Origin of the sequence: Nocardia sp. NBC_01388, from assembly GCF_045040085.1 — a bacterium.
Lineage (GTDB): Bacteria > Actinomycetota > Actinomycetes > Mycobacteriales > Mycobacteriaceae > Nocardia.
Genome location: NZ_CP109553.1, coordinates 3,075,072 through 3,297,572, shown reverse-complemented (window position 1 = coordinate 3,297,572; position 222,501 = coordinate 3,075,072). Strand labels below are relative to the sequence as shown.

Annotated in this window: 242 protein-coding genes and 4 pseudogenes (2 of these 246 running past the window's edge); 128 read left to right on the top strand and 118 right to left on the bottom strand. The window is 66.4% G+C overall.

The window, feature by feature from the left end:
- On the bottom strand, positions 1-501 hold the 5' portion of the coding sequence (locus OG716_RS16255) for a M24 family metallopeptidase (protein ID WP_405138432.1). It extends 393 nt beyond the left edge of the window; only the first 501 of its 894 coding nucleotides appear in the window; its start codon is at positions 499-501; its stop codon lies off the left edge, out of view.
- 122 nt (positions 502-623) lie between these two features.
- Here OG716_RS16255 and OG716_RS16250 point away from each other — a divergent pair, with 122 nt between their 5' ends.
- The gene (locus OG716_RS16250) at positions 624-1,217 is read left to right on the top strand and encodes a TetR/AcrR family transcriptional regulator (RefSeq protein WP_405138431.1); all 594 of its coding nucleotides are present in this window, start codon (positions 624-626) and stop codon (positions 1,215-1,217) included.
- A 54-nt stretch (positions 1,218-1,271) separates the two neighbouring features.
- Here the strand turns inward: OG716_RS16250 and OG716_RS16245 are convergent, their stop codons facing one another.
- Positions 1,272-2,435 (bottom strand): alpha-hydroxy-acid oxidizing protein, encoded by a 1,164-nt coding sequence (locus tag OG716_RS16245; protein WP_405138430.1) that lies wholly within the window; start codon positions 2,433-2,435, stop codon positions 1,272-1,274.
- 105 nt (positions 2,436-2,540) lie between these two features.
- Here OG716_RS16245 and OG716_RS16240 point away from each other — a divergent pair, with 105 nt between their 5' ends.
- Positions 2,541-3,584: an Lrp/AsnC family transcriptional regulator gene (locus OG716_RS16240; protein WP_405138429.1), complete on the top strand. Its 1,044-nt coding sequence runs from the start codon at positions 2,541-2,543 to the stop codon at positions 3,582-3,584.
- On the opposite strand, the gene OG716_RS16235 is transcribed toward OG716_RS16240, so the two are convergent.
- On the bottom strand, positions 3,578-3,892 hold the full coding sequence (locus OG716_RS16235) for a hypothetical protein (protein WP_405138428.1): 315 nt from the start codon (positions 3,890-3,892) through the stop codon (positions 3,578-3,580). The genes OG716_RS16240 and OG716_RS16235 overlap by 7 nt on opposite strands.
- Positions 3,893-3,949: 57 nt before the next feature.
- On the opposite strand from OG716_RS16235, the gene OG716_RS16230 reads away from it, so the two are divergent.
- The 6 genes from OG716_RS16230 to OG716_RS16205 all read left to right on the top strand — a co-directional run bounded on the left by OG716_RS16230 (position 3,950) and on the right by OG716_RS16205 (position 9,696).
- Positions 3,950-4,705, top strand: coding sequence for an alpha/beta fold hydrolase (locus OG716_RS16230; protein ID WP_405138427.1), 756 nt, complete (start codon positions 3,950-3,952; stop codon positions 4,703-4,705).
- An 88-nt stretch (positions 4,706-4,793) separates the two neighbouring features.
- Positions 4,794-5,102 carry a hypothetical protein gene (locus tag OG716_RS16225; protein WP_405138426.1) on the top strand — a complete coding sequence of 103 codons (309 nt, stop codon included), beginning with the start codon at positions 4,794-4,796 and terminating at the stop codon, positions 5,100-5,102.
- Between the two features lie 122 nt (positions 5,103-5,224).
- Positions 5,225-6,781: a DUF4185 domain-containing protein gene (locus tag OG716_RS16220; RefSeq protein WP_405138425.1), complete on the top strand. Its 1,557-nt coding sequence runs from the start codon at positions 5,225-5,227 to the stop codon at positions 6,779-6,781.
- Positions 6,782-6,831: 50 nt separating this feature from the next.
- Positions 6,832-8,211 (top strand): acyl-CoA dehydrogenase family protein, encoded by a 1,380-nt coding sequence (locus tag OG716_RS16215; protein WP_405138424.1) that lies wholly within the window; start codon positions 6,832-6,834, stop codon positions 8,209-8,211.
- A gap of 218 nt (positions 8,212-8,429) precedes the next feature.
- The gene (locus tag OG716_RS16210; protein WP_405138423.1) at positions 8,430-9,083 is read left to right on the top strand and encodes an RraA family protein; all 654 of its coding nucleotides are present in this window, start codon (positions 8,430-8,432) and stop codon (positions 9,081-9,083) included.
- 199 nt (positions 9,084-9,282) lie between these two features.
- Positions 9,283-9,696 carry a hypothetical protein gene (locus OG716_RS16205; protein ID WP_405138422.1) on the top strand — a complete coding sequence of 138 codons (414 nt, stop codon included), beginning with the start codon at positions 9,283-9,285 and terminating at the stop codon, positions 9,694-9,696.
- Positions 9,697-9,723: 27 nt separating this feature from the next.
- On the opposite strand, the gene OG716_RS16200 is transcribed toward OG716_RS16205, so the two are convergent.
- The 6 genes from OG716_RS16200 to tkt all read right to left on the bottom strand — a co-directional run bounded on the left by OG716_RS16200 (position 9,724) and on the right by tkt (position 17,492).
- The gene (locus OG716_RS16200) at positions 9,724-10,419 is read right to left on the bottom strand and encodes a L,D-transpeptidase family protein (RefSeq protein WP_405138421.1); all 696 of its coding nucleotides are present in this window, start codon (positions 10,417-10,419) and stop codon (positions 9,724-9,726) included.
- Between the two features lie 593 nt (positions 10,420-11,012).
- Positions 11,013-11,747, bottom strand: coding sequence for a 6-phosphogluconolactonase (gene pgl, locus OG716_RS16195; RefSeq protein ID WP_405138420.1), 735 nt, complete (start codon positions 11,745-11,747; stop codon positions 11,013-11,015).
- Positions 11,740-12,648, bottom strand: a complete 909-nt coding sequence (opcA, locus tag OG716_RS16190) for a glucose-6-phosphate dehydrogenase assembly protein OpcA (RefSeq protein ID WP_355120086.1) — start codon at positions 12,646-12,648, stop codon at positions 11,740-11,742. The genes pgl and opcA overlap by 8 nt, the downstream gene beginning before the upstream one ends.
- Positions 12,645-14,192, bottom strand: coding sequence for a glucose-6-phosphate dehydrogenase (zwf, locus tag OG716_RS16185; RefSeq protein ID WP_355120084.1), 1,548 nt, complete (start codon positions 14,190-14,192; stop codon positions 12,645-12,647). Before zwf ends, opcA begins: the two co-directional genes overlap by 4 nt.
- A 14-nt stretch (positions 14,193-14,206) precedes the next feature.
- The gene (gene tal, locus OG716_RS16180) at positions 14,207-15,340 is read right to left on the bottom strand and encodes a transaldolase (RefSeq protein ID WP_405138419.1); all 1,134 of its coding nucleotides are present in this window, start codon (positions 15,338-15,340) and stop codon (positions 14,207-14,209) included.
- Positions 15,341-15,347: 7 nt separating this feature from the next.
- A complete protein-coding gene (gene tkt / locus OG716_RS16175; protein WP_405138418.1) occupies positions 15,348-17,492 on the bottom strand; it encodes a transketolase in 2,145 nt (714 codons plus the stop codon).
- Between the two features lie 393 nt (positions 17,493-17,885).
- Here tkt and OG716_RS16170 point away from each other — a divergent pair, with 393 nt between their 5' ends.
- The gene (locus OG716_RS16170; RefSeq protein ID WP_327145773.1) at positions 17,886-18,872 is read left to right on the top strand and encodes a heme o synthase; all 987 of its coding nucleotides are present in this window, start codon (positions 17,886-17,888) and stop codon (positions 18,870-18,872) included.
- 51 nt (positions 18,873-18,923) lie between these two features.
- Here the strand turns inward: OG716_RS16170 and OG716_RS16165 are convergent, their stop codons facing one another.
- Positions 18,924-19,709 carry a hypothetical protein gene (locus OG716_RS16165; protein WP_405138417.1) on the bottom strand — a complete coding sequence of 262 codons (786 nt, stop codon included), beginning with the start codon at positions 19,707-19,709 and terminating at the stop codon, positions 18,924-18,926.
- Positions 19,710-19,856: 147 nt separating this feature from the next.
- Entirely contained in the window at positions 19,857-20,021 is a 165-nt protein-coding gene (locus OG716_RS16160) for a hypothetical protein (protein WP_405138416.1), read from the bottom strand.
- Between the two features lie 127 nt (positions 20,022-20,148).
- Here OG716_RS16160 and OG716_RS16155 point away from each other — a divergent pair, with 127 nt between their 5' ends.
- Complete coding sequence (locus OG716_RS16155; RefSeq protein WP_405138415.1) at positions 20,149-21,003, top strand: G1 family glutamic endopeptidase; 855 nt, start codon at positions 20,149-20,151, stop codon at positions 21,001-21,003.
- Positions 21,004-21,182: 179 nt separating this feature from the next.
- Positions 21,183-21,464, top strand: coding sequence for a hypothetical protein (locus OG716_RS16150; RefSeq protein WP_405138414.1), 282 nt, complete (start codon positions 21,183-21,185; stop codon positions 21,462-21,464).
- Positions 21,465-21,582: 118 nt separating this feature from the next.
- Here OG716_RS16150 and OG716_RS16145 read toward each other — a convergent pair whose 3' ends face one another.
- The 3 genes from OG716_RS16145 to OG716_RS16135 all read right to left on the bottom strand — a co-directional run bounded on the left by OG716_RS16145 (position 21,583) and on the right by OG716_RS16135 (position 24,520).
- Positions 21,583-22,260, bottom strand: a complete 678-nt coding sequence (locus OG716_RS16145; protein WP_405138413.1) for an alpha/beta fold hydrolase — start codon at positions 22,258-22,260, stop codon at positions 21,583-21,585.
- A 117-nt stretch (positions 22,261-22,377) separates the two neighbouring features.
- Entirely contained in the window at positions 22,378-23,583 is a 1,206-nt protein-coding gene (locus OG716_RS16140) for an alpha/beta hydrolase family protein (RefSeq protein ID WP_405138412.1), read from the bottom strand.
- Positions 23,584-23,695: 112 nt separating this feature from the next.
- A complete protein-coding gene (locus OG716_RS16135) occupies positions 23,696-24,520 on the bottom strand; it encodes a cytochrome P450 (protein ID WP_405138411.1) in 825 nt (274 codons plus the stop codon).
- Between the two features lie 186 nt (positions 24,521-24,706).
- Between OG716_RS16135 and OG716_RS16130 the strand changes: the two genes are divergently transcribed.
- Both OG716_RS16130 and OG716_RS16125 read left to right on the top strand, forming a co-directional pair.
- A complete protein-coding gene (locus OG716_RS16130; protein ID WP_405138410.1) occupies positions 24,707-24,958 on the top strand; it encodes a FitA-like ribbon-helix-helix domain-containing protein in 252 nt (83 codons plus the stop codon).
- The gene (locus tag OG716_RS16125; RefSeq protein ID WP_405138409.1) at positions 24,958-25,374 is read left to right on the top strand and encodes a type II toxin-antitoxin system VapC family toxin; all 417 of its coding nucleotides are present in this window, start codon (positions 24,958-24,960) and stop codon (positions 25,372-25,374) included. The genes OG716_RS16130 and OG716_RS16125 overlap by 1 nt, the downstream gene beginning before the upstream one ends.
- Positions 25,375-25,571: 197 nt before the next feature.
- On the opposite strand, the gene OG716_RS16120 is transcribed toward OG716_RS16125, so the two are convergent.
- A complete protein-coding gene (locus tag OG716_RS16120; protein WP_405138408.1) occupies positions 25,572-27,047 on the bottom strand; it encodes a hypothetical protein in 1,476 nt (491 codons plus the stop codon).
- 208 nt (positions 27,048-27,255) lie between these two features.
- Entirely contained in the window at positions 27,256-28,728 is a 1,473-nt protein-coding gene (locus OG716_RS16115) for an FAD-dependent monooxygenase (protein WP_405138407.1), read from the bottom strand.
- Between the two features lie 86 nt (positions 28,729-28,814).
- Between OG716_RS16115 and OG716_RS16110 the strand changes: the two genes are divergently transcribed.
- Complete coding sequence (locus tag OG716_RS16110) at positions 28,815-29,420, top strand: TetR/AcrR family transcriptional regulator (protein ID WP_405138406.1); 606 nt, start codon at positions 28,815-28,817, stop codon at positions 29,418-29,420.
- On the opposite strand, the gene OG716_RS16105 is transcribed toward OG716_RS16110, so the two are convergent.
- Entirely contained in the window at positions 29,421-30,386 is a 966-nt protein-coding gene (locus tag OG716_RS16105) for a quinone oxidoreductase family protein (RefSeq protein ID WP_405138405.1), read from the bottom strand.
- Positions 30,387-30,484: 98 nt separating this feature from the next.
- Between OG716_RS16105 and OG716_RS16100 the strand changes: the two genes are divergently transcribed.
- Both OG716_RS16100 and OG716_RS16095 read left to right on the top strand, forming a co-directional pair.
- Positions 30,485-30,835 carry a hypothetical protein gene (locus OG716_RS16100; protein ID WP_355120047.1) on the top strand — a complete coding sequence of 117 codons (351 nt, stop codon included), beginning with the start codon at positions 30,485-30,487 and terminating at the stop codon, positions 30,833-30,835.
- A 61-nt stretch (positions 30,836-30,896) separates the two neighbouring features.
- Positions 30,897-31,607, top strand: a complete 711-nt coding sequence (locus tag OG716_RS16095; protein ID WP_355120045.1) for a GntR family transcriptional regulator — start codon at positions 30,897-30,899, stop codon at positions 31,605-31,607.
- A gap of 80 nt (positions 31,608-31,687) precedes the next feature.
- On the opposite strand, the gene OG716_RS16090 is transcribed toward OG716_RS16095, so the two are convergent.
- Both OG716_RS16090 and OG716_RS16085 read right to left on the bottom strand, forming a co-directional pair.
- Positions 31,688-32,137, bottom strand: a complete 450-nt coding sequence (locus OG716_RS16090) for a PTS glucose transporter subunit IIA (RefSeq protein ID WP_405138404.1) — start codon at positions 32,135-32,137, stop codon at positions 31,688-31,690.
- 5 nt (positions 32,138-32,142) lie between these two features.
- Positions 32,143-32,373 carry a PTS glucose/sucrose transporter subunit IIB gene (locus OG716_RS16085; protein ID WP_297626136.1) on the bottom strand — a complete coding sequence of 77 codons (231 nt, stop codon included), beginning with the start codon at positions 32,371-32,373 and terminating at the stop codon, positions 32,143-32,145.
- Positions 32,374-32,483: 110 nt separating this feature from the next.
- Here OG716_RS16085 and OG716_RS16080 point away from each other — a divergent pair, with 110 nt between their 5' ends.
- From OG716_RS16080 to OG716_RS16045, 8 genes are all read left to right on the top strand, one after another.
- Complete coding sequence (locus OG716_RS16080) at positions 32,484-33,704, top strand: PTS transporter subunit EIIC (RefSeq protein ID WP_355120041.1); 1,221 nt, start codon at positions 32,484-32,486, stop codon at positions 33,702-33,704.
- Positions 33,704-33,967, top strand: coding sequence for an HPr family phosphocarrier protein (locus OG716_RS16075; protein WP_405138403.1), 264 nt, complete (start codon positions 33,704-33,706; stop codon positions 33,965-33,967). Before OG716_RS16080 ends, OG716_RS16075 begins: the two co-directional genes overlap by 1 nt.
- Positions 33,957-35,612 carry a phosphoenolpyruvate--protein phosphotransferase gene (ptsP, locus tag OG716_RS16070; RefSeq protein WP_405138402.1) on the top strand — a complete coding sequence of 552 codons (1,656 nt, stop codon included), beginning with the start codon at positions 33,957-33,959 and terminating at the stop codon, positions 35,610-35,612. The genes OG716_RS16075 and ptsP overlap by 11 nt, the downstream gene beginning before the upstream one ends.
- A complete protein-coding gene (locus tag OG716_RS16065) occupies positions 35,609-36,775 on the top strand; it encodes an N-acetylglucosamine-6-phosphate deacetylase (RefSeq protein WP_405138401.1) in 1,167 nt (388 codons plus the stop codon). The genes ptsP and OG716_RS16065 overlap by 4 nt, the downstream gene beginning before the upstream one ends.
- Positions 36,763-37,545 (top strand): glucosamine-6-phosphate deaminase, encoded by a 783-nt coding sequence (gene nagB / locus OG716_RS16060; protein WP_405138400.1) that lies wholly within the window; start codon positions 36,763-36,765, stop codon positions 37,543-37,545. Before OG716_RS16065 ends, nagB begins: the two co-directional genes overlap by 13 nt.
- Positions 37,546-37,641: 96 nt before the next feature.
- Complete coding sequence (locus OG716_RS16055; protein ID WP_405138399.1) at positions 37,642-38,088, top strand: hypothetical protein; 447 nt, start codon at positions 37,642-37,644, stop codon at positions 38,086-38,088.
- 186 nt (positions 38,089-38,274) lie between these two features.
- Complete coding sequence (locus tag OG716_RS16050) at positions 38,275-38,532, top strand: hypothetical protein (protein ID WP_405138398.1); 258 nt, start codon at positions 38,275-38,277, stop codon at positions 38,530-38,532.
- 81 nt (positions 38,533-38,613) lie between these two features.
- Positions 38,614-39,138, top strand: coding sequence for a pyridoxamine 5'-phosphate oxidase family protein (locus tag OG716_RS16045; protein ID WP_405138397.1), 525 nt, complete (start codon positions 38,614-38,616; stop codon positions 39,136-39,138).
- Positions 39,139-39,182: 44 nt separating this feature from the next.
- Here OG716_RS16045 and OG716_RS16040 read toward each other — a convergent pair whose 3' ends face one another.
- From OG716_RS16040 to mptB, 4 genes are all read right to left on the bottom strand, one after another.
- On the bottom strand, positions 39,183-40,115 hold the full coding sequence (locus OG716_RS16040; protein ID WP_405139711.1) for a COX15/CtaA family protein: 933 nt from the start codon (positions 40,113-40,115) through the stop codon (positions 39,183-39,185).
- 115 nt (positions 40,116-40,230) lie between these two features.
- Complete coding sequence (locus OG716_RS16035; protein ID WP_405138396.1) at positions 40,231-41,013, bottom strand: ABC transporter permease; 783 nt, start codon at positions 41,011-41,013, stop codon at positions 40,231-40,233.
- Positions 41,010-41,942 (bottom strand): ABC transporter ATP-binding protein, encoded by a 933-nt coding sequence (locus OG716_RS16030; RefSeq protein WP_405138395.1) that lies wholly within the window; start codon positions 41,940-41,942, stop codon positions 41,010-41,012. Before OG716_RS16030 ends, OG716_RS16035 begins: the two co-directional genes overlap by 4 nt.
- Positions 41,939-43,621 (bottom strand): polyprenol phosphomannose-dependent alpha 1,6 mannosyltransferase MptB, encoded by a 1,683-nt coding sequence (gene mptB, locus OG716_RS16025; RefSeq protein ID WP_355120026.1) that lies wholly within the window; start codon positions 43,619-43,621, stop codon positions 41,939-41,941. Before mptB ends, OG716_RS16030 begins: the two co-directional genes overlap by 4 nt.
- Before the next feature lie 145 nt (positions 43,622-43,766).
- On the opposite strand from mptB, the gene OG716_RS16020 reads away from it, so the two are divergent.
- From OG716_RS16020 to OG716_RS15980, 9 genes are all read left to right on the top strand, one after another.
- Positions 43,767-44,360 (top strand): TetR/AcrR family transcriptional regulator, encoded by a 594-nt coding sequence (locus tag OG716_RS16020; protein WP_405138394.1) that lies wholly within the window; start codon positions 43,767-43,769, stop codon positions 44,358-44,360.
- A 54-nt stretch (positions 44,361-44,414) separates the two neighbouring features.
- Complete coding sequence (locus OG716_RS16015) at positions 44,415-44,933, top strand: alcohol dehydrogenase catalytic domain-containing protein (protein WP_405138393.1); 519 nt, start codon at positions 44,415-44,417, stop codon at positions 44,931-44,933.
- A gap of 134 nt (positions 44,934-45,067) precedes the next feature.
- The gene (locus OG716_RS16010) at positions 45,068-45,910 is read left to right on the top strand and encodes a helix-turn-helix transcriptional regulator (RefSeq protein ID WP_405139709.1); all 843 of its coding nucleotides are present in this window, start codon (positions 45,068-45,070) and stop codon (positions 45,908-45,910) included.
- Complete coding sequence (gene sufB / locus OG716_RS16005; protein WP_355120020.1) at positions 45,907-47,343, top strand: Fe-S cluster assembly protein SufB; 1,437 nt, start codon at positions 45,907-45,909, stop codon at positions 47,341-47,343. Before OG716_RS16010 ends, sufB begins: the two co-directional genes overlap by 4 nt.
- The gene (sufD, locus tag OG716_RS16000; protein ID WP_405138392.1) at positions 47,343-48,545 is read left to right on the top strand and encodes a Fe-S cluster assembly protein SufD; all 1,203 of its coding nucleotides are present in this window, start codon (positions 47,343-47,345) and stop codon (positions 48,543-48,545) included. The genes sufB and sufD overlap by 1 nt, the downstream gene beginning before the upstream one ends.
- 60 nt (positions 48,546-48,605) lie before the next feature.
- Positions 48,606-49,379, top strand: coding sequence for a Fe-S cluster assembly ATPase SufC (sufC, locus tag OG716_RS15995; RefSeq protein ID WP_405138391.1), 774 nt, complete (start codon positions 48,606-48,608; stop codon positions 49,377-49,379).
- Positions 49,380-49,384: 5 nt separating this feature from the next.
- Entirely contained in the window at positions 49,385-50,662 is a 1,278-nt protein-coding gene (locus OG716_RS15990) for a cysteine desulfurase (RefSeq protein WP_405138390.1), read from the top strand.
- A gap of 3 nt (positions 50,663-50,665) precedes the next feature.
- Positions 50,666-51,154, top strand: coding sequence for a Fe-S cluster assembly sulfur transfer protein SufU (gene sufU / locus OG716_RS15985; protein ID WP_405138389.1), 489 nt, complete (start codon positions 50,666-50,668; stop codon positions 51,152-51,154).
- The gene (locus OG716_RS15980) at positions 51,147-51,572 is read left to right on the top strand and encodes a metal-sulfur cluster assembly factor (protein ID WP_405138388.1); all 426 of its coding nucleotides are present in this window, start codon (positions 51,147-51,149) and stop codon (positions 51,570-51,572) included. Before sufU ends, OG716_RS15980 begins: the two co-directional genes overlap by 8 nt.
- A 79-nt stretch (positions 51,573-51,651) precedes the next feature.
- Here the strand turns inward: OG716_RS15980 and OG716_RS15975 are convergent, their stop codons facing one another.
- Complete coding sequence (locus OG716_RS15975) at positions 51,652-52,431, bottom strand: SDR family NAD(P)-dependent oxidoreductase (RefSeq protein WP_405138387.1); 780 nt, start codon at positions 52,429-52,431, stop codon at positions 51,652-51,654.
- 24 nt (positions 52,432-52,455) lie between these two features.
- Between OG716_RS15975 and OG716_RS15970 the strand changes: the two genes are divergently transcribed.
- The 3 genes from OG716_RS15970 to OG716_RS15960 all read left to right on the top strand — a co-directional run bounded on the left by OG716_RS15970 (position 52,456) and on the right by OG716_RS15960 (position 53,989).
- Positions 52,456-52,902: a MerR family transcriptional regulator gene (locus OG716_RS15970; protein WP_405138386.1), complete on the top strand. Its 447-nt coding sequence runs from the start codon at positions 52,456-52,458 to the stop codon at positions 52,900-52,902.
- Between the two features lie 101 nt (positions 52,903-53,003).
- A complete protein-coding gene (locus tag OG716_RS15965; RefSeq protein ID WP_405139707.1) occupies positions 53,004-53,345 on the top strand; it encodes a YrdB family protein in 342 nt (113 codons plus the stop codon).
- Positions 53,346-53,461: 116 nt separating this feature from the next.
- Positions 53,462-53,989: a hypothetical protein gene (locus OG716_RS15960; RefSeq protein ID WP_405138385.1), complete on the top strand. Its 528-nt coding sequence runs from the start codon at positions 53,462-53,464 to the stop codon at positions 53,987-53,989.
- A 32-nt stretch (positions 53,990-54,021) separates the two neighbouring features.
- On the opposite strand, the gene OG716_RS15955 is transcribed toward OG716_RS15960, so the two are convergent.
- Complete coding sequence (locus OG716_RS15955) at positions 54,022-54,648, bottom strand: hypothetical protein (RefSeq protein ID WP_355120003.1); 627 nt, start codon at positions 54,646-54,648, stop codon at positions 54,022-54,024.
- A gap of 31 nt (positions 54,649-54,679) precedes the next feature.
- Here OG716_RS15955 and lexA point away from each other — a divergent pair, with 31 nt between their 5' ends.
- The 3 genes from lexA to OG716_RS15940 all read left to right on the top strand — a co-directional run bounded on the left by lexA (position 54,680) and on the right by OG716_RS15940 (position 56,719).
- On the top strand, positions 54,680-55,399 hold the full coding sequence (gene lexA, locus OG716_RS15950; RefSeq protein ID WP_405138384.1) for a transcriptional repressor LexA: 720 nt from the start codon (positions 54,680-54,682) through the stop codon (positions 55,397-55,399).
- Positions 55,400-55,467: 68 nt separating this feature from the next.
- Positions 55,468-55,923 carry a DUF4189 domain-containing protein gene (locus OG716_RS15945; RefSeq protein WP_327145822.1) on the top strand — a complete coding sequence of 152 codons (456 nt, stop codon included), beginning with the start codon at positions 55,468-55,470 and terminating at the stop codon, positions 55,921-55,923.
- A gap of 85 nt (positions 55,924-56,008) precedes the next feature.
- Positions 56,009-56,719, top strand: a complete 711-nt coding sequence (locus tag OG716_RS15940) for a hypothetical protein (RefSeq protein WP_405138383.1) — start codon at positions 56,009-56,011, stop codon at positions 56,717-56,719.
- A 43-nt stretch (positions 56,720-56,762) separates the two neighbouring features.
- Here OG716_RS15940 and OG716_RS15935 read toward each other — a convergent pair whose 3' ends face one another.
- The 9 genes and pseudogenes from OG716_RS15935 to OG716_RS15895 form a co-directional block, all read right to left on the bottom strand.
- Positions 56,763-57,266, bottom strand: coding sequence for a nucleoside deaminase (locus OG716_RS15935; RefSeq protein WP_355119996.1), 504 nt, complete (start codon positions 57,264-57,266; stop codon positions 56,763-56,765).
- Between the two features lie 64 nt (positions 57,267-57,330).
- A complete protein-coding gene (gene xdhC, locus OG716_RS15930) occupies positions 57,331-58,227 on the bottom strand; it encodes a xanthine dehydrogenase accessory protein XdhC (RefSeq protein ID WP_405139705.1) in 897 nt (298 codons plus the stop codon).
- Between the two features lies 1 nt (position 58,228).
- Positions 58,229-60,652: a xanthine dehydrogenase molybdopterin binding subunit gene (gene xdhB, locus OG716_RS15925; RefSeq protein ID WP_405138382.1), complete on the bottom strand. Its 2,424-nt coding sequence runs from the start codon at positions 60,650-60,652 to the stop codon at positions 58,229-58,231.
- On the bottom strand, positions 60,649-62,124 hold the full coding sequence (locus tag OG716_RS15920) for a xanthine dehydrogenase small subunit (RefSeq protein WP_405138381.1): 1,476 nt from the start codon (positions 62,122-62,124) through the stop codon (positions 60,649-60,651). The genes xdhB and OG716_RS15920 overlap by 4 nt, the downstream gene beginning before the upstream one ends.
- 481 nt (positions 62,125-62,605) lie before the next feature.
- Positions 62,606-62,842: a histidine phosphatase family protein gene (locus OG716_RS15915; RefSeq protein WP_405138380.1), complete on the bottom strand. Its 237-nt coding sequence runs from the start codon at positions 62,840-62,842 to the stop codon at positions 62,606-62,608.
- 121 nt (positions 62,843-62,963) lie between these two features.
- A pseudogene (locus OG716_RS15910) lies at positions 62,964-63,260 on the bottom strand (histidine phosphatase family protein); the annotation flags it as partial.
- Positions 63,257-65,050, bottom strand: coding sequence for a carbamoyltransferase (locus OG716_RS15905; protein ID WP_405138379.1), 1,794 nt, complete (start codon positions 65,048-65,050; stop codon positions 63,257-63,259). The pseudogene OG716_RS15910 and the gene OG716_RS15905, both read right to left, overlap by 4 nt.
- A 17-nt stretch (positions 65,051-65,067) precedes the next feature.
- On the bottom strand, positions 65,068-65,343 hold the full coding sequence (locus OG716_RS15900) for an NAD(P)/FAD-dependent oxidoreductase (RefSeq protein ID WP_405138378.1): 276 nt from the start codon (positions 65,341-65,343) through the stop codon (positions 65,068-65,070).
- Between the two features lie 90 nt (positions 65,344-65,433).
- Positions 65,434-65,910 carry a hypothetical protein gene (locus OG716_RS15895; protein WP_405138377.1) on the bottom strand — a complete coding sequence of 159 codons (477 nt, stop codon included), beginning with the start codon at positions 65,908-65,910 and terminating at the stop codon, positions 65,434-65,436.
- A gap of 221 nt (positions 65,911-66,131) precedes the next feature.
- Here OG716_RS15895 and OG716_RS15890 point away from each other — a divergent pair, with 221 nt between their 5' ends.
- Positions 66,132-67,556, top strand: a complete 1,425-nt coding sequence (locus OG716_RS15890) for an amino acid permease (RefSeq protein ID WP_355119979.1) — start codon at positions 66,132-66,134, stop codon at positions 67,554-67,556.
- On the opposite strand, the gene OG716_RS15885 is transcribed toward OG716_RS15890, so the two are convergent.
- Together OG716_RS15885 and OG716_RS15880 are read right to left on the bottom strand one after the other, a co-directional pair.
- Positions 67,557-68,132 carry a GNAT family N-acetyltransferase gene (locus OG716_RS15885; protein WP_327145834.1) on the bottom strand — a complete coding sequence of 192 codons (576 nt, stop codon included), beginning with the start codon at positions 68,130-68,132 and terminating at the stop codon, positions 67,557-67,559.
- Positions 68,133-68,188: 56 nt separating this feature from the next.
- The gene (locus OG716_RS15880) at positions 68,189-69,088 is read right to left on the bottom strand and encodes a Ku protein (protein ID WP_355119977.1); all 900 of its coding nucleotides are present in this window, start codon (positions 69,086-69,088) and stop codon (positions 68,189-68,191) included.
- Between the two features lie 166 nt (positions 69,089-69,254).
- Here OG716_RS15880 and OG716_RS15875 point away from each other — a divergent pair, with 166 nt between their 5' ends.
- Together OG716_RS15875 and OG716_RS15870 are read left to right on the top strand one after the other, a co-directional pair.
- Positions 69,255-69,851, top strand: coding sequence for a dihydrofolate reductase family protein (locus tag OG716_RS15875; protein WP_405138376.1), 597 nt, complete (start codon positions 69,255-69,257; stop codon positions 69,849-69,851).
- Positions 69,852-70,016: 165 nt separating this feature from the next.
- Positions 70,017-70,148 (top strand): annotated as a pseudogene (locus tag OG716_RS15870) (FAD-binding protein); the annotation flags it as partial.
- Between the two features lie 45 nt (positions 70,149-70,193).
- Here the strand turns inward: OG716_RS15870 and OG716_RS15865 are convergent.
- Positions 70,194-70,577, bottom strand: coding sequence for a hypothetical protein (locus OG716_RS15865; protein WP_355119971.1), 384 nt, complete (start codon positions 70,575-70,577; stop codon positions 70,194-70,196).
- A gap of 145 nt (positions 70,578-70,722) precedes the next feature.
- Between OG716_RS15865 and OG716_RS15860 the strand changes: the two genes are divergently transcribed.
- Entirely contained in the window at positions 70,723-71,631 is a 909-nt protein-coding gene (locus OG716_RS15860; protein WP_405138375.1) for a hypothetical protein, read from the top strand.
- 157 nt (positions 71,632-71,788) lie between these two features.
- Here OG716_RS15860 and OG716_RS15855 read toward each other — a convergent pair whose 3' ends face one another.
- A complete protein-coding gene (locus OG716_RS15855; RefSeq protein ID WP_405138374.1) occupies positions 71,789-72,412 on the bottom strand; it encodes a hypothetical protein in 624 nt (207 codons plus the stop codon).
- A gap of 175 nt (positions 72,413-72,587) precedes the next feature.
- Here OG716_RS15855 and OG716_RS15850 point away from each other — a divergent pair, with 175 nt between their 5' ends.
- The 4 genes from OG716_RS15850 to OG716_RS15835 all read left to right on the top strand — a co-directional run bounded on the left by OG716_RS15850 (position 72,588) and on the right by OG716_RS15835 (position 78,435).
- Positions 72,588-73,292 carry a response regulator transcription factor gene (locus tag OG716_RS15850; protein ID WP_405139703.1) on the top strand — a complete coding sequence of 235 codons (705 nt, stop codon included), beginning with the start codon at positions 72,588-72,590 and terminating at the stop codon, positions 73,290-73,292.
- Complete coding sequence (locus tag OG716_RS15845) at positions 73,270-74,805, top strand: sensor histidine kinase (RefSeq protein ID WP_405138373.1); 1,536 nt, start codon at positions 73,270-73,272, stop codon at positions 74,803-74,805. Before OG716_RS15850 ends, OG716_RS15845 begins: the two co-directional genes overlap by 23 nt.
- Before the next feature lie 99 nt (positions 74,806-74,904).
- Positions 74,905-76,908 (top strand): ArnT family glycosyltransferase, encoded by a 2,004-nt coding sequence (locus OG716_RS15840; protein WP_405138372.1) that lies wholly within the window; start codon positions 74,905-74,907, stop codon positions 76,906-76,908.
- A 120-nt stretch (positions 76,909-77,028) separates the two neighbouring features.
- Positions 77,029-78,435 (top strand): DoxX family protein, encoded by a 1,407-nt coding sequence (locus OG716_RS15835; protein WP_405139701.1) that lies wholly within the window; start codon positions 77,029-77,031, stop codon positions 78,433-78,435.
- A 6-nt stretch (positions 78,436-78,441) separates the two neighbouring features.
- Here OG716_RS15835 and OG716_RS15830 read toward each other — a convergent pair whose 3' ends face one another.
- The 10 genes from OG716_RS15830 to OG716_RS15785 form a co-directional block, all read right to left on the bottom strand.
- Positions 78,442-79,989 (bottom strand): MFS transporter, encoded by a 1,548-nt coding sequence (locus OG716_RS15830; RefSeq protein ID WP_405138371.1) that lies wholly within the window; start codon positions 79,987-79,989, stop codon positions 78,442-78,444.
- Positions 79,990-80,008: 19 nt separating this feature from the next.
- Positions 80,009-80,515: a hypothetical protein gene (locus tag OG716_RS15825; RefSeq protein WP_405138370.1), complete on the bottom strand. Its 507-nt coding sequence runs from the start codon at positions 80,513-80,515 to the stop codon at positions 80,009-80,011.
- 230 nt (positions 80,516-80,745) lie between these two features.
- The gene (locus OG716_RS15820) at positions 80,746-81,768 is read right to left on the bottom strand and encodes an LGFP repeat-containing protein (RefSeq protein ID WP_405138369.1); all 1,023 of its coding nucleotides are present in this window, start codon (positions 81,766-81,768) and stop codon (positions 80,746-80,748) included.
- Between the two features lie 31 nt (positions 81,769-81,799).
- Positions 81,800-82,060: a hypothetical protein gene (locus OG716_RS15815; protein WP_405138368.1), complete on the bottom strand. Its 261-nt coding sequence runs from the start codon at positions 82,058-82,060 to the stop codon at positions 81,800-81,802.
- A 38-nt stretch (positions 82,061-82,098) separates the two neighbouring features.
- Positions 82,099-82,611, bottom strand: coding sequence for a PRC-barrel domain-containing protein (locus tag OG716_RS15810; RefSeq protein WP_405138367.1), 513 nt, complete (start codon positions 82,609-82,611; stop codon positions 82,099-82,101).
- Positions 82,612-82,714: 103 nt separating this feature from the next.
- Positions 82,715-83,233 carry a hypothetical protein gene (locus OG716_RS15805; protein ID WP_405138366.1) on the bottom strand — a complete coding sequence of 173 codons (519 nt, stop codon included), beginning with the start codon at positions 83,231-83,233 and terminating at the stop codon, positions 82,715-82,717.
- A 41-nt stretch (positions 83,234-83,274) separates the two neighbouring features.
- Positions 83,275-83,697, bottom strand: coding sequence for an LLM class flavin-dependent oxidoreductase (locus OG716_RS15800; protein ID WP_405138365.1), 423 nt, complete (start codon positions 83,695-83,697; stop codon positions 83,275-83,277).
- A 133-nt stretch (positions 83,698-83,830) separates the two neighbouring features.
- On the bottom strand, positions 83,831-84,457 hold the full coding sequence (locus OG716_RS15795; RefSeq protein ID WP_405138364.1) for a TetR/AcrR family transcriptional regulator: 627 nt from the start codon (positions 84,455-84,457) through the stop codon (positions 83,831-83,833).
- A gap of 22 nt (positions 84,458-84,479) precedes the next feature.
- Positions 84,480-85,994, bottom strand: a complete 1,515-nt coding sequence (locus OG716_RS15790; protein WP_405138363.1) for a flavin-containing monooxygenase — start codon at positions 85,992-85,994, stop codon at positions 84,480-84,482.
- Positions 85,995-86,026: 32 nt separating this feature from the next.
- Entirely contained in the window at positions 86,027-87,373 is a 1,347-nt protein-coding gene (locus OG716_RS15785; protein ID WP_405138362.1) for a cytochrome P450, read from the bottom strand.
- Positions 87,374-87,526: 153 nt separating this feature from the next.
- On the opposite strand from OG716_RS15785, the gene OG716_RS15780 reads away from it, so the two are divergent.
- On the top strand, positions 87,527-88,051 hold the full coding sequence (locus OG716_RS15780) for an SDR family oxidoreductase (RefSeq protein WP_405138361.1): 525 nt from the start codon (positions 87,527-87,529) through the stop codon (positions 88,049-88,051).
- Position 88,052: 1 nt separating this feature from the next.
- Here the strand turns inward: OG716_RS15780 and OG716_RS15775 are convergent, their stop codons facing one another.
- The 3 genes from OG716_RS15775 to OG716_RS15765 all read right to left on the bottom strand — a co-directional run bounded on the left by OG716_RS15775 (position 88,053) and on the right by OG716_RS15765 (position 90,486).
- Entirely contained in the window at positions 88,053-88,223 is a 171-nt protein-coding gene (locus OG716_RS15775; protein WP_405138360.1) for a DUF6374 family protein, read from the bottom strand.
- 451 nt (positions 88,224-88,674) lie between these two features.
- Complete coding sequence (locus OG716_RS15770) at positions 88,675-90,195, bottom strand: FAD-dependent oxidoreductase (protein WP_405138359.1); 1,521 nt, start codon at positions 90,193-90,195, stop codon at positions 88,675-88,677.
- 135 nt (positions 90,196-90,330) lie between these two features.
- The gene (locus OG716_RS15765) at positions 90,331-90,486 is read right to left on the bottom strand and encodes a hypothetical protein (protein ID WP_355119935.1); all 156 of its coding nucleotides are present in this window, start codon (positions 90,484-90,486) and stop codon (positions 90,331-90,333) included.
- 145 nt (positions 90,487-90,631) lie between these two features.
- Between OG716_RS15765 and OG716_RS15760 the strand changes: the two genes are divergently transcribed.
- Positions 90,632-91,135 carry a hypothetical protein gene (locus OG716_RS15760; protein ID WP_355119934.1) on the top strand — a complete coding sequence of 168 codons (504 nt, stop codon included), beginning with the start codon at positions 90,632-90,634 and terminating at the stop codon, positions 91,133-91,135.
- Positions 91,136-91,211: 76 nt separating this feature from the next.
- On the top strand, positions 91,212-91,778 hold the full coding sequence (locus OG716_RS15755; protein WP_405138358.1) for a DJ-1/PfpI/YhbO family deglycase/protease: 567 nt from the start codon (positions 91,212-91,214) through the stop codon (positions 91,776-91,778).
- 98 nt (positions 91,779-91,876) lie between these two features.
- Here OG716_RS15755 and OG716_RS15750 read toward each other — a convergent pair whose 3' ends face one another.
- Positions 91,877-92,359 carry a Dps family protein gene (locus OG716_RS15750; protein WP_405138357.1) on the bottom strand — a complete coding sequence of 161 codons (483 nt, stop codon included), beginning with the start codon at positions 92,357-92,359 and terminating at the stop codon, positions 91,877-91,879.
- 272 nt (positions 92,360-92,631) lie between these two features.
- Between OG716_RS15750 and OG716_RS15745 the strand changes: the two are divergent.
- The 4 genes and pseudogenes from OG716_RS15745 to OG716_RS15730 form a co-directional block, all read left to right on the top strand.
- Positions 92,632-92,865: pseudogene (locus OG716_RS15745) on the top strand (ANTAR domain-containing protein); the annotation flags it as partial.
- A 122-nt stretch (positions 92,866-92,987) separates the two neighbouring features.
- Positions 92,988-93,230, top strand: coding sequence for a hypothetical protein (locus OG716_RS15740; RefSeq protein ID WP_355119928.1), 243 nt, complete (start codon positions 92,988-92,990; stop codon positions 93,228-93,230).
- 38 nt (positions 93,231-93,268) lie between these two features.
- Positions 93,269-93,463 (top strand): hypothetical protein, encoded by a 195-nt coding sequence (locus tag OG716_RS15735; RefSeq protein WP_405138356.1) that lies wholly within the window; start codon positions 93,269-93,271, stop codon positions 93,461-93,463.
- A gap of 201 nt (positions 93,464-93,664) precedes the next feature.
- Positions 93,665-95,149, top strand: a complete 1,485-nt coding sequence (locus OG716_RS15730) for an MFS transporter (protein ID WP_405138355.1) — start codon at positions 93,665-93,667, stop codon at positions 95,147-95,149.
- A gap of 30 nt (positions 95,150-95,179) precedes the next feature.
- On the opposite strand, the gene OG716_RS15725 is transcribed toward OG716_RS15730, so the two are convergent.
- Positions 95,180-95,452 (bottom strand): GlsB/YeaQ/YmgE family stress response membrane protein, encoded by a 273-nt coding sequence (locus OG716_RS15725; RefSeq protein WP_405138354.1) that lies wholly within the window; start codon positions 95,450-95,452, stop codon positions 95,180-95,182.
- A gap of 341 nt (positions 95,453-95,793) precedes the next feature.
- Here OG716_RS15725 and OG716_RS15720 point away from each other — a divergent pair, with 341 nt between their 5' ends.
- The gene (locus OG716_RS15720) at positions 95,794-96,039 is read left to right on the top strand and encodes a CsbD family protein (RefSeq protein ID WP_405138353.1); all 246 of its coding nucleotides are present in this window, start codon (positions 95,794-95,796) and stop codon (positions 96,037-96,039) included.
- A gap of 37 nt (positions 96,040-96,076) precedes the next feature.
- Here OG716_RS15720 and OG716_RS15715 read toward each other — a convergent pair whose 3' ends face one another.
- Positions 96,077-96,907: an AraC family transcriptional regulator gene (locus OG716_RS15715; RefSeq protein WP_405138352.1), complete on the bottom strand. Its 831-nt coding sequence runs from the start codon at positions 96,905-96,907 to the stop codon at positions 96,077-96,079.
- Between the two features lie 101 nt (positions 96,908-97,008).
- Here OG716_RS15715 and OG716_RS15710 point away from each other — a divergent pair, with 101 nt between their 5' ends.
- Positions 97,009-97,677, top strand: coding sequence for an alpha/beta fold hydrolase (locus OG716_RS15710; protein WP_405138351.1), 669 nt, complete (start codon positions 97,009-97,011; stop codon positions 97,675-97,677).
- 27 nt (positions 97,678-97,704) lie between these two features.
- Here the strand turns inward: OG716_RS15710 and OG716_RS15705 are convergent, their stop codons facing one another.
- Positions 97,705-99,429 carry a thiamine pyrophosphate-dependent enzyme gene (locus tag OG716_RS15705; protein ID WP_405138350.1) on the bottom strand — a complete coding sequence of 575 codons (1,725 nt, stop codon included), beginning with the start codon at positions 99,427-99,429 and terminating at the stop codon, positions 97,705-97,707.
- 18 nt (positions 99,430-99,447) lie between these two features.
- Positions 99,448-100,278, bottom strand: coding sequence for an RNA polymerase sigma factor SigF (locus OG716_RS15700; protein ID WP_405138349.1), 831 nt, complete (start codon positions 100,276-100,278; stop codon positions 99,448-99,450).
- Positions 100,279-100,609: 331 nt separating this feature from the next.
- Here OG716_RS15700 and OG716_RS15695 point away from each other — a divergent pair, with 331 nt between their 5' ends.
- The gene (locus tag OG716_RS15695; protein WP_355119912.1) at positions 100,610-101,017 is read left to right on the top strand and encodes an anti-sigma factor; all 408 of its coding nucleotides are present in this window, start codon (positions 100,610-100,612) and stop codon (positions 101,015-101,017) included.
- Positions 101,018-101,027: 10 nt separating this feature from the next.
- Here the strand turns inward: OG716_RS15695 and OG716_RS15690 are convergent, their stop codons facing one another.
- The 3 genes from OG716_RS15690 to OG716_RS15680 all read right to left on the bottom strand — a co-directional run bounded on the left by OG716_RS15690 (position 101,028) and on the right by OG716_RS15680 (position 102,786).
- Positions 101,028-101,375, bottom strand: a complete 348-nt coding sequence (locus OG716_RS15690; RefSeq protein WP_355119911.1) for an STAS domain-containing protein — start codon at positions 101,373-101,375, stop codon at positions 101,028-101,030.
- A gap of 188 nt (positions 101,376-101,563) precedes the next feature.
- A complete protein-coding gene (locus OG716_RS15685) occupies positions 101,564-102,499 on the bottom strand; it encodes an anti-sigma factor RsbA family regulatory protein (RefSeq protein ID WP_405138348.1) in 936 nt (311 codons plus the stop codon).
- Positions 102,496-102,786 (bottom strand): STAS domain-containing protein, encoded by a 291-nt coding sequence (locus OG716_RS15680; protein WP_405138347.1) that lies wholly within the window; start codon positions 102,784-102,786, stop codon positions 102,496-102,498. Before OG716_RS15680 ends, OG716_RS15685 begins: the two co-directional genes overlap by 4 nt.
- 302 nt (positions 102,787-103,088) lie before the next feature.
- Here OG716_RS15680 and OG716_RS15675 point away from each other — a divergent pair, with 302 nt between their 5' ends.
- From OG716_RS15675 to OG716_RS15660, 4 genes are all read left to right on the top strand, one after another.
- Positions 103,089-104,300 carry an AI-2E family transporter gene (locus OG716_RS15675; protein WP_405139699.1) on the top strand — a complete coding sequence of 404 codons (1,212 nt, stop codon included), beginning with the start codon at positions 103,089-103,091 and terminating at the stop codon, positions 104,298-104,300.
- A gap of 79 nt (positions 104,301-104,379) precedes the next feature.
- Entirely contained in the window at positions 104,380-105,324 is a 945-nt protein-coding gene (locus tag OG716_RS15670) for a YihY/virulence factor BrkB family protein (protein ID WP_405138346.1), read from the top strand.
- Between the two features lie 104 nt (positions 105,325-105,428).
- On the top strand, positions 105,429-105,854 hold the full coding sequence (locus tag OG716_RS15665; RefSeq protein ID WP_405138345.1) for an ATP-binding protein: 426 nt from the start codon (positions 105,429-105,431) through the stop codon (positions 105,852-105,854).
- Positions 105,855-105,912: 58 nt separating this feature from the next.
- Complete coding sequence (locus tag OG716_RS15660; RefSeq protein WP_405138344.1) at positions 105,913-107,448, top strand: bifunctional phosphatase PAP2/diacylglycerol kinase family protein; 1,536 nt, start codon at positions 105,913-105,915, stop codon at positions 107,446-107,448.
- Here the strand turns inward: OG716_RS15660 and OG716_RS15655 are convergent.
- The 3 genes from OG716_RS15655 to OG716_RS15645 are packed head-to-tail and all read right to left on the bottom strand — an operon-like array spanning position 107,437 to position 109,081.
- The gene (locus OG716_RS15655; RefSeq protein WP_405138343.1) at positions 107,437-108,207 is read right to left on the bottom strand and encodes an RNA polymerase sigma factor SigF; all 771 of its coding nucleotides are present in this window, start codon (positions 108,205-108,207) and stop codon (positions 107,437-107,439) included. The two genes, OG716_RS15660 and OG716_RS15655, sit on opposite strands and share 12 nt — an antisense overlap.
- Positions 108,200-108,727, bottom strand: a complete 528-nt coding sequence (locus OG716_RS15650; protein WP_355119898.1) for an anti-sigma factor — start codon at positions 108,725-108,727, stop codon at positions 108,200-108,202. Before OG716_RS15650 ends, OG716_RS15655 begins: the two co-directional genes overlap by 8 nt.
- 48 nt (positions 108,728-108,775) lie before the next feature.
- Positions 108,776-109,081 (bottom strand): STAS domain-containing protein, encoded by a 306-nt coding sequence (locus OG716_RS15645; protein ID WP_405138342.1) that lies wholly within the window; start codon positions 109,079-109,081, stop codon positions 108,776-108,778.
- 220 nt (positions 109,082-109,301) lie between these two features.
- Between OG716_RS15645 and OG716_RS15640 the strand changes: the two genes are divergently transcribed.
- Together OG716_RS15640 and OG716_RS15635 are read left to right on the top strand one after the other, a co-directional pair.
- Entirely contained in the window at positions 109,302-110,099 is a 798-nt protein-coding gene (locus OG716_RS15640) for a DoxX family membrane protein (RefSeq protein ID WP_405138341.1), read from the top strand.
- Positions 110,100-110,103: 4 nt separating this feature from the next.
- The gene (locus OG716_RS15635) at positions 110,104-110,352 is read left to right on the top strand and encodes a hypothetical protein (protein ID WP_405138340.1); all 249 of its coding nucleotides are present in this window, start codon (positions 110,104-110,106) and stop codon (positions 110,350-110,352) included.
- On the opposite strand, the gene OG716_RS15630 is transcribed toward OG716_RS15635, so the two are convergent.
- Positions 110,349-110,846 (bottom strand): flavin reductase family protein, encoded by a 498-nt coding sequence (locus OG716_RS15630; RefSeq protein WP_405138339.1) that lies wholly within the window; start codon positions 110,844-110,846, stop codon positions 110,349-110,351. The two genes, OG716_RS15635 and OG716_RS15630, sit on opposite strands and share 4 nt — an antisense overlap.
- 122 nt (positions 110,847-110,968) lie before the next feature.
- On the opposite strand from OG716_RS15630, the gene OG716_RS15625 reads away from it, so the two are divergent.
- The 4 genes from OG716_RS15625 (at position 110,969) to OG716_RS15610 (ending at position 114,693) form a co-directional block, all read left to right on the top strand.
- Positions 110,969-111,214 (top strand): CsbD family protein, encoded by a 246-nt coding sequence (locus tag OG716_RS15625; RefSeq protein ID WP_355119888.1) that lies wholly within the window; start codon positions 110,969-110,971, stop codon positions 111,212-111,214.
- A 253-nt stretch (positions 111,215-111,467) separates the two neighbouring features.
- Positions 111,468-112,652 carry a PP2C family protein-serine/threonine phosphatase gene (locus OG716_RS15620; RefSeq protein ID WP_405138338.1) on the top strand — a complete coding sequence of 395 codons (1,185 nt, stop codon included), beginning with the start codon at positions 111,468-111,470 and terminating at the stop codon, positions 112,650-112,652.
- Positions 112,649-114,259, top strand: coding sequence for a CHASE3 domain-containing protein (locus OG716_RS15615; protein ID WP_405138337.1), 1,611 nt, complete (start codon positions 112,649-112,651; stop codon positions 114,257-114,259). The genes OG716_RS15620 and OG716_RS15615 overlap by 4 nt, the downstream gene beginning before the upstream one ends.
- Positions 114,256-114,693 carry a response regulator gene (locus OG716_RS15610; RefSeq protein WP_405138336.1) on the top strand — a complete coding sequence of 146 codons (438 nt, stop codon included), beginning with the start codon at positions 114,256-114,258 and terminating at the stop codon, positions 114,691-114,693. Before OG716_RS15615 ends, OG716_RS15610 begins: the two co-directional genes overlap by 4 nt.
- A gap of 48 nt (positions 114,694-114,741) precedes the next feature.
- Here the strand turns inward: OG716_RS15610 and OG716_RS15605 are convergent, their stop codons facing one another.
- Positions 114,742-115,587 (bottom strand): RNA polymerase sigma factor SigF, encoded by an 846-nt coding sequence (locus tag OG716_RS15605; RefSeq protein ID WP_405138335.1) that lies wholly within the window; start codon positions 115,585-115,587, stop codon positions 114,742-114,744.
- Between the two features lie 171 nt (positions 115,588-115,758).
- Here OG716_RS15605 and OG716_RS15600 point away from each other — a divergent pair, with 171 nt between their 5' ends.
- Together OG716_RS15600 and OG716_RS15595 are read left to right on the top strand one after the other, a co-directional pair.
- Positions 115,759-116,196, top strand: coding sequence for an anti-sigma factor (locus OG716_RS15600; RefSeq protein WP_405138334.1), 438 nt, complete (start codon positions 115,759-115,761; stop codon positions 116,194-116,196).
- Between the two features lie 36 nt (positions 116,197-116,232).
- Entirely contained in the window at positions 116,233-117,174 is a 942-nt protein-coding gene (locus OG716_RS15595) for an anti-sigma factor RsbA family regulatory protein (protein ID WP_405138333.1), read from the top strand.
- 28 nt (positions 117,175-117,202) lie between these two features.
- Here the strand turns inward: OG716_RS15595 and OG716_RS15590 are convergent, their stop codons facing one another.
- Complete coding sequence (locus OG716_RS15590; RefSeq protein WP_405138332.1) at positions 117,203-117,550, bottom strand: STAS domain-containing protein; 348 nt, start codon at positions 117,548-117,550, stop codon at positions 117,203-117,205.
- A gap of 342 nt (positions 117,551-117,892) precedes the next feature.
- On the opposite strand from OG716_RS15590, the gene OG716_RS15585 reads away from it, so the two are divergent.
- On the top strand, positions 117,893-118,204 hold the full coding sequence (locus tag OG716_RS15585; protein WP_405138331.1) for a hypothetical protein: 312 nt from the start codon (positions 117,893-117,895) through the stop codon (positions 118,202-118,204).
- A gap of 581 nt (positions 118,205-118,785) precedes the next feature.
- On the opposite strand, the gene OG716_RS15580 is transcribed toward OG716_RS15585, so the two are convergent.
- Complete coding sequence (locus OG716_RS15580; protein ID WP_405138330.1) at positions 118,786-119,349, bottom strand: hypothetical protein; 564 nt, start codon at positions 119,347-119,349, stop codon at positions 118,786-118,788.
- A gap of 331 nt (positions 119,350-119,680) precedes the next feature.
- Positions 119,681-121,189: a DUF222 domain-containing protein gene (locus tag OG716_RS15575; RefSeq protein WP_405138329.1), complete on the bottom strand. Its 1,509-nt coding sequence runs from the start codon at positions 121,187-121,189 to the stop codon at positions 119,681-119,683.
- A gap of 1,200 nt (positions 121,190-122,389) precedes the next feature.
- On the opposite strand from OG716_RS15575, the gene OG716_RS15570 reads away from it, so the two are divergent.
- Together OG716_RS15570 and OG716_RS15565 are read left to right on the top strand one after the other, a co-directional pair.
- A complete protein-coding gene (locus OG716_RS15570) occupies positions 122,390-122,791 on the top strand; it encodes a nitroreductase/quinone reductase family protein (protein ID WP_355127709.1) in 402 nt (133 codons plus the stop codon).
- A 159-nt stretch (positions 122,792-122,950) separates the two neighbouring features.
- On the top strand, positions 122,951-125,014 hold the full coding sequence (locus tag OG716_RS15565) for a neutral/alkaline ceramidase (protein WP_405138328.1): 2,064 nt from the start codon (positions 122,951-122,953) through the stop codon (positions 125,012-125,014).
- Positions 125,015-125,018: 4 nt separating this feature from the next.
- Here OG716_RS15565 and OG716_RS15560 read toward each other — a convergent pair whose 3' ends face one another.
- Positions 125,019-126,527, bottom strand: a complete 1,509-nt coding sequence (locus OG716_RS15560; protein WP_405138327.1) for a PucR family transcriptional regulator ligand-binding domain-containing protein — start codon at positions 126,525-126,527, stop codon at positions 125,019-125,021.
- A gap of 162 nt (positions 126,528-126,689) precedes the next feature.
- On the opposite strand from OG716_RS15560, the gene uraD (OG716_RS15555) reads away from it, so the two are divergent.
- From uraD (OG716_RS15555) to alc, 17 genes are all read left to right on the top strand, one after another.
- Positions 126,690-127,226 (top strand): 2-oxo-4-hydroxy-4-carboxy-5-ureidoimidazoline decarboxylase, encoded by a 537-nt coding sequence (gene uraD / locus OG716_RS15555; RefSeq protein ID WP_355127680.1) that lies wholly within the window; start codon positions 126,690-126,692, stop codon positions 127,224-127,226.
- Complete coding sequence (gene uraH, locus OG716_RS15550; RefSeq protein ID WP_355127679.1) at positions 127,223-127,522, top strand: hydroxyisourate hydrolase; 300 nt, start codon at positions 127,223-127,225, stop codon at positions 127,520-127,522. The genes uraD (OG716_RS15555) and uraH overlap by 4 nt, the downstream gene beginning before the upstream one ends.
- 1 nt (position 127,523) lies before the next feature.
- The gene (gene pucL / locus OG716_RS15545) at positions 127,524-128,396 is read left to right on the top strand and encodes a factor-independent urate hydroxylase (RefSeq protein ID WP_355127678.1); all 873 of its coding nucleotides are present in this window, start codon (positions 127,524-127,526) and stop codon (positions 128,394-128,396) included.
- Positions 128,397-128,412: 16 nt separating this feature from the next.
- A complete protein-coding gene (locus OG716_RS15540) occupies positions 128,413-129,810 on the top strand; it encodes an 8-oxoguanine deaminase (RefSeq protein WP_405138326.1) in 1,398 nt (465 codons plus the stop codon).
- 219 nt (positions 129,811-130,029) lie between these two features.
- On the top strand, positions 130,030-131,469 hold the full coding sequence (locus OG716_RS15535; RefSeq protein WP_405138325.1) for an NCS2 family permease: 1,440 nt from the start codon (positions 130,030-130,032) through the stop codon (positions 131,467-131,469).
- A gap of 99 nt (positions 131,470-131,568) precedes the next feature.
- Entirely contained in the window at positions 131,569-131,811 is a 243-nt protein-coding gene (locus tag OG716_RS15530; RefSeq protein WP_405138324.1) for a thiamine-binding protein, read from the top strand.
- A complete protein-coding gene (locus OG716_RS15525) occupies positions 131,804-132,193 on the top strand; it encodes a helix-turn-helix domain-containing protein (RefSeq protein ID WP_405138323.1) in 390 nt (129 codons plus the stop codon). The genes OG716_RS15530 and OG716_RS15525 overlap by 8 nt, the downstream gene beginning before the upstream one ends.
- Before the next feature lie 200 nt (positions 132,194-132,393).
- Complete coding sequence (uraD, locus tag OG716_RS15520; RefSeq protein ID WP_405138322.1) at positions 132,394-132,888, top strand: 2-oxo-4-hydroxy-4-carboxy-5-ureidoimidazoline decarboxylase; 495 nt, start codon at positions 132,394-132,396, stop codon at positions 132,886-132,888.
- 54 nt (positions 132,889-132,942) lie between these two features.
- Positions 132,943-133,848: a factor-independent urate hydroxylase gene (pucL, locus tag OG716_RS15515; RefSeq protein ID WP_355127673.1), complete on the top strand. Its 906-nt coding sequence runs from the start codon at positions 132,943-132,945 to the stop codon at positions 133,846-133,848.
- Positions 133,849-133,858: 10 nt separating this feature from the next.
- Complete coding sequence (locus OG716_RS15510; protein ID WP_405138321.1) at positions 133,859-135,265, top strand: nucleobase:cation symporter-2 family protein; 1,407 nt, start codon at positions 133,859-133,861, stop codon at positions 135,263-135,265.
- 150 nt (positions 135,266-135,415) lie between these two features.
- The gene (locus tag OG716_RS15505; protein ID WP_355127671.1) at positions 135,416-135,796 is read left to right on the top strand and encodes a gamma-glutamylcyclotransferase; all 381 of its coding nucleotides are present in this window, start codon (positions 135,416-135,418) and stop codon (positions 135,794-135,796) included.
- A complete protein-coding gene (locus OG716_RS15500) occupies positions 135,793-136,590 on the top strand; it encodes a hydroxypyruvate isomerase family protein (RefSeq protein ID WP_405138320.1) in 798 nt (265 codons plus the stop codon). Before OG716_RS15505 ends, OG716_RS15500 begins: the two co-directional genes overlap by 4 nt.
- On the top strand, positions 136,587-137,462 hold the full coding sequence (locus OG716_RS15495) for an NAD(P)-dependent oxidoreductase (protein ID WP_405138319.1): 876 nt from the start codon (positions 136,587-136,589) through the stop codon (positions 137,460-137,462). Before OG716_RS15500 ends, OG716_RS15495 begins: the two co-directional genes overlap by 4 nt.
- Positions 137,459-137,632: a hypothetical protein gene (locus tag OG716_RS15490; protein ID WP_405138318.1), complete on the top strand. Its 174-nt coding sequence runs from the start codon at positions 137,459-137,461 to the stop codon at positions 137,630-137,632. Before OG716_RS15495 ends, OG716_RS15490 begins: the two co-directional genes overlap by 4 nt.
- A gap of 1 nt (position 137,633) precedes the next feature.
- Positions 137,634-139,436 carry a glyoxylate carboligase gene (gene gcl, locus OG716_RS15485; protein ID WP_405138317.1) on the top strand — a complete coding sequence of 601 codons (1,803 nt, stop codon included), beginning with the start codon at positions 137,634-137,636 and terminating at the stop codon, positions 139,434-139,436.
- Positions 139,433-140,611: a glycerate kinase gene (locus OG716_RS15480; RefSeq protein ID WP_405138316.1), complete on the top strand. Its 1,179-nt coding sequence runs from the start codon at positions 139,433-139,435 to the stop codon at positions 140,609-140,611. The genes gcl and OG716_RS15480 overlap by 4 nt, the downstream gene beginning before the upstream one ends.
- Positions 140,612-140,625: 14 nt before the next feature.
- Positions 140,626-141,648 (top strand): allantoicase, encoded by a 1,023-nt coding sequence (gene alc, locus OG716_RS15475; RefSeq protein WP_405138315.1) that lies wholly within the window; start codon positions 140,626-140,628, stop codon positions 141,646-141,648.
- Between the two features lie 67 nt (positions 141,649-141,715).
- Here alc and OG716_RS15470 read toward each other — a convergent pair whose 3' ends face one another.
- A complete protein-coding gene (locus OG716_RS15470; protein WP_405138314.1) occupies positions 141,716-142,825 on the bottom strand; it encodes a lycopene cyclase family protein in 1,110 nt (369 codons plus the stop codon).
- Positions 142,826-142,917: 92 nt separating this feature from the next.
- Here OG716_RS15470 and OG716_RS15465 point away from each other — a divergent pair, with 92 nt between their 5' ends.
- Positions 142,918-143,847 carry a hypothetical protein gene (locus OG716_RS15465; protein WP_405138313.1) on the top strand — a complete coding sequence of 310 codons (930 nt, stop codon included), beginning with the start codon at positions 142,918-142,920 and terminating at the stop codon, positions 143,845-143,847.
- Positions 143,848-143,903: 56 nt separating this feature from the next.
- On the opposite strand, the gene OG716_RS15460 is transcribed toward OG716_RS15465, so the two are convergent.
- The gene (locus OG716_RS15460; RefSeq protein WP_355127662.1) at positions 143,904-144,668 is read right to left on the bottom strand and encodes an SDR family oxidoreductase; all 765 of its coding nucleotides are present in this window, start codon (positions 144,666-144,668) and stop codon (positions 143,904-143,906) included.
- Between the two features lie 374 nt (positions 144,669-145,042).
- On the opposite strand from OG716_RS15460, the gene OG716_RS15455 reads away from it, so the two are divergent.
- Positions 145,043-145,426: a hypothetical protein gene (locus OG716_RS15455; RefSeq protein ID WP_405138312.1), complete on the top strand. Its 384-nt coding sequence runs from the start codon at positions 145,043-145,045 to the stop codon at positions 145,424-145,426.
- A gap of 447 nt (positions 145,427-145,873) precedes the next feature.
- Positions 145,874-146,209, top strand: a complete 336-nt coding sequence (locus OG716_RS15450) for an Lsr2 family protein (protein ID WP_405138311.1) — start codon at positions 145,874-145,876, stop codon at positions 146,207-146,209.
- 173 nt (positions 146,210-146,382) lie between these two features.
- On the opposite strand, the gene OG716_RS15445 is transcribed toward OG716_RS15450, so the two are convergent.
- The gene (locus tag OG716_RS15445) at positions 146,383-146,634 is read right to left on the bottom strand and encodes a hypothetical protein (protein ID WP_405138310.1); all 252 of its coding nucleotides are present in this window, start codon (positions 146,632-146,634) and stop codon (positions 146,383-146,385) included.
- 85 nt (positions 146,635-146,719) lie between these two features.
- On the opposite strand from OG716_RS15445, the gene OG716_RS15440 reads away from it, so the two are divergent.
- Positions 146,720-146,857 (top strand): hypothetical protein, encoded by a 138-nt coding sequence (locus tag OG716_RS15440; protein ID WP_405138309.1) that lies wholly within the window; start codon positions 146,720-146,722, stop codon positions 146,855-146,857.
- Positions 146,858-146,887: 30 nt separating this feature from the next.
- Here the strand turns inward: OG716_RS15440 and OG716_RS15435 are convergent, their stop codons facing one another.
- Both OG716_RS15435 and OG716_RS15430 read right to left on the bottom strand, forming a co-directional pair.
- The gene (locus tag OG716_RS15435) at positions 146,888-147,730 is read right to left on the bottom strand and encodes an SDR family NAD(P)-dependent oxidoreductase (RefSeq protein ID WP_405138308.1); all 843 of its coding nucleotides are present in this window, start codon (positions 147,728-147,730) and stop codon (positions 146,888-146,890) included.
- Positions 147,731-147,788: 58 nt separating this feature from the next.
- Positions 147,789-148,322: a YbhB/YbcL family Raf kinase inhibitor-like protein gene (locus OG716_RS15430; protein ID WP_405138307.1), complete on the bottom strand. Its 534-nt coding sequence runs from the start codon at positions 148,320-148,322 to the stop codon at positions 147,789-147,791.
- Between the two features lie 89 nt (positions 148,323-148,411).
- Between OG716_RS15430 and OG716_RS15425 the strand changes: the two genes are divergently transcribed.
- Positions 148,412-149,101 carry a GntR family transcriptional regulator gene (locus tag OG716_RS15425; protein ID WP_405138306.1) on the top strand — a complete coding sequence of 230 codons (690 nt, stop codon included), beginning with the start codon at positions 148,412-148,414 and terminating at the stop codon, positions 149,099-149,101.
- Positions 149,102-149,241: 140 nt separating this feature from the next.
- Here OG716_RS15425 and OG716_RS15420 read toward each other — a convergent pair whose 3' ends face one another.
- The gene (locus OG716_RS15420) at positions 149,242-149,598 is read right to left on the bottom strand and encodes a GPP34 family phosphoprotein (RefSeq protein ID WP_405139696.1); all 357 of its coding nucleotides are present in this window, start codon (positions 149,596-149,598) and stop codon (positions 149,242-149,244) included.
- 15 nt (positions 149,599-149,613) lie between these two features.
- On the opposite strand from OG716_RS15420, the gene OG716_RS15415 reads away from it, so the two are divergent.
- Positions 149,614-149,874, top strand: coding sequence for a hypothetical protein (locus OG716_RS15415; RefSeq protein WP_405140320.1), 261 nt, complete (start codon positions 149,614-149,616; stop codon positions 149,872-149,874).
- Positions 149,875-150,007: 133 nt separating this feature from the next.
- On the opposite strand, the gene OG716_RS15410 is transcribed toward OG716_RS15415, so the two are convergent.
- Both OG716_RS15410 and OG716_RS15405 read right to left on the bottom strand, forming a co-directional pair.
- A complete protein-coding gene (locus tag OG716_RS15410; protein WP_405138305.1) occupies positions 150,008-150,511 on the bottom strand; it encodes a hypothetical protein in 504 nt (167 codons plus the stop codon).
- Between the two features lie 163 nt (positions 150,512-150,674).
- The gene (locus OG716_RS15405) at positions 150,675-150,962 is read right to left on the bottom strand and encodes a hypothetical protein (RefSeq protein WP_405138304.1); all 288 of its coding nucleotides are present in this window, start codon (positions 150,960-150,962) and stop codon (positions 150,675-150,677) included.
- A 700-nt stretch (positions 150,963-151,662) separates the two neighbouring features.
- Here OG716_RS15405 and OG716_RS15400 point away from each other — a divergent pair.
- Both OG716_RS15400 and OG716_RS15395 read left to right on the top strand, forming a co-directional pair.
- Positions 151,663-151,989, top strand: a pseudogene (locus tag OG716_RS15400) (LysR family transcriptional regulator); the annotation flags it as partial.
- A 467-nt stretch (positions 151,990-152,456) separates the two neighbouring features.
- Positions 152,457-153,305, top strand: a complete 849-nt coding sequence (locus OG716_RS15395; RefSeq protein ID WP_405139694.1) for a YbfB/YjiJ family MFS transporter — start codon at positions 152,457-152,459, stop codon at positions 153,303-153,305.
- On the opposite strand, the gene OG716_RS15390 is transcribed toward OG716_RS15395, so the two are convergent.
- Positions 153,287-153,517: a hypothetical protein gene (locus OG716_RS15390; RefSeq protein WP_405138303.1), complete on the bottom strand. Its 231-nt coding sequence runs from the start codon at positions 153,515-153,517 to the stop codon at positions 153,287-153,289. The genes OG716_RS15395 and OG716_RS15390 overlap by 19 nt on opposite strands.
- Before the next feature lie 105 nt (positions 153,518-153,622).
- Between OG716_RS15390 and OG716_RS15385 the strand changes: the two genes are divergently transcribed.
- On the top strand, positions 153,623-153,904 hold the full coding sequence (locus tag OG716_RS15385) for a CDGSH iron-sulfur domain-containing protein (RefSeq protein WP_405139692.1): 282 nt from the start codon (positions 153,623-153,625) through the stop codon (positions 153,902-153,904).
- 14 nt (positions 153,905-153,918) lie between these two features.
- Here the strand turns inward: OG716_RS15385 and OG716_RS15380 are convergent, their stop codons facing one another.
- The 3 genes from OG716_RS15380 to OG716_RS15370 all read right to left on the bottom strand — a co-directional run bounded on the left by OG716_RS15380 (position 153,919) and on the right by OG716_RS15370 (position 157,645).
- The gene (locus OG716_RS15380; RefSeq protein ID WP_405138302.1) at positions 153,919-154,890 is read right to left on the bottom strand and encodes an iron-containing redox enzyme family protein; all 972 of its coding nucleotides are present in this window, start codon (positions 154,888-154,890) and stop codon (positions 153,919-153,921) included.
- A 72-nt stretch (positions 154,891-154,962) separates the two neighbouring features.
- Positions 154,963-156,093 carry a glutamate--cysteine ligase gene (locus OG716_RS15375; protein WP_405138301.1) on the bottom strand — a complete coding sequence of 377 codons (1,131 nt, stop codon included), beginning with the start codon at positions 156,091-156,093 and terminating at the stop codon, positions 154,963-154,965.
- A 31-nt stretch (positions 156,094-156,124) separates the two neighbouring features.
- Entirely contained in the window at positions 156,125-157,645 is a 1,521-nt protein-coding gene (locus OG716_RS15370; RefSeq protein ID WP_405138300.1) for a catalase, read from the bottom strand.
- Between the two features lie 224 nt (positions 157,646-157,869).
- On the opposite strand from OG716_RS15370, the gene OG716_RS15365 reads away from it, so the two are divergent.
- On the top strand, positions 157,870-158,253 hold the full coding sequence (locus tag OG716_RS15365; protein ID WP_405138299.1) for a DUF5313 family protein: 384 nt from the start codon (positions 157,870-157,872) through the stop codon (positions 158,251-158,253).
- 277 nt (positions 158,254-158,530) lie between these two features.
- Positions 158,531-159,073 (top strand): hypothetical protein, encoded by a 543-nt coding sequence (locus OG716_RS15360; RefSeq protein ID WP_405138298.1) that lies wholly within the window; start codon positions 158,531-158,533, stop codon positions 159,071-159,073.
- A gap of 241 nt (positions 159,074-159,314) precedes the next feature.
- Here OG716_RS15360 and OG716_RS15355 read toward each other — a convergent pair whose 3' ends face one another.
- Together OG716_RS15355 and OG716_RS15350 are read right to left on the bottom strand one after the other, a co-directional pair.
- On the bottom strand, positions 159,315-159,767 hold the full coding sequence (locus OG716_RS15355; protein WP_405138297.1) for an SRPBCC family protein: 453 nt from the start codon (positions 159,765-159,767) through the stop codon (positions 159,315-159,317).
- A gap of 40 nt (positions 159,768-159,807) precedes the next feature.
- Positions 159,808-160,401, bottom strand: coding sequence for a lipocalin family protein (locus OG716_RS15350; protein ID WP_405138296.1), 594 nt, complete (start codon positions 160,399-160,401; stop codon positions 159,808-159,810).
- Positions 160,402-160,566: 165 nt separating this feature from the next.
- Here OG716_RS15350 and OG716_RS15345 point away from each other — a divergent pair, with 165 nt between their 5' ends.
- Positions 160,567-161,415 (top strand): MerR family transcriptional regulator, encoded by an 849-nt coding sequence (locus OG716_RS15345; RefSeq protein WP_405138295.1) that lies wholly within the window; start codon positions 160,567-160,569, stop codon positions 161,413-161,415.
- 12 nt (positions 161,416-161,427) lie between these two features.
- Here OG716_RS15345 and OG716_RS15340 read toward each other — a convergent pair whose 3' ends face one another.
- The gene (locus tag OG716_RS15340; RefSeq protein WP_405138294.1) at positions 161,428-162,798 is read right to left on the bottom strand and encodes a TIGR01777 family oxidoreductase; all 1,371 of its coding nucleotides are present in this window, start codon (positions 162,796-162,798) and stop codon (positions 161,428-161,430) included.
- A gap of 345 nt (positions 162,799-163,143) precedes the next feature.
- On the opposite strand from OG716_RS15340, the gene OG716_RS15335 reads away from it, so the two are divergent.
- Positions 163,144-165,189 (top strand): MMPL family transporter, encoded by a 2,046-nt coding sequence (locus OG716_RS15335; protein WP_405138293.1) that lies wholly within the window; start codon positions 163,144-163,146, stop codon positions 165,187-165,189.
- An 11-nt stretch (positions 165,190-165,200) separates the two neighbouring features.
- Here OG716_RS15335 and OG716_RS15330 read toward each other — a convergent pair whose 3' ends face one another.
- The 5 genes from OG716_RS15330 to OG716_RS15310 all read right to left on the bottom strand — a co-directional run bounded on the left by OG716_RS15330 (position 165,201) and on the right by OG716_RS15310 (position 169,837).
- A complete protein-coding gene (locus tag OG716_RS15330; RefSeq protein WP_405138292.1) occupies positions 165,201-166,181 on the bottom strand; it encodes a glycine betaine ABC transporter substrate-binding protein in 981 nt (326 codons plus the stop codon).
- Positions 166,178-166,966 (bottom strand): ABC transporter permease, encoded by a 789-nt coding sequence (locus OG716_RS15325; protein ID WP_405138291.1) that lies wholly within the window; start codon positions 166,964-166,966, stop codon positions 166,178-166,180. The genes OG716_RS15330 and OG716_RS15325 overlap by 4 nt, the downstream gene beginning before the upstream one ends.
- Positions 166,963-168,144, bottom strand: coding sequence for an ABC transporter ATP-binding protein (locus OG716_RS15320; RefSeq protein WP_405138290.1), 1,182 nt, complete (start codon positions 168,142-168,144; stop codon positions 166,963-166,965). Before OG716_RS15320 ends, OG716_RS15325 begins: the two co-directional genes overlap by 4 nt.
- Positions 168,137-168,787, bottom strand: coding sequence for an ABC transporter permease (locus OG716_RS15315; protein ID WP_405139690.1), 651 nt, complete (start codon positions 168,785-168,787; stop codon positions 168,137-168,139). Before OG716_RS15315 ends, OG716_RS15320 begins: the two co-directional genes overlap by 8 nt.
- An 87-nt stretch (positions 168,788-168,874) precedes the next feature.
- Positions 168,875-169,837: an alpha/beta hydrolase gene (locus tag OG716_RS15310; protein ID WP_405138289.1), complete on the bottom strand. Its 963-nt coding sequence runs from the start codon at positions 169,835-169,837 to the stop codon at positions 168,875-168,877.
- Positions 169,838-170,057: 220 nt separating this feature from the next.
- Between OG716_RS15310 and OG716_RS15305 the strand changes: the two genes are divergently transcribed.
- The gene (locus OG716_RS15305) at positions 170,058-170,885 is read left to right on the top strand and encodes an HpcH/HpaI aldolase/citrate lyase family protein (RefSeq protein WP_405138288.1); all 828 of its coding nucleotides are present in this window, start codon (positions 170,058-170,060) and stop codon (positions 170,883-170,885) included.
- Positions 170,886-170,936: 51 nt separating this feature from the next.
- Here OG716_RS15305 and OG716_RS15300 read toward each other — a convergent pair whose 3' ends face one another.
- Together OG716_RS15300 and OG716_RS15295 are read right to left on the bottom strand one after the other, a co-directional pair.
- Complete coding sequence (locus OG716_RS15300; RefSeq protein WP_405138287.1) at positions 170,937-171,680, bottom strand: arylmalonate decarboxylase; 744 nt, start codon at positions 171,678-171,680, stop codon at positions 170,937-170,939.
- A 36-nt stretch (positions 171,681-171,716) separates the two neighbouring features.
- A complete protein-coding gene (locus OG716_RS15295) occupies positions 171,717-172,286 on the bottom strand; it encodes a TetR-like C-terminal domain-containing protein (protein ID WP_405138286.1) in 570 nt (189 codons plus the stop codon).
- A gap of 82 nt (positions 172,287-172,368) precedes the next feature.
- On the opposite strand from OG716_RS15295, the gene OG716_RS15290 reads away from it, so the two are divergent.
- Positions 172,369-173,262: a DUF4437 domain-containing protein gene (locus tag OG716_RS15290; protein ID WP_355127605.1), complete on the top strand. Its 894-nt coding sequence runs from the start codon at positions 172,369-172,371 to the stop codon at positions 173,260-173,262.
- Positions 173,263-173,353: 91 nt separating this feature from the next.
- Here OG716_RS15290 and OG716_RS15285 read toward each other — a convergent pair whose 3' ends face one another.
- Genes OG716_RS15285 through OG716_RS15250 form a run of 8 tightly spaced genes read right to left on the bottom strand, consistent with a single transcriptional unit; the run spans position 173,354 to position 181,004 of the window.
- A complete protein-coding gene (locus tag OG716_RS15285; RefSeq protein WP_405138285.1) occupies positions 173,354-174,097 on the bottom strand; it encodes an arylmalonate decarboxylase in 744 nt (247 codons plus the stop codon).
- 30 nt (positions 174,098-174,127) lie between these two features.
- Positions 174,128-174,898: an SDR family oxidoreductase gene (locus OG716_RS15280; RefSeq protein WP_405138284.1), complete on the bottom strand. Its 771-nt coding sequence runs from the start codon at positions 174,896-174,898 to the stop codon at positions 174,128-174,130.
- Positions 174,895-175,806, bottom strand: a complete 912-nt coding sequence (locus OG716_RS15275) for a hypothetical protein (RefSeq protein ID WP_405138283.1) — start codon at positions 175,804-175,806, stop codon at positions 174,895-174,897. The genes OG716_RS15280 and OG716_RS15275 overlap by 4 nt, the downstream gene beginning before the upstream one ends.
- Positions 175,803-176,492: a hypothetical protein gene (locus tag OG716_RS15270; RefSeq protein ID WP_405138282.1), complete on the bottom strand. Its 690-nt coding sequence runs from the start codon at positions 176,490-176,492 to the stop codon at positions 175,803-175,805. The genes OG716_RS15275 and OG716_RS15270 overlap by 4 nt, the downstream gene beginning before the upstream one ends.
- The gene (locus tag OG716_RS15265; protein WP_405138281.1) at positions 176,489-177,610 is read right to left on the bottom strand and encodes a Rieske 2Fe-2S domain-containing protein; all 1,122 of its coding nucleotides are present in this window, start codon (positions 177,608-177,610) and stop codon (positions 176,489-176,491) included. The genes OG716_RS15270 and OG716_RS15265 overlap by 4 nt, the downstream gene beginning before the upstream one ends.
- Positions 177,611-177,619: 9 nt before the next feature.
- Complete coding sequence (locus OG716_RS15260; protein WP_405138280.1) at positions 177,620-178,555, bottom strand: alpha/beta hydrolase family protein; 936 nt, start codon at positions 178,553-178,555, stop codon at positions 177,620-177,622.
- A 2-nt stretch (positions 178,556-178,557) separates the two neighbouring features.
- Positions 178,558-179,367: an oxidoreductase gene (locus tag OG716_RS15255; protein WP_405138279.1), complete on the bottom strand. Its 810-nt coding sequence runs from the start codon at positions 179,365-179,367 to the stop codon at positions 178,558-178,560.
- On the bottom strand, positions 179,364-181,004 hold the full coding sequence (locus OG716_RS15250; protein WP_405138278.1) for a nitrilase-related carbon-nitrogen hydrolase: 1,641 nt from the start codon (positions 181,002-181,004) through the stop codon (positions 179,364-179,366). The genes OG716_RS15255 and OG716_RS15250 overlap by 4 nt, the downstream gene beginning before the upstream one ends.
- Positions 181,005-181,262: 258 nt before the next feature.
- On the opposite strand from OG716_RS15250, the gene OG716_RS15245 reads away from it, so the two are divergent.
- The 4 genes from OG716_RS15245 to OG716_RS15230 are packed head-to-tail and all read left to right on the top strand — an operon-like array spanning position 181,263 to position 184,019.
- Positions 181,263-182,420, top strand: coding sequence for a hypothetical protein (locus tag OG716_RS15245; RefSeq protein WP_405138277.1), 1,158 nt, complete (start codon positions 181,263-181,265; stop codon positions 182,418-182,420).
- Complete coding sequence (locus OG716_RS15240; RefSeq protein WP_405138276.1) at positions 182,417-182,998, top strand: GPS-CTERM domain-containing protein; 582 nt, start codon at positions 182,417-182,419, stop codon at positions 182,996-182,998. Before OG716_RS15245 ends, OG716_RS15240 begins: the two co-directional genes overlap by 4 nt.
- A gap of 20 nt (positions 182,999-183,018) precedes the next feature.
- A complete protein-coding gene (locus OG716_RS15235) occupies positions 183,019-183,432 on the top strand; it encodes a neocarzinostatin apoprotein domain-containing protein (RefSeq protein ID WP_405138275.1) in 414 nt (137 codons plus the stop codon).
- Positions 183,433-183,440: 8 nt separating this feature from the next.
- Positions 183,441-184,019, top strand: a complete 579-nt coding sequence (locus OG716_RS15230) for a neocarzinostatin apoprotein domain-containing protein (RefSeq protein WP_405138274.1) — start codon at positions 183,441-183,443, stop codon at positions 184,017-184,019.
- 72 nt (positions 184,020-184,091) lie between these two features.
- Here the strand turns inward: OG716_RS15230 and OG716_RS15225 are convergent, their stop codons facing one another.
- From OG716_RS15225 to OG716_RS15205, 5 genes are read right to left on the bottom strand one after another with little or no spacing between them, the layout of a single operon-like run.
- On the bottom strand, positions 184,092-185,525 hold the full coding sequence (locus OG716_RS15225) for an aldehyde dehydrogenase family protein (protein ID WP_405138273.1): 1,434 nt from the start codon (positions 185,523-185,525) through the stop codon (positions 184,092-184,094).
- A complete protein-coding gene (locus OG716_RS15220) occupies positions 185,522-186,664 on the bottom strand; it encodes an FAD-dependent oxidoreductase (RefSeq protein ID WP_405138272.1) in 1,143 nt (380 codons plus the stop codon). The genes OG716_RS15225 and OG716_RS15220 overlap by 4 nt, the downstream gene beginning before the upstream one ends.
- Positions 186,661-188,049, bottom strand: a complete 1,389-nt coding sequence (locus tag OG716_RS15215; RefSeq protein WP_405138271.1) for an aldehyde dehydrogenase family protein — start codon at positions 188,047-188,049, stop codon at positions 186,661-186,663. Before OG716_RS15215 ends, OG716_RS15220 begins: the two co-directional genes overlap by 4 nt.
- Complete coding sequence (locus OG716_RS15210; protein WP_405138270.1) at positions 188,046-189,515, bottom strand: acyl-CoA dehydrogenase family protein; 1,470 nt, start codon at positions 189,513-189,515, stop codon at positions 188,046-188,048. The genes OG716_RS15215 and OG716_RS15210 overlap by 4 nt, the downstream gene beginning before the upstream one ends.
- A complete protein-coding gene (locus tag OG716_RS15205) occupies positions 189,512-189,991 on the bottom strand; it encodes a flavin reductase family protein (RefSeq protein ID WP_405138269.1) in 480 nt (159 codons plus the stop codon). Before OG716_RS15205 ends, OG716_RS15210 begins: the two co-directional genes overlap by 4 nt.
- A gap of 128 nt (positions 189,992-190,119) precedes the next feature.
- Between OG716_RS15205 and OG716_RS15200 the strand changes: the two genes are divergently transcribed.
- Positions 190,120-190,905: an IclR family transcriptional regulator gene (locus OG716_RS15200; RefSeq protein ID WP_405138268.1), complete on the top strand. Its 786-nt coding sequence runs from the start codon at positions 190,120-190,122 to the stop codon at positions 190,903-190,905.
- On the opposite strand, the gene OG716_RS15195 is transcribed toward OG716_RS15200, so the two are convergent.
- Genes OG716_RS15195 through OG716_RS15185 form a run of 3 tightly spaced genes read right to left on the bottom strand, consistent with a single transcriptional unit; the run spans position 190,902 to position 193,479 of the window.
- Entirely contained in the window at positions 190,902-191,609 is a 708-nt protein-coding gene (locus OG716_RS15195) for a hypothetical protein (RefSeq protein WP_405138267.1), read from the bottom strand. The two genes, OG716_RS15200 and OG716_RS15195, sit on opposite strands and share 4 nt — an antisense overlap.
- A gap of 26 nt (positions 191,610-191,635) precedes the next feature.
- Positions 191,636-192,253, bottom strand: coding sequence for an isochorismatase family protein (locus OG716_RS15190; RefSeq protein ID WP_405138266.1), 618 nt, complete (start codon positions 192,251-192,253; stop codon positions 191,636-191,638).
- Between the two features lie 11 nt (positions 192,254-192,264).
- On the bottom strand, positions 192,265-193,479 hold the full coding sequence (locus OG716_RS15185) for a CaiB/BaiF CoA transferase family protein (protein WP_405138265.1): 1,215 nt from the start codon (positions 193,477-193,479) through the stop codon (positions 192,265-192,267).
- A gap of 151 nt (positions 193,480-193,630) precedes the next feature.
- Between OG716_RS15185 and OG716_RS15180 the strand changes: the two genes are divergently transcribed.
- Positions 193,631-194,533, top strand: a complete 903-nt coding sequence (locus OG716_RS15180; RefSeq protein WP_405138264.1) for a hydroxymethylglutaryl-CoA lyase — start codon at positions 193,631-193,633, stop codon at positions 194,531-194,533.
- A 56-nt stretch (positions 194,534-194,589) separates the two neighbouring features.
- Here the strand turns inward: OG716_RS15180 and OG716_RS15175 are convergent, their stop codons facing one another.
- The 3 genes from OG716_RS15175 to OG716_RS15165 are packed head-to-tail and all read right to left on the bottom strand — an operon-like array spanning position 194,590 to position 198,028.
- Positions 194,590-196,029: an MmgE/PrpD family protein gene (locus OG716_RS15175; protein ID WP_405138263.1), complete on the bottom strand. Its 1,440-nt coding sequence runs from the start codon at positions 196,027-196,029 to the stop codon at positions 194,590-194,592.
- Positions 196,026-196,844, bottom strand: a complete 819-nt coding sequence (locus tag OG716_RS15170) for a cyclase family protein (RefSeq protein ID WP_405138262.1) — start codon at positions 196,842-196,844, stop codon at positions 196,026-196,028. Before OG716_RS15170 ends, OG716_RS15175 begins: the two co-directional genes overlap by 4 nt.
- A complete protein-coding gene (locus OG716_RS15165) occupies positions 196,841-198,028 on the bottom strand; it encodes a CaiB/BaiF CoA transferase family protein (protein ID WP_405138261.1) in 1,188 nt (395 codons plus the stop codon). Before OG716_RS15165 ends, OG716_RS15170 begins: the two co-directional genes overlap by 4 nt.
- A 136-nt stretch (positions 198,029-198,164) precedes the next feature.
- Here OG716_RS15165 and OG716_RS15160 point away from each other — a divergent pair, with 136 nt between their 5' ends.
- Both OG716_RS15160 and OG716_RS15155 read left to right on the top strand, forming a co-directional pair.
- Positions 198,165-199,628, top strand: coding sequence for a dihydroorotase (locus tag OG716_RS15160; protein WP_405138260.1), 1,464 nt, complete (start codon positions 198,165-198,167; stop codon positions 199,626-199,628).
- A 215-nt stretch (positions 199,629-199,843) separates the two neighbouring features.
- Positions 199,844-200,458, top strand: coding sequence for a cutinase family protein (locus OG716_RS15155; RefSeq protein ID WP_405138259.1), 615 nt, complete (start codon positions 199,844-199,846; stop codon positions 200,456-200,458).
- Positions 200,459-200,476: 18 nt separating this feature from the next.
- On the opposite strand, the gene OG716_RS15150 is transcribed toward OG716_RS15155, so the two are convergent.
- Entirely contained in the window at positions 200,477-200,977 is a 501-nt protein-coding gene (locus tag OG716_RS15150) for a hypothetical protein (protein ID WP_405138258.1), read from the bottom strand.
- Positions 200,978-201,260: 283 nt separating this feature from the next.
- Between OG716_RS15150 and OG716_RS15145 the strand changes: the two genes are divergently transcribed.
- Complete coding sequence (locus OG716_RS15145; protein WP_405138257.1) at positions 201,261-202,496, top strand: cytochrome P450; 1,236 nt, start codon at positions 201,261-201,263, stop codon at positions 202,494-202,496.
- A 22-nt stretch (positions 202,497-202,518) separates the two neighbouring features.
- Here OG716_RS15145 and OG716_RS15140 read toward each other — a convergent pair whose 3' ends face one another.
- Positions 202,519-203,400, bottom strand: coding sequence for an SDR family oxidoreductase (locus OG716_RS15140; RefSeq protein ID WP_405138256.1), 882 nt, complete (start codon positions 203,398-203,400; stop codon positions 202,519-202,521).
- Positions 203,401-203,485: 85 nt separating this feature from the next.
- Here OG716_RS15140 and OG716_RS15135 point away from each other — a divergent pair, with 85 nt between their 5' ends.
- Positions 203,486-204,058 (top strand): TetR/AcrR family transcriptional regulator, encoded by a 573-nt coding sequence (locus OG716_RS15135; protein ID WP_405138255.1) that lies wholly within the window; start codon positions 203,486-203,488, stop codon positions 204,056-204,058.
- A gap of 124 nt (positions 204,059-204,182) precedes the next feature.
- On the opposite strand, the gene OG716_RS15130 is transcribed toward OG716_RS15135, so the two are convergent.
- From OG716_RS15130 to OG716_RS15115, 4 genes are read right to left on the bottom strand one after another with little or no spacing between them, the layout of a single operon-like run.
- Positions 204,183-204,782: a DUF5753 domain-containing protein gene (locus OG716_RS15130; protein ID WP_405138254.1), complete on the bottom strand. Its 600-nt coding sequence runs from the start codon at positions 204,780-204,782 to the stop codon at positions 204,183-204,185.
- A 43-nt stretch (positions 204,783-204,825) separates the two neighbouring features.
- On the bottom strand, positions 204,826-205,659 hold the full coding sequence (locus tag OG716_RS15125; RefSeq protein WP_405138253.1) for a helix-turn-helix domain-containing protein: 834 nt from the start codon (positions 205,657-205,659) through the stop codon (positions 204,826-204,828).
- A gap of 3 nt (positions 205,660-205,662) precedes the next feature.
- On the bottom strand, positions 205,663-206,181 hold the full coding sequence (locus OG716_RS15120; RefSeq protein WP_405138252.1) for a DUF6879 family protein: 519 nt from the start codon (positions 206,179-206,181) through the stop codon (positions 205,663-205,665).
- The gene (locus OG716_RS15115) at positions 206,150-206,374 is read right to left on the bottom strand and encodes a hypothetical protein (RefSeq protein WP_405138251.1); all 225 of its coding nucleotides are present in this window, start codon (positions 206,372-206,374) and stop codon (positions 206,150-206,152) included. The genes OG716_RS15120 and OG716_RS15115 overlap by 32 nt, the downstream gene beginning before the upstream one ends.
- Positions 206,375-206,609: 235 nt before the next feature.
- On the opposite strand from OG716_RS15115, the gene ligD reads away from it, so the two are divergent.
- Entirely contained in the window at positions 206,610-207,590 is a 981-nt protein-coding gene (gene ligD, locus OG716_RS15110; RefSeq protein WP_405138250.1) for a non-homologous end-joining DNA ligase, read from the top strand.
- A 1-nt stretch (position 207,591) separates the two neighbouring features.
- Here the strand turns inward: ligD and OG716_RS15105 are convergent, their stop codons facing one another.
- Positions 207,592-208,779, bottom strand: a complete 1,188-nt coding sequence (locus OG716_RS15105; protein ID WP_405138249.1) for an Ig-like domain-containing protein — start codon at positions 208,777-208,779, stop codon at positions 207,592-207,594.
- A gap of 247 nt (positions 208,780-209,026) precedes the next feature.
- On the opposite strand from OG716_RS15105, the gene OG716_RS15100 reads away from it, so the two are divergent.
- The 8 genes from OG716_RS15100 to OG716_RS15065 all read left to right on the top strand — a co-directional run bounded on the left by OG716_RS15100 (position 209,027) and on the right by OG716_RS15065 (position 217,636).
- A complete protein-coding gene (locus tag OG716_RS15100; RefSeq protein WP_405138248.1) occupies positions 209,027-211,258 on the top strand; it encodes an MMPL family transporter in 2,232 nt (743 codons plus the stop codon).
- Positions 211,259-211,520: 262 nt separating this feature from the next.
- A complete protein-coding gene (locus OG716_RS15095) occupies positions 211,521-212,186 on the top strand; it encodes an XRE family transcriptional regulator (protein ID WP_405138247.1) in 666 nt (221 codons plus the stop codon).
- 35 nt (positions 212,187-212,221) lie between these two features.
- Positions 212,222-212,614, top strand: a complete 393-nt coding sequence (locus OG716_RS15090) for a hypothetical protein (protein ID WP_405138246.1) — start codon at positions 212,222-212,224, stop codon at positions 212,612-212,614.
- The gene (locus OG716_RS15085) at positions 212,601-213,077 is read left to right on the top strand and encodes a hypothetical protein (RefSeq protein ID WP_355127565.1); all 477 of its coding nucleotides are present in this window, start codon (positions 212,601-212,603) and stop codon (positions 213,075-213,077) included. The genes OG716_RS15090 and OG716_RS15085 overlap by 14 nt, the downstream gene beginning before the upstream one ends.
- A gap of 11 nt (positions 213,078-213,088) precedes the next feature.
- Positions 213,089-214,225, top strand: coding sequence for an MAB_1171c family putative transporter (locus tag OG716_RS15080; protein ID WP_405138245.1), 1,137 nt, complete (start codon positions 213,089-213,091; stop codon positions 214,223-214,225).
- Positions 214,183-215,499: a cytochrome P450 gene (locus tag OG716_RS15075; RefSeq protein ID WP_405138244.1), complete on the top strand. Its 1,317-nt coding sequence runs from the start codon at positions 214,183-214,185 to the stop codon at positions 215,497-215,499. The genes OG716_RS15080 and OG716_RS15075 overlap by 43 nt, the downstream gene beginning before the upstream one ends.
- 224 nt (positions 215,500-215,723) lie before the next feature.
- Positions 215,724-216,962 (top strand): sensor histidine kinase, encoded by a 1,239-nt coding sequence (locus OG716_RS15070; RefSeq protein ID WP_405138243.1) that lies wholly within the window; start codon positions 215,724-215,726, stop codon positions 216,960-216,962.
- The gene (locus tag OG716_RS15065; protein ID WP_327145983.1) at positions 216,959-217,636 is read left to right on the top strand and encodes a response regulator transcription factor; all 678 of its coding nucleotides are present in this window, start codon (positions 216,959-216,961) and stop codon (positions 217,634-217,636) included. The genes OG716_RS15070 and OG716_RS15065 overlap by 4 nt, the downstream gene beginning before the upstream one ends.
- A gap of 81 nt (positions 217,637-217,717) precedes the next feature.
- Here the strand turns inward: OG716_RS15065 and OG716_RS15060 are convergent, their stop codons facing one another.
- Positions 217,718-217,969 carry a hypothetical protein gene (locus tag OG716_RS15060; protein ID WP_405138242.1) on the bottom strand — a complete coding sequence of 84 codons (252 nt, stop codon included), beginning with the start codon at positions 217,967-217,969 and terminating at the stop codon, positions 217,718-217,720.
- 18 nt (positions 217,970-217,987) lie between these two features.
- Between OG716_RS15060 and OG716_RS15055 the strand changes: the two genes are divergently transcribed.
- The 3 genes from OG716_RS15055 to OG716_RS15045 all read left to right on the top strand — a co-directional run bounded on the left by OG716_RS15055 (position 217,988) and on the right by OG716_RS15045 (position 220,534).
- Positions 217,988-218,653 carry a hypothetical protein gene (locus OG716_RS15055; protein ID WP_405138241.1) on the top strand — a complete coding sequence of 222 codons (666 nt, stop codon included), beginning with the start codon at positions 217,988-217,990 and terminating at the stop codon, positions 218,651-218,653.
- Between the two features lie 83 nt (positions 218,654-218,736).
- A complete protein-coding gene (locus OG716_RS15050) occupies positions 218,737-219,495 on the top strand; it encodes a nuclear transport factor 2 family protein (protein WP_405138240.1) in 759 nt (252 codons plus the stop codon).
- Positions 219,496-219,613: 118 nt separating this feature from the next.
- Positions 219,614-220,534, top strand: a complete 921-nt coding sequence (locus OG716_RS15045) for a LysR family transcriptional regulator (RefSeq protein ID WP_405138239.1) — start codon at positions 219,614-219,616, stop codon at positions 220,532-220,534.
- 5 nt (positions 220,535-220,539) lie between these two features.
- Here OG716_RS15045 and OG716_RS15040 read toward each other — a convergent pair whose 3' ends face one another.
- Positions 220,540-221,298 carry an oxidoreductase gene (locus OG716_RS15040; protein ID WP_405138238.1) on the bottom strand — a complete coding sequence of 253 codons (759 nt, stop codon included), beginning with the start codon at positions 221,296-221,298 and terminating at the stop codon, positions 220,540-220,542.
- Between the two features lie 299 nt (positions 221,299-221,597).
- On the opposite strand from OG716_RS15040, the gene OG716_RS15035 reads away from it, so the two are divergent.
- Positions 221,598-222,350: a trypsin-like serine peptidase gene (locus OG716_RS15035; RefSeq protein WP_405138237.1), complete on the top strand. Its 753-nt coding sequence runs from the start codon at positions 221,598-221,600 to the stop codon at positions 222,348-222,350.
- Positions 222,351-222,419: 69 nt separating this feature from the next.
- Positions 222,420-222,501, top strand: the beginning of a protein-coding gene (locus tag OG716_RS15030; RefSeq protein ID WP_405138236.1) for a hypothetical protein. Its footprint extends 185 nt past the window's final position; 82 of the gene's 267 nt are visible here — the first part of the coding sequence; it begins with the start codon at positions 222,420-222,422; its stop codon lies off the right edge, out of view.

Sequence of the window (222,501 nt, the reverse complement as noted above, 5' to 3'; positions counted from 1 at the left end):
CAGCTCGGCGTCGGCGAAGCGTGCGGGAATCTCGGCGCGAAGCGCGGTCAGAAAGTCCTGTGCCCGTTGCAGTTCCGGGTTCTCGCCGACCGGAACGGTGTAGGCGATATCGCCGGTGTAGCCGTCAACGACCGGTGCGCAGTCGAGAATCACCACATCGTCCTCGCGCAAGGTGGCGCCGGTGCCCCGGGTGACCGGACCCCATTCGCCGTCGGGCGCGAGTGTCTTCTCGTGGAATACCGCAATCGGCTTGTGCAGCATGGTTTTCACGCCGTGGTCGTAGAGCCAGTTGATCATCCAGAGGCCGGTCTGGGCTTCGGTCCAGCCGGGCCGCATCTCGGCTGCGGCGGCCTGGGCGCAGGCGAAGCCGAGGCTTTGGGCCCTGCGGAAACCCTCGACTTCTTCGGGGCGCAATTGCTTCGAGGAGGCGGTACGGCGGCCGGAGAGCCAGTCGGTGACGGGATCGACTCGGCGGGGGAGTTTGGGGGTGGTCTGCGCCATCGTGGGAATCCTTTTGCGCCGGAGAGGGAGCGGCTCGGGCTACAGCGGCCGATAACCTCGGACATTTGTCCAGAGTATGCCGCGAGTTCGGACGCTTGTCCAGAGATGTCTAGAATCGTGGTATGCCGATCCGCCCACCGACTCATCGCGCCGCGGGCCAGGCCCGCCGTACCGCACTACTCGAAGCGGCGGTCGAGGTGATTGCCGAGGGCGGGGTCGTCGCGGCCACGCACCGCGCCATTGCGAGCCGCGCGGGTGTGCCGCTGTCGACGACGAGCTACTTCTTCGCCTCCATCGACGAACTGCTCGCCGAGGCGATGGAGCTGATGGTGACCAGGCTGATCGACTCGATCGAAGCGATCTCCGCCGAAATCGCCGAGCAGCAGCTGAATCTCGACGAGCTGGTCGAACGCTATGTCGACTACTTCCTGGCCGTGCCGACCACCTTCCTGGCGGCCGAGTTCACCATCTACGTCCAATGCCCGTATCGGCCCGAGCTGCAGGTGCTGGCGCATCGAATGATGGCCGCTTTCGAAGAGGCGGCGAAAGCCGTTCTGGCGCAGGCGGGTGCCGCGGACCCGGCAACCGGTGCGCGCGCGATCATCGCGCTCATCGACGGTTTCGCACTGCAGCGCTTCGCCTGGCCGCGCGGGGATGCCGACCGCGACCCCCTGGTTTCGGGCCTGCGCGCGCTGTTCCGCGCCTACACCGCCTGAAACGCGAAAGGTCCCGGTGGTTGTCACCACCGGGACCGCCGTACAACGTTCGAACTAGGCGGAAACTGGGCGCAGAGAGTGCGCGGTGAGGTCTTTCAGCGTCGGATAGCCGTCGACCGCCATGATCAAATCGGCTTCGGCCAGCAGCGACCGCAGGACGTGGACGATGCCGTCGGTGCCGCCGAGAGTGAGGCCGTAGGCGTAGGGGCGGCCGATGCCCACCGCGGTGGCGCCGTGTGCCAGGGCCTTGATGATGTCGGCGCCGCTGCGAATGCCGGAGTCGAACAGGACCGGGAGCCCCTCGGCCGCGGCGACCACGTCCGGGAGCATATCGAGCGCGGGGATGCCGCCATTGGCTTGGCGGCCACCGTGATTGGAGCAGTAGATGCCGTCCACGCCGCCGTCGCGGGCGCGGCGGACGTCATCGGGGTGGCAGATGCCCTTGACGATCAGCGGCAGCTTGGTCAGCGAGCGCAACCACGGAAGGTCTTCCCAGGTGAGGAGATTGCCGAAGACCTGGATCCATTTCAGGATCGCCGATTGCGGGTCCTGTTCCGGCGACTGCGCCAGGCTCGCGCGGAAGACCGGGTCGCTGAAGTAGTTGGCCAGGCAGTGTCCGCGCAGCTGCGGGAAATTGCCGGTGGACAGATCGCGCGGGCGCCATCCGGTCACCCAGGTGTCGAGAGTGACGACAATGCCCTGGTATCCGGCGCGCTCGGCGCGTTCCACCAGGCTGGCGGCGAGATCGCGGTCGGTGGGGGTGTAGAGCTGGAAAAAGCCTGGCGTATCACCGAATTCGGCTGCCACGTCCTCCAGCGGATCGACCATGAGCGTGGATGCCACCATGGGAATTCCGGTGCGTGCCGCGGCCCGAGCGGTCGCGAGATCGCCGTGCCCATCCTGGGCGCACAGGCCGATCACGCCGATCGGAGCCATGAAAACCGGTGCGGGCAGGGTCATTCCGAACAGATCGATGGACAGCTCGCGCTGTGCCGCGCCGACGAACATGCGGGGGATCAGCCCCCAGTGATCGAAGGCCGTCACATTGGCGCGCTGGGTGCGCTCATCGCCGGCGCCGCCGGCCACATACGACCACACCGACGGCGGCATGGCCGCGCGTGCCCGCTCCTCCAGTTCGGCGAAGCTCACCGGGAGTGCGGGCACCACGCCACGCAGCCCGTTGAAGTAGATCTCGTTCTGAAAGTCACCGAATGCCATGACGTCATCTCCAGTTTCCGAACCTGCCGGGGTACCTGATTATTGTGCGAGACTGAGCGTTGGAACCGTTCGAAACGCAGTATTCAGTCACGGAGACCAGTACAGGTGCAGGATGATGTCAGAGCGCTGAGCGAAGACGATCTCGCGCTGATCCATGCCCTGCAATTGCGGCCCCGGGCCTCCTGGACCGAGCTGGGGCAGGTGCTCGGCATCGATCCGGTGACCGTCGCCCGTCGCTGGCAGCGCCTGGACGAGCGCGGCGAAGCGTGGGTGTGTGTCTCGCCGGGGCCCGCGCTGTTCGATCTGGTCTGTGCCGCGTATGTCGATATCGACTGCGCTGCGGGTTCGACCGCGGAGGTGGTGGCAGCGCTCGCCGGTCATCCCCACATGCTCACCCTCGAACGCTCCGGCGGCAGCAATCGGATCTTCGCCACCGTGGCGACCCGCGACTTCGATCAGATGGGCCGGTACACCCTGGATGCGCTCCCGGCCGTCCCGAATGTCGTCGCGGTGCGGACTCGGATTGTCACGCACTGGTTCGCCGAGGGCGGCAGCTGGCGCATCGACGCGCTGGCTCCGCAGCAGCGCGATCAGCTGCGAACACCCGCTGCTCCCGCCGCCGACCCGCGGGGACGGCGGCAGGTGACCGAGCTGGACCGGGCGATGATCGATCAGCTGTACGGCGACGGCCGGGCCTCTCACCGGGCGATCGCCACCGCGCTGGGGATCAGCAGCTCCACCGTCAAACGCCGGATCGACGAGCTGACCCGGCTCGGCCTGCTGAGTTTTCGCTGCGATTTCGCGCGCCCGCTCGGCGGCTGGCCGGTCGCCGTGACCTTCTGGGCGACAGCGCCCACCGCTGTGCTGCCCGAGATCGGGTACGCGCTCATCCGGCTGCCGCAGACCCGCAATTGCGCCGCCGTGAGCGGCACGCACAATCTGGTGGTGCAGGCCGGGCTGCATTCGGTCGCGGAAGTCACGCGGTTCGAAAACCAGCTCGCCACCATGCATCCCGAGCTCGCCATCACCGAGCGCAGCATCACGCTGCGCCACGAGAAGCTGCTCGGCCGTATCCTCGATCAGCACGGCCGATCGAAAGCCGTTGTCCCGCCCGATATCTGGCGGGATATCTCCTCCGCCGATCAGTAGTTGGCGTTCAGGTACTCGGCGGCGTGTGTTGTCCACAGCACGTTGGTGCCGGGCATGGTGTGGCCGGAGTATCGGACGTGCTCGCCATCGGGCCACGGCGTGAGATATCCGAGCAGACCGCGCACGGCGGCCGCGTACCGGTCCAGATTCGACACCGGGTCCAGCAGGAGGAAATCCAGCAGCTCATGGAACAGCAGTGGCGTCAGATTGCCGATCCGGGCGCCTTCCACCAGTGAGAACGGCGAGATCCCGGCATCGATGAGCCGCAGCGGCGAATCGGCGGGGGAGGGATTCGAGGTGGAAATCACTCGAGGTAAATCCCACTGTTGCGGGTCGGAGGGCTGAAATCGGCTGACAATACCGGCGTGGATGCTCTCACGGTGCGTAGGTCCGGAGATGGGCCCGAAGTAGTGCTGGTGCACGGTGGGGCCGGGCCGAGGTCCACGTGGGCGGGGCTGGAAACGCTGGCGGCGCGGTGGACGCTGCTGATGGTCTATCGGCGTGGGTTCGAGCCGAGTCCGCCGGGAGTGGATGGGCGGCAGGACTTTGTGGTCGATGCGGAGGATCTCGGTGCGGTGTTCCGGGAGAGTCGTCCCCACGTGGTCGCTCATTCCTACGGGGTGGTCGGAACACTGCTGGCCGCCGCTGAACAGCCGCAGAGTGTGCGTTCGCTGACGCTGATCGAACCGCCGCTGTATTTCCTTGTTCCGGGGGACCCCGACGTGGCTCGATTGCAAGAACTGGGGGACGAGGTCCTCCTCGACGGTCTCGAGGCCGATCCCGATGTGCTGCGTGAGTTCCTCGCTCTCACCGGGTCACCCGGTATCGATGCCGGGCGGCTCCCGGACGCGGTCGTGGCCGCCGTGCTCCGTGCACACGGCGGGCGTCTGCCTGGGCAGGCCCGGCCGAATCTCGCGGCGTTGCGGGCGGCCGGAGTTCCGGCGCTAGTCGCCTCCGGGGCGCATTCCGCTGCCCTGGAACGGATCTGCGACGCACTCGCCGAGGAACTCGGAGCACAGCGGCTCATCGCACCCGGAGCCGGCCACTTCGTCCCGGCTGCACCGGGTTTCACCGATGAGCTGGAGAAATTCCTCTCGCACTGCGAGGGCGAGTCCCGGTGACCCGGGTGGTCGCGCGGTCCGCGCGGCACCGGCAGACCTCGATCGCGGATGCTTTATTGTCTGTGGCGCAACGGAATACGGAGGGCAAATGGGATCGACCGCGCCGATGACCTATGTGGTCGATGTCAGCGGGGAGATGGGCGTCGCGGGTGATCGCGACACCATCGGAGGATGGCCCGTGTTGGACGCGGATCAGCCCTGGCCGGTATGCGACTGCGGTGCGCGCATGGCGCTGTACTTCCAGGTCGAGGTGCCCGCCGGGGTGCCGCACTATCGACCTTCCAGCCTTCGACGACGGACTGCTGCTGGGCAGTATCGTCTACATCCTGGCGTGCCCGGCGCACTGCCATCCCGCCGCCGCGTACCCGGTCTGTCAGAACTGAGTTCGGAGCAGTGAATCGGCCGGCGGTGGCCTCGAATTCGGTGTGACCGATACGGTGACCGATTCGGCGACAAGCGAATTCGGCACCGGGTCGCTACAGTTGTGCGGTTCGATCACAGACGAGGAAGCGCACACTCATGGGGTTTCGGCATCGCCGCCCGTTGTTACAGTCCGAAATCCCCGCGACACTGGCTCTTTTCGGTGTCGTTACCCTAGGTGCGGTGCTCTTGCCCGCGGCTCCCGCGATGGCCGGTCCTTTGCATCCGTGGGCGGCTGCGCCGGTGAACTCCTGCGGGGAAACAGGTTTCGATCCCCTTGCCCGGCAACCCAATCCCGATCCGTCGCAGCAGCAACCGCAGGCGCCGATCAAGATTCCGGTGCCGATCCCGCAGATCGTGACCGTCCAGGTACCGGGCCCCAGACCTGACAACACGCGTATCGATCCGGCCGCGTTGCCCTCGGATCCGTGTGTCAACCCGTGCCCCGATATTCGGGACGACCCGGCCCCGGCCACCGCGCCGGGCGGGACCGGTAGCGGTAGCGGTAGCGGGTTGTCGCTGCCCCGTGTGGAGATCACCCCGGAAGCCGAACCGATTCCGATCCCGGTGCCCGGCGGGCAGGCTCCGGAACCGCAGGCCCCGCCGACCTCGGACGTGCAACCGCCGGAGCCCGCCCCGGCGGTCGCGCCGGTGCCGGCCCCGCAGGTGGATTCGGTGCAGCTGGTCAATCAGGTGACCGGGCACGGGTCGCTCAACCGCACCGATATGCGCTGGTCGGTCGATGGCACCGATCTGGGATTGATGTGGGAGAACAAGCCCGGTCAGGTCGCGGTCGTGTTCGGTGACACCTTCGGCAAGGGCTGGCAGGCCGGGGGTGCGGGTACCGAGCAGCAGGACTGGCGCAGCAATGCCATCGCCTACAGCAGCAATCGTGATCTGTCCCAGGGGCTGGTGCTGGATGATTTCGTGCAGAACTCCCGCTGTCATGCCGCGGAGATCCTCGACAGTCGCAAGATCAAGAACTTCGAGCACACCACCATCCCGACCTCCGGTTTCGCGATCGGGGACCGGCAGTATCTGACGTATATGTCGATCAACCACTGGTCGCGTATTCCGGGCATGTGGTGGACCAACGACGGCGGTATCGCCTATTCCGACGACAACGGGCGTACCTGGACCAAATCGCAATGGGCGCGCTGGGACAACCTGTTCGGGCTGGGCCGTTTCCAGGTCGCGACGATGGTGCCGCACGGGGATTACGTGTACATGTTCGGCACCCCGAACGGGCGGCTGGGCGTGATCGGTTTGGCGCGGGTTCCCTCCGGTCAGGTGCTCAACAAATCGGCGTACCAGTACTGGATCGACGGCACCTGGATCGCCGCGGACGGGGCCAACGAATTATTGGCGACCCCGGTGGTTTCCGGTACCGCGAGTGAGTTGTCGGTGCGTTTCGATCAGGACACCCAGCAGTGGCAGTTGGTGTATCTGGACGTGACACGCGGGCAGATCGTGATGCGCACCGCCGCGCAACCGCAAGGGGCGTGGAGTGATCCGGTGCCGTTGCTCAGCACCGAGGACTACCCGACCGCGTACGGCGGATTCATGCACCCGTGGTCCACGGGCAAGGACCTGTACTTCACGGTATCGGCGTGGAACAGCTACAACGTCTACCTCATGCACGCCACCCTGAAATGAGAATTCGCGTCTGAACGTGTCGAGGGTCGCCGACGGGGTATCGACCAGTCGTGACCTTCGACCTGACACCCACGGCAGCGCAGCACGACCTGGCCGAGCGTGCGCACGAATTCGCCCGAGACTGCCTCAGGCCGGTGGCGTCCCACTACGACCAGGCCCAGGAATTCCCCTGGCCGGTCCTGGAGGAGGCGGCGAAACGCGGTTTCTACAGCCCGCTGTTCTACCGCGACCTCATCGGCGACCCGACCGGATTGTCGCTGCCCATGTTCATGGAGGAGCTGTTCTGGGGCTGTGCCGGCATCGGATTGGCGATTGTGATGCCCGCACTGGCCCTGTCGGCGATCGGCCAGGCCGCCACGCCCGAGCAGATGCTGCAGTGGGCGCCCGAATGTTTCGGCACCCCGGGGGATCTGAAGCTCGCCGCGCTCGCGATCTCCGAACCCGAGGGCGGCAGCGATGTGCGCAATCTGCGCACGCGGGCCGTACGCGACGGTGACGACTGGGTCATCGACGGCCACAAGATGTGGATCGGCAATGGCGGCATCGCCGATGTGCATGTCGTGAACGCGGTGGTCGATGAGCAACTGGGCCACCGCGGCCAGGCGCTGTTCGTAGTACCCGGCGGCACGCCGGGATTGGAACTGGTGCGCAAGCTCGACAAGCTCGGATGCCGCGCATCGCATACCGCGGAATTGAAGTTCAACAACGTGCGCGTGCCGATGGCCAATCTGCTCGGCGGACCGGAGAAGCTCGAGCACGCACTGGCCAAGCGGCGCGAGGCAGCGCGCAGCGGCGGCCGATCCGGTTCGGTGACGCTGGGGACCTTCGAACAGACTCGCCCGATGGTCGCGGCCCAGGCGCTCGGAATCGCAAGAGCCGCTATGGAATACATGACCTCCTACGCGACACGCCGCGAGGCCTTCGGCGCGCCGATCATTGACAATCAGGGCATTGCCTTCCCGATCGCGGACCTGGCCACCCGCATCGACGCCGCACGACTGCTGACCTGGCGGGCATCCTGGATGGCCGCCCAGGGTGTCCCGTTCGAACGCGGCGAAGGTTCGATGGCGAAGCTGGCCGCCAGCGAGGTCGCGGTGAAAGCCACCGAACGCGCCATCCAGACGATGGGCGGGTGGGGTTACATCACCGATCACCCGGTGGAGAAGTGGTACCGAGATGCCAAGCTGTACACCATCTTCGAAGGCACCAGCGAAATTCAGCGCATAGTCATCTCACACGCCCTGGGCGCCGCCGAAGGCCGGCCTCCACTGCACGTCGACCTCGAACCCTCGGGCGGCCCGCTGAACAAGGCGTTCGGCCGCGGCACCGAGGTGCGCACCAGGGCCGCGGCCGCAGCGCTGAATATGCGCGATCGCGTACCGGGCCCGGTCATGAAGGCCGCCTTGAAGTTCCTGCGCCCGCCGCGCTGACGACGGTCGACCCCCTGCGGGCGGCCCGGAAGCTGTGTGAGAAGACATTTGGGCCGCTCGGGGAGCAGTCCTCGGCCGGGTTTGCTGCGCGGTTGATGGTTCCGAAGACGCCGGTCGGGCGTTCGCCGGTCGGCTGAAACGGCGGGTTCGACAAGTGCGGGCGACGTAGGGTCGGAGGGTCATGTGGGTTCGAACTTCGAAAGGCTTTGCCTGTGCTCGTGGAACGACTTGCTGCTGGGTTTCGCTCGATCGATACGACCGCGCTGTGTGATGCCGATAAGTCGTTGCGGGTGATGGACAGTGCGATTCGGCCGCGATCGGCGGGGATCAGAATTCTGGGACCGGCATTCACTGTCCGGTGCTACGGGGATTTCTTCGCGGTATTGCGGGCCATCGAGACCGCCGCGCCGGGGGATATTGTCATCGTCGACGGCGGCAGTAGCGAAATCGCCTTGGCCGGAGAACTTTTCGCGCGCGGGGCGCTGGTACGCGGACTGGGCGGGATCATTGTCGACGGCGGATACCGGGATATCGGCTATGTCCGTGATTGCGAGCTGCCGATCTACAGCCGTTTCATCACACCCATGGCCGGAACCACCACCGAACTCGGGGAACTACAGGTCCGCGTGACCTGCGGCGGTGTGCCGGTGCATCCGGGCGATCTGATTCTCGCCGACGATGAGGGCATTGTGGTGGTCGATCCGGCGCGAGTGGAAACGCTGCTGACCGCCGCCACCGCCATCAAGCTGGCCGAAGCCCGTGTTATCGCGAAGCTGGACGCGGGCGCCACGCTCAGCGACTGCCTCGGCATCTCCGCGCATACCGAAGCCCTGCGCAAGGGCGAGCACTCCGCCCTGGAATTCCTCGCCTGACCCGAGTACTCGCCGTGCCGCCTCCGTGGCTGCCGGGCCGACGTCGGATAGCCTGCGACCGGTTCGAAGATCTGTCCACGATTGGTCCGGATACACCGAAAGACGGGGCACGATGAGCGGATTCGATTTGTCACGAGGAACTACAGCACGAGGAACTACAGCACGAGGAACTACAGCACGAGGTAGGGCAGCACGGGGCATGGCCGGAATGGCCGTCGCGGCGGCCTGTATCGCGGTACCGCTGGCGGCAGCGCCGCAGGCGGCCGCGGCGGGAACGCCGACGCTGACGATCAGCATGACCGGCTCCCCGGTCGGCCCGGCCAAGCTCGCCTCCGTCGGCTGCGGGCAGACCGCGGTGGCGACGGTGAAGATGGCCGACGGTACCCCGGTATCGCACGGATCGGTGGAGTTCACCAGCCACCTGCCCGGCATCTCCGGCAATGTGGTGGGAACGGTGCCGGTCACCAATGGCACCGCCAGCATTCCCTGGGTTCCCGGCGTCGCGGGTCAGCACATCATCAGCGCGATCTACTTCGACGATGCCTCCGACCTGCGTCCCGTCTCCGGGCAGACGATGATCACCGCCATGAACCTGAACGGCGTGTGCGTCTGATCCGGAGCCGCTGGGCCGGAGCGTGATTCAGCTGCTGTGAATCGCGATGACCGGTCGCTTCGACGGCTGGAGTGTGGCGAGCAGGGTGCGAACGACGTCCTCGGAGACGGCGACGCACCCTGCCGTCGCCGCCCCGATATCCCCGTGCACGAAGAACGCCGAACCTCGCGCCGGAATCGCGGGAAAGCGGTTGTAGTCGATCACGAGCGCATGGTTGTACTGCGGAACGGTCCGGCCGAGGTTCTCACTGACAGCGGTATCGAACGGGCAATCGGGCTCGGCGCACCGGTATCTCCGGTTGTAGAGCGGGCTTTCGGAGTCGGAAACCCACCACCAGGTATTCGACGGGTCGACCGTGAGATAGGGGAGTCGCGCGGCCGGGTCGGGCACCCGGCCGAATCCCTCGGTCAAAGCGAAGGTGCCCTCCGGTGTGTCGTCCCGGCCTTCGCCGACCTCGGTCGAAATCCCTTCCGCGCCAACCCAGGCCGGTACGGCGAAGGTGCGCTTCCACTCCCGCGGCCGGTTCCGCTGCCACAGCGCCAGCGTCCCGTGATCGGCGCCGGACGGTGCGCTCACCCAGACCACCTGTGTCCCGGGAACGGTATTCGGGTCGAACGGTGGCTGATCGTTGCCGAGCCTGGGCAGCACCACGAGCGCGAGTATCGCGACGGCCCCGGTGGCCGTCCAGCGCAGCGTTCGGACGCCCTTGTCCGCCAATCCCATTCAAGCTCTCCACCTGTTGTCGGCGATGACCTCGTAGCGAGCCGGAGCGATCATCAGCCTGTCGGCTATGTCCGTGTTTGTCCTGGTCACATGGTGTGCGGACTGGTCGAATGACTAACTTTGTACCAGCTCGGCATGGTGCCGACGACTCGCCGGAATGGGTGTTCAGACAGCGCGGAGTGTCGTAATCTGTCGCCCGACACACCTGTTCGGAGCGGCTCGATCACTCCGGAACACGCTCCCTGTATCCCACCCCGGACCCCGGTGGATCCAGCTCGAATCCGACCGCAGATTTCCGGCAAGGAACCAGGTCTATATGAGCACTCTCGAGGTATTTCCACGACGCCAGCAGGAGCTGGTGCGGCACTGGACAATCCGATGACACCCCACCGAATCTCCCTACTGCGCCTGCGGATGGAATTTCCGGCAGTCGCGCCCGCAGCCGTCGACGCTGCCCTGGAGGCGGCACGTGCGCAGCTGCGGCCCAGCCTGGCCGACTCGCTCATGGAAATGGCCGAACTGCTTGCGCGGCAGCGCATTGTGGCGAGCTACCGCAGGCCGGGGGCGTTGATGCTCCCGACCTGGGCGAACAATCAGCTCGGAAGATCGGCGGCTGCTGCCTCGTCGAGCAGCCAGGTGGTGGATTCACTGCCGATCGCGCCCGCGGCGGGCACATCCAGGGGCGAGGCGCCATTGAGGGCGGCCACCACGGCAGCGGCCTTGGCCTCGCCGCCGACAATGAGAACCACGTGACGGGACCTGCGGATGGCGGGCAGTGTCAGTGTGATGCGGACGGCCGGGGGTTTGGGCGAATGTGTCTCGGCGACAACGAGTTCGCGGTCCTCGCGGGTGGCGTCCGTATGCGGGAACAGCGAGTTGATGTGGCCTTCGCCGCCCATGCCGAGCAGGTGCAGATCGAAGGCGCCGTGCTCGGCCAGGTACGCATGGACCGTGGCGGAGTACTCGCCCGCGGCCTCGAGCGGATCGGGGTAGTCGCCGCTGGAGGTTTCGGTGGGGTGCACCCGGGCCGGGTCGAGCGGAACATGGTCGAGCAGCGCCTGCCGCGCCTGCAGGTCATTGCGCTCCGGATCCCCGGTGGGCACGAAACGCTCATCGCCCCAGAAGATGTCGACCCTGGACCAGTCGATGTCGCCCGGCGCCTTGCGCACCCATTCGAGCAGGCCGATACCGGTGCCGCCGCCGGTCAGGACCACCGACGCGCTACCGCGCAGCCGCTGCGCCTCCACGACCTCGGTGACGAAGCGGGCGGCTGCGGCCTGTACGAGTTCCTCAGTGGTGGCGAAGGTTTCGACGACGGGCTTACTCATAGATCACCCTTTCGATTCCGGTCAGCGCCTCGGCGTAGACCTCGTCGGCGTCGAGATGGCGTAGCTCCTCGGCCAGGCAGTCCCGGGTCTCCCGGCGGGCCAGGGCGAAACGCTGATCGGGCTCGCCCGTGCGGGTCAGGGTCGCGGTGCGGCCGTGCTGCGGACGGGCGATGGAGATGGTCACCGACGAGCGGTGCATCTCCACCTTCAACTCGCCGGTCTCGCGAATCACCGGGCAGGACAGGCGAGCGGCGAGCCAGCCGGCCAGCATGTCCAGTGCGGGTTCGTCCTGCAGACCCGAAACCGTCACGGACTCAACGGGTTCGAACGGCGCCTCGTCCAGGGCCGCGGCCAGCAGGGCCCGCCAGTAGGTGACCCGGCTCCACGCCAGATCGGTATCGCCCGCCGCATACGAATCGCGGCGCTTCTTGATGGTGTCCTGCGGATCCGGCGCGAAGGTCGCGTCGGTGATCCGGCGGGTCGCCAGGCGGCCGACCGAATCCTTGGACGGGAAATCCGGGGCGCCGCGCGGCCACCACGCCACCACGGGGGTGTCGGGCAGCAGGAACGGCACCACCACACTGCTCTCGTGACTGACCAGATCGCCCTGCAAACGAAGCACTATCACCTCGGCCGCGCCGGCGTCGCCGCCCACGCGGATCTGGGCGTCCAGCCGCGTCGCCGCATTCCGGTCACCACGCGCGAGAACTATGACGCGGCAAGGATGTTCACGACTGGCGTCATTGGCGGCGTCGATGGCGTCCTCGGCCTCCGAGCTGTCCAGGGTGCAGACGACCAGGGTCAGCACCCGGCCCATGGTGACCACGCCATTGGCCTCACGCAGCTGGATCAGCCGCTTGGATACCTCACGGGTATCGGTGTCCGGCATATCGATGATCACGGTCGCCGCCATTCCCGCCCGCTGCGCGCGAGCATTTCGTCGGCGGATTCCGGACCCCACATACCGGCCTCGTACGGATCGGGCTTACCGGTCTGCGCCCAATGCTCGAGTACGGGATCGAGTATGCGCCAAGCCAATTCGACCTCCTCGTTGACCGGGAAGAGCGACGGGACGCCGAGCAGCACATCCAGGATGAGCCGTTCGTAGGCCTCGGGGGAGTCCTCGGTGAACGCCTCGCCGTAGCTGAAGTCCATATTCACATCGCGGACCTCCATGCTGGAGCCGGGCACCTTCGACCCGAATCGCATGGTGATGCCCTCGTCCGGCTGCACCCGGATCACCAGGGCGTTCTGCCCCAGCTCCTCGGTCATGGTCTGGTCGAAGGGCAGATGCGGGGCCCGCTTGAACACCACCGCGATCTCGGTGACGCGGCGGCCCAGGCGCTTTCCGGTGCGCAGGTAGAACGGCACACCCGCCCAGCGTCGCGTCTCCACGGCCAGGGTGATGGCGGCGTAGGTCTCGGTGCGCGAATTCGGGTCGAAACCCTCCTCCTGCATCAGGCCCACCACCGACTCGCTGCCCTGCCACCCGGCGGTGTATTGCCCCCGGGCGGTGGTCTCGTCCAGCGGTTCGGCGAGCTTGGTCGCCGAGAGCACCTTGATCTTTTCGATTTGTAGCTGCCGCGGCTGGAAGCTCACCGGTTCCTCCATCGCCGTCAGCGCCAGCAGCTGCAGCAGATGGTTCTGGATCACATCGCGCGCGGCGCCGATACCGTCGTAATAGCCTGCGCGACCGCCCAAACCGATGTCCTCGGCCATGGTGATCTGCACATGATCGACGTAATTGGCATTCCAGATCGGGTCGAACAGCTGGTTCGCGAAGCGCAGCGCCAGGATGTTCTGCACCGTCTCCTTGCCGAGGTAGTGGTCGATGCGGAACACCGACTGCTCGGGGAAGACCGAATTCACCAGAGCATTGAGCTCACGGGCGCTGTCGAGATCGTGCCCGAACGGCTTCTCGATGACCACGCGCCGCCAAGTCGGCGCATCGCCGTGCTCCGGCTTCGCCTGTGCGAGACCGTTCTTCGAGAGCTGATCGAGCACCACCGGGAACTCGGTGGGCGGAATCGCGAGGTAGAAGGCGTGATTGCCGCCCGTCCCGCGATCGCGGTCCAGATCCTTGAGGGTGGTCGCCAGCCGGTGGAAGGCGGCATCGTCCTCGAAAGTGCCTTGGACAAAACGCAATCCGGCCGACAGCTGATCCCACACCTCGTCGCGGAACGGTGTGCGCGCCGAGGAGCTCACCGATTCCTTGACCACGGCGGCGAAGTCCGCATCGGACATATCGCGCCGGGCGAATCCGACCAGGGAGAAACCCGGGGGCAGCAGCCCCCGGTTCGCCAGGTCGTAGATGGCCGGCAGCAGTTTGCGCCGCGACAGGTCACCGGTCACACCGAAAATCACCATGCTGCACGGCCCGGCAATGCGGGGAACCCGGCTGTCGCGTCCATCGCGGAGCGGGTTCACCGTCGCGGTCGTCGTCACTGTGCCGGCCACTCTCAGTTACTCCCGGCTGCCTGGAGCTGTTCGGTGGTGGCGCCGAGCAATTCCTCCCAGGACGTCACGAACTTGTCGACGCCCTCGACCTCGAGCACACCGAACACCTCGTCCAGATTCACGCCGGCGGCGGCGATCTTGTCGAAGATCTCCTGTGCCGCCGGACCGGTGCCGGACATGGTGTCGCCGGAGACGACGCCGTGATCGGCGAAGGCCGCGAGGGTCTTCTCCGGGACGGTGTTCACCGTATTCGGCGCGACCAGTTCGGAGATGTACATGGTGTCCGGGTAGTCCGGGTTCTTCACACCGGTGGACGCCCACAGCGCGCGCTGGCGGTTGGCCCCGCCCGCCGCCGACAGCCGCGCGAACACCGAAGTGTGCTTGCCGCCGTCGAATACGTCCTGGTACGCGGCATAGGCCAAGCGCGCGTTGGCGATTCCGGCCTTACCGCGCAGCTCCAGAGCCTCGGGGGTGCCGATGGCGTCGAGCCGCTTGTCGATCTCCGAGTCCACCCGGGAGACGAAGAATGAAGCGACGGAATGGATCTTGGCCAGATCGTGGCCCGCGGTGTGCGCATTGGTCAGGCCGTCGAGGTACGCGCCCATGACCGAGCGGTAGCGCTCGACCGAGAAGATCAGCGTCACATTCACGCTGATGCCCTCCGCGATCACCCGCGTGATGGCCGGAATACCGGCCTCGGTGGCGGGGATCTTGATGAACAGGTTGGGCCGGTCCACGATCTTCCACAGCTCGATGGCCTGGGCCACCGTGCCGTCCTCGTCGAAGGCCAGGCGCGGATCGACCTCGATGGAGACCCGGCCGTCGGTGCCGCCGGACGCCTTGAAGACGTCGGCGAACACATCACAGGCCGAGCGCACGTCATCGGTGGTGATGGTGCGGATGGCGGAATCGACATCGGCGCCGCGGGCGGCGAGCTCGCCGACCTGGGCGTCGTAATCGTGGCCCTTGGACAGGGCGCCCTGGAAAATCGTCGGGTTGGTGGTGACGCCGACAATGCTCCAGGTATCGATCAGTTCCCGCAGATTGCCGGACTTGATGCGACCACGCGAAAGATCATCGAGCCATACGGAGACCCCGGCGGCCGACAGGGCCGCGAGGTTGGGGTTCTGGGTCATTGCAGGACTATCCCTTCACCTTGGCGAGCGAGCGCTGCGCGGCAGCGACGGTGGCTTCGGTCGTGATACCGAACTCGCGGAACAACGTCTTGTAATCGGCCGAGGCGCCGAAGTGCTCGATCGACACGATCTCACCGGCATCGCCGACAAAGCGGTACCAGGGCATTCCGATCCCGGCTTCCACCGAGACACGCGCCTTGACCGACGGCGGCAGCACCTGATCGCGGTAGGACTGATCCTGCGCGTCGAACCACTCGACACACGGCATCGACACTACGCGCGTGCCGATGCCCTCGGCCTCGAGCGCGGTGCGCGCGTCGACCGCCAGCTGCAGTTCCGAACCGGTGGCGATCAGGATCACCTGCGGTGTGGCAGTGGAGGATTCGGCCAGCACGTAACCGCCCTTGCGGACGCCCTCGTAGCTGGTGCCCTCCTGGATCGGCAGATCCTGACGGGTCAGCGCCAGCGCGGACGGGCCGTCCTGGTGCGGGGCGTCCGACGGCACGAAGTGCGAATGCCGTTCCGCGGAGTCACGTTCCAGAATGGTGCGCCAGGCGTAGCTGGTCTCATTGGCATCACCCGGGCGGACGACGTTCAGGCCCGGGATGGCGCGCAGTGCGGCCAGGTGCTCGATCGGCTGGTGCGTGGGGCCGTCCTCGCCGAGACCGATGGAGTCGTGCGTCCAGACGTAGGTGACCGGGGTGCGCATGAGCGCGCCCAGGCGCACCGAGGGCCGCATGTAATCGGAGAACACCAGGAAGGTACCGCCGTAGGGACGCGTAGGACCGTGCAGCGCAATGCCGTTCAGGATCGCGCCCATGGCGTGCTCACGCACACCGAAGTGCAGGGTGCGGCCGTACGGGTTCGCCTTCCACATGCCGGTCGAGATCGACTCCGGGCCGAAGCTCGGGCTGTTCGGCATGGTGGTGTTGTTGGACTCCGCGAGGTCGGCCGAGCCGCCCCACAGTTCCGGCAGCACCGGGGCGAGCGCCGCGAGGACCGCGCCGGACGCCTTACGGGTGGCCATGCCCTTCTGATCGGCGGGCCAGGTCGGCAGCTGGGCGGACCAGCCGTCGGGCAGGCTGCGGGTCTGCAGGCGATCGAAGAGCGCCTTGTTGGCCGGGTTCGCGGCGGCCCACGCGTCGAACTGGTCCTGCCATGCGGCCTTGGCGGCCTTGGCGCGATCGGCGACCTGGTTGCGGGTGTGCGCGATGACCGCGTCGTCGACCTCGAAGCTCTGCTCGGGATCGAAGCCCAGCACCTTCTTGGTCGCGGCGACCTCGTCCTTGCCCAGTGCCGCGCCGTGCGCGCCGCCGGTGTTCATCTTGTTCGGGGCCGGGTAGCCGATAATGGTGCGCAGCACGATGATCGACGGCTTATCGGTCACGGCCTGCGCCGCGGCGATGGCCTCCTCGATGCCGACGACATTCTCGCCACCCTCGACGACCTGCACATGCCAGTCGTAGGCGCGGTAGCGCGCGGCGACATCCTCGGTGAAGGCGATGGTGGTGTCGTCCTCGATGGAGATGCGGTTGTCGTCGTAGAACAGGATCAGGTTGCCCAGCTGCTGCGTACCGGCCAGCGAGGACGCCTCGGAGGTGACGCCCTCCTCCATATCGCCGTCGGAGGCGATGACGTAGATGAAGTGGTCGAAGGCGCTCTGGCCCTGTGCCGCTTCGGGATCGAACAGACCGCGCTCACGCCGCGACGCCATCGACATGCCGATTGCCGAGGCCAGACCCTGACCCAGCGGGCCGGTGGTGATCTCCACGCCGTTGGTGTGGCGGTACTCCGGGTGGCCCGGGGTCAGGGCGCCCCAGGTGCGCAGCGCCTCGAGGTCGGACAGCTCCAGGCCGAAGCCCGCCAGGTAGAGCTGCACGTACTGGGTGAGGCTGGAGTGGCCGCAGGACAGTACGAAACGGTCGCGTCCCACCCACTCCGGATCGCTCGGATCGATCCGCATGATGCGCTGAAAGAGGGTGTACGCCAACGGCGCCAGGCTCATTGCGGTGCCCGGATGGCCGTTGCCGACCTTCTGCACCGCGTCCGCGGCGAGCACCCGGGCCGTATCAACGGCTCTGGTGTCCACGTCGGACCAGTCGGCAGGGTGATGGGGCTGAGTGAGTGCGCGGATGTCGTCTGTGACTGACACGACCGAGGTTCTCCTGACCTTCTCGTGAACACTGAAGTTGTCGGCGGGCTCGCTTGGCGGGGTGATGCGCGATGCGCCGACTCAATCATCCGACAGCGCACCGGACTACCCACCACCCTAAAGGTGGCCCATTCCGCGCCACGCGGGAACCCGCGTTCACCGGCCGTCGTGTCGTTGTTCGTGGCCTCGTGCGGACCGGTTTGTGACCGGTCTGTGGTCCGGTCGCGGACATATCTCGGTGCGCCCGCGCCGGACCTGGACGAGAGCACGGTCGGCGTGGGTCTACCATGCTCTGTAGTAGTAGCCGCGCCGCCACTGACTCCTTTCTAGGGAACGGCCGAGCGCGCTGCTGTTCCAGACCGGATCAAGATGCACGGCGTGCGAGGAGAAACAGTGCGGATTGGGCAACAGCCGGGTGGCGCTCACGGCTCCTCCGGAACGGTGCTGGCCGACCGCGTCACGGGCAGTGGGCCGCTGGCATCGACCACCAGGCGAGTACTCGCCTATATCGCGCTCACCAAGCCTCGGGTGATCGAGCTGCTGCTGGTGGCAACGATTCCCACCATGCTGCTCGCCGATCGCGGGCATGCGGACCTGCGGCTGATCCTGGCCACGCTGTTCGGTGGCTGGATGGGCGCGGCCAGTGCGAACACGCTGAACTGTGTCGCGGACGCCGATATCGACAAGGTGATGAAGCGGACATCCAAGCGTCCGCTCGCCCGCGAGGCGGTGCCCACCCGCAATGCCGCGGTCTTCGGCATCGTGCTCGGCCTGGGCTCCTTCGCCTGGCTGTGGTGGCAGGCCAATCTGCTCAGCGGTGTGCTGGTCGTCGCGACGATTCTGTTCTACGTCTTCGTCTACACCCTCGGCCTCAAGCGCCGGACCTCGCAGAATGTGGTCTGGGGCGGTGCGGCCGGCTGCATGCCCGCCCTGGTCGGCTGGTCCGCGGTGACCGGGTCGATCGGCTGGCCCGCGATCGTGCTTTTCCTGGTGATCTTCTTCTGGACGCCGCCGCACACCTGGGCGCTGGCCATGCGCTACAAGGAGGACTACAAGGCCGCGGGCGTTCCGATGCTCCCGGTGGTGGCCACCGAGCAGGTGGTGACCAAGCAGATCGTCATCTACACGTGGCTGACGGTATTGGCCACGCTGGCTTTGGCTCCGGCCGCCGGCGCGATCTATGCCGCCGTGGCGATTGTCGCGGGCGCGTGGTTCCTGCTGATGGCGCACCAGCTGTACTCGGGTGTGCGCCGTGGTGAGCCGGTGAAGCCGCTGCGGTTGTTCCTGCAGTCGAACAACTATCTTGCGGTCGTGTTCTGCGGTCTGGCCGTGGACTCGGTCATGGGGTGGCACACGCTGGGGCACATCGCCTTCGGGTGATCATCGACAGAACGAAACTGCCGCCGAGTCCAAAGACTCGGCGGCAGTGTGCTATCGATCCGAGGTGCTGTAGACCTGAGGCGCAATGATCTGCGGTTCTTCGGTCGGAGCTGAATCGATCTGCTGGGCCTCGGTCGGAGCTGAATCGATCTGCGGTGTATCGGCCGCAGGTGCGTCGATCGGGGGTGTATCGGTCTGAGGTGTGTCGGCCGCAGGTGCGTCGATCGGGGGTGTATCGACCGGACGTGCCTCGGTCTGAGGTGCATGGATCTGCGGTGAGTTGTTCTGTTCTGCGGTGAGGGTTTCCAGCTCGGCCTGTAGCCCGGCGACCTCGGCGGCGCGCTCATCGCGCAATTGCTCCTGCTCGGCCAGGCTGGCCCGCAGATTCTCGATGACGTCTTCGACAGCGGCCAGATTTCGATCGGCGCCCGCGAGCATCCACGCCAGCACCGCCGGTCGATCCACTTCACTGCTGACGGCCTTGACCCACGTCACCACGTAGTGCAGCCACTGCGGCTGCTTCGGCATCGTCTCTTTCTCGTCCCAGCCGCGCCGCAATGCCATCTTGTTCGAGAAGATCCGCTCCCCGGCGGCGCCCTGCGCGAGCGTATTGACGTGCACCAGGCTCAGCTTGCCCGCGCTGGTGACCACCACGTGCAGCCGGTAGTGCCCGGCCAGATGCATGCGCAATTCCGCCGCGCCGCGCCCGTCAGCGTCCATTGCGCCGAGCCAAGGGCCTTCCGCCGCATCGATAATCGACTCCAGCACCCCCAGTTGACCGACCCCGCGCCGCAGCCGGGTGGCGCGCCGACGTAGGTCTTCCGGCGTATCGGACATCTGATCCCAGTGCATAGCACCCGCTCTCTCATTGCCAAAGTCCCGGCAACCAACATATATGCGGACAGTTGCCCAGGCCGCCAAGGACGGTCGTCCGCGTAATTTCGATCGCATGCCGGGCACGGTTGCTATGCATGGGCGTTTCGGTTACGCCGCGCCCTGGGCGAATTCCATGGGCGGGAGGACAGCCTGCGAATCTTCACCGGCGAACCACATACCGATGACGAATGCGGCGGTCGCCTCGAGCAGGCCCGCGCGCTCCAAGCCGCCCGTATGGATGGGATGGCAGCCGAGCGCCTCGACCAGGAGCACGCCGAAACCCTTGCCACACCGATGGGCGGCGTGTGATGGAAACCATTCCGGTAGTGGGTGATTCGGCGAGGTAGATTCGACCTGTTCGCCGTACTGCTGCCGCGCTGTTCTCACGGGGGAGGATTCGATGACGAGTCGGAGTAATTCGGTAATTCGACGGCGAGGATGGTTACTCGCCGCGGGCATTGTGCCGATTATGGCCCTGGCCCCCGCGGCATCCGCCGAGCCGCCACTGATCAGTCCCATCAGCCCCGGCGGTGACAATTACAGCGGATATGCCGCTGTCGCTCCATCTTTCAAGGTTCTCGCCGCGCAATGGAAAGTCCCGGCGGTCACCTGCCCGCCCTTCGGCAACCTCGGCGGCGCGGTGAACGGCGCGATCAATACGATCCTGACCGGTGGCTCCGTCCTCCGAGTCCCCGGCCTGCTCAACCACCCGGGCGCCGCACTCGGCACCCTGATGATTCCGCACGTCGGCCCCTGGATCGGTGTGGTCGGCATGGGTCCGGGCGGGGACCGAACCCTCATCCAAACCGGAACCGTGGTCGCGTGCGACAACGGAGTACCGCACTATTCCGGCTTCTTCGAGACTCCCTCCTTCGGTAACCAGGCCGGAATGCCGGTCCCGGACGCCGACGCCCCCGGCAACGGCTGGGAATCGCCGCCGACCGTCCCCGGAGACGACATCGCGGCAACGGTCACCTGGGACGGCCACACCACCTACCGCATGACGGTCGCCGACACCACCCAGGGCTGGCACTACGGCGCCACCTTCGAGAACTCCGTAATCCCGACTGCAGCCCTGGCCGTCTCCGAATCCATCCCCTACAACGTCCCCACCTACACCCCCATCACCTTCACGAACGTCACCGCAGACGGCCGCCCCCTAGCCGCCTACAACCCCCAATCCCTCTCGATCGCCGCCCCCCGCATCACCCCCACTCCGATAACAGGCGATTCCTTCACGATCCCGTCCCCTTGAGGTGTTGCACCCGATCGTCACGAATTCGTCGAGCCGCGCATAATTATCCGAATTGACTGGGCAGCAAGGGATTCAGGAAGAATTCTGAATCGTGAGGCCAGTTCCTCGGTCCACTCGTGGGTGCCGCCGGTCGGTGCTCGAGGGTGGGTGGGGGTGTAGGGCGGCAGTACAGTGCCCAGGTGGCTGTCACCGTGGAAGCACTGACTGTGGTCCATGATGAAATCGTCGAGGCGTTCGACCGATTACTTCCGAAGCTGTCGAGCACGGCGCGGCGGCTGGATCGAGACGCGTTGGCGCAGTTGATTTCTGCGGAGTCGACTACGGTGCTGGTCGCGCGCGTTAGCGGAAAGATCGTCGGGACAAAGATCGTCGGGACATTGAGATCGCGTGGAAGAAATCGGCCTGAGCGGTCAAAGATCGCGCCAGGACTGCATTTTTTGCCGGTCTGGCGGGGTTTTTGACCGCTCAGGCCGGATACGCCTCCGAAAGCCGTTCTCACTCAGATGAAATGCCTGCGCGAACGCTCTACGGGCTGAATCCATCTGCGCCTGTCATCGGTGGCGCTGTCGCCGGCGGGATTCAATGCTCGGCGAGGAATGTGAGGATCGCGGTCGCGAGCTCGGGTGCGGCGAACGCGCTCCCATGATCGCCCGGCACGCGGACGAACTCGGCATTGGGTAGGAGCGTCGCCAGCAGATCGGCGTCGGCGCGCTCGTCTTGATCGCCGATCGCGACAAGCGTCGGGACGGTTATCAGGCGCAGGGCGGCTTCGGGTGTGGGCACCAGCGAGTCCAGCACGTGCAGCATTACCCGAGGGTCGGCACCGCTCTGCGATATCGCCTGCGCCGTGCGCGCATCGGGTGAGTCCGGCTCGATCGCGATCCCGTTGACAAGCGCGGTGAGCACACGATGATTCGCCCCGCCGCCCTGTGGACCACTCACCTTCGCCAGCCCCTGACCGGCCACGACCGCCCGCCCAGGCATAGCACCCCGCGCGAGCATGCGCACCACGACCCGCGCCCCGAGCGAGTACCCCGCAAGGTCGTATTCTCCGTCACCGAGCCCGAGCTGCTCGACCAGCGCAATCCCGTCATCCGCCAGCACATCCGGCGGATACCCGGCGACGAAATCGCGCGGCTTCGCGCTATCCCCGTAGCCGCGGAAGTCAGGAAGAACAACACGATGCCCTTGCGCGGCAAGCAGCCCGGCCGGACCGTACTCGAGCATGAGCGAACCCACACCACCGAACCCGGGCAACAGGATCAACGGTCGCCCGGACCCGATCTCATGCCATGCTAGTTCTACGCCGTCGCGGCCAATGAATCGATACGCCCCCATAGGTTTTGGATCTTAACCTGAATTCACCGCGGCGGTTCACAGGTGGGGGAGCATTTCGGGCTGTGCGAGTCGCGTGATGGTTTCCGCCGGGCTCCTATCGCTGCGGCCGAAAACCGCATCGAAGTAGGCCAGTAGGTACGAGCGTTGCAGGTCGAGCGAGCGGGTTGCGTCGATCGGGCCTATCGCGCTGTTCCTCGAGTCTGGGCTGACAACACCTGCTGTGGCCAGTTGTGCCACGATCACTTGTTCGTCGGTGAAGGACATGTGCCGGGCGCCTGTGATGCGCAGGGGCAGCTTCAATCCGGTGTTGCTCGCCCACAACGGTTCCCAGCCCGGGTGTGCGAACCACGGCGAGTTGTCGGCGGCGAGCATCAGCATCGGCCGATCCAGTCCATCGGTGGCTACGGGGCCGAGGATCGGCCCATCCAGATTGACACCGGCAGCGACCCTCGAATCGTCGTGCATGGTTTGAGCCGTTGTCGACCCGCCGAGCGAATGGCCGAACATACCGACCTTCGTCAGGTCCAGATCATCGGCGAGGTGTTGCGGTAGCGCAGCATCCGCCTCGGTCGAGTGTGCAGCCGCGGCAGTGAGTTGATCGAGAACGAAGCGCGTATCGGCCACCCGGGTCGGGAGTAACCCTTCCAGGACGTTCGGCGACGAATCCACCTGCACCACACTGTGTTCGGTGTGCCCATCGGGGAATTGCACGGCGAATGCTTCGTGGGTGTGGTTGATGGCGACCACGACGTAGCCGTGGCTGGCGAGGTCCTCGGCTTGGGCGGTGTTCAACCCGGTGGTGTCGTCCAGTCCTGGGGAATTCAGCAGGATCGGAAACCGCCCGTTGCCGGTGCGGGCGGGCTCGTCGCTGCGGCTGTGGCTGGGCCCGAGCGCCCAACTGTCGGGGGCGACTCCGCTCTGGGCGAGGCCGTAGCTCTGTTCTTGTTGGCCGCCCGGGGGCATCCACGGTGCTATGGGTGCGATGTCGGCGTCGTCGGCGGGGTACCAGATCTGCACCATCAGTTCGCGTCGTTGGTCCGGATCCCAGGGGTCGGCGCGGTTGGTGTCGGTGAGATGCCATTGGGTGAGGCCGACCGGATCGGGCCCGGTCGGAGCGGGCAGGGTGATCGTGACGGCTGTGGGTGTGACGGGGCCGGCCTCCGCGACGCCGGTAGCGGTTGTGGCTGCCATCGACGCTGCGGCGAGGGCCAGGATATGCCGTCGTAAACCCTTGTGTTCCAAGATAGTTTCCCCGAATTCGGTGTAGGCCTCGGTTGGCCACCATGCAAGATCAGAATTGGGCAGGGGCTGCTGATCGTTGAGAACTGCTCGCCCGTCGGGACATCCGCTGGAATCAGGCGGTGACCATGCGTAGCTCGGCCAGGGCGTAGGTCTGCCAGCTCAGCCGGAGCTGGTAGTCCTCACGCGCGCCGGTCACGCTCAGATGCGGATAGTGTTGCAGCACAGCGCGTACCGCGTGCTGGACCTGCATTTCGGCGAGCCTGGCGCCGATGCAGTAGTGCGGACCGTACCCGAACCCGAGATCGGCCTTCCCGGCATTGTCGGGATCCGAATGCGCTGAACGCACCGAGAGGAATACGGTGTCACCGCGCGGGATTGTCACACCGTTGACCTCGAGGTCGGTGGTGGGGAAACGACGCAGCGCGTAGTTCACCGGTGAGTTCTCGTTGATGAGCTGCCTGATGAATTTCGCGAATTCGACCGGCTCGCCGAGGATTTCGCGGGCGTGGTGCTGCCGGTTCCGCACGATGTCGTCCAGGACGAGCGCGGTCAAGCTGATGACGTTCTCGATTCCGGCGACGATGGTCAAGAACGCGAGGCTCATGAGTTCGTCCTCGGTGAGTTTGTCCTGCCCGTCGCGGGTGGCGATCCAGGCCGAGAGCAGATCGTCACCGGGTGCACGCCGCTTGTCCGCGATGACACCGGCCACCAGCCCCAGGAGGGTGACCATGGCCTTGCGGGTGTCCTGCTCATCGGGGGAGGAATCCACGCGCAGCACCAGCGCGGATGCGTCTCGGAACGCGCCAAGCTGTTCGCGGGGCAACCCGAGCAAAGCCCCGATCACGCGCGCAGGCAACGGCTCACAGAACCCGTCCATGAGGTCGATCTCCCCGGCGGCGGGCAGGTCGGCCACCAGCTTTGCAACCGTCTCGGCCACGATCGCTTCCTGCGCGCGGTGATGGCGAGGGGCGAAGGTTGCTCCTCGAATCGACACAGGTGATGAGAGCTTCACGATGTGCGTACGTGCCGGGTTCAGTCTCGAGTGGCGCGGTCACTGCGTACGGCTGATCTCAATCGGTAACATTTGATATCGTTGATATCAAATGTAAGGAGGTGATATCGCATGAAGAACGTGACGATCCGAAATCTCAGCGACGAAGTACACCGAGCGATCCGCCAGCGCGCGGCTGCCCACGGCCGCAGCACCGAGGCGGAGATCCGTGCCATCCTCACCGATGCTGTCCAACCGGCCGAGCGGATCAAATTCGGTTCGATGCTCGCAGCGGCCGGGCGCGAGATCCAACTGACCGACGAAGAGCACGCTGCACTCAGCAACCGTGACCGCACTCCGGCCGAACCCTTGGAGTTCGAATAGTGATCATTCTGGACACCAACGTCATCAGCGAACCCCTGCGCAAGGCCCCGGACCCGCGCGTCGCCGAATGGCTAGACGCCCAGAACATCGAAACCCTCTACTTGACCGCCGTCACCGTAGGCGAGCTCCGGTACGGCGCGGCCGCCATGCCCGAGGGCCGCCGCCGCGATCTACTCGTCGAGCAGCTCGAAAAACACACGCTGCCATTGTTTTCCGGCCGTGTGCTGGCCTACGACCTCGAGGCAGCCGCGGAATACGCGCGCCTGATGTCCACCGCCCGCGCCGGCGGGCATGCCATCGCCACCGCCGACGGCATGATTGCCGCCACTGCGGCCGCCGCGGGCTTCACCGTAGCCACCCGCGACACCGCACCCTTCGAGGCCGCTGGAGTGCCCATCGTCGACCCGTGGCAATAGTCCACGGCCGCTGTGGGCGGCGGGACCTTCCCAGTTCCCGAAGTCTTTCCTGTGCACCGATTCTGGACGCGATACTGATCGGTCCCGAGGTAGGCCCTTGGGAAGCAACGATCGTCGCCTGCTGATCGACGGAATTGCACTCACCTGAAGCCTCGGCCGCGAGGGGCGGCTGAGCGCTGAGCTGGCCTGCTGCGGCCTCAGCAGCCTGGTTGGAGAGGGAAGCAGGCTGGGGCGATGGTGGTTTGGGGGATGGTGGGGTCGGTGGTGGTGGGGGTGGTGGATTGGTGGGTGAGGGTGGTTTCTTCGGCGGGGCGGGGTTTGTTGTTGGTGGTTGTGGTGCGGCCGGTGCACATGGCTGCCACGGCGAGGATGAGGACCAGCAGGACCAGGGCGCCGACTATGGGGAGGTCGCGGCGCCGGCGGGGGCGGGCTGCCTTGGGTGGGCGCTGGGGGTCGGACCAGAGGGGGAAGCCGGGGGCCGGGTTTTGGGACTGGCCGGCGGAATAGTTTGCCTGGGGGCCGTTTTGGGGGGCGGGGCCGCCCTGCAGGGGGCGAGACTGCTGGCCGCCTTGCCATCCTGCGGGTGGGGACTGGGGTGGGAATTGGCGGGGGCGGCCCGCAGGGGGGCCAGCGGGGCCCTGGGGGGAACCGCCCTGGGGGTATTGCTGTTGGGGGGCGGGGGCGCCGCCGGTGACTGCGCGATAGGCGGCGGCTGCTGCTGCGGCGCTGGCGATTTCGGCGCCTGCTGCCGGGCGGCGGCCTGCGGGCTGTGAGAACTGTTGTGCGGGTGGGGCATCGCGGCCGGGGCCGGTGGGGACGGCGCGGCCGGCACCGGGGCCGGGGCCGGATGGAGCGCCTGAAGGTCCCGCCGGAACGCCTGGGAGAGGCGCAGCCTGGGAGCCCGGAAGCGGACCCGCTGGGGCGCCTGAGGACGGTCCGGCCGGCGCGCTGGAGGGCGGGCGCGAAGCAGCCGCCGGGGGAGTCGGCGGCTCTGGCGACGGGACGGGGACCGAAGGAACCACGACCGTCGGGGCGGCGGACATCGGCGGGGGAGAGGTCCGGGCCGAATCGGGCGGGGGGAAACCCTCCGAAACCAAATCGGAATAGGTTGCGGCGGCGGCGAATCCGAGCGCCCCGAGCGCCTGGCCGACCTGCGCGGCGTCCCAGGACGGTTCAGCGCCCTCGGCGAGGCTGGTGAAGTAATTGCGCAGCGACGAAGGGCCGTCGCCGATGAGGACGTCGATACCGGGTGGGAGGGCGCCCTTTTCGAGCTTCACGCGACTGCCGAGCTGGGGGCACAGCAGGACCAGACCGCTGACGGGAACATTCTCCCGGCCGGGCGCGGAGCGCAATTGGCCGGCGAGATGCACGGTCTGCTGCAGCACTCGCTCGAGCGGATTGGCGTCACCGTCGATCGGCGCGGGTTTACCGTCGACCGTCCACGGCTCGTCCTCGGCGCACGAGAGGGTGCCGGTGACGCGCTCGGTGAAACCGTGCACCCCTACCACCACACTGGTCTGCGGCGTCCACACCACGATGTCGGCGTCCTGGCACTGCACTATGGCGATACCCGGCACGGCGTGCGGCCCGCTCCACGATTTGAGCCAGTTCACCACGGTGCGCTCGGTAGCCGACAACCGCGACGGGTCGTCGTTCCGGACCTTCACCAACATCCCAGACCACCTCTGACCGATGCATCTACCCTTCGGCCGCCCGAACGGTCGCCGCGACCACCTTAACGTCTCACGCTGCGCGGTCGCGGCGAATTGTTTTGCGCGGCAGCAAGATCATTCTGCATGGTTCGGCCCGTTGCCGCGCAGGGGGAGTCCTACCGGCCGGTTGGGGGAGCGACCCGGGGCAACCGGCCGGTTTGTCTGATTGCTACCGCAGCAACGCCCCGACATAGCCGTCGGGACGGATCAGCACCCGGGTTCCATCGCCGGCTCCGTAGGCGCGGTAGGCGTGCCCGTCGGCATCGATGAGGTCGTGCGCACCGGCCGCAACCCCTGGTCGGACCACCCGCACGACCTCGGCGGGCCGCCCGAACGAGACGCTCTCGATTTCACCCGGCTCCTCGGCCCGCAGGGGCCCGAAAACGAGCAGCGTCGCATGCGGGCCACGGAACATGTCGAACAGGCTGACCGCCTGCCCCGCCGCATCGGCAAGCGGTGCGTCGGGTGCGCGATCACCGCTGTGCAATCCCTCGCCCTCACCGGCGGCATACAGCTGCCGGTAGCTCAGATCCAGCTGCTGGGTGCCCTCGCGATCCATGGCATTGGGATCCCCCTTGACCGTTTTGTCCAGCAGTGCTGAGCTCAGCCCGAGCACCTGCGCCGCGATCGCACGCCGCTCGGCCTGATAGGAATCGAGCAGCGGCTCACTCTCCGCCCCCGGATTGCGCAGCGCCGCTTCGAGTTTCCACCCCAGGTTGTAGCCGTCCTGCACGCCGGTATTGAGCCCCTGCCCACCCGTCGGCGGATGCACATGCGCGGCGTCACCGGCGAGGAACACCCGCCCGGCCCGGAAGCGTTCGGCCAGCCGGATATTCGGCCGCCATACCGTCGACCAGCTCAAGTCGCTCAGGGTGACATCGGTCCGGCCCGACCGCCGCTCCAGATACTCCTGCAGCACCGCCAGATCGGCATCGGAGTCGGCGCTGATCGGCGCCGCGAACTGGAACTTGCGCCCACCCGGTAAGGGGGACATGGCGATTCCCTCCATCGGATCCTGCGGATCGGCGAACCAGTAGCCGTGCTCGTGATCGAGCGCATCGGCGCGTATATCGCCGAGCAGCATGCGAATCGATTCGTCGGTGGTGCCCTCGAAGGCGATGCCGAGCGCCTTGCGCACCGTGCTGCGCCCGCCGTCCGCGCCCACGAGGTAGTTCGCCCGCACGGTCTCGCTCATGTCGCCGTGCCGCAGCGTGGCCGTCACACCGTCCTCGTCGGCGGTGAAATCCGCCAGCGCGGTGGCCGATTCGACCTTCACGCCGAATTCCGCCAGCCGCTCCCGCAGGATCGCCTCGGTATCGGACTGACCCAGCACCCATGGATTCGGGTGCGGCACATCGGGAGTGGGCTCCTTCGGTGCGGTCATCCGCCGCTCCATGACGAACTCCCCACTCAGGAAAACCTTCATGAGCGGCTGCGGGATGCCCGCGGCCAGCACCGCGTCGAGGACCCCGAGATCGTCGAACACCTCGAGCGTGCGTGGCTGGATGCCGTCCCCGCGCGAGCCGTCGAAGAATTTCTCGGCCCGATCCACAATGCGCACCGCAATACCGCGACGAGCCAGATCGATGGCGAGGGTGAGGCCGGTGGGACCGGCGCCGGCAATGAGTACCTGCGGCGACATGGCGACTCCAATAGATGAATATAGATTCACTGAATATAGATTCAGTATTGTGGATGGTAGTTTCCGCTGTCAAGGAGGTGGTTCGAATGGCTGGGCGTCGCCAGGAGCGATCGACGGAGACCGAGCAGGCGCTCAAGAGCGCCGCCCGGCGGCTCTTCGCCGAACGCGGCTACCTGAACACCAAGATCACCGATATCACCGCGGCGGCCGGCCGGGCGGCGGGCTCGTTCTACAACCACTTCGCCGGCAAGGAAGAAATTCTCCAGGCGCTGCTGAACGACCTCGAGGCAGAAGGGGATGTCTCCGCCGAATCACCGGACCACAAACCGGATTTCACCGATCCGGAGGCGGTGCGCTACCACGTCGACAGCTACTGGAGCTTCGCGCGCCACAACTGGGCGGTGCTGCGCGCCACCTCGCAGGCCGCCCTGGTCAGCGAGGACTTCGCGCGCATAGTCAGCGATTTCGGCGCACAGCAGCGCACGGGCATCCGCGACCACCTCGACGGCTTTCCGGCCGCCGGCCTGGAACTTCCCGGCAGCCCGGACGTCAGCCTCGCCATCATGTTCCTGGCGACGAGCGCACTCCTGCAGGCCGTCGAGGACGGCGCGCTCGACGTGACCGACGAGCAGGCCGTCGACGCCCTGACCCGTTTCATCTACCGCGGCCTGACCGGCCGCGACATCACCTGATCAGGGCAGCAGCACAACCGATCCGGTGGTCTTGCGTCCCTCCAGATCCCGATGCGCCTGCTCGGCGTCGGCGAGGGCATAGCTCGCGCCGATCCGGATCTTCAGAGTTCCGTCGGCAATGGCATTCATGATGTCGCCTGCGCGCCACAGCAATTCGGCACGATCGCGCACATAGTGCGCCAGCGTCGGCCGCGTCACGAAGAGCGACCCGGCGGCATTGAGCCGCTGCAGATCGAAGGGCGGCACCGGCCCGCTGGCCCCGCCGTACAGCGCCAGCATGCCGCGCACCCGCACCGAGGCCAGACTGGCCTCGAAGGTGTTCGCGCCCACCCCGTCGTAGGCGGCCGCCACACCCACCCCATCGGTGAGTTCCCTTACGCGCGCGGCGATGTCGTCCTCGTAGCGCAGCACCTCGGCGGCGCCCGCGTCCCGGGAGAGCTTCTCTTTGTCATCGGTGGACACGGTGGTGATCACCTGCACCCCGCGCGCCGCCAGCAGCTGCGTCAGGATCAGCCCGACCCCACCCGCCCCGGCGTGCACGAGCACGGTCTCACCCATCTCGGGCTTGTAGATCGACTCGATCAGATAGTGCGCCGTCATGCCCTGCAGCAGTGCCGAAGCGGCGACCGGGGCGGGCACCCCGGCGGGTACCGGAATCGCGAATTCGGCGGGAACGAGCACCTTCTCGGCATAACTGGCGGACGCGGTCGCCCACGCCACCCGATCGCCGACCCGGAACTCCGTGACCTCCGGCCCGACCGCCGCCACCACGCCGGTGCCCTCGGCACCCGGAATGTAGGGCACGGGTGTCGGATAGCGCCCGGTGCGGATATAGGTGTCGATGAAATTGACGCCGATCGCCTCGGTGTCCACCAGCAGCTGTCCGGGCCCGACCTGCGGGTCCGCTACCTCGGCCGGCCGGAGAACCTCGGGACCGCCGTGCTCGGAAACCTCGATGGCGCGCATGACTCTGTTCTACACCCGCCGGGCGGTCGGGTCGTGAGCGACGCAGGGAACACCGGCGCTTCGCGAAGTCGGGTTTACCCGTGGGTAAACTGGCCCGCATGAGCGCTACCGCCGCATCGGCACCTGCCAAGCTGTCGCCGTCCGTCATCGATTCGGTGAAGGGATTCCTCGCCGAGCACGGCGGCAGTGCCACCGCGGTGCTGCAGCCCGTCGGCCGCATCGGCGTCCGGGTCACCCTCGTCGGCTCCGACGGCATTCTCGGCGACCGGGTCGTCGGTGATCTGGAGACCGCCAAGGCGCTGGTCGCCGCCGTCGACGGACTCACCGAGGCCGACGAGTGGAACCGCGAACTCATCTCCACCGTCACCCCCGCCAAGGGCCACTGGGCGAAGATGGCAGGCTGGGTAGCCAAGCAGAAGCGATTCCCCAAGGCACGCAACGAGAAGTAGGTCGAATGAACCCGCAACCCGCGGGGGGCGTGCACTCACCGAGGACACCGTGTCCGGTCGAGTGACAAAACAGGCGCAGCTGCGTTCCGCGCTGACGACCCTGTGCGCAACGCTGCGCCCCGGCGAAATGCTGCCCAGTGAACGGCAACTCTGCGACGACTACCGCGTCAGTCGCATGACGGTGCGAGAGGTGCTGGGCCAGCTCGAATCCGAGGGTGTCATTACCCGCATCCCCGGTAAAGGCACCTTCGTCGCGGAACGCGTCGCGCGCTCGCGACTGCATATGGCCTCCTTCAGCGAGGACATGCGACGGCTGGGCCGCACACCGAGCACCGTGGTGCTGCACACCGATATCGGCGTACCGCCGCCGGCCTCGATCGCCGCGCTCGGAATCGGCACCGAGGACAAGGCCTTCCACCTGGTGCGGCTGCGGCTCGCCGACGGGTTGCCCATCTCCATCGACGACGGCTGGTACCGGGCCGATCTGCTGCCGGGCCTGCTCGATCATGATCTGACGCAATCGCTGTACTCACTGCTCAATCGTGAGTACGACTGCCCCGTCGACCGTGCCGATCAAACGGTGCGCGCGGTGGCCTCGGACGAGCGGAATGCGGGCTGGCTCGGCACCGATGTCGGGTCTCCGCTACTGGCCTTCGATCGCATGTCGTACTCGCGGGACCGGTGCGTCGAACATGCCCAATCCTGGTACCGCGCAGACCGATACCAGGTCTACATGACTGTTTCGGCGGGCGACGGCGGTCAGAACGACTGAGTCGCAACCGAACTCGGCGCGGCCCCGAACATGATTGAGCCCCAGCCTGATTCAGGCCGGGGCTCAGTTCGTTTGCCCACTCAGATGGAGAAGAGGACCTGGCCCGCGGTCACCGCGCCGGATGCCGCGTGCTGCGCAGAACCCGGCGCGCTGTCCATCACCACCACCGGCACCGCGGCGCTGAGTCCCAGGCGGCGAATGGCATTCGGCGAGAAGGTAACCAGTGGTTGGCCCACCTCGATGCGATCGCCCTCGGCGGCCTGCATCTGGAACAGATCCGTCTTGCCGACGGTATCGATGCCGACATGCAGCAGCACCCCGATACCCGCATCGCTGAGGATGACGGCGGCATGCGGATGCAACTTCACGATGGCGCCGGAGATCGGTGCGACCACCGTGATCGGCTCATCGGTATCGGGCGGTTCGATGGCCACGCCCGCACCGACCATCTCCGCCGCGAACACCGGATCGGGTACCTCGGACAGCGGGATGGCGCGGCCCTGCAGCGGCGCCAGAATCTCTGTGCTCATGGCGCTCAGAGGAGATCGTTGATGTCTTCGGCCAGGGCATCGGCGGTCGGCCCGACCACAACCTGAACCGCGTCACCCATCTTGACCACGCCGTGTGCGCCGGCGGCCTTGAGATCCTTCTCGTTGACCTTCGTGGCGTCCTTGACCTCGACGCGCAGGCGCGTGATGCAGCCCTCTACTTCGACGATGTTGTCGGTGCCGCCGAGCCCGGCGACGATCTGATCGACTTTCGACATGATTCCTCCTGCGTGTCGAGTGGACAAAGCTGGTTATAACCAGTTATATGTGGTTATAACCAGTCACCCTACCGCCGGGTGACCCTATTCACAGACCGAGGAACACCGCTATGGCCGATACCGCCCAGGGCGCGCGCAAGAAAATCGACCTGTCCGGATTGCAGAAGCTCGGCCGTAGCTTGATGCTGCCGATCGCCACGCTACCTGCTGCCGGGTTGCTACTACGGCTGGGACAGGCGGACATGCTCGGCCGCTGGTCGGCCACCAAGGGTGTCGCGGACGTCCTCGCGGGCGCGGGCGGTGCACTCATCGACGCACTGCCGCTGCTGTTCGCGGTGGGTATCGCCATCGGCTGGGCGAAGAAGGCGGACGGGTCCACCGCCTTGGCCGCGGTCGTCGGCTACCTGGCTTTCCAGGGCGTCGAGAAGGCCATGTCGCCGATTGTGCTGTCGGGCAAGGTCGATGACAAGCATGTGCAGTCGCTGGTGAATTTCGGTGTCCTCGGCGGCATCGTGATCGGCCTGACGGCCGCCATCCTGTGGCAGCGCTACCACCGCGTGCAGCTTCCCGACTATCTCGGCTTCTTCTCGGGCCGCCGTCTGGTTCCCATCCTGACCGCCTGCGCGGCCGTGGTGATCGGCGTGGTCATGTCATTCATCTACCCGGCCTTCAACTCCGGCCTCACCTGGCTCGGCAATACCGTGGCCGATAACTCGGTCGCCGGTGGCGGCGTCTTCGGCTTCGCCAACCGCCTGCTGCTGCCCCTGGGCCTGCACCACATTCTGAACTCGGTGGTGTGGTTCGTAATCGGCGACTACAACGGCGCACACGGCGATATCCCGCGCTTCCTGGCCGGTGATCCGTCCGCGGGCACTTTCATGACTGGCTTCTTCCCGATCATGATGTTCGGCCTGCCCGCCGCCGCGCTCGCCATCTGGCGCAATGCCAAGCCGGAGAACCGCAAGATGATCGGCGGCATCATGCTCTCGACCGGTCTGACCGCCTTTGTCACCGGTATCACCGAGCCGCTGGAATTCGCCTTCATCTTCGTGGCCTGGCCGCTGCTGCTCATCCACGCCATCTTCACCGGAACCTCACTGGCACTGACCAATGCGCTGGGCATCCACGACGGTTTCACCTTCTCCGCGGGCGCCATCGACTATCTGCTGAATTTCGGCAAGGCGACGCACCCGCTGCTGTTGATCCCGATCGGACTCGGGTACGCGGTCCTGTACTACTTCACCTTCAGCTTCATCATCCGACGCTGGAATCTGCCGACACCGGGTCGTGAACCCGAAGAAGAAGAGATCGAGAAGGAGAACGTCGCCTAATGATCAATCGCACCGCTGTTGTTGCGTCGAAGACCGGCCTGCACGCCCGCCCGGCCGCCCTCTTCGCCCAGGCTGCGGCCAAATCGGCCACGCCCGTGACGATTTCGATCGACGGCAAGCCGCCCGTCGCCGCCGGTAGTCTGCTGCAGGTGATGACCCTCGGCGTGAAGCAGGGCGACACGGTCACCCTCTACACCGAGGACGGTGGTGACGCGGTCCTCGATCAGCTCGTCACGCTGCTGGAGACCGATCTTGACGCGTGAGATCCACGGTGTCGCCGCCGCTCCCGGAGTGGCGCTCGGACCGGTGAAGTGGCTGGCGTCCGCGCCGGTCACCAGCTCGTCCGATGTCGCCGGGAGCGATGTCGAGACCGAAATCTCCCGGGCCGAAACCGCTTTCGAGACCGTCGCGGGCCGCTATGCCGCACAGGCCGCAGCGGCGCAGGGTCCGGCTGCCGACATCCTGTTCATGACCTCGGCGCTGGCGGCCGATCCGGCTCTGCTCGACCAGGTGCGCACGGGCATCCGTGCCGGCGGCCCCACCGCGCACTCGGTCACCGACGCCGTTGCCCACTTCGCCGGGCAATTGGCGGCGCTGGGCGGCATGATGGCCGAGCGCGCCTCCGATCTGCGGGATGTGGGTCAGCGGGTGGTCGCCGAACTGCTGGGGGTGGATCCGCCCGGAATCCCGGACAGCGCTGAACCTTTCGTGCTGGCCGCCCACGATCTCGCACCCGCCGATACAGCGACGCTGGATCCGCGGCTCGTGGTCGGATTGCTCACCGTCGCAGGCGGACCCACCTCGCATACCGCGATTCTGGCCAAGGCGCTGGGTATTCCGGCCGTGGTGGCCTGCCCGGGCGCGGTCGAGATCGCGGAGGACACCGTGGTGGTGCTCGACGGCACCGGCGGCACGGTCGAAATCGAGCCGGGGGAGGAGCGTCGTGAGGAAGTGCTTGCCGTGCGCGCGCGGCAGGCAGACACTCCCACCGGTCCGGGTCGTACCGCAGACGGGCATGCGGTGCCGCTGCTCGCCAATGTGGGCAGCGTCGCCGACGCACGGCTCGCGGTCGAACTAGGCGCCGAGGGTGTCGGACTGTTCCGGACCGAATTCCTGTTCCTGGGCAGGCAATCCGCGCCGACGGTCGCCGAGCAGACGGAGCAGTACGCGGAGATCTTCCGCGTCCTGGGGGAGCGCCCCATCACGGTGCGAACCCTGGATGCCGGATCCGATAAGCCGCTGCCGTTCCTGAATCTGCCGGAAGAGGAGAACCCTGCGCTCGGTGTGCGCGGGCTGCGGTTGAGCAGCGTCGATGAGGGGGCGCTGCTCGACCAGCTCACGGCTGTCGAGGCCGCACGACGGGCCACCGGCGCTGTCGTGCAGGTCATGGCGCCCATGGTCGGCACCGTCGAGGAGGCGAACTATTTCGCCACCCGTGCGCGCGAGGCCGGGGTGCACTCGCCCGGCGTCATGGTCGAGATCCCGGCGGCGGCACTGCGCGCCGAGCAGCTCGGCGCGGAGGTGGATTTCTTCTCCATCGGCACGAATGACCTGTCGCAGTATCTCTTCGGTGCGGATCGCATGTCCTCGTCGCTGGCGGCGCTGCACAATCCGTGGCAGCCCGCACTGTCTGCGACCATTGCCGTGGTGGTCGCCGGAGCAGGCAAGCATACTGTGAAGGTCGGCGTCTGCGGCGAATCGGCGTCCAACCCCGAATTCGCCTGTGTCCTGGTGGGTCTCGGTGTCGAGACACTGTCCATGGCGCCGCGATCATTGGCGGGGGTGCGGGCAATGCTCGCGGAGGTCACCCTGGAGCAATGCCGAAACGCCGCTGCCGCAGTTCTAGTCGCGCGAACCGCCGACGAGGCATTACAGGCGGCCCGCACCGCGCTGGGGCGAGGTAGGTGAGGACGACACTGCGCGGCCGGGTCGTCACCCTCACCGAGGCGGGCGATATCGCCGACGGTGTGGTGTCGTTCGACGGACCGCTGCTCGACTTCGTCGGTCCGGCACAGGGATTCGATGGTGAGCTGCCCGCCGTGGCGGACTGCTTGCCGGTCATCCTGCCCGGGCTCATCGACGTGCACTGCCACGGCGGCGGTGGCTTCGGGTTCCCCGAGGCCGATGCCGAGGGTGTCGCCGTGGCGGCGGCCTTCCATCGCCGTCGCGGCACCACCACGCTGGTGGCCTCGCTGGTCTCCGCCACCGAAACCGAACTGCGCGAACGCATCGACGTGCTGGGCAAGGCCGTCGACTCCGGAGTGCTCGCGGGCATTCACCTCGAAGGCCCTTTCATCAGCGAACATCGGCGGGGTGCGCACAATCCCGACCGGATCATCGCCGGTGATCCGGCCATGCTGCAGCGCCTCGTCGACTACGCCGGCGGGCGCATCGTGTCGGTCACCATCGCCCCGGAGGCCGAGAATTTCGACGCGCTCGCCGATGTGCTCGCCGATGCCGATGTGGTGCTGTCGCTGGGGCATACGGTCGCCGGCTACGAGCGCTCGGTACATGCGATGCGGCGCGGCCGGCGGGTGTCCATCACCCATTTGTTCAATGCCATGCAGGAGCTCGCGCATCGCGACGCCAATTTCCTCACCGCCGCCATGGCCGCCGCCGGGCGCGGTGATGTGGTGGCCGAGGTCATCGGTGACGGCGTCCACCTGGCGGACGGCACCGTCCGCATGGTCTTCGACACCATCGGCCCGGACAACCTGGCTCTCATCACCGATGCCATGGCGGCCGCCGGTCAGCCCGACGGGCGCTATCACCTGGGCAGTCTGGATGTTGTGGTGCAGGAAGGGGTTTCGCGTCTCTACGACCCGAACGGCGAGGGCGCCATCGCGGGAGGGACGGCCACCGCCTCGGATGTGCTGCGCCGTACCGTCTTCCATGCGGGCGTGGAACTCACCGCCGCTGCCACGGCCGCCTGTGCCACCCCTGCTCGACTGCTCGGCCGCGCAGATCAGGTCGGTGCGCTGCGCTCGGGTATGCATGCCGATGTGCTCGTCACCGACCACCGCCTGACCCCACTGACCGTGTACAAGGACGGAGTCCCATGGAACTCGTGATCACCGATAACGCGGCCGAAGCCGGTGTGCTGGCGGGCCGCATCATGGCCGACCATGTACGCCGCGGGTCCCGCGCCATCGGCTTGGCCACCGGCTCCTCACCACTCGGCGCGTACCGGGAACTCATTCGCCAGTACCGCGAGGCCGACCTGAGTTTCCGTGGCGTGCAGGCCTTTCTGCTCGACGAGTACATCGGCCTCCCGCCCGGGCATCCGCAGTCCTATGCGCAGTTCATCCGCGACGAATTCACCTCGCACGTGGACTTCGCCGATTCCGATGTGCACAGCCCCGACGGCAATGCCGCCGACATCCCCGCCGCCGCAGCCGATTACGAGCGCTCGATCGCCCAGACCGGCCGCATCTCGGTGCAGATCCTCGGCATCGGCGCCAACGGTCACCTCGGCTTCAACGAACCCGGTTCCTCCCTGCGCTCCCGCACCCGAGTGAAAACCCTGACCCCGAAGACCCGCGAAGACAATGCCCGCTTCTTCGACGACGACCTGACCCAGGTCCCCACCCACGTCCTGACCCAGGGCCTCGGAACCATCAGCGACGCAGATCATCTCGTCATGATCGCCACCGGCTCCGGCAAGGCCGGCGCCGTCGCAGCCGCCGTCGAAGGCCCGGTCTCGGCATTCTGCCCTGCCTCGATCCTCCAAATGCACCCCCATGTAACCGTCATCGTCGACCCAGAGGCGGCCGGCGACCTGAAGGCGGTCGAGTACTACCGCTTCGCCGTCGAGAACAAGCCCGCCTGGCAAACTTTCTGACTTCCCGAAGGGAAGATCGACGAGCACTGTCATGTGACCCGATGAAGTACTACACTAAGTAGTAGTAGCTCGAAGAACTTCGCTCTCGGGGGCGCCATGACTCGTTCGACAGATACCTTGCCCGCATCCGTTGCGGATAAGCAATTGCGTTTGGTGACAGCTGTTTTCGCGGTGGCCCTGCTCGTGCACGGCTCCGATCACCTGCGCCGGGGAATGAGCGCCACCTCATCGACGGTCATGACGCTGGGGACCGCGCAACTCATCTTCGCCCTCGCCACCATCGTGCTCGTCTACCGCGGGCATCGATGGGCCGCGCCGGCGGCCGTAACCGTTGGCTTCGCCAGTGCGGTGGGCTTCATCCTCGTCCATCTCTTCCCGGACTGGTTCGGCCCGTTCAGCGACAGCTTCATCAATCCGCCCGCCTCCGCCCATGTCATTGGATTCTCGTGGTTCGCAGCGATTTTCGAGATTCTCGCTGATATCGCGCTCGGCATCGCGGGCCTGCGGGCGCGCCGGAGCGAGCGCTCTGCGGGCCATCGCTGAATAATGGTCGGCATGGCCGAGCGCAAGGCGAGCCGGACGGCGGTTCTGGTGTGGCAGGGCAGGGCCGTGGCGGATGGGCGGTTGGCGGTCGGGCGGGTTCGCCGGCCCGATCGCGATAGAGCTACTCACGCCCGCTGAGTCGGCAAGCACAGTGCGCCCGGCAGCCGGTTGATTCTCACCTATCCCGTGCCGTCGCGGGTGTATTCGATCGGCCGCACAGCGGTGCAGGTGCTGCTGAATCTGGCGGGGCGGAACAATCCCATGGCGGGGGAGCCGAATCGGTCGTCCTGGCAGCCGGAGCGCATGCGAAAACTGCTGGGCGCGCGTGGATTCGACATCACCACGGATGTGGATCAGCTCAGTATCGCCTGCGGACTGGATCTGGCGATCGAGCGCGATTCCTTTCTGGCCGGCAGCAGAGTCGCCGTCGCCGACCGGCGGTGATCTCGGCCGGGACACCGATGAGTTTTGTCCTCGCACGCGGTCTGCACTGATAACGGCCCACCTGCGAACAGGAGATCAGCCATGTCCGAGATCGAGCCCGTTGTCGAACTGGATCAGCGTTTCAGCAGCCCGGGGGCGGTCGCGCCGTCCTGGGCCGACGTGACCGACGCGCTGAACCAGGCGGAAATCTTCTGGCTGTCCACGGTCCGGCGCGACGGCCGCCCGCATGTGACACCGCTGCCCGCGATCTGGCACGACGGCCGCCTGCACATCTGCACCGGTGATAACGAGCAGAAGGCGGTGAATCTTGTCCGCGAACCGCGGTGCGTGCTGACCACCGGCAGCGATCGGCTGAACTCCGGGGTCGATGTGGTGGTCGAGGGGACCGCCGAGCGCATTACCGATGTGCCGACCCTGAGCGAGCTGGCCCGGCTGTGGAAGGTGCAGCTGGACTGGGACTTCAGCGTGGCCGGCGACGGATTCTCGGACGGCCGGGGTGGTACGGCCTCGGTCTACGGGATCGAGCCGGAGAATGTGCTGGCCTTCGGTAAGGGTGAGCCCTTCAGCCAGACTCGCTACCGCTTCCCGGACCGAAACACCGCCTGAGCGAAATTCTGCGTACCACACCGGGTTTCCCGCCCGGTGCACCGTCAGGCGTTCTGAGCGACCGGTTCGGCGATCACCGCGGTCACCGATTCCCGGGTGCGCATTGCCGCCCACAGGGCCGCGGTTGCCGCGGTGCAGGCCGCTGCGCCACCGACGTGCACGGCCACCAGCGCAGCCGGAACGTTCGTGAAGTACTGCACGATACCGACCAGCGCCTGGCTGCACACCAGCACGACAAGCACGATCAGACGATTGCGAATAGCCCTGTTCATGCCGATGGCTGCCAGGCCGCACGCCAGACCGATCAGCAGCGCCAGATACGCGACCAACATCTCGGCGTGCACATGCACCAGCGTGACGATCTCCACCTGCAATCGCGCGACCGGCTTCTCGATGCTCTTGTCACCGGCATGCGGACCCGCGCCGGTGACCAGGGTGCCCGCGACCAGCACCGCCGACAGCGCAATCGAACTGAATACGGTCAGCAACTGCAGCGGTTTGGGCACCCGCACGGTTTCGATGCCGTCATCGGGCTCGCAGATCTTGGCGTAGAGCAGTACCGACAGCCACACCATCAGCATGGACACCAGCAGATGCACCGACACCGTCCACCACAGCAGTCCGGTGCGCACGGTGATGCCGCCGAGGATCGCCTGCAGCACGGTGCCGCCGGGCATCAGCCACGCGTACACCTTCACCTCGTACCGCCGCCGCGCGCGCACCACCGCGATGACCACCAGGGCCGCGCACAGCGTCACCGCGAAAGTCAGCATGCGATTGCCGAATTCGACCGCCTGATGGATCACCGGCACTTCCGAGACCGTCGACGGCGTGAAGCTGCCCGGGAAGCACTGCGGCCAAGTGGGGCAACCGAGCCCGGAGGAGGTGACCCGAACAATGGCCCCGGTCACCGAGATTCCGGCCTGGGACAGGATCACCGCGAAAGCGATGATGCGCTGCACCCGGAGCGAGGGCATCGGGAGCAGGTCGACGAGTCGCTGGAATGCGCGAGATAGCACGCGTCGATGGTAGCGGGAGCGTATTCGGGCCGATCACCGGCCCTACTACGACGCGTCGTTAGTCAGGGGGCGGTCAGTCGAAGCGGAAGAAACGCGTCGCCAGCCAGCCGCTCACGCTGCCCCAGACGGCAAGAACCGCAATGCCGTACCAGTCGACACTCTTGCGCAGCGCCTGATTGAGGCACTCCGACAGCGCACCCGACGGAATGATCCGGGCGATCAGGTTCACCGCGTGCGGAATGTCATCGGACATGACGACCAGGCTCGCGGTGCCCAGCATGATGAACCAGAGGATATTCGCCAGCGCCAGCACGATCTCCGCCTTGAGCGTGCCGCCCAGCAGCAGACCGAGTGCACCGAAAGCGACTGTGCCCAGCGCGATCACGACCGCACCGAGCGCGAGCCCGATGATCGACGGCCGCCAGCCGAGCGCAACACCGATGGCGCCCAGCAGAATCGACTGCAACACCACCACGATGAGCACGGCCGCGCACTTGCCCGCGACAATGCCCCAGCGTGGCAAGGGCGTCGCCCCAAGGCGTTTGAGCGCGCCGTAGCGCCGATCGAAGCCCACGGCGATGGCCTGCCCGGTGAACGCGGTGGACATGACCGCCACCATCATCACCGCGGGCACCACCCGATCCACTCGATGCGCGCCGAGGCCGCTCATCGGCAGCAGTGTCAGGCCGATCAGCAGCGTGATCGGAATGAACATCGTCAGCAGCAGCTGTTCCCCATTGCGCAGCAACAGGATCAGCTCCATGCGCGTCTGTGAGATCAGCATCTTGGCCCGCGTGGTGGGCTGCGGCGCCGGGGTGAACGTGCCCGGTGCGAAACGATTGGCAGTCTCGGTCATCCTCGGATCTCCCGGCCGGTCAGTTCGAGGAAGACGTCTTCCAGGCGGCGCTGGTCGATGCGAATGTCGGTGGGCAGCACATTGATCTGTGCGCACCAGGCCGTGACGGTCGCGAGAACCTGCGGGGTGATATCGCCGTGCAGCTGATAGGAGCCGGGCGAGGCCTCCTTGGGGGTGAACCCCTCCGGTAGCGCTGCGGTCAGCAGTACGAGGTCGAGATTCGGGGGTGCGGTGAAGGTCAGCCGGCCCTCGGCGCCGTTCGAGGTGACCTCGCTGGGCGTGCCCTGGGCGACAATGCGGCCGTGGTCGATGATGACCAGCTGATCGGCCAGCTGTTCGGCCTCGTCCATGAGATGCGTGGTCAGCAGCACGCTGACGCCGTCGCGGCGCAGGGCGTCGATGAGCTCCCACACGAGATGCCTTGCCTGCGCATCCAATCCGGCGGTCGGCTCGTCCAGGAAGACGATCTCGGGGCGGCCGACCAGCGCACAGGCCAGTGCCAGGCGCTGCTGCTGTCCGCCGGAGAGCCGCCGATACGGCGTGCGGCGGGCATCCTGCAGCCCGAGCGTCTTCAACAGCCAGTCCGGATCGAGCGGATGTGCCGAGTAGGAGGCGACCAGATCCAGCATCTCCCCGGCCCGCGACCCCGGATACGCCCCGCCGCCCTGCAGCATCACGCCGATGCGCGGGCGCAATGTGTCGGAATCGGCGATCGGGTCCAGGCCCAGCACCCGCACGGTCCCGGCATCGGGGGAGACGAAACCCTCGCACATCTCGGTGGTGGTGGTCTTGCCGGCGCCGTTGGGGCCGAGCAGCGCCAGCACCTGCGCGCGTTCGAGGACGAAGCTGAGACCATCGACTGCGGTGGTATCGCCGTAGCGTTTGACGACGCCGTCGACTCTGACGGCGGGTTCCGAAGCTGCGGTCACGAGGACACACCGTAGGCCGTGGGCTGCTGTGACGGAGCCGACACCCCCGGCTGATTGCGCCACGGCAGCACATTTCTGGTGAGGAAGATCAGCAGTACGCCCACGAGCACGGTGGCGATCGCCGACTCCACGATCTGGAAGACATAGAAGTCCGCGCCGCGCGGCATCAGGATCACGCTCACCACCGCCGAGAACGCGACGGCCGGCACCCGGAAGGCGGGCCGGTTCGCCCAGGCGGCCAGCGGCACGATCGCCCACAGCAGATACCAGGGCTGCACCACCGGGAACAGCAGCACGATCGCGCCGAGCGAGACGCCCATGGCGCCGACCGGATGCAAGCGCCCGGTCCAGGCGGCGACCAGCATGCGGATGGTCACGAAGACCGCGATCGCTCCGGCAATGGGCCGGGTGATGCCGAGCAGCGCGGTGGTGTGGTCGCCGAGGCCGAGCAGGACCCCGCCGAATCCGGTCACGATGCCGAGCGCGGTCGGCACCGACATCCAGCTGCGCACGGTGGTGGCGGCATTGAGCGTGTGAATCCAGCCGAAGCCGAGGCCGCTGGCGAAACTCACGAACAGTGTTGTGGCGATGGCCATCGCGCCGAGCAGTGCTCCGGCTATCAGGACCGTGCGTAAACCGCCACGCCAGCGTTTGGCCAGGGCCATGGTCACGAAGCCGAGCGCGATAATCGACGTGATCTTGATCGACGACGACAGCGTGATGACCACGACGCCGAACACCAGCAGCGTCCACGCGCGTTTGTCGAACGGATGCGTGTCCTCGACGGCGCGCAGGCAGAACTCCGTACCGGCCAGCATCAGCCCGAGCATGAGCGCGTCATTGTGCACACCGCCGACCAGGTGGAACAGCACCAGCGGATTGGCAGCGCCCAGCCACAGCGCGCTCACCGGCGCGACACCGCAGCGGCGCGACAGGCGCGGCAGCGCCCAGACGATCAGCGCCACACCCGCGAGCGCCAGCAGCCGGTGCAGCCACACCCCGGCAATGATGTTGTCCCCGGCCAACTCCGAGATGCCGCGCCCCATCCACAGGAACAGCGGGCCGTACGGCGCGGGCGTCTCACGCCAGATATTCGGCACATTGTTGGTCAGGACATTATTGAGTCCCAGGCCGTCCGCCGGGCCGACCGCGTAGGGGTCCAGTCCGCGCGCGGCGATCTCGCTCTGCGCCAGATACGAGTACACGTCATTGCTGAACATGGGCGGCGCGATGCTGAGCGGAATGATCCACAGCAGCAGCGTCCGATCCAGCTGCGACCGGGTGAGCCGGTGCCGCGGATGCCCGCCCCAGCCGCCGACGGCGAAGCGGCCCAGCAGCAGCCAGGCCATCACCACCAGGACCGTGCCGATCATGCACATGGCCAGCGTGGAGGTGTGCGCCCGCGCGAAGAATCCCAGCACCCGCATACCGGAGGTCGGATTCTGATGCACCGGCTGCGCGCCTACACCGAGTGCCGAAATCGCCATGATCACGGCGCCCGTCGCGCCCAGCATGCGGATCCGGCTCAGCTGCAGTGTTTCCCGCCGGTCCAGCCCCGGCACATCGGTTTCGGTGCTGTGCAGCACGGCAATGGTGTGGTCGGCGGCCGGAACGTCCAGGCCGAGGGCCCGGCGTCCCAGTTCTCTCACTCTGCGCCCCGCGCCGTCCACTACTGCCACAGCCGCAAAGACTAGTAGGGAGTATCCGCGCGGACTCCGATCGCCCGGTTGTACCCGGGTGGCGATGCGACCGACCGTGGCGGATCGGCTTGTTCCTTGCGCTGTTCGGGCTGCCGGTGTCGGACCGCACTCATACGCTTGATGCATGGTTTCCGAGTCGAAGCGTCGAATCGAGGTGGCGGCGGCGGGACTTCTGGCCCGGCACGGCTATCACGGATTCGGCCTGAAGAAGCTGAGCGAAGCGGCGGGGCTGCCGTACGGATCTATCTACCACCACTTTCCGGGTGGTAAGGAGGAGATTGCAGTCTCTGCCATCACCGGTACCGGAGTGCTGGTGGGGCGCATGATCAGTGAGGCTCCGGCCGATGTGTTCGGTACGGCGGCAACCCTGTTCGACTTCATGGCCGCGAAACTCGCTGCGTCCGAATGGACCGACGGCTGTCCCGTCGGCACGCCCGCGCTCGACGGCGGCAGTGATGTGGACTCGGTGCGCACCGCGTGCGTTGCGGCATTCGATGCAATGACAGCGGGTTTCACGCAGCTGCTCACCGATGTGGGGTTGCCGCCGGGGGAGTCGTACGAGCTGTCCACCACGATTGTCGCCGCGTACGAGGGGGCGACCCTGCTGGCCAGAGTTCGCCGATCGGACGAGCCGCTGCTGACCGTCTCCGCCGCCCTGGCCCGGCTGATCCGCCTGAGTCTCGCCGAAGTCGCTGTCGTCGAGCAGAACTCGCCCTAGGGAGGGTTGTCCAGAACGATCGTTCTAGCGATGATCGATGAATGAAAGCGACTCATGCTGGACGGTCCCGGCGCGCTGCGCTGGGAAGACTGCCCCGAACCCACCCTCGATACCCCCGATCAGGCCCTGGTCCGGCCGATCGCGGTAGCCACCTGCGATCTGGATCCCGCCGTCCTGCAAGGGTTCTTCCCCCTCGCGGGCCCCTATCCCTTCGGTCATGAAGGGGTTGCGGAAGTCATCGCTGTAGGCGAGAACGTCCGCACCGTAAGTCCCGGCGACACCGTGGTCGTCCCCTTCCAAATCTCCTGCGGCGCCTGCCCGCCGTGCCTGCGCGGCCGTACCGGCAGCTGCACCGCCCAGGCCTTCATGTCCACCTACGGCCTCGGTCCGATGGGCGGCCTCGAATGGGGCGGTCTCTGGGCCGATCTCGCGCGAATTCCACACGCGGACGCCATGCTCGTCCCGCTCCCCGCCGGCCTCGACCCGTCCGTGGTCACCACCCGCACGGTGCCGTTCGAGGATTCCGTCGCGGCGCTCCTGGAAGCTCCCATGAAGCTGGTCGCTGTGCGCTGACGGTTGTCATCTGCCCAGGCAGCCGAGGCCTTCCCCGGGTGATCCGCGCTCGGTGGCGCGAACGGGCCTCCCGGTCGATTCGGAGGTGTGCAGAGCCTCACATCCCCAGGTCGCGCAAAGTCAGGTGACCCTTACTGGAACGTGGGATGGAATTCGGTCACACTGGTGTTGTGAAAACCGTGGGTTTGCGGAATGCGAAAGCAGAAACCGGGCGCCAGCTGGGCGCCCGGGCTGCTGTTGTGTCTGCACCGGCGGGCGAAGGCCACACCCGTGAGGCCGTCATCAAACTACTGCTCGAGGACGGTCCGATCACCGCGACCGCCATCGGCAAGCGTTTGGGCCTCAGCCCGGCGGGCGTGCGCCGGCATCTGGAGGCTCTCATCGAATCCGGCGAAGCGCGGGCTGCCCGGTCGGCGGCCTGGCAGCAGCAGGGTCGCGGGCGTCCGGCCAAGCAGTATCAGTTGACGGCCACCGGTCGTGGCCGACTGGGTCATGCCTACGATGACCTGGCCGGCGCCGCCATGCGTCAGCTGCGCGAGGTCGGCGGCGACACAGCCATCGTCGACTTCGCACGTAAGCGGGTCGCCACGATTGTCGCCGGAGTTCAGCAGCTCTCCCGGCACACACCCGAGGCGACGATCGACAAGGCGGAAGAGATCGCGGATGCGTTCTCCGAGGCCGGGTTCGCCGCTTCCACCCGGAAAGTCGGTGCGGGAGTACAGATCTGCCAGCACCACTGCCCGGTATCGCACGTCGCCGAGGAATTCCCGGAGTTGTGCGCCGCCGAGCTGGAGGCTTTCAAACACATACTCGGCACGCATGTGCAGCGGCTGGCGACCATCGCCAACGGCGATTGCGCGTGCACCACACACGTCCCGCTGACGTTGCTGCCGACACAGAACTCGAATACCGCTGAAACCCCCGTTGCCCAGCCCGCAACGACTTCTACACACGACTCCGGAAGGAGTGCCGAATGACGACAACGACCGATCAGGTGCAGCCGCTGTCCCAAGAGGAGACCATTGCCTCCATTGGGACGTACGGGTACGGCTGGGCCGACAAGGATGTCGCCGGTGCCAGTGCCAAGCGCGGCCTGTCCGAGGAGGTCGTTCGCGACATCTCGGCCAAGAAGAGCGAGCCGGAGTGGATGCTCGACTTCCGGCTGAAGGCGCTGCGCATCTTCGACAAGAAGCCGATGCCGAGCTGGGGTTCCGACCTGGACGGCATCCACTTCGACAACATCAAGTACTTCGTGCGCTCCAGCGAGAAGCAGGCCGCCACCTGGGACGACCTGCCCGAGGAGATCAAGAACACCTACGACCGGCTCGGTATCCCCGAGGCGGAGAAGCAGCGTCTGGTGTCCGGTGTCGCGGCGCAGTACGAGTCCGAGGTCGTCTACCACTCGATCCGTGAGGATCTCGAGAAGCTGGGCGTCATCTTCCTGGACACCGATACCGCGCTCAAGGAGCACCCGGAGCTGTTCCGCGAGTACTTCGGCTCGGTCATTCCGTCCGGCGACAATAAGTTCTCCGCGCTGAATTCGGCCACGTGGTCCGGTGGTTCGTTCATCTACGTGCCGAAGGGCGTGCACGTGGACATTCCGCTGCAGGCGTACTTCCGCATCAATACCGAGAACATGGGTCAGTTCGAGCGCACCCTGATCATCGTCGACGAGGATGCCTACGTGCATTACGTCGAGGGTTGCACCGCGCCGATCTACTCCTCGGATTCGCTGCACTCCGCCGTCGTGGAGATCATCGTGAAGAAGGGTGGCCGCTGCCGGTACACCACGATTCAGAACTGGTCGAACAACGTCTACAACCTGGTCACCAAGCGGGCCAAGGCCGAGGCCGGCGCGACCATGGAATGGGTCGACGGCAATATCGGTTCCAAGGTCACCATGAAGTACCCGGCCGTGTGGATGACCGGTGAGTACGCCAAGGGTGAGGTGCTCTCCATCGCGTTCGCCGGTGCCGGCCAGCACCAGGACACCGGTGCGAAGATGCTGCACCTGGCGCCGCACACCTCCTCGAACATCATCTCGAAGTCGGTGGCGCGCGGCGGCGGTCGTGCCTCCTACCGTGGCCTGGTTCAGGTCAACAAGGGTGCGTACGGCTCGAAGTCGACCGTCAAGTGCGATGCGCTCTTGGTGGACAACATCTCTCGCTCGGATACCTACCCGTACGTCGATATCCGCGAGGACGACGTGACCATGGGTCATGAGGCGACGGTGTCGAAGGTGTCCGCCGACCAGCTGTTCTACCTGATGAGCCGCGGCCTCACCGAGGACGAGGCCATGGCGATGGTGGTGCGCGGCTTCGTGGAGCCGATCGCCAAGGAACTGCCCATGGAATACGCCCTCGAGCTCAACCGCCTGATCGAGCTGCAAATGGAAGGAGCCGTCGGCTGATGACGGTCGAGAATGTTGCCGTTTCGGCGGTGCCGAACATCGTCGCAGCCGCCGAGGCCCGTCCTCCGGCCATCAACAAGGGTGAGGTCTTCGCGTCGTTCGACGTGAACGCTTTCGAAGTGCCTTCCGGGCACGACGAGGCGTGGCGCTTCACCCCGCTGCGGCGGATGCGCGGCCTGCACGACGGCACCGCCGTTCGTGACGGGTCCGCCACCGTCGAAGCGACCTCCGTCGAGGGCATCACGGTCGAGATCGTGGACCGTACCGACGCGCGCCTCGGCGCCGCCGGTACGCCCACCGATCGTGTTGCCGCGCAGGCGTACTCGGGCTTCGAGCAGGCGACCATCGTGTCTGTCGGCGCGGAGGTCGAGGTGGCCGACGCCGTCACCCTGACCGTCACCGGTCCGGGCGAGGGCAAGACCGCCTACGGCCACACCCAGATTCGTCTCGCGAATTTCGCGGTCGCCAACGTGGTCATCGACCAGCGCGGCAGCGGAACCTACGCGGAGAACGTGGAATTCGTGCTCGGCGACAGTGCCAAGCTGAATGTCATCGTCATCCAGGACTGGGCCGACGATGCCGTGCACGCCACCGCGCACCACGCCCTGCTGGGTCGCGACGCCACCTTCCGCCACACCAATGTCACCCTCGGTGGCGATCTGGTGCGCCTGACCGCGACCGTGCGCTACGCCGGTCCGGGCGGCGACGCGGAAATGCTCGGCGTGTACTTCGCCGACGACGGCCAGCACTTCGAGCAGCGTCTGCTCATGGATCACTCGGTCCCGAACTGCAAGTCCAATGTGCTGTACAAGGGTGCGCTGCAAGGCGATCCGAACTCCGGCAAGCCGGACGCGCGCACCGTGTGGGTGGGCGATGTGCTCATTCGCGCCGCCGCCGAGGGCACCGAGACCTACGAGGCCAATCGCAATCTGGTGCTCACCGACGGCGCCCGCGCCGATTCGGTGCCGAACCTGGAGATCGAGACCGGCGAGATCGTGGGCGCCGGACATGCCTCCGCCACCGGACGTTTCGACGATGAGCAGCTGTTCTACCTGCGCTCGCGTGGCATCTCCGAGGAGGCGGCGCGACGTCTGGTCGTGCGCGGCTTCTTCTTCGAGATCATTCAGAAGATCGCCGTCCCCGAGGTTCGGGAGCGGCTCGAGGCGGCCATCGAGGCCGAGCTCGCCGCTGTAGGCGTGTAACGGCTCGCCGTTGCCGGCGTCTGACCAACTTTCCCTCCCCGCCAAAGGAATTCGAATTCGATGACCACCCTGGAAATCAAGGACCTGCACGTTCAGGTCGCCAACCCGGATGAATCCGGCGAGCCCATCAAGATCCTCAAGGGCGTGAACCTGACCGTGAAGTCGGGCGAGACCCACGCGATCATGGGCCCCAACGGCTCCGGCAAGTCGACCCTGTCCTACGCGATCGCCGGTCACCCCAAGTACACCGTGACCGCCGGCACCATCACCCTCGACGGTGAAGACGTGCTGGCGATGACGGTGGACGAGCGGGCGCGTGCGGGCCTGTTCCTGGCCATGCAGTACCCGGTCGAGGTTCCGGGCGTCTCGGTCTCGAACTTCCTGCGCACCGCCGCCACCGCCGTCCGCGGCGAGGCGCCCAAGCTGCGCACCTGGGTCAAGGAGCTCAAGACCTCCATGGCCGAGCTCGAGATCGAGCCGACCTTCGTCGAGCGCTCGGTCAACGAGGGCTTCTCCGGTGGTGAGAAGAAGCGCCAGGAGATCCTGCAGCTGGGTCTGCTCAAGCCGAAGATCGCCATCCTCGACGAGACCGACTCCGGTCTGGACGTCGATGCGCTGCGCATCGTGTCGGAGGGCGTGAACAAGTACCGGGAGCGAGAGAACGGCGGCATTCTGCTGATCACCCACTACACCCGCATCCTGCGCTACATCGAGCCCGACTTCGTGCACGTGTTCGTGAACGGCCGCATCGTCGCCCAGGGTGGCAAGGAACTGGCCGACGAACTCGACGCGAACGGCTACGAGCGTTTCACCTCTGCCGCTGTAGGAGCCTAGAAACTATGACCACCACGGTGCGCGATTCCCGGCTCGCCGGGCTGCCCGCTCTGGACGTCGCCCGCATTCGCGCCGACTTCCCGATCCTCAGCCGCACGGTGCGAGACGGTAAACCCCTGGTCTATCTCGACTCGGGCGCCACCTCGCAGCGGCCTACGGCGGTGCTGGATGCGGAACGCGATTTCCTCACCCAGCACAATGCGGCGGTGCACCGTGGTGCTCATCAACTGGCCGAAGAGGCCACGGACGCTTATGAAGACGCGCGTGCGGATATCGCCCGCTTCGTCGGCGTGGACGCTCGCGAAATCGTCTTCACCAAGAACGCGACCGAATCGCTGAACCTGGTGACCTACTCGTTCGCGGACAGCCGGTTCCCGTACCACGTCGGACCCGGTGACGAGATCGTCATCACCGAGCTCGAGCATCACGCGAATCTCGTTCCGTGGCAGGAGCTTGCGCGCCGCACCGGGGCGACGCTGAAGTGGTACGGCATCACCGATGACGGGCGCATCGACCTCGATTCGCTCGAATTGTCCGCTGCCACCAAGGTCGTCGCGTTCACGCATCAGTCGAATGTGACCGGCGCGATCGCCGATGTCACCGAAATGGTGCGCCGGGCAAAGGAAGTCGGCGCGCTGGTCGTGCTCGACGCCTGCCAGTCGGTGCCGCATATGCCGGTGAACTTCCGTGAGCTGGGCGTCGACTTCGCAGCCTTCTCCGGGCACAAGATGCTCGGTCCCTCCGGCGTCGGCGTGCTCTACGGCCGTTACGCGCTGCTCGAGGAGACGCCGCCGTTCATCACCGGTGGCTCGATGATCGAGACGGTGACGATGGAGGCCACCACCTTCGCCGCCCCGCCGCAGCGCTTCGAGGCCGGCGTGCCGATGACCTCGCAGGTGGTCGGACTGGGTGCGGCCGTGCGGTATCTGGAAGCCATCGGCATGGATGCTGTTGCGGCGCACGAGCATTCGCTCGTCAGCGCGACGCTCGAGGGGCTCGCCAAGATCGACGGCGTGCGCATTGTCGGCCCGACGGACAATGTGAACCGCGGCGGCGCAGTATCTTTCGTGGTGGACGGCATTCACGCCCACGATGTGGGCCAGATCCTCGACGACGAGGGCGTCGCCATTCGCGTCGGCCACCACTGCGCCTGGCCGCTCATGCGCCGCCTCGGCGTTCCGGCCACCGCGCGTGCCTCGTTCGCCGTCTACAACACCCTCGACGAGGTCGACGCACTGCTGGCCGCGGTGCGGAAGGCCCAGAGCTTCTTCGGAGTTGCATAGATCATGCGCATGGAGCAGATGTACCAGGAAGTGATCCTGGACCACTACAAGCACCCGCACCACCGGGGGCTCCGCGAGCCGTTCGGTGCGCAGGTGCATCACGTCAACCCGACCTGCGGCGACGAGATCACCCTGCGGGTCCAGGTGGACGACAAGGGTGATGTCGCCGACGTGTCCTACGACGGCCAGGGCTGCTCGATCAGCCAGGCCTCCACGTCGGTGCTCGCCGACCAGGTCATCGGCCTGCCGGTGCAGCAGGCGCTGAAGGTGGTCGACTCGTTCAACGAGATGATCTCCAGCCGCGGCACCCTCGAAGGTGATGAGGACATGATCGGCGACGGCATTGCCTTCGCGGGCGTGTCCAAGTACCCGGCGCGCGTCAAATGCGCGCTGCTGGGCTGGATGGCGTTCAAGGACGCGGTGGTGCAGATTGCCTCCGCCGAGGAGACCAAGCCGGCGATGTCGAACGGGGAGAAGAAGAACGATGAGTGAGACCACTGAATCGCAGACTGCCGTATCTCCGGCGGCCGAGGCCGCCGCGTCGGAGACCGCTGTGGCCGAGAGCGCCGCACCGCAGGTCGAGCTGACCGAGGAAGAGGTCAAATTCCTCGAGGACCTGGAAGAGGCCATGCGTGATGTGGTCGACCCCGAGCTCGGCATCAACGTCGTCGATCTGGGCCTGGTCTACGGCATGACGGTCACCGACGGCATCTGCAAGATGGATATGACGCTGACCTCGCCGGCCTGCCCGCTCACCGACGTGATCGAGGACCAGTCGCGCAATGCCCTGGTCCGCAGCGGCCTGGTCGACGACCTGCAGATCAACTGGGTCTGGATGCCGCCGTGGGGCCCGGACAAGATCACCGACGACGGCCGCGAGCAGCTGCGCGCCCTCGGCTTCACCGTATAGCTCGCCCGCGGAGCCGATGCCCCGCGCCGCATCATTGTCGCCCCTGCCGGAAACAGCAGGGGCGACAGTCGTTTTCGGCCTACAGCGTGCTGCTCGAGCGCGCCGTCAGCCACTCCGGAAACTCGGACGCGATAATGCGCTCATCGTGCACGTCCTCGGCCGCCTCCGAGGCGAGCCAGGCGATCGGCGGCCCCATGATCGACGGATCCAGCAGTCGCGCACGCACTTCGGTAGGGGCGTCCGCAGGCACCATGCCGGTCGCCGTCGCCCCGCCGGGCAGCAGCATATTCACCCGCACCGGAGTCTCGGCCAACTCGGCCGCCATGATCCGCGACAGCGCTTCGATCCCCGCACCGGCCGGCCCGTAGGGCACGAATCCGACCCGGGTCATAGTGGAGGTGCTCATCGAGATATTCACGATCCGCCCCGACCCGGCCGCCAGCATGACCGGCACAAAGGCGCGCGCCACCAGAAACACCCCCGTGAGCTTCGTTTCGATCACGTCGCGGAACCCGTCCGGCGGCACCTCCCAGAACGGCAGCGACTGTTCCAGAAATCTGGGATTCACTGTGCGCATACCGATTCCGGCATTGTTCACAAGCAGATCGATCCCCCCGAACCGCTCGTGCACCGCCCCGACAAGCCGCGCCACCGACTCCTGATCCCGGACATCCGACGCGATCCCGACCGCCCCCGCCCCCAACTCCCGAGCCGCCTCCTCCGCCCGCTCCCGACTCCGGCTGGTCACCACCACCTGCGCCCCACCCCGAACCAGCGCGGCCGCCATAGCCCGCCCGAGCCCGCCGGTAGCGCCCGTGACCACCGCCCGAGTGCCTTCCAGTGACTGCGAATTGCTCATATCTACGACGCTAATCTCTAGAGCATGCTCGAAGTCAAGCCGCAGTCCGCGTCGCCGGCTGCCATCCCCGACGAAGGCCTGAGCATTGCCGAGGCCGCACGCCGCACCGGCATCAGCGCCCACGCCCTGCGCTACTACGAACGTGCGGGCCTGGTCGTCACCGCGGTCGACCGCAGCTCCGGCGGCCAGCGCCGCTACCACCAACTCGATCTGAGTTGGATCACCGTCTGCACTCGATTGCGCGCCACGGGTATGCCCATCAAGACCATCCGCCGCTACGCCGAGCTCGTCGCCGCGGGCCGCGGCAATGAGCTGGAGCGCCTGGCCCTCATGGAGGCCCACCGCGCCCAGGTGGCCGCCAAAATCGCTGAGCTGCAAGACAATCTCGGACTCATCGACCGCAAGATCGATGTCTACCGTGGCCGCGTAGCCGCCGGTGACGCCGACCAGCTGTGGGTGCCGAGGGCCTAGCCGGTCTGTGGCCTCGGGCAGCTGACGAGCGGCCGGTGCCGGGCGGTGGTAGAACTGCTTGGTTCGTGCGCGGCCCGCGCCGAGGAAGGGGTCGCCAGGTGATGCTGTCGATTATCAAGGCGCTCAATGCGACTGTCGCGTTCGCGCTGGAACTGGCGACCCTGGTGGCCGTCGGGTACTGGCCGTTCACCTGGCAGCAGTCCACTGCGGTCCGGGCGTTCGCCGGGTTGGGGCTGGCGGCTGTGATGGCCAGTGTGTGGGGGACATTCGGGTCGCCTGGGAGTTCGCTCAGTGGGGTGGGGCGGATCGTGTTCGAGGTGTGCTGGTTCGGTGTCGGGATTGCCGCGGTCTATGTGATGCGGCGGCGCAGGCTGGCTGCGGCGTTCGCGGTGGTGTTTGTCGTGAATGCCGTATTGGCGAGGGTTTTGCATCAGATCGATTGAGCGGTGGATCGATCCGTCGTGGCCGGTCCGGCTGCTAGGGTTTGCCCGTTCATGCCGGAAGGGGAGCTGTGTCCTACATCGTGAGCCCGTATGCCGTTGACCTGGAAGGGATCCGGTTGGTCGGTTCTTATAGCCAGGAGTTCTCCGATCATGTGGTGCGGTCCTCGCCGCGGCATGTGCTGGATCGGCTGGACGAGGCCGAGGAGCTCGGGCTGACGCCGCGGGATGTGATGCGGCAGCTGTTGCTGGGGGAGGCCATGCACGAGGACTTCGGGCCTACCTACGGGCATGCGCTGGAGGTGCTGTGCCACCACGCCGGCACGCTGCTCAACAATGCGCACTGGGCGGGGATGCGGTTCCGGTACTTCTCGATGGTGGAGGAGGCGCTGGCGGAGCTCGGGGTGGACTTCGATCCGGCGGGGCTGGTGCTCGGCGGAGCGCCGATCGAGCTGCCGCCGATCGATGATTTTCCGAGCATCGGGTTTGTCGAGGGTCACCGGATCGGCGCCATGGCAGACACTTTGGCCGAGGTCGAACTGGAGCGGCTCACCGATGACGCCATTCGCGGATCGGTGGCGGAACTGCGGGATTGGGCGCGCACCTGCCAGGCCGAGGGTCTCGGCCTGGTGTGCTTCTACTACTGAACCGGTCGGGTACTACTGAATCCGGGCGGGCCTCAGGGTCTCTTGGTCCAGAACAGCCGGTCGAGATTCTTGCGGCGATCATCGGCCCAGTCCCAGATGTAATCGGCGATGCGCAGCGGATTGTCGAGCGTGGTGGTGAGCATATGACCCCCCTCGCGATACTCCAGCAGGTAGTCGTCGGTGCCCTGGCGGAAGGTCTGGATGAAGGTGTCCGGATCATCCGGTTCCTGGACGATCAGGAACGGGGTCGGGGCCAAATCCTGCAATTGCGGTATCCACGTGTGCAATTGGCGCTTGGTCAGCACATCGAAGTACCGGGTACCGCCGACATTCACCCGGAACTCGCGCATCTCGGGGCTCTCCAGCGACCGATCCCGCGGATCGTAAAGCGCGAATTCGGTTCCGGCGATGAGCTCTTCGATCCACAGCAGCACCCGCCAGGCCGCATGCTCGGGCACCGACACCCGCACGCACTCGCCCACGGCGGCTAGCGTGATCCGGCCGTTCCACACCGGAATCTCGGTGTTCCAGCGCCATAGCCCGGCCAGAATCGGCCCCAGGCTCACGGCCGGTATGCCATCGCTGGACGCCACATAAGCCTCGACCGCATCGGCCGAAGCGACGGAATCAGCCGGTAGTACGACGAATTCGCAACTCACCCGGACCAACCTAATCTACGAGGCCGACACGATGGGCCGGAGCCGGTCACGCCGGGGTAAGCGCGGGCCGGCACCGTACGATGCCCGGGTGACCGGATACGACGACTACGACGGGTTCGCCCACCTCGACACCTCGACCCTGGCTCCGCGCCAGCAGCAGATTCTGTGCGCCATCCGCGATTGGGTGCAGCAGCACGGGTATTCGCCCAGCACTCGCGAGATCGGTGACGCGGTCGGCTTGAAGTCCGGTTCGTCGGTATCCAAACATTTGAAGGCGCTCGAGGACCGCGGTTTCCTCGCACGCGGTGAATCGGTCACCCGCCCGATGGACGTGCGCCTGTTCCTGCGCGCCGGCGCCCAGCAGCAGCAGAACGGCGATTCGGTCTCGGTGCCGGTGGTCGGCGATATTGCCGCGGGTACGCCGATCCTGGCCGAACAGCACACCGATGATGTGCTCTCGCTGCCCCGGGAATTGGTGGGCCGCGGCACCGTATTCGGACTCCGGGTCCGCGGTGACTCCATGATCGACGCCGCCATCTGCGACGGCGATATCGTGGTGATCCGCCAGGAGGCCGAAGCGCACTCCGGTGAGATCGTCGCCGCCATGATCGACGGCGAGGCCACCGTCAAGGTCTATCGCCGCCGTAACGGTCACGTGTATCTCGAACCGCGCAACCCCGCGTACGACGTCATCGACGGTGACAAGGCCGTGGTCCTGGGCAAAGTTGTTTCGGTAATGCGCCGCGTCTGAATTGGACTTTGGGGTTTGGCTCGACGATGATTCGACCCGTTATATCAATTCATCCCGGGGAGTATCGAATGTCGTTGCTGCGCAAGGCTGGAATCGGCCTCGCCATCACCTCGATGGCCGCGATGGGCGCCGTTGCCGCCGGTCCCGCCAATGCGGTGGGAACCGATGGCGGGTTCACGGCCGCCTCCGGTGATCTCTACGGCGCCCTGGCGCTGTCGCGAAGCACCGGAAATGTCGCTTATGCGGTCAACTATGGCAACTGGGACGGCGCCGACGGCGCCGCCGTCAACAAATGCGGTGGTGGTGACTGCCAGGTCGTGGTCCACTTCGCCAATGCCTGCGGCGCTGTCTCGCAGGGCGCGGACTCCCGCTTCGGCTGGGCGTGGGCCGCCACCAAGGGTGATGCCGAGACCGCCGCGGTGAACGCACTGGGCACCAGCGCCCCCGCGTTCCCGGATACGGGCTCGGGTTCGCCGCGTGCGGCGAAGGTGGTCCTGTCGGCGTGCACCGACAACGCTCACTGAGCACTCGCTACAAACGCTGATCGCACCAGTGCCCACGAGCGCTGATCGCACCAGTGCCCACGAGCGCTGATCGCACCAGTGCGCCGTGCCGGATTCGTCCGGTGCGGCGCACTTTTGTTTGCTCGGCCTCATTCCCCAGCAAACCACCCATCGCGCCGGAGATGATTTCGAGGTGGACGACATCACCTACGAGGACACCCGGTTCGCACTGCACGCGGCGGCGGAACTGCTCATCGCGGGCCCGCAGTACCGGCGGTTCGGCAGTATCAGAATGCGAATCGTGCTGGGTGGTTTCACCGGTATGAAATGGCCGGTATCGGTGACCGGCACCGATCTGGTGTGGCCGCAGGGCCGGATCCGTTTGCACGGCAGCTACAGTGACCTCGCGCTCGCCGCCGGGTTCGAGGCCGCCGGGCCGCCCGAGGGCCTCTACAGCGAGGGCACCGGCATGGATCCGGAAGAGCCCTTCACCGTCGACAATGCGGCCGCGGTTTCCGTACATGATTGGTTCGCGGTGGGGGACACCGCATTACGGCGTCTCGCCACCGAACAGCCGGTCCTGTGGCCCGAGCACTTCGACCTGTCGGTGGCGATCGACGAGGTGAATTACGGTGTCTCGCCGGGAGATTGGCAGAACCCCCAGCCGTATGCCTACGTGGGACCGTGGACGCGCCGCCGTGGTGATTTCTGGAATGCCCCGTTCGGGGCCAAACGCTCCCGGTCCGAGGTCTCCACCGTCGAGAGCCTGCTGGAGTTCTTCCGGGAGGGCCGGGTCCGCGCCGCCGCGGACGCCTAGGGCCGGCCCGAGGATCACCACAGGCCCGCCACAGTGGCCGCGATCAGTAGTCGATGCGGTCGGCCTTGGCCAGCCACGCGTCGAACGGCGCGGTGCGGTTCGGCAGATCCAGCTGCTCGACCCGGGTGGGCCACATCGACTTCGGCTTGGTTTCGAACAGGTCGTAGAAGACGCGGTCGTCGAATCCGGCCACCGCGGCATCGTGCCGATCGGCGGCGTAGACGATCCGGTCGATGCGCGCCCACAGTGCGGAGGACAGGCACATCGGGCAGGGCTCACACGAGGTGATCAGTACGCAGCCCTTGAGCGTGAAGGTGTCCAGCTGTTTGCAGGCGGCCCGCATGGCGCTCACCTCGGCATGCGCCATGGGGTCCAGGGTCGCGGTGACCTGGTTGTGCCCGATCGCGACGACCTCGCCATCCTTGGCGACCAGTGCGCCGAACGGACCGCCGCCCTCCGTCACGCTGGTGGTGGCCAACCTGATCGCCTCGTTCATCCAGGCGCGCTCTAGTTCCTGGACGTTCGTTTCTTGGATGTGCGCGGTCACGGTCACTCCTTTTTCGAAATACGGTGGGGATTACCCGGATGAAGTACATCGCACCCGGGCGGAGTCAGCTAGGGGTGGAAGACATGAAGACCTCCGCAGGCTGAGACCCGCTTTTCGTAGACTTTGCCAAGGGGGCGGCCGGAGTTTTTTCCGCCGCCCGATCCTGTTCGAAGGTGCGCAACAGGTCCGCCGCGACGCTCACCGCGATCGTGGCCGGTTCTTTTCCGGTGATTCCGGTAATGCCGATCGGGGTCTTGATCCGATCGATGGCGGCGGCGCCGAGCCCGCCCTCGCCGGCCAGGCGCTGCCGGAACCGCGCCCATTTGGCGGACGAGCCGATCAATCCGATCGAGCCGAGATCGGTATCGCGCACGGCCGCATCACACAGCGCGGCGTCCTCGGCGTGATCGTGGGTCATGATCAGGACGTGGGTGCCGGGCGGTAGCTCGGCGAGCACCTCCTCCGGGAGCAGCGGCGTGTGGTGGATGTGGATCTGCGCCAGGCCATCCGAGAGCACGCCGAGGCGTTCGTCGGTGAGGACGTCGGGACGGGTATCGATCAGGTGCAGATCGAGATTGTGGCGGGACAGGATTCGGGCCAGCTCCAGCCCGACGTGCCCGACACCGAAGATCGCCACCACGGGGCCCACCGGCAGCGGTTCCAGCAGTACGGTGACCGCTCCGCCGCAGCACTGCACGCCGTGCCGGTTGGTGACCTTGTCATTGAGGGCGAATTCCATCAGTTCCGGCTCTGGATCTCGAGTGCCCATCAGCTCGCGGGCCCGATCGATCGCGACGGCCTCGATATTGCCGCCGCCGATCGAACCCCACGTCTGCGTCTGTCCCACAACGAGTTTGGCGCCGGCCCGGCGCGGCGCGTGGCCGCGCACTGTCGCGACGGTCACCAGCGCGCCGGGCTCCCGGCGGGCCCGCAACTGCCCGACCGCGGCCACCCAGCCCATGTCAGACACGGCTCAAAACGCTTGCGTCGGTGGGAATCCCAGTGCCGTTCCCAGTGTGGCCCTTGCCGTTGCCGTTGGTGTGGCCATTGCTGTGCACGTCGCTGGTCCGGGCTGCTTCGATCGCCCAGTAGACCGCCTCAGGAGTCGCCGGGCAGCCCAGATCCACACTGGTTCCGGCGGGCCCGAAGGCCGCGGCGGCCTGTCGCAATGCTTCACGTACTGAGAACGCCAGCATGAGCGGCGGTTCGCCCACCGCCTTGGAGCCGTAGACCGCGCCCTCCTCGGTGGCGTTCTGCATCAGCGTGACATTGAATTCCTCGGGCATTTCCGAGAAGCTCGGCAGCTTGTAGGTGCTGGCCGCCTGGGTGAGGAACCGGCCGCGATTGGGTCCGTCGCTGGTGTCCCACCGCAGGTCTTCCAGTGTCAGCCAGCCCGCGCCCTGCACGAATCCGCCTTCGACCTGACCGATGTCGATCAGCGGCGAGAGGCTGTCGCCGACGTCGTGCACGATATCGACACGACGGATGCGGTAGGCCCCGGTGAAGCCGTCCACCTCGACCTCGGTGGCGGCGGCGCCGTAGGAGAAGTACTTGAACGGCGAGCCCTGGAAGACCTTCGCGTCCCAGTGCAGACCCTCGGTGCGGTAGTAACCGGAGGCCGAGAGCTGCACCCGCTGCATATACGCGGTGCGGACCAGGGTGTCCCAGTCCAGTTCCTTGTCACTGCCGAGGACACGAGCGACACCTTCGACAATGCGGACATCGGAGGCGTTTGTGCCCAGCTGGGTCGCGGCGACCTGAACGAGCCGATCGCGCAACTGCTCGCAAGCATTCTTGATCGCGCCGCCATTGAGGTCAGCTCCAGAACTGGCCGCGGTGGCAGAGGTGTTGGGCACCTTGTCCGTTCGCGTCGGAGCCAGGCGCACCTTGTGCAGCGGAATGCCGAGCGTGGTCGCGGCGACCTGCATCATCTTGGTGTGCAGGCCCTGTCCCATCTCGGTGCCGCCGTGATTGATCAGGACCGAGCCGTCCTTGTAGATCAGCACCAGTGAGCCGCCCTGGTTGAAGGCGGTCAGGTTGAACGAGATGCCGAACTTGATATTGGTGATCGCCAAGGCACGCTTGGTATTCGGATGCGCGGCATTGAAGGCAGCGATCTCGCGCTGCCGCTCGGTCCAGTCGGCGCCGTCCTGCACCTCGTGCCAGATCTTGCCGATCCGATCGGTCTGGCCGACCGGCTGACCGTACGGCGTGGACTGACCGGGCTGGTAGAAGTTCCGCTCCCGCAGATCAGCCGGATCCAGACCCAGCAGCGGTGCGCACCGGCCCAGGATGTCCTCCATGACCAGCATGCCCTGCGGACCGCCGAAGCCGCGGAAAGCGGTGTTGGACACCGTATTCGACTGTGCGATACGACCGGCGACGCGTGCGTGGGGAATCCAGTACGTGTTGTCGATATGGCACAGCGCGCGGGCCAGCACCGGTTCGGACAGGTCCAGGCTCCAGCCGCCGTCGGCGGTCAGCGTGGCGTCCAGGGCCTGGATGCGGCCGTCGGCATCGAACCCGATCTTCCAGGTGGAGTGGAAGCCGTGCCGCTTACCGGACATGGTCAGATCCTGAGTCCGGTTGAGCCGCAATCGAACCGGCCGGCCGGTGAGCTTGGCCCCGAGCGCCGCGATGGCCGCGAACCCGTGCGGCTGCATCTCCTTACCGCCGAAGCCGCCGCCCATGCGCAGGCACTGCACGGTCACCTCGTGGCTGTGCAGACCGAGCACGTGCGCGACGATTTCCTGGGTTTCGGACGGGTGCTGGGTGCTGCTCTGGATGAACATCTGGCCGCCCTCGTCGACCTGGGCCAGCGCGCAGTGCGTCTCCAGATAGAAGTGCTCCTGGCCCTTGAACTCGAATTCGCCGCTGAAGACGTGCGCCGAATCGGCGAAGCCCTCGTCGATATCGCCGCGAATCATCAGGGGCCGCGCGCCGTGAAAACTGTCGGCCTCGATCGCTTCCCGCACCGAGACGATCGCGGGCAGTTCCTCGAGTTCCACCACGACCGCCGCCGCGCCCAGCCGGGCCGCTTCCAGCGTGTCGCCCAGCACCCAGGCCACCGCGTGGCCGTGGAACATGACCTCGGTCGGGAACAGCGGCTCATCGTGCTTCATACCGGCGTCGTTCACGCCGGGCACATCATCGATGGTCAGCACCCGCACCACACCGGGCACGGCGAGCGCGGCCTCGGTGCGCAGGGCGGTGATCCGCCCGTGCGCCTTCATGACCTGCACCGGGAAGGCGTGCAGCACATCCTTGGTGCGGAACACCAGATCGTCGGTGTAAAGCGCGCTGCCCGTGACGTGCAGTGATGCGCTTTCATGCGGCATCGGCACGCCGACTACGGGCTTCTCGGGGCGTTCGGACAGGTTACTCATGACAGCACCGCCTCGGTGGTTTGCGCGTACAGCTTTTCCAGACTCCGGCCGAGCATTGCGGAGCGGTACGCGGCGCTGGCGCGGTGATCGCTCATCGGCGTGCCTTCGGACTTCAGGATCAGAGCGGCCGCCGCGACGGTCTCCGCCGACCACGGCCGGCCGATGAGCGCGGCCTCGGTGTCACGGGCGCGGATCGGGGTGGCGGCCACACCGCCCAGGCCGATGCGCACCGAGCGGACGATGCCGTCCTCGATATCCAGTGCGAAAGCGACTGCCACACTGGAGATATCGTCGAAGCGGCGCTTGGCGATCTTGTGGAAGACCGTCACCGGAGCCAGCGGCAGCGGGATGCGCACCGCGCGGATCAGTTCATCGGCCCGGCGCACGCTCTGCCGGTAGCCGGTGAAGTAGTCGGCCAACTCGATCTCCCGCTCTCCGTCCGCGGAGGCGAGCACCACCGACGCACCGAGGGCGAGCAGCGCGGGCGGGCTGTCACCGATGGGGGAGCCGGTACCCAGATTGCCGCCGAAGGTGGCGTTATTGCGAATGAGCCGGGAGGCGAACTGCGGGAACAACTGTGCCAGCAGCGGCACGGTGCCGTCGAGGCGTCGTTCGATCTCGGTGAGCGGTACGGCGGCGCCGATGTCGATGTGATCGGATTCGACGCGCAGCTCCCGCAATTCCGGGAGTCGATCGATCGCGATCACGTAATCCGCGCGCCGGGCACGGATATTCACTTCCACGCCCCAGTCGGTGGAGCCGGCGACGAGCACCGCATCGGGGCGCTCACGCAGAAGCTGTACCGCTTCGGCCAGGGTCTCCGGACGGCGGAAGGTGCGATCGTCCAGGGTGTACTCGGTGGCCACCGGTGCGGGTGCGGGCTGCGCCCGGCGCTGCGCGAGCGGATCGTCGGCGCTCGGTTCGGCGAGGGCGAACGCCGCATCGCGGATCGGCCGGTAACCGGTGCAGCGGCACAGGTTTCCGCTCAGCGAGTGCAGGTCGAAGCCATTGGGGCCGTGTTCGTGGTCGGCCTCATGGCCGTGGGTATCAGCCTCGGCCGCCGAGGCGCAGCGGCCGGGGCGGTAGTACTCGGAGGCCATACTGCAGACGAATCCCGGTGTGCAGTAACCGCATTGCGAGCCACCGCGAATAGCCATCTCCCGCTGCACCGGGTGCAGTTCGGTCGGTACCCCCGTGGCATCGAGCGTGCCGAGTCCTTCGGCGGTGACGATCTCCTGGCCGTCGAGGGAGGCGACGGGGACCAGACAGGCATTGACCGCCACCCAGTCGGTGGGCTGATTGACGCCCGGGCGAGCCACCATGATCGAACAGGCGCCGCATTCACCCTCGGCGCAGCCCTCTTTGCTCCCGGTGAAACCACGGTCGCGAAGAAAATCCAGGACCGTTGTGTGGGGAGCCGCCGGGGAAATCGGGGTGACCTCCCCATTGACCGTGATTCGCGCCGCTACCATGGCACATCCTCATTTCGGTGCGCGGTCGATCTGATAATCCTAGTCGCCATTTCAGTAGCTTTCTATTTCGTCGGCGCGGCCCGGAGAACCCGAGCGCAAATCAGCACGTAAAGAGGTGCGCAGGCGGTGACAGAGATCGGAATGTGCCGGGGCCGCAATCGGGCACACCGGGAAGGGGCTGCTCAGCAGCCGTGCGCTACCCGGCCCGGAATCCAGGCGGTGCGGTGAGCGAGGCGACGCAGGTCGGAGAGGCTCGGCATACGACTTCGTCTCCTTCCGGCAGCTCACGAGTCGTTTCACTCGAAACTACGTCGGTGCGGGACCATCGGTCAAGCTGACGTGCGGGTACCGCCGACGCTTTGTAGGAATGTGCGACAAACCGAGCTCCGACGTCCAAATGCATTGGTTTATCGCACAAATGGATATGGCGGCAGTGTTTCTCACGGTAAACGCGCCGTTGCGATACTGCGATACAACGGGCTCAGCGCAGATGTGATGTGTCGTTCAGCAATCGCAGTGCAGGGTTCCCCGCACTGTAATACGCGACCTCCGAGACCGAGGCTGCCGCCAGCTCCATCCGGAACAGTGAATCGTGCGGTGCGCCCAGCGCCAGCCGGATCCGCGTCCGCAGGGGTGCGATGTGCGAGACGATCAGCACCGTGCGCCCGGCGTGCTGCGTCAGCGGCTTGTCCCGCGAGAGTATGACACGGCGTGTCACGACCTCGAACGATTCGCCCGTGCCGCCCGGCACTGCCGTCGGGGACTGCCGTCGGGGACTTTCGCCATGCCGCGAGCTCGTCCGGGCAGCGCTCGCGGACCTCGGCGAAGGTGAGGCCTTCCCAATTGCCGAAATCCGCCTCGCGCAGCCCCTCCTCGACCTGGACTTCCAGGCCGAGTCGCCGCGCTGCCGCCTCGGCGGTCTGGCGGCACCGGCGCAGCGGCGAGGACACCACTGCCTGCACGGTGCCGTGGGTCGCGAGCCTCTGTGCGACGTCCGCGGCTTGCCGTCGCCCGGTCTCGGACAGAGCAGGGTCGGAGCCGCCGCCCGAGAGCCGTTTGCCGGGCGTCAGGGCGGTCTCGCCGTGCCGCAGCAGCACAAGTGTCGTGGGCGAGCCCGGATCGAGTCCGAGCGTCATACGGCGGGGGCGGCCTTCGTGACGAGGTGATTGCCGAGCACGAGGTAATCGATCTCCGTGCCGAGGAAGCAGTTCAGCGCATCGGCCGGGGTGCAGACGATCGGCTCGCCCGCCACATTGAACGAGGTATTGATCAGGCACGGGACGTCGGTCAGTGCGGTGAACCGGCGCAAGAGTTCCGCCAGTCGCGGGGTGTCGCGATCGGTGATCGTCTGCACCCGGGAGGTGCCGTCCACATGGATCGCACCCGGGATCACGTCGTGGAATTCCGGTCGCACCGGGAAGTCGAAAGTCATGTACGGCGAACGGGTTTTGCGGCCCATCTCGAAGACCTTCGACGCGTCCGCCTCCAGCACCAGGGGCGCGAACGGGCGGAACGGTTCCCGGTGTTTGACCCTGGTATTGATGACGTCCTTGATATCGGGGAACGTCGGATTCACCAGGATGCTGCGGTGTCCCAATGCCCTGGGGCCGTGTTCGGTCCGGCCCTCGAACCAGCCGATGACCACCATTTCGGTCAGCAGTTTCGACACCTGATCGACGATCTCGGCATCGGTGAGCCTGGTCCAGCCCACGCGATCGCCGAACTCCCGCAGGATCTGCTCGATCGTCGCTTCGTCGAATTCCGGTCCGAGATAAGGAGTTACGTGTGGTGCGAGCTTCGCCTCGGCGGCGTCGTGATCGAGCCAGGCGCGGACCGCTGCGCCGATGACGATGCCGGTATCGCCGGCGCCGAAACTCACATCAATATCGTCGAATCTCGAACCCTCGAACAGCGGAGTGTTATTGAGGCAGTTCAGCGCAACGCCGCCCTCGAACAACAGGTGGTTCAGATCCGACTTGGCTTCCAGCGCTCGGAGCTGGTGGTTCGTGACGACGGCCAGCATCTCCTGCGCCGCCGCGGCCACCCGGGACTTGTACTCGACGGTGTCCTGCGCGGGACCGAAGTACTCCTCGAAGAGCGGCTCGAGGCTGCGCGGATTGTCCGTCTGAAGGGGTCTGTCGAAGGTGTAGCGCCCGTCCTCGCGCAAGTGGACGAAGTGCTCGACGAACGGGTTCGGCGACGGGGGCTCGGCGTATCCGGACAGGCCCATCACCTTGTACTCGTCGTTATCGGGCACGAAGCCCAGGAATCGTGTGATCGCTCCGAACAGCAGGCCGATCGAGAATTCCGCGCCGATGGTGGACTCGTCGAAGACGCGGATGCGGCCATCGCGAATCTCGCCCATCAGCGCTGAAAATACCTCTGCGCGACCATCACTGATGAGGAACGCGCTGTCCTTCATACCCGACAGGTAGTAGCCGGTCATCGCGTGCGCGAGGTGGTGTGGAACGAACTTCACCTTGTCCGGATCGGGGGTGAAGCCGGTGCGGGCGGCGAAGTCGGCCAGGATCGCCTCGTGGCTGACGACCTCGGTGAACAGCGTGCCGATACTGGCCAGCAGAGCCATTTTCGCCGAGGCCGGCATCGGCGCGGCGGTGATGTCCTGCACCATCCGGTCCAGAACTTCGGCCGAGAAATTCCAGGGGATGGCAATCAGGTCGATATCGGAGAATCGCAGTCCTGCCTGGTCGAGACACCATGTCACCGAGTTGATCGGAAAGGCGGTGGTCTTCTTCTCGCGGTTGAGCCGTTCCTCCTCCACGGCGGCGACCAACTGGCCGTCCACCAGCAGTGCGGCACCGGCGTCATGGCCGAGGAGGTAGTGCCGATCGGTGCCGACCGCACCGAAATGCTCGGCGAAGACCTCCGAGACACGGGTGAAACCGTTGCAGCCCAAAACAATCATGGCAATTTCCTTTCCTGCTACACGGCTTCGACAGGGCAGCGATCGGTGGCCAGTTCTGCGGTGTCGATCCAGGTTCGCTTGTCGGCCAGGAGATCTCGGACGATCTCACCGGCCGCGGGTGCTTGGCACAGGCCCTGGCCGGAGAATCCTGCCGCGTAGAGGAAGGGGCGGGCGGGATCTCGGCCGATGAATGCTGACCCGTCCGGGCTGCCGTCGAAATCTCCACTCCAGCCGCGCTCGATCCGGGCGCCGGCGAGAGCGGGGTAGGTGGTGCCGACAGGCATGGAAGACATGAAAACGCCGGTGGGCCGGGACCGGCATTTCGTAGACTCCTACGAGAGCTCGTTATGGCAGCGAAGGCCGATTTCGCCTGTGCCGCAAGATCAGTGCGTCGGTAGCCGATCGGTGGAGCCCTCGGCAAGTGCTGTTTCCACATGCGATATGCCCGCCCGGACCACATCGCCGTAGGCGTCCTCGCTCAGTGCGTCGAGTCGTGCGCGCGCCGCGTCCAAATGCCGGTGCGCAGTATCGAATGCGCCCAGACGGCGATAATTGTCGGCGAGGTTGAGGTGTAGTGACGGGTAGAAGCCGCGGACGGTGAGCGAGGCGTCCAGCCTTTGTGTGCGCTCGTCGGTGAGCGCCTCGGCGGCATCCAATGCGCGAACATCCCACGTGAGCGCGTCGGCCGCATGATCGTGCAGGTCGGCCATGTAGTGCCCCAGGATGCAGCGATGCAACGGATCGCCATCGGCGCCGATCGAATTCCACAGCGCGGCAAGGGTTTCCCGGGCATGCTCGGTATTCCCTTGCCTCCCAAGGGTTACGGCGTCATTGATGGCGGTCATAGTGGCATCGGTCATGCGGCCACCCTAGGCAGAGGGTGCGACAGATCCGCCGCCACAGGTTTTCCCCAATCTCCTGCCCATGGACCCCGGCCGTGAGTGACCGGGGTCGTTTCACTTTTCCGTGCGATAACAGGGGCCGGATTAACGGACGAATCGTGCGCGATCGTGATCGTATGGAGTGATCTCGAGTCAGAACTGCGTCGCGATGGCGCCGCAGTGGGACGAAAGGACGCCGTATGTCGATCGCGGAGTTGCGCAGCCAGATCCTGCGTCGCAAACCCCTGGGCGAGATCGAGGACGATACGCCCGCCGATCAGCGGCTGGCCAAACACCTGGGTCTGTGGCAGCTGACCGCGATCGGTGTCGGCGGGATCATCGGGGCGGGGATCTTCTCGCTGGCCGGATCGGTGGCGAACAAGACAGCCGGTCCCGCGGTGCTGATCTCGTTCCTCATCGCCGGACTGGCCAGTGCGTGCGCGGCGCTGTGCTATGCGGAGTTCGCGGGCATGGTGCCCAAGGCGGGGTCGGCCTACACGTATGGCTATGTGGCACTGGGGGAGTTGGGCGGCTGGTTCATCGGGTGGGATCTGCTGCTGGAGTACACGGCGGTGTCGGCGGTGGTCGCCATCGGCGTCTCCGGGTACTTCAATTTCCTGCTCGATCAGATGGGACTTACGTTGCCGCACTGGATGCTCGGTGCGTCGGGGACCGGTGACGGGCATGTGGTGGATGTCTTCGCGGTGGTGTTCTGTCTGGGCACGGCGTGGGTGCTCACGCGCGGCATCAAGAGCGTCGGGCGATTCGAAACCTTCTTCGTGGGAGTCAAAGTCGCGGTTGTGCTGCTGATCATCGGACTCGGTGTATTCCATATCAACAGCGCCAATTACACGCCCTACTTCCCCTACGGTCATGCCGCGGTGTGGACGGGCGCGGCGACGGTATTCTTCGCCGTCTTCGGCTACGACGCCATGAGCACCGCCGCCGAGGAATCCACCGAGGCGAAAAAGCAACTGCCCAAGGCGATTCTGTATTCACTGGCCATCGCCATGGTGCTCTACGTGCTGGCGACGCTGGTTCTGACCGGCATGCAGAAGTACACCGAGATCAATCCGACCAGCGGCTTCTCCAGCGCCTTCAAATCCGTTGGCCTGCCGGGTATTGCGAATGTGATCGCCGTCGGCGCCATTATCGGTATCGCCACCGTGGTGCTTGCCTTCATGCTGGCGACCACCCGCGTCTGGTACGCCATGAGCCGCGACGGCCTGCTGCCCGCCTGGTTCGCCAAGACGCACCCCACCCGGCGCGTGCCTACTCGCGTGACCTGGATCGTGGGCGTCGGGTCGGCGATCCTGGCGGGTCTGCTGCCGATCAATACCGTTGCGGAGCTGACCAATATCGGCATTCTGATGGCCTTCATCGTGGTCAGCATCGCGGTGATGGTGCTGCGCTACACCCGTCCCGAGGAGCCGCGCGAATTCCGGCTGCCGCTCATGCCGGTGGTGCCGGTCGTCGGGATCGGGTTCTCGATCTATCTGATCTGGTCGCTGCCGTGGGAGACCTGGGTGCGGTTCGTGGTGTGGCTGCTGGTCGGCCTGATCGTGTACTTCGGCTATTCGCGCAAGCACTCCAAGCTCGAGCAGTCCGCCGTGCAGGCCGAATGATCAGCGGTTGATCCGCGCCCGGCCGCCCTCACCGGCGATGCGGCCCTTGCGGATCAGCTCGCGCTTGGTGCCGGGCATGAGCGTGACCTGGTCGCTCTCGGTCTCGGCCGGATCGTCCTCGGCGTTCGGGGTCGGATTCGGTCGCACGAACAGCGTGACGGTGGTGCCCTCGGCGAAACCGTTGCGCTTCATCAGCGAGGCCGAGGCGGTGTTGTGGATCTCCACATCGGTGACGATCCGGCGCGCACCGCGTTCGAACAGGGTGTCGCAGCAGGCGGACATGAGTCGCCCGGCGATACCGCGGCCCTGCATATCGGGCGCGACCGCGATCCACTCCAGATAGGCCCAGTCGTCGCGCAGCTCGAACTCCATCGAACCGAGTACGAATCCCACCACCCGATCGGAGTCCACCGCGACCCAGCAGGAGCGGCCGGCGCTGTCGAGATGCTCGGCCACCGAGGTGAGCGACCAGGACGTATAGGGTTTGGTGGAGGTGTCGAACACCTCGTAGCCGAGATCTAGTACCTGTCGTAGATGTCCGAGTCCCATGGGGACAATGGCTATGGCCGGTTCCATACCCGACAGTTTGCCAGGTAGACGCTGTCGCGACGCGTTGCGGCCCGGACCGGGTCCTAGGCGCCTTTGCGAGCCTGCTTGGCCGGAGCCTTCTTCGCCGCCTTCTTGGCAGTCTTCTTCGCCGGTGCGGCCGCCTTCGCCGCTTTGGGTGCATCCCCGCTCTTGGCGGTGCCCCGTCCGGACGCTTCCAGACTCCGCTGCAGCGCCGCGACCAGGTCCACGACCTCGGCGTCCATCTCGGGCGCAGCCGCTTCCGGCGCGCGCGTGACCTTACTGCTACCGCTGGCAATGGCCTCGTCGAGCAGCTTCTTCAGCTCGATCTGGTATTCGTCCACGTAGAGGCCCGGATCGAAATCATCCGACAGCGTGTCGACCAGCGTCTCGGCCATCTGCAGCTCCTGCGGCCGCGGATCCGCCACCCCGTCGAGCTTGTCGAAGGCCACCGACCGCACCTCATCGGGCCACAGCATGGCCTGCAGGACGAGCACGCCGTCGCGGACTCGCAGCGCCCCCAGCCGGGTCTTCTGGCGCAGCGTGAAGTGCACCAGCGCGATCCGATCGGTCTGTTCGAGCGTTTTCGCCAGCAGCACATAGGCTTTCGGCGTACTCGAATCGGGTTCCAGGAAATAACTCTTATCGAAGAAGATCGGATCGATCTGCTCGGCGGGCACGAATTGCAACACCGGTATTTCATGCTTTTCCGCCGCGGGCAGCTTCGCGAAATCCTCATCGGTGAGAATCACCCGATCACCGTCCGGTGATTCGTACGCCTTATCGATATCCGCGAACTGCACCGGCTGCCCGTCCACCGTGCACACCCGCTCGTACCGAATCCGCCCGCCATCAGCGGCATGCACCTGATGGAACTTGATGTCATGGTCCTCCGTGGCCGTATAGACCTTCACGGGGACATTGACCAACCCGAACGCGATGGAGCCCTTCCAAATGGACCGCATGGTCCGATCGTACTTCGGACCGGAATTCCGGGCGGTTAACGCATGGCCGATCTGGGGTTTCGGGTGGCCGCTGCACCGGGTCGGCGCCCTCGCACGCGACCGGTCGCGATGAGTTCGGGGGTCGCCGTCGGTAGGTACCTGTAACCGAATCAGAAGGGTGCGCGCCATGCGAACAGTGATCGAATATGTCCTGGCCTCGGCGGATGGGGTCATCGAAGACCCCGTCGGAATGGGAGTGGCCGAGTATCAGGACGACGCGTATCTACGGGACGGTCTGGGCCTGCTGGCGGCCTGCGATGCGATCCTGTTCGGGCGCGCCACCTACGAGGCGTTCGCGCAGTTGTACGACGGACGCGCGGACCACAAGCCGATGTGGGCCGGCCGGCTCACGACGATCCCGAAATACGTGTTCAGTTCGACGCTGGCGAGGGCCGACTGGAACAACACGGTCATCGTTCGAGGCGAAGCCGTGGCCGAGGTGGCCCGTCTCAAACAACAAGACGGCGGCAGCCTCCTGGTTCTCGGCCACGGCCGGTTCGGGGAGAGCCTGCTGCGGGAGGGGCTGATCGACGTCATCGACCTCACCGTCTTCCCCTTCATCGCCGGTGCGGGCAAGCAGTTCTTCCGGCAAGGGCAGGGCGCCAAGATGACCCTCGCAAGCGTCAAGACCTTCTCGCAGATCGTCAAGTTGACCTACGAGCTTCCGCCTCTCGAAGAGAATCACCTTGCGGCGCAACGGATAGGGGGATTGAGTCAGCGCTGAGCGATCGGTGCAGGCAACGAAGACTCGCGTGCGTTGTAGCCGTCGTGGCTGCGAAACTGATGCCACTGGAGTCGAATTCGATACAGTCTGGCTTTGACAGACGTCGATCGGCACGGTGCTATCCGAGATTTCGGCGGTCTGGCCGGTCGCGCTCCGCGGTTGATCGTGCGCCCCGGTTCTGTTGCCGAGGTCGCTGCGGTTGTTCGGGATGCCGCGACCAAGTCCACCGAGGTGGTCGCGCGCGGTTGTGGGCATTCCTCGCGGGGTGAGTCGTTGACCGATGGTGTCGCAGTGGACATGCGCGGCATGGCGACAGTGCATGAGCGATCCAGCCGTCGCCGATCAGCTTGCGTCCAGCACGCTCGCCGGGACGCCGTAGGGCAGAAATCGGACGCGGCGGCGATCGTCGGTATTGTCGCGGTGCGCGCGCAAGGCCTCGAGTTCGTTCGGGAAAACCTGGTCGACGCGGGCCTCGCCGTCGTCGCCGATGGTGAAGATCGCCCACACTCCGCTGCCGGTCTCGCCGGTGGTCGCGCCCTCCGGTTTCGGCGGGCGGGTGCGTTCGGGCTGTACGAACTGACCGAGCAGCGACGCCAGGGGATTGCTGCCCGCCCGATCGATGTACTCCCCGGCCTTTCCGATCAGGTCTCGAATATCGATCCCCGCCTCTCGCAGCGCACGTTCGAAATCTTCCGGATCGATCCCGAAAGGCCCATTGGTTGCCATCGCATCTGCTCCTGAAGAAGATTTCGAGCGCTACGCACCCAGTCTCCTCGCGCAATCCCGACTCCGCCACGTCGGCCGAGGACACGGCAGCCGGGTTACGGCCGAGCAAACCGCCATCCGAGCTGAGGTCGTAGGGTGGGGTGGTATGACGCTCGAGGAGGTTGCGGCAGAGCTCTATGGGGTGCCACCCGCGGAGTTCGTGGCGGTGCGCACCGAGCGGGCGCGGCAGGCGCGCGACGACGGGGACCGGGTGCTGGCGGCCGCGATCGGTAAGTTGCGGCGGCCGACCGTGCCGGCCTGGACGGTGAATCTGCTGGTCCGGGCCGCACCCGAAGATATTCGTGCCCTGCTCGACCTCGGCGATGCACTGCGCGAGGCCCAGCGCCGGTTGTCGGGCGAGCAGCTGCGCACGCTCACCACCCAGCGGCAGCAGCTGCTCAGCACTCTCACGCGGAAGGCCGCGGATCTGGCCGCCGTGCACGGCCCGCGCCCCGGCGAAGCGGTGCTCCGGGACGTCGGCAGCACCCTGCAGGCAGCCCTCGCCGATCCGGAGGTCGCCGACCACGTTCGAACCGGGACCCTCACTGCCGCAGCCAGTTACGACGGCTTCGGCCCCGCCGGCCTGGTCGCTGTCCCCGCTGCCCAGCCCAGCGCGCCAGGCGGCACCGATTCGGAAAAGCCTGAAACACACCGCAATCGGCAGTCCACAGCCGATTCTCGCCGAACCGGCAACTACCCGCGCGCCGCCAAGCCCGCCCGCGACCCGCACGCCGAGGCGCGCCGCGAACTCGAGCAAACCCTCGCCGATCTCGAATCCGCCAGCACCGCTCTGACTTCCGCCCAATCGGACCACGATACCGCCACCGCCGACCTGACCGACCGCGAATCCCGCATCACCGCCCTGCGCGCCGAACTGGCCCACGCCGAGGACCAACGCCGCTTCACGGCCGCGACCGAACGCGCCACCCGCGAAGCCCTACGCCGCGCCCGCCAACACCTGGAGGGTCTGGAGCGTCGCGCGGAGCGAATCAGAAACCAGTTGCCCTCCAACTGACGGCGAATCGGAGTGACCCGCCGAAGGCCCGATACCCTTCGGGCACAGGGCTTTCGACGTCGGCTCGGGTCAGGGCAGCGAAATTCACTCGCTGAAGAGCCAGAATCCGTGCTCCTGCGGCGTATTGGGTCGCGGCGGAGTACGGGCTCTGAATTGATCAGTTGCCCGTTCGGTCCTTCGGGCCGGGGCCCTCGCCTCCAGGGCCTGCATTGCCACCACCGGCGCCCCCTGGACCGTCGCCGTCGCCGCCCGGACCCCCGCCTGTTCCGTCGGGCCCGCTCGCCGTGCCCTCGGTTATCGCGGTGACGGTGGCGGTGCCGTCGGTCTTGGTGGCGTGGATGCTCACCGTGTCACCCGTGTGCAGTGCGGACGCGCCTTTGGTAGCGGCCGTGATGGTGTAGCTCTGGGCGTACTTGTCGCTGCTCTCGGCGGTGATGGAGGTCGTGGACACCGCGGTCACGGTGCCGGTTTGAGTGAGCTCGGTGGTGTAGCCGCCGTTGCCGTCGGAGACGACGAACTCTCCGTGCAGCGGAGGACCGGTCATGGTGTCGCCACCGGGGCCACCGGTCGTCTCGGTTCCGCCCGGCCCGCCCGGTCTGTGGGCGCCGGCGGTGTTCGCGGCGGAAGCCGCGTAGACGATGCCGCCGCCGGCGGCGGCGAGTACTGCGGCGATACCTACCGCGGTGACCGTCTTCTTGACAGTCCAGGTGGACGCCGGTGCGGATTGAGTGGCGCCCCAAGGAGTTTCGGGAGTGGGAGGGGCCGGTGTGGGGTTGGTCATGGTTCGACCCTGGTCGCCGGACATGGGTGTGCGCTGTGCGCGAGGTCTGCATCCGTTAAGTCCGTGTGTTCACAGCTGGCACATAGACACGGCACAGCAACCACCAATCGTCCGCGTTCATGGTGAGACAATGTCCGTGATGACCACTGGAAACAGCCCGGCCGAACGAGTTGTCATGCACCGAGCCGACGGCAGCGCTATCACCGTGCTCGTGGTGGATGACGAGCCGGTACTGGCCGAGATGGTGTCGATGGCGCTGCGGTACGAGGGCTGGGAGGTGACGACCGCGGGCGATGGGCGTACGGCCGTCGCGAAGGCGCGGCAGACCCGCCCGGATGTGGTCGTGCTCGATGTGATGCTGCCGGATATGACCGGACTCGAGGTGCTCGGCAAATTGCGCGCGCAGTTCCCGCATCTGCCGGTACTGCTACTGACCGCGAAGGACTCGGTCGAGGATCGCATCGCCGGGCTGACCGCGGGCGGCGACGACTACGTCACCAAACCCTTCAGCATCGAGGAGGTGGTGTTGCGGCTGCGCGCGCTGCTGCGCCGCACCGGCGTCACCACCGCGGACAGTGGCGCCCAGATCGTGGTCGGTGACCTGGTTCTGGACGAGGACAGCCACGAGGTCACCCGGGCGGGTACGCCGATCACGTTGACCTCCACCGAATTCGAGCTGCTGCGCTTCTTCATGCGCAACCCCAGGCGGGTGCTGAGCAAGGCGCAGATCCTGGATCGGGTGTGGAGCTACGACTTCGGCGGTCGATCCAACATTGTCGAGCTGTACATCTCCTACCTGCGCAAGAAGATCGACAGCGGGCACGAGCCGATGATCCACACCCTGCGCGGTTCCGGATATGTCCTCAAACCCGCAGGCTGAGGCGCCGGGCCGCGGGCGGTCACCGCGCCGCTGGTCACTGCGCGCCCGGCTCCTGGTCGGACAGGTGCTGCTGCTGGTGATCGTGGTCGTCGGGACCGGCGCCGCGACCGAGTTTGCGCTGCAACAGTTTCTGGTGCATCAACTCGATACCGAGCTGATCGGCGTGCAGAAGCGCTCACTCGGTGACGCCGGCGGCGGCCCCAGCCTCGGACCCCGGCCGAGTGCGCCGTCGGGTCCGCCGCCTCCGCCGTCCGGGCCGGGACCGAGCTTCCTGGATCGCGGCGGCATTCAACCCGGTGCCGTGGGAGCCATCCTCGATGGCGGGAAGATCACCACAGCGGGCAAGATCGGCGCCGACGGCACGCAGACGGCACTGTCGGACACAGCGCAGCAGCAGCTTGCGTCGGTGCCGGCCTCGGGTGGACCGGTCACCGTCGATCTCGCCGGTCAGGGCCGGTATCGGCTGGTCGCGGATCAGACCTGGGACGGTGGCACGGTCGTCACCGGCTTACCTTCGGCGTCCGTGGACGCGATCCTCATGCGGGTATTGCTGATCCTGCTGATTGTCACGGTGGTCGTGCTGATCGTCGCGATCACGGTGGGCATCTGGCTCATCCGCCACGCGCTCGCCCCGTTGGATCGGGTTGCGGCGACCGCGTCCCGGGTCGCCGATCTGCAACTCGATCGCGGCGAAGTCGCTCTGCCCGTTCGGGTTCCGGCCGAGGATGCCGATCCCCGCACCGAGGTCGGCCAGCTCGGTTCGGCCCTCAACCGAATGCTCGATCACATCACCGACGCGCTCTCGGCACGCCATGACAGCGAAACCCGCGTCCGGCAATTCCTCGCCGACGCCAGCCATGAACTGCGCACCCCGCTGGCCGCTATTCGCGGCTATGCCGAACTGGCGCAACGCAAACGGGCGGAGGTGCCCGATGACGTGGCGAATGCGATGAGCCGGGTGGAATCGGAATCCCGGCGGATGACCGCGCTCGTGGAGGACATGCTTTTGCTGGCGCGGCTGGATTCGGGCCGTGGGCTCGAGCACGAGCCGGTGGATCTGACCCAGCTCACCGTCGACGCGGTCAGCGATGCGCATATCGCCGGCCGCGATCACCGGTGGGACCTAAAGCTGCCCGATGAGCCGGTGGTGATCACCGGTGACGCGGCCCGTCTGCATCAGGTGCTGGCCAACCTGCTCACCAATGCCCGCACCCACACCGGCCCGGGCACCACGGTGACCACCGCACTGGACTTCGGCGGCGAAGGGGGAGCGGTGTGGCGGGTCACCGACGACGGCCCCGGCATCCCGGAAGCTTTGCAGCCGGAGGTATTCGAGCGTTTCGCGCGCGGCGATTCCTCGCGTTCGCGGCGTGCGGGCAGCACCGGCCTGGGGCTGGCGATCGTTGCGGCTGTGGTCAAAGCGCACGGCGGCGTCATCTCGGTGGACAGTGTCCCGGGGCGGACCGAATTCACTGTCCGGCTCCCTGGCGACCGGGCTGCCACATCGATGTGACCGTGTGGGGCCGCCACATTGATGACGTGCGGCCCGCCGCATAGCCGGCTCACAGTTACGGCATAGGTGGCAACCACATCGGGCCATGAGTATCTAGGAATGACTACACCTTTGCTGGGCGCTTCCGCCCGCACAACTACCGGCGGGGGACCTGCCGGCATCGAAGACCGGGCGCACCGGCCGGACACCGCATCCGGTAACGGTCCGACGAGTCGATTCACCCGCTTGCTGTGTGGCCCACCCGGCCAGGATCGGTGGGTGCGTCCGAGCCTGTGGGCGCTGCTGGTGGCCACCGCGGTCCTATACCTGTGGGGACTGAGCAGATCCGGTTGGGCCAACGACTTCTACGCGGCCGCGGTCCAGGCGGGCACGCAGAGTTGGAAGGCGCTGCTGTTCGGTTCGCTGGATGCGGGCAATGCCATCACCGTGGACAAACCACCGGCCTCGCTGTGGGTAATGGGCTTGTCGGGCAGGGTGTTCGGGTTCAGCTCGTTCTCGATGCTGCTGCCTCAGGCGCTGATGGGTGTGGCGTCGGTCGGCCTGGTATACGGCGCGGTGCGGCGCTGGAGCGGTCCGGCGGCCGGGCTGCTGGCAGGGGTGGCGCTGGCAGTGACTCCTGTTGCCGCACTGATGTTCCGGTTCGACAACCCCGACGCCTTACTGGTGTTACTGCTCGTTGCGGCGGCCTACTGCACGGTGCGCGCCACCGCTAACGGTAGCGGCCGGTGGCTCGCATTGGCCGGTGTGGCAGTAGGTTTCGGCTTCCTGACCAAAATGATGCAGGCTTTCCTGGTACTGCCCGCGCTTGGACTGGTGTTCCTGGTGGCCGCGCCGATCGGCTTGCGGCATCGAATCGTGAGACTGCTGGGTGCGTTCGCGGCCCTGGTGGTCTCCGGCGGCTGGTTCGTCGCGCTGGTGAGCCTGTGGCCCAGCGCTTCCCGCCCGTACATCGGTGGATCGACCGATAACAGCATGCTCGAACTCGCTCTCGGCTACAACGGTCTCGGCCGTGTCCTGGGCGGGGAAGGCAACGGCGGCGGTGGAGGCGGTGGCAATACTGGCTTCGGCGGCAGCACCGGAATCACCCGACTGTTCGGCGATTCCATGGGCACCGAAATCTCCTGGCTGCTCCCTGCCGCCCTGATCGGCCTCATCGCGGGCCTGTGGTTCACCCGCCGCACGCCGCGTACCGGACGCTCCCGTGCCGCTCTGTTGCTCTGGGGCGGTTGGCTTCTCGTCACCGGCGTCGTCTTCAGCTACATGCAGGGCACCATCCATCCCTACTACACAGTCGCTCTCGCGCCCGCGATCGCCGCTCTGATCGGAGTATCGGTGGTGGAGCTGTGGCGCGCCCGCCAATTCCGCACCGCGCGTATCGCACTCGCCGCCATGGCCGCCACCACCGGCGTCTGGAATTTCATTCTGCTCGACCGCACACCCGACTGGTACCCGCCATTGCGCTGGATCGTATTGATCGGTTCGAGCGTGATCGCGGCGATCGTCGCCGTCGGTGCACATCAGCTCGGTAAATTCACCGCGGTTGTCGCCATCGCCGGACTCCTGTTCGGACTGGCCGGGACGACCGCATACGCCCTCGAAACCGCAGCAACCGCGCACACCGGATCCATACCGACCTCAGGCCCGGTTGTTCCCGGCCAGGGGATGGGCGGCGGACCCGGTGGCGGGGCACCCGCCGAGAGTTCCCCCGGCGATGCGGTAACCGGCCGTGAAGGCGGGGGACCCGGCGGTTCCAGCGCGACGAACACCGAACTGCAGCAGTTGGTGAAGCACACCGGCACGCGCTGGGCCGCCGCGACCGTGGGCTCGCAATCGGCCGGCAGCCTCGAATTGGCTACCGGCGCCTCGGTCATGGCGATCGGCGGCTTCACCGGCAGCGACAACTCACCGACCCTGACTCAGTTCCAGCAGTACGTCACCGACGGTGAGGTCACGTACTTCATCTCCGGCGGCGGCATGGGTGGCGGCCCCGGCGGTGGATCGGGCAGTGCCGGCGAGATCACGGCGTGGGTCGAAACCCATTACGTCGCCGAAACCATCGGCGGCACAACGGTCTACGACCTCACGCATCCCCTCACTTCCTGAACGGGGCCCGCGATGAACGCTGTTTCGGCTGCACCTTCTTAAGCGAACTACGCGGTCCTTCTTAAGCCTCCGCCTCTACTGTCGTGGCGCAGTGTTGCTGGAGAGGGGAGGGGGCCGGTGGTGAATACCGCTGTGGTCGGGGCCGAGGTCGAACCGACTCCTGTGGAACCGGAGGCCCCGGGAGCCGATCCGATACCGCAGCAGGACGGGAAGTCCGACTCGGGAGACTGGCATCTGCCGACCCGCATCGGATTCCGCTTCGGCGTCGTCTACTTCGGCCTGTTCGGCCTGGCGGGTGTGCTCGGCCTGCTGCCGATCCTCTTGTCGGGCTTGGGTATCCGGTCGGGCTGGACTTCGGTGCTGAATATCCTGCACCTCGCGCGCCCGCCGATCGAGTGGACTGCCACCCATATGCTGGGTCTGCACGTGGTCAGTGTGCAGGTGGGCAGTGACAGCGCATTCCAGTGGACCGCACTGTTTCTCCTGGTGGTGATCGCCGCGCTGGCGACGGTGGTGTGGTCGGTGCTGGATCGGCGGCGGCCGCGGTACACCCGCCTGTTCGCGTGGGCTCAGCTGTATCTGCGGTTCGTCCTGGCCATCGCGATGTTCTATTTCGGGACGGCCAAGGCGATTCCGACGCAGATGCCGTTCGTGCTGAACCGGCTGGTGGAGCCCTTCGGCAATTTCAGCCCGGAGGGTGTGCTGTGGTCGCAGGTCAGTGTGTCGCAGCCGTACGAAATCCTGCTCGGCGCAGCGGAATTGCTGGCCGGTGTGCTGCTGCTGGTACCGCGCGCGACGGCGGCGGGTGCGCTGCTCTGCGCGGTGGATATGACCCAGGTGTTCCTGCTGAACATGACCTATGACGTCCGACTGAAGACGGTGTCGTCACAGTTCCTGCTGCTGAGCCTGTTCCTGCTCGCACCCCGCGCCCGCCGGGTGCTGGCGGTGCTGTTCTCCGATCGGGCCGCGCCCGCGCTCCGGCCGGTGCCGCTGTTCGACTCCGCGCGGGCGAATCGGATCGCGCTGGTGGCGCAGCTGGTGGTGGGTCTGAGCGTGCTCGGCGTGACCGGTGCGCAGAACCTGCGGCAGTGGGCGCACCCCACCCCCGAGCTGTACGGCATCTATCAGGTTGTCGGCTTCTCCTCGGAGGGCTATGCCCGCGATCCGCTGCTCACCGACGAATTGCGCTGGCGCCGAATCGTTGTCGACCGTCCCTTCCACGTCTCCGACCCGGTGGTGCTCACCATTCAGCACATGGACGACTCCTTCGAGGAGTACGGCGGCGCCATCGATCCCAAGCGCCACTTCATCGACCTGCACAATCGCATCGCCCTGGGCACCTACGCGGAAACTCCGGTCCGAGTCCGCCTCACCTACTGGTGGCCCGGCCCCGGCCAGCTGATCATCGACGCCGACGACTATGCGGGCCACCGCATCCACGCCCGCTTCACCCAGCTGGACCCGAAATCCTTCCCCCTGGTGGACCGCGGTTTCAGCTGGGTCCAGGAGCAGCCCTACAACCGTTGAGCAGCACTAGGTTTCGTACTCGTACCCCGAGCGATCGCCGCGGGCGGACACGGCCGTGACAACTGCCGCGAGCAGAATCATGATCGCCGAAACCAGCAGGGCCACTTCGAGACCCCGATGGAATGCGGCGTAGGTGGCGGTGATGACCTGGTCGACTATCGGCCCGTACGCCGCCGAGGCCGAGGAATCCCCACCCGCGGGCACCTGGCCGGTCTTGATGGCATCGATCACGATCGATTGGAAGTTCGCGGGAATGCCCAGTTGGTTGAGCCGGGACACCAGATCGGCATTGAGGAACGAATTCACCAGGGAGCCCAGGGCGGCCACACCCACCACCGCGCCGACCTGGCGCATGGTGTTGGTGGCGGCCGCCGCCATCCCCGAATGCTCGGGTGGCACCCCGGACAGCACCGCCGACGTCAAAGGCACCACCGCAACGCCGAAACCGAGCCCGGCGAGCGTCAGCGACAGCGTCAGCGGAACGAATTCCGGTGTCACACCTAGCACTTGGCGGGTGAGCAGGATGCCGGCCGCGCCGAGTACGCAGCCGGTGATCATCGGTGTACGCGAACCGCGCAGTGCCACCCAGAATCCCGCGAACAACGCACCCACGATAATGGCGACTGCCATGGGCGCGAAGACCGCTGCCGTGCGCCAGCCCGAATACCCGGACACCTCTTGGAGATACAGCGCCGTGAAGAAGAAAATCGAGAAGATCCCGAAGTAGACGGCGAACGCCACGATCAGTGCGCTGCGCACCATCGGGCGCTTCAGGTAGTGGAAATCGAACATGGGATTGCGCGCTCTCGTCTCGGCGACGATGAACACCGCCAATGCGATACCGCCGATCACGAACAGCGTCACCACCGATACCGCGCCGTACCCGACCTCCTCGCCGGAGATGCCCGCGTAGATCACGGACGCGAGAAAGACTGTGCCCGAGATGAATCCGGCGATATCGACCGGACCGGGTTGCGGGTCGGCCGATTCCGGCACGTACCGTAGCGCGGCGACCAGCACCACCACGCCGACGGCGAGATTGAACCAGAACACCGATCGCCAGCCGTAGGCCCCGACCAGCACGCCGCCGATCACCGGTCCCAGCGCCAGTGCGAGTCCGGAGACCGCCGCCCACGCACCCAGCGCCCGGGCGCGTTCACGCCGCTCGGGAAAGATGTGCCGGATGACCGACAGTGTGCCGGGTTCCGACGCCGCCGCACCCACTCCCATGACCGCGCGGCCCACAATGAGCATCGTGACTCCGGTGGCGAGCGCCGAAACCACCGATCCCGCAGCGAAAACCGCCAACCCCGCGATCATCACCCGCTTGCGTCCCCAGCGGTCGCCGAGCGATCCGGCGGTCAGCATCAGGCTCGCGAACACCAGCGTGTACGCATTGACCACCCACTGCAGCGAGACCACACCCGCGTGCAGATCCGATTGGATATCGCCGAGCGTGACGCTGACGACGGTGGTGTCGAGAAAGGTCACGAACAGCACCGCGGTGACGGTGGCCAGTGCGATGCCCGGCCGCTGCGCCATACCGGCCGTCATTGCTCCGGTCGCGCGCATATCAGCTGGTCGGCGTGGTCGACGCGCTGCAGGGCGCGGGCGGTTTGCCCTGTGTCTCGAGCGTGAGCAGCGCGCAGAACGTCGTGGCCGACACCTTCCACGTGCCATCGGCCCGCACCGCATTGCCCGGCTGATCCTGCAGGGCGGGCGTGCCGTTCAGCGAGACGGTGTACACCACATTCGCCTTGTCGGCCCCGGCGGCGGTCACGCTGGACACGGTCGCCTTGGTGCCCTTGGCAATCGGTGAATCCACTTGCGCCCGAATGGTATCGGCGAAACTCTGGCCGTTCTCGAGCACCGCGATCTTCTGGTCGGCGGGTGTGGAGCCGTCGAAGAAGCGCTGATAGGCGTCCGTGACGGCCTGCGTCAGCGCGGCGTCGATACCGGGGACGGCCGAGGTCGGGTGCGAGGTCTCCGGTTCTTTGGCCGATACGCCGCATCCGGTGAGTACCGCCGCGATAAGCGCGCATCCCACAAGGGATTTCGATACGAGCATACGATTCGACATGCCTTGTCCTCCTAAGCGACAGACCGGCATGGATAGCAGAAATCAAGATTACGCGCCCGGACCGACCGGCGGGCACGTATTCGCGGCCACTCCCGCGCGGTGCGATTCCGTCAGCAGGGAGGGCAATATCCGGGCGCACCGCGGCGACCGCCCGACGACGCTGCTACGCGGCCCCCGGACATGCCGAGGGCGGAGCGCCCGTTACCGAGCACTCCGCCCTCGGCGGAATATCAGGCCCAGCTGAAACCGCGCTCACGTTCGCGCGGTGTCGCGAGATGCGAGCCGTGCGCGGTGCCGGTCATGGCGCCCGCGCTCATAGCGCTTGCGCCCCCGCCCATTGCGCCCGCGCCCGCCATTGCCGGAGCCTTCGCCGCAGGCATGCCGGTCGAGGCGGGCTTCGGCGTCCCGCTGCCGCCGCCGCGTCCACCGCGGGTCACCATGGCGGCGAGACCGCCTGCCGCAGCGGCGATTACGAGGCCGATGGGCAGTGCCCACCATTTCTTGTTGTCGCTGCCGCCCGAGCTGGTATCCGCGGCGGTCCCAGAGGATTGCTCCGGGGTAGCCACCGATGCTCCGGGAGGAGCTCCCGGTGCCGAGACATCGAGTCCGCTCAGCTGCGCGGCGATCTCGGGCGGGACGGTGACGAAGCCGTCCGCCTGACTCCAGCGAATATCGACCGGAGTGCCGTTCTGCCCGCGGAAGGTCTGGCTGTAGACGCCGTTCGCGAGCGTGGTGTCACTGGCCGGAGCGCCGAGCACCCCGTCGGTCGCGTGCAGATGCGACCACGCCGTCCGGATCGGTCCTCGCACCAGCCAGGCGCCGTTCTGCGGATTCCACTCGATGGTGGCTCCATCGGCCGCCGAGAACTCGCTGAATCGGGCGGTGCCCGCCACCGGTGCGTCCGATTCGTCATTGGTCGGATAACCGATGCCCGCATCCGCGCCGCCCAGGGCGAGATACTTGTCGAGAATCGCGCCGTACATCACCTTCGCGCCGGTCTCCGGCGAGTAGACGATCTTTCCGCCGCTGTAATCCTGCGCCGCGCCGTCCGACCCGAATGCGTATACGCCGCCGACCTTTTGGCCGAGCGGCGAGGACGCGCCGCCTTTCTCGTCGTAATGCGCATTGATCGCCGCGTCCGCACCGGCAGGCTGTGCCGAGGCCGTCGGGGCGAGCAGCACACCGGCGCACGAGGCGGCGAACAAGCCGAGCGCCGCCGCGGTCCTGGTGATCGATCCTTTCCAGCGTTTCATCGAAGAGCTCCTCACGAGAGTCGTCCGAGAATCAGCGGATATTGCTCGTCTTGGGTTTTGTCACGAATCCGATCACCGCGGCGACCACGGCGCCGACCACGCCGCCACCGCCGACCTGCGCGAGGATCTGACCGAAGTCCAATCCACTACCGGTGGCAGCCTGGATGATCGCGCCCGTGATGCCGCCGCCGATCGCTCCGGCGCCACCGCTGACAGCGGGACCGAACGGGCTCTTGGCGCCGCCGATCCCACCTCCGATCACGCCGCCGAGCAGACCCAGTAGCCATTCCATGATTCCTCCTGGTGCATGAAGGGGATGTGCCTACCGTGCTATGAATTCGCGCCTGTCCCAGGCATTCCGGTGCCGAAGCGGTCGGTGCGAACGGTGTCGGAGACCGCCTGCTCATGGCCTCTCATCAGCCGCTCCTGCTCGCGCAGTACAGCATTCGGATCCGCGCGTCCGGTGGTCATGGGCGCATCGGGTCCGGGCTGGATCCGGCCGCGCCCGGCAGGGTCGGCACCTGCTCGCCGGCGGTCGGCGCCGTAGTGCGCGAGCAATTCCTGTTCGGCGCGCGGCTCGATGCGGCCGTCGTGGTCCAGGTGGGGTGCGGAATCGACCTGCGACTTCATGGCCGGTACCCGCAGCGTGGTGTCGGCGGCTCGATATTCGGCACCCATGAGCGGCACCAGCGAATGTTCACCGAACATCCCGGTGGATACCACCGCCCAGGTCGGCTCACCCGAATCATCGTCCACGTAGAAATTCTCGACCCGGCCGATCTGCTCGCCGGCGGTGTCGTACATCGTGCAACCGATCAATGAATCCAGCGTTGTTTTCGCCACGATCTCTCCTCGGTGTCGGGAAATGATCTGCACAAAACTTGCTGCGACTTAGCTGATACCCAACCCGATGTTGTCCAAACTGGCAAGCCCAAGCCCGGAGCGATCAGCTCGCGGGCATCGTGCAGGATCTGTTCGTAATCCTCGCGATGGAACTCGTAGGGCAGCTCCAGGCGCAGCTCAGCGGTATGGGCCAGCACCGGATCGGCCCGCAGCCGATCGATGATCTCCTCGGAAGTGCCGACCAGATCCGGGGCGAACAGAATGCGCCGTTCCCCTGCGGCGCGAGAGTTCGCTCGTGCCGGGAGGCCGCGTATCGGCGGTAGCGCTCGCGGGTGGCGCGGTCCGCACTGTCGAACGGAACGATCACCCGTCCTACCGCGACCCGCGCCGGGCGGGCCGGATCGACGAGCCGGCGGTACTCCTCGATCAAGGTCAGCTGCGCGGTGCCGAAGTCGTCGGTGTGCTCACCGGTCACAATATTGCCGCAGAGCAGGTTGAGCCCGTTCTTCCCGGCCCAGCGCACCGAGCGGCCACTGCCGCCGCCGTACCAGAGCCGGTCGACCAGCCCGGGATTGTGCGGCCGCAGCCGGGGCCGCTGGGTATTGCCGGGGGAGTGGATCACCGCATCCGCAGCGCCGAGATAGTCGCCGCGCAGATTGTCGATCAGTCGTTCGATCCGCCCGTGCGACAGATCGTAGGTGCGCCAGTCACCCCGTCGAAGACCAGACTCCCGATCAGCTCCGCATGCGGCGGCGTGCCCGCGCTGAAGCCCGGTTGCAACCGGCCCCGGGACAGCACATCGGCCATCGACAGATCCTCGGCCAGCCGGAACGGGCTCTCGTAGCCGATCGGAATCACGGCCGTGCCCAATTCGATTCGGCTGGTGCGCTGCGCGGCCGCGGCCAGGAAGACCGCCGCCGATCCGACACCGTGTTCGAGATGCCGCTGCCGGATCCAGGCCCCGCCGAAGCCGAGCCGCTCGCCGTATTCGAACAGCTGCAGCGTGTCCTCGAGCCCGCTGTACGGATTGTCGTCGGGATAGTTTCCCGGGGTCAGGAACGACAGATTGCTGATCTGCACCGTCACGAGATCTGCTCGCCCGCTTGGATTTCGGCCCGCCGCCGCGTCGTCATACCAGGCATCCAACCGGATCGAGCTGCGGCCGAACAGGATTGGGATCATCGCGAACCCAATCGGCCGGCCGTCGGCCGGAATGGTCTCAACTACCGGGCGTGTAGCGGGGTCCGACGAGGGCCAGCGCGGTGTCCACCGCTATATCGATGATCTCGGTGATATCGCGGCCTTCCTCGACGGTGGAGGCGATGAGTTCCCGGAAGCCGCCGTAGAGGATGGTCGCCATCTGCCGGGACGGCGGGTGCAGGTTCGGCTGCTCGAATTCTGTTGTGGTGGTGAGATTTTGGATGAGATCGATGAATGCTTCGGCGGCGGCGCGGTGCAGTTCGCGCGCGCTCTCGCCGAGGGACGGGGTATCGCGAATCCAGGCGAGGGCGATGGTGGTATCGGCCTGCGAGGCGTGGATCCAGGCCTCGATGGCTTGGCGCACCTGGGTACGCCACGCCGCATTCGGGTCGACCGCCTCGTAGATCTGCTGGATCGTCTCGTTGTTCCGCTCGGTGAGCAGGGCGATGAAACAGTCCTGCTTACTGGTGAAGTGCTCGTAGAAGGTGCGGCGGGAGGTGCGGGCATTGCGGACCACGTCGGCCACCGTCGCATCCTGGTAACCGCGCGCGCGGACGGCATCTGCCATCGCATCGAGCAGGCGCCGCCGGAATCCGGATTCCGGCGTGCCCTCGGCGGCGGTGGGTGCGAGCTCGGCGCGTGTCACGAGAGTCAGATTAGCGACCTCCTCAGGCCGTCACCTGTTCCGGATCGCGATCATCGGGCGCGAAGGCGGTAATCGGTGGCGCGGCTGCGGTGGACCGGGCGGTGAAACGGAGAACGCCGTCCTCGATCCGCCCGTGCCGGAGGGTGAGGACGTCCTGGGCGTAATTCATGCCCAGCCGCCACGGCGCCCGGGACCCGGCCTTGGGGAATTGGTCTAGGGCCCGCAGGACGTATCCGGCCTGGAAGTCCAGCAGTGGTGTTTCGGTGACCGCCGGGTCCGGCCACGGTGTGCAGTGGTCGTAGCCGTGGGCGTCCATATGCCGCAGCAGGCGGCACACGAATTCCCCGACCAGGTCTGCCTTCAATGTCCACGACGCATTGGTATAGCCGATGGTGAAGGCGAAATTGGGTACGCCGCCGAGCATCATTCCCTTGTAGGCCATGGTGTCCGGCGGTGTGATCGTGCGTCCGTCGACCGTGAGCTCGATCGCGCCGAGGGCCAGCAGCCGCAGACCGGTCGCGGTGACCACGATGTCCGCCGGTAGTTCGGCGCCGGATGTCAGGCGAATGCCGCCGGGGGTGAAGCGGTCGATATGGTCGGTCACCACCGAGGCGTCACCGGCGCGCAGCGATCGGAACAGGTCCGCATCGGGAACCAGGCACAGCCGCTGATCCCACGGACCGTAGGCCGGATTGAAATGGGTGTCGACGTCATAGCCCTCGGGCAGCTGTTTGACCGTCTGGGTGCGGATGAACCTCCGCATCATCTCCGGCCGGCGCTGACTGAGCTGATAGATCAGCGTGCTGATCGCGACGTTCTTCCACCGGGTGATCGCATAGGCCCGTCGCGGCCCCAGCAATGCCCGAAGCTTGGTCGCCACAACGTCTTCGGTGGGCGCGGACAGGATGTAGGTCGGCGACCGCTGCAGCATCGTCACGTGTGCCGCCGTCTCGGCCATGGCCGGAACCATGGTGACCGCGGTCGCGCCGCTGCCGATCACAACGACGCGCTTACCTGCGTAGTCGAGGTCCGCGGGCCACTGCTGCGGATGCACGATCTGTCCCCGGAATTCTTCCGCGCCTGCGAAATCGGGGGTGTAACCCTGGTCGTACCGGTAGTAGCCGCTGCACAGGTACAGGAAGTGGCAGGTCAGTTCCGAGGTGGTGCCGTCATGCTCGACCTGCACCGTCCAGCGTGCCTCGGTGGAGGACCAGGTGGCGCGAATCACCTTATGCCCGAACCGTATTCGTCGATCGATACCGGCATCGGCGGCGGTATCACGAATATAGCGCAGGATCGACGGCCCGTCGGCGATCGCCTCGGCCGCGGTCCACGGCCGGAAACGGTAACCGAGCGTGGCCATATCGGAGTCCGACCGCACACCCGGATAGCGGAACAGATCCCAGGTACCGCCGATCCGCTCGCGGGCCTCGAGGATCGCATAGGTCCGGTCGGGAAATGCCGACTGCAGATGGTGGGCCGCGCCGATGCCGGACAGCCCGGCCCCGACGATCAGCACATCGACATGGTCGGTCATGCGTTCGCCTCCGTCTTGTCGCGGGTGAGCGGTCATACCGTCACCTGGCCGGACTGTGTCGCCGCGGATGTGCTGGGCGTGGGAGTGCGGCGGCGCACCACCGCGCGCCCCTTCTTCGCCGGTACCAGTGCGACACCGCGGAAGTGGGTGCGTTCATCGGGCGCATCGGTCGGCTCGAGGGTGAAATCCCGGAGCAGCGTGCGCAGGACGATATTCATCTCCATGGTGGCGAACGCCGCGCCGATGCACCTGCGGGCGCCGCCGCCGAAGGGAATCCAGCTGAAGGTCCCCGGCCGCACCCCGACAAAACGGTCCGGATCGAAGGCCCGGGCATTCGGGAAGAGCTCCTCGTTATCGTGCATCAGCCGGATGCTGACCACGATGTTCTGCCCCTTCGGCAGGGTCCACCGGCCCAGCTGCAGCGTGTCCGCGCGCACCTTGCGCCCGGTCGAGTCGATGACCGGACGTACCCGCTGCACCTCCAGCAGGGTGGCTTCACGCAGTTCGGAGCCACCGGCGTCGATCTCGGATACCAAGCGGCGCAATAGCTCCGGGTGCCTGCGCAGTCGCTCAACCGTCCAGGCCAGGGTGGTCGCCGTGGTCTCGTGACCGGCGGTGAGCAGCGTCAGCAGTTCGTCGGCGATATCGCTGTGACGCATGGCGGAGCCGTCGTCGTAGCGGGCCTGCAGCATCATGGCGAGCACGTCATCGCGCTCGGCGAGGTCTTCGGCGGCAGCCGCGCGGTCGATGAGACGGCCGACGATTTCGTCGTAACTGCGGCGGTGCGCCGCGAATCGAGCCCAGGGGCCGTACTGCCCGAGGAACTTCCGCGGTACCGGCAGCGCCGCCAGCGCCGAGCCGATGAGCACCAATTTCGGTAGCAGCTCACGCAATTGGTCGAATTCCGCGCCCTCGGCGCCGAATACCGCGCGCAGGATCACGTTCAGCGTGATCCGCATCATCGGGTCCATGGTCGCGAATTCGCGCCCCGACGGCCACGAGGCCATCTCGCGGACCGTCTCCTCCTCGATGAGCGTCTCGTACACCGCGAGCCGGCGGCCGTGGAACGGCGGCGCGAGCAGCTTGCGCTGTTTGCGATGCTCCTCGCCGACGAGCGAGAACAGCGATCCGGGGCCGAGGAACTGCCCGAGGTTGACGTCGATATTGTCGACCAGCTCCGTGCTCGCGGTGAACAGCGTCTTCACCTCGGCCGGTTCCGAAAGCACCACTGTGCGACCGAATCTTGGCAGCTGCACGGTGAACGCGGAGCCGTAGCGCTCGTGCATGCCCCGCCATGCGCGGGTGCGCCCGGTCAAGATTCTCAAGCCCTGTACGAAGCCCGGCGTGGTCGGTCCCTCGGGCATTCTGACGGCGGTCATACGCCAACTCCCTGCGTTGGTACTCCGATGTACCAACATGACGGTACATTCACGTACCAGCAGTGGCAAGGGTCACGTTCGCGGCGTCCACAGGCATCGCCTGTGGACGCCATCGATACTTTCTGTTTCCGCTCGATCAGCACGGCGGCCACGATGGTGAGGGGCCCGATTCCGGCCCGAAACCCGTGGAAGGACAAGACGATTACGACGCTGACCTCGGTGATGACCGGCGCGTACGGCCTCTACTCCGGCTCCAAGGCCGCCGTCGAGCGCATGGTGCTCGCGCTCGCCAAGGAGATCGGCGGCCGCGGCGTCACCGTCAATGCCGTCGCTCCCGGACCGGTCGACGACTCCTTCTATCGCGGCGCCGAAACGCCCGAGGCGCTGAGCCACCGGATTGTCGATCCGCGCCCCGACGGCCGCTCGGCCGTCCGTGGTCCGGTGGTGCCCACTCTGGAGGACTGCCAAGCCCAATTGCGCCGCGGCCATGGCGTCTGGTTCGCACCCCGGCAGATGGCCCAATGGGCACTGTGCCCGGGTGTGGCCCTGGTCCCCATCGCCGATATAGCGCCGACCCCCCTCGCGGTCGTGTGGCCGCAGTCCACTCCTCGAGATCTCGTCGACGCCCTGATCGCCGCCGCACGGGCATCCGCGAACACACAATTCGAACGATCTTGATTCAACGCGTGTCCGGCGGCGGGTAGCGCCGCAGTCCGTCCGCGAGCTGTTCGGCCATGTGTTCCAGCTGGTCGGGGGTGAGATGCTTGCCGAACATCGCAGCCTTGAGCAGCCGCCGGCGCACCTCGCTGATCTGCAGGTGAGCGACGACGGTCGGGTCGAGTTCTGGCACGGTCGGGCAGACTACCTCGAGTCGAACAAAGTTTCGATACAAGCGCCGGGCGGGGGCGCGTCACGAATGAGCGGCCCGGTGCTGTTCCTGGACCGGCTGCTGGGCGCCCGCGACTACTGGCTATCCGATTTCCGGCAATGGTTTGGGCTCGCCCGGGTCCGGGATGGGGTGCGGCGGGTTCAAGGGGTCCGGGGCAGGCGGGGTCGGTGGGATGGGCGCTGGATCCGGCTGGGGCACAACAGGGTCCGGGGTCGAGGGGACCGGGTCCGGCGGCGGGATCGGCGGAACCGAACCGGCGATCCCGGCCGGCTGCGGCGGTGCCGAATGCTGCGGGCTTCGGGGGAGCTCTGTATCGGTCATGAGAGTCGAGTACCCGCGGATCCCGGGCCGAACCGGTCTAGATCATCTTTCCCGCGGAATCATCTTTCCCTCGGACGCCGGCCGCCCGCGCTCACAGCTGGGTGAACTGTGAGCTGGGGTACGGCTGCAGGAACTGCTGGAGCGGGCGGGTTGCGGGTCCTTCGATCTGGGTGCCGTCCGGCGCGAATCGGGAACCGTGCAGCGGGCAGTCCCAGGAGCGCTCGGCATCGTTCCAGGCCAGGATGCCGCCCAGATGGGGGCAGATCGCCGATACCTCGGTGGTCTGCCCGTCCACCGTGCAGACCGCGGTGGGAATGAGGCCGTGGCGTTCGACTCGGCCGCAGCCTTCCGCGGGCAACGCGGTCGGAGGGGAACCGGCCGCGCGACGCCAGCCGGACAGCAACCGGTGTGCGACAGACACATTGGAGGTGACAGCGGCGGGAAGTGACCGCAGCTCCGAGGGGCGCCAGCTGGCGAAGGTCCGGGCCCAGGCGGGTGGTTTGCCGGTGACGCGGCCCGCGATGGCCAGTGCCGCGGCCACCCCGTTGGTCAGTCCCCATTTGGCGTAGCCGGTGGCGACCAGAATATTGTCGCGGCCCGGCAGCAGCGGTCCCACATAGGGCAGTTCGTCGACGGGCAGATAGTCCTGGGCGGACCAGGAGTGCAGCGGTTCGGCTGTGGGGCACCAGGTTCGGGTCCATTCGATCATTTCCTCGGTGCGCAGCCGCGGCGCTGGTTCCCGGCCCACCGTATGGTCGTTGCCGCCGACGAGCAGCACGTCCCCGTCCGGTGACGGCGTGTACCGCAGCGACCGGGTGGGGGAGCCCGCGCTGAGGAACATCTCGTGCGGAACCGGTTCGGTCACCGCGAAGGCGGTCAGATAGGAACGCTGCGCCGTGAGCCTGGTGAAGAACCCGCCGCGATCGAGTATCGGTGTGCCCGTGGCGATGACGACCGTGCGAGCGATCAGATCGCCGTGCTCGGTCTCGATGATCAGATCGTTGTTCTTGCCCGAGCGTACATTTCGGGCGAGCGTGGATTCGAAGATGGAGGCGGCATGCCCCTCGATATCGACCGCCAGGGCCGCCAGCAGCGCCATCGGATCCAGCTGCGCCTGATCCTCGAGCCGCACCGCGCCGTAGGACGGAAACGGGGTGGCTATCTCGCCGAGCAGGTCGACCGGCATTCCCACGGCCTGCGCCGCCTCGAATTCCCTGCGCACAGCGGATATTTCGGCCTTGCTCTGCGCATAGGTGAGAGCAGCTTCGTGCTGGACCGGCACCGTCCGCTCCTCGCAGTACCTCATCAGCCATTGCTGCCCAGCACGATTGGCGTCGATATAGGCGCGTAGTGTCTCGTCACCGTGCCGCCGGCGGATCCGCTGGGCGCGAGTTCCCTGCAGCAGACTGACTTTTCCGGTCGATGCGCCGGTGGTGCCCGCCCCGACCCGCCGGCCCTCCAGCACCGCGACCTGCACACCGCTCTCGGCCAGCAGCAGGGCCGTCGCCAATCCGGTGATACCGCCGCCGATTACGACGGTATCGAACCGGGAGCCGGGGGTGAGCCGCAGCCGGGCCGGGACTTGGGCGTCGTCCAGCCATAGCGAAGTCATGGTTCGGGTATAGCCCGTCACGGTGTTGTGAAACAGTGCGGCACCGTGAAACAGTGCGGCACCGCGAAACAGTCGCGGGGCCGGGCAGCGTCGCTGCCCGGCCCCGATGCGAACCGTGGTGGTGGAAATTCAGGCTCAGTAGTAGTGGCTCCGACCACCCACCGCGCGTCCCGTCGAACCCAGCACCATGAGCACGGCGCCTGCGACGAGCAGTACAACTCCGATGGTCGTCAAAAGCGGTATGCCGAGCAGAATGCCGGCAAGGAGCAGGACCAAACCGAGAATGATCATGACACTTCCTTGAGATGGACGGCGCGCCGGGCGACCCGGCGCTTGTGTTGCTATAGCCGCAGCGATCGGCTCTAAACGGGGTGAAGCGATGAAAGTTGTTGCGGTATCACGGTTTCATAACGACCCGCATGGGTAGTCAAGGGTTGTGCCACTCGGACCCGACCGATGGGAGCAGCAGATGCAGTGCGATGAGATAGTGCTACCGGTATCCGGCCTGCGAGTGGAATGGCGGCCCACCGATCAGCACTTCCGCATTCGCCCCGCGGGGGCCGCGGACTCCGGCGCGGCGGCGCCACCGTGGCGAACATGGCAGGGCCACAACGATATGGCGGTAGGCGCATCAGGGCCGATTCCGCAGGAACCGCAGGCGATGTGGTGGGCGGTATGGGGCGAGTACAGCGGTAACGATGTGCAGGTCACCCTGGACGATCAGAGTCGTCCGGGCGTGGTGGTCTTCAATCGGCTGTGGATCTGCGAATGGCGCGGACCCGAGCGCGAGGCCACCGTGGTGACCGCGGGCCGGCAGGCCGAAATCCAGTTCGCCTCACCCGTTTACGCGGCGCCGCATGCGGGGCGGACCCGCCACAGCGGCGGCGCGAGCCATATCGAGACACCCGCCGGGTTCCACGAGATCCCCCGGCGGCGGTGAGCGGGCTGAGGTTTACGACGCGACTGTCGGGGTAGGCCCGCAGATATCGCGTTCGAACAGCAGAAGGAGCTCGTGGATGACCGATCAGCTCAGTGATATGCGTGTTCTTTTCATCACCTCGAATACCGGTGTGGAGCGAGACGAGTTATTGACACCGCTTGCCTGGCTGCGGGATTCCGGTGCGAGGGTGACACATGCGGCGGCGAAACTCGAGGATGTGCAGACCTTCGTGCACGATGTCGAAAAGGATGTCATCGTGCAGCCGGACAAGTCGCTCGATGATATCGAGGTCGACGATTACGACCTCCTCGTGATTCCCGGCGGAACGGTGAATGCGGACAAACTCCGAATGTCGGATCGGGCTGTGGAATTGGCACAGCAGTTCGCCGGCGCGGGTAAGACCATTGCGGCCATCTGCCACGGCCCCTGGCTTCTCGTCGAAGCCAATCTGCTTCCGGGTAAGACGCTGACCTCGTATCCGTCGCTGCGCACCGACATTGTCAATGTCGAGGGCGCCTGGGTCGATCGACCCATTGTGCTCTCACCCGAAGACGGCTGGATCCTCATCACCTCGCGTAACCCGGGAGATCTGCCGGACTTCACCGACGCCATCAACCGGACCATCAATCCGAACGTCGATTGATGGCGGTCCGTGGTCCGTATTCGCCTGTGGCACAGCACAACAGCAACAGCAACAGTGGTCCCGCCCGTCGAACGGGCGGGACCATCGCCCGTCCTGTCTCAGGCCGCCATGGCCAGCTGCGCCTGCCACATCCACCGCAGCTGCTCCAACCGTGCGGCAATGCCCACGAGTAGATCCCGCGTTCCCGGATCGTTCGTCCTCGTCGCCTGGGTTCGTCCGCGCAGTCGCGCGATCACGATGGCGAGATTGTCGACGATCGCCTCCACGACGGCATTGCCGAGTTGCCAGCCGTCGGGCAGTGCCAGCGCCCCCGAATCCTCCACGACCGTCACCACCTGCCCGTCATTGCTGAATCCCAGCGCGGCGGCGCGTCCGGTCGCGGCGTCGGTGAATCGGCGCACCACGGAGACCAATTCGTCGAGCGCGGCCTGAATGGGGCCCAGGTCGCGGTCGATGACGTTCCAGCGTGCCTGCTTTGCGATGAGTGACAGGTCGATCAGGTCGATCACGGTGGCGCGCAACGCATCTTCGGAAATCTGCTGCTGCTTCGCATCGAAGGTACTCGTTCTGGGTTCCGGCACTGCCGAATCCTTTCGTAGTGGGACGTGCAATCGAGTACCCGCGAACCGCCGGCTCAATCAGACCAAGATCGGAATACCGCCGGGCGCTGCGTCCGAATACCGGTGCGACCAGGCGGTTGGACACCTCATATTTTGCTGATGACAGATGGGGACGACCGCTCGGACGGCGTCGATATGGCGGTGATCGCGGCTGGCGACGCGCAGGGGATCGGCCGGTTCCGGTTCCGGTTCGCGGATCAGAGCTGGGAATGGTCCGACGAAGTGGCGCGCCCCTTCCCGAGCTGCTCGAGCACCGGGCGGTGATCGAGCAGGCCAAGGGCGCGCTCACGGTGGTCTACGGCCTGACCGCGGACCAGGCGTTCCGGGTGCTGAAATGGCGTTCCCAGGAGACCGATACCAAGCTGCGGGCCCTGGCGGCTCAGCTCATGGATGAGTCGCCGATGCTGCCGCCGGTCGGTGCGCGTACGCGCACCGCGGCCGACCACATTATTTTGACGGTTCACTAGCGGATACCCGCGATGTAGCACTGTGCGCCGTCGGGCTCGCAGATACCGATGGTGCAGAAGCGGTTTCGATGCTGTCCGTATTGGCAACCCTCCAGGAAGACACGCAATCCGAGGAGGGTGAGATGCAACAGCTGACAGTGCGGCTGAAGTCCGCAGTTGCCACCGCGAAGCGACCGCTCGATTTCGAGAGCGCCACTCGCCTGCGCCGGCGCGTACGGGCCCTGGCGGTCGAATGTGACACGACCCGCTACCCCGACACCGAACGAGTGCAGCTGAACAAGCTTCGTAACCAGGCGGTTCGGACCGTCGAACTGGCAGTTCAGCGCGCCGATGAATCCTCCAGGCTGGCCGGTATTCCCCGATAGTAACGTTTCGATAACGACCCGATGGGTAACTCATGGTTATGGCAACGACACGAGGAAGTTCCACCCGTATCGCCGGAATCGACTGGGGAACCGCCCTTTTGGCGCTCGCGGCCTGTCTGTTCTTCATCGGCGGCATTGCCGTTCTGACACAGTCCTGGACCACCTCCGCAGTGGCGGGCGGCAGTCTGCTGATCGGGCTGACAGCAATTCTCAATGTCCTTCGCGAGCACTGAGTGTCCTTCGCGAGCACTGAGTGTCCTTCGAGAACACTGAGTGTCCTTCGAGAACACTGAGTGTCCTTCGAGAACACTGAGTCCGTGGATATCCTTCGCGCGGTGGTGTCGCTGCGCGCCGCTGAGCGAACTTCTGTGCAGACTGTTTGACGGTGGTGTGTCCGGGTAGACGAAGCCTACGGTTCGGACTCGGGAGTCGTCATGGCGGAAGTGTCCGGCGCGGCCGGAAACAGTGTGGTTCGGACATTGATTCCGGCGCGGATCGATCGGCTGCCGTGGTCGAGGTTCCACACGCGGATGGTGCTCGCGCTCGGGGTAGCGTGGATTCTCGACGGACTCGAGATTACGGTCGCCAGTTCGGTCGCCGATACGCTGACCAAACCCGAGACGCTGCATATGTCCTCGACCGCGGTCGGCCTGGTGGCGACGGTCTACCTGGCAGGCGAGGTGGTCGGCGCGCTGCTGTTCGGCAACCTCTCCGATCGGCTCGGGCGCCGGAAACTGTTCCTGGTCACCCTGGCCATCTATCTCATCGGTAGTGGACTCACCGCGCTCACGCTGGGCAGCGGCGCCGGCTGGGTGCTCTTCCTGTATCTCACACGCTTCATTGCCGGCATGGGCATCGGCGGTGAGTACGCGGCGGTCAATTCCGCTATCGACGAACTGATTCCGGCGCGCTACCGCGGGCGCGTGGACATCGCTGTGAACGGAACCTATTGGGCCGGTGCGGTTATCGGCACGATCGGCACCTACATCCTGCTCAATCATATGAGCCTGTCGGTGGGCTGGCGGCTCGGCTTCCTGATCGGGCCGGTGCTGGGCGTGGTGATCCTGTTCGTGCGCCGTCATCTTCCGGAGAGCCCGCGCTGGCAGATCATGCACGGGCATGCGGAAGACGCCGAGCAATCGATCGCCGAGATCGAGCGTGACGTAGCGGCGGCCGGGGTTACCGTGCCGCCGGTCGACGAGTCCCGGGCCATGGAGATCAAACCCGCCGAGCAGATCGGCTATGTGGCGCTGACGCGCGTACTGTTCCGCGAGTACCCCTCGCGGGCGATTCTCGGCGCGAGCCTCATGATCAGCCAATCCTTCCTGTACAACGCGATCTTCTTCACCTACACGCTGGTGCTCGGGAAGTTCTACGATGTGCCCTCCTCGTCCACGCCCATTTATCTGATCGCCTTCGCGGTCGGAAATCTGATCGGGCCGCTCGCGATCGGGCACCTCTTCGACACCCTCGGCCGGCGCACGATGATCTCCGGCACCTACATAATTTCCGGTGCGCTGCTGGCGATATCGGCGGGGCTGTTCTATGCGGGCGTCCTCAACGCGATCACCCAGACCCTCTGCTGGTGTGTCATCTTCTTCTTCGCCTCGGCGGGCGCCAGTTCCGCCTATCTCACGGTGAGCGAGATCTTCCCGCTGGAGGTGCGGGCGAAGGCGATCGCCGTATTCTTCGCTATCGCACAGTGTTTCGGTGCTCTCGGGCCCGTCATCTACGGTGCGCTGATCGGTGACGGTTCGGCCCCGGTCCGGCTGTTCATCGGATACCTGTTCGCCGCGTTGATCATGATCGCCGGCGGTGTGATCGCCCGCGTACTCGCGGTCGATGCCGAGGGGAAGTCGCTCGAGGATGTCGCGCTGCCCCTGGCGGCAACGCGGCGGGGTGCGGCCATCGAAGGATGACCGCACCCCGCCGGTGCAGTGGCCGAGCGTTTAGCGCACGGCGCGGCGACCGGTCACGAGATTGACCAGGAACAGCAGGATCACCGCGCCACCGAGGCAGGTGAAGAAGCTGAACCACAGACCGCCGCCTTCGACGTCGACTCCGAAGAGCTTCAGCAGGAAACCGCCGATCAGGCCGCCGATCACGCCCACGACGATATTGAGCAGAATGCCCTGCTGAGCGTCGGTCTTCATGATCTTGCTGGCGATCCATCCGGCCAGCCCGCCGATAATGATCCATCCGAGAATGCCGAGGCCGAGCATGTCCTTCTCCTTCTGTAGACGTCGCCGAAACAACCGGCGTCCTGTGCAGCACATACCCGGCCCCGGCAAAAGGATGCGGCCCTCGGCCGAGAATTTTCGGCGCCCGCGAATCGTCCGGCTGTGACCGATTTGTCTCGTGCGGGCGGGGTATGTCGGGCATATCAGCTGGATATTCGTAGGAGGCACGGGCACAGGAACTGCCGGCACCGTCAATGGCGATGGGAATCTCGATGGCGAGGGGCATGTCCGGCAGATCTGTTCACGGCGGTGCGATTCAACTGGTTTCTGCCGGGTATTCGTTCAATGTCCAAGTGACACAACAATATTCGGAGGTACATACCGTGTCCGAACACAACAGTGGTCCCCGCGAAGGTCTCGAAGGCGTTGTCGAAGGCGTCAAGGGTAAGGCCAAGGAGGCTGCCAGTGCGGTCCTCGGGAACGATGACCTGCGCGAAGAGGGGCGCGCCCAGCAGGACAAGGCCGACTCGCAGCGCGAGGCCGCGCAGAAGGAAGCCGCTGCCGAGAAGGAACGGGCGGTAGCCGCGCTCGACGAACAGCGCCAGCGTGCGCATCAGCGGGGGCAGTGACGCTCTGAGCAAGTCGCCCCGGTCATCTCCTGTCCGATCACGGACGGGGGGTGGCCGGGGTATTTGCTGTGGTCCGGTGACTGGTTCGGTAGCGGCCCGGGGTGGTGCCGATGATATTGGTGAACGCCGCGATGAAGCTGCTGGGGTTGGCCCAGCCGCAAGCGTAGGCGGTTCGGGTGGTGTCATGACCGTCGGCGAGCAGGACGAGCGCGTGGTAGACGCGTAGCTGCGTGCGCCACTCGTAGAAGGTCATGCCGAGCTCGGAGCGGAACAGCCGGCTGAGGGTGCGGGTGCTGGCTCCGATCGTCTTTCCGAATTCGGCCAATGTGGCGTTGTCCGAGGGGTTTTCGTGCAGCATCCGGGCGATGGCCTGCAGTCGGTCGTCCTGTGGCTCCGGCAGGTGCAGGGGCTGTTCGTGTGCTTCGCGGAGTTCGTCGACGAGGACTCGGAGCAGGCGAGCGTGCGCGGCCCGGCTGTAACCGGGCGTGGCGGGGTCGTAATTGCGGGGGCCGGTCAGGGCGAGCAGCACCTCGCGAGCGAGGTCCGAGGTCAGGAACACGGCGGGATGGTCCGGGATGAGCCGGGCGAGGGAGGGCGCGAGGAAGACAATCCGCATATCGGTATCGCCGTGGGCGCGGTGGTAGTGCGTGAATCCGGCAGGGGTCCAGGCGACCCGGTTGGCGGGAACAACCGATGTACCGCGCTCGGTGTGCACCGCCAGGACACCGCTGGCCGCGTACACCAGGTGTCCCCGTGAATGCGACTGCAGCTCACTTGTTTCCTCGGACGGGTACAGGTGGCGGCCACCGGAGGGCCAGATATGTGAGGTCACACCGGCGCCGGGGCGAGGTTGGCGGGGAACAGGCATCAATTGGCATTCTATCGGTAGTACGCCACCTCTCTGATCTGGTGATATTGCCTGTGTGCGGCGGTGCGCCCGCCACCGCGGCTCTAGAGAGGGAGAGACTCATGACGACGTTCGTGCTTGTGCCCGGCGCGTGGAAGGGTTCCTGGGCGTATGAGGCGGTAATTCCGTTGCTGGAGCGTGCCGGTCACACTGTGCATGCCCTGACCCTGACCGGTCTGCGGTCGGACGACGATGACGCGACGATCGCAACCGCCAACCTCGACACGCACGCCGACGATGTAGTGCGGCTCCTCGACCGCCACCACATCACCGATGCCACGCTGGTCGGCCACAGCTATGCGGGGATGGTGGTCGCCGCGGCCGCCGATCGCGCGGACGGCCGGATCTCACGACTGGTGCATCTCGACGCCTACGTACCGAGCGACGGCGACTCGTGCTGGTCCTCGACCAACGACCACTTCCGCGATGTCTTCGCCACCGGTGCTGTGGACACCGGCTACACCGTCCGGCCACCGGCCGGTGGCGATCCCCGCCGCCGTCCCCATCCGCTCGCCGCGTTCCTGCAAAAGATCAGGCTCACAGGCGGTTTCGCCGAGGTTCCCCGTCGGGAATTCGTCTACTGCTCGGGGTGGGAAGACCGGACCCCGTTCGCCGAACTGCGGACCCGGCTGCAAGCCGATCCCGAATGGCAGGTCCACGACCTGCCCACCGCACACGACGCAATGCATGAGGCCCCGGAGGCGGTCGCGGCCATACTGCTCGCCGATTGACCTGTGCCGACCTGCCGGGGCCCGAGATCACCCGCGGCTGTCGAGCGTTTCCTTGACCTTCGCGATCGCGAAGCCCCAGGCCTGATCCACCGTGGGCTTCGGGGGTATGGAGATTTCGTCGGGGTTGGTCAGCACATCGAGCAGAATCGGCCGCCGCAACGAAAGTGCTTCGGCGAGAACGCCGTTCAGCGCTTCGGGATCGGTCACCCGGCGCGATTCGAGCCCCATCGCCGCCGCTACGGCCGCCAGATCCGGATTGTCCAGCACCGTACCGAATTCCGGCAGCCCGCCCTGTTCCTGCTCGAGCTTCACCATCCCGAGCCGGCCATTGTCGAACACCACGAACGTGACCGGCAGGTCATAGCTGACCGCGGTGCGCAGATCGCCCAGCAGCAGCATCAGACCGCCGTCACCGCAGCAGGCGATCACCTGCCGATTGCGGTCCAGGGCCTGTGCGCCGAGCGCCTGCGGCAGGGCATTGGCCATGGACCCGAAGTTGTAGGAACCCAGCAGTCGCCGGTCCCCGCGCAGCGTGAGGAATCTGGAGATCCAGACGGTGGACATGCCCGTATCCGTGGTGAAGATGGCATCGTCGGCGGCGTGCGTGTCCAGCGCCGCGGCCACGGCCTCCGGCCGGATCAACTCGTCCGGGTTGTCGAGGTGACGGCGCAGGCGGCCCAGCAGTTTTCGATCATGACCGGCGTCCGCCAAGCGGTGCTGGCGTTCCACCCAGGTCTGATAGTGATGCTGCGCGGTCTCGAGATGTCCGTCGGAGGGGGTGTTCTCGAGCAGGGGCAGCAGTACACCCAGCGCTGGTTGGCAGTGCCCGACCAGCGACACATCGACGGCCGTGCGGCGGCCGATGTGCTCGAGGCGCCTATCGAGCTGAATGACCGTCTTCCCGGTCGGGTACCAGTCGGTATAGGGAAAGTCGGTGCCCACCATGAACAGCACATCGCACTCGGCCAGCGCGGCATGGGCAGCCGGGTTGCCGATCAGCCCGGTCTGGCCGACGGCGAACGGATTGTCTTGTTCGAGAGCCTCTTTGGCCTTGAGCGTGAGCACCATCGGCGCACTCAGGCGTTCGGCGATCTGCAGGATCTCCGCTCGCGCCTCCCGGGCGCCCACCCCGACCAGCAGTGTCACCTTCTCGGCGCCGTTCAATACGTCGGCGGCCTCGGCGAGCTCGGCGCCACCGGGCACGACGGTGCGACTACGCGAGACGAATCGAGGTGTGGGCGAACCACTCTCGACCTTCGCACCCGCGATATCGCCGGGAACGGTCAGGACTGCCACGCCCGGGCGCGACATCGCGGCGTTCACGGCCTGTTCGAACATGCGCGGCAGCTGGGCCACACTGGTCACCGTGGCGGTGAACTCGGCGACGTCGCGGAAGACCGCGTCATTGTCGACTTCCTGGAAGTACTCGCTGCCGATATCGGCGGTCGGCACCTGACCGCAGATCGCCAGCACCGGAGCATGCGACTTCTTGGCGTCGTAGAGACCGCCGAGCAGATGGATCGAACCGGGGCCGACGGTGCCCATGCAGACACCGAGGGTCCCGCTCAATTGTGCTTGTGCCCCAGCGGCATACGCGGCCACCTCTTCGTGCCGGACGCCGATCCACTCGATCCGATCTTCCCGGCGGATGGCGTCGGTAATGGGATTGAGGGCATCGCCCACGACTCCCCAGATCTGGGTCACGCCTTCGTCGGCGAGGGCGGTGACGATCATTTCGGCAACCGTGGTCATCTGCTCACTCCTGAATGCTCATGCGATCCGGGCGATTTCGACAGGGCCGAGGGCTTGTTCGCGCAACGTGGACAGGGTCTTGGTCAATATGCGTGATACCTGCATCTGCGAGACGCCCAGTCGCTCGGCGATCTGCGCCTGGGTGCGATTGTCGAAGAAGCGCCAGAGGAGAATCTGGCGTTCGCGTGTGGGCAGCGCCGCCAGCAGCGGGCGCACCGTCATCGCATCCTCGAGCAGTCGATAGCTGGGTTCCTCGGCGCCGAGCGTGTCCGCGATCGCGGCCGGGCCCGAATCGTCGTCACCGCGGGGCGTATCCAGCGAGGTGGCCTGATAGGCATTGCGGGCGACCATGGCCTGGGTGACCTCGCCCAGCTCGACGTCGAGTTCGGCGGCGATCTCGCGGGCGGTGGGCATCCGGCCCAGACGATGCGACAGAGTCTCGGTCACCGGGCCCAGCTGCTGCTGCAGCTCCTTGGCTCGGCGCGGCACCCGCACGGCCCAGGTGTGATCGCGGAAATGCCGGCGCACCTCACCCATGATCGTGGGGATGGCGAAGGACAGGAAGGTACTGCCGTACGAAACATCGAAGCGATCCACGGCCTGCACCAACCCCAGCCGGGCGATCTGGTGCAGATCGTCGAACTGTTCGCCGCGTCCGGTGAAGCGCCGGGCGATGTGCTCGGCCAGCGGCAGACACGCCTCGATGATCTGCTCCCGCATGGGCGCATGCTGGGGATCATCGGCTGTCAGCGCGGCCAGTTTCTCGAACCAGGGCTCGATATTGTCGTAGCTGTCGCCGGTGCCACGCGACTGCCGGGGTGCTTCGGCTGGAAGTATCGCCTCGGACATGACGGTTCCTCACTGCAGATCGAATCCGACTCTTCGTGAGCTACCCGGGCATCAGTTATTCAAACAGCTCCATTATGACGCTGTCGTCGCAGTGCCTCCGTGCGACTCCGTCGCAGTGCCTCCGTGCGACTCCGTCGCAGTGCCTCCGTGCGACTCCGTCGCAGTGCCTCCGTGCGACTCCGTCGCAGTGCCGCCGTGCGACTCCGTCGCAGTGCCGCCGTGCGACTCCGTCACAGTCACCCGACTGTGACGCGCGCGCCGGACGGTTCACACCGACCGGGTAGTCTGCCCGCACCGGGCGATCGGGCAGCAGGCGGGAACGGAGAGTGCCATGGGTACGACGGTAGGACTACGGGTACCCGCGGTGCCGGAGCAGCTGACCCTATTGCGTGCCCTCAGCGAAACCGTCACCATGCTGGCCGATTTCGACCTCGGGGAGGTCAATGACATCCGGCTCGCCCTCGATGAGGTCGCCACGGTGCTGATCCGCGACGCTGCGCCGGGTTCGACGCTCGAATGCGATCTGACCTACGACGAGGACGAGCTGACCGTCCGGGTCTCGACGATCACCTCCTCGGAGGCCGCCCTGGAGGATCACGGTCTGAGCTGGCATATCGTGCGCGCTCTGACCGATTCACTCGATGCCACCCAGGGCGCCTACGCCCGCCCGGCGGCCGGGTATCCGACCGTCGTCCAGTTCCGCCGGCATCGTGATGCGCAACAGCGCAGCCGGGGCTGACGAGCGACGATCACTCGGCGCCGGCCAGCGCTTCCTCCACCGTGCCGTAGATATCGAGCAATTCATCGAGCCCGGTCAATTCGACCGGACGACGCACCGGCGCTGTGGCGACCACCCGCAGTTCGCGCCCGGCGCTCGCCTCCAGCGCCTCCACCAGCACACTCAACCCGGCCGAGCCGAAGAATCCCACCTCGGACAGGTCGATGACGAGCACCGGCGCACCGGTGCTCAACGCTTCGGCCACCGCCGAGGACAGCTTCGGCGCCGAGACCATATCGACCTCGCCGACCGCGGACAGCACCACCGCGGCGTCGGCCGATCGCGTCCGAAGGACCAGCTCTCTCACTTCATTGCTCACTTCTTCGCTACCTCCGGACAGGGCACCCGCACGAGCCGACCGCTCTTGCTTGGCAAGTCACCCTACTGGTGAGACTTCGGTGCTGCTGTCCCAACCCTTTTCGTTGACCGGAACAGTGTCGGACCGGAACAGTGTCGGACCGGAACAGTGTGAGGTTAGAGCAGCACGAGGGCCGGACGAGTACGTGACTAGACGAGCGGCAGGCGGATGTACAGGCAGGTCCCTTGCGGGCCGGTGTGCATGCGCACCAGGTCGGCGAGCTGGTTGACGATCAGCAGACCGCGGCCGCCGGGAACCCGCGCCGGTGCGGGCAGCCGCCCGGCGAGCGGGTTGGTGATATGCCCCGAGTCGGAAATCTGGCAGCACAGCTGCCCCTCCGACACCCACATCGCGAGGGTGCCGCTCCCGCCGCCGTGCACCACCGAGTTAGTGGTGGTTTCGGCAACGACCAGTTCCAGATCCACGATTCGTTCCGCGGCCATCCCCGCGTTCCGGGCGTAGTCCACCGCCAGATGCCGAATGCCCGACAGCGCCGCACCGTCGAACGCGAGCAGCATGGCCGCGGCGGGCGGCTCGGCCAGCGGCCGGTTGTACATCGCCAGAATCTGATCCGGATCGTATGCGCTACTGGCGCTTTCGCCGCTGCTGTCGATCAGCGTCGGGTGCGTTGCGCGGGCGTCGGCCAGGACTTCGGGCGGGAGCGCCGTGGTGTTGTACGGGCACAGAATGGTGACCTCGCGTCCGGCGAACGCCGCATTGATGAGCGCTTCGTGCTGAACGCAGGCGGGGTACTCCGTCGCTGAGCGATCAGCCCAGATCGGTTCGCCGATGATGCGAACCCGTCCCGCCGGGTGCGGGTCCGCGAACGCCCGCAGCACACCGGGAATGATCCGGCCGGGATTGCGCCCCTCGATGGTCATATCCAGCAACCGCACCGAATCGGCATCCGAACCCAGTTCGGCCCGCAGCAGCGCCAGATTGCCGGTCGGAACGGACACCGCGACGGGTTCGCCGTGGGCCAGCCCTTCCCGAATGAAACCGAGTGTGCCGGAAAGATACTCGTCGCTGTCGCGGTAGAAGAGCGCGGGATGGACGAAGGGATCGGTGGTGTGGGCCGCGCTCATGAGCGAGCCAGTTCGATAGCCGCCTCGGCAGGCCAGAACTGCCCCAGCAGGCGCAGCATGGACATCGGCGGGCGGTGCAGGACCAGTCGCCGGTCCGAGGTGGCGCCCTGCGATGCCTCAACCAGGATCAGCGTGCCGTGGGTATCGATGAACCGCAGCTCCGACAGATCCAGGTGGACGTCGTCGGCGGTGGGCAGTGTGCCCAGCGCTGCCTGCCAGTCGCCATGGTTGGTGAAATCGACTTCGCCGACACAGCGCAGGCCGGGCGGGCGGCCGGTCGAATACACGTGCAAAAAGCCTGGGCCAGGGGATAGTCGAGCGGAATTCCCGGGAACCTGCCCGGGTTGTGTGATCACCGTCTGTCACTCTTTCTGCCGGACTCCGGCATAGGAAGCTGGTGCACATGCTACGCGCGACCGCAGTGGTGGACCCGTACGCGCTGTACGGATGGCCGAATACCCAGCGCGTGGCGATTTACCCACCGCTGTTTGCGGCGCGAATGCCGGGGTATCCGCGCTGAGCCGGAACTCGGCAGGTCAGCAGACCGGCCGGCGAACCGGAGAGAGTGGGGAGAGTCATTTCCGAGCACATTCGAGGCGACCATCCCGAGGCCGCGGAACCACCACCGGACGCGGAGGTCCGATCCGCCGAGCACGGTCACAGTGATGTTGTCGCGCAACCGCATACCGGAGCCGAAGGCGGCGCCATCATCGATGCCGAAGCCCGGGCCGCCGAGGCGAGCAGTTCCGAGTATCCGTTCGGCAGGCCCGGGCGGCGCTTCGACCGGCGTTCGCCCTTCATGGTCGGCTTGGCGGGCGCCGCCGGTGTCGCGGTCACCTATGCGGGGATCCAGATATTGCTGGCCGTGGGGCAGGTCCTGATATTGATCGTGGTCGCGCTCTTCCTGGCGATCGGTATGGAGCCGGCGGTGTCCTGGCTGGTGCGGCCGTGGTTTCCGCGCTGGGCCGCCGTCACCACCGTCTTCCTGATCGGCATCGGCTTGTTCGCGGGCTTTCTCGCCGCAGCGATTCCGCCGCTGGTGACGCAGGGCGGGGCGTTCATTCATAACGCGCCCGATTACGTCAGCCACCTCTCGCAGCGCTATCCGTTCATCCATGACCTCAATGACCGCTACCACCTACAGGATCGCCTGCAGCAGACGCTCGGCACGGATCCCTCGCATGTACTCGGCGGGGTGCTGGACGCCGGGCGGGAGGCGTTCAGCATTCTCAGTTCCACACTGATCGTGGCGGTTCTCACCGCGTATTTCATGGCCAATTTCACCCAGATCCGGTCGTCGATCTACCGGTTGTTCCCGAACGACCGCAGACCCCGCGCGATTCTCATCGGCGATGAGATCTTCACCAAGGTCGGCGGTTACATCCTCGGCAATCTGCTGATCTCCGTCATCACCGCGGTGCTGACCTTCATCTGGCTGCTCACCTTCGACGTTCCGTATCCGCTGCTGCTGGCGGTGCTGGTCGCCCTGCTCGATCTGATTCCCATTGTGGGGTCCACCATTGCCGGCGTTGTCGCAGCCCTTGTCGCACTGACGGTTTCGGTGCCCATCACCATCGCCACGATCGTCTTCTTCATAGTGCTGCGGCTGCTCGAGGACTATCTGCTCGTGCCGCGGATCATCGGTCGCACGGTGCAGGTTCCGGCGCTGGTCACCGTCGTCTCGGTACTGCTCGGCGGTGCGCTGCTCGGCATTATCGGTGCGCTGCTGGCGATTCCGGTCGCGGCGGCGGGCCTGTTGATTGTGCGCGAAACGCTGCTGCCGTCCTTGGACAAGCGCTGACCGGTGCTGAACTACCCAGGGTGCGCAGCGTTTGCGGTCACTCGGGCGGGGTAGTCGGACCTCGTCTGGAGGTCGTGAAATGTCCGAAGTTTTATCGGCCACCGAGACTCCGCCGGTAACGCCGACGGATCTGGGTGGGCAGTCGTGGCGGTGGGTGCTGATGCGCCTCGGGCGACGGCTCTGGGACGACGAACTCACGGATTGGGCTGCCGCGCTTACCTATTACAGTGTGTTGTCGATATTTCCGGGTCTGCTCGTCATCACCTCGGTGCTCGGATTGCTCGGCCCCGGGGCTACCGCATCGTTGATCGACACCCTCCGCGATATCGGCCCGGGCAGCGGAACAGCGATGCTGGTGGATGGGATCAAGGAACTCGACGGTGCGCGATCGGCGGCGGGTCCGCTGGCCATCGTGGGTCTGGTCACGGCCTTCTGGACGGCTTCCACCTATATCGGCGCCTTCATCCGTGCGGTCAATTCGATCTACGGGACCGCGGAGGGCCGCCCGATCTGGAAGACTCTGCCGCTCCGGCTGGGACTGACCACGGCGATGATGGTGCTGGTGTCGTTGTGCGGCATCGGCGTAGTTGCCAGTGGCACCATTGCCGACCGGATCGGGCATTGGCTCGGGGTCGGTTCGGCGGGGGTGACGGTCTGGAATATCGCCAAATGGCCGGTGCTGGCGGTGCTGGTCAGCGTGGTGCTGGCGATGCTGTACTGGCTGGCGCCCAATGCCCGCCAGCTGGGCTGGCGGTGGCTGACGCCGGGCAGTGTGCTCGCGGTGCTGCTCTGGATCGCCGCGTCGGCCGGATTCGCCTGCTACGTCACGAATTTCGGCAACTACAACAAGATCTACGGGTCGCTCGCCGGTGCGATGGTGTTCTTGATCTGGTTGTGGCTCACCAATGTTGCGGTTTTGCTCGGTGCACAGTTCGATGCGGAACTGGCCCGTGGCCGGCATATGGAACAGGGCGGTTCGCCCGATGCGGAACCGATTCTGCCACCACGCGATCCACCGGAATGAGGCGCCGGTTTCGCCGCCGTCCCGTTGAGGTAATCCGCGTGTTGACAGTCTAGAGGCGCAGGTGCCCGCCCGAGAACGCTGAGCATGCGAGAACGGAGGACGGCATGAATGATGGCGTCGCACAGGACCATTCGATTCCGACGACGGTGGGGCTACAGGTGCCGGCGGCGCCGCAGCAGCTGACCCTGCTGCGCGCACTCGCCGAAACGGTGACCCTGCTGGCCGACTTCGATATCGGTGAGGTGAACGATATTCGGCTCGTCCTGGACGAGGTGGCAATGCTCCTGGTCCGTGATGCCGTGCCCGGCACGGCACTGGACTGCGATCTGACCTGCGACTCAGACGGTGTCACCGTCCGGGTCTCCGCGGTCGCATCCTCGGCGACAGCCTTGGACGACCACAGCCTGAGCTGGCATATCGTGCGCTCACTGACCGACTCGGTCCGCACCGTAAAGGGCCTGGCCGCGCTCCCGGCCGCCGGTTATCCGACGGTCGTCGAATTCCGCTGGGTACGCAAATCTCGCGGTTGACTGAGTTTCGTTCCGGGCGAAGCGTTTGTCTCGGCGCAGGGGCGGTAGTTTCAATCGGGTGACTGGATGGTTGAGCCGCAAGTTCTATCGGGTCGGCACCTTCGACAGGGCCATCAGTGGTGCGGTGGCGCGGATTCCGGCATCACCCGTCGACTCCGGGATGCTCCGGCTGACCCGCAGTGCGGATCACGGGCTGCTTTGGGCGGGTGTCGCGGTGGTGCTGGCCGCCCAGCCGGGTGCCACGCGGCGGGCCGCCCTTCGTGGTGTGGTTTCGGTCGGCGGCGCGAGTCTGACCGCCAATCTGGTGCTGAAGACCCTGTTCGCGCGCCGGCGTCCGGCCGCGGATCTGCTGCCGCCGTTCCGGCGCCTGATCAATGCTCCGACGTCCTCATCCTTTCCCTCCGGCCACAGCGCCACGGCGGTGGCTTTCGCGACGGCTGTGGCGATGGAGAGCCCGCGCGCCGCGCTGGTCGTCGCCCCACTGGCCGCGACCGTCGCCTATTCGCGCGTGCACACCGGGGTGCACTGGGCATCGGATGTGGTGGCAGGCGCTGCGGTGGGTTCCGCGGTGGCCTGGGCGACTCGCCGGTGGTGGCCGGTGCGCGGCATCGAGGAAGCCGCCGCACGTGAGGTACGCGATGCTCCCGCACTGAACGACGGTGCGGGACTGGTGATTCTGGTGAATCCGGGTTCCGGTGATGCCAACTACGACCCCACCGGCGAGGTCGTATCCGCGTTACCCGCCGCCATGGTGCTGCGCGCCGACCCGGGGCGTGATGCGGCCGAGCAATTGGAGACTGCGCTCGAGGTGGGCGCCGAACACCAGCGCGCGGCGGGCGCGGAAGGGTCGTTCGGCTCCGGCGCCGAGCCGGTGCTGGCGGTGGGCGCCGTGGGTGGGGACGGAACGATCACCGCGGCCGCCGATATCGCGCTGCGGCACGGACTTCCGCTGGTTGTCGTCCCTGCCGGCACCCTGAACCACTTCGCTCGTGATCTCGGGGTGAGTGACCTGGGTGCGGCGGTCGAGGCGGTGAATTCGGGTGCGGCGGTCGAGGTTTCCATCGGCAGCCTCGAGATGCGGTCCGAGAGCGGTTCGCACACCACCTCGTTCATCAATACCGCCAGCATCGGCGGCTATCCGGATCTGGTCCGGCTGCGGGAGAAGTGGCAGGGGCGGTGGGGCAAATGGCCGGCCTTCGCGGCCGCGCTCACCGTCATGCTGCGCCGCGCCCAGCCGATCCGGGTGCGACTGGACGATCGCTGGCACGAGGTGTGGTTCCTGTTCGTCGGCAACGGCCCGTATCTCCCGCACGGTGCGGTCCCCGCATTCCGATCCCATATGGACACGGGCCTTTTGGATGTGCGCTGGCTTCGCGCCGATCTCCGTTTCTCCCGCACCCGTGCGGTCGTGGCGCTTTCGCTCGCAGCCATCGCGCATAGCCGGGTCTACGGCGAACGACAGGTTCCCGAGCTGACCGTCCATCTGAGTGATCCGGTGGCCGTGGCGGCCGACGGTGAAGTCCTCGGTGAGGCAACAGAATTGCGCTTCTCGGTGGCGGGCCGGGTGGTGGCGTACCGCGGGTCAGTCCTCTAGCGCGCCTTCGCGTAGCTGCGCCAGCGTCTTGGACAGGATGCGGGAGATCTGCATCTGGGAGACGCCGAGTTGATCCGCGATCTGCTTCTGGGTCTGGCATTCGAAGAACCGCATGATGAGCACCTGCCGTTCGCGTTCGGGCAGTTGGTCGAGCTGCGGGCGGAGCGTCATCGATTGCTCGATCAGTTCGTAATCGGGGTCGGACGCGCCCAGTGTCTCGCGCAGTGGCAGCGGTGAACTCTCGCCGTCGTCCCCGGCGACCGCGTCCAGTGAGGACGCCTGATACGCATTGGCCGCGATCAGGGCCTGGGTGATCTCCAGCAGGTCGACGCCGAGCTCGTCCGCGATTTCCCGGGCCTTGGGCAGCCGGCCCAGGCGCTGGGCGAGGATTTCGATGGTGCCGCCGATGCGCAGCTGGATTTCCTTGGTGCGCCGTGGAACTCGCACCGCCCAGGTGTAGTCGCGGAAGTGCCGGCGCACCTCGCCCATAATGGTCGGGATGGCGAAGGACAGGAACGGCGCACCGTAGGAGACGTCGAACCGGTCGATGGCGTGCAGCAGTCCGATACGTGCGGTCTGCTGTAGGTCCTCGAAAGATTCGCCGCGCCCGGAGAATCGGCGGGCGATATGATCGGCGAGCGGTAGACAGCGCTCGATCACCTTGTTGCGCAATATATCTCGCTGCGGGTCCAGAGTTTCGATCGCGCGCGCCAGTTCTTGCAGAGCCGGCTCGATATTGTCATAACCATTGTCATCCATGAAGGCCGTCCTGGCTGCGGTGAAAGGTCACCTCGATCGGGAAGCCGGGTGCGCCGGTATCGAAGGGCTGGGTGATGGTCCGGATCGAATCGGTCAGCGCGTGCAGCATGTTCCAGCCGAATTCGCGCTCGTCGAAGGGGGTCGCGGTGTGCGAGACCGAGGCCACGCGCACGGTCATGGCGCGTTCGTCATAGGTGAACTCGCACTCGATCTCGGCCCGCGGCACCGCCGACAGCATCAGCGTTGTGGCGACCTCGTCGAGCGCGACCCGGATATCGGTGGCCGCGTCGATGGTGAAATCCGCGATGAGGCAGACGGTTTCGGCGAGCGCCCGCAGCATGGTCAGCTGTGTCAGTCCGGCCGGCACCCGAATTCCGATCGAGGTGGCCGGGGACGTGAACTCCGGCAGCACGGGAGTGCTGTGCTGGGTATCGGAATGGACAAGCCGCAGCGCGGCCTTGGCCGAACGGGCCGACGTCTTCCCATTTCCTGTGTGCTGTGCTGGTGGTAGCTCGGTCACAATGAATCGCCCCTGGATGCTGGTAGGCAGTCGATCTCTTTCGATCTCTTATTCCTCCTGCTGGTGGACGTACCCGATGCGGTCGAGGGGAAACGCGGCCCGGCTCAGCGACAGCACCCGATCGACCTCGTGCCGTCCTCCCACCACCTGGAAGTCGATGCCGGCGTGTGCGGCGTCCTCCTGCGCGCACAGCAGTGCAAATGCGTTCCGGACGCTGAGGAATCGGGTGTCGCGAAGATCCACGACGACCGCCGGTGGTCGCCTGCTCAGCGCGTCGTCGAGCAATTGCTGGAATTCGGGGAGGACGAGTGCGTCCTGGTCGCGATGACCGGACAGCACAACAATTGACGACATGACAAAACCTCCCGAAGGGCATGTTTCGGCTGTCGTCTCAACCAGCTCGCAGATTACCCCTCTGCGGGCCGTTGCGGGACGAGGTACCCGGGCGGCGGCGATATATGCGTGTTTGAACCCTGTGATTGCGGCTATTGCGGTGACTGCAGCGCCTCGTTCGGAAGCTCTGATCCCCGGTCGTCGCGATACACCAGAGCGGAAGGAAGTATCCGTAATGTTGATGAGAAGACTTGCCCGGCCCTTGCTGGCGACCGCATTCATAGTCGAGGGGGTGGATGCCCTCACACATCCGCAGGCCCGCGGGAAGGCCGCCGCCGCCCGCGTCCAGCAGGTACAGCGTGTGCTGCCCGACCAGTACGCCTCGAAGCTGTCGAATCCCGAGCGTCTGGTGCAGGTCAATGCCGCGATTCAGGTCGGCAGCGCGCTGATGCTCGCCACCGGGCGGTTACCCCGGCTCGCCGCGGCTCTGCTCGCGGCTACGGTCATTCCGGCCACCGTCACCGAACAGGACTTTTGGGTCGAGGACGATCCGGATCGGCGTGCGGCCAAACGCACGGCGTTCCTCAAGGATGTGAGCCTGCTCGGTGGTCTGATGATCGCCGCGGGCGATACCGGGGGGCGTTCCCGGCGTCCGCTGCACAACCTGGCGGAAGGCATCGCGGCGCAGGGCACCGGGTTGGTGGCAGCCGCCCAGCTGCATGGCGCGCAGCTGACGGAATTCGCCAAGGATCACGGCGCGGACGTCGCCGACGTGGTCAAGGAGCGCGGCGCCGAACTGGGTGACGTGGTCAAGGTGCGCGGCGCCGAGCTCGGCGAGGTTGTCCGGGACCGCGGCGCGGACCTGGGTGAGGTGCTCAAGGAGCGCGGGGGAGAGCTGAGCGAGGTCGCCAAGAAGCGGGGCGCCGAACTGGCCGAGGTCGTCCGTGACCATGGCTCGCAACTGGTTTCGACCACACAGGACCGAGGTGCGCAGCTCGCCACCGCGATTCGCGATCGAGCCGCAGAGCATCGGGACTGAGCCGATGAGTGTTCCCGCCGAGGTGCAGGACACCCGAACACAGACCGCGGAATCCCTGCTGGACCGGCTCAACTGGCAGGGTTTGGCACTGCTGCTGCTGGGCATCATCGCGCTCGGCCCCACCCTCACCGCCTTCGGCAACGGCCTGGGCGGCTGGGAGACCGTCGGAATCGTCGCCAGCGCAACAGGTCTCGTCGGCGGAGTGGTCGGCGTTGTGGTCGAGATCCGCCGGGAGCGTATTCGGCGGCGCTAGGCGGGGTGCCCCGGCGGTAGATCCGCGACGGCCCGGTACCGCAGTGGCCGGACCGGCTTCGCCGGGGCCGCAGCACCTTCCGGCGCCAGGAGCATGGCGATGTGGTCACCCACATCGTGTCGCTCCACGATGCGGCCGCAGAACCAGCCGGCGGCCGCATCGAGAATGGGCAGATTCGCCGGGCCCGGATGCCATTCGCAATGCGTGAATTTGTCGATCTCGTCGCCGGTCTCCGAGCCGAACAGGGTCGCGAGCGGCAGTTGCCGCTCATCGAGCAGATGAACCGCGAGATGTCCGGCGCGCATGGCGATTCGGTAGGTGTGATTCTGCTTGGAGATGCCGACCATGAACCGGCGCGGCTCGATGCTGACCTGTGCGGCGAAGCCCACCAGGCATCCTGTTCGCTGCGCACCTACCCGTGTTGTCACCACGACGAGCGAATTATCCAATGCCGTCACGAATGCGTCGAACGCGGCGGACTGCTGGGCGGTCATCGATTCCTCCTCGCTGAAGAGAATATGGCCGCTGAAGAGAATATGGCCATTGCGATTGAGATCGTGTCGCCCGGGTATCACGTCCTTTGTCCATAGCGACAAACCAAGTTGGAGGAGAACTCGTGTCCGAGCACAAGAGCGGTCCCAGCGAAGGCATCGAAGGCGTCGTCGAAGGCGTCAAGGGCAAACTGAAGGAAGCCGCCGGCGCTATTTTCGGAAACGACGATCTGCGGGGTGAGGGCAGGGCCCAGCAGGACAAGGCCGAAGCGCAGCGTGGGGTAGCCCAGAACGAAGCCGCCGCCGAGAAGGATCGTGCCGCGGCGGCTCTCGAGGAGCAGCGTCAGCGCGCGTTCCAGCAGGGGCAGTAACTCCCCGCTGCCACAGCGGAATCAGAGGATCGGCGCGCCGGGCGTAGTGCCCGGCGCGCCGGTCTGTTTCTGTTCGGGGCAGGGCCGTTCCCGCCCGGCCGCATATATGAGAAGGTGGGCGTCCGGAAGGAGGCCGAGATCGATGTCCAGCTGGCAATACGGCCGACCCGGCCAGATCGGCGAACACCCAACCCCGGCTGCCACAGTGGGTAATTCGACCGCCCCCGTGGGCCGTCCGCCGGAGGGGAGACGAGTGGATCGCCGTCCGACGGTGCTTCTGGTCGAGGACGACCGTGCCGACGCGCTGCTGGTGGAGGAGCTGGTCGCCGACGCCGCGCCCGGCCTGCATTTGCGATGGGCGCGGACGCTCGCCGAGGCCTGTGCGAGTCTCGCCGCGGATCCACCCGACTGCATACTGCTGGACCTGCATCTTCCCGATGCGCGCGGCCTCGAGGCGCTGGAGCGGATTCGCGCGGTGACCGATGAGGTGGCCGTTGTCGTCCTGACCGGACTCGACCAGGAGCGAACGGGATTGGCCGCGATGTCCGCGGGCGCCCAGGACTATCTCGTCAAGGGTCGTGTCGAGCCCGAATTATTCGGTCGCGCAGTGCGATACGCGATCCAGCGCAAGGAGGCCGAGCGGGCCGCGGTCGCGCTGCGCGCCGAGCAGATGCGCCACCAGGAGAACGCCCGGCTCGAACGCGGTCTGCTGCCGACCCCGCTGCTGCAGAGCGACCAGGTCGTCGATGTGGTCTCGCGGTATCGACCGGGCCGGGCGCATTCGCTGCTGGGCGGCGATTTCTACGATGTGGTGCAGGACGCCGACGGTACGGTGCACGCATTGATCGGCGATGTGTCCGGCCACGGACCCGACGAGGCGGCAACCGGTGTAGCGCTGCGATTGGCCTGGCGCACTTTGGTTCTCAGTGAAATCACTGGGACGCGGCAGCTGCAACTGCTGGAGCAGATGCTGCTCGCCGAACGTACCGGACGACATACCTTCGCCACGGTGACCACACTGGTCCTGCGACCGCGCCGGCATGTGGTGCAGGTGATGCGCGCGGGGCATCCGGGCATGCTGACGCACACCGATCGCGGCGTCGAATGGCTCGAAGTTCCGGGCGGACCGGCCCTGGGATTCATTCCGGGACAGGCGGATTGGCCGATCTACGAACTGTCCCTGCCGCTGGGCACCGGCCTGGTGCTGTTCACCGACGGCCTGTTCGAGGGGCATACCGGCCCAGGGGACGAGCGATTGGGTGAAGAGGGACTGCTCGCCTTGGCGCGCGAGGTCACCGCCCAGCAGCCCGGCGAATTCCTGGACCAGCTCATCGGGCGGGCGGAGGAATTGGCCGAGCAGCAGGGCGGTTTGGCCGACGATATCGCGGCGCTCTATCTGAAGTGGACCGATGAACCGCGGGATCAGGACCGACCATGAGCCTTCCCGACCGCAAGATCAGCCGGGCCGGGCGCATGACGGTGCAGGCGTGGTTTCATCTTGTTCTCGCGCTGATGGTGCTGGTCGAAATCATCGGCGCCGGTTTCCTGACCGTCGCCACCGCACACGCCGCGACCGTTTCGGACCGGCTCTCCAAGCAAATCCAGCCCGCGGCCACCGAGGCCTACCGTCTGCAGGGTGCGCTCGCCAACGAGGAGACCGGCGTTCGCGGGTACACGCTCACCGCCGATGCGCAGTTTCTCGACCCGTATACGCAGGGAAATCAAGACGAGGCGCGCGCCGCGGCCCGGATGCGCGAGCTACTGCACGATCGTCCGGAGCTACTGGCGGATGTCGATGCGGTGGAACAGTCCGCGCAGACCTGGCGGCACCAGTTCGCCGCCCCCTTGCTCGCCACCGTCAGTCCGGGGGTGATTCATCCCGTCGACCCCGTCGCCACGGCCCGCGGCAAAGTGCTGTTCGATGATCTCCGTGCGCATTTCGCCACCCAGAACACGAATCTCGCCACCGCCGTGGTCGGGGACAAGGCGGACCTCGATCGAAAGCGCACCGTGCGCGATGTCGTGCTGGCGGGCATGGTCGCGGCCTTCCTGCTGACCGCCATCGCACTCACAATTCTGGTGCGGCGCTTGATCGTTCGCCCGCTGAGTGCGCTGGAGAGCGCATCCCGGGATGTCGCGGGCGGTGATTTCGGCCGGCGCATCACCGCCGGCGGACCCGCCGACCTGATGACGGTGGGGGAGGCGGTGGAGGGCATGCGCCGCCGGATTGTCGCGGAACTGGATGCCTCGCGAATCAAGGAGGCCCTGCTGGCCGCGCAGGCCGCGGATCTGGATACCCAGGCCATGGAATTGCGCCGATCCAATGCCGAGCTGGAGCAGTTCGCCTACGTCGCCTCGCACGATCTGCAGGAGCCGCTGCGCAAGGTGGCCTCGTTCTGCCAGCTGCTCGAGAAGCGCTACGGCGATCAACTCGACGAGCGCGCAACGCAATACATCGAGTTCGCGGTGGACGGCGCGAAGCGGATGCAGGTGCTGATCAACGATCTGCTCACCTTCTCGCGGGTGGGCCGGGTGAGCGACCACATCGCCCCGGTCGAGGTCGATCAGACGCTGGACAAGGCGCTCGCCAACCTGGCCGCCGTGGTGGAGGACACCGGCGTGCAGATCCAGCGCCCCGAGCGGCTTCCAGAAATCATCGGCGATCCCACGCTTCTGATCATGCTGTGGCAGAACCTGATCGCGAATGCGGTGAAGTTCCGCGAACCCGTGCGGACGCCGATCGTGCGGATCGACTGTGAGCCGGAGCCCGGTGACGCGTCCGGGTGGCGGTTTTCGTTGGCCGACAACGGTATCGGTATCGCCCCGGAGTTCGCGGAGAAGGTATTCGTGATCTTCCAGCGGTTGCACAGTCGCGACGAATACAGCGGGACCGGCATAGGATTGGCCCTCTGTAAGAAAATCGTGGAGTTCCACGGTGGCCATATCTGGATCGATCCGGAGTACACCGGCGGCACCCGATTCGTCTTCACCCTCTTCGATGCCGAGCCGCGGTCCGAAGCCCTCGACAAGGAGATTCCGGCGTGACACAACTCGGCAGGCCCATCGATATCCTGCTCGTCGAGGATGATCCGGGCGATGAGCTCATGACCCTGGAAGCGTTCGAGCACAATAAGATCGGAAATACGGTGCATGTCGCCCGTGACGGCGAGGAAGCGCTGGACTTCCTGTACCGCCGTGGCGCCCACGCGCAGGCCCCTCGCCCGGATCTGATCCTGCTCGACCTCAATCTGCCGAAGTACGACGGCCACGAGGTACTGAGCCGAATCAAGACCGACCCGGATCTCTCGCTCATCCCGGTGGTGGTGCTCACCACGTCGGCGGCCGAGGAGGACATCCTGCGGAGCTACAAACTGCATGCCAACGCCTATGTCACCAAGCCGGTCGATCTGGACCAATTCGTCTCTGCGATAAAGCATATCGACGACTTCTTCGTACAGATCGTCCAATTGCCGAGCTAGCACCGACTTGCCGAGCTGGCACCGCGCGGTGCAGGCCGGTCGATCGGCTCAGGCGACCCGGATCCGGTCCAGCGCAGTGCTTCCCTGATCGAGCGCCTGCTCACGCAATACCGACAGCACCCGAGCGAGCTTGCGCGACACCTGCATTTGCGAAACCCCCAGTCGCCCGGCGATCTGCGACTGGGTCAGATTCTCGAAGAATCGCCACACCAGCAGCTGGCGATCGGCTGGGGGCAGCGCGGCGAGCAGCGGCCGCACCGACATCGAGTCCTCGAGCAGGCGGTAGCACGGCTCTACGGTCCCGAGGGTTTCGGCAATGGGCCGCAGTGCGGAATCGTCGCTACCGGTGCGCGGGGTGTCGAGGGAGCCGGCCTGGTAGGCATTGCGTGCCACCATGGCCTGGGTGACCTCCGTCACGTCGACGTCCAGTTCGGCCGCGATCTCGCGGGCGGTGGGGAACCGGCCGAGGCGGTGTGCCAGCACCTCTGTCGCCGGCCCGAGCTGCTGCTGCAGCTCCTTGGCGCGCCGCGGTACCCGCAGCGCCCAGGTGCGGTCGCGGAAGTGCCGGCGCACCTCACCCATGATCGTGGGGATGGCGAACGACAGGAAGGTGCTGCCACGAGCGGCGTCGAAGCGGTCCACGGCCTGCACCAACCCCACACAGGCGATTTGGTGAAGATCGTCGTACGCTTCGCCGCGCCCGTCGTAGCGGCGTGCGATATGTGCGGCCAGCGGCAGACACAGCTCGATGATGTGCTCGCGCACGGAGTCCCGATTCGGGTCGGCCGCGGGAAGTGCGGCCAGCTTCTCGAACCAGGGCTCGATATTGTCGTAGCTGTCTCCATTGCTGCGGGTCTGGCGGGGTTCTCCGGGCTGAAACGTCGCCGTGCTCATGAAGTTTCCTCACTCCCAATCGAATCCGTACTCGTACTTCATACCCCATCATCCGTTATTCAAACGTGACCTGATCTCGCTGGCTGGATTCGCGGGCCTCCGCGCACGATCGAGGGCGGGGCAATCTGCCCGCGCCGGATGATCGCGTAATATGCAACAGCGGAGGGTGACATGGATCGTGGCGCCGCACAGCCATATTCGGGCCCGGCAACGATCGGGCTGCAGGTGCCCGCGTTGCCGGAACAGCTGATGATGCTGCGTGCGCTCGCTGAAACCGTCCTGCATATGGCCGACTTCGGAATCGGCGAGGTCAATGACATTCGTCTCGCTCTCGACGAAGTGGCCACAATTCTGATACAGGATGCGATTCCGGGCTCCATACTCGACTGTGATCTGACCTACGATCAAAGCGGATTGGGCGTCCGTCTCGCCGCTGTCGCCTCTTCGGAGGCGGTTCTGGAGGACGGCAGCCTGAGCTGGCATATCGTGCGCACGCTCACCGATGGACTCAGCGCCACCCAGGGCTCGTATTCCGCACTGGTCGCCGGTTATCCCACCGTGGTCGAGTTCCGGTGGCGCAGCCGCACGAGCGAGGGCGGCCAGGCCTGAGCCGGTGCGGCAGTGCAATATCGAGGTAAGGATTTGATGACAACTGACATCGGCGAACTACCTTCGGGCCCGTTCCTGCATCGCGCCTTCTTCTATCGCGGCAGTGATGAATATCTCGCAGGCACAATGGATTTCATTCGCACCGGACTCGCGAACGGCGAGCCGGTAGCGGTAGCGGTACCCGGCGCGAACCTGACGCTGGTGCGCGATGCGCTCGGCACCGATGCCGGTGCGGTACTGCTGGTGGATATGGCTGTGGCAGGCCGTAATCCGGGCCGGATCATTCCCTCGGTGAAGCGGGCTTTCGCCGATGCGCATCCGCAGCGCAGTGTGCGGATCATCGGTGAGCCGATCTGGGCGGGACGGTCGGAATTGGAGTACCCGGCGTGCGCGCAGCACGAGGCGCTCATCAATGTCGCGTTCACGGGGCGGGAGGCGACGATTCTGTGCCCGTACGACACGGCGGGGCTGGACCAGGTGGTGCTCGACGACGCGCTTCGTACGCACCCGGTTGTCATCGACAGTCATGGCGAGGGCGCCAGCACGGTGTACGACCCCGGCCGAATCCTGGATTCCTACAATGAGATCCTGCCCGCCGCACCGCCGGACAGCACCGTGATCGCCTTCGACGAAGCCTCGCTCGCGAACACCCGGCATACGGCCACCGGCTTCGCCCGGAGCGCCGGTATGACCGCGGACCGCGCCATCGATCTCGAACTTGTTGTGGCAGAGGCGACGACGAACTCGGTGGTGCACGGTGGCGGTTCCGGCGCTCTCACCCTGTGGGTGGAGGAGACCCAGATCGTGTGCCGGGTGCAGGACAACGGTTGCATTGCCGACCCGCTGGCGGGCCGTATCCCCGTGCCGCCGAACCGAATCGGCGGGCGCGGACTACTGCTGATCAACCAGCTGAGCGATCTGGTGCGCCTGCACACGACACCGCTGGGCAATACGCTGCAGATGCATTTCGCGCTGTGAGTGCCTGCGGTGCGGGTGTTTGCCCGAGCTAGGATTTGCCGGCCAGGGCCTCGTCGAGGGTGTCGTACACCTCGAGCAGTTCATCGAGCCCCGTGAGTTCGATGGGACGCCGCACCGGTACGGATCCGACCACGCGCAGCTCCCGGCCCGCCACCGACTCCAGGGCTTCGACCAGCACACTCAGTCCTGCCGAGCCGAAGAATCCCACCTCGGTCAGGTCCAGGATCAGCAATTGTGAAACGGTGGCCAGCGATTCGGCCACCGCGGCGGAGAGTTTGGGCGCCGACACCATATCGACCTCGCCCGACACCGATAGCACCACTGCCGAATCGATCGAGGTGGTCCGCACGCTCAATTCGCGGTTATCGCTGCTCACCGACTGTTCTCCCGATGCCCGATCGATCCGTCTTCGCGAATCGTCACTTCGCCACCTCCGACACCTTGGCGCTGCGCGAGCCGACTGTTCTGCCGACCGGTAAGCCTACCCGCGAGAACCTACCGCCAGTAAAGTTATACAACCCATGTCGCTACCGACACGGTTATCGGCGAATCGCCGCCCCCACCGCCCCGCGTGTTGCCCACTCGCGCCGGCGCTGCCCAATTGTGGTGCCTCGCTCTGCTTTCCTCACCGCGGCCATTCGTGCTGCTTCGATGCCCGCATCCCGGGTAGTACCTCCCAAGGTATGCCCCAGTAATCGTCACGAACGGAGGCCTCGAAATGAGCATCGAACAGCACAAAGCCCGAGATCAACGCCGCCCCCTCTCCCGTCGATTCCGCACACCACGCACCCACGCCGGAGAAGGCGTCGAAGACAACTACAACCTCCCCGGCCTGGCCCTACTCGCCCTAGCCCTCGTAGCGACCGCCCTGGCCCTGATCGCCGCCGCCTACGGCTTCCACATCCGAGCAATCACCGCCGCAGTAACAGCCGCCGTCCTCTACCTGTCCGGCGGCCTCTGGCTGGCCATCGAGTGGCGCCGCCGAAACGCCCAAGGCCGAAGCAACGACATTGAACGCCAAGGCCATTGACGCCTAGGGCCGATGCACACCCCAACCCCTGTTGACTCCCTCTTACCCCACTCGTCCACTCCACCGCATCCGGCCCTACAACCCCGACCACACGTCCGTCCCGCTCTTCGTCTTTGTGTTTTGGTCTCGAGAACGGGACCACAGCCGGTCGACCCGGCTGGTACCGCAGGTATTCGCCCCAACTGCGGGAGGTCAACCGGGTACCCCTCCCTACGTGCCCAGCACGGCTATCTCGGGCTTTGCCCGCACCCCGTGCTGATCAACCCTGTCCGGGAGGCAGGCAACCCAGGTGCACCGGCGGTTTCGGTATAGAAGCCGTCGGTGCACCTGGGTTGCTTGCGTCGAGGGGCGGTGGTGGGTTTCTGGGTGCGGGCAGGGCCCGAGATGGCCGTGCTGGTGGCGTCGGGTGGGGTACCCGGTTGACCTTCCGGGCCGAGGAGATACCTGCGGTACCAGCGGGGTCGACCGGCTGTGGTCCGGTTTCACAGACACAACACGAAAAGACAAGAGCCGAAAGACAAGGACGCCTGGAAACAAGGGATCGAAGAACAAGAACCCGGAAGGCCACGCCGGGCAACGGCCTACAGCAGGAGCGGGATCAGGCCGACAGGGGGCAGCGGCACCGACAACGGCAACGACAGCGGCAACGGCAACGACAGCGGCAACGGCAACGGCAACGACAGCGGCAACGGCAACGACAGCGGCAACGGCAACGACAGCGGCAACGGCAACGACAGCGGCAACGACAGCGGCAGCGGCAACGACAGCGGCAACGGCAACGACAGCGGCAGCGGCAACGACAGCGGCAACGACAGCGGCAACGGCAACGACAGCGGCAGCGGCAACGACAGCGGCAACGACAGCGGCAACGACAGCGGCAACGACAGCGGCAACGACAGCGGCAACGACAGCGGCAACGGCAACGACAGCGGCAACGACAGCGGCAACGACAGCGGCAGCGGCAACGGCAGCGGCAACGGCAACGACAGCGGCAACGGCAACGACAGCGGCAACGACAGCGGCAACGACAGCGGCAGCGGCAACGACAGCGGCAACGACAGCGGCAACGACAGCGGCAACGACAGCGGCAACGGCAACGACAGCGGCACCGGCAGGGGCAGGGGCACCGGCAGGGGCAGGGGCACCGGCAGGGGCAGGGGCACCGGCAGGGGCAGGGGCACCGGCAGGGGCAGGGGCAGGGGCACCGGCAGGGGCAGGGGCAGGGGCACCGGCAGGGGCAGGGGCAGGGATGACTCGCGGTCTGGCGTGGTGGTGTGGTGGTGTGGTGGGCGGGCAGATTCGGTGGTGGCCCTCGGTGGTGTTGCCGCCCTGCGGGTACACATCCGGGGCGAGGAAACCTGTTGTCGCGGTGGGGTTGTCATTTGTTCGGCGAGCGAACCGGCCTGAAAGCCGATGCGGCAACGACCTCCAGCACCGACAGGAACAACCTGTCGGAGACACCAGAGGCCGGGGGACCTATTGTCGTGCCGGAGGTGTGGAGGTCCGGCGGACCGAGCGGTCCCGAACCGGTTGCGGGCGCACCGGATTGCAGTAGTTGCGAGGGCCCATCGAGGGCGGAGCCTCGGTCAACAACTCCTCGGGATGGTGCAGGTGGTTGACCTGCGGAGTTCGGGTCGGGTCCACATGCGCCGGGGCGATCCACGCGGTCCGGCCCGGGAAGTCCGAATCCGCACCGAGCTTGATGGTCTTCCAGCCGCGTGGCCCGTCTTTGACCAGGGCATGGCAGTGATCGCACGCCAAGGTCAGGTTTTCGATATCGGTGGGGCCGCCCTTGCTGAACTCGGTCACATGATGGGCCGCGGCCATACTCGCCGGAGCCGAGCACCCCGGGCGAGTGCACCCGCGTTCGGTGGCGATCAACGCCAACCGTTGTGCCGGGTTCGCCAACCGGATTTCCCCGATATGCAACGGCATCCCGTTCTTGTTCTTCACGAGCACGAACGTCTTGCAGTGGCGGGCCATCAACCGGAGGGCGTTCTCGACCGGGACCTGCCCACCGGTGGCGGTGGTGGCCACCCCCGCAGCGCGTTCGACATCCTCGATGCTCATCGTCATGATCGTGGAGACCGGCAACCCACGGTGCGATCCCAGCTTGGCGGGGTTGAAGTCCGGGTGCAACACCGCCAGCAACGCATCATGCTGGCGTTGGGCCTTGCTGCGCTCATCCCGGGCCGCGCACGCCTCCAGCACATCCCGGGGCACCGGGTTGTCCTCGTCCTCGGCCCACGGGCTTTCCTTGTCCGCCGGGTTGCACATCCCCGGACGGGCCAGCTTGGCCATGACAGCATCGAAAGCCGAGCGGGCGTCGGGGGTGAGTTCGACGGTGAGGGTGGACATGAGGTCGTAGCGTTGCGGGCTCAGAACCGCGCTGCGCTGGTTCTGCCGGTCCGCGTCCTCGGTGAGCTTGCCGTCGGGGTCCAGGAAACCCAGGATCATCTCCCCGATCCTCGGCAGATGTGTCGGATCCAGGGCGCGCGCCTGGAAGGCGAGTTGCTTCTCGGCGTAGGCGCGAGCTTCAGCAGGAACCTTGCCGGGCAACCGGTTCATGACTTGCCGGATGACTCGCACGTGATCGAGGGAGATCGCCCCCTCGTCGAGGGCTTGGGCCGAACACGGCAGGACCGGGGCTGGGTCGGGCTCGTCACCGACGCGATGCCACACCGCGAGATCCTCCGCGGCACGCCACCGGTTGATCGCATCCCCGTGCGAGATATGCAGCACCGATTGCAAATACAGGGCCGGGCTCCCGGACCCGTTGAGAGCGGGCAATGACCGGGCGCAGGCTTGCACGATCAGATCCCGTTGCACCGACGCCAACCGGCGGGTGCAGGTTTCGATCTGCTGCATCAATGCCACGATGTCGGTGTCCGGCACCGGGATCAACGGCAGAGTGGTGAGGGATTCGACCGCAGCGGCCAGTGCGGCTGCACCGGTCGCGATTGCGGTTTCTCCCCGTGATTCCATGCCTTTATTCTACTCCCGGAAATCAGACCCGGAAAGACGAATTCCGTTGTGATATAAGCCTATTCAGAATATTCGGGTTTTAGCTTTCGTCTTGTGTTCTTATGTCTTGCTCTTCTTGTCCGGGCATCTTTCGTCTTGTTCTTATCCCTTCTCTCTCAAGATGTTTGGCCATGGACCCATGGCCCGCTTCCCTCTCCTACCGGGGGTGGAGGCCCGACTCGTCTCGGGGCACGATGCGGGTGGAAGATGTCGCGCATAGTGTTGGCCACCGTGACAATTGAGATTGATGGGCTCGAGGGAATTCTCGACGGGGACTTCGTCGTCGGGCTGGCTCAGGTGACGCCGCTGCGGGGAGTGGTGGTGTCGCCGGTGAACAGTGCTGGGTGGGATGCGGAGACTTCGACGTTTTCGTTTACCAGTGATCTTGCGGCGTTCAAGAAGCTGCGGCGGCTGGAGCGGAATCCGCGGGTGGCTGTGGTTTTTCATACGCGCGAGCACGGCACCGCCGAAGGTAGTGCGTACGTGCTGGTGCAGGGGGATGCGAGTTTCTCCTGGTATCCCGATCGGGAAGCGCTGACCCCGTTCTATGGGAGGCCCGGTACCGCGCTCGGGCCGGAGAATCTCGGCGGTGCCTTCTGGGACTGGTGGCTCGGTCCGTTCTGGTGGGATCGCATTGTCGTGCGCGTCCACGCCCAGCGCGTGATCGCGTTCCCGGACGCCGAGTGTGCGGGTCCGGCATCGGTGTTCGGTGCTGCCGAGCCCTCCGCGGAACCGGAACCTCAGCAGCCCCCGGCGAAGGGCACCGAACCGCGGGTCGATGTCGACAGTGCTGCTCGGGCATTGCGGAAGCTGGACCACCGACTGCTCGGGTGGGTCGGAGCGGATGGCTATCCGGTGGTCGTTCCGGTGCAGATCGGTGCGACGGAATCACGCGGGATGACGCTGACGGCACCTGCGGGCTCGGTGCCCGATCATGGCCGCCGCGCGGGACTCACCGGTCATACCTTCACCGCTGGCACACTCGGCCAGCACCAGACAGCCTTGACCGGCTGGCTCGAAAAAGACAGCGAGACACTGTATTACGCACCGCACACCCGGCTGACCTACATGATCCCCCCGAGCCGCGCGGTCTGGCGCGTGGTCATGGGCGCGGTGACCCGGATCGGTCACGAACGAGCCCGCCGCGACGGTGTCCCGTCACTGCCGACCCGCAACATCCGGCTCCGCCTGATCACGCCGGTGCAGCGTCATATCGCGAATCCCGTCGGCCGGCGGGTGGCCCGGTATCTGAACAGCCAAGCCGTGCTGGAGACGACAGGACGCAAGAGCGGTCAGCCGCGCACGACGCCGATCGGTGGCAGACAGGTCGGATTGTCGTACTGGATCGTCTCGGAGTTCGGCCGCAAATCGCAGTACGTGCGCAATATCGAGGCAGATCCACACGTGCGCTTGCAGATTCGGGGCGTCTGGCATACCGGCGTCGCGGTGCTCCTCGACGAGGACGACTCGCGCCGGCGCTTGCGGGAGCTGCCGTGGTTGAATAGCGCGCTGGTCCGGCTGGCCGGATCCGACCTGTTAACTATTCGTGTCGATCTGGATTGATTTCCGTTCGCCATTCTAAATGGTCACTTGTCCAGGTAACGTATCGCCGAAGCGGCTCGCCGCCGCAGGTTGAACGCGACAGGCCGGACCATCCATCGATACTGTGCTGACACGGAACTGGGACCGGTCCCGCCAACCCCGTAACTCAGAGGAGTCTCGATGATTGTGTCCCGGCGATCCGCGCTGGTGGGCGCGGCGGCATCGGCCGTCGCGGTCGGTGCCAGCGGGCTGCTGCACTCCAAGCCCGCTGCCGCCCAGCCGGTCAACGGCCAGGGCTATCTCGTCGGATGCGGTATCGCCGATATGACCGGCGCGCCCGCGGGTCAGGGCATGATGGGCTATTCGGAGCTGGATCAGATCACCACCGGGTTGCTGACCCGCTGTTATGCCCGCGCCTACATCATCGTCGACCAGACCACCGGCGGCCGTGTCGCATTCGTGAACACCGACAATGCCTGCCTGTTCCAGTCGGTCCACCTCGCGGTGATGACGGAGCTGGCCAAGCGATTCGGCGATACGTACACCGAGCGCAACGTCAACCTCAATGCCACCCACAATCACAACTCCTGCGGCGGCACCGCCCGCGAATACGCATACTCGCTGGCCGCGAAGGGTTTTCAGCAGAACTCCACCGACGCCGAGGTGAACGGCATCGTCGCGGCGATCGCCAATGCGCACGACCGTCTGGCCCCGGGCACCATCATGCTCGGTCACGGTGAGCTGCACGATGCCAGCGCCAACCGCTCCCGCGTCGCCTTCGACCTGAATCCGCCCGAGGACAAGGCCGAATTCCCCGAGGGCATCGACCCCAAGGTGACCGTGCTGCGATTGCGCCAGGGCGGCAAGGATGTCGGCGCCATCACCTGGTTCGCCACGCACGGCACCTCGCTGACCGATCGCAATACCCTCATCTCCGCCGACAACAAGGGCTACGCCAGTTACCGCTGGGAGCACGATGAGATGGGCGGTCGCTACCTCGACGGTCAGCCCGGCTTCATCGCGGCCTTCCCGCAGACCAATCCGGGCGATATGACCCCGAACCTTGCGGTGCGCCCCTGGCATCCGTCCGGTCCCACCGAGGACAACCGCCTCAACTGCACGATGATCGGCGAACGCCAATACCAAGCCGGGCGAACCGCTTTCGCCTCCGCGCAAGCAATGTCCAACGGCGGTGTCGACTCGGTCATCCGGTATGTCAATATGGCCGACACCGCCATCGACGGCTCCTACACTCCCGACGGCAAGGCTGCCCGGACCTCTCCCGCGATGATGGGCGCGTCAGCGGTCGCCACCAGCTCGGAAGACAACTGGAACACCCAGATCCCGTTCCTGCACGAGGGCGATACCAACCCCATGGTGGCCGCGCTCGGCGGCATCGACGCGCCGATCGAGCAGTGGATGCGCGATGTGCAGGCCCCCAAGCTCGCGATCGTGCCCCTCGGCATCCTCCCGCCGCGCCCCTGGGTGCCGCAGGTGCTGCCGATCCAGATCATGCGCATCGGCGATCTCGTACTCGCCTCGGGCCCAGCGGAATTCACCATCGTCTCGGGCCTGCGGGTGCGGCGCGTGGTCGCCAGCGCGCTCGGCGTTCCGATCGAGAACGTCCTCATGCAGGGTTACGCCAACGGCTACAGCGGCTACGTCACCACGCCCGAAGAGTATGTCTCACAACAGTATGAAGGCGGCGAGACGCTCTACGGCCGCTGGACCCTCTCGGCGTACATGCAGGAATTCGACCGCCTCGCCCGCGCGGTAGCCGCCCGCACCGACCTCGGCCGCGGCCCCGCCCCTCTGGACTGGACCTCCGGGCTGCAGCCCAACCTCTTGGCCCCGGTCCCCGCCGACGTCCCGGTCGCCGGCCATGTCTTCGGCGACGTACTTGCCCAGCCTGCCCCGAGTAACGGTGCGGGAGATGCGGTTTCGGTGCAATTCGTCGGCGCGCACCCGAACAACAACTTCCACCTCGGCAGCACCTACTTCGAGGTACAGCGCTCCTCCGGCGGCGGCTGGTCCCGCGTCTACGACGACAACGACTGGTGCACCGAATTGCATTGGGAGCGACCGGCGGACAATGACGCCGCCTCACTGATCCGCATCGTATGGACGGTCCCGCAGGACGCCCCGTCCGGCCGGTACCGCATCCAATACTTCGGCGACAGCCGCGACGGTTCCGGCGCGACGGCTCAATTCACCGGAACCTCAAACGAATTCGCAGTGGCATAGGCAATCAGCGCAGAGCGAGGGCCAGGAAGAAGTCGACGCGATCTTCGAGACGTGACAGATCGCGATCGGTGAGTTCCTCGATGCGCTGAACTCGGTACCGCAGCGTATTCACGTGCAGGTGCAGGAGTTCGGCGCATTTGGTCCAGGAGCCCGAGACCTGAAGGAACGTCTCGAGGGTGTGGATCAGGTCGGCCCGATTGTCCCGGTCGTAATTGCTGAGCGGGTCGAGCAGCCGGACGCGGAACATGCGTCGGACCTCGTCGGGGACGCTGGCCAGCAGCAGCATATGGGTGGCCAGTTCATCGTGACGCACCACGCTGGTCGGCTGATCGCGTTCGGCGGCCATGCGGCGCGCGTAACGCGCCTCTTCGACTGCGCCACGCAGACTTTCGCCGTCCACACCGCCGCTGATGCCGACGGCGAGGCGGCTGCCCTGCAATCCCGGTTCGAGGGCCTCCACGGCACGGTGGATGCGATCCTCGAGTGTGCCGTCCTCGCCGATGGGTACCAGCAGGATGGCTTCACCGTCGATCACACCGGCGGCAGGGCTTCTGTCGTAAAGGATTTCGCGCAATAGCGAGCGCAATTCGCGCGGCCGGACGCCACCCGAATCGGCGGTCGCGGCAACCGCCAGATAGCGCTCGGACAGCCCCAGTCCGGTGAGCTCGAGCCGCGAGACGATATCGGCGGGTTTGGCATCGGAGACGATGAGCTCGACCAGCTCCTGCGCCAATCGGCCCTCTGCGCTCTGCCGGTCATCGAGCCGAACACGTTCCAGCGCAACAATTCCGGCGAGTTCGGCGACAATCGCGCGCCGCTCCTCCGGCCAATCCTTGTAATCGCTCTCGAACACCATGAACCAGTCCGCGACCCGCGACGTGCCGTCCGGATCGACGGCGAACAGTGTGAACCGACTGCCCTCGGAAGTGATCACGTCGGGTAGTCGCGGCGCGGCCAGACAGGCGATCCGAGTCTGCTCGGGCGGGGCCTTGACCGGCCCCGCGACGACACGCCCGGTCGAGGACACCACCCAGCACGCCGTGCCGAGATTGCGGTGAATTAGCTCCAGCACCGAATCGAGCCCGCCGCCCGAGACGAGCTTGCGATGCCGATCCAGTACGGCCGCCAGATCCGCGGCCCGCCCGGTCGACAGATTGCGATTGATCTGTTCGGCGACGGTCGCGAACGCGAATTCCTCGCGCACCCGGAACAGCGGGATGCGATGACGGCGGCAGGCCTCGACCAGATCGGCCGGCGGCTCGCCGTAGAGCGCGTCACCTGCGGCGACAGCTGCTACTTTGGCGCGAGCCAGGGCTGCGATGAACGCGTCGCTGTCCGCCGATGCGGTCCACCACTGCAGTCCGGTGAGCACAAGTTCGCCCCCGGAGAGGTAGCGGGAGGGGTCGAGCATGTCCGTCGTCACGACCCAGCGAACGAACCGGTCGAGCTCGTCTTCTCCTGTGACGAGTTCCAGACCGGTGTCCGAAAGGGCGAGCAAAGATCGCAACCGCATGATTGCTAACGCTAACAGCCGATGACGCGAGGGTTACCGGCTTGGATGTATCTACAAGTGCGCCCGTGTGAACTGGGCCACAGATTCGGAGGTCTCGTCCTGGCCGCCGGGAACCCCCGGCGGATGTACTTACGTGGCAAGTCGCCAATGGATGGAGGTCGGATGTCGGGTCGCCTGGAATGGCTCGGGTCGCTGCCCCTGGAAGAGGCCGAGGCTCAGCTGTTGACCTGCTGCGCATCGCAACGGTGGGCACGGAAAATGGTGGCCGGTCGGCCGTATGTGAACGAGTCGAGTCTCATGCAGGCCGCGATCTCAGGGCTGGCCGAACTCGCGTGGACCGATGTGGAGGAAGCTCTCGAGGCCCACCCCCGCATCGGTGAACGCGCCGAAGCCGCACGCGCCGAACGGGTTTCAGCGGAGGCCGCACAGCGCGAGGCGCAGTGGTCGCAGGATGAGCAGTCCGGCGCCGCCACGGCCGCCGATGCGGTGCGCGAGGCACTCGCCGCCGGCAATGTGGCCTATGAGCAGCGCTTCGGACATGTCTTCCTGATTCGCGCCACCGGCCGCAGCGCCGAGGAAATGCTGTCGGAGCTCACGCGCCGGCTGAGCAATTCGCCCGCGGAGGAACGCCCCGTCGTACGGGCCGAACTCGTCGCCATCACCCGCCTGCGTATTCGCAAGCTGCTGGGGTTGATATGAGCCTCTCGACCCATGTGCTGAACGCGGCCACCGGTCGCCCCGCGGACGGCGTGTCCGTCCGGCTCGAAAGAGCCGACGGCACCGTCCTGGCCGCGCACCGCACCGATGCCGACGGGCGCATCAAGGATCTACCCGCCCCGGAACCCGGAGTGCACCGGCTGATCTTCGATACCGGCGATATCAGCCCCTTCTATCCCGAGGTGACCATCGCCTTCACGGTCACCGACCCGGCGGAGCACTACCACGTGCCGCTGCTGCTCAGTCCCTATTCCTTCTCCACATATCGAGGTAGCTGACATGTCGATCAAGCTCGGTCCCAACCGCTACGGCAAGGCGGAGACCCGGGTCGTCCGGGTCAACAAGAGCGGGACCAAACACCAGCTCCGCGATCTCAATGTCAGCGTGGCGCTCGGCGGCGATATGGAGGAGGTGCACCGCACCGGTGACAATGCGGCGGTGCTGCCCACCGATACGCAGAAGAACACGGTTTTCGCCTTCGCCAAGCAGCACGGCATCGCCTCCCCGGAGGAGTTCGGCCTGAAGCTGGCCCGGCACTTCGTGGACTCGCAGCCCACCATCGATCACGCGCGCATCGAACTCGAGGAATACGAGTGGGAGCGCAATGTGGTCGGTCTCAACAGCCATCCGCATTCGTTCGTGCGCTCGGGCCGCGAGACCCGCACCGCCCTCGTGCACTACGACCGCGGTCAGGCCTGGGTGGTCTCGGGCCTGAAGGATCTCACGGTCCTCAACACCACCAAGTCGGAATTCCACGGCTACATCAAGGATCGCTACACCACGCTGCGCGAGACCCGCGACCGCGTGCTGGCCACCGAGGTGAACGCGCAGTGGCGGCATTCGGGTGAGAACACCGAGTGGGACAAGTCCTACGAGATCGTGAAACGCTGTCTGCTGCAGGCCTTCGCGGACACGCACAGCCTCTCACTGCAGCAGACGCTGTTCGAGATGGGGGAGCGGGTGCTCGAAACCTGTTCCGACATCGTGGAAGTCAAGCTGGTGCTGCCCAACAAGCATCATTTCGAGGTGGACCTGTCGCCGTTCGGCATGGTCAATGACAACGAAGTATTCTGGGCCGCCGACCGTCCGTACGGACTCATCGAGGGCACGGTGGTGCGCGAGGTTCCGCCCGCCGGACCGGCCTGGTCCTGAATACGGAAGCGATGCAGTGAACTTCTCAGCACCTGGCACCGGCGGCGACGCGCTTATCCGCAATCTGGGTAGGACCGTCATCGAGAACGCCTATATCGCACCGGTTGTCGGTGACGAAATCGAATCCGGCCACCTCGTCATCGAAGGCGGCCGGATCACAGCCCTCGGCGCCGGACCGGCGCCCACGGTGCTGGGCGCCGACCGCATCGACGGCACCGGCTGCCTGGTGACCCCGGGCCTGGTGAACACCCACCACCACCTCTACCAGTGGGCCACCCAGGGCCTGTTCCAGGATTCGACGCTGTTCGAATGGCTGACCGGCCTCTACCGGACCTGGGCCGGCATGGACGCCGATGTCGTATACGGCGCTGCCACAGCGGGTTTGGGCTGGCTCGCGCTGACGGGCTGCACCACCTCCAGCGATCACCACTACATCTTCCCCAAGGGTCGCGGTGATCTGTTCGAGGCCGAGGTGAGCGCCGCCCGGGAGATCGGCCTGCGCTTCCACCCGTGCCGCGGCTCTATGGATCGCGGACAGTCCCAGGGCGGTCTGCCGCCGGACGAGGTGGTCGAGGATCGCGAAGCGATCCTGATCAATACCGAAGAGATCATCGACAAGTACCACGATGATTGCTTCGACTCCATGCTGCGCGTCGCCGTCGCCCCCTGCTCACCGTTCTCGGTGAGTGAGGGTCTCATGGTCGATGCCGCCGTACTGGCCCGCACCCGGGGCGTTCGCCTGCACACCCACCTCGCCGAGACGATCGACGAGGAGGAGCACTGCATCGCCCAGATGGGTTGCACCCCGGTCGAATACATGGAGAAGCTGGGCTGGCTCGGTGACGACGTGTGGTTCGCGCACGCCGTCCATCTGCACGACGCCGATATTCGCCGCTTCGCCGATACGGGCACCGGCACGGCGCACTGCCCGACCTCCAATGGCCGCCTCGGCGCCGGTATCGCACGCATCTCCGATCTGCTGGCCGCCGGTGCTCCGGTCGGCCTGGGTGTCGACGGCGCGGCGTCCAGCGAATTGACCTCCATGGCGGGGGAAATGCGGCAGGCGATGCTCTTTCAGCGCGCCGTGCACGGTCCCACCGCGCTCACCGCCCGCCAGGCCCTGGAAATGGGCACGCTCGGCGGCGCGCGAAACCTGGGCCGCCAGCGGGAGATCGGCTCACTGGAGGCCGGCAAGCTCGCCGATATCGCCGTATGGCGAGTCGACGGCTTCCGTGCCGCGGTCGCTGATCCGGTGTGCGCCTTGGTCTTCGGACCCACCCCGCCGCTCGCCCGATTGTTCGTGGGCGGGCGCACCGTGGTGGCGAACGACGAACTGCGCACCCTCCCGCACGATCAGGTCGGCCGCGCGGGCTTACTGGCCCGGAAGCGGTTGCTGCGTCAGGAATCCCAATGACTACTTCTCGAGCAGTGATGGAGGAAACGTAAGTTCTCGGCGGCGCCGAACATATCAGCCGGGCGCCGGTACGACCGGAAGACATCATCCGGAGCAGTTGATCAACAGGGGCAGACCGGCTTTCGACGGTAAGGACCCCACAACAGCAGTCACCGAATCCGCGGCCCGGAACGATGAAACCCGGACCGTAGGTCGGCTACGCCCTTAGGAGGGCATGCCATGACCCAGATCGAATCCCCGACCCCCACCGCCACACTCGCCGGTGGGTCGGCACTCGACCGGTTCTTCAAGTTGAGTGAACGTCGCACTACTGTCTCACGCGAAATCCGTGGCGGAATCACCACATTCGTCGCCATGGCCTACGTTATCCTGCTCGTCCCGCTCATTCTCGGCGGGGTCACCGATATCGATGGCAACCATCTGAGCATCGCTCAGCTCACCACCGCCACCGCGTTCTCCGCCGGATTGTCCACGGTCCTCATGGGTCTGGTGGGCAATGTCCCGCTGGCGCTCGCCGCGGGCCTGGGCGTGGTGCCGGTGGTCGCCTTCCAGGCGGCGCCGCATATGACCTGGCCGCAGACCATGGGCCTGGTGGTGCTGATGGGCCTGATCATTGTGATCATGGCCGCCACCGGCCTGCGAACCCTGATCATCAATGCCATTCCGGTAGCGCTCAAGCACGCCATTGGCGTCGGAATCGGCATGTTCATCGCCATGATCGGGCTGGTCTCCGCCGGAGTGGTCGGTCACGGTTCGGCGGGCGGACCTCCGGTCACCCTCGGTGTCGACGGTCATCTGCAGGGCTGGCCCGTGCTGGTCTTCGCGGTCGGCCTGCTGCTCATGCTCGCGCTGTATATCCGCAAGGTGCCGGGTGCGATTCTGATCAGCATCGCCATCTCGACGGTGCTCGCGATCGTGATCAACTGGGCGGCCAAGATCGACCCGAAGACCTGGGGAACGGTCGTTCCCGAGGCGCCCAAATCCCTCTTCGCCACACCGGATTTCGGGCTCATGTTCAATATCGATCTGTTCGGCGGCTTCGCCCGCGCCGGCGGGCTGATAGCGAGCGTGGTGCTGTTCACCCTGGTGCTGACCGGTTTCTTCGATGCCATGGGAACGGTTTTCGGCGTGAGTGACGAGGCAGGTCTGCTGGATGAGAAGGGCACCCTGCCGGGCATCGGCAAGATTCTGACCGTCGACGGTATCGCCCAGGTCATCGGCGGACTCAGCGGTGGTGCGGGCAGCACGGTCTACGTGGAATCCGCGACGGGCGTCGGTGAGGGGGCTCGTACCGGACTCACCAGTGTGGTCACCGGTGGATTGTTCTGCGCGGCAGTGTTTTTCACCCCGCTCGCGGCGGTGGTGCCCATTCAGGCCGCGGCTCCGGCCCTGGTGCTGGTCGGGGCGCTCATGATGACCCAGGCCCGCAAGATCGACTGGAACGACCTCGAGATCGCGGTGCCCGCGTTCATCACCATCGCGCTCATGCCGTTCACCTACTCGATCACCAATGGTGTCGGCGCGGGCCTCATCGCCTACACGGTGATCAAGCTGGCGCGGGGCAAGTTCAGCGAAATCCACTGGCTGGTAGGCGCGGTCAGCCTGGTCTTCGCCGCTTACTTCGGCATCAACGGTATCCAACAGGTCCTGGGCGGCTGATATGGGCGACAGCGCGGCGCGGCCTGCCGGGGCTGCGTCGCGCTGTCGTCTCGGCCGGGCCGCGCTTCGGCCGGCCGTCCGGCGAGTAATCTGCTGATCATGCGGCTGCGCGCGGAATTCACCACCGAACCTTTCGACGGCGAGGGTAATCCGCCGCCGCACGCCACCGAAACCTTCGCCGCGCTCGAGAAGCACGGTCTCACCTGTGAATTCGGCCCGCTGGGCACCTCGGCGGCCGGTCCGGACGAGGTGCTGCTGCCCGCGCTGCAGGAGATGCTCGCGGTGGCCTTCTCCCATGGCGCATCCCGGGTGACGCTTCAGGTCGAGCAGGCCGATGAGTGAGCGCGCCGGGACGGACGCCACCCATCCGGTGCTGGCGACGCTGGCGCCGCTGCTGGAACGCGTGGGCGGCACGCTGATTGCGCCCACCGACGGTTTGCCCGATGACGTACCGCTGGTCTGGGAGGGCGTCACACTGGCGTGGGTCCGACTCGCCGGCTCCGAAACCGAACCGGCAGAAGGCATTCGGCGGCTGCTGAGCGAGGTCGCCACCCAGTTCGGTGCACCGCTGTCCGAGCTGCCCCGGGCCGATAAGCAGCGCGCCGTGCGATTGCTCGAAGAGCGTGGTGCGTTCAGCTACCGGAAGTCGGCCGAGACGGTGGCCGAGGCGCTGGGCGTCACCCGTTTCACGGTCTACAACTACCTCAACAGAACTCGACCCTGACTACCTGTAGTCAAGTTCGCCAGTTCTCGAAACCCGCTGCCATGCAGCGGGTTTTGTCGTTCTGCCGCAAGGTTTCGGGCCGCCGGCGCTGTCCGCCGAAGATATATACTTCAACAAACTGTTGACGCAATGGAGTGACCCATGACACTGTTTTGCGTGTCGGAATATAACTTCCGCTATGCGAGAAAGTGCTGCTGCTTATGGTCACAGTCGATGAGTTCAACGGGTGGAACAGCGCCCGGCTGCGGCCCGCTCTGCTCGAGTGCTGCCGGGTACCGGCCTGGGCCGACGCCCTGCTGACCGCCCGGCCCTATGCGGATCTCGACACCCTGCTCGATGCCGCCGACCGCTTGGCTGCGGAGTTCGGTCCGGAGGATCTGGAGCGCGCCGTGGCGGCGCACCCGCGCATCGGCCAGCGCTCCGAACGCAAAGAAATCAGCAGCTCCTGGTCACGCGAGGAACAGTCCGGCGTCGCGGCCGATGTGGAGACCGTTGCCGCACTGCACTCCGTGAATCGCCTCTACGAGAAGCGATTCGGCCGTGTCTTCCTCATCTGCGCGACGGGGTTGTCGACCTCGGAGATTCTCGCGGCGGTCACTTTCCGGCTCGCCAACGACGCCACCACCGAGGCGAAGGTGGTCGACGTCGAGCTGCGCAAGATCATCCGGCTGCGGCTGCAGCGCGTGATCGTCTGAAGCGCTATCACCCATTCGCCGGTACGGCCCACCGCGGGAGTTGAGAGGTTTTCCATGGCAATTCAGCTTGGACAGAATCAGTACGGGAAGGCGGAGAGCCGGGTCGTGCGCGTCTATCGCGACAGCGCCCGGCACACCATCCGGGATCTCAATGTCTCCTCGGCGCTGCGCGGCCGGTTCGAGGACGCGCACATCACCGGTGATCAGCGGGATATTCTGCCCACCGACACCCAGAAGAACACCGCCTTCTCCTTCGCCAAGGAGAAGGGCATCGGCGCGATCGAGGATTTCGCGCTGACGCTGGCCGACCATTTCGTCTCGCGGTGCCCCGGTGCCGACGGCGCGCGCGTCGAGATCGAGGAGTACGCCTGGGACCGGATTCCGGTCGACGGTGTGGGACACGACTTCTCGTTCACGCAGGCCGGCGGGGGAGTGCGCACCACGGTGGTCAATCTGGACGGTTACGGCGCCGATCGCCGCACGCACGTGGTCACCGGCATCAAGGATCTGGTGCTGCTCAAGTCCACCGGTTCGGAGTTCACCGGATTCTTCGAGGACAAGTACACGACGCTGCCGCCCACCAAGGATCGCATCATGGCCACCTCGCTGGTGGCGCGCTGGCGTTACGACCGCACGGATGTGGACTGGGACAGGTCCTACGCCTCGATTCGGTCCACGCTGCTGCGGCAGTTCGCCGTGGTGCATTCGCTGGCCCTGCAGCAGACCCTCTACAGCATGGGCCGCGCGGTGCTCGAGCAGCACCGCGAGGTCGCCGAGATCAAGTTCTCCGCCCCCAACAAGCATCACTTCCTCGTGGATCTGAGCCCCTTCCACGTGGAGAACCCGGGCGAGGTGTTCATCGCCGCGGACCGGCCCTACGGCCTCATCGAGGCCGCCCTGCACCGTGACGACGCGAACCCCGCGGGCAATGCCTGGTTCGGCGTTCCCGGGTTTTGCTGAGGAGGACGCCATGTTCAGTGGCAAACTGCAAGCGCGACAACGACATCCGGGCCCGGAGGATGAACGCTATTCCTTCGGCCGGACGCTCGCCTACGGCATTCAGCACATTCTGACCATGTACGGCGGGGTCATCGCACCCCCGCTCATCATCGGCGGCGCGGCCGGACTCTCGGCCGCGGATATGGGCCTGCTGGTCACCGCCGGACTGTTCGTCTCCGGCGCCGCGACCCTGTTGCAGACTCTCGGCCTCGGCCGGGTCGGCAGCAGATTGCCTATCGTACAAGGCATTTCGTTCGTGACCGTCTCGACGATGGTGACGATCGCCCAGTCCGACGGACTGCGCTCGGTATACGGTGCGATCATCGTGTCCGGGCTCATCGGGCTGGTGCTGTCGTCGTTCTTCGCGCGCCTGGTGCGACTGTTCCCGGCCGTGGTCACCGGCACCATCATCACGGTGATCGGCCTGTCGCTGATGCCGGTCGCGTTCACCTGGGCGCTGGGCAACGACCCGCACAAATCCGGGTACGGGTCGATGGGCAATATCGGTCTGGCCGGGCTCACGCTGCTCGCGATTCTGGTGATCAGCCGGGTCTTTCAGGGTGCGATCTCGCGATTGTCCATCCTGATCGGGCTGATACTGGGCACCGTCGTCGCCGCTCTCGCGGGCCGCACCGACTTCTCGGCGGTGGGGCAGACCAAGCTGATCGCGCTGCCGTCGATCCTGCCGTTCGGTTCGCCGGTGTTCAATGTTGGCGCGATCGTGTCGATGACCATCGTGATGCTGGTGATCATGACCGAGACCGTCGCCGACGTCATCACCATCGGTGAGATCGTCGGCGCCGAAATCGACACCGGCCGGGTGGCGGACGGGCTGCGGGCGGATATGGCCTCCTCGGCCGTGGCGCCGCTGTTCGGGTCCTTCCCGTGCAGTGCGTTCGCGCAGAATATCGGCCTGGTCGCCTTGACCGGCATCAAGAGCCGGTTTGTTGTCGCCACCGGCGGTCTGGTGCTGCTACTGCTGGGATTCGTCCCGGTATTCGGAGCGGTGGTGGCCGGAATCCCCTATCCGGTGCTGGGCGGCGCGGGCGTCGTGCTGTTCGGAACCGTTGCCGCGAGCGGCATTCGGACCCTGGCACGGGTGGAGTTCCACGACAACCTGAACATGGTCATTGTCGCGGTGGGTCTGGCGGGAGGGCTCATTCCGATTGCCGCTCCGACATTTTGGGACGCGTTCCCGCAATGGTTCGCGGTCATCATGCAGTCCGGGATCAGTGCCACCGCAATCTCCGCGATCGTGCTCAATCTCCTGTTCAATGTGCTGACCATCGGCAATCGTTCCGGCGCATCGGTCTTCGCGGCCGCGGACGATGAGCGCGACGGATTCGGCGAGCGGATCGACGACGATATCCGCCACTGATCGACCCTCGGCCGGGCGAATCTGCGCTCTGGCTGGACGAACCTACGAAATCGACCCCGAATCGATTCCCGCGATTGTGGTGATCGCGTCTTTCGAAGGCGATGTGATCGCCGACATAATTTGGAGCAACGGGGGAGGAAGGAATTCAGAATGCCCCTCATTTTCCTGAACGGCGGCGCCATGCGCGGCGGTCCACTGAATCACCTGCTCGCGGGCGCGCCGTTCGCCGGCGAGGTGAAGACCGCAGCGCAATACCGGTTCTATTCGGTGGGTGATCGCTTCCCGGGACTGCATCCGGTATCGGACGGCGGCACGACCATTACGGGCGAGTTATTCGATGTACCTATGGAGGTACTGCGCACCAGTCTGCTTCCGGCCGAGCCGCCGGAATTGGAATTGGGCGTCATCGAACTCGATGACAAGCGCTCCGTGCTGTCCATGGTGCTGCGCCGCCCGCCCGTCTCGTACCCGCAGCTGATCGACATTACCGAATTCGGCAGCTGGACGACCTATCGCGAAGGAAACCGATGAAGTTCACCACCGGGGGCGCGCCCCGGAAGTACGACGTCAATTGCTCGATTCTCTTCACGGATCTGCCGCTGCTCGAGCGTCCCGCCGCGGCCAAGGCGGCCGGATTCGACGCCGTGGAATTCTGGTGGCCCTTCGGTGAGAACGCCACCCCGTCCGACAGTGAGATCGACGCGTTCGTCGCCGCGATCGACCTGGCCGGGGTGCGGTTGGTCGGACTGAACTTCATCGACCTCATTCCCGCTGGGCGCGGACTGGTTTCGGTGCCGGGGCAGGAGAGCCGGTTCCGGGACAGTATCGAGGTCGCCGTCGGCATTGCCGAGCGTACCGGCTGCAAAGCGCTGAATGCGCTGTACGGCAACAGGATTGCCGGGGAAGACCCCGCGAAGCAGGACGAACTCGCCCTGGAGAACCTGCGGCTGGCTGCTGTGGCGGCGCAGCGCGTCGACGCGGTGGTGCTGCTCGAGGCGCTGAATGTCTATGAGTCGCCGGACTATCCGATTGTCTCGGCCGGACATGCGATCAAGATCATCGAGCAGGTCGGCGAGCCGAATGTGCGCTTCCTCTGCGACCTCTACCACCTGGCGCGCATGGGCGAGAACCTGCCCGCCGTCATCGACACCTGGGCCGGATACCTCGGCCACGTGCAGATCGCCGATTCGCCGGGGCGCGGCCGTCCGGGTAGCGGCGAGCTCGACTTCGAGGCCCTGCTGGGTGACCTCGACAAGGCGGGCTACGACGGCTGGATCGGCCTGGAATACAAGGACCCCGAACTGAACTGGGAGTGGAACAAATGAGCAAGATCGGTTTCGTCGGCCTCGGAATCATGGGCGGCCCCATGGCGGGTCACCTGGTCAAAGCCGGTCATGACGTCACGGGTTTCGACCTCTCGCCTACCGGCCTGGAGAAGCTGAAGGCCGCCGGCGGCGCCACCGCGGGCAGTGCGGCGGAGGCGGTGCGCGACAAGGACATCGTCATCACCATGCTGCCGCAGGACGAGCACGTCGAAGCGGTCTTCGCCGACATTCTCGCGCACGCCGCTCCCGGCACGCTGTACATCGACTTCTCCTCCATCACGCCCAAGACCTCCATCTGGACGGCCACCGAGGGCGCGAAGAAGCAGCTGCGCGTGCTCGACGCACCGGTCAGCGGCGGTGAGCCCGGTGCGATCAATGCCGCGCTGTCCATCATGGTCGGCGGTGCGGAGGCCGATTTCGACACGGCCCTGCCGATTTTCGAGACGGTCGGCAAGACCATCGCCCTGGTGGGCCCGAACGGCGCCGGACAGGTGGTGAAGGCCGCCAACCAGCTGGTGGTGGGCGGCACCTACGCCCTGGTGGCCGAGGCGATCCTGCTCATGGAGGGCCTGGGCGCGGACGCGGCCGCCGGCCTCGATGTGCTCGCCGGTGGTCTGGCCGGCAGCAAGATTCTGGAGCTCAAACGAAAGTCCATGCTGGAGCGCAGCTTCCAGCCCGGATTCCGAATCGATCTGCACCACAAGGATATGGGCATCATCCTGCAGGCCGCCCGGCAGGCCGAGATCTCGATTCCCATGGGCGCGTTGACCGCTCAGCTCATCGCCGCCGCCCGCGCCATGGGTCACGGCTCGCTCGATCATTCCGCACTGCTGCTGGTCGCCGAGGCGCTGGCCGGGAAGGGTCAGGCGTGACGGCGCCCGTACTGAGCATCGGGCACGGCCCGAATATGGCGCACGGGCACGGCATCTGCGCGCTGTCCGTACCGCAGGGCTGGGTGGTGGAGCGGGTCACCGTGCACCACCGGACATCACTTGCCGAATCGAAGAGTCGGCCGCTGACGCTGATCCGAAAGGGGATCTGACATGACACGCATGCGGGCTGTGGACGCGGCCGTACTCATTCTCGAAAAGGAGGGTGCGACACAGGCATTCGGCCTGCCCGGCGCCGCCATCAACCCCTTCTACAGCGCCATGCGAGCGCACGGCGGCATCCGGCACATTCTGGCCCGGCACGTCGAGGCGGCCTCGCATATGGCCGAGGGCTTCACCCGGGCCGCGCCCGGCAATATCGGCATCTGCATCGGCACCTCCGGACCGGCGGGCACCGATATGATCACCGGGTTGTACGCGGCGAGTGCGGATTCCATTCCGATCCTGTGCATCACCGGGCAGGCGCCGGTGGCCAAGCTGCACAAGGAAGACTTCCAGGCCGTCGATATCGCCTCCATTGCCGCACCGGTGAGCAAGTGGGCGGTCACCGTCCTGGAACCGGCTCAGGTGCCGGGCACCTTCCAGAAGGCGTTCCAGCTCATGCGTTCCGGGCGTCCCGGGCCGGTCCTGATCGACCTGCCGATCGACGTGCAGCTGGCCGAGATCGAATTCGATATCGAGACCTACTCGCCCCTGGATGTGCACCGGCCGGCCGCGACGCGGGCACAGGCGGAGAAGGCCATCACCATGCTCTGTGCGGCCGAGCGGCCGCTGATCGTGGCCGGCGGCGGTGTGGTGAATGCCGATGCGGCAGATCTGCTCGTCGAATTCGCGGAACTGACCGGGGTTCCCGTGGTGCCGACGCTGATGGGGTGGGGCACCATCCCGGACGATCACCGCCTGCACGCGGGCATGGTCGGGCTGCAGACCTCGCACCGCTACGGCAATGCCACGCTGCTGGAGTCGGACTTCGTGCTCGGCATCGGCAACAGGTGGGCCAACCGGCACACCGGTGGTGTCGAAACCTACACGCGGGACCGCACTTTCGTGCACGTCGATATCGAGCCGACCCAGATCGGCCGGGTGTTCGCAGCCGATTTCGGCATCGTGTCCGACGCCGGTGCGGCGCTGGCGGTCTTCCTCGAGGTCGCGCATGAAATGGCGCTCGACGGGCGGCTGCCGGACCGTAGCGAGTGGGCCGCGCAGATCCAGGCGCGCAAGCGAACCCTGCTGCGCAAGACGCACTTCGACTCGGTGCCGATCAAGCCGCAGCGGGTATACGAGGAGATGAACCGGGCCTTCGGCCCGGACGTCCGCTACGTCACCACCATCGGGCTCTCGCAGATCCAGGCGGCGCAGATGCTGCACGTGTACAAGCCGCGGCACTGGATCAATGCCGGACAGGCCGGGCCGCTGGGCTGGACGCTGCCCGCCGCGCTCGGTGTGGCGACGGCACTGCCGGATGCGACGGTGGTCGCGCTCTCGGGTGACTACGACTTCCAGTTCCTCATCGAGGAATTGGCGGTCGGCGCACAGTTCAAGATCCCGTATGTCCATGTGGTGGTGAACAATTCGTACCTCGGGCTGATCCGTCAGGCGCAGCGCGCGTTCGATATGGACTACTACGTGCAGCTGTCCTTCGAGAACATCAACAGCCCGGAGGTCAACGGCTACGGCGTCGACCACCTGAAGGTGGCGGAGGGACTGGGCTGCAAGGCGATTCGCGTGACCGAACCCGATCGCATCGGCTCGGCGCTGGAGGAAGCCAAGCGTCTCATGGCCGAACATCAGGTACCGGTTCTCGTCGAGGTCATTCTCGAGCGTGTCACCAATGTGTCCATGGGCCTCGAGATCGACAGCGTCACCGAATTCGAGGAGCTCGCCGGATCCGCCGCCGACGCGCCCACCTCGATCGCCGCACTCGCGGAACTCGAAACTGCCGGGAGTGCAGGGTGATTCACGCGCCTGGGGGTGCGGGGCGCGGCTGGCAGGAGGGGCATGTGATCGTGGCCCCGGACAAATTCAAAGGGTCGCTGACCGCCGGGCAGGTCGCCGCGCACATCGCGGCCGGCCTGCGGCGGGAACGGCCCGATCTGCCCGTGGTGACCATTCCGGTCGCCGACGGCGGTGACGGCACGGTCGAGGCGATGGTGGCGTCCGGATTCTCCGGACTCCAGACGGCCGTCACGGGGCCGGTCGGGAATCGAGTGGTCGCAGCGTTCGCCATGAGGGGCGATACGGCCGTCATCGAACTCGCGGAGGCCTCCGGGCTGCGGCGACTACCCGACCGGCCCACCCCCCTCACGGCCCGCACCGCCAGCAGCTTCGGCACCGGCGAACTCATTCGGACCGCGGTATCGCGCGGTGCGCGCCGAATTGTGCTCGGGCTCGGCGGCAGTGCCTGCACCGATGGCGGTGCGGGCATGCTCACCGCGCTCGGCGCCCGGCTGCTCGACGATGACGGGGAGCAGTTGCCGCCCGGCGGCGTGGCGCTGCAGCGACTGGCGCGCATCGATACCAGCGGTTTGATGCGGGTACAGATCACCGTGGCCTCCGATGTCGACAATCCGCTGCTGGGACCGCGCGGCGCGGCACACGTCTACGGCGGGCAGAAGGGTGCGGGCTCGGACGATATCGAGGCATTGGAGCGCGGGCTCACCCGGTTCGCGGAGATCGCGGCGCGGGATCATTTCGTCGACAAGGCGGAACGGCCCGGCGCCGGGGCCGCGGGCGGTGTCGGTTTCGCCGCGCTCGCCTTTCTCGGCGCGCGCACCGAGCCGGGGATCGAAATCATCCTTCGGCATCTCGAGTTCGGTGATCGGCTGGCCGGGGCCCGACTGGTGATCACCGGGGAAGGCTGTCTGGACCGGCAGACCCTGCACGGTAAGGCGCCGATCGGGGTGGCACGCGCCGCCGTCGCGGCCGGGGTGCCGGTGCTGGCGGTCTCCGGTCAGCGGCTGCTCACCCGGGACGTGCTGCGCCGCATCGGCTTCCAGGACGCCTTCGCGCTCACCGATATCGAACCCGATCCCCAGCTGTGCATTGCGAACGCCGATGCGCTGCTGGAGCAGCTGGCCGCGCAGATCGCCGGTACCCGCCTGGGTGAACTGCCGGCCCGCACCACCAACTAGTCGAAAAGGAAGCGATGTCGGACTTTACGAGCCTGCCGGATCTGGCGCTGCGCACCTACCGCGCCAGCGTGATCGCCGCGAGCGACGAATCCTTCGAAGAGCGCGAGAATCTCATCCATCCGTGGGAGCCGCGCTTCTCCGCCGAAACCTTCGGCACCAAGGGGCAGGAATACGACGGCTGGGAGACCCGCCGCCACCGCGGCCCCGGCCACGACTGGGCCATCGTGCGGCTGGGCATGCCCGGTATCGTGCGCGGCGTGGTGATCGACACCGCCTGGTTCAAGGGGAACTACCCGCCGCACGCCTCCGTCGAGGCCTGCCGGGTGTCCGGCTATCCCGCTGTGGCGGAACTTGATTCGGCCGAATGGGTGGAGATCCTGCCGCGCACCGCGCTGGGCGGCGACGCGCGCCACGAGTTGCCGGTCGAGGACGAGCGGATCTTCACGCACGTCCGGCTGAACATGTTCCCGGACGGCGGTATCGCCCGCTTCCGCGTGCACGGCGAGGTGGTTCCCGATCCCGCTCTGCTCGCCGGGCTCACTGTGGACCTGGCCGCACTGGAGAACGGTGCGCGCACCCTGGACTGCTCGAATATGTTCTATTCGGCACCGGACAATATGCTCGCACCAGGCCTGGCACGCAACCAATCCGAGGGTTGGGAAACCGCGCGCCGCCGCGACGACGGCAATGACTGGGCCGTGATTGCGCTTGCGGCCCAGGGTGTTCCGGAGTTGATCGAACTCGACACCACGAACCTGGTTTTCAACTCTCCGGGCGAAATCCGGCTGCTGGGCATCGATCTCGCCGAAGGCGAACCCCTGCCCACAGACCCCGCCGCCTGGTTCGAAGTGCTGCCCCGCGTGACGATTCAACCCGACACCCCGCACCGCATTCGCGTAGCGGCCGACGCCCGGCGGCCCATCACCCACATCCGGCTCGATATCTATCCGGACGGCGGCCTCGGCCGACTGCGAGTCCATGGATCGCTCACCGCGGCAGGCACGAACCTGCTGGAAACTCGTTGGGACGCTTCCTGATCGGAAGGCGACTCTCTCTCAACCCCGCGCCGGCCCTGTTTACCCAACAGGCCCGGCGCGGGGTTTTTCAGTTGTTGCTGATCCCTGCTGAGGAGAGCACGAGGGTACGGCGCAGTCGCCAGGGCAGCGCCGTGAAGAGCGCGGACATGGCGGCGGCGGTGCCGGGGAGATCATCGCGGCCGGAGAGGTAGGCGCGCTGTCGTGCGGCGGGGAGTGTGAAGAAGGCGTCGAAGAAGACAGGGAGATCCTGCGGGGGGAGTGCCAGCAGGACGCGCAGTCCGGCCAGGCGCAGCGCGTGTACGGCGCGTGCCGAGTGCGGCCAGATCGAGTCTCCGGCGGAGAGGGTGTCGGCGGTGCGCAGGGCGGTCGCGACGCTGTAGCCGGAGGCGGGATGCAGTAGTCCGCCTGCCGCGCCGAAGGTTGTGCGCCCGGGCTTGCCGCCGTGGACGGGGAAGCGTACGCGCTCGATGCGTTCCTCTCCGGTGAGAGTGATTCCGCGCGAACGTAATCGGTGCGTCAGACGGTCGCGCAACACGGTGCTGTCGAGGGCCGGGCGTCCGGCGAGGCAGGTCTCCTCGAGGAGTACGGCGTCATCGCTCAGTGGTACCGCGTAGAGGAAGGAGCGCGGCTCGCTCGGGTCCGCGCCATTGTCCTGTCGCCAGTCCATGAACAGCGTCTCCGGCTCGGCCCATTGCGCCCGGTCCACCACGACGCCGTAGGCGGTCTGCTCGGCCAGAGCGGGGGAGCGCGGCACCCCGCGCGCGTTGATGACCCGGCCGGCGGGGAGCACCGCTCCCGACGCCAGTCGCACCGAGGGCAGATCGTGCGCGTGCTGCCCGGAACGTGTCGGCGCGACAATATCGGCCACCCGATCGGTCAGGATGCGGGCTCCGGTGAGATCGAGTGACTCCTGCAGTCGTGCGGTATCGAAGACGACATAGCGCCGCGCCAACTCCACGCGCCGGGTCGTCCAGGCAATGGGGTTATCGACCACAGCGGCCAGCACCTGCGCGGAAACCCAGTCCGGCAGCTCATCGGCCCAGGCGGCATAGGTGGCGTTCCACTGCCGCTCGGGCTGCGGATCGACCACGGTCACCGACTGGCCCTGCCGCAATGCCCGATATGCGAGGGCTCGCCCCGCTGGGCCCAGGCCGCAGACAAGTAGATCGGAGGTCATGCCGTGATTGGATCATGATCGACAGGCGTCATACAGTTCGATGACTTGTTGCCGGGTCGGGAGGGTTCCGGCACACCGCGAAAGGCGAACACATGACGTATCCCCCCGGACCTCCGTCCGGACCAGGGTTCGGAGGCGATCCGTACGGCCCGGGGCAGGGTCAGCAGCCGCCGCAGGATCCGGCGTGGTGGGGTCAGCCGGTGCAACCCGCGCAGCCGCAGCAGGGGTGGCCCGGCGAACAGCCCGCGTGGCAGCAGCCGCAGGCGCAGCCGGGCTGGCAGCAGCCGGTCGAGCAGCCGGGTTGGGTTGGGCAGCAAGGGTATCCGCAGCAGCCGGGATATCCGGCCGGGCCGCCGCCGCAGCCGCCGCGCCGCAATACCGGGCTGATCGTCGGCATTGTGCTCGCCGTGGTCGCGGTGCTCGCGATCGGAGTCGGCGCGATCGTCGTTGTCACCAGGAGCGGCAACTCCGATAACCAAGCCGCCGCCTCCTCGACGACCACCGTCGCACCGACCACCACCGGCACCACGACCACGCGGCCCACCACGACCACCAAGAGCGCGCCCGCGGGCGGCAAGTTCACCTACTCCGAATACGGGCAGGTCTGGAACTTCAAGCTCGGTGATGTGGCGCTGCAGGCCGATTGGGTCGAGGGCCATGACTACAACAGCTGCGCACCGGTCGAGGTCAAGGGCAAACTCACCGGCCTGGGCTGCCAGTACGGCTCGTCGCTGGTGTGGAAGGCGGAGAACGGCGCGGTCATGCTCACCCAGTTCATCCTCACCATGAGCGATGCCGACAAGGCGTCGGCGGCGTCGGGGCAGTTCGACGACAAGGACATCAACCTGCCGTCGGGCAGCTATATCTCGAACTGGGAGACCGGTAAGTGGCGTGACGGCAGCCAGTCGCAGTTCGTGGTGATCACATTCGCGACCGCCACCTCCGACGTCGATGCCCCCACCGTGGAGAAGTACCTGAAGTACCGGCACAGCGATACGCTCGCCGCGCTCGTCTGGCGCTGATCGGCCCGGCAGACATCCTCCCCGCACCGAATCACGGTGCGGGGCGGACGTTTCGATCAGATCCCGCCGGTGGCGAGCAGCCCGCCGTCCACGCGAATGGTGGTGCCGGTAATCCACGAGGACTCGCTCGAGGACAGGAACCCGATCAGCCCCGCCACATCCTCCGGCGACCCGAGCCGCTTCATCGGGTACACCGCCGCGGCGGCTTCCTCATCGGCCGAGTACAGCGCGTCCGCGAACTTGGTCTTGATCACGCCCGGCGCCACCGCATTCACCCGAATATTCGGCCCGAGCTGCCAGGCCAGTTCCTCGGTCAGCCGAATCAGCGCAGCCTTGGACGCACCGTAAGCGGCGATCACCCCGGTGGACCGCAGCCCCGCGACACTGGCGACATTCACCACGGCCCCGCCGTGCTCACCCATCCACGCCTTGTACGCCTCCTGCACATACCCCAGCGCCGCAACAACATTCACATCGAAGATCTTGCGCACGGCATCGAGATCAGCCTCCATGAGCGACCCGTACACCGGATTGATCCCGGTATTGTTGATCAGCACATCCAACGACCCGAACTGCGCCACCGCCGCGGCAACCTGCTCGGCCCGCGCCTGGGCCTCCCCGGAGTTCCCCGCGACCGCCACCACCTTCCCCGCATACCCCAGCCCCCGCAGCTCCTCGGCCGCCTCCTCCAGCGGCCCCAGCTTCCGCGCCGTCACCACCACGTTCGCCCCGCGCCGCAACAGTTCCGACGCCACCGCAAACCCGATACCCCGGCTCGCCCCGGTGACCAGCGCACTCTTGCCCAGCAGATCATCACTCATGTGACGGCACAGTACTTCAGTCACGTGACCTGTGCGGTTCCGCCCCATGAAGGGGTTCATGCCGTCACTTCATATCGGTGGTGCAGTCACAAGGAAGCGTGGGTTCTGTGCAGTCACATACGGATTCAGGCAGACGCGGTCTGACCAGGGCGATGGGTCGAGGCCAGGGGACGCCCCTGCGCATCTTGCCGGACGATCGCATGATCGGTCTGTGTATTCTGAACTTTCATCGCAACCTCTCGGCAATCTCTGCCCCCCGCCCGCTGTCGCAGTCTGATGTCGCCGTGTGTCGCGCCGGGGACCGGTAGATGTTCGAATCGTGTTGTACACCATTCGATATCGCACACCTTCTGCGGCATCGATACCGATTGGACGTGCAATTCGCTGCGTGCCAACCCGTCCTGGTGTGCGGTGCCGAGTTCGGCGCGATCGACATGCCATCGGTGCTCGGCGGGCACGTACTACCGCTGCTGTCGTTCTCCTCGGTGCCGGTGATCGCCGACTCACGCCGCACGAGATGGACCTTCCTCGTCGGCATCGCGCCGCCGCAACCGGGCCCGGTCCGGGCCGATCCGACCCTGGTCGAGTACGGCGTCGTGCAGCGGGCGCGTGGACAGCGGGTTCTGCTTCCGGTCTCGAATTCCGGAACCGGCTCGCAGTGGGCCAACGAGCCGGCCCCGGGCGGCGGTACGCCACAGGCGTCGTCGGTCCTCGCGTCCGCAGCGCGCGTGATCGCCTCTATGACAGGTCTCCGATGATTTGACCGCGATCGTTACCTGGTCCTCCGGTGCTGCTCAGCTTCTTTGATTGAATGCCGACGACGCCGACCGGCCCGGGGGTAGTCGCTGGGGTACCGCCCGGCCGTCGCATGAGCCGCCGACGGCCGGGTCGGTGGTCGTGGGACTTGCCGGCAGCTGCGGCTTCGGCGAATCCATAGGCCCGGTTTCGCCACGACGACCGCTGTTATTGCCTCACTCCAGCGCTCGTGGGGTAGACCAATGGTGAGATCAGTCGTTCGGGGGGACCTATGCCGAGGGTGCAGGAGCATCTGGCGAACGGGGATGTGGAGTCAGCAGCCGCTGCGAGCGGGAGAGGCGGGTCCGGTACGGGTGGTTGAGGGTTGATCGGCTCGGGTTGTGAGCGATGAAGTTGGGGGTCAGTAGCATTCACCCGACGTCTTCACCTACTCGAAGGGAACGCTGTCCATGGCACGCAAGGTCGTTGTGACTCTCGTTGACGATTTCGATGGAAAGTCCGAGGCGGAGGAGACGGTGTTGTTCGCGCTCGACGGCGCGGAATACGAGATCGATCTGTCGGGCCCGAACGCCGACCGGCTGAAGAGCGAACTCCAGCAGTGGACTGTGCACGCCCGCAAGGTGGGACGGGCGTCGCACGGTAAGAGCGGCCCGGGCCGGCCGGCCGTGGACCGTGAGCAGAGCGCCGCCATCCGGGAGTGGGCTCGCAAGAACGGCCACGAGGTCTCGAGCCGCGGGCGGATCCAGGCCGGCATCGTTTCCGCGTATCACAGCGCGAGCAAGTAACAGCTCCATCGCCCGTTGTGCTCGATCTTCATCTTCGCGCCGACCGCCTCGGCGGCATCAGAGCCTTTCGGTCGGCGTGAGGGCCGACATCGTCGAGCTGAAGGGTGGCACGTACAGCCAGCACAGTCTCTACGTGGCCACCCGGACGGCGATCGCCAAGAAGGGCGCGGCGATCACGGTATTCTTCGACGCCCTGGCGGACGCCGGAACCGAACTGTTGTGGCGCGGTGGACGCACCGGTCATCGGAGCCGATCACGTCCGCGCCGGCGAACTCATCGCCCGGCACCTCGTCGATGAACATCAGCGCGGGGACATCACATTCGTCGGAAGTTTCACCGAGGCCGACGTCCACCATGGCGACCGCGAAACTGTGCGGCAGCGATTCGACGGCGTCACCACCGTCATCGGAGCGGGCATCGCGCACATCCGCACCGAGCTGACCCCCTCCGGTGCCTACGTGGCGGTCAGCGCCGCAATTCGCAATCCCGGCCCGCCCCCCGCAAGCAATGGTGGCCGGCACCTACGGGCAGACCGCCGCCACCATCCGCGCCGTCATCGACGCAGGACTGCACATACCCAATGACATCCGCATCGTCGGCTTCGACGGCAGCGACAACGGCTGGCGCCGGACGGAGCCTGCCGGTTGATCTTTCGAGGCGCCGCGCCGGCCGTTCCGCTCAGACCAACGCCGAAATGACTGCGGTGTCACTGATTTCGAGCAGGTGCCGGCGTGCCTTCGGATCGTCGGCCTGTGTGTGCGGATGGCCCTGCCTGGTGCCGTTGAAATACCGGCCTGTTGTCTGCGCCAGTCCCGGATCGCAGATCAGTCGGAGGGTCGCGTCGGTGCCTTCGGCGACAGTACTGATCGGGGTGGCGCCGGATTCGCGCACCATGGTTGTCGCCATGAGGGTGGCCGGGTGCAGGGCGTTCACGGTGACACCGGTTCCGTCGAGTTCCGCGGCGTACTCGATGGTCGCCATGATCATCGCCAGCTTGGCTCGGCAGTACGCGGTATACGCGTTGTAGTCGTGCTCGGGGGTCGGATCGTCGAGGTCGATCTCCTGCTGCCCGGCGGAGGCTACGTTCACCACCCGTGCCGGAGCCGAGGCCTGCAGCAGCGGAAGTAGTCGTCGTGTCAGCCGATATGGTGCCAAATGGTTGACCGCCCAAAGTAATTCGTTGCCGTCGGCGCTGAGTTCGCGTGTCCCGTCCGGACGGCCCGCGGTACCGGCATTGTTCACGAGCACATCCAATCGCGAAGTACGGGCGATGATCTCGTCGGCCAGCCGGTCCACCTCCGTAAGTCGCGACAGGTCGGCCAGGATGATCAGCGGAGCGTATCCGCTCGCGGCAGTTACCTCGGCGGCGACCGCTGCGGCCCGATCTGGGTTGCGGCCGTGCAGGATAAGCCGGGCACCCGCTGCGCCGAGTCGCACCGCGAGTTCACGGCCGAGCCCGTCCGTCGCACCCGTGATCAGCACGGTTCGATCGTTCATGCGGTCGATATTGTTGTCGCTCATAGTGTTTCCTTGAAATCGGATGTACGCGTCGGCGGGGAACCGGTGATTGGAACCGAGATCACCGCATTGTCTCTGCTGTGGCGACGAGCGTGGCTCGGCCCAGGATGTGGCCCGCGATGGTGAATCCGAGCAGAGCCGGCGTGGAGTCGGAGGCGATGCCGATGTCGTCCACATCCAGAGCGTGCACGGTCACAAAATAGCGGTGCTCACCGTGCCCGGCCGGGGGTGCCGCACCGATGTATCGAGGTAGGCGCGCGTCGTTCGGCAATTGGAAGGAGCCGACCGGTAAGCCACTGCCCGTGTCGTCTCCGATGCCCTCGGGAAGGGTTGTGGTGGTGGCCGGGATATTGGCGACAGCCCAGTGCCAGAAGCCGGAGCCGGTGGGGGCATCCGGGTCGTACACGGTAACGGCGTAGCTCTTGGTACCCGCTGGGGCGCCGCTCCAATTCAACTGCGGGGAAACGTCTTTGCCGCCGGGAGTGCCGGAGGACCACTGCGCGGGCGGCCAGGCGGCGCCGTCGCTGACCGTGGTGCTGGTGACCGTGAATGCGGCTGCCTCGGGGAGGCCGGCGAAGGGATTGTTTGCGCTCATCGTGTCGCGCCTTTCGAGTCGTACCGGATGTACAAGATCGACGATAACAGAAATAATCGATGATTTGTCAAATCGTCTATGATCGAGTGATGACTCGGACAATCCCCAACCCAGCCCAGCCGCCGAAGCAGATGCTTTCCGAGCAGGTCTACGCACAGCTGCGGAACGCGATCATGCGCGGCGAGTACGCGCCCGGTGACGCGCTCAAGCCGCAGGATCTAGCCAGGCAACACGGTGTGAGCCTGGCGGTGGTGCGCGAGGCGCTGGTGCGGCTCGTCGGCGAGGGCCTGGCCGAACGGCTGACCAATCGCGGCTTCGCGGTCCCAGCCTTTTCCGCTCACCGCTGGCAACAGATCGGGGAGGCCCGCCGGACCATCGAGCCAGTCCTGCTACGCATGTCGATCGAACGTGGTGACGTCGACTGGGAAGGCGACGTGCGAGCGGCCCACCACCGCTTGGCGCGCACACCGGCATTCACCCCGCCGGACGACGAGTACTACAGCGAAGGATGGGCCGAGGCCCATCGGGTGTTCCACCGCACCCTCCTGCAAGGGTGCGGCAACCCGGTGCTACTGGAAACCTTCGACCGGCTGTGGGTCGCGAGCGAGCTGGCCCGCCGCTGGTCGGCACACCGCAACCCCGAGCGCGACGGCGTTGACGAGCATCGCCGATTGGAGGAGGCGGCGCTGGCCCGCGACCCCGACACCGCTGCCGACATACTCACTCGACACCTCACCCTGACGACGGCCGCACTGGCAGAGCAAGGAGGTGCCGGATAGATCGGTGACGGTCGATGTCGGTGGTGGTGTGTTGGATGGTTGGCGCCGACCGTAATCGTCGACACCACACGCGCGGTCGATCTCACCGATCCCGCTGCGCAGATCAGGACTGTAGCCGGCTCGTAGATGCCGAAGGCCGACTAACCGGTAGTCCCTCCAGTGAACAGGCCCTTCATCGGGGGAACCATTCCGCAGAACGAGGCGGCATAGTCCTGTTGGATCCGGCGTCGCACTGAATCGAGAACACCGTGGGAAGACCGGTGCGACAGCAAGACTCGTGACGCGAGTCGATCGACTTCTCCGGGGTGCCGATCAGGGCATTGAGGGGGCAGGGCATGTACGGCGGTGAGGAGTGCGATGAGGACAGCTGTTCGCGGATCACTGTCCGAGGGGTCGATCAGCGCACGGTGGATCGATGTGCGTAGCGCGTATTTCCCGGGACAGTCGAGTGTCGGCCAACTCCACCGGCGGAACAGGCCGTATCGACGTGCGGGCATCGCGCAGGTCAGGTGATGGTCGGCGAGCCGCCGGAGCGCGTCCTCGAGGCTGTTACGTTGCCGCCCAACGAATCCGGGTCGGTCATGGCCCCGCAATGCCACTCCGGTGTCATCTGCGATGTGTGTCGCGGCGTCGAGTCGGGTGGCCGTTTCGACGGCGAAAGCGACGTGAGCGCGGTCGACGAGAAATTCCCCGGTGTGGTCATCGAGGAGCAGCCACAGCAGATCATCGGCAATCGAGGTCATGGGGTCGAGCTTGCGGAAGGTCCGCTGTGAGCACGCTGAGACGGCAGAAGGACCGGCCTCTACTAGAGGGGTCCCTCGGGAGGTGAACGGGCGAAATAGGGGCTGACCCTCGATATCGAAGGTCGCGTCCGTGGCGGGCCACCGGTGGGCAGGTGTCAGCGGCTCAAGGCATTGGGTTTCGAACGGTTGCGATCGCGCGGTCGGGAGTCAATTCGCGGGGGAGTACGAGGTATCCCGTGCGGTTGATGAAGGCTACGGTGTGGTCGGCGATGCGGATGTGCTTGATTGCCTCATAGGGGTGGTGTGCAATCCCGGTGACGGTCGTGACCTCGATATAGTTCGAGGTGTAGCGGGCTTGCATGGCGGCCCCCGGGAACGCATAGGCGCGTACGCGATTCGAGCCGCGCTGGGCGTCTGTCCGGCTGAACAGCGCGAACAACGCCAGGACGAGGCCGAAGACAACGACGTAGAGCAGCACGATTCCCGCAATGCTCCAGATATGGCCGATGGGGCTGTACTCGCGATGCGCTGCTGCGGTCGTCTTGATGATGAGAACCAGCGTGGGGGCCAAGGCAACCCCGGCGGCGATCAGCCAGATTCCGGGTTGGTGCCATTTTATCGACAGCTCGGTGCGGCTGATCCGGACGGCGGTCTCGGGACCGGCCACCCAGCGAACAACCAAGCAGCCGTGCGGATCTCGATACGTCGTTGCTGAGATTGGATACATCGCACTGCCTCTCTCGAAGACTCAGGCCAATCGTGTCGGTACCCGGGGTCGACCGCTGTCTTGCCGGCAGCGAATTCCGCACGGCGACTCGGCTACCACGGGTTCAGATGCCGCCGATAATGCATGTGCCGTCGCTGAACTGGTGCCCGCCCAGCGTGCACTCCAACTGATCCAGCGACCGTGCCAGTGCGGAGGATCCGGTCTGCTGGAGAAGGATCTGGATCAGGTCCACACCGTAGGCGGCGGCGGAACCGGTGAAGTTCGAGGATCCGGAATCGGCGACCGAGGCGGCGGCCGGATCCGGCGTGGCCGCAGCGGCGACTGCGGTCGCGCCGACGGCCAGTGTGGCGCAGAGGGCAGCGGTGGCGGTCAAGCGGGAAAAAGATGACATAGCAGTCCTTATGATAGTGAATAGTGTTGTTGCCCGGGCGATTACGTGGGACGCACTCTATGGGCGCGCTAAACGCTACGCCGAGGGCGCGCCATAAGGCTCTCGAGCAGGGCCCCTGATTGGAGTGCCCCGAATTCCATGGGCCGACCCGAACGCCCCGCGTGTGGCGAGAGCCGATCGGGAGAACAAGGATGCGTCGACACCGGCGGGATGCACTGAGCGATGAATTGCTCAGCGGTTACCCGCGGGTGTCAGGGCTGCCGATACAGCGCATGGTCTCGGTTGCAGGCCGGGAACATGGTTCGGTCGGACGAGAAAAGCGGCAGGGCCCGGGCTGCGGGCGGCGGCACTTGGCCTGGCCCCTGCCGTTCAAGGCTCCACCAAGATCGGCCAGCAGTTCAACAAGAATCGCCCGGTGTTCGATCGGCGTCTCCTATCGGCTACGTCCTTGGGACTGGGACACCGAAATCATGACCGGCACATCGGAAATGGCTGCTGCACGGTGCCAGACGCTGCGTAGTCGCAGGGGAGTCGGCGATGAGCGGTGCCGGGCCAGGCGAAATCGGGCCCCGTTGCGGGTATGGAGTGCCGGAGTTCGCGACCATCGGGGAGCTCTATCAGTGATCGGGGAGTTGCCCACCGACGGGACGCATCGTTGGTTGTCGGCCCGAGATCGGTTGTGGCATGGTCGAATAGCGGGATGTTGTTTCGCCAGCTCGGGTACTTCGTCGCACTGGCCCGGGAGTCATTTCGCACGGGCCGTCGCAGCTTGTTACGTGTCGCAGCCGGCGTTGTCGGAGGCCATCCGTAAGCAGGAGCAGGAGCAGGAGCCGAAGGTGTAGCGGGGCGGATCTTCGAGGGTCTGACGCCAGAGGGGGAGCGGCTGGTGCTGTGGGCGCGCCGGATCCTGGCCGATCACGACGCACTCAAGCAGGAGGTCGTGGCGCTGCAGACCGGATTGACCGGCGAATTGCGGCTCGGTGTCATTCCCGCTGCCGCGACCAACCAATTCCTCATTCATACGGCGCACCTGTCACCGGATTGGACCGGCTCGATCGCCGCCGTCGTCCTCGGATTCGCCGCCGCGGCGGCCTCCGAACGCCTGCGCATGCCGATGTCGGCCTCGATCCTCACCGGCGCTCTGCTCCCGGGCCTGGTCCTGTATCAAGGCATGGTCGTGGAGTTGTTCCACACCTCCGGCATCGGCTACTTCGTCCGCGCCTTCACCATCTGCGTGGGTCTCGGTGTCGGTGCGGCACTGGGAGTTCTGCTGTTCTATCTGACCCGGTCATCACCGCGCCGCGCCCGCTGACCTCCCCGTATGAGGCGCTGGTTCGGCGCGAATGCGAGTCTGTCTCCACCCGGCCCGGCGGCCGGATGGAGACAGGGTTACACGGTGGTCAACTGCCGCAGGGTGATTCAGCCGTGGGATGAGCCTCCGGATGAACCGGTCTTGAATCCGTTCGCCGAACCGCTGGGAAGGCGGAGGTTGGCATCGGAAACGCCGGTGCCGTCGGGACCGAGGGGGACCCTCGGTGCGTAGGCACTCTGGCCCGGGGCCGCCTGGAGGGTGGTGACGTACTTCCACAGACCGTCCGCGGCATCGGCGCGGGCATCGCACTATCCGGGGCGCTGGTTCTCGCACTGCGCCTGGTCGCGGAGTGGCGAGCAGCGTGGTTCGCCGCGGCTGTTCTCGCGACGATCCTCGCAGCAGCCGCCTGGCGTCTGCGCCCGGACTCCGCCGCTACCGTCGAAGCGGACAAGGTTGCGCCCCAGCCACTTACGACACCCTCGCGTCGCCTGTTCGCGGCACTGTCGACCTCCTACACGCTGGAGGGCGTCGGATACATCATCGCCGGCACCTTCCTGATCGCCGCCATCGAGCAGAGTTCCCCGGGCGGTCTCGGCAGCAGCGCCTGGGTCCTCGTCGGCATTGCCGCCGTCCCCTCGGCGGCCCTGTGGACCTGGCTGGTCCGCCGCTATTTCCGCTCGGTCCTGCTGATGGCCGCGCTCCTGCTGCAATCCCTGGGCATCGCTCTCCCCGCCCTATCGGGCAGTCCCGCAGCCGCATTGGCCGCCGCGGCACTGTTCGGCGGCACCTTCGCCGGCATCAGCGTGCTGGCCCTGGCCGCCGGCGCGACCCTTCGGATGCCACATGCGGTCGCGGTCTTGACCAGCGGCTATTCGGTCGGCCAGATAGGCGGCCCCCTCCTCGCCGCCCCGCTCCTGCACAACGGTTACCGCCCCGCCCTCCTCCTGGCGTCCGCAATAGTCCTCACAGCCGCTTTCGCCGCCCTCCCGCTTCGGGAAATTGTGACCGGAGGTCACCCCTCCACGGCGTAGTTGTCGGTGACGCTCTCCACGGATTCGACGAACGGAAGAGCCCCGACCTGGTCGATAGCGTTCTCGGCGATCCCGATTACCAATGGGTCCGGATATGTGCCGTAGACAACCATTCCACCCAGTGCTCTGAGCTGAACGCGAAAGGTCTCCGCGTCAGTGACAGCGGGGCACAACGGCGAGAACCGCACTCGATACACACCTTCGTCGACCATGCCGTCTCCTTGTCGATCCGGACTGACTTTGCGGTTGTGGTTTGCCCGTTTTTCCGCTGCGCACACATTGTTCTCCGCATACACATTGCTCCGGTGCGATTGCGGATGGGATGCCGGGGTATCCGGACGAAGGAGGTGGACCATATGCCGAAGGAATGGGCGAGGCCTGAGGACACCACGTCTTCGGCGGAGCCGCCGCGTACGCGAATCACCCTCAGTCCTGATGGCCCGGCGATGGTCGAAGGGCCGGTGGAATTGGTGCGAGCGGATGGTACGACGGTGTGTTCGGACCGATTCCTGGTCGCTTTGTGTATGTGCCGGCGCAGCAAGAGTTTCCCGCTGTGCGACACCAGTCACCGCAAGCGGGCCAGGCGCACCGCAGAGTAGGGAGCTGCACCGCGTCAGCCCGTGATGGAGGGGCGTAGTGAGCTGTGCCCCGCGCGCCAGCTATCGAGCGTATGCCGGCTGAAGCGGTCCTCGAGCAGATTGGTGGCCTGGATACCGAGCACAACCGATTCGGTGAGCCCCGGTTCGCGAGCGAGCAGATTGGCGACCACGTCGTGGCGCATCACCTGTTCATGCACCGCGTCCGCTTCGACATGCTCCGCATAGAAAATCAGGCACTCTGGTGCGGCACCGAGCCTTTCGAGCGCGGCGATCATCCGGCGCGCCCCGGGTGAGGAGGTGATCTCGGCTGCGGCGAGGTGTCCGACCAGTGCACCACGGTGTTCCCGATGCAGCCCGAACAGCGACATCATGTTCACGATGGCCAGCATCGGAGCCGGGACAGCGTCGAGGTAATGCAGATACTCGGTGTTCAAACCGGCTGCGGCCATGAGGTTCACATACAGCTGAGCGTGGATGCGGTCACCGCGCCCCCCGCCGAATTCATCGAACTCGACCGCGACCAGGGATGCCTTCTCCTGGCCTCGCAGACGGGGGATCACCCACGCATGCGGGTCGCCTTCCTTGTGATGGTAAATCGAACGGTGCACGAAGAATTCGCGGAGCTGCTCGTGATCTCCTTCGGTGAGGAGATAACCCGCGATGCCCGAATCATCGGCAGGCGACGCCAGCAGCGCCCGGAATTCCTGTTGCACATCGGAGCCACCAGCCACGCTGCCGCGCAGCGCATCCAGGAACGGCTGTTCTATGGCAGCGCGAAAACGCAGCAGATCAGGGTCCCATTCCCAGGCGGAGTCCACGGCGTGAAAACTCTGATAGTGCAACTCGTAGCAGAGATGCAGCGCCAATTGCAGATCATCGCCATAGGGGTCGGCGTTGCCGGGGTGGGGTAGTGGGGTGCGGGTGGGTGGTGCGGTGCGCAGCACGTTCACGACCGCCGCGGACAACTCGCCCCGCGGCACGGGCAAGCGCCGAGGCTTGTGAAGGACATCGTTCAGCGTTGACTGCGCCGGGTATTGCTGGACGTTGGTCATCGTTGATCACGCTCCTGCTTCGAGGCTCAGTTCCGCGAGGGCGAATTCGCTTGTCAGCCGAAAGGATTCGACGAGCCCCGGGAGGCCGGACGCCGCAGCGATACGTTGCCGGGTGGCACCGGTGCCATGCTGGTGCACTGCGGTCAGCAGTCGCGTCGCCTCAGTGGTGTCGCCGACTTCCTCGAGTTCGTCGGCGATCCATTCGGTCAGGTTTTTCACCATCTGCACCGCGGGCACTTGCCTTTGCTCGATCGGATCGATCGCCGGTCCGTCGAGACCATAGCGAGCCGCCGCCCACACCGCGGCCGCGGCAATCTGATCATCGATAGGGGGTCCTTCGATTCCGGCTTCCAGCTTGCGAATCGCGGTGTGCACCAGACCCCGGGTCAGCAGCGCCTGCAGGACGGCGTCGTCGACGGTCGCGGCGGTGTCCACTGCGCGCACTTCTACGGTGGGATAAGCGTCGGAGGGCCGCGCCATCCAGAACGACATATGGTCGTCGATGAGGACACCGCACTCCATGAGGATTGCTATCCGCTCGCGATATTCGTCTGCTGAACGCGAGAACGGCGGTAGGCCGGCACCGGGAAACCGGGCCTGTTCCGCGATCCGCCAGGAGCTGTAACCGGAATCGCGGCCATTGTGGAATGGTGAATTGGCGCCGATCGCGACCAGAATCGGCAGCCAGGGCCGCAGGTGATTCACCACGGCGACGGCTTGCTCCGCGCTGTCGACGCCGACATGCACATGAGCCCCGCACGCGGTGTAGGTGCGCGTCATTTCCCCGTACCGCTGGTGAATCCGTTCATATCGACTGTGCGTGGTGACGTCCTCTGGAGCGCCGCAGGCCGGTGCTGTTCCGACCGGCAGCACCGCCAGGTCGCATTGATCGGCCGCGGCCCCGAGTCGTTGCCGGGCGGTGCTCAGATCAGAGCGCAGCCCTTTCATGCCGGTGTGGACGCCCGATACCGATTCGATCTGAACTTTCTGCAGTTCCGGTTTGAACCTCTCGGATGCGCCGGGATCGAGATCGGCGCGCAGCCGACCCAGAACCAGATCCGCCTCCGGTGTCGGAACTCCGGTGGCGTCGACCAGGAGAAACTCCTCCTCGAATCCCACTGTGCGCCCATGGTTCATCGGTTCCGCCTTCTGCCGAGGTCTGAGTTCCTCAGGCTTTGTGCTGTGCGGAGGATCTGGCGGGATTGGCTTGTCCGGCGGCCTTGGGATCACGGTCGTGCTGTTTGTTCTGCACCCCCGCTTCGATGCGATCGCCCAGATCCTTGTCGACATTGCGCCAGTACTCGAAGGCCCGGGCCAAGACCGGTGCGGTCACGCCATTGAGGAGGTGACCGACGATATTGTCGACCAGCCGGGTGCGGGCATCGTCGTCGAGAACTTCGCGAACCATCGTTCCGGCCTGGCCCCAATCGTCATCGTCCTTGCGCGGCGTGTATGCCACGCGCACCATTTCGCCGTCGGTATGCCAGCCCACCGGCTCCCCGGAAACAGCAGGGTCGGCATGGGGTCCGCCCTTCGAATTGGGTACGTAGACAGGATCTCCCGGGTTGTGGTGCCGCATCGCGCCGTCCTTGGTGTAGGACCGGACGGTGGTGGCGTGCGGTGAATTGACCGGTAGCTCTTTGTAATTGGCGCCGATCCGGTGCCGATGCGCATCCGGGTAGGAGAACCACCGGCCCAGGAGCATCTTGTCCGGGCTCGGGCCGGTGCCGGGTACGGCATTGCTCGGTTCGAAGGCAGCCTGTTCGATCTCGGTGTGATAGTCGGCGGGATTGCGGTTCAACGTCATTCGGCCGACCTCGATCAGCGGATAGTCGCCGTGCGGCCAGACCTTGGTGAGATCGAAGGGATTGAAACGGTAGGTCTTCGCGTCATCGAACGGCATGATCTGCATCTTCAGCGTCCAGCTCGGGAAGTCGCCGCCGCCGATCGCCTCCCACAGATCCCGCGTGTGGTAGTCGGTGTCCATGGCGGCCATCTGATCACCCTCGTCCTGGGTGAAGAATTCGATGCCCTGATCGGTGATGAAGTGGTATTTCACCCAGAACCGTTCGCCCTCGGCATTGACCCACAGGTAGGTGTGACTGGAGTAGCCGTTCATATGCCGCCAGGTACGCGGAATGCCGCGATCGCCCATCAACCAGGTCACCTGATGTGCTGATTCCGGTGACAGTGTCCAGAAGTCCCACTGCATATCGTGATCGCGCAGATTGTTGTCGGCGCGGCGCTTCTGCGAACGGATGAAGTCCTGGAACTTCATCGGATCGCGCACGAAGAAGACCGGGGTGTTGTTGCCCACCAGGTCGAAATTGCCCTGCTCGGTATAGAACTTGAGGGCGAATCCGCGCGGGTCCCGCCACGTATCCGGGCTGCCGCGCTCGCCGGCGACGGTGGAGAATCTGGCCAGCACCTCCGTCTTCGCGCCGGGCTGGAAGACCGCGGCCTTGGTGTAGGCGCTGACGTCGTTGGTCACCTCGAATTCCCCGAACGCGCCGCCGCCCTTGGCGTGCGGCTGTCGTTCGGGCACCCGCTCCCTGTTGAAGGCCGCCATCTTCTCGATCAGATAGGCATCGTGAAGCAGGATCGGGCCGTCGGGGCCGACGGTCAGCGAGTGTTCATCACTGGGTACCGGAATACCGGCGTCGTCGGTGGTGAAGTTCGGCTCGGACATGTTTCTCCTTCTCTACCCAACCTGGTGTCGGAGCGACGGCGTGCCAATGCGCGAATAGCCCGTATCGGCACGATCAAACAAGGGTCGTCGGTGCTCGCGGGGTAGTTGCCGCAACTCATAGATTCGGGCTATGACTGCATAGAGAGTGATGGGCTACCGGGTGGACGGCGTCGGGGGCACGCTCGAAGGGAGCCCGCCGATGCAGCGGATGAGAGGAGCCGATCATGACCTGTCAGCGCCGTCGCCCCACCTTCCCGGAGTGGCTGGGGTACACCGTCGGTCGTCCCATGCCGGAAGATCTGCGCGGCTGGGTACTGCATGACCTGACCGGAAAGCACGCGTACACAAGGCATCTCGTGCGCGGGATGGTTCCGTTCCTGCCGATCTTCGCCGTCTTCCTGCTGCTGTTCCCCGGGCCGCTGTGGCTGCGCGGCGCCATGACACTGCTGGCGCTGATCCTGGCCCTGTTCTACTGCGCGGCCTATATGGCCCCGAATCGCGCCTACCGGCTGGCCCAGCACGGTCTGCCCGCGGACCTGGACGCGCCCGGAGTCCTGCACGCCACCGACCTGGAGCGGGTTCGCTACGCCCACAACCATCCGCACTGACGACACGCAATCCTTCCGCCCGAGACGCGCCGTGACGTCGAATTCATTCGGTCACATATCTTCTCGCCTGGATGTTCGATTGTTTCGTCTCGGTATCGAATCCGGATTGGCGGACGTTCGCGAGGTAGCGTCGAATCCGCACTTCACACAGTGTTATTCGTGGAATCGGAGGCGCGGATATGCGTGGTGGCGGTCGTGTAATTGTTCCGAGGCTCGTCAGTGAAATTCTGGAATTCTGTGATCGTTACCGCGTCGCATCGATCGTGAGGAATCTTCGGTGACCGCGCTGATCGATCTCTCGATAGTCGCCGAACCCCGGGTTCGGACTGTCGAGTGCCGCACGGTCGAAGTGCTCACTTGCATCGATGACATCGACCGTTTGCGGGCGGTGGTGGCGCCTGTAGTCGAGCGTTGCCATCGGAGGTGGTGCGGGCGAAATGATATTGATGCCTTCCCGCCGATCGGCCGCTGGCAGCATATCGAGCGCCCACCGGCGCCGACCGGCTGCCGCACCCCGAGGGAGCACATCCGCATTGCCGCGCTCGGCCGCCGCCAGCACCTGGACCCGGTCCACGCACTCGAAGCCGCGCTCATGATGACCTCGGGCTGCCCGGCCTTCGTCATCGCCGGCGACCCGGGCCGGGATGCTCGCCTGCCCCGCAGCTCCTCCGGGGCCCGCACGCTGGTGATCACGCTCTTCGCGCTCGACGGTGATGATCTCTCGCTGGCCGAGGGCCTGCTCACCGCGGTGCTGGAGCTGTGCGATGCGACGCTGCTGCGCCGGAACCTGCGCCACGATCAGCTGGCCCTCACCGACTGAAGTTCCACCCCGGCAGCAAGGCGGCGGCAATCGTCGCCGGTAGCTCGCGTCGGCCGCGATCAGCAGTAGTGCCGCCGCCCCCGATGTGATACCGCCGGAAATGGAATCAGCATAATTCGGTAAGGATGATGTGCGGTCATGGGGTCATATGTATTGACCCTCAGTGTGATTCACAAATTAATGAGTATGCGCTCGATGTGGAAGATGTGATCCGCGCGCGTCGCCAGCTGAATTCGGCAGGCTATTCGACGAAGGCTTTGATACGTTCGAGCGTCTCGCGCATGCCGTCGGTATTGGTCTTGGCCCGCGCGAGACCTGCCACCGCCCAATACAGCCGCAGCACCGGGGTGCGGTGCAGTTGGAACGATTCGGTGACGTCGGTGCCGCCCTCGACCGGTTCGAACACGTAGCGCCAGGTATTGATCTCCATACCGCCGGGGCCCAGCACGGTGAAGGCGAATTCCCGGCCGGGTTCGCAGGCGATGATGCGGCAGACGGTCCAATACTTCAGGCCCCACCCGTTGCGGTTGACATGCCCGCGGAACTTCACTCCGACAGCGGGCGCCGTCGCACCACCGACCCATTCGGCGGCAAAGGTTTCCGGACTGAACTTCCCTGTGTTCGTGATGTCGCTGACGAGCCGCCAAATCTCTTCGGCGGGAGCGGCCATCCGAACTGTCACACTGCCCTGCATGCCCGTACGCTAACAGGCCGCCGAGTCTGCCGCCGCGTGGTCATACTCCGCACAGCGGCATGATGTCCGGCCGGCCGCCCGTCGTCGGCGAGGTCAGGTAGAGGCACGGATTCTCGTCGGCGCGCACGATGGCGGCGCGCACCTGTTCCCACTGCGATGGCTCCAGGCCCGGGGTTCGTGACAGGACGAAGCCGGATGTCCGTCCGGGATCGGTGACCAAGGCCCACGAGTAGTCCGCACCCAATGCGGTGACGATGTAATTGACCGGCCCGTCGAGTTGGTCCTGTGTCGGCACGCCGGGGAAGCTCACATGCAGCTGCGCTCCTGTCGCGGCATCGGCGACGCGGGCGGTGCCCTGTATCTCGTTGCGAGCCCCGGTCCACGTGGTGCACGTATTGTGTACGGACACATCGCCATTGGCGTCCTGCGCGTAGTCGGCGCGGGTATCGCGAGCGCAGATCAGATTGAAGTACTGCGGTATGGCGGCCAACTGATTCCAGGCACCGAGATAGCGGGTCAGCTCCAGGCTGGGCACCGGTTCGGGCGCGGCAGCGGCATGGGCGGAAGCCGGTGCGGCCAGCGCGGCGAGGCTCAGAGCGCAGGCGATCGGCCGAAGGCGGCGAGCGAGTTTCACGAGTCTTCTCCTTCATTGGCGCAGTCGGATCGATACTACACAAATCGATGCATAATCGATTCAGAACTGGACGCATCGAGCATCGACTCTCGCGCTCCCCGGCGGATCCGGCTGCTCGCGAGGCCGTAGTACGGGTTCTCGCCGCGAGAAAGGCAGAATAGGACGATGACCGCACGTTCCGTTTCTCCGGCCGAGAGCGGGCTCAGTTATCCGGTGCGGATTGTCGCCGAGCGCCTGGGCATCCCGACCGCGACCCTCCGGACCTGGAATCAGCGCTACGGAATCGGGCCGGCCGCCCATCAGCCGGGCCGGCATCGCCTCTACACCGAGGCGGATATCGCTCTGCTCGAACGCATGCGCGCACTGATCGATGCGGGGGCGAGCCCGTCCGGCGCCGCCGAGCTGGTGCGCGCGGGCAGCGCGCGGCGCGGCGACACCGCGCCCCTCCTGCGGGCGGCATTCGCTTTCGACACGGCGGCGGTGTCGCGGCTGCTCACCGCGCATCTGCGTGATTTCGGTGTGACCGGCACCTGGGACCTGCTGTGCAGGCCCGCCTTCGCGGACATTGTGGCGCGGCAGGGCGAGGGCGAGGGCTGCATCGATGTCGAGCATCTGCTGTCGTGGTGCGTGATGTCGGTACTGCATCGCACCAATCCGCCTCCCGCGAGCGGGGTTCCGGTGCGGGTGCTACTGGCCTGCACCCGCGGGGAGGCGCATTCCCTGCCGCTCGAGGCATTGCGCGCGGCCCTGGCCGAGCGCGGCGTGGGCGCGCACATGCTGGGCGCGGATGTGCCGACCGATGCGCTGTCCGACACGCTCGGGCGGCTCGAGCCCGGGATGGCGGTCATGCTCTGGTCGCAGCAGGAGTCCACGGCGCTGACCTCCGCGGTGCGGGCCGGGATATCGGCGGGCGCGCAGGTCCATGTCGGCGGTCCGGGGTGGGTGGCGGTCATCCTGCCGGAGCAGGCGATCCGGGTCGCGGACCTGTGGGATGCCGTCGAGCGGCTGAGCTGATTTCCCGCCGCGTCAGGTGCCCACCCGTGCGGACTCGGTGGCGTCCGCCGTGCGGCCCAGCAGATGACGCAGTGCCGCTTCGAGTTCCGGGGCGCGGAATCGATGGCCCGCGGCGTGCAGTCGAGCCGGAACGACCCGCTGGCTCGCCGCGGCGAGTTCCCGGGCGCCCTGTCCCCCCAGTACAAGCGCCGGTCCGAATCCCGGTACCGGCAGGATCGCGGGGCGGTGCAGTACGGCGGCGAGCACCCGCGTGTATTCGCTGTTGCGCACCGGTTCGGGCGCGACCGCGTTCACGGCGCCCGACAGCGAGTCGTCCCACAGCGCACGGTGATACACGTCGATGAGATCGTCGATGCCGATCCACGACAGCCACTGCCGGCCGTTACCGATCCGGCCGCCGAGGCCGAGTGTGAACAGCGGCCGCAGCAGGCGCAGTGTGCCGCCGGCCGGTGACTGGACGATCCCGGTCCGCACCCGCACCACGCGGCATCGCGCGGTCTCGGCGGCCTCCTCCCAGTCGGCGACCACATCGGCGAGGAACCCGTCGCCGCGCGCGCTGTCCTCGGTCAGCGACTCGTCGCCGCGGTCGTAGCCGTAATAGCCGATCGCCGATGCGCTGACGAAGGTGGAAACGCCTGCGCGGGTGGCGAGTTCGGCCAATGCGCGGGTGGGTGCGATACGGGAGTCGGCGATATCGCGCTTGTGCCGCTCGGTGAAGCGGCCCGCGATGGACGCGCCGGCCAGATGGATGACCGCATCCACGTTCGCGAGCAGATCCGGCGCCGGTGCAGCGGGATCCCAGCGGCGTTCGCCGGGGTTCCGGGGAGCGTGCCGGACGAGCCGGATGACTGTGTGGCCGCCGGTGCTGAGAAATGCGGTCAGCGCGGTCCCCACCACACCGCCGGCGCCGGTCACGGCAATGGTCGAGCGCGGGAATCCGTGCTCGGCCGCGATTCGATGGGCAGCCAGATCATCGGCCAGCTGCTGATAGCGGTAGACGAAGGTGGGGCGTAGCAGCCCCGCGGGCACCGGTGTCTCGACGCGGTCGAGGACGCGGGTGTGCGTATCGTCGACCGCCTCGAACTCGTGCGTGTGCCGCCACCGGACCGCCACTCCGGCCGGCATGGAGGCAAGACCGTCCACCCCGATCTCATCGGCGAACCGATGCGGTGGGTCATAGGCGGTCGGGTCGTGGCGGGCGACCCACCGCAACCCGCCCGGCAGTGCCAGGACGGCCTGGCCGTCGGCCAGCGACGCGGACTCCCGGATCAGCGACAGCGGCTGCCACGGCGGCGACAGCCGGGTGAATGCTCCCGGCCGGGCGAACCAGTCGAAAACCTCGGTCAGCGGTGCTGCGACAGTGCCCGAACACTCGATGCCCATGTCTCGACTGTAGCCAGACCGCCAGCAGATGCAACGTTTATGAATCGTTTCACTATGTGAATCGAAGGCGGAGCGGGCAGAATGAACCCATGGTTACTGCGCGGACGCGGCAGTCATTGCCGCCGAATGACTTCCGCTCAGGTCGCGTCCGCTGGGTCAACTCTGATCGGTCACCGTGTCGTGGTGCTCGTGCAACGCCAGGATCACCGCCGTGATCACCCGATGCGCGGCCAGCAAATCCTCGGCACCGTCGAAGCCTATTGCCACGAGGTATCTCTCTTGTCTGATAGTTAAGAATCTGAAATAGTTCACCGGGTGGGTGCATGGGATCGATATGCGGCGCTGATGACTTCCCGCCGGTCGTGGGTGCTGCTGGTGGTGCTCGCCGCTCTGGGCGCGGCGCTGATCGGCGGAGTCGGGCACGACAATGCGTCGGGCGATTCGCCCGAGTCATTGCCGCACAGCGCGCAGTCCGCTCGCGTGGAGCGTGCCCTGGCTGAATTCCCCGATGCCGGCGTTGCGTCGGCTATCGCGGTCGTGACCCGAGTCGACGCCGGACAATTGACCGAAGCCGACCGGTCGGCCGCTGCCGCCGCCGTGGCCCGCGGGGTAGCCGCCGGTGCCGGTGGGACCGGCGCCGCCGGCGGGCTGCGCCCGGCCCCGGACGGTGGCGCGGTGATCGGGCAGATTCCGGTTCCCTCCGACCTGAGCGGGCGCGCACTGACCGACGGCATCGATCGGATCAGGGCGGCGGCCCATGCGGGGCTCCCCGCGGACTTGACGCTGCAGATCACCGGCGGACCGGCATTCGCCGCCGATATCGCCGACTCGTTCTCCGGGGCCGATGTCACTCTGCTGGCAGTCACCGCGCTGGTCGTCGCGGTGCTGCTGATCATCACCTATCGGTCGCCGGTGCTGTGGCTGGTGCCGCTGTTGCTCATCGGCGCGGCAGATCAGGTGGCGAGCAGCGTGGGAATCGGTCTGGCGCGGTTGACGGGCTTGACCCTGGACGGCTCCACCTCGGGCATCACCAGCGTGCTGGTGTTCGGTGCGGGCACCAACTACGCGCTACTGCTGATCTCACGTTATCGCGATGAGCTGCACCGCAATCCGGATCATCGGGCGGCATTGCGCCGGGCGGTGCGCCGCGCCGGGCCCGCCATTCTGGCGAGCAATCTCACCGTGGTCATGGCCTTGCTCGTGCTATTGGTGGCCACAGTGCCCAGCACGCGGAGTCTCGGCGTGTTCGGCGCGGCCGGCCTGCTGACGGCGCTGCTCTTCGTGCTCCTGGGATTGCCCGCCGCGCTCGCCCTGTGCGGGCGGAATATCTTCTGGCCCTTCGTTCCGCGCCCGGATGAGGGGGATCTGGCCGAGGAAGGGGTGTGGCACGCGGTGGCGACACGGGTGGTCGCGTCACCTGCGGTGGTCGCCGCCACCGCGGCAACGGTGCTCGCGATCTTCGCCTGCGGGCTCTTCACGGTCGATATCGGGCTGTCGCAGACCCAGCAATTCCGGGTGCGCGCCGAATCCGTCACCGGATTCGACACGCTGGCAGCGCATTTCCCCTCCGGGGCCGCCGATCCCACGGTGGTGCTGGCACAGTCTTCGGCGGCACCGGCGGTGACCTCGGCACTGACCGGCACCGCGGGTGTGGTTCAGGCGACGCCGACGGGCACGTCGCCGACGGGCCTGGCGCGATGGTCGGTGGTACTGGACGCCGCACCGGCGTCGGACCACGCGTTCACGATCGTCGAATCGCTGCGCTCTCGATTGGCCGCGGTGCCCGGCGCTGACGCGGTGGTTGGTGGCGGAGACGCGAAAGCGCTCGATGCGCGCTCGGCCGCTGGACATGACCGCTGGGTGATCATGCCGCTCATCCTGGTGGTGGTCCTCGTCGTACTGCTCGGATTGCTGCGCGCGATTCCCGCCGCGCTGCTGCTGGTCACGGTCACGGTCTTGAGCGCGGTCGCCGCGCTGGGACTGGGTAGTTGGATCAGCGTGCACGCCTTCGGTTTTCCCGCCGTGGATACGAACGTTCCGCTGTTCGCCTTCCTGTTCCTGGTCGCTCTCGGCGTGGACTACACGATCTTCCTGACCAGCCGGGCGCGGGAGGAGACGCCCGCGCACGGCACCGAACAGGGGATGGTGCGCGCGGTGTCGTCCACCGGCGCCGTCATCACCAGCGCCGGCGTGGTGCTCGCCGCCGTGTTCTGCGTCCTGGGTGTGCTCCCGCTGATCACTCTCACGCAGATCGGCATCGTGGTGGGTGTGGGGATCCTGTTGGATACCTTCGTGGTCCGCACAGTGATCATTCCGGCACTGTTCGCCATTATCGGTTCCCGGGTCTGGTGGCCGAGTCGCCTGGCGCGGACGCACGCAGATCGCGAATAGCGGTGTGAGGGTCAGCGGGCGGTGACAAACCCCTGCGCGACCATCCAATCGCGTGCGACGTCGGCGGGCTCACGACCTTTGACGTCGACCTCACTGTTCAATGCGGTGATCGATTCATTGGTCAGCCGCGCCGAAATCGGCGCCATGACGGCCGCGATCTGCGGGTGGGCGTCGGCGAAGGATTTGCGCATCACCAGTGCCGCATTGTATTTCGGGAAGAACCCGAGATCATCCTGCAGCAGCACCAGCCCGAGCGCGGGAATGCGGCCGTCCGTCGCGGCGACCGACCCGAACTTGCACTGCGTGGCATCGGCGGTGGCCTGGTAGACCACCGCGTCCTGCACGATCTGCTTGTGCACCTTGCCGGCATCGATCCCGTACTTGTGCGCCATCCCCGGGAAACCGTCCTGGCGCACATTGAATTCGGTGCCGACGCAGGTCGTGGCCGCGCCGGGATCGGTGGCGATGAGCCGGGCATAGTCGGAGAGGGTCACCACCCCGGTCTCCTTGGCGGTGCGGGCGCTCGTGACCATCGCATAGGTATTGTTCATCGGCGCCATATCCGCCCAGACGATGCCGTGTGCGGCCAGATCGGCGTCGCGGACGGCGTTGAACTGCCCGACCTCGTCCGGAATCGGGGTCTCGTTACCGAGATAGTTGATCCAGCCGGTGCCGGTGTATTCGTAGGAGATATCGATCTGCCCGTTCAACTGCGCATCGCGAACGCTGTTGGAGCCCTGGATATTTGTCAGATCGCGGACATTCGCTCCGGCAGCGGCCATCGCGAACTCGATGAGATAGCCGAGGATGTTCTGCTCGGTGAAGTCCTTGGAGCCCACCGTGATCGGCACACCCTTCAGTTCCGGCACCGGGCGAATGCTGCCGGGCCCCACCTGCAGTGGCACCGCGCTTCCGGATTCCAGGCCGCACCCCGCGAGCACGAATATGGCCACGAACCCCAGCGCCGCCGCACGCAACGCGCGCGTCCTCACTTCAACCCCCGGGGACCGAGGAACTGTTCCGCCAGTGCACCGAGCCAGTCGACGAGCAGTGCCAGCGCGACCGCGAGTACCGCGCCGACCACCAGGGTCACGTTGTCCCGCAACTTGTATCCGGTATCGATCAGGATGCCGAGACCGCCCGCGCTCACCAGGAACGACAGCGTCGCGGTGCCGACGGCGAGCACCAGGGAAGTGCGCAGTCCGGCCAGGATGTAGGGCACCGCGAGCGGAAATTCGATGCGGCGCAGGACCGTCAGCGTCGACATGCCCTGGCCGCGTCCGGCATCGATGAGCGTGGCATCCACCTGCTGGTAGCCCAGAATCGTATTGCGCAGCACCGGAAGCAGTGAGCAGAAGGCGATGGGCAGTACGCCGATCCAGAAGCCGGTGGTGCGGGTGGCGAGGTAGAACAGCACGATCAGGCCGATGGCGGGAGCGGCCGCGCCGATATTGGCGATGCCGATGAAAAGCGGTGCCAGACGGCGATATCCGGGCCGGGTGAGCAGGGTGCCGAGCGGTACCGCCACCGCGATCACGATCACCACGACGGTCGCCGAGATCAATACGTGCTGCCAGGTCACATGGGCGATATTGGAGACGCTGATACTCGCCTGCTGGGTGACGGTGAGAGTGCGCCGGAACGCCCACACCAGGACACCGGCGGTGAGGACCAGCACGATTACCGGTTGGATGAGCAGCCGAAGCCGTTCGGCCCGGCGAACTGTCGCCGGCGCGCTCGTGGCCGGTGCGGCGGTGGTTGTGATCGAGGCCGTCATTGTTCGGCGCTCGTATGTGTTGCGCGCAGGGCCGACAGATGTCCGACGAGCGTATCGATGGTGATCAGTCCCGCGTATTCGCCGCGACGGCCGGTGACCACCGCCGTGGCCGTCTGCTCGGCGAGCAGGGCCGCCAGCGCCTCCTGCAGCGTCGACTGCAGCGCGAGCGGTTCGCCGATCGGCAATCCGATACCCCGCAGCGAATCCGCGTGCACCAGTTGCTCGTTCGACACCCAGCGCAGCGGCCGCTGCTGTGCGTCGCAGATCAGCGCCCACGGCCATTCGCGTCCGGCCAGCGTGGTCCGGAGCGACTCGACGGTATCGGTCTCGGTGACGGTCGGGCAGTCCCCGAGTTCGACATCGCGGACCCGCGTGAGGGTGAGCTGTTTGAGCGATGCGTCCCCGCCGACAAATCCGGCGACCGTCTCATCGGCGGGATCGGCGAGGATCGCCGCCGGGGTGTCGTACTGCAGGATGCGGGAGTGGTTGCCCAGCACCGCGATTCGATCGCCGAGCTTGACCGCCTCATTGAAATCGTGGGTGACGAAGACGATTGTTTTACCCAGATCGGACTGCAGCCTGAGCAATTCGTCCTGCAGCAGCCCACGGGTGATCGGATCCACCGCGCCGAACGGCTCGTCCATCAGCAGCACCGGCGGATCGGCCGCCAGCGCGCGAGCCACCCCGACCCGCTGCTGCTGGCCGCCCGAGAGCTGCCGCGGATACCGGTTGCGATAGTTGCCGGGATCGAGGCCGACCAGCTCGAGCATCTCATCGGTGCGCGCGGCGACCTTCTTGCGATCCCACCCGATCAGACCTGGCACTGTCGCAATGTTTTTCGCGACGGTGAGATGGGGGAACAGCCCGGCCTGCTGAATCGAATAGCCGATGCCGCGGCGCAAATGGTCCGCATTCACCGAGGTGACATCGCGTCCGCCGATGGTGATGGTTCCCGACGTCGGCTCGATGAGCCGGTTGATCATGCGCATGGTGGTGGTCTTGCCGCAGCCGGACGGCCCGACCAGCACGACGATCTCACCCGCCGGGATGGTCATCGAGACCGAGTCGACGGCCGGATCGTCCTGTCCCGGATAGCGTTTGGTGACCTCGGTCAGCACGATCTCGACACCGGACACCGCCGATGCCGTGCCGTCGCCGCGGATTTCGGTGTCAGTCACGAATTCCCCTCGAAGTGGTGAACCGTCCGATGAGCACGAAGACCGCGTCGAGCAGCAGCGCCAGCACGACGATCAGAATCGTGCCGGCCAGCGCCTGCGGCAGCGCGTTCGGACTGCCGAGCCGGGCCAGGCCGGAGAAGATGAGATTTCCGAGCCCCGGCCCCTTGGCGTACGCGGCAATGGCGAGGATGCCCATGATCATCTGGGCGCTGACCCGCATGCCGGTCAGGATCGACGGCCAGGCCAGCGGCATTTCGATGCGCGCGAGCACCCGCAGCCGGTTCATGCCGACACCGCGCGCGGCATCGACGATCGCCGGATCGACCGAGGCCAGTCCGACAATGGTGTTGCGCAGGATAGGTAGTAGGGCATAGAGCACCAGCGCGGTGACGGTCGGCCCGACGCCCAGCCCGAGCCACGGAATCAGCAGCCCGAGCAGTGCGAAGGAAGGCACCGTGAGGATCGCGCTGGCCAGTGCGGTCGCCGCCGCCGAGCCGATCGGACTGCGATAGACCAGCACTCCGATCAGTACGGCGATCACCGCCGCGATCAGCAGTGACTGCACCACTGCCGAAACATGCAGGTACGAATCGGTGACGAGCTGCGCCCGCCGGTGCACCACGAATGTCCAGAGTGTGTCCAGGGCCCTACCTCCCCGTTGCCCGTTATACCCGGACCCTAACCCGATCCCGCGTCCTCGGGACGGAAATCGGCCCGCTCAGTGCCTCGATCATGATCCGCCGAGTATTTGCGCGCCGGGCGCAGCGGGGATGCCTCCGGGATCGGCCGGATCCCCGGGGTAGTAGGCGGCGGTATGTGTGCCGTCGATGAAGTCATCGGTCCAGCCGGACGTGAGTCGTTGCAGCACCGCGACATTCGCCGCCTGCGGTACGCCGCACAGGAGTTCGCCGATACCGTCGGAACTGGCGCCCTCCGCATCGGTGTGCTCGCCCGCGGGGATGCGGACGCCGATGAAGGGCCGGTGCAGCAGGGCTTCCATGGCTGCGGTGCCGCCGCCGAAGTTATTGCACAGCGAGGGCGGGGCCGACACTGTGAGCATGGGTAGGCCGGTCGCATCCAGATCGGTGAGCGCGGTTTCGGTGTTGTTGCCCAGGAAGGACTTCACCGGGTCCAGCAGCACCAGGCCACGCAGCTTCGACCAGGTCGCCGGGGCGGTGGTGTGCAGACGATGCGCCACGTATTCGACAGCCTCGGCCCCCGCGGAGTGGCCGATGAACACCAGCTGTCCTGGCATGGACGGGATCGGCCGTCCGGAACCGGCCGCAGCGGTTTCGAGGCTGCGGGCCAGGGGTCCGGCCGGATCGTCCGCGGTGGCGAACAAATCGGCCACCTGATTCAGGAACGGGGTGTTGTCGCCGAGGTTCTGCAGCGTGCATCCGGACAGATTCAGGAACGGCAGACTGGGCGCGAACGCGAGATATCCGGCGTCCGCCAGGGTTTCGGCGAGGGCCGCGACATTGTCATTGTCACGCGCGAAACCGTGCTGCACCCAGACCAGGCCACGCGGTTGTCCCGTGGGCAGGTACCAGGCGGCGCTCTGATGCAGAGTGCTCGCAGCGCAGGCTATCTCGACCGATCCGGATAGTCCTGGCGGTTCGGCGGTGCCTACTCCGGTGGCGGCGGCGGTGCACACCGCGGCGAGGATGGTCAGGGTCGAACCTCGAAGGCTCATCGCGACTCCAGTGGCGAGCACGCCGGTTTCCCTCGAGGGAATGGCGTTTCTGATATTCGGACGATCATTGGCGCGCATACGAAGGGTGTCAATAGCCTGGCTGGGTAGACGATAAAAGCTGGACAGCGCCGCATGATTGCGGATATGTTTCGATCAGCGAAACGGTGTTTCGGAATATGAACAGGCGTCGTGTGCCGCGCCCGCTGTGAGGAGTCGCCCGGTGAGATCCGCGCTCTACGTTCCCGGTAATCGTCCGGAATTGTTCGACAAGGCGCTCTGTGGCCCGGCCGACGTGGTGCTGCTGGACCTCGAGGACGCGGTTCCGCTGGGGGACAAGGACTCCGCGCTAGCGGAGGTGGCGGCTTGGCTGCGCACTGTCACCGCTGCCCACCCCCGCATCTGGGTTCGGGTGAACTCCGGTGCCGCCGCCGAGCGGGACCTGCGCGCCGTCGCGTTGCCCGCTGTCGCGGCGATCTGCCTGGCGAAAGCCGAATCAGCGGAACAGGTTCGGACTGCTGATAGCATCCTGAGCGCACACGAAGAGGCGCCCGGCCGTATTCGGATCTGCCCACTGCTGGAGAGCGCCGCGGCCATCCTGGCGGCCGCCGAGATCGCCGCCGCGCCCCGAGTATCCCGATTACAGCTGGGGGAGGCCGACCTGTGCGCCGATACCGGAATCGACCCCGGCGATCGTGACGGGTTGCTCGCCGTGCGTACCCAGGTGGTTCTGGTCAGCGCCGCCGCCGGCATCGATCCACCGGTCGGCCCGGCCGAGACCGACTTCCGTGACCTGGACGCGCTGCGAGTATCCACGAAGGCATTGGCGCGCATGGGCTTTCGTGGCCGCTCGTGCATTCACCCGGCCCAGGTGCCGATCGTCAACGAGGTGTTCACCCCCACCGCGGCCGAACTCGTCCGCGCCCGAGATCTGGTGGACCGCTTCGAAGCCGCGAATGGCGGCATTGTGTTCGACCCCGAGGGGCGCATGGTGGACCTGGCCGTGATCCGGCGGGCCCGTAGGCTATTGGCGGACACGTCTGCCGAGTGAGCCCTCGTCTTCCCTCATCAAGCACCGGTGTAAGACTGTCCTGCAATGACTTCAGTGCTCACGCAGCAGCCGGCCCGCGCCCTCGACCCGGTCGTCCAGCCCGTGTTCGCGCAGCGCGTGCCACAGGGTCGCGGCGTTGATCGCGATGACCGGCTTGCCTACCTCGCGTTCCAGTTCGTCGGCCAGACCTACGAACGAGAGGTTCGTGCCCACCTGGACAATGGCCTCGATATCCGGTCCGTCGAGCGCCGCCGCCACCTGCCGCAGCCGGTCGGGTTGCACCCGTGCGATATCCATGGCCGTCGGGCAGCGCAGCCCGGTAATGGCGGCGACGTCGAAGCCCGCCTCGGTGAAGAAGGCGCCGACCTCCCTGTCGGCAATGGGCTGGTACGGGGAGAACACGGCGATGCGCTGACATCCGAGCGTATGCAGCGCTGCCCGGCAGGAACTCGCGCCGGTGGTCACCGGCAGGCCGGTGCGGTCGCGCAAGCGCTGTTCGAAGGCTGCATTGCCGTCGACACCGCCCCAGAACGTCTCCGCGGACATGCCCATGACCATGCGATCCGGCTCGGCGGTGAGCACATCGCGGACCGCGGTGTCGATGGAGGCGCGGATCTGTCCCAGTAGCGCCTGGAAGTCCGCGTCGTTGCCCATGACCGGATTCGGGATGTACATCGATCCCGCGCGATAGCTGATGCCGGGCAGCCCGGCCTTCCAATAATCGTGCTCGACAACGGTATTGGTGCTGGGCACGATCACCCCGAAAACGGCTCGGGTTCCCACGGCATTGGTCATCGTTTTCCTCGGTGGTGCGCGGTATCGGGAAGATGTTCAGGCGGTGCGGGTTGCTGTGCGGGACAACGCGTCCGCCACCGCGCGATGGGCGCGACCCCGGTCGGCGGTGCGATCGAGGAGCAGGGCATCCACGAGCAGCGGGGCCACGATGGTCATGGCGGTCTCCTCGACGAGCGCGGCATCCTCGATACCGGCCGCCAGGGCCGCGGCGCGGAAGGGTGCGAGTAGGTCCAGGACATAGCGCCGGCGGAGCGCGGCGCATTCCGGATCGGTGGCGGAGGCGGTCACCAGCGCGCGCAGGAAGGCGGCAACGGGCTTGTCGCGCAATCGATCACACAGCAGATCCACCTCGGTGTGCAGATCGGCCGCCGGATCGCCGGTGGGCTGGGGTGACGGGTGCGGGGCCACAGCGATGAGAGCGGCGAGAAAGTCCTTGGGCGCGGGCCAGTGCCGGTAGATGGTCGTGCGGGCGACCCCCGTAATGCTGTGCAGCCGTTGCGGAGTCAGCGCGCCCGCGCCCTCGGTGAGGACGAGCTGCAAGGCCGCGGTGAGCACGATCGCTGTGGTGTCGGCGGCGGGTCCGGCCGGTCGTCCGGGTCTGGTCACGGTAATAAACGATACATCTTGTTTTGCTTATTCGTAAGCGCTACATTTTGTATCGGAAACACTGCTTCCCTCAGGAGGACCCATGCGTCCGCATGTCGAACTCATCGACGAAAAAGATCTGATCTGGCATCTCGCCGAACTCGAGCACGGCGCCGGTAGTGCGCAGCAGCGCAATCTCAGCTATGACGAGGAGGACGGCTCGGCCTCCCTCAAGGTCCGGTTCACCAGCGATTGGACCCGGCCCGCGGGCGTGCACCGCGCCGAGACGGAATGGTTCGTACTGTCCGGGCGCGTCACCATCGGTGCTACCGAACTCGGCCCGGAGGGCTACTGGGCGGCTCCGCCCGGAGTGTGGACGCCGGAGCTCTCGGTGGCGGCGGGAACCGAGATCCTGCTGTTCCGCGAATTCGGCGACTGGCACTTCGATATCGCCGGCGCCGACCGCGAATTCGTCCGTCCCGACCAGAAACTCGTCGTTCTGGATTCGGCCGCGATGCCGTGGATCGACGTCAAGGACGGCAGCCCGATGCGGTTCGATCTGGGCGGCACGCCCGTCCCCGGGCTCTACATCAAACTGCTGCACCGTGATGAGAAGACCGGGTTCTACACCCGCTTGATCAAGGCCAAGCCGGGCTGGCGCGAGGTGCCGCTGGCGCATCATCCGTGCAGTGAGGAGGCGTACTGCCTGGACGGTGGTTTCGAGTACAACTTCGGAACCATGTGGCCCGGTACATATTTCTGGCGCCCGGCCTTCATTCGCCACGGTGATTTCACCGCGGACGCGGAGCGGGGCTGCACGTGGCTGCTGCGCTCGGACGCCGACCTGGTCGACTGGTACACCGACAATGCTCAGGTCGTCATGACCGGTGACGCCACGAATTGGGGCCCGGATTTTCCGCAGAGCATCGCGCCGCGGTTCATCTCACCGGTTCGCTCCGCCTCCATCGGCGCGTGGGCTGATCCCACTCATCAGTGACACACCGTTTTCGGGCCCATCCGAGGTGATCGGATGGGCCCGAAGAAGTTCGCCCGCCCGAAGAAGTTCGCCCGGAGTGGAGCATCCGGGGTCAATGGTCGCGCAGCAGCGACCCGGCGCCCTCGATTCGGTCCGTGATTCCATTGTCCCGCAGTGCCATCCACCACGTGGCGGCATTGATGGCCAGTACCGGCTTGCCCAGCCAGCGTTCGGCCTCATCGGCCAGCCCGACCATCGACAGATTGGTCCCGCACTGCACGAGCGCATCGACGCCGTCGCTATCGGCCTCCAGCAGCGCCTCGCGGAGCCGATTCTCGGGGACGTGCGCAATGGATACCGCTGTGGGGCAGCGCAATCCGATGATGGTCTGCACCTCGTACCCGAGTTCACCGAAGAATCGCACCACATTCTCGTCGCCGACCGGCTGATACGGCGTGACCACGCCGATCCGCTGTGCCCCGTACAGCTCCAGGGCCCGCCGGCACGCCTCGGCCCCGGTCGCTACCTCGAGCCCCGTCACCTCGTGGATCTGCGCGACGAATCGCCGATTGCCCTCCACCCCGCCCCAGAAGGTTTCGGCCGACATGCCCATCACCATGTAGTCGGGCTCGCAGGTCAGCACCCGCTCGCAGGCGGAGACCAGCTCGGCGCGGATCTGGTCGAGCAGCCGTCCCATACCGGCGTCATCGCTCATATTCTGATCGCGAATGTGGATGCGGCCGAAGTGTGCGGTCACTCCGGGCACGCCCATGCGCGCGAAGTCCGGCTCCACAACGGTATTGGTGGACGGGGCCAGTACCCCGAATTTGGCGCGCCAGCCGAGCACATCGGGCATCGGATCATCTCCTGGTAGTGCGGAGTCGTATCAGTCGGCGAACAGGTCGCGCTTGTGGAAGGGGGCGGCGGCGAAGCGGCGCAGTACCTTCCCGGTGGTCAGCCACTGCACGTGTGCGCCATTGCGGGTGCGGGTGACGGCGCGCTCGGCCAGCCAGGGGGCCACGGTCTCGACGCGGTCGGCGAGAATGTTGAACACCGTGCGCGCCTTCGCCAATTCGGCGGGGTCGCGGTATCCGTCGACGAGCAGGTCGGTGACCACCATGCCGGGGCTGAGCAGCCCGACGGTCACCTGATCGGGGGATTCCTCGGCGAGCGCCTCGGTCAGATAGGTGACGGCCCGCTTGCTCGCGCCGTATAACCCGAGTCCGGGCACCGACCGGCCGTCACTGCCCAGACCCTCCATATTCCAGATATGCCCTCGGCCGCGCGCGGCCATGGCCGGTACCGCGACGGCGCAGCCATTGAGCACGCCGAGGAGATTGGTGTTCAGCACTTTTCGCGCCTCGTCGGCCGTCAGCTCCCACATCGGTGTGCGCGGGTGCGAGACGCCCGCATTGTTGATCCAGATATCCACACCCTCGAAACGCTCGGCCGCCGCATCCCAGAACCCCTGCACCTGTGCGCGATCGGTGACGTCGGCGGCGTGAACCAGTGCGTTCTCCGGTAATTCGGCGCGCACCTTGCCGATCCGTTCGGGGTCGGTACCGCATACCGCGACGCGATGACCGCCGGCCAGCAGCGCCTGTGCCATGCCGAATCCGATGCCGCGGGTGCCGCCGGTGATCGCCACGGTCTTCATTCGCGCTCCAGGACGCCGTGCAGGACGGCGGACAGGCTGTTGTGCTGGAAGAGCTGATACACCACCGCGAGCGTGCCGCCCGCACCCATTCCGGGCTCGGCGTCGATCATGAACTCCCGCCCGACGAGGCGGCGTCCGTCGTTCCGGTGCAGGCGCACGAAGTTCGCGCGCCCGTAGGCCAGCCCATTGCCCCAGATATCGGGGCCCTCGTGGAAGGAGCGAATACCGTCGCGGCGCACCGTGAATCGAGAATCGGATTCCATCGGCCCCGACAGGATCAGGTGATGCTCGGCGGCCAGCAGGCTGAGCGGATCGACCGCGAGCGTCATGCGCACCTTGCCGAGGGCCTGCTGCTCGGCGCTCCACAGCTCCAGATCGCCCGAATACCGGCTCTCGTCCTTGGTGGGCACCGTGAACGGCACTGCTCCACAGCGGGTTTCGGTATCGATGCGGCCAGGCACCAGTTCGGGGTCGCGGGTGTAGACGCCATTGAACACGCCCACCACGGCCGGGCCCTGGTACAGCACCGAGGAGTACACCTGGGTGTCGTCGATGGTCTGGTTCCAGGTGTTCAGCGATACCTGCCAGCCCGGGCCGTAATAGCCGGCGTCGACGAATCCCCCGTAGGGCTGGCCCGCACCGTAGAAATCGGGCCCGGTGTAGATCCGGTCGCCGTCGGAGTCGATCACCCCGAATTCGAAGGGGGCGCCGAGCGCGAAACGCCCGGCCAGCTTTCCACCGCCGGTGAGCCCGCCATCCATGAAGTAGGTGGTCTCACCGTCGGCGAAGACCGACGAGCGGCGGATATCCTCGAACCCGAGCCAGACGCCCTCCGCGTCGAAAAGTGAAGGCCGGCCGACCCATTCGCCGGCAATACGCTGCTGCCAGCTGCTCGGTGCCGCGGTCATGACTCGAGCTCCTGGCGCACCCGTTCGGATTGTTCGGCCCCCAGCAGCCGGGTGACCTGCGCCCATACCGGATCCACCTGCGGGCTGAAGAGATTGGCGCGATTGGCCAGGTCCCGGGCCGGGAGATCGGCATCCACGGCGGGAACTCCCTTGTCCACCAGTGTGAGCCAGTGCCGCAGATACGCGTCGACGCTTGCGCCCAGCGCGCCGAACGCGGTTTCGGTTGCCCGGCAGACCACCATCCACGGCGACATGAGCGCCCGCTGCCGGGGCCCGATCGCCGCGGGCGAGACGCCGTCGATCTCCCAGGCGGACTCGAGCACCGGCGTCAGCGGCAGAAATGCGGCGTCGAGATACTCCAGATTCACCCCCAGATCCACGCGCGGAATGAGGTCCAGATGCATGGCGTAGTAGTCGCCGCCGTACACCGAGTCCAGCGTGAAATGCGGTACCGCGGAATCGGTCCCGGTGAACGCGAAGATCATATGGCTGTCCAGCCCGATCGGCGGCACCACCAGATCGACGGTGACGGCCTTGTCGATCGCGTCGCCGCGCAGCACGCGCAGCCGTCCCACCGGCTCCGGTGACATGGCGCTGGTCAACGCGATGTCGTCGGCGACGGTCAATCCGATTGCGGTGGTGAGGGTTTCGAGGGTGCGCTCACTGAGCGCGGCCGGCAGGCTCATGACGGTGTTCCTCCATTGCGCGCCTTGTGCACCCAGGCGCTGGCGAGTTCGGGATTGTCGCGACGGCCCGGTGAGGCGATGACGGTGGCGGTGCGTCTCGGGGCGTCACCGGTGATGAGGTCGTCGCCCTCCACCCACCAGCCCTGTTTGATGAGCTCCGCGCGCCGCCGCCGATAGGCGACCTGCAGTGCGTCGCTGCGCACATGTAACTCGTCCGAGAGGTCGAAGGGCAGCAGTTCCGGGCGCTGGGATTCCACCACCGGGCGATCCTGCAGCAGGATTTTCTCGATGCGCTTGCGGGCGTTGGCATCGGCCCACGAACCGGTGAAGAAATTGCGGAAGCCGAGGATCTTGACCAGCGTCCGGTCCTGGGACAGCGGGATATTGAAGTCGTAGAGGATCAAATCGCCGATCGGCAGCCGCACATGCAATTTCACGATGTTCGGCAGATACCAGGCATTGGTAACGGTGACGTACTCCGGTTGCGGCTTGCGTTTGGCGAGCAGGCCCCACAGCCCCTTGGGCGGCGGCGGGCTGAGCTGGAAATCGGCCTCGGCCGACCAATCCGTCTGATTCACCCGGAAATCCGGGATCTCGGGCTTATCGGGATTGCCGAAGGCGGTGCCGTGCACGAACGGGGTGTGCGAGGCGTCGGCGACGTTCTCGAAGGTGCGCTCGTAATTGGCGTCGATCACCATATCGACCTCGACCGCGCGGAATGACGGATCGTCCCACTGCGGTATTTCCGGAATGGGCGGGCGCTCCGGCTCCGGCAGATCGCCGAGGAATGCCCACACCATGCCATGGCGCTCGAGGGCGGGGTAACTGTCCACCCGGGCTTTACGCGGGATGGTGCGTTCGGGCGCATTGGCCGGAATGCGTACGCAGACGCCCTCGGCGTTGTACTGCCAGCCGTGGTAGGGGCAGGTGATGCAGTCACCGGTGACCTTGCCCATGGACAGTGCGCCGCCGCGGTGCACGCACAGATCCGACAGGCAGGTCACGGCTCCGGATTCGGTGCGGTAGAGCACAAAATCCTGTCCGAGGCAGGTCACCCTGCGTGGTTCGCGACCGACTCGATCAGCGAATTCGACGGCGTACCAGAAGTTCTTGAGCACTCGATCTCCCTATCGCCGTTTCAATAGCATGCCGTCGTCGAAGCCTGCGAGTTCATCACGCGCGGTTGCCGAATCACGCAGATGCGCATGCAGGAACAGTGAGGTGAGCCGCGCGAATCCGGGGAGCGCGTCGGTATCGGCCGGACCGTCCAGGAATGCGCGCGCGGCGGTCGGATCGGCGTCCGCGATGCCGAAGTGGTTGGCGCCCGGCACGATGGCGAGCAGGTGGTCGCCCTCCGGCAGGGCTTCGGCGAAGGTGCGCGCCACCGGGTCGGGCCGGTCCTCGCCCTCGCCGTAGCGGTCGGCGCTGCCCTTGATGACACCGTCATTGGTGCCGACGCCCAGCAGCACCGGACAGTTCACCTGCGCCGGCAGCACCGTCCCCGGATCCCAGCCGAGCATGGTGGCCACCATGGTGTGCGCACCCCACGCGAAAACCGCACGCACGGAAGGGAAATAGCTCGCCGACTGCAGTACTACGGTGCCACCGGCGGAGTGACCGCCGAGCGCGATCCGATCCAGATCCAGTGCGCCGCGCAGTGGTTCGGTCTCATTGAGTTCGGCGAGAGCCGCCAGCACAGCCGGAATGGTGGGACAGGTGGGCCGGGTGCCGTAGGTGTCGGGCCGGGCGGCGGCGATATCGACACCCGGGGTCAGGCCGCGCACGCCGCCGAACAACTCGGCCACCCGATCGAAAGTCACTACGACGAAACCGGATTCGGCGACAGCGGTGGCGTATCGGCGATAGGAGTCCTGGCCGACATTGACCCCGGACAGGAACACCACCACGGGGTAGGGCGCGGCGGCGGGGTCCGGGGCGAAGACGCCACTGAGCCGTTCGGCATCGGAACCGGAGGCCACCGCCGGGTAGTACACCTTCATATGGGCGGTATCGAACGGCGCCGCACCCTCGGTGCGCACCGACCACCACAGCGAACGGATCATGTTCACGCCACCGGTCTCGGGAGAACGCGGTCGCCGCCCCACAGGGCGCGCACCAACCGCTGGGTCAATTCGGGTCCGAACATGCGCTCGCCCATGACATTCGCGGGGTCACGCTCGGCGATATTGCGGCGGATCCGCAGATCCCGGGCCGCGAGCGCCGCCTGTTCGGCAGCGGGAACGGCTGCGGCGGCATCGACCCAGCCGAGCCACTGGTCCACCTTCGCGGTCAGCAGGTCCCGCACGGTGTCGAGATTGGGGCGGGTGGCGGGGAAGGAATAGCAGTAGGCCGTGGGGGAGAGACTGGCGCGAATGAAACCGGTGCGGCTGGTGAACCAGGTGAAGTCCGGATGATCCTGCTTGAACCGCAGCCACGGGGCATCCGCGTCCGCGTAGTAGCTGTCGAAGTACGCGCCGTCGCCGACCAGATCACCGCGCGGGACGCCGTCGACATAGAACCAGCCCTCCGGCCAGAGCAGCAGCGCCGAGCCCAGATGGGGTACGCGAACCTGCGGGCCGAGCCAGGCGGTCAGGTGCAGGTTCACGAAACCCGTTCGCGGATCACCGATCCAGGAATGCACCAGCCAATCGATCTCCGGACCGGAGTAGGCGGCGAGACTGCCGGAGGGCCCGGTGGCCGGGTCGCCGTAGGACCGGAGGTCTTCGGTGCAGGGGTCGCGATGCAGTTCGAAGCGGTCGGCGATCTTGTCCTTGAGCTCACCCAGCAGGGCCTGCCACTCGAGGAACGTCTCGGTCACATCGATTCTGGGTGCTTCGTCGACCATCTGCTCGACGTGTTGCACGGTTTCGCTCATGGCAGCTCCGGTTGGGTGGTCAGGGTGGCGGGCTCCCGGAGGAGGGCGGCGAGCGCGGGGCGCGGCCGTCCGGCGACCAGGTCGGTGCCCTTGGATACATTGCGGTTCACGGCTTGTGCGGGGCGGACAAGTGCGTGCACCCGGGTGGCTCCGGGAGGGGCGGGGGTGATCTCGGGGTGACTGATGACGCCGGTGAAGGGGCCGCTCCAGGCGGTCCAGAGGGTGAAATCGGGGCTCAGTGCGTAGACGGCGGCGACCAGGCCGCCCTGCGGATCCAGGCCGGCGGCGACCACATTCAACCGGTTCTCTGCCGATCGCTCCGGCAGGCCCAGCCCGGTCTCCCATCGTTCGACGGGGGAGTGCGGGACCGCGACCACATCGACGTCCTGGATTGCGGCCAGCCGGAATGTCTCGGGGAACAAGGCATCGTCGCCGACCACGAGCGCCAGTCGGCCCCAAGGCAATTCGAAGACCTCCACGCGGGAGCCGGTGTCGGTGAGCCAGGGGTGCCGGTGCGTGCGGTGCAGCTGGGGCTGGTATCCGGCAATGCCTCCGGCGTTCACGAGTAGTCCGTGCTGGGCGTCGCCTACGCGGACGGTCAGCACCGCGTGTGCGGAGGTGCCCTGCAGTGCGGCGATCACCTCGGCGGCGGACAGCGTCGCCGTTTCCGGGAGCACCAGCAATTCCGGACCGGCCGAGGCTGTCTCGGCGATCACATCGAGGTCGGGCAGGACGGCGGCGACCTGCAGCGTGTCCATGCCAGCCGGTGCTTGCCGAAGTGAGGGCTCAGCCAGTAATGGCGCGTACAGTCGCGGGCGCCGGACGGCAAGGATGTCGGTGCCGTCCGGTCTGCGTTTGTCATCGGCCAGATCGATATCGATATCGGCGAACACCAGCGACTCACCGGTTGCCGGAGCCTTCGCTACGGTCGCGCCGTCCGGCGCCACGATCTGGCTCTCGCCCGCGCCGTGCAACCGATCCGGCGGGACGCCCAGCCGTGCCGCGATGGCGGGCAGCTGCTGCGCGGGGAGCAGCGGACCCACCTTGTTGGCGGCCACCACCCACACCCTGTTCTCCGCGGCGCGGACCGGAATGTGCAGGCTCGCTTCATCGGTCGCGAACGAGTTGAGACTGTTGAGCAGCAATTGCGCACCGCGCACCGCCAGCGATCGCGCCACCTCGCAGGTCACGCCCTCCATACAGGCGTACATGCCGATGCGCCCGAGCGGGGTGTCGATGACGGGTGAATCGGTCTCGCCGGGATCGAGATGGTCGTTCTCCGCGCCCATCAGAATCTGCTTGTCCGACTGCCCCAGCAACGCGCCGTCGGGGCCGAACAGCACACCGGTGCCGGTGGTGCGGCCGTCAGCGCGGGCGAGGGTGACGCCGATCTTGACGTAGATCCGGTGCCGCGCGGCGCGTTCGGCGATAGGGGTCAGGAATGAGTCCCCGAGGCGGCAGGCCATTCGGTGCGCGTGGGCGCGGTCGGTGTACCACGATAGGTGATTACAGAACTCGGGCAGTACCACCAGTTCCGCGTTCGCCGCCGCGGCGGCATCGATCATGCGAAGGCAGGCGTCGAGGTTTTCCGCGACATCCGTGCCCGCGGCGAGTTGTGCGGCCGCGACTCGGGTCATGAACTCGCACCCTCCTACTCGGTGCATGTTTCGGAGATCGAAACACTGTTTCCAATATTCGTGATTCTGTACCGGCCGCGCTGATCTGTCCAGCGGTCGGCCGATATTTCATGTCGCGGTAATCGCTATGAGGGCGAATACCGGCTGTTTCCAGGCGGTTACGTGCCACTGCGGCCTTGACACCCGCAGGTGGCGCAGGTTCAATATGGCAACTGCGAAACCGTGTTTCCACTAGCGAAACACGTGCTGGAGGTGAGGATGTCGACGCGAAACGCATCCGGAGTGGACCGCACCCTCGGTTCCCGGCTCACCGTGCTGCTCGCGGCAGTGGCAGGGCCCATGGCCGGCATCGAAATCGTGCTGCTGGACAAGCCGCTCGGCGGAGTCGTCGGACTACCCGGTGCGGTTGTCGGGTATATCGCGCTGACCGCCGTCGGGCTCGGAGTGATCGCGATACTGCCCGTGGTGCGGTGGCGACTGATCGCCTCCGGGCGCAGGACGGGTGCGTGCGGTGTGCTTGCGGGATCGGGACTGGTTGTCGCGGGGGCGATTCCGAGCATCAGTGCGTTCACCGGCGGTGTGCTGGCCGTCGGCGTGCTGATGGGCGCGGTGCTGGTGGCCGGACTCGCATCGGCCGGTCGGGCCCGTACGGGCTACGCGGTACCGGCGGCCGGACTGGTCGGGGGCGCGCTGGCGGCCGGTGGCAGCGTGCAGAATCCCGGAATCGCGCTGGTGGCAACAGGTTCGACAGCGGTGGCGCTGGGAGTGGCGCTGTTCGCGCTGCCTCGGCCCGCCGCCGCGGAGACCTGCGGCGGCACCCTGCGGCCGGATCGGGAGACGCGGCGGATATTGCCCGCCTACGCCGCAACGGGTTTCGCCGTGGGAGGCTCATTGCTCCCGGCGCTTCATCTGCTGCTGTTTCGCTGGAATGTGCTCGATGCCGACCACCCCTGGTACCTGGCTCCGGCTGCCGCGCCCATGGTCATCGTCGCGCTGCTGCCCGGCAGGCGTGCCGGCGCGATCACACCGTTGCTGATTCTCGCCGCCGGGGGTTCGCTTCTGGTCGCTACCGCGCCCGGTGCGTGGCAGCTGACGGCCGGAATCGCCGTGACGCTCGCGGCGGTGGTTCGTTGCCTCGCGGTGCTGGATTCGGTACTGAGTCAAGAGGGTTCGATTGCTGCCGACCTGACGCGAAGTGCTGTCACCGCGTGCACGGTTGCGGCGGGCGGCCTCGCCGGTCTCGGGCTCGCCGTCGCAACCGGGCACGTGTGGGGAACGGGGTCGGCCCTGGCTCTCTCGGCGCTGCCGGTGCTGGCGGCCGCACTGTTCACCGTCCGCGCCATCCCCGTCGCGGCCCGCAGCCGAATTCCGTCCGGTTCCCGCACCGCGTTCGCCACCGAAGGAGGCGTCCGATGATTCGTACATTCCTGTGCGGCTGCGCCGCATTCGCGGTCACCGCATTGACGGCGATCGCCCCGGCCGCCGCCGAGCCCGCTGCCGCACTACAGGTCAGCGCGACCGGCGATCTCGCGGAGGCACAGCGAATCACAGTGGGCGGTAATGGATTCCAGCCCGGACTTGCCGCCGTGGCGGTGGGCATGTGCAAGCAGGGCTTCACCAACGGCCTGAAGGATTGCGACCTCGAGGGCGGAGCGACCTTCGTGAACATCGCTTCCGACGGCACCTTCAAGACCTTGACTCTCACTGTGCGACCGCATTTCAACGGCATCGACTGCACGCATCAGCAGTGCGTCATCGCCGCCGCACCACTGCCCGGCACCGAACCCGCCGCCGTCATTGCGGCCAATTCGGCGTCGGTGCTGGTCACTTTCGCGGGCTCGCAACTACCGACCCTCACCCCGGCTCCGGCGGTCACCACCACCGCGGCTGCTGCCACCGGCACCAACGGCCCCTCCGCGGTGCTGTGGTCGGTGACCGCGGGCCTGCTCGTCATCGTCGCCGGAACGGCCTTCGCCGATCGGCGGCGGCTCTAGTAGATCCCAAGGAGAACAAGATGTTTCGCACCCTCTTACGATCCAGTGCCGTGCTCTCGGGCCTCGCGGCCGTCGCACTGTTCGGCGGCGCACCCGCACAGGCGGCCTCCGTGCAACTGAGTCAATCCGGTGGCGTAGGCGCCGGGCAAGCCATCAGCGTCTCGGTGAGCGGCCTGGCTCCCAATCTCGCCTCCGTGGCCGTCGGTCAATGCAAGTCGCAGATCTCCGGCCCGAACGACTGCAACCTCGGCGGCTCGATCCTGGGCAATGCCGACGGTTCCGGTACCTGGCAGGCGAGCCGTAACTCCATCACCCTGGTCGGCTCGATCGGCGGCGTCGACTGTACGTCGGCACCGGGCGCCTGCACCATCTCCGTCACCAGCCTGACCGACCCCACCAATATCCTCGCGTCCATCCCCCTGACCTTCGGCTGAGAAACGGTATGAGAAGCAACATCTTTCGAGGTGTCGCGGGCGCGGCGGTCACGGCCGCCGCGCTGCTCGCGACCAGCGCCCCGGCCATCGCGTCTCCCGTCCTGCACCCGACCCCATCCGGCGATGTCACGGTGGGTCAGCCCATCACCGTGGCTCTGGACGGCCTGCCGCCCAATCTCCCGACCGTCGCCATCGGCCAATGCAAACCCCAGATCACCAGCCCTGCCGACTGCAACCTCGGCGGTTCGCTGCTCGGCGTCGCTGACGCGCAGGGCGTGTGGAAACCCGGTGACCGAGGGGCGGTGGTGACCCTCGTCGCCTCCGTCGGCGGCATCGATTGCACCGCTGCCCCCGGAGCCTGCACCCTGGCGGTCACCAGCCTGACGAACGCCACCGACATTTTGGCCGCGATCCCCCTGACCTTCACCGCACCCGGCGGGCCGACCGGCACCAGCAGCGCCACGGCCGAGCCTGCCGACTCGTCCTCGTCTTCTTCCACTGTCAGCGTGGTCATCATCGCGATCGCGGTAGTTGTGGTCCTCGCGGCCATCGTGGTCGTGGTGCTCCGCCGCCGCAGACCTCGATAATCCCGCCCGGCGCATCGAGCTACCGGGAAGTGGTTCATGATGCGGCGCATGTGAGAGCGCCGATCACACCGGTCAGTTGTCTCCACCGGTGGCAGTGGCGGTGGGGTAGGCGCCGGCGGGCATGCCCGGTCCGCCGGGGCGGAAGGCGGCGGGGGAGTGGATGACCGAGGTCCGGCAGTATTCGCGCAGGCCCTCCTCGGCGTATTCGCGGCCGTAGCCGCTGGATTTGATGCCGCCGAAGGGCGCACGCAGCGACATGCCGGTGCGGTTGTGGGTATTGACGAAGGTGAACCCCGCCTCGATGTGGGCGGCGAAGGCGAAAGCCCGGGATTCGTCGGCGGACCACACCGAGGCAGCCAGCCCCAATTCGGAATCGTTTGCGCGAGAAAGGGCTTCGAATTCATCGCGGTAGGTCAGAAGCGGGACCGCGGGCCCGAATTGTTCGGTACTCACCAGCGGCGCACTGTCGGGGAGATCCAGCGCCAGGATCGGGGCGACGAAGTATCCCGAGGATTCGGGTACGTCCGCCAGCGGGAGGATGCGGCCGCCACGGGCTCGGGCATCCGCGATCAGTGCGGTGACGCGATCGGCCGCGTCCCGGGTGACCACCGGGCCCAGGGTGACCGCTTCGTCCAGCGGGTCGCCCACTGTCAGAATGCGCTGTGCGGCTTCGAGATACGCCTCGGTGAACTCTTCCGCACGGCGGTGGGGCACGTAGAGTCGTTTGGCGGCCATGCATACCTGACCGGCCGTGGCGAAGGACGCGAGGACGAGGCGGTCGTAATCGTCCGGGGTCAGGGCGAAGTCGTCGAGGAACACGGCCGGATCATTGCCGCCCAGTTCCAGCACGACGGGCGTGATGGCCTGACCGGCGGCAGCCGCGATGCTGCGGCCGGCCACCTCGCCTCCGGTGAAGGCGACCTTACCGACCAGGGGATGGGCGACGAGGGCATGCACCAGATCAGCGCCGCCGTGCACGACCGTGGTCACCGGGAAGAGTTCCGCAACCCTGGTGACCGTGAGCGGAGCGAGGGGAGACGGCTTGAGTATCACCGTGTTTCCCGCAGCGAGGGCCGGGCCTACCTTGAGTAGGGAGAGAATGATCGGAGCATTCCAGGGCGTGATCGCCGTGACGACACCGTACGGGCGAGCCGCGAGGGTGAGGCGCCCCTGGGTGTCGTCGATTCGGATATCGCGGTACACGGTAGCCGCGCGCCGGCAGATCCAGCGCAGATAGGTTGCGGCGAAGGATATTTCGCCACGGCAGTCGGCAATGGGTTTGCCGGTCTCGCGTGCCAGCAGCACGGCCAGCTCGGAGCGTTCGGTATCGAGCCCGTCGGCCGCTTCCGACAGCTTTGCCAGCCGGTCCGGCAGTGGCCAGGCCGACCATTCCCGGAATCGGCGATCGGATTCGCGCACAATGCTATCCACCGCGTCCGGTGGTGTGATCGGCACCGACCCGACGATCTCCCGCGGGCGGGCCGGGTTTTCCCGCGTGATTCTCACGATGCCCGCTCCAGCGAATCCATCAGGCACGCACGTCGCAGATGAGCGCGGGTTGCCACCGGATCGGCGGCCAAAGCGCGCAACTGGTCGCGGTACCCGTCGTCGTGGCCGCGCAGCCGCGACCAATTGGCGTGGCTGGCGCGCTGCACGTGTTCGATGGCGACGGTGCGCCGCAGTGCGGCCGCGCGATCGAGGATCTCCTGCGGCGCACCGGCAATGACGTCGGCGAGCGCACCCGCCATCCGCACCGCATCGTGGATGCCGCTGTTCATGCCCAGTCCGCCCAGCGGGTTGTTGACGTGCGCGGCATCGCCCATGAGCAGTACGCGACCGTCGCGGAACCGCGGCGCCACCCGCTGATGCACTCGATAGAGCGAGGCGTGGGCAATGCGCCATGGCCGTCCGAGATCGGCGACACCCGTCAAACGCTCAGGTAGGCGGGATAATTCGAGATCGTCGGCCGATCCGTCGGGTGTCGGCAGCAGCACCCGCCAGTGGTCCGGTGTGCGCAGTAGCACCAGCCATTCCGCCGGGTCGAAGACGTAGTTGATGGGCGCGATACCGGGCAGTGCGGCAGTGAGGTCCTCCTCGACCGACGCCACCAGGAACCGCTCGGGGTAGGTATTGCCCTCGAAACTCGCGCCGGTGGCGCGCCGGACCATCGAATGCGCACCGTCCGCACCGATCAGCCAATCGGCGTGCACCGCACCGGCGGAGGTGGCCACGGTGACGCCGTTCGCGCGGCTCCGCACGCCCTCGACCCGATGATCGAAGCGCACCTCGGCCGACCCCGGCAGTGCATCCAGCAGGATCGGTGTGAGCTTGTTCTGCTCACACTGCACGCGGTACGGAAAGACCGTATCCGGCGCCAGCACCGCCATATTCAACGTGGCTATCTCCCCGCCGCCGCGTTCGCGGTACTGGAAGGTCTCGGCCACGATCCCTCTGCTCAGCAGTGCGTCCACCACACCGAGCTCGTCGAGCATCTCGAGCGTCGGCGGATGAAAAGTGGACGCACGCGATTCGGTGGCCAGCTCGGCGCCCGCCTCCAGCACCGTCACGTCCACGCCTCGCCGGGCGAGAGTCAGTGCGGCCGTGAGCCCCACCGGCCCCGCCCCGGCGATCGCGACGGTGGTCATGCGGTGTGCAGGGCGAAACGCCCCTCGACACCGACAACCCGTGTGCCGGTGAAGAAACGCAGTGTCTCCGCCGTGCCTTCCTCGCCGAGACCGGAGATGCCCCAGGCCGGGCGCGGGGTCATGAGGTTCAGGCTCATGATCGACGAGCCGTTCACCTTGACCTCTCCGGCTCGGATGCGGCGGGCGATGGCGAGCGCGAACTCGGTATCCGTACCGCACACATAGGCTTCCAGCCCGTACGGCACGGCATTGGCGAGCCGCGCCACGTCCTCGACGCTGTCGTAGGTGGCCACACCGGCGACCGGTCCGAACACCTCATCGGCCAGATCGTCGTCGAGCAGCGTGGGGGCGAAATAGTTTCCGGCCTCGGGAGTGACGCCGAAGCTGCGGCACTCGCGGCCCGCGATCCCGCTGCGCAGCGCCTGGACGTGGCGTGAGTGCACCAGCGGCCCGAACTCCGTGTCCGGATCCAAAGGCGAACCCATGCGCAGCGATTCGAGTCGCTTGCCGATCGCCTCGGTGAGCTCGGCAGCCCGGTCCGAGGGCAGGATCAACCGTCCCAGCGCCCGGCACCATTGCCCGTTCAGCGTGGTGAGCAATTCCGCACCCATCCGCGCGGCCGTGTCGAGATCGGCATCGGGGAGCACTATGAGCGGGTTGTTGCCGCCCAATTCCAGCTGACAGGGCCGGAACAGCGGCGCGGAGGCGGTGGCGACCGCCCGGCCGCCCACCACGCCACCGGTGAACGACACCGCCTTGATCCGAGGATCGGCGACCAGGCGCGCGCCGGTTTCCGCGCCGCCGTGCACGAGCTGGAACATTCCGGCAGGCACGTGCTCGGCGATCACCTCGGCCAGCAGCACCGCACTGTAGGGCGTCAGCTCGCTGACCTTGAGAATGACCGGGCACCCGGCCGCCAGTGCATTGGCGACCTTGTGCGCGGCCATGGGCGCGGGCGCGTTCCACGGGACGAGACACAGTGCCGGACCCAGCGGTAGCCGGTGCACTTCGACACCCTCGCGGTCGTCCCGGAGCGCCCCGGTCCGAATCTGCGTGGCCGCCAGGCGGAATGCGCCGGAGACAATGACACCCAGCGGCTCGGCCTGCCGGATCGGCACACCCGTCGCGAACGCATCGAGTTCGGTAATGGCAGGCAGCCGGGTATCGAGTGCGTCGGCGATCGACTCCAGCATCTCCGGGGTGATACGCCCGCCCGCCCGATCGGCGACCGCGAGCGCGCGGGCCACGCGGTCGGGCGCGGTCGCCACGGCCCGTGCGACCGCGGCGCCGGAGGCCGGATCCTCCAGCGCCACACCCAGATCCACCGCCGGAGTGCGCCACGTACCGTCGACGAGATCGCGGATCGCGGGCAGTTCGGGAGTCATCGCGCGACCTCGCTGGTGGCGCGGTCCTGGGCGGCGGCGCCGGCCGTCTCGGGCGCACCGGTTGCCGACCGTGTTTCGTTCATCGCCCGAGTCTCGGCCGCAATACCCGCGGATTCCATCTCGGAGGTGTTGCTCGCGGGTTTCGGTTCCGGCGTGGAGTCACCGCTCGTATTCGGCAACTGCGGCGGGAGACTCGGCGCCGGTGTCTCGGGTGCGGGCGCGAACAATTCGTTGGCCTTGGCCTCGGTGACGATGCGGGCGACCTCGAGCATTCCGCGCTCGGCGGGGAACGTCATGACAAGCCCCATGGCCAGATCCCGCAGTGCCCGTCCGGCAATACCGTCCATCGAGGCCGCCGAGGTGCCGCCTGCCTTGAGCGCCCCCAGCGCGACCCGGAAGCAGGCCTCGGTGACCGCGCCCTTGCCGAGCCGCCACTGCGTGAAGACCTCCTGTTTCGGCTTGAACGGCACCTCGGCGGTCTCGACCGTCAACTGGTAGCGCAGCCACAGGTAGGCGGTCTGCAGATCGCGGGTCATCTCACCGAACAGCACCTGGTGTACGGGGGCGGAGGCAATGGGTGCGCCGGTATCGGCGAACGTCTTCGTTGTTGTGGCGGTGAGGATTTCGTCGTATACACGCTGGGCGCATCCGGTGTAGACGGCGGCGATGGCGAGCTGATTGCCCACGAAGCTGCCACGGCTCATGGTGAGCATCTTGGTGAATGCGCCCGGTATGCCGAGTGCTTCGCTGTCGGCCACGAAGACATCGGTGAGCCGGATGCCATTATTGGCGGTCGCGCGCATTCCGAGGCCGTCCCAGGGCGCGCGCACGGTCACACCCGGCGCGTCGCGCGGCACGAAGAAGGTGGCCAGACCCTCGGCGGTGCTGTAACCCTCGAGTTTGGCGGAGGTCAGGTAGTAGTCCGCGACCCCGGTGGCGCAGCCGAAAGACTTCTCCCCATTGAGAATCCAGCCGCCGTCCACCTTGTGCGCGGTAGTGGCGATGGTGATGTTCGCCCCGGAGGTCTTGACCGACTCGGAGGCGAAATTCGCCAGCCACACCCCGTCCGCCATCCGGGTGAGTACCTTCTCGGCGAAGGCGCGCACCACCGGAATCTCGGCCTCGTCGAACAACCCGGCCCCGATCGCCTCCAGCGGCAGCAAACCGCGTGAGGCACTGGTGTTGTGGAAGAAGTAGGCAAGTGCCGTGGACGGGCAGGCGGTGCCCATGGCGTAGGTGGCGGCGGCGAGATCGCGGAGGGTGCCGCCCAGGCCGCCGAACTGCTCGGGCACCACCAGGCCCAGCAGCCCGGCCTCGCGGAGCAGGCCGATATGCGAGACCGGGAAGGTGGCGGTCCGATCGGCCTCGGCGGCGGCCGCGCGCAGGGCGGGTAGCACAGCCTCGACCCGTTGGGCGCGTTGACGTTCCGCGTCGGTCATATCTTCGACGAGTCGTTCACCGATCATCGGGCAATCCCCTCGTAATAGGTCCGGTCGTGATAGATGAGCGGGGCGGCCGGGCGCGGAGTCGCCGCGTCCTGGACCATCCCGAGCACAATGGTGTGATCGCCTGCCGGATAGCAGGCGGCGACAGCGCAATCCACCCAGGCGACGGCATCGGCGAGTACGGCCGCGCCGGTGGTCGCGGTGTCCCAGCGACCCGCCGTGAAGCGGTCGTCGAGGCCGGGGCCTGCGAAGCGGCGGCCGACCTCCTCGTGGTCACTGCCCAGCACATTGACCGCGAAAACACCGCTGCGCCTGATCATTCGGCAGGTCGCACCGGCAGATGCCACGCAGACCGAGACGAGTGGGGGTTCGAGCGCCACACTGGTGAACGAGCTCGCCGTCATGCCGTGCCGGCCACCGTCCTCGGCGAGGGTGGTGACCACGACTACGCCAGTTGCCCACTGCGCCAGCACCGTACGGAGATACTGCGGCTCCATCTGGAACTCCGTTTCGGTAGTGGAAACGCTGTTACGCACAAGGTAACGCCGCGATGTGGGCGGGCGCAAGGGGAACAGCAGGGGGAGGGTGTTTCCCATCGGGAAATCTGCCGCCTAGACTCGGCGGCGTGCCCGATATCGAATCCGACACTCAGAGCCGTTCGATCGCCGCCGTCGAACGCGCCATGGACGTGCTGCTGCTGTTCGGACGCAGCGGCCGGCCCGATCTCGGAGTCACCGAGATCGCCAATGAACTCAATATCACCAAGGCGGCGGTGCACCGGATCCTCACCGCCCTGCGCAGCCGGGATCTGATCACCCTGGAACCCACCACCCGCCGCTACGCGCTCGGGCATGCCGCGATGGCGCTCGGCCGGGCTTATCTGGCGCGGACCGATCTGCGGGTGATGGCGGCACCGGAGCTACGGCGCCTGGCCTCGCTCACCGGTGAGACCGCCACCCTGTCCATTCGCCGCGGCGACACACGGATGTATGTGGACCAGGTGGTGCCGGATCAGGAACTGCGGATGGAAGTGGCGCTGGGACAACCGTATCCACTGCATGCCGGCAGCTCGTCCAAGGTCATCCTCGCGTATCTCCGCAGGGAAGAGATCGAGGAGTATCTCGGCCGCCACGAGCTGACCGCGTTCACCGACGCCACCGTCACCTCGCAGCGCAAACTGCGCACCGAGTTGAACGCGGTGCGCAAGCGCGGTTATGCGGTGTCGCTGGGGGAGCGGCAGATCGGCGCGGCTTCGGTGGCCGCGCCCATTCTCGATCACGACGGCGGCGTGGTTGCCGCCATCAGCGTATGTGGTCCGCTGTCGCGCTTCGAGCCGCGTATGGAGGAGTACGTGCCGATGCTGCTCAAGGCCTCCGGTGCGCTGTCGACCCAACTCGGTTACTCCGGTTAGAGATTCGCTGCGGGTTTGAAGACACCGAGCGCCGCGGCGGTGAGCACGCTGCCCCAGATGATCCACACGTAGGGCAGGCAGCCGTTCACGCTGCGGCGCAGGATCCGCTCCACATCGGGGCTGGAGCCCTGGGTCTGTAGTCGCACAAAGGCGGGACCGAAGGGGCGCAAGGTGATTCGGATACCGAGTCCCGCCGCGACGGCGGCGGTGTAGAGCAGAATCTTGCCGCCCAGCCAGCGCGGATTCGTGGTCACGCCGAACGGGTCGTGGGCCAGCAGTGTGTAGCCACCGGCGGCGGCCATAGCCGCGATCACCGCGGCTCGAATGCTCAGATCGGCCTGCCGCACAATCGCGATCCGGCCGTGGGTGCGGTGCGCCGCGATCGCCAGTGCCAGCCACCCGATGGCGAAGACCCAGACCGCGGCCACGAACCACCAAGGGAACAGCGCGATTCCGAACAGTGTCGCACCGTGTGGATCCATCGCCATCAGGGTGACACCGCTGGGCAGGAACAGCACCAGGCAGATCTTCGGTCCCAGATCCAGTCCGCTCATAATGGCCAGAGCCGTCGCTCGCGCCGGAGGTGTCCGCGCGGGGTCGATGACAAAACGGCTCGAGTAGAACACTCCCAGATCACCGCCCAGCCAGAATACGAACAGCACCAGGTGCAGCAGGATCCACCAGCCGTAGTGGTGCGGTCCCATGGAAATCCCTTCGGGGAGAGTATGAATCAGTGCAGGACGGTCAGCGCGGTGTCGAGGTCGATCACATCGGCGTACTTGGCGTCGAGGTCCAGGAGATTGGCCGCGTGCAGCCGTGGGTCGCGGTCGCCGCAGGCATCGGCGACCACCAGGGGCCGGAAGCCGTGCTGCAGGGCATCGGTGGCGGTGGCCCGGACGCAGCCGCTCGTGGTGAGCCCGGTGACCAGGACGGTGTCGATCTGCTGTGCCGTGAGGGTGGCGGCGAGCGAGGTGCCGTGGAATCCGCTGGCGTACTGCTTGGTCACCACCACGTCACCGGGTAGCGGCGCGGGATCGGCCAGGAAGTCGCCCAGTGGATTTCCTTCCTCGAAAGCGTTGAGCGCCGGTACCTTTCGCCGAAACAAGCCACCGTCGGCACTGCCGGGCCGATAGCTCACCCGGGTGAAGACGACGGGGCGGCCGACGGCGCGGGCGCGCGCGACCAGTCGCGCCGTCGCCCGCACGGCGTCCTCCACCGGAGCGCGCAGCGGCGAACCGTCGGTGAGATATGCCGCGCAGACATCGATCACCAGCACGGCCGGACGGATGCCGGGGCCGAGCCGGGCGGCGAATCCGTGACGGCGATAATCGTCGGCCAGATCGGACACCGGAACTCCTCTCAGAGCACGCCGGAGCGAGTCAGCTCGGCGATACGGCCGGCATCCAGTCCCAGCAGGGTCCCGTATACGTCGGCATTGTGTTCGCCCAGCTCCGGGCCGGGATGGCGGACCGAGCCGGGCGTCTCGCTGAATTTGGGAAACACGTTCTGCATCGGGATTTCCCCGAACTCGGGATGTGCGAGCCGCACGATGGCCTCCCGGGCCGCGAAATGCGGATCGGCGAACATATCCCGTGCGGTGAAGATGCGCCCTGCGGGAACCCCGGCCTCGTGCAGGGTCGCGAGCAGTTCATCGGCGGACAGCGTGGTGGTCCACTCGCCGATGATGTCGTCGAGTTCAGCCATATGCTCGCCCCGGCTGGAATGGGTGGCGAACCGCTGCGCATCCGCCAATTCGGGCTGTCCCATGGCCTTCGCCAGCCGGGTGAAGACGGTGTCCTGGTTGGCGGCGATGAGAACCATATCGCCACCGGCGGTTCCGTAGACATTGCTGGGTGAGACGTTCGGCAGTACCGGTCCGGTCCGTTCGCGCTGGTAGTCGGTGATGCCCCACTCCGGCAGCAGCGATTCCATCATGGCCAGCACCGCCTCGTAGATCGCGGCATCGACGACCTGCCCGCGCCCGCTGTTTCGCCGATGATGCAGCGCCGCAAGCGTTCCGATGGTCGCGAAGACCGCTGCGAGCGAATCACCTAGGGAGATACCGGTTCTCGCGGGCGGATGGCCGGGTTCGCCGGTGGTGTAGCGGATGCCGCCCATGGCCTCGCCGATGGAACCGTAACCGGCGCGTGGCGAATACGGTCCGGTCTGGCCGTAGCCGGTGACGCGGGTGAGGATGAGGCCGGGATTGCCGGCGCGCAGGGTGTCGTAGTCGAGCCCCCAGCGTTCCAGGGTGCCGGGACGGAAGTTCTCCACCACGATATCGGCCCGGGCGATGAGATCCCGCGCCAGTTGTTGTCCGGCCGGGGTGCGCAGATTGCAGGTGACGGATTTCTTATTACGCGCCACCACCGGCCACCACAGTGAGCGCCCGTACGGCTTCTCACGTCCCCATTCGCGCATGGGATCGCCCCGCCCGGGAGATTCGAGTTTGATCACCTCGGCTCCGAGATCGCCGAGCAGCTGGCCGCAGAACGGGCCCGCCAGCAGCTGGCCCATCTCGATCACCCGCAGATCGGCCAGCGGCCCGGGCGCGGGGGTGTGCAGGTCCGGCATTCGGCCAACTCCGTTCTGTCGCACCGGGAGGCGTAGTCGAGCGCGCCTTCGGTAATAATGGATACAATGTATCCCGTAGCGAAACGGCTAGCAAGATCGAGCTGATATGCGATCTGCCGCGCGCCGGATCACCTGGTACTGAGGAGAATTCGTGGACATCACGCTCGTCGAGGTCGCGCCCAGGGACGGCCTGCAGAATGAATCGCGGCTGATATCGACTGCCGACAAGATCGAGTTGATCCGGCGCTCGGTGGATGCGGGCCTGCGCCGCGTCGAAGCGGTGAGCTTCGTGAACCCCGCCCTGGTTCCGCAGATGGCCGATGCCGAGGCCGTCATGGCGGGTGTGCCGCGGGCGGACGATATCCGCTATGCGGGACTGGTTTTCAACGACCGCGGGCTCGATCGGGCACTCGCCGCCGGAGTGGACGAGATCAATGTGGTTGTGGTGGCGACCGATACCTTCAGCCGGCGCAATCAGGGCTGCGCCACCGCCGAGGGCATTCACCGCTGGCAGCGTCTCGCCGACCGCGCCGCCGCATCGGGTCTCTGGCGCACGGTCACCATCGCCGCAGCCTTCGGTTGTCCCTTCGAAGGCGAGGTCGCCGAATCGACTGTCCTGGACCTGATCGCTCGGGTCGCCGACTCCGACCCGGATGAGATAGCGCTCGCCGACACCATCGGCGTCGGCACCCCCGACCGGGTACGCCGACTGGTGGGGGGACTTCGTTCCATTGCACCGAATGCGGTGCCCCGCTGCCATTTCCACAACACTCGCAATACCGGGTATGCGAATGCCCTCGCCGCCCTGGAAGCCGGAGCCCGGGTGCTCGACGCCAGTATCGGCGGCATCGGCGGCTGTCCGTTCGCGCCCGCCGCGACCGGCAATATCGCCACCGAGGATCTCCTGTACGCGTTGGATCGCATGGGAATCGGCAGCGGCGTCCGGCTCGATCTCGCCATCGAGGCGGCGACCTGGCTGGGCGGGGTGCTCGGTGCGCCGGTGCCCGCGCTGCTCGGGAGGGCGGGGACCTTCCCGGCCGGAGTAGGCAGGTAGCCGGACGGGAGATCCCGGGTGCCGCGGCCGGGTGCGTCGCGGCACCCCGGCGGTTGTCAACCGGTGTGGTCGGCAGGTCTGTCGGGACGGACATCCCGCAGTGGTTGCAGCAGCGGTTCCAGATTCGGTGCCGTGGCGAGCCGAAAAGTGGTTTCACTGAGGCGATCGGCGACCTCTGCGGCCAGTGCCGATGCGGTATTGAGCCGGAACTTGGTCGCGAGTTCCTGAGGTGAGAGGGGATTGCCGGGACCACCGCGATTCACCTCCACCCGTTCGGTGATTCGATGGCCGTTGCGCAGTCGCGCGGTCAGGACGGCGGGAAACTGATGCGGGAAGATGCTGTCGCACCGCGGGTCCGGGACGCAGCGAACCTTTGCCGCCAGTGCGAGCCGTTCCGGATCGCGGGCCGCGGCATCGGTGAAATCCTCGTGGAACAGGCCGAGTCCGCCGCCGCCGAGGAGGGCGGCCGCGACGGTGTAGGGGCCGGAAAAGGCCGCGTGATAGCCGGATTCGGGGACCGCCTTGGCTGCGGCGGGGAAACCGATGGTGCGCAGCGCCGCAGTGGGTGCGCCCAGTTCGAGATCCTCGATGTCGTGCGGGTCGATGCCTCGGGCGCGCAGGCGCAGTGCGGCGTCGATGCCCGCGTGCGTGAAATGGTTGCAGGGGTAGGGCTTGAAGAAGACGCCGGGCAGTTCCCAGTGGTCGCCGAGCCCGGCCAGAATGGCGCCGATATCGGTGCGGTCGCCGCAGAAGGCTTGGAGCAGGCCGAATCTGCCCTCCAGGACGGTCGGGGGACCGGTCAGGCCGGTACGTGCCAGGCCCGCCGCGACCACCGCACCGTGTGCCGCCCAGCCGCAGTGCACGCGTTTGACGGTGCCGCCGGTGCGATTGGCCTCCAGTAGACCGGAGCCCATGCTGGCGGCGATTGCCATGGCATGCGCGATTCCTGCGGCATCGAGGCCGGAGAGCATGGCTGCCGCTGCCGCCGCGCCGACCGCGCCGCAGATGGCGGTGGCATGCAATCCGCGCTCGAAGAACACGGAATTGCCCAGGGCCGCATCGTATCCGGCCATGCCGATCCGCACGGTGATCTCGATTCCCACGGCTACCGCATCCAGCAGCGCGGCCCCGCCGGCACCTCGCGATTCGGCGACCGCCAGCGCGGCGGGCACCACCGACGCCGACGGATGCAGCACCGAGGGCAGGTGGGTGTCATCGAAATCCATGGCGTGCGCGAGCGTTCCGCCGAGCAGTGCGCTGCTGGGTTCAGGCCGGCGGCCGGGTACACCGAGAGCGGTCGCGTGTGGTCGCCCACCCCACTCGTCCACCAGGGCGCGTACCGCGACGGCAGGCGAGGTATTCAGAGCGGCCAGACTGTTGCCGAGGACGTCGAGGACCCGGCGGGCGGCATCTGCTCGCAATTCCGCGCCCACGCCGCACAGCCGGGCGATCTCGGCGAACTCAGCCAGCTGCTGGACCACGGTTCGGTCGTTCATCGTCGCACCGCCGCGAGTGGGCGAACCGGGGAACCGGTACCGCCGACAATGCGCAAAGGCGCCAGCAGGAAGACGAATTCGGTGAGTCCGGCCGCGGCGAGATCCTCCAGTGCCAAGTGTTCGAGAATGTAGATCCCGGATTCGACGAGCAGCACCCGGTGCACGGGGAGCACGCTGTGGCCCGCGCCCGGTGAAATGCATTCGTACGCTGTGGTATCGGAACCGGTGGCGACCACACCCCGCGCGGCCAGCCAGCGTGCCGCGGCGACACCCACCCCGGGCACGCCCGATGCTGCTCCGAGGTAGGCGTCCCGGTCGCCGAACAGCCGGGACCAACCCGTGCGAATCAGTGCCACGTCACCGGACTCCGGTTCGGTCCCCGCCTGTTTCGCGGCTCGGATCAGATCTTCGGCGGTGATCTCATAGCCGCCGGGGAGTACCTCGGCGTCGTGCAGGCGCGCCACGTCGAGTAGTACGCCACGCCGCAGCAGTCCGGGCAGCTGTTCGGCGCCGTGCCGGGTGAATGCCCCGCCGCGCTGCGCCGCGTACGCATCGACGCCGTCGTGCAGCAGCCCGTCGTGGCTGACATGGCTGAGCGCATCGATATGCGTCCCGACATGCCCACCGGTCACAATGATCTCGTTGGCGGCCGAGCCGCCGTCGGGGCGCATCATGTCGCCGTGCCTGCGCACGAGTGTCATCCGGAAACCGGGATGATTCGGCGAACAGGGCATGCCGGTGAAGAACGGCTGTCCCAGTTCGATGAGGTCGACACCGGCGGCGACGGCCGCGACAAGTGCGTCACGCTCGCTCACCGAACCACCCCCGCGGCGCGCAGATCCGTCAGCGCCCGCTCATCGACGCCGTAGCGGGACAGCACTTCGGCGGTATGGGCGCCCAGCGGCGGTCCGGTCCACCGAATCTCGCCGGGCGTCTCGGAGAGGCGAAACAGGATGTTCTGCATCCGAATCGGGCCGAGTTCCGGGTCGAGCAGGGTGATGATCGACTCCAGTGCGCGGAACTGCGGATCTTCCACGATATCGGCGGCGGTGTAGACCGGTGCGACGGCGGCCTCGGCCTCCTCGAATGCGCTGAGCACCTCCGCGGTCTTGCGCGCCGAGATCCAGGAACCGACGGCCTCATCCAATTCCGCCGCGTGCCCGGCACGTCCGGCGCCGGTGGTGAACCAGGGCTCCGCGATGAAGTCGGGTCGCCCCACCAGGCGCATCACGCGCTCGGCCACCGACTGCGCGCTGGTCGAGACCGCCACCCAGCCGTCGTCCGCCGTGCGATAGATATTGCGGGGTGCGTTGTTCGAGGAGCGATTGCCGGTCCGCGGCGGGAGTTGCCCGAGCTGATCGTAGGCGACGATATGGGGGCCGAGCAGTGTGAGTATCGGCTCCACGATGGCCAGATCGATCTGCTGCCCGTGCCCGTCGCGGTCCCGGGCGCGCAGCGCCGTCATTATCGCGAAAGCCGTTGTCACGGCGGCAATCCCATCGGCGAGGCCGAAGGGCGGCAGGGTGGGTGGCCCCTCGGGTTCCCCGGTCATGGCCGCGAAACCGCTCATGGCCTCGGCGAGCGTGCCGAAACCCGGCCGCCGTGCATAGGGGCCGACCTGCCCGAAGGCGGTGACCCGTGCCAGCACCAGCCGCGGATTGATCTCGCGCAGTGCGGAATAGCCCAGGCCCCACCGCTCCAATGTTCCGGGGCGGAAGTTCTCGATCACCACATCCGCGTCGGCAACCATGCGGCGGAACAACTCCTGGCCCTGCGGTGCACCCAGATACAACGTCACCGACCGCTTACCGCGCCCGATCATCTTCCACCACAGCCCGACCCCGTCCCGCTGCGCGCCGTGGCTGCGCACCGGATCTCCGCCGGGATGCTCGATCTTGATCACCTCGGCGCCGAAATCCGCCAGCAGCGTGGCCGCCAGCGGTCCGGCGAAGAGTGTCGCGGCATCGAGGACCCGGATTCCGGCGAGTGGACCATCCATTGCGCAACTCCTTACCGCCGCAGTGTTTCCCACAACGAAACATTGAAGTGTGTTACGGCGTTGACTACCAGCGAATAGTACTGCGATGATCGCATAGCTAGTCAAGCTGTTTCGCAGAAGGAAACTGGAGTGGGTTGTGGCGGAGACTGATCTACTGATCCGGAACGCTCGCGTGGTGAGCCCCGGCGTCACCTCGGCCGGTGTGCCCGAGCCCTCGGATATCGCCATCTCGGACGGTGTCATCACCCGCATCGCCGCCGCGATCGCGCCCGAATCCGCGGCCGAGGTGATCGATGCGGGCGGGCTGCTGGCCTTCCCCGGAGTGGTGGATGCGCACCAGCACTGGGGCATCTACGCCGATCTCGGGCAGGACACCGAGACCGAGAGCCGCGCCTGTGCGCAGGGCGGTGTCACCACCTCGCTGAGCTATCTGCGCACCGGGCGCTACTACCTGAATCGCGGCGGTTCCTACCGGGACTTCGTCCCCGAGGCGCTCGGGCGGATGGCCGGCCGCTCCTATGTGGACCACGGCCTGCACCTGGCTCCCATGACTCGTGAGCACATCGCCGAAATCCCCTATCTGGTCGAGGAATTCGGTATCACGTCGTTCAAGATCTTCATGTTCTACGGCGGCCACGGTCTGCACGGTCGCTCCAGCGATCAGGCCGACTTCCTGATGATCGGGCCGGAGGAACGCTACGACCTCGCGCACTTCGAATTCGTCATGCGCGGTCTACAGCGCGCCCGCGAGCGATTCGGCGACGGTCTGTCGCTGTCGCTGCACTGCGAGACCGCCGAAATCATGGCCGCCTACACCGAACTCGTCGAAGCCGACCGCTCGCTCTCCGGCTTGCGCGCCTACAGTGCCTCGCGCCCACCGCATTCGGAGGGACTGGCCATCGCCATGGCCTCGTACCTCGCGCATGAGACCGGGTTCCCGAATATCAACCTGCTGCACCTGTCCTCGGCCAAGGCCGTGGATGCCGCGCAGCGCATGGCAGTTGCCTTCCCGCACATCGACTTCCGCCGTGAAGTCACCATCGGTCATCTGCTCGCCGACGTGGACAGCGCGCACGGCATCGGCGGTAAGGTGAACCCGCCGCTCCGCGAACGCGCCGACGTCGAAGCGCTGTGGCGGCATGTACTCGCGGGCGAAATCGACTGGGTGGTAAGTGATCACGCCTGCTGCCGGGCCGAGCAGAAGTTCGGGGCGGACGCCGACGATGTCTTTCTCGCGAAATCCGGCTTCGGTGGCGCTGAATACCTGCTACCGGGGCTGGTCGGCGCGGGTCTCGAACGAGGTCTTCCGCTGGCGCGGATCGCCGAACTGACCTCCGCCAACCCGGCCCGGCGCTACGGCCTCGGCGGTAAGGGGTCACTGTCCCCGGGATACGACGCCGACATCGCCCTCGTCGACCCCGGCGCGCGGTGGGTGGTGCGCGCCGCCGATTCGGAATCAGCCCAGGAATACACACCTTTCGAAGGCTTCGAGATGACCGCGCGCGTGACGGACGTCTTCCTTCGCGGTCGCCGAATCGTTCGCAATGGCAAGGTTCAAGGTGAGCCATCCGGCCGCTATCTGCGTCGTGGCGTCGCATAACGCAAAACGGTAGGGGTGCCACGGTCCGCACTCGGGTCAACGTGCGGCAAGTCGTCGAGCTTCCCCGCGTGATGGCCTCTGACATCGCATTACGGCATACGAAAGCATGGCCGATATAACTGTTTCGCCAGAACGCATGGGCTCCAGCAATTTCTGGGTACATACCGTCCAAGCCGGGCGCGACCCGGAGGCACGATAAGTTAAGAAGTACGATTATGCGTAGAGCAACGGCGCTCTTCGCCGCATTACTGTTGGCCATCCTCTTTTCCATCACCTACGTGACAAGTCCCAAGGCGCAAGCCGATGTCTGCACCGGTGATTGGGCCATAGGTATCGGCGGTCTCGGGGACAACACCTCGTCGGTGTTCGCTCCCACCGTGGACCAGCCTGTCGGGTACAACTCCGCCGACCCGATGTCGGGGTTGAACGAACTCGACCGGCTTTTCTGGTTGCATCGCAGCCAATGTCCGGACGACCACATCAAACTGATCGGACACAGTGAGGGCGCGGGCATCCTGCACGCCTGGGTCACCGCACACCAGGATGCCGGCAATGCCAATGCCATTCTGCTGGCCGATCCCAAGCGCGATGCCGGGCCCGGCTGGGCCGGTTTGGCATCGACTCCCGGGAGCGGCATCATCGGCTATCCGCTGGCCGGTGTGGACGATTGGTTCGGCGGCTTCCCGGTATTGACGGTGTGCAACCACGACGATCAGATCTGCGATACCTCGGCTGGTTGGCAGGGGTACCTCTTCGGGGGGGCGCATAATCGCTACGATTTCAACGTCTGGGACTACGGCGACTGGGATTCCGGTGTCTGGTACCGGTAATCGGTGAATCATGGGGGATCAGTAGCCATTCGGCACTGGTCCCCTTTGGCTGAACCCGTGCCCCATCGAGGTGCACACAGCCGTTCCGTTGAAGGTGATTTGACAGTTCGCCCCGGCATAGGTGACCGAATACTGTGGGTCGTGGTAGTTCCCGGGTGCGAGCCGTGACAGCGCGGGATTTCCGCCCGGCAGTGTGTGACTGCCGCCGGCGCTCCACTGGGGGCGCGCCGGCCAGCCGACCGAATCGATGACGATGGCAGGAACATTCGGCAGCGGCACCTGCATTCCGGCGTAGAGCACGTTCATGTACAAAGCCGGGACTGTGAGGTCGCATCCCACCGTGCCATTCGCGGCGATCGAGCAATTCCACGCGCCCAGGGCGAAATACGCGGTGTCGCCGACGAGTACCGGACCCGGTGCGTCATCGGCGTGCGCGGCGGCCAGACCGGACAGGCACGCGAGAATCCAGATGATTGCTCCGCAAACTCCTGCGGCGGCGACTTTTACGGCTCCGGCCACGGCATCTCCTCGGATGCGCAATGAATCTCAGGTCTCCCCGACCATGAATAAAAACTATCACTTTACGGCGCAAAGACAAGAGATCTGTCGAGGGGCCTTACATGATAAATTGCACGCTGCCCACCCCTGCTGACCTCGGATCGAGCGACGAGGCAGCATATTCGTTCGCACAGCGAAAGACTCTGCCCCCGTGGGGGTTCGAGGGTAGGCTGCCGAAGTTCCGCGTCCGGGATGTGCGGTGATCGGCGGCGGTGAGTGTCGTGCACCGCGGTGGAGTTCATTGATGTCAGGTTCGGTCCCAGTCGTCCCCGTCGCGCCGATCGATGTTTCCGGTCCGCGTGTGCCGATGTACACCCCGCAATTCGCGGCCGATCCGCATCGGGCGTACCGGGAGATGCGGGAGAAGTACGGGGCGCTGGCACCTGTCGAGCTGGCTCCGGGCGTGCCCGCCACGCTGGTGCTCGAATATCGCACGGCGGTACGCATTTTGAATGATCCGGAACGTTTTCCGGCCGATCCCCGGGTCTGGCAGGAAGGGGTGCCTGCCGACTGTCCCGTATTGCCGATGATGCAGTGGCGGCCGAACGCGCTGCGCAATGCGGGGAATGTGCACGCGCGGTACCGGCAGACCAATACCGCCGGGTTGGCCGGGATCGACCAGTTCGGGCTGCAATCGGTCGTGGAGCGGACCGCCGTATCGCTGATCAATGCGTTCTGTGCGTCCGGCTCCGCGGATCTGGTGCGCGACTACGCTTTTCCGCTCTCTTTCGAGGTGCTGAACCATCTGCTCGGCTGCCCTGCCGATATTGCCGGGCAGGCGGCGGAGGGGTTCCGCGCCATCTTCGAGGGTGTCGGCGCGGAAACCGGTAACAAGCTCCTTGTCGGCGCACTGCAGCGCCTGGCCGTGCACAAGCGGGCGCAACCGGGCGACGACGTCACCACTCGCATGCTCGAGCACCCCGCCCGGCTCACCGATACCGAGATGGTGCACCAGCTGGCCACCCTCTACGGCGCAGGTATCGAGCCGCAACAGAATCTGATCATCAACACTTTGCTGCTCATCCTGGCCGACGACCGTTTCGGCGGAATTGTGCTGGGCGGCAGCCTGTCCACGCGCGACGCCCTCGACGAGGTGCTCTTCGACGACCCGCCCATGGCCAATTTCTGCATCAGTTTCCCGCGCCAGCCCGTCCTGGTGGAGGACCGCTGGCTGCCCGCGAACCAGCCGGTGGTGGTCAGCATGGCCGCCTGCAATACCGACCCGGCGATCCGTGCGGGGCAGCTGGCCGGAAACCGATCGCACCTCGCGTGGGGAGCGGGGCCGCACTCCTGTCCCGCGAGTTCCCTGGCCTACCTCATCGCGCAGGAGGCCATCGATCAGCTGCTGGACGCCCTACCCGAAATTCGCCTGGCGGTACAGCTCGGCGAATTGGCATGGCGCCCAGGGCCTTTCCATCGTGCCCTGGTAGCCCTCCCGGTCCGCTTCACTCCTTCGGCTCCATTGCCGGAGCGGATATGAGTGCCCCGCCGGCACCAGCCGATCAGGGCTGGATGTTCTCCAGATCCTCGAGCAAGCTCGGGTGGATGGGCTGCCAGCCGAGGGTCTGCCGGGTGTGGGTGCTCGACGAAGGCTGATCGGTGGCGAAGATCGGCCCGAGTGGTCCGAACGTCTCCTCCGGAACAGCTTCCACCGCGATCCCCAGCCTGCGGCCGATGACCGCGGCCATATCGCGCACGGCATCGCCTTCGTCGGCCACGGCGTGCCAGGCGGTTCCGCCCGGCGCCTTCTCCAGCACCAGCCGGAAGAGTACGGCCGCATCGAGTGCGTGCACCGCGGGCCAGCGCTGGGCGCCGTCACCCGGATAGCCGGCCACCCCGGTGCGGCGGGCGATGTTGGTCAGCAGACCGGCGAATCCGCCCGTGCCGTTGTTGTGCACCGTGCGCGGCAGGCGCACGGCGGCGCTCCGAACCCCGCGTGCTGCCAGGTCCAGCACGGCATTGACCGAGACGCCGCGGCCGCCGACCGGTCCATCGGTAGGGGAGGGATCGGCCTCGGTGGACGCGCGACCCGGCACCCACGGAGTGCCCGAGGCCGTGATGAACGGCCGGTCGCTGCCGATGAGTTCCTCGCCCAGGGCTACCAGCGCGGCACTCTCCTCGGCGACCGCCGCCGCGACCGCGGCGGGACTGCTGAAGTCATTGGCGAAGGCCAGATGGATCACGCCGTCGGCCCGTGCGGCACCGGCGCGAAGCGTGGCCGGATCGGCGAGATCGCCCCGAATCGTCTCGGCCCCGGCGGTTTCGAGTGCGGCCGCCGACGAATCGGAGCGAGCGAGCGCAAGCACGGTGTGTCCGTTGCCGAGCAACTCGGCGATAACGGCCGACCCGATCAAACCGCTGCCGCCGGTGATGAATACCTGCATGACTCTCCCTGAAAAGTGATGGGACCGTTGTCGCATCACTGTAGCAGAGTGATGCGACAACGGTCCCATCATCTATGGTGGTCCCATGGCGCGATGGGAACCCGGGGCACGTGAACGACTAGTCCTGGCCGCAGTGGATCTGTTCACCGAGCTGGGCTACGACGCCACCACCGTCGCCCAAATCGCCGAACGCGCCGGCGTAACCAAGAGCACCTTCTTCCGCCACTTCCCCGACAAACGCGAACTCCTCGCCGCCGGCCAAGAGGCCCTGAGCCAATTACTGACCGAGGGCATCGCCGAGGCCCCCGCCGGCGCCACTCCTCTCGAAGCAGTCGCCGCCGGCCTCGAACGCGCCTCCAGCGCCATGGGCCCGATGAACCGCGAACTAGCCCCCCGCCTCCAAGCCGCAATAGCCGCCAACAGCGAACTCCAAGCCCGCGACGCCCTCAAAAGCGTGGGTCTGGCCGAAGCCATGGCCAACGCCCTCCGCGCCCGCGCCATCCCCGAACCCACCGCCCACCTCGCCGCAGAACTAGGCGTCCTAGCCTTCAAACAGGGCTACGCCCAATGGCTTCAAGCCAACCCCGACGCCCCCCTCGCCCCCTACGCCGTCGCAGCCCTCGAAGACCTACACGCAGCAACCAAGTCCCTCACCTGACCCCGCAGCCTCGTCTGACACCGCACAGCCCGTGTCCATCACGCGCACCCTCTGTTCGGGCTGCGCGGTGCAGACACGAGCCGTGCGGTGCCGGGGCTATGCGGTGAGAGTTCTCGTCGCTGCGTCAGCCGGTGTGGTGCGCCTGTAGCGCCTTGGTGATCAACTGCCGCGCGTCGTTGTCGAAAACCGCTTGCCCGGACAGTATCTGGAAGGTGTTCGCGTGCAACGCGATACCTTCCGGGTCGTCGATGATGATCTCACCGCCGACCGCTTCGCTCGACACCTCGGAATTGTCGTGAATGACGAATTGCGCTGCTGGTGCTCGGAACTCGGCGTCCATAGGCACGATGCCCAGGCTCAGGCGCGGGTTGCCCATCGCATCGAGCAGGTGCGCCAGTTGCTCACCCATGATGGCGTGCGTACCGACCGTCCGGTAGAGCACCCATTCCCCGATCAGGAAACGGAATTCGTGGCCGTCCCGGTCCAGAATCTGCTGACGTCGCATCCGCGCGGCCACCACGGTGTCCAGGTCGTTTGGAATGTCGAGCACGGTGATACAGGCGTGCAGTATGGCGCGCGCGTATCGCTGCGTTTGCAAGAGCCCGATGATCGCGCCCGGCTGCCAATCCCGGATCAGGCGGGTGCGTGCTTCCTCGGCGAGGATGGATTGCTGAAGGGGACCGAGCCCAGTCGGGCAAGTGTCGTACCAGGAGTTGTATCGCATCTGTCTTACCTCGCGTGTGCGCTTGGGTGGTGATGCTTACTCTCTATTGGTGTTTGTCGAGGGCTGCCCGGATCAGTGCGCGAGCATCGTCTCCGGACGCTGACTGTCCAACAAGGACATCGAAGGTTCGGTGATACAGCTTGATCTCTCGAGGTTGGGTAATGGTGAGCTCCGCGGAAATCGATTCGACGGTTACCCGGCGCTGGTCGAACATGACAAAGTTGGTCAGCTGCATGGGCAATTCGGTGCGCATCGGCACGATCCCGAAGGTGACGCGGGGTAAGCCCATCGCGGCGAGCAATCTGTCGAGCTGTCCGATCATGACTGAGTCCCGGCCGACGTTGTTGTACAACGCTTGCTCGCCCACCAGGATGTGGAACCTGCGATCTCCTCGATAGAGAATCTGCTGGCGCTCAATGCGTTTGGCGACGCCCTCGTCGAGATCATCGGGTATTCCGTGGAACTTGATCGACCTGCGCAGGACCGTAGCAGCGTATTCAGCCGTCTGAAGAAGACCGGGTATCAGGGAGGGCTGAAAAGCGCGAATTACCTTGGACTGCTGCATCAGACGCAGGATCTCGTGCTGCTTCTGTTTGGTTCCACCGCTGAGCGTTCGTCGCCACTCGCGATACGCGGCATCTATGTTCCGCAGCGTAGCAACAAGATTCGGTATCTCGTTCTCGGCGCCGGTGAGGGTGCACCACACCTGGATGTCGGCGATCGAAGGTTTCGTCTTGCCGTATTCGATCTTGGGCACCCTGGTCTGATGCCAGTCGGCCCTGCGGGCTAGCTCGCTACCGCTCAGCCCGGCAGACTGGCGAAGCTCCCGGAGGCGTTCCCCGAGAGCTTCGCGTGCTTGCTCTGGCGAATTGGTCACCGGTCAGCGTTCACCTTCGTATTTGTTGAACGGGACCGCTGATTGCCACAGCTTTTCCTTCACTCGCCGGCAGTACGCCGCAATGCCAGGGTCGGTGGTTATTGCCGCCCCGGCGGGTGCGCCGTCGCTGTCTACCAGGTTGAAACCTACCGTTGTGTCATCGAACAGCCACCAGTCGTCCGTTGGAACTTCCCCGGCAAGATGCCCGGGCAGATAGCGAATGTCCTCTCCCGCAGCGACATTGCCCGCCGTGATCGAAAGCAACCAGAGCTGATAGTCGCTGTGCGGCACTGTGACCACGCGGACCCGGGAAACCAGCACTCCGCGACCGACGGTTTCCTGCACAAGTTCTGTCCACGGTCGCCTGCCATACTCCGGTAAAGCTGGTTCACCGTTCAGGAAGCGGCGCAGCGGTTCGGACTCGCTGGGAACGGAGTAGGTATCTCTGACCTCCAGATGGAACGCCTCCCGTTCGGCCTGCCAGAACTGTTCAAGCCACGGGCTGGGTTGCCGGAGTAACACCGTGAAAAGTCCTTTCCGCCTTAGGCACTTCAATGGCGGTTTCATACAGTTCCATGCTCATCTTGTCCACCGTCTCACGGTCGGTGATCGGCCGGCCGGAGACCAGGAACGTTCCGCGGCCGGTGTCGCTCATGGTGGCACCGATGAACGTCTCCGGCTCGGCGAACCCCAGCAGTAGATGGGGAATCTCCACCGTCTCCTTCGTCCCGGTCTTCCAGCCCACCACAACGTAAGTGCCGGTCTCGGTCGCGTACAGCTTTGGGCAATCGCCGTCACCCGAACCGCCCTTGCCAAGGAATCATCCTGAGTCGCATCGGCGGGTGGATGAGTTGGTGGAGTCGACCGAGTTGGAGAGTGTTTACGAGTCGGTCGCTGTGACTGTGTGACAACCTCGCCGCAGATCGTGTTGTGGCGGGCGCGTGGGCGGAATGCCCGTTATCGTCGGACGGGTGGCCAGTAAATCGGCGTCGCCGGCCGTGGAGTTGGCGGTGGGCGAGCAGACGGTGCGCGTGTCCAATCCGGATCGGGTGTATTTCCCCGAGACCGGGGCTACCAAGCTTGATCTGGTGCAGTACTACCTGAGCGTGGGGGACGGGATCGTCAATGCGCTGCGGGATCGGCCGTGCATGATGCACCGGTTTCCCAAGGGACTGCCCGGTGGCAAGGTGCATCAGAAGAGGGTGCCTGCCGGTGCGCCGGACTGGATTCCTACTGTGCAGCTGTATTTTCCGCGCTACGGGCGGACCGCCGACGAACTGTGTGTCGAGAAGCTCGCGGATGTCGTATGGGCGGTGCAGATGTCGACCGTGGAGTTCCACCCCTGGAATTCCCGCCGCTTCGATACCGAGATGCCCGACGAATGGCGCATCGACCTGGATCCGATGCCGGACTGCCCGTGGTCGCGGGTGCAGCGGGTGGCCGGTGTGGTGCACGAGGTGCTCGACGAACTCGGTGCGGTCGGCTGGCCGAAAACGTCCGGCGGCAAGGGATTACACGTGTACGTGCGCACCACACCCCGCTTCGGGTTCCAGGACGTGCGCCGGGCCGCGCTGGCCTTCGCCCGCGAGGTCGAGCGCCGCGCCCCGGAAGACGTCACCACCGCCTGGTGGCGCAAGGACCGCGACCCGAGCCAACTGTTCGTCGACTACAACCAGAATGCCCGCGATCACACCATCGCGGCCGCGTATTCGGTGCGCGGCGTCCCGGAGGCGACGGTGTCCACCCCGATCCGCTGGGACGAACTCCCCGACCTGCACCCCCGCGATTTCACCATGGCAACGGTCCCGGTCCGCTACGCCGAACTCGGCGACCTGCACGCCGGCATCGACGAAGCCGTCTACGACCTCGAACCGCTACTGGAATGGGCCGACCGCGACAAGGTCGAGGTAGCGGACCTCGACGAGGACTGAATCAGACTGCGCCGCCGCGCAACCAGTCGGGCCAGGCGATGGTCCAATCGCCGTTCTGCCAGATATCGAGGGGATCGCCCCCGGTATTGCGCACCTCCACCACATCGCCCGGAATAACGAAGTCGTAGAACCACGCGGCATCATCGGGGGAGATGTTCAAACAGCCGTGCGAGACATCGGTATTGCCCTGCGCCCACATACTCCCGGCCAGTTCGTGCACATAGATTCCGTCATGGGTGATGCGGACCGCGTGGTAGATGGTCGTGCGGTAACCCATACCGGAATTGACCGGCAGCCCATAGCTGGAGGAGTCCATCGTCACCGGGTTCCTGCAGTCCAGGACGGTGTAGACCCCCGGCCGGGTCCAGAACGACAGCACATTGCCGCCGACCACCGCCGTGCCGCCCTTGCCCATCGATGTCGGCATGGTGCGCACCAGGTTTCCGTTCTCGAACACCTCGATCTGCTTCGTAGTGTCATCGGCGATCGCGACATGCGCGGGACCGATGAGCACCGACACCCGCTGATCACGCAGCCCGTAACCGCCCTCGGCGAGTGGCGCGCCGAACAGCTCGGCCGCGACGGTGATCTTGGTTCCAGGCGCGTAGTACCGCTCCGGCCGCCAGTGCGCGTTCTGATCGTCGAGCCAATACCAGGCCCCGGTCACCGCGGGTACGGTGGTGATCTTGATGCGCGCCGCCGCCACCTCCCGGTTCACCGGTTCGTCGAAATGCGCGACAAGTACGAAACCCACTCCGTAAGTGTCGTTTTCGGCAAGCTCGACCTTATTGGCCGACCGCAGCGAGACATCGATGAGCCGATCGGGCAGCACCGTCGAGCAGGTCGCCGTCGCGCTGACCTCACCGGTTTCGCCCTGCGCCACGGCTTTCGCGGTATAGGTGTGGCCGTAGCCGAGCGGTTCGCTACTGGTCCAGCTGCGGTGATCGGGCGCTGATATCCCCGGCAGCGAACGGCCGGTTTCGTCGATCCACTCGACATTCCGCAGCGTCCCGTCGGCGACCTTGACCGTGCCGGGCTTACGCGCATCGACATTGTGCGCATCGGCCGCGGGGTCGAACCGGATCACTGCGGGCTTGGGCGGCGGCGCCGGTTCGCCCGCGCATCCGGCAAGGGCGAGACCACCCGCTCCGGCAATGCCGATCAGCAGCTCACGACGTCGCAAGGCCACCGCATATCCTCCTTCGCCGGGTGTACGACCGGCTCTGGTCAGCATGCGACAGCTACCCCTGCCCGCCGCGCCGACAAGCCACACCTCCACCGAACCGACACACTTTCTCGATCGACCAGCGCTGAACGGCGTGGGACCCGGCCTGCGGATCGAGTACGAGCCGGCCCGGCGTACTGCATTCGCAGTACGCCCAACGGCCTCCGCACGCACGATGCCGACTACAGACCCGTAGAACGATCATGGCGACATGGCGAAATTCCTGTACCGGCTCGGTCGGTTCTCGTTCGAGAAGCGGCGGCTCGTCGTCCTGCTCTGGCTGGGGGTCATGGCCGCGCTGGTGGCCGGAGCCGCCAATGCGCCGACGCCCCCGCCGGATACGTTCTCGATTCCGGGAACCGAATCCCAGCAGGCCTTCGATCTGCTCGGCGAACGCTTTCCCGGCACCAAATCCGATGGCGCACAAGCTCGTATCGTCTTCGTAGCGCCCGAAGGCCAGCAGATCAGCTCCGAGCCGAACAAGGCCGCGGTCGAGAAGATCGTGTCGGACGTGTCCGGCGGTACGCAGGTCAAGGGCGTGCTCGACCCGTTCCAGACCGGTGCGGTCAGTAAGAACGGCACGACCGCCTACGCGACCGTAAGCTACGGCGCGACTCCCCAAGATCTCACCGACGCCACCAAGAATGCGCTCACCACGGCGATCGACAACGGTAAGACCTCCGGGGTCACCGTCGAGGTCGGTGGCACCGCGCTGATGGCCAAGCCCGAAATGGGCGGCGCCACCGAGGCCATCGGCATCGCCATCGCAGCCATCGTCCTGATGATCACCTTCGGTGCGTTCGCGGCAGCGGGTCTGCCCCTGCTCACCGCGCTCATCGGGATCGGCGTCGGCATCGCCGCCATTGTGGCGATCGGCATGTCCACCACCACGACAACTCTCGCCATGATGCTCGGGCTCGCGGTGGGCATCGACTACGCGCTGTTCATCGTCTCCAGATACCGGACGGAACGAGCCGAGGGCTACAGCGCCGAGGAATCGGCGGGCCGCGCGGTCGGAACCGCCGGATCCGCAGTGGTTTTCGCGGGACTCACCGTGGTCATCGCGCTGGGCGGCCTGGCCGTTGTCGGTATTCCGGCACTCACCAAGATGGGTCTGGCCGCGGCCGGCACCGTCGCGGTCGCCGTCACCATCGCGCTGACCCTGCTGCCCGCGCTGCTCGGATTCTTCCAGCGGGCGGTCATGCCGAAGGCCTTCCGCAAGGCGCTGGCCGCTGACTCGAAGACTCCGGCCGATGCGAATGCCCTGGCCGCCATGCCGATTGCGGAGAAGAAGCCCAATATGGGCACCCGCTGGGCCACCTTCGTCGTCCGCCGCCCGGTGGCAGTGCTGCTGCTCGGCCTGGTCGGCTTGGGTGTGCTGGCGCTGCCGGTGTCGAGTCTCGAACTCGGTATGCCCGGTGACGAATCGCAGCCGACCTCGACCACCCAGCGCCGCGCCTACGATGCGCTGGCCGAAGGCTTCGGCCCGGGCTTCAACGGCCCGCTCACCGTCGCCGTCGATGTCAAGGGCGCCGGTGATCCGAAGGCCGCGCTGGACCAGGTCACCAAGACGCTGGCGGCGACCAAGGACGTGGTCTCGGTCTCGCCCGCGATGTTCAACCAGGCCGGTGATGCCGCCATGCTCACCGTGGTGCCCGCCAGCGGCCCGTCCGCGACCGCCACCAAGGACCTTGTGCACGCACTGCGCGGCGAGGCCGGCGGCCTGAAGTCGGCGACCGGTGCGACCGTGCTGGTCACCGGTGCTACCGCCATGAATATCGATGTCTCGCAGAAGATGTCCGACGCACTGCTGCCGTATCTCGCGGTGGTGGTCGGCCTGGCAATCCTGTTGCTGATGGTCGTCTTCCGCTCGATCGCGGTCCCGATCAAGGCGGCGCTCGGCTTCCTGCTCTCGGTCGGCGCGGCCTTCGGTGTGATCGTCGCGGTCTTCCAGTGGGGCTGGCTGGCGAACATCATCGGCGTCCATCAGACCGGACCGGTGATGAGCATGATGCCGATCTTCCTGATCGGCGTGGTGTTCGGACTCGCCATGGATTACGAGGTCTTCCTCGTCACCCGCATGCGTGAGGCCTACGCACACGGCGAGAGCGCACACGATGCCATCGTCACCGGTTTCCGGCACAGCGCCCGGGTGGTGGTGGCCGCGGCGGCCATCATGATCGCGGTCTTCGCCGGCTTCATCGGCGGCGGCGAACCGATGATCAAGATGATGGGCCTCGGGCTCGCCTCGGCGGTCTTCTTCGACGCCTTCGTCGTCCGCATGACGCTGGTCCCGGCGGTGCTCGCACTGCTCGGCGACAAAGCCTGGTGGCTGCCGCAGTGGCTGGCGAAGATCCTGCCGAATGTGGATGTGGAGGGCGAGAGCCTGAACCATCTGAAGGCCGAGCAGCCGGTCCGGGAACTCGAATCCGCCAACGCCTGAATCCAGTAGCACCGGTAGGCCGTCCCTCGTGGGCGGCCTACTTTGCTGCGCCCGAGCGCACTCGGGGTGGTGCGCCGATCTCTCCCCTCCGCACAGATCGGTGCACCACCGCGAGCCGTCGCACGACGGCCAGCACGGCGCTGTCCCGGCCGTCGGCTTTCACAGCCTAGGTCAGATCCCGCGGCCCAGCAAGCAAAATAAGTAGAAAATGAACCGGATATTACTGTCGTAAAGGGCCGGTAGTGCAGTAGATTCGGTTTACATGCAGCCTGAGTACGCCACGTTCCTCGCGGCCTGTGTGCGGGAGCGGCGGCGGGAGCTCAATTTCAGCCTCGACGATGTGATCGCCGCCGGTGGGCCGACCCGGCGCACGCTCGTCCGCGTCGAGGCCGCGAATCTGGGGCCGGCGCCGAAGCCGGTCACCTTCCGGCGTCTCGATTCCGCGCTGTCGTGGGGGAGTGGCAGTGCCGCGCGGGCCTATTGGCGTGGGGAGAAGCCGCAGGCCGCGACAGGTCGAAAGCTCGATGCGGGCACCGCTTTCGTGGCGGTTCCAGCGGCGCTGGCGCTGGATCTGTTCGATGTGCAGATCGAACTGAATCAGGTCCTGGCCGAAGATCCGGCCGATCCTGTCCGGTTGCGCGCGAGTGTCGATCGGCTCAATACCGATCTCGGCCGATTGCTCGGCCTGTACCTCACCGACCTGCTGGAACGGAATTGGCAGGCGGACGGATCGGCGCTGCCGCTGGTCGAACACGCTTTCCGGGAGCTGCTCAGCGCACCGGTTTCCGAGGACGACCCGGACTACGAGGAGAAGCTGTACCGGCGGTGGCTGATCGGCGACACGGCGGGCATTGCGGGTGAACTCACGGGTAGATTCATGGGCAGGCTGCAGCAGGCGCGTAAGGATTTGGGGGAAAACCAGGCATGAATGTCGTCGCGGATCGAGTCAACCGACTGTGTGGGTTGCTTGGATCTTCCGACGATCAGGCTGACCTGAATGCCGTCATCGCCGCGGCCGCGCACGCGATTCTCGATCGCACCGTCACTCCCGCCGAGATCGCCGCAGTTCGTCGCGGCGACGGTGGTGCACCACCGGATCTGCTGCGCGCCATCGCAATACATTTCGATGTCGACGCCAGATACGTGCTGGAACCAGACCTCGAGGAGATGCGGGTACTGGATCAGAAGCTCGCGATACTCGAGACGGCGCGCACCCTGGGCGTCAAGCTCGGCGCGGTGCACTTCCGGGGCGGCGCCATGGATGTCGAGGCATTGGAATTGCTGGTCACCACCATTCGAGAGGCGCGGTCCGCCGCGCACCCGCACCCCGTGGATGCACCGCATGGCGGGCGCTGACCCCCTCGCGACGCTGGTCGCTGGGCTCGAGATTCCCACTCCCTGGAATCTGCAGCGATTTGTCGACCTGCTCGCCGAACAACGCGGCAAACCCATTGTGCTGACCGGACATCGGGGCCTGCGTGCCGCCGGATTCCCGTGCGGACTGCTCGCGGAGATGGACGATCTGACGCTCATCGTCTACGAGGAGCGGTCCTCTCGATACATGGTCGAGCACACGGTGCTGCATGAGATAGGCCACCTGCTGCTGGGGCACGAGGGCGAGCGCATGCAGGATTCCCTCGGCGAATACCTCGGCGGATTTGTCGGATCGGCCTCGATCGCTCGAATGGAGACGGTGCTCGCGCGGGGCGTCTTCGATACCGCCAAGGAGCTCGAGGCGGAGACCTTCGCGAACCTCATCATGCCCGATATCCGCCGCCGTCCCTTCGCGCCGCTGCGCAATATCTTCGTGCGCGGCTGAGGAATTCGCCGATGCTGCCTCCGTACTCGTCCATGCCCGAAGCGATCGCGTGGCCGCTGTGGATCATTACCGCGAGCGTGACAATTCTTCGATTGCGCTGGTGCGGTGACACTTTCGCGCAGCGGCGCATCAATGGCGCGCTGGTCGGATCCACGATCGCGTGGCTGCTGCTCATCGCGACGGCGCAGCAGTGGATTGTGCAGCTGTTCGGAGGGCTGACTCCCGCGCGGCAGTATCAGCTCGCGAATGCGCTCATGATTGTCGTGACCGCCGAGGCGTACCTGATGATTTCCCATGCACGGCAACAGAACCCGTTGTCCCCACGGATCGTCTACGCCGCAGCCGCCGCCATGGGACTCGGCTATCTGGTGCTGGGCAACCCCGTGGTCGCCGGCGGCGGAATCGTCCTGCAGTACCCCGGTTGGGAAGCCGCGCCGATGACGGTCCTGTTCGTCGTCTTCCCCTACGCGTGTTCGGTATTGCTCGTCGCCGCCTGCGTCCAGGAGCTGCGGGCCCGGCCGCCGCTCACCGCGCGCGTGTTCTATGTGCTGTTCATGGCCATCTTCGCCGGTCTGATCTGTAGTCTCAGCTTCGGGCTCAGCACCTCGTTCGTCCTCGCGACCGGGCATGTGAACGCCTTCACCGAATACGCGGCGAACACCGATCGGATGGCGTTCGTCATGGACATCATCGCCTTCACTCCGCTCGCCGCTATTCCCTTGGTGCTGCGGGCTTTCGACGCCGTGCGCGGTGATCCGGTGGCGCGCGCTCTCGCCGAGCTCACCCCGCTGTGGGAGGGGCTGACCGCCGCGTGTCCCGACATAGTCCAGCCCCGTCCCGACAATGCCGGGTCCACCTACCGATTGCATCGCATGGTCATCGAGATCAATGACGCGATCCTGTCGCTGCTGCCGTATGTGCCCGACCATGACCCCGCGGCGGCCACCGATCTGGCGTCGATCGCTCCGCTGCTGCGGGCCGCGCGCGATGCGAAGCTGGCCGCGACACCGCCCAATTTCGCCGCCCGGCAGCTCGAGATCCCCGGTGGCGCCGACCTGCAAACCGAAACTCAAGTCCTGTCCGCCCTCGCAAAGGAGTGGTCCAGATGCCGGCCGTCCCCCATCCCCCCTGGCGCATTCCATTCGTAGGCGACGCCCTCTCGCTCTCGGCGCGGACGCCCGCGCAGAGCATTACCGGCTATACCGGGCTCGGTGAGGTGTTCGAGGTGCGAGTGCTGCGCTATCCGCGCATGCTCATTGTGAATTCGGCCGAGTTGGCCGAACCGATTCTCGACGATGGCGCGTGGACGAAGGTCAACGGTCCGGCCTTCCGCCGCCTGGCGCCCATGGCGCCGACCGGACTGCTGTTCACCGGCACCGAGGACGCGCTGTGGAAGCTCGCGCATCAGCGCCTGCAACCGGCCTTCAGTCGTACCGCCATGCGCGAGTATCACGCGAGCATGAATCCGCTCATCGCCGCGCACGTTCGCCGCTGGTCCGAGGCGCCGCAGCCGGTGAATATCACCGTTCTGACGCAGGACCTGGCCTACGACGTCATCACCCAGGCCGGATTCGGCGCGGCGCTCTCGCGAGCGCAGCGCAGTGATTTCGTGCGCACCATGTTCGCGCTCATTCGGGCCACCAACCGCGGCAAGATCATTCCGTTCCTCGACGCCGTCCTGGGCGTGAATCCCACACCGCCGCACGCCCAGGCGCTGCGCAGGCATGTCGAGATGATCATCGACACCCCCGGCGCGAACGCTCCCATTCTTCGGGCTCTCAGCGACACCGACCCTGAGCAGGGTGCATCGCTGACCCGGGATCAGATCATCGATCAAGCCCTCGTGCTGCTCATCGCCGGACACGAGACCACCTCCGGCACAGTGGCATTCGCCCTCTACGAACTGGCCCGCAACCCCCAGATCGCCGAGCGTGCGCGCCAGGAGATCGCCGAAACCGGTAAGAGCCCAGCGGAACTCGAATACGAAGACATCGTCGGATTGCGCTATCTGCGGGCCGTTATCGACGAAACTCTCCGCCTGCACCCGGTGGCACCGGCATTCATTCGAAGCGCGCTGTCCGACACCACCATCGGCGCGCACCCGGTCACCCCGCACGACTGGGTGTATCTGAACCTGCTCGCAATCCACCGCGACCCCACCCGCTGGGACGACCCGGACGCCTTCTCGCCGGACCGATTCCTCGCCGGACCCACCCCCAAGTCCTACAAACCCTTCGGCACCGGAGCCCGGGCCTGCATCGGTCGCGCGCTCGCACTGCACGAAGCCGTGCTGACGCTGGTGCACGTGCTGCACACCCAGACCCTCACCCCGACCGGATATCGCCTGGACATCGAGGAATTCCCGACGCTCAAGCCCCGTGACTTCACGCTCGCGCTGACCGCTCACCAGTACTCGAACTGAATCCGGCAGAACGCGGCACTCGATCTGCGGAACGCAGTACACAGCGCGCCTATCTACTGCATCCGCAGTACAGGTGACGGCCTTCACACGCATGATGCCGACTACATGGCCGGGGAACGACCATGGGGGTATGGCGAGATTCCTGTGGGCCGTCCCGGGTGGGCGGCCTACCGGTCTCTTCGAGGCCTGCCGATTAGGGTTCTCAACGACGAGAGGAACGCGTGATGACCGCAGAGTGGTCGCAGTGGCCGCGACGGCACAGCCGTGCCGTCGATGTGGTCATCGCCATTCTGCTGTGTGGTCTGGCGACCTATGCGAGCCGATTGGCCCCCGATCACGGTGCCGGGCAGGGCGCGGTGGTGGTTCGCCCCGCGTCGCTGGCGGTCTTCGGATTGTCCGCGCTGGCCTCGTTCACCCTGCTGTGGCGGCGCATGTTCCCGCGTGCGGTGCTGGTGATCACCACCGCCTGTGGCGTCGCCATCGGGGCCCTGGGTTTCGACATGTCCATCGTGACCGCGGGTGCGGCCTTGGTCGCGGCGTATTCGATCGGGCTCTGGACGTCGGATCTGCGCACCGCCAAGGTCGCACCGGTGATCGCCGGCGGCGTCCTGCTGATCACCTCGCTCTTGAACCAGTTCTGGCCGCTGCTGAATCCCGGGCGCATCACCTTGGTGGCCGCGGTGCTGGTAGCGGGCGCGTTCGCCGAGGCCGGGCGCAGCAGGCGCGACTATCTGGCGGCCCTGCACGCACGCGCCGAACTGGCCGAACGCACACGCGAGGAGGAGGCGCGGCAACGCGTCGGGGAGGAGCGGCTCCGGATCGCGCGCGAGCTGCACGATATCGTCGCGCACCATATGGCCCTCGCGCACGCCCAAGCCTCCACCGCCGCATACCTGCTGCGCACCAAGCCGGATCAGGCGCAGGAGATGCTCGATCAACTGGCGGGCACCACGTCCGCGGCGCTGCGGGAACTCAAGGCCACCGTGGGACTACTGCGTGAGGACGACTCCGACGCTCCGCTGGAACCGACTCCGGGACTGGCGCAATTATCGGAACTGCTGACCTCTTTCGAGCGGACCGGTCTGACCCTGTCGCTGTCGATCACCGGGGTGCCGCGCCCGCTCTCACCCGGCGCGGATCTGACGGCGTACCGGATCATTCAGGAGGCGCTCACCAATGTCACCAAGCATGCGGGAACCTCGGCGGCGACGGTGCGGCTCGTCTACTCCCGGCTGCTGCTGACGATCAGTGTGACCAATGCGGGCGGCGCCGTCCCCGAACCCGTTCGCGGCGAGGAGGATTCGGATAGCCAGGGCTATGGTCTGATCGGCATGAACGAACGCGCGGTCTCCGTCGGCGGTCATCTGCAGGCCGGGTGCCGGCCGGACGGCGGCTTCGAAGTCACCACCGAACTTCCCCTCGAGCCACCGAAACCCCCTGACGACGAGGACAAAACACTATGACCATCCGTGTTCTGCTGGCCGACGATCAAGCCCTGCTGGCCGGAACCTTCCGGCTGCTGATCGATTCGGCCGAGGATATGGAGGTGGTCGGCATTGCCGGAAACGGGCGTGAGGCAGTCGAACTCGCGCAGGCGGCCAAGCCGGATGTGGTGGTCATGGATATCCGCATGCCCGGGGTCGACGGTCTCACCGCGACACAGGAGATCTGCGCCGACCCGGAGTTGCGCGAGACCCGCGTCCTTATCCTCACCACCTTCGAACTCGACGAGTATGTGGCACAGGCCCTGCGCGCCGGCGCGAGCGGATTCCTGGGCAAGGACGTGGGCCCCGAAGAACTGCTGCGCTCCATTCGCGTGGTCGCCGCCGGTGATTCGCTGCTCTCGCCCACCGCGACCCGCACCCTGATCGCGCGCTACCTCGCCCGCCCCGAAAGTCGCGTCAGCGCAGCCGAATCCCTCGAAGTCCTCACCGCCCGCGAACGCGAAGTTGTCGCCATGGTCGCGGAAGGCATGTCCAACGAGGAGATCGCCGAGAAGATGTACGTCAGCCCGCTGACCGTCCGCACCCACGTCCAGCGCGCCATGTCGAAGGTGGGCGTCCAGAACCGCGCACAGCTCGTCGTCATCGCCTTCCAATCCGGCCTGGTGCGCGTCGAGCCGCCCCGCCAACTCTGACGGAATCCAAACCCCTGCCGGTGGCTCCGGCGCAAGGGATGCAGCCGAATGGCGGTACTGCGCGCCGAGGGCGCGGTTACTTCACCGAGCCGCGGTCGAGCGCCGCAACAACTGTCGGAGGCGTTCACGGATACCGGAGGCGTTCCGCGTTGCGGGAGAGGCGGTTTCGACCGCCCCTTCGGCCGCGGTCGCCTGCGCGAATCGCACGTGTAGCTGTTCGCGGACCTGATCCGGGGTGTAGGCCCGCCGGCGGCGCTCGGCACGCACCACGACCACACCGGTGGCGACCACTCCGGCCGCACCCGCCAATCCCACTGCCTTCCACCACCTCATACCGCATAGGCTACGGGCATGACGGGTACCGGCATCGGACTGGACCGAGCACTCGAGCTCACCAGAACCGGCGACATCTGGCTTTTCCGTGGACATTCGGCCGCGGACCGGGCGATTCGCATGACCACCAACAGTCCGGTCAACCATGTCGGCATGTCCGTCGTGATCGACGATCTGCCCGCGCTGATCTGGCACGCGGAACTCGGCCGCTCACTCCCGGACATGTGGTCCGGAACCGCGCACCGCGGCGTCCAATTGCACAATCTGCGTGACGCGGTCATGGTCTGGTCCCACCGCTACGAACAGCAGGCCTGGTTGCGCCAGCTCAACCGCCCGATCACCCGGGATATGGAAGAAAGCCTGCTGCGCACCATCGCCCGCCTGGACGGCACCCCCTTCCCCTCCACCACCGCGCTCGCCGGCCGCTGGCTCCGCGGCCGCGCTCAGCTGCCCCGCCGCAAGTCCCAGCAGCCCACCGCCCGCCAATTGGAGAGCGCCTACTGCGCCGAAATCGTCGCCGCCACCTACCAGGGCATGGCCCTGCTCCCCTCGAATCGCAGCCCCAATTGGTATGACCCGGGCCGATTCTGGAGCGGCGATCGACTGCACCTGGCCGACGGCTACGAACTGGGCGGCGAAATCTCCGTCGAGATCCCCGCCGCCACAGCCGATCCCGCCACCTGAGCTTCGCCGATACGGACGTGCTGCGGCACGCGGTGTACCACCATGATCATCAGGAAGCATCTGTTTCCGGAGGGAGAAGGTGGATGTTCACCGACGAGCAGTTTCAACAGTCACTGCGGCAGCCGCGTCTGGCGCAACCGATTCCGGCGGTGCTGACCAATCGCGCCGTGCCGGTCGACGTCCTTGACGAAGCCGCGCTGACCGCCATGACGCAGACGTGGTTCGACGAATACGAGAAGAAGATCGAGTTCTATGGCGAGCACGGTCTCGATATCGCCTGGACTCTCGACTGGGCGAAAATGTACTGGTGGAGTTGGCAGACCCGGGACATGAGCCATAACCACGAGCTCTACACCGAGAATCTGCGCTACAAGGATGTGACGACTCTCGGCGCGACCATGGTCGGGCTCGACGCATTCGTCGCCTACAACTTCGCGTTCTTCGATGCCATCCCCGATTGGCGTTACGACCCGATACCCGGGCAGTGCTACATCGACCTGACGCCGGACGGTGAGGTCCGAATAGTCGTGCGCTACTACGGAAGTGGTCATCTCGTAGGGCCGTTGAAGCTGCACCCCTACGGTGCGGATGCCGCCGCGATCCCGGGCAATGGCGCGTTCATCCAGTGCACCGCCGTCGACCGCTATCACTTCAACGCCGACCACCTGATGTACGAGGGCGAAACGCTGTACGACCTGCTCGACGGCGTACAGCTCGCCGGAATTGTCCCGGGCCCCTCGACCACAGCCTTCAAATGGCTGATGCGCGGTGCGGGCCTCGCCACCCGGGCCATCAGCCGACTCCACCGTCCCGCCACCCACCCCTCGGCAACCCGGCGATAGTCGGCGTGCCGAGATCGCCGGGAGCCTGATCGCCCGAGGGCGAAAATGCTTGCGCACCTACGATGGCTACAGCGCGACGGAATGGATAGCGGTCAACTGGAGGAAGGGACGGCAGCCGATGAGCCTTCGTCAGTTCGAGTACGCCCTGGCCATTGCCGAGGCGGGGTCGGTGACCGCGGCAGCCGAGTTGCTGCACGTCGCTCAACCGTCGATGTCCCAGCAGATCCGAAATCTGGAGCGGGAACTCGGGGTGACACTGTTCGCCCGCACCCCGACCGGACTGGTGCCCACCGTGGTGGGTCGCGCATTCCTGCGGGAGGCCCAGGTCGCGGTGAGCGCGTCGCGGCGGGCGCGAGCCACTGCGCGGGCCGGTGCCGATGAGCTGGTCGGTGAATTGGTGGTCTCGGCGCAGATGGGGTTCGGCGCGCGGCAGCTGCCCGGCGCGTTGGGTACGCTGCGCCGCCGCTTCCCCCGGCTGGAAGTCACCGTCTTCGAGGAGCCCAGTTCCGCAGAGCTGGAACGGCTGTGCCGCCAGGGCGTGCTGGACCTCGCCCTGATGGCGGCGTGCGAGCTCGGCCCGGCCGATGCACACCACCTCGGTCACGAAGAGTTCGTCGTGGTGCTGGGACCCGGGCACCGGCTGCTCACCGCGGAACGGGTCGAGCTCCGCGATCTGGAGGGCGAATCGTGGGTGCGGTTCGACCGTGACAGCGCGCTCGACGGCGTGCTGACGGGCGTGCTGCGCGATAACGAGCTGACCCCGATCACGGCCGCCCGCGTATCCCAGACCGCCACCGCAGTGCGATGGGCCGGCCACGGGCTGGGCGTCACACTCGTCCCGGCATCCGCGGTGTCCCCTGGCGATAGGCACCTCGCGCGCCCGGTCTTCCCGATCGTGTCCCAGCCCGTGGTCGCCGTGGTCCGGCAGGACGCGGGCCCGGCGGAGACGGCTCTACTCGAACTCCTGCGCGCGGAGAGCTGGCACCAGCCTGTTCAGAGCTGGGTGACCTCCACGACGAACTCAGTGCGGGCCGTGTAAGTCGTTCAACCCCTGGGGAATTCGCCGCCGTCGACGACGAGACTGCTGCCCGTCAGCCAGCTTGCCCGGTCGGATACGAGGAACAGCACCGCGTCGGCGATATCGGCGGGCTGCCCATCGCGCCCCAGCGGTGGGGTGGTGGTGTCCTGACCCGGTCCCGCGTCCAGGCGCGCCCACTGCTCCCGCGTCGCCTCGCCGCCGGGGGTGGCGGTGCGGCCGGGCGATACTGTGTTGACGCGAATTCCGAACGGGGCCAACTCCGCGGCCAATCCCCGGCTGTAGTTCTCCAGCGCAGCCTTCGCCGTCGTGTAGTGCAGGAACGGCGGTGCCACAGTGGGAACCGCGGCCGAAGAGATGTGCACGATCATCCCCGAACGCCGTTCCCGCATCCCCGGCGCCAGCAGGGCGTCCAGCCGCACCGCAGCCAGAAAGTTCAGATCCAGCGCGTCCTGCCACGCCTCGTCCGGGATGGCCAGCGCGCCCCGGTACGGCTGCGCCCCGCCCGCATTGTGGACCACGATGTCCACCTCCCGCGCTGCCGTGGCGAGCACTGCCACTCCGGCCTGCGTCCGCACGTCGGCCTGCACGAACGCGGCCCCCTCCGGCGCCGTGCTCGTCGCCGATCGGGCGGTGGTGAGCACCTCGGCACCCGCACCCAGAAGTTGCCGCACAACAGCCGCTCCGATTCCACGTGTACCACCCGTCACCAGCGCCCGCTTCCCGGCGAGTTCCTTTGTCCCCGAACCGTTCTCGATCGTGCTCATGCCGGCGATCCTCTCGATTGCGTGTTTGTCGGCTCGACGGAAAAGAATCGATATGCCCCGGAGCGCGAATCCTCGGAGGAAATCGCGACGGGCACCTCATCGAGCTGTTTCACGGTATGTCGGCGAAAGAACCCGGGGCAAAGACGAATATTCAGCAGGTGGCATAGGAAATTCCTATGCAGCCCCGGTCTTTTCGGTTTCATCGCCGCCTCCTCGCACTGCGAGTCGGGCCGACACGGAAATGCCTCCGAAGCTTCACGATTCGCGTGTGCTGCATTACGGTCCGAGGGATGCGACGGATGGCGGCTCTTGTGTGTGGGGTTCTTCTCGGTTTCGTGGCGCCGCAGTCGGCGTGGGCGGATGAACCGACCGCGTACCCGGTCGAGACGGTTCCGGCGGCCGGGGCGCTGTTCTACCCCAGTGCGCTCGGTGGGGTTCCGCGCCTCGGCGGCCCGCACTTCTGCTCGGCGGGTGTGGTGGCCTCACCCTCGCGCGATCTGCTGGTGACCGCGGCGCACTGTGTTCTCGGGCCCGGCGCCCTCATCGAGTTCGCGCCACTGCTGCACGACGCGGAACTGCCCGACGGGGTGTGGACGGTGACGGATATGTACATCGACCCGGCGTGGCAGCAGTCCTTCGATCCCCGCCATGACGTCGCGTTTCTCCGCATCGCGCCGCGGGACGGCAAGAAGATCGAGGATGTGGTGCCGGGGCTGCCGCTTGCCGCGCCGCGTGCGGGGGAGCCCGTTACCGTCAGCGGGTACCCCCTCGGCAGTGGCGGTCGCCCGCTGACCTGCACCGCACCACTGGAGGCCGTGGCCGATGGCTCCGCGATTCACTGCGGTGGTTTCGGTGAGGGGACCAGTGGCGGGCCGTGGGTCCAGAACGGTCAGGTCGTCGGCGTGATCGGCGGACCCGAACAGGGCGGATGCACCCCGGATGTGGAGTACAGCACGCCATTCGGCCCCGACGTCCAAGCGCTCCTGGGCCGTGCCGCGGCAGGCGGTAAGGGCGACGTGCTCCCGATCGGTTTCCTCGCGAACGACTGCTGAAAGTGACGTGACCTTTCGGTATTCGATGCGCTGGGTGTCTCACGCCCTGCCACGGGTCGGCTCCGGCATGTGGCCGCATTGGGAGTCGCCGGGCGCGAGCTGTCGTTCTACGATGCCCAATTGCCCACCCCGGCAGAGCCTTTCCGGATCG

What these genes read in the sequence shown, in the direction of transcription:
- OG716_RS16250 (WP_405138431.1), top strand. Translation starts at nt 624, where the DNA reads ATGCCGATCCGCCCACCGACTCATCGCGCCGCGGGCCAGGCCCGCCGT.
- OG716_RS16245 (WP_405138430.1), bottom strand. Translation starts at nt 2,435, where the DNA reads ATGGCATTCGGTGACTTTCAGAACGAGATCTACTTCAACGGGCTGCGT.
- OG716_RS16225 (WP_405138426.1), top strand. Translation starts at nt 4,794, where the DNA reads ATGGGATCGACCGCGCCGATGACCTATGTGGTCGATGTCAGCGGGGAG.
- OG716_RS16220 (WP_405138425.1), top strand. Translation starts at nt 5,225, where the DNA reads ATGGGGTTTCGGCATCGCCGCCCGTTGTTACAGTCCGAAATCCCCGCG.
- OG716_RS16205 (WP_405138422.1), top strand. Translation starts at nt 9,283, where the DNA reads ATGGCCGGAATGGCCGTCGCGGCGGCCTGTATCGCGGTACCGCTGGCG.
- OG716_RS16200 (WP_405138421.1), bottom strand. Translation starts at nt 10,419, where the DNA reads ATGGGATTGGCGGACAAGGGCGTCCGAACGCTGCGCTGGACGGCCACC.
- pgl (WP_405138420.1), bottom strand. Translation starts at nt 11,747, where the DNA reads ATGAGTAAGCCCGTCGTCGAAACCTTCGCCACCACTGAGGAACTCGTA.
- tal (WP_405138419.1), bottom strand. Translation starts at nt 15,340, where the DNA reads ATGACCCAGAACCCCAACCTCGCGGCCCTGTCGGCCGCCGGGGTCTCC.
- OG716_RS16165 (WP_405138417.1), bottom strand. Translation starts at nt 19,709, where the DNA reads ATGTCCGATACGCCGGAAGACCTACGTCGGCGCGCCACCCGGCTGCGG.
- OG716_RS16155 (WP_405138415.1), top strand. Translation starts at nt 20,149, where the DNA reads ATGACGAGTCGGAGTAATTCGGTAATTCGACGGCGAGGATGGTTACTC.
- OG716_RS16130 (WP_405138410.1), top strand. Translation starts at nt 24,707, where the DNA reads ATGAAGAACGTGACGATCCGAAATCTCAGCGACGAAGTACACCGAGCG.
- OG716_RS16120 (WP_405138408.1), bottom strand. Translation starts at nt 27,047, where the DNA reads ATGTTGGTGAAGGTCCGGAACGACGACCCGTCGCGGTTGTCGGCTACC.
- OG716_RS16115 (WP_405138407.1), bottom strand. Translation starts at nt 28,728, where the DNA reads ATGTCGCCGCAGGTACTCATTGCCGGCGCCGGTCCCACCGGCCTCACC.
- OG716_RS16110 (WP_405138406.1), top strand. Translation starts at nt 28,815, where the DNA reads ATGGCTGGGCGTCGCCAGGAGCGATCGACGGAGACCGAGCAGGCGCTC.
- OG716_RS16105 (WP_405138405.1), bottom strand. Translation starts at nt 30,386, where the DNA reads ATGCGCGCCATCGAGGTTTCCGAGCACGGCGGTCCCGAGGTTCTCCGG.
- OG716_RS16100 (WP_355120047.1), top strand. Translation starts at nt 30,485, where the DNA reads ATGAGCGCTACCGCCGCATCGGCACCTGCCAAGCTGTCGCCGTCCGTC.
- OG716_RS16090 (WP_405138404.1), bottom strand. Translation starts at nt 32,137, where the DNA reads ATGAGCACAGAGATTCTGGCGCCGCTGCAGGGCCGCGCCATCCCGCTG.
- OG716_RS16085 (WP_297626136.1), bottom strand. Translation starts at nt 32,373, where the DNA reads ATGTCGAAAGTCGATCAGATCGTCGCCGGGCTCGGCGGCACCGACAAC.
- OG716_RS16080 (WP_355120041.1), top strand. Translation starts at nt 32,484, where the DNA reads ATGGCCGATACCGCCCAGGGCGCGCGCAAGAAAATCGACCTGTCCGGA.
- OG716_RS16075 (WP_405138403.1), top strand. Translation starts at nt 33,704, where the DNA reads ATGATCAATCGCACCGCTGTTGTTGCGTCGAAGACCGGCCTGCACGCC.
- nagB (WP_405138400.1), top strand. Translation starts at nt 36,763, where the DNA reads ATGGAACTCGTGATCACCGATAACGCGGCCGAAGCCGGTGTGCTGGCG.
- OG716_RS16055 (WP_405138399.1), top strand. Translation starts at nt 37,642, where the DNA reads ATGACTCGTTCGACAGATACCTTGCCCGCATCCGTTGCGGATAAGCAA.
- OG716_RS16045 (WP_405138397.1), top strand. Translation starts at nt 38,614, where the DNA reads ATGTCCGAGATCGAGCCCGTTGTCGAACTGGATCAGCGTTTCAGCAGC.
- OG716_RS16040 (WP_405139711.1), bottom strand. Translation starts at nt 40,115, where the DNA reads ATGCCCTCGCTCCGGGTGCAGCGCATCATCGCTTTCGCGGTGATCCTG.
- OG716_RS16035 (WP_405138396.1), bottom strand. Translation starts at nt 41,013, where the DNA reads ATGACCGAGACTGCCAATCGTTTCGCACCGGGCACGTTCACCCCGGCG.
- OG716_RS16020 (WP_405138394.1), top strand. Translation starts at nt 43,767, where the DNA reads ATGGTTTCCGAGTCGAAGCGTCGAATCGAGGTGGCGGCGGCGGGACTT.
- OG716_RS16015 (WP_405138393.1), top strand. Translation starts at nt 44,415, where the DNA reads ATGCTGGACGGTCCCGGCGCGCTGCGCTGGGAAGACTGCCCCGAACCC.
- sufB (WP_355120020.1), top strand. Translation starts at nt 45,907, where the DNA reads ATGACGACAACGACCGATCAGGTGCAGCCGCTGTCCCAAGAGGAGACC.
- sufD (WP_405138392.1), top strand. Translation starts at nt 47,343, where the DNA reads ATGACGGTCGAGAATGTTGCCGTTTCGGCGGTGCCGAACATCGTCGCA.
- sufC (WP_405138391.1), top strand. Translation starts at nt 48,606, where the DNA reads ATGACCACCCTGGAAATCAAGGACCTGCACGTTCAGGTCGCCAACCCG.
- OG716_RS15990 (WP_405138390.1), top strand. Translation starts at nt 49,385, where the DNA reads ATGACCACCACGGTGCGCGATTCCCGGCTCGCCGGGCTGCCCGCTCTG.
- sufU (WP_405138389.1), top strand. Translation starts at nt 50,666, where the DNA reads ATGCGCATGGAGCAGATGTACCAGGAAGTGATCCTGGACCACTACAAG.
- OG716_RS15980 (WP_405138388.1), top strand. Translation starts at nt 51,147, where the DNA reads ATGAGTGAGACCACTGAATCGCAGACTGCCGTATCTCCGGCGGCCGAG.
- OG716_RS15975 (WP_405138387.1), bottom strand. Translation starts at nt 52,431, where the DNA reads ATGAGCAATTCGCAGTCACTGGAAGGCACTCGGGCGGTGGTCACGGGC.
- OG716_RS15970 (WP_405138386.1), top strand. Translation starts at nt 52,456, where the DNA reads ATGCTCGAAGTCAAGCCGCAGTCCGCGTCGCCGGCTGCCATCCCCGAC.
- OG716_RS15965 (WP_405139707.1), top strand. Translation starts at nt 53,004, where the DNA reads ATGCTGTCGATTATCAAGGCGCTCAATGCGACTGTCGCGTTCGCGCTG.
- lexA (WP_405138384.1), top strand. Translation starts at nt 54,680, where the DNA reads ATGGGCCGGAGCCGGTCACGCCGGGGTAAGCGCGGGCCGGCACCGTAC.
- OG716_RS15945 (WP_327145822.1), top strand. Translation starts at nt 55,468, where the DNA reads ATGTCGTTGCTGCGCAAGGCTGGAATCGGCCTCGCCATCACCTCGATG.
- xdhC (WP_405139705.1), bottom strand. Translation starts at nt 58,227, where the DNA reads ATGGGCTGGGTGGCCGCGGTCGGGCAGTTGCGGGCCCGCCGGGAGCCC.
- xdhB (WP_405138382.1), bottom strand. Translation starts at nt 60,652, where the DNA reads ATGAGTAACCTGTCCGAACGCCCCGAGAAGCCCGTAGTCGGCGTGCCG.
- OG716_RS15920 (WP_405138381.1), bottom strand. Translation starts at nt 62,124, where the DNA reads ATGGTAGCGGCGCGAATCACGGTCAATGGGGAGGTCACCCCGATTTCC.
- OG716_RS15905 (WP_405138379.1), bottom strand. Translation starts at nt 65,050, where the DNA reads ATGATTGTTTTGGGCTGCAACGGTTTCACCCGTGTCTCGGAGGTCTTC.
- OG716_RS15900 (WP_405138378.1), bottom strand. Translation starts at nt 65,343, where the DNA reads ATGTCTTCCATGCCTGTCGGCACCACCTACCCCGCTCTCGCCGGCGCC.
- OG716_RS15895 (WP_405138377.1), bottom strand. Translation starts at nt 65,910, where the DNA reads ATGACCGATGCCACTATGACCGCCATCAATGACGCCGTAACCCTTGGG.
- OG716_RS15890 (WP_355119979.1), top strand. Translation starts at nt 66,132, where the DNA reads ATGTCGATCGCGGAGTTGCGCAGCCAGATCCTGCGTCGCAAACCCCTG.
- OG716_RS15885 (WP_327145834.1), bottom strand. Translation starts at nt 68,132, where the DNA reads ATGGAACCGGCCATAGCCATTGTCCCCATGGGACTCGGACATCTACGA.
- OG716_RS15880 (WP_355119977.1), bottom strand. Translation starts at nt 69,088, where the DNA reads ATGCGGTCCATTTGGAAGGGCTCCATCGCGTTCGGGTTGGTCAATGTC.
- OG716_RS15875 (WP_405138376.1), top strand. Translation starts at nt 69,255, where the DNA reads ATGCGAACAGTGATCGAATATGTCCTGGCCTCGGCGGATGGGGTCATC.
- OG716_RS15865 (WP_355119971.1), bottom strand. Translation starts at nt 70,577, where the DNA reads ATGGCAACCAATGGGCCTTTCGGGATCGATCCGGAAGATTTCGAACGT.
- OG716_RS15860 (WP_405138375.1), top strand. Translation starts at nt 70,723, where the DNA reads ATGACGCTCGAGGAGGTTGCGGCAGAGCTCTATGGGGTGCCACCCGCG.
- OG716_RS15855 (WP_405138374.1), bottom strand. Translation starts at nt 72,412, where the DNA reads ATGACCAACCCCACACCGGCCCCTCCCACTCCCGAAACTCCTTGGGGC.
- OG716_RS15850 (WP_405139703.1), top strand. Translation starts at nt 72,588, where the DNA reads ATGCACCGAGCCGACGGCAGCGCTATCACCGTGCTCGTGGTGGATGAC.
- OG716_RS15845 (WP_405138373.1), top strand. Translation starts at nt 73,270, where the DNA reads ATGTCCTCAAACCCGCAGGCTGAGGCGCCGGGCCGCGGGCGGTCACCG.
- OG716_RS15840 (WP_405138372.1), top strand. Translation starts at nt 74,905, where the DNA reads ATGACTACACCTTTGCTGGGCGCTTCCGCCCGCACAACTACCGGCGGG.
- OG716_RS15830 (WP_405138371.1), bottom strand. Translation starts at nt 79,989, where the DNA reads ATGACGGCCGGTATGGCGCAGCGGCCGGGCATCGCACTGGCCACCGTC.
- OG716_RS15825 (WP_405138370.1), bottom strand. Translation starts at nt 80,515, where the DNA reads ATGTCGAATCGTATGCTCGTATCGAAATCCCTTGTGGGATGCGCGCTT.
- OG716_RS15820 (WP_405138369.1), bottom strand. Translation starts at nt 81,768, where the DNA reads ATGAAACGCTGGAAAGGATCGATCACCAGGACCGCGGCGGCGCTCGGC.
- OG716_RS15815 (WP_405138368.1), bottom strand. Translation starts at nt 82,060, where the DNA reads ATGGAATGGCTACTGGGTCTGCTCGGCGGCGTGATCGGAGGTGGGATC.
- OG716_RS15790 (WP_405138363.1), bottom strand. Translation starts at nt 85,994, where the DNA reads ATGACCGACCATGTCGATGTGCTGATCGTCGGGGCCGGGCTGTCCGGC.
- OG716_RS15785 (WP_405138362.1), bottom strand. Translation starts at nt 87,373, where the DNA reads ATGACCGCCGTCAGAATGCCCGAGGGACCGACCACGCCGGGCTTCGTA.
- OG716_RS15780 (WP_405138361.1), top strand. Translation starts at nt 87,527, where the DNA reads ATGGTGAGGGGCCCGATTCCGGCCCGAAACCCGTGGAAGGACAAGACG.
- OG716_RS15770 (WP_405138359.1), bottom strand. Translation starts at nt 90,195, where the DNA reads ATGACTTCGCTATGGCTGGACGACGCCCAAGTCCCGGCCCGGCTGCGG.
- OG716_RS15765 (WP_355119935.1), bottom strand. Translation starts at nt 90,486, where the DNA reads ATGATCATTCTCGGTTTGGTCCTGCTCCTTGCCGGCATTCTGCTCGGC.
- OG716_RS15755 (WP_405138358.1), top strand. Translation starts at nt 91,212, where the DNA reads ATGACCGATCAGCTCAGTGATATGCGTGTTCTTTTCATCACCTCGAAT.
- OG716_RS15740 (WP_355119928.1), top strand. Translation starts at nt 92,988, where the DNA reads ATGCAACAGCTGACAGTGCGGCTGAAGTCCGCAGTTGCCACCGCGAAG.
- OG716_RS15735 (WP_405138356.1), top strand. Translation starts at nt 93,269, where the DNA reads ATGGCAACGACACGAGGAAGTTCCACCCGTATCGCCGGAATCGACTGG.
- OG716_RS15730 (WP_405138355.1), top strand. Translation starts at nt 93,665, where the DNA reads ATGGCGGAAGTGTCCGGCGCGGCCGGAAACAGTGTGGTTCGGACATTG.
- OG716_RS15725 (WP_405138354.1), bottom strand. Translation starts at nt 95,452, where the DNA reads ATGCTCGGCCTCGGCATTCTCGGATGGATCATTATCGGCGGGCTGGCC.
- OG716_RS15715 (WP_405138352.1), bottom strand. Translation starts at nt 96,907, where the DNA reads ATGCCTGTTCCCCGCCAACCTCGCCCCGGCGCCGGTGTGACCTCACAT.
- OG716_RS15710 (WP_405138351.1), top strand. Translation starts at nt 97,009, where the DNA reads ATGACGACGTTCGTGCTTGTGCCCGGCGCGTGGAAGGGTTCCTGGGCG.
- OG716_RS15705 (WP_405138350.1), bottom strand. Translation starts at nt 99,429, where the DNA reads ATGACCACGGTTGCCGAAATGATCGTCACCGCCCTCGCCGACGAAGGC.
- OG716_RS15700 (WP_405138349.1), bottom strand. Translation starts at nt 100,278, where the DNA reads ATGTCCGAGGCGATACTTCCAGCCGAAGCACCCCGGCAGTCGCGTGGC.
- OG716_RS15695 (WP_355119912.1), top strand. Translation starts at nt 100,610, where the DNA reads ATGGGTACGACGGTAGGACTACGGGTACCCGCGGTGCCGGAGCAGCTG.
- OG716_RS15685 (WP_405138348.1), bottom strand. Translation starts at nt 102,499, where the DNA reads ATGAGCGCGGCCCACACCACCGATCCCTTCGTCCATCCCGCGCTCTTC.
- OG716_RS15670 (WP_405138346.1), top strand. Translation starts at nt 104,380, where the DNA reads ATGTCCGAAGTTTTATCGGCCACCGAGACTCCGCCGGTAACGCCGACG.
- OG716_RS15665 (WP_405138345.1), top strand. Translation starts at nt 105,429, where the DNA reads ATGAATGATGGCGTCGCACAGGACCATTCGATTCCGACGACGGTGGGG.
- OG716_RS15655 (WP_405138343.1), bottom strand. Translation starts at nt 108,207, where the DNA reads ATGGATGACAATGGTTATGACAATATCGAGCCGGCTCTGCAAGAACTG.
- OG716_RS15645 (WP_405138342.1), bottom strand. Translation starts at nt 109,081, where the DNA reads ATGTCGTCAATTGTTGTGCTGTCCGGTCATCGCGACCAGGACGCACTC.
- OG716_RS15640 (WP_405138341.1), top strand. Translation starts at nt 109,302, where the DNA reads ATGAGAAGACTTGCCCGGCCCTTGCTGGCGACCGCATTCATAGTCGAG.
- OG716_RS15635 (WP_405138340.1), top strand. Translation starts at nt 110,104, where the DNA reads ATGAGTGTTCCCGCCGAGGTGCAGGACACCCGAACACAGACCGCGGAA.
- OG716_RS15630 (WP_405138339.1), bottom strand. Translation starts at nt 110,846, where the DNA reads ATGACCGCCCAGCAGTCCGCCGCGTTCGACGCATTCGTGACGGCATTG.
- OG716_RS15615 (WP_405138337.1), top strand. Translation starts at nt 112,649, where the DNA reads ATGAGCCTTCCCGACCGCAAGATCAGCCGGGCCGGGCGCATGACGGTG.
- OG716_RS15605 (WP_405138335.1), bottom strand. Translation starts at nt 115,587, where the DNA reads ATGAGCACGGCGACGTTTCAGCCCGGAGAACCCCGCCAGACCCGCAGC.
- OG716_RS15600 (WP_405138334.1), top strand. Translation starts at nt 115,759, where the DNA reads ATGGATCGTGGCGCCGCACAGCCATATTCGGGCCCGGCAACGATCGGG.
- OG716_RS15595 (WP_405138333.1), top strand. Translation starts at nt 116,233, where the DNA reads ATGACAACTGACATCGGCGAACTACCTTCGGGCCCGTTCCTGCATCGC.
- OG716_RS15585 (WP_405138331.1), top strand. Translation starts at nt 117,893, where the DNA reads ATGAGCATCGAACAGCACAAAGCCCGAGATCAACGCCGCCCCCTCTCC.
- OG716_RS15575 (WP_405138329.1), bottom strand. Translation starts at nt 121,189, where the DNA reads ATGGAATCACGGGGAGAAACCGCAATCGCGACCGGTGCAGCCGCACTG.
- OG716_RS15565 (WP_405138328.1), top strand. Translation starts at nt 122,951, where the DNA reads ATGATTGTGTCCCGGCGATCCGCGCTGGTGGGCGCGGCGGCATCGGCC.
- OG716_RS15560 (WP_405138327.1), bottom strand. Translation starts at nt 126,527, where the DNA reads ATGCGGTTGCGATCTTTGCTCGCCCTTTCGGACACCGGTCTGGAACTC.
- uraD (WP_355127680.1), top strand. Translation starts at nt 126,690, where the DNA reads ATGTCGGGTCGCCTGGAATGGCTCGGGTCGCTGCCCCTGGAAGAGGCC.
- uraH (WP_355127679.1), top strand. Translation starts at nt 127,223, where the DNA reads ATGAGCCTCTCGACCCATGTGCTGAACGCGGCCACCGGTCGCCCCGCG.
- pucL (WP_355127678.1), top strand. Translation starts at nt 127,524, where the DNA reads ATGTCGATCAAGCTCGGTCCCAACCGCTACGGCAAGGCGGAGACCCGG.
- OG716_RS15535 (WP_405138325.1), top strand. Translation starts at nt 130,030, where the DNA reads ATGACCCAGATCGAATCCCCGACCCCCACCGCCACACTCGCCGGTGGG.
- OG716_RS15530 (WP_405138324.1), top strand. Translation starts at nt 131,569, where the DNA reads ATGCGGCTGCGCGCGGAATTCACCACCGAACCTTTCGACGGCGAGGGT.
- OG716_RS15525 (WP_405138323.1), top strand. Translation starts at nt 131,804, where the DNA reads ATGAGTGAGCGCGCCGGGACGGACGCCACCCATCCGGTGCTGGCGACG.
- uraD (WP_405138322.1), top strand. Translation starts at nt 132,394, where the DNA reads ATGGTCACAGTCGATGAGTTCAACGGGTGGAACAGCGCCCGGCTGCGG.
- pucL (WP_355127673.1), top strand. Translation starts at nt 132,943, where the DNA reads ATGGCAATTCAGCTTGGACAGAATCAGTACGGGAAGGCGGAGAGCCGG.
- OG716_RS15510 (WP_405138321.1), top strand. Translation starts at nt 133,859, where the DNA reads ATGTTCAGTGGCAAACTGCAAGCGCGACAACGACATCCGGGCCCGGAG.
- OG716_RS15505 (WP_355127671.1), top strand. Translation starts at nt 135,416, where the DNA reads ATGCCCCTCATTTTCCTGAACGGCGGCGCCATGCGCGGCGGTCCACTG.
- OG716_RS15500 (WP_405138320.1), top strand. Translation starts at nt 135,793, where the DNA reads ATGAAGTTCACCACCGGGGGCGCGCCCCGGAAGTACGACGTCAATTGC.
- OG716_RS15495 (WP_405138319.1), top strand. Translation starts at nt 136,587, where the DNA reads ATGAGCAAGATCGGTTTCGTCGGCCTCGGAATCATGGGCGGCCCCATG.
- gcl (WP_405138317.1), top strand. Translation starts at nt 137,634, where the DNA reads ATGACACGCATGCGGGCTGTGGACGCGGCCGTACTCATTCTCGAAAAG.
- alc (WP_405138315.1), top strand. Translation starts at nt 140,626, where the DNA reads ATGTCGGACTTTACGAGCCTGCCGGATCTGGCGCTGCGCACCTACCGC.
- OG716_RS15470 (WP_405138314.1), bottom strand. Translation starts at nt 142,825, where the DNA reads ATGACCTCCGATCTACTTGTCTGCGGCCTGGGCCCAGCGGGGCGAGCC.
- OG716_RS15465 (WP_405138313.1), top strand. Translation starts at nt 142,918, where the DNA reads ATGACGTATCCCCCCGGACCTCCGTCCGGACCAGGGTTCGGAGGCGAT.
- OG716_RS15460 (WP_355127662.1), bottom strand. Translation starts at nt 144,668, where the DNA reads ATGAGTGATGATCTGCTGGGCAAGAGTGCGCTGGTCACCGGGGCGAGC.
- OG716_RS15450 (WP_405138311.1), top strand. Translation starts at nt 145,874, where the DNA reads ATGGCACGCAAGGTCGTTGTGACTCTCGTTGACGATTTCGATGGAAAG.
- OG716_RS15435 (WP_405138308.1), bottom strand. Translation starts at nt 147,730, where the DNA reads ATGAGCGACAACAATATCGACCGCATGAACGATCGAACCGTGCTGATC.
- OG716_RS15430 (WP_405138307.1), bottom strand. Translation starts at nt 148,322, where the DNA reads ATGAGCGCAAACAATCCCTTCGCCGGCCTCCCCGAGGCAGCCGCATTC.
- OG716_RS15425 (WP_405138306.1), top strand. Translation starts at nt 148,412, where the DNA reads ATGACTCGGACAATCCCCAACCCAGCCCAGCCGCCGAAGCAGATGCTT.
- OG716_RS15420 (WP_405139696.1), bottom strand. Translation starts at nt 149,598, where the DNA reads ATGCCCGCACGTCGATACGGCCTGTTCCGCCGGTGGAGTTGGCCGACA.
- OG716_RS15415 (WP_405140320.1), top strand. Translation starts at nt 149,614, where the DNA reads ATGGTCGGCGAGCCGCCGGAGCGCGTCCTCGAGGCTGTTACGTTGCCG.
- OG716_RS15405 (WP_405138304.1), bottom strand. Translation starts at nt 150,962, where the DNA reads ATGTCATCTTTTTCCCGCTTGACCGCCACCGCTGCCCTCTGCGCCACA.
- OG716_RS15390 (WP_405138303.1), bottom strand. Translation starts at nt 153,517, where the DNA reads ATGGTCGACGAAGGTGTGTATCGAGTGCGGTTCTCGCCGTTGTGCCCC.
- OG716_RS15385 (WP_405139692.1), top strand. Translation starts at nt 153,623, where the DNA reads ATGGGATGCCGGGGTATCCGGACGAAGGAGGTGGACCATATGCCGAAG.
- OG716_RS15375 (WP_405138301.1), bottom strand. Translation starts at nt 156,093, where the DNA reads ATGAACCATGGGCGCACAGTGGGATTCGAGGAGGAGTTTCTCCTGGTC.
- OG716_RS15370 (WP_405138300.1), bottom strand. Translation starts at nt 157,645, where the DNA reads ATGTCCGAGCCGAACTTCACCACCGACGACGCCGGTATTCCGGTACCC.
- OG716_RS15365 (WP_405138299.1), top strand. Translation starts at nt 157,870, where the DNA reads ATGACCTGTCAGCGCCGTCGCCCCACCTTCCCGGAGTGGCTGGGGTAC.
- OG716_RS15355 (WP_405138297.1), bottom strand. Translation starts at nt 159,767, where the DNA reads ATGCAGGGCAGTGTGACAGTTCGGATGGCCGCTCCCGCCGAAGAGATT.
- OG716_RS15345 (WP_405138295.1), top strand. Translation starts at nt 160,567, where the DNA reads ATGACCGCACGTTCCGTTTCTCCGGCCGAGAGCGGGCTCAGTTATCCG.
- OG716_RS15340 (WP_405138294.1), bottom strand. Translation starts at nt 162,798, where the DNA reads ATGGGCATCGAGTGTTCGGGCACTGTCGCAGCACCGCTGACCGAGGTT.
- OG716_RS15335 (WP_405138293.1), top strand. Translation starts at nt 163,144, where the DNA reads ATGACTTCCCGCCGGTCGTGGGTGCTGCTGGTGGTGCTCGCCGCTCTG.
- OG716_RS15325 (WP_405138291.1), bottom strand. Translation starts at nt 166,966, where the DNA reads ATGACGGCCTCGATCACAACCACCGCCGCACCGGCCACGAGCGCGCCG.
- OG716_RS15310 (WP_405138289.1), bottom strand. Translation starts at nt 169,837, where the DNA reads ATGAGCCTTCGAGGTTCGACCCTGACCATCCTCGCCGCGGTGTGCACC.
- OG716_RS15300 (WP_405138287.1), bottom strand. Translation starts at nt 171,680, where the DNA reads ATGACCAATGCCGTGGGAACCCGAGCCGTTTTCGGGGTGATCGTGCCC.
- OG716_RS15290 (WP_355127605.1), top strand. Translation starts at nt 172,369, where the DNA reads ATGCGTCCGCATGTCGAACTCATCGACGAAAAAGATCTGATCTGGCAT.
- OG716_RS15285 (WP_405138285.1), bottom strand. Translation starts at nt 174,097, where the DNA reads ATGCCCGATGTGCTCGGCTGGCGCGCCAAATTCGGGGTACTGGCCCCG.
- OG716_RS15280 (WP_405138284.1), bottom strand. Translation starts at nt 174,898, where the DNA reads ATGAAGACCGTGGCGATCACCGGCGGCACCCGCGGCATCGGATTCGGC.
- OG716_RS15275 (WP_405138283.1), bottom strand. Translation starts at nt 175,806, where the DNA reads ATGACCGCGGCACCGAGCAGCTGGCAGCAGCGTATTGCCGGCGAATGG.
- OG716_RS15270 (WP_405138282.1), bottom strand. Translation starts at nt 176,492, where the DNA reads ATGAGCCTGCCGGCCGCGCTCAGTGAGCGCACCCTCGAAACCCTCACC.
- OG716_RS15260 (WP_405138280.1), bottom strand. Translation starts at nt 178,555, where the DNA reads ATGATCCGTTCGCTGTGGTGGTCGGTGCGCACCGAGGGTGCGGCGCCG.
- OG716_RS15255 (WP_405138279.1), bottom strand. Translation starts at nt 179,367, where the DNA reads ATGAGCGAAACCGTGCAACACGTCGAGCAGATGGTCGACGAAGCACCC.
- OG716_RS15250 (WP_405138278.1), bottom strand. Translation starts at nt 181,004, where the DNA reads ATGACCCGAGTCGCGGCCGCACAACTCGCCGCGGGCACGGATGTCGCG.
- OG716_RS15245 (WP_405138277.1), top strand. Translation starts at nt 181,263, where the DNA reads ATGTCGACGCGAAACGCATCCGGAGTGGACCGCACCCTCGGTTCCCGG.
- OG716_RS15240 (WP_405138276.1), top strand. Translation starts at nt 182,417, where the DNA reads ATGATTCGTACATTCCTGTGCGGCTGCGCCGCATTCGCGGTCACCGCA.
- OG716_RS15235 (WP_405138275.1), top strand. Translation starts at nt 183,019, where the DNA reads ATGTTTCGCACCCTCTTACGATCCAGTGCCGTGCTCTCGGGCCTCGCG.
- OG716_RS15230 (WP_405138274.1), top strand. Translation starts at nt 183,441, where the DNA reads ATGAGAAGCAACATCTTTCGAGGTGTCGCGGGCGCGGCGGTCACGGCC.
- OG716_RS15220 (WP_405138272.1), bottom strand. Translation starts at nt 186,664, where the DNA reads ATGACCACCGTCGCGATCGCCGGGGCGGGGCCGGTGGGGCTCACGGCC.
- OG716_RS15215 (WP_405138271.1), bottom strand. Translation starts at nt 188,049, where the DNA reads ATGACTCCCGAACTGCCCGCGATCCGCGATCTCGTCGACGGTACGTGG.
- OG716_RS15210 (WP_405138270.1), bottom strand. Translation starts at nt 189,515, where the DNA reads ATGATCGGTGAACGACTCGTCGAAGATATGACCGACGCGGAACGTCAA.
- OG716_RS15205 (WP_405138269.1), bottom strand. Translation starts at nt 189,991, where the DNA reads ATGGAGCCGCAGTATCTCCGTACGGTGCTGGCGCAGTGGGCAACTGGC.
- OG716_RS15195 (WP_405138267.1), bottom strand. Translation starts at nt 191,609, where the DNA reads ATGGGACCGCACCACTACGGCTGGTGGATCCTGCTGCACCTGGTGCTG.
- OG716_RS15185 (WP_405138265.1), bottom strand. Translation starts at nt 193,479, where the DNA reads ATGCCGGACCTGCACACCCCCGCGCCCGGGCCGCTGGCCGATCTGCGG.
- OG716_RS15175 (WP_405138263.1), bottom strand. Translation starts at nt 196,029, where the DNA reads ATGAACGACCGAACCGTGGTCCAGCAGCTGGCTGAGTTCGCCGAGATC.
- OG716_RS15165 (WP_405138261.1), bottom strand. Translation starts at nt 198,028, where the DNA reads ATGGATGGTCCACTCGCCGGAATCCGGGTCCTCGATGCCGCGACACTC.
- OG716_RS15155 (WP_405138259.1), top strand. Translation starts at nt 199,844, where the DNA reads ATGCGTAGAGCAACGGCGCTCTTCGCCGCATTACTGTTGGCCATCCTC.
- OG716_RS15145 (WP_405138257.1), top strand. Translation starts at nt 201,261, where the DNA reads ATGTCAGGTTCGGTCCCAGTCGTCCCCGTCGCGCCGATCGATGTTTCC.
- OG716_RS15140 (WP_405138256.1), bottom strand. Translation starts at nt 203,400, where the DNA reads ATGCAGGTATTCATCACCGGCGGCAGCGGTTTGATCGGGTCGGCCGTT.
- OG716_RS15135 (WP_405138255.1), top strand. Translation starts at nt 203,486, where the DNA reads ATGGCGCGATGGGAACCCGGGGCACGTGAACGACTAGTCCTGGCCGCA.
- OG716_RS15130 (WP_405138254.1), bottom strand. Translation starts at nt 204,782, where the DNA reads ATGCGATACAACTCCTGGTACGACACTTGCCCGACTGGGCTCGGTCCC.
- ligD (WP_405138250.1), top strand. Translation starts at nt 206,610, where the DNA reads ATGCCCGTTATCGTCGGACGGGTGGCCAGTAAATCGGCGTCGCCGGCC.
- OG716_RS15100 (WP_405138248.1), top strand. Translation starts at nt 209,027, where the DNA reads ATGGCGAAATTCCTGTACCGGCTCGGTCGGTTCTCGTTCGAGAAGCGG.
- OG716_RS15095 (WP_405138247.1), top strand. Translation starts at nt 211,521, where the DNA reads ATGCAGCCTGAGTACGCCACGTTCCTCGCGGCCTGTGTGCGGGAGCGG.
- OG716_RS15085 (WP_355127565.1), top strand. Translation starts at nt 212,601, where the DNA reads ATGGCGGGCGCTGACCCCCTCGCGACGCTGGTCGCTGGGCTCGAGATT.
- OG716_RS15080 (WP_405138245.1), top strand. Translation starts at nt 213,089, where the DNA reads ATGCTGCCTCCGTACTCGTCCATGCCCGAAGCGATCGCGTGGCCGCTG.
- OG716_RS15075 (WP_405138244.1), top strand. Translation starts at nt 214,183, where the DNA reads ATGCCGGCCGTCCCCCATCCCCCCTGGCGCATTCCATTCGTAGGCGAC.
- OG716_RS15070 (WP_405138243.1), top strand. Translation starts at nt 215,724, where the DNA reads ATGACCGCAGAGTGGTCGCAGTGGCCGCGACGGCACAGCCGTGCCGTC.
- OG716_RS15065 (WP_327145983.1), top strand. Translation starts at nt 216,959, where the DNA reads ATGACCATCCGTGTTCTGCTGGCCGACGATCAAGCCCTGCTGGCCGGA.
- OG716_RS15060 (WP_405138242.1), bottom strand. Translation starts at nt 217,969, where the DNA reads ATGAGGTGGTGGAAGGCAGTGGGATTGGCGGGTGCGGCCGGAGTGGTC.
- OG716_RS15055 (WP_405138241.1), top strand. Translation starts at nt 217,988, where the DNA reads ATGACGGGTACCGGCATCGGACTGGACCGAGCACTCGAGCTCACCAGA.
- OG716_RS15050 (WP_405138240.1), top strand. Translation starts at nt 218,737, where the DNA reads ATGTTCACCGACGAGCAGTTTCAACAGTCACTGCGGCAGCCGCGTCTG.
- OG716_RS15045 (WP_405138239.1), top strand. Translation starts at nt 219,614, where the DNA reads ATGAGCCTTCGTCAGTTCGAGTACGCCCTGGCCATTGCCGAGGCGGGG.
- OG716_RS15040 (WP_405138238.1), bottom strand. Translation starts at nt 221,298, where the DNA reads ATGAGCACGATCGAGAACGGTTCGGGGACAAAGGAACTCGCCGGGAAG.
- OG716_RS15035 (WP_405138237.1), top strand. Translation starts at nt 221,598, where the DNA reads ATGGCGGCTCTTGTGTGTGGGGTTCTTCTCGGTTTCGTGGCGCCGCAG.